Below are 222,912 nucleotides of genomic sequence, written 5' to 3' on the forward strand. Positions count from 1 at the left end.
GGGGGGGGGGGGGGGGGGGGGGGTTGGGGGGGGGGGGGGGGGGGGGGGGGGGGGCGGGCGGGGGGGCCCCCCCCCCCCCCGCGGAGGGAGGGGTGATCTACCAGACGACCCACTTCTGGTCGTTGTAGCCCGTGCATTCGTACTGCATGGCCTGCGCGCCGTTGTAGCGCTGGATGACCAGGCAGAGGTCGCTGTGCTGGTTCCGGAAGCGGACGGTGGTGGCGTCGACGGGCTCCGCCCACCACTGCTGGTCCGCGTAGCCCGAGTTGAAGTACATGAACGCGGGGGAGCCGGGGGTGAAGCCCTGGGCGGTCAGGTACTTGAGGCTGTACTTGTTGATGATGGGGCCGACGGTGCCCGGCTTCGGGTAGTACCACATCTGGTCGTCGAACTGGTTGCAGCCGTAGAGCGTCGGGTGGTCACCGGTGGAGCCGTTGGCGGTGACGGTGATGCACTGGTCGATGCCGTACGCGTAGGCCTTGAGCTGGCCGTAGGCGAGGGTGTCGAGGGTGGAGGAGGGCGCCGCCGAGGCGGGTGTGACGGGGAGCAGGAGGGCAGCGAGGGACGCCGTGGTGGCGAGCGTTCCGAGGAGCTTCTTCTTCACGGCCGCCCCCATCAGCTGAACCAGGCCTGCCGGTAGAAGTCCTGGCAGTAGTCCTGGATGAGGTTTCCGCTGCTGTTGACCGTCAGGCAGAGGTTGCTGTGCTGGTTCCGGAACTGGATGTCCTGGGAGCCCGGCAGGTAGTCCGCCGACCACTGCTGGTCGGGGTAGCCCGAGTTGAAGTACAGGAACGCCGGCGAGGGGTCGTAGCCCTGGGCGGTCATGTACTTGAGGCTGTACTTGTTGATGATCGGCCCGATGGTGCCGGGCTTGGGGTAGTACCAGGTCTGGTCGTCGTAGTTCAGGCAGGTGTAGAACGCCGGGTTGTCCCCGGCTGAGCCGTTGGAGAAGTGCACCAGGCACTGGTTGCCCTGCACCGCGGGGTTCCTGAGGTGGCCGCTGGTCAGGTCGCTGGTGGTCTGCGTGGCGGCCGAGGCCGCCGAGGCGGGGAGCAGGAGGGCGGTGAGGGAGGCGGCGGTGACGAGCGTCCCGAGGAGCTTCTTCTTCACGGTCGCCCCCATCAGCCCAGCCACCAGGCCTGGTTGGAGGCGCTGTTGCAGGTCTGCTGGATGGTGTTCCCGCCGTAGTCGACCGACAGGCACTCCTGGCTGTGGGTGTTGCGGAACTGGACCATGCCCGAGGTCCCGATGTACTCGGCCTTCCACTGCTGGTCCGGGAAGCCGGAGTTGTAGTAGAGGAAGGCGGGCGTGGTGCCCCAGTTCTGGGCAGTCATGTACAGCAGGCTGTACTTGTTGATGATCGGGCCGGTGGTGCCGACCGCGGGGAAGTACCAGACCTGGTCGTCGAAGTCGAGACAGTCGTAGAACGACGGGTTGTTGCCCCGTGAGCCGTTCGACAGGTGCACCATGCACTGGTTGTACGACATGGCCTGGTTCCTGAGGTGGCCGCTCCGGAGGGCGTCGGTGCTCTGGGTGGCCGCCGAGGCGGTGGCGGGGAGCAGCATCCCCGTGGCCGCCACGGCGGCGGCGAACGCTCCAACTGCCGTTTTGCGCATGATGGTTCCCCCTGGATCGTGAGCGATCAGAAGTGATCTGCGCGATGACTATAGAGGCGCGCCACCCGACAAGGGAAGTGCACGAAGCGAAATGGCGTGAAGTCAGGCGGAGCCGAAGAACGCGCCGAGGATGCGCTGCGCCGCCAGCCCGGCGGGCAGCGTCCCGGCCCGCACCTGCGATTCCAACTCGGGCGCCAGCCTCCGTACTTCGGAGTGCTCGTGCAGCCGGGCGAAGAGCTGGTCGTGGACCATCGACCACGTCCACTCCACCTGCTGCTCCCGCCGCTTCGCCGCCAGGGCGCCCGTCGCGTCGAGCACCTTCCGGTGCTGCTGCAGCCGCTCCCACAGGACGTCCAGCCCGGCGCCGTCGAGCCCGCTGCAGGTCAGTACCGGCGGCGTCCAGGCGGCGTCCGGTGTCTGCAACAGCCGCAGCGCGCCCGCGAGTTCGCGTGCCGCCGCGCGGGCGTCGCGCTCGTGCGGGCCGTCCGCCTTGTTGACGGCGATGACGTCGGCGAGCTCCAGGACGCCCTTCTTGATGCCCTGCAGCTGGTCGCCGGTGCGGGCGAGGCTCAGCAGCAGGAAGGTGTCCACCATGCCCGCGACCGTCGTCTCGGACTGTCCGACGCCGACGGTCTCGATCAGCACCACGTCGTACCCGGCGGCCTCCATGACCACCATCGACTCGCGGGTGGCCTTGGCGACGCCGCCGAGCGTGCCCGAGGTCGGCGAGGGCCGGACGAAGGCGGCGGGGTCGACGGCGAGCCTCTCCATCCGGGTCTTGTCGCCGAGGATGGAGCCGCCCGTCCGGGTGGAGGTCGGGTCGACGGCGAGCACGGCGACGCGGTGGCCGAGGCCCGTGAGCATCGTCCCGAAGGAGTCGATGAAGGTCGACTTGCCGACCCCGGGCACGCCGGTGATGCCGACCCGCACCGCGCTGCCCGTGTGCGGCAGCAGGCGCTGCAGCAACTGCTGGGCGAGCACGCGGTGGTCGGGCCGGCTGGACTCGACGAGGGTGACGGCCCGCGCGATCCAGGCGCGCGAGCCGTCGAGGATGCCCGTCACATAGCTGTCGAGGTCGATCGTCCGGGGAGCCATCGGGGATCAGCGGCTCACAGCTCGTGGCCGAGGTCGGCCGCCAGGGAGACCAGCAGGTCGTACGCGGCCTCGGGGATGACGGTGCCGGGCGGGAAGACCGCCGCCGCGCCCGCCTCGTAGAGGGCGTCGAAGTCCTGCGGCGGGATGACGCCGCCGACCACGATGGTGATGTCCTCGCGCCCGGCGGCGGCGAGTTCGGCCCGCAGCGCGGGCACCAGGGTGAGGTGTCCGGCGGCGAGCGAGTTGACGCCGACGATGTGGACGTCCGCCTCGACGGCCTGGCGGGCGACCTCGGCCGGGGTCTGGAACAGCGGGCCGACGTCGACGGTGAAGCCGAGGTCGGCGAAGGCGGTGGCGATCACCTTCTGGCCGCGGTCGTGGCCGTCCTGGCCCATCTTGGCGACCAGGATGCGCGGGCGCCGGCCCTCGGCCCGCTCGAACCGCTCGACCAGGTCGCGGGTGCGCTGGAGGGACGCGGACGGCCCCGCTTCGTCTCGGTACACACCGGAGATGGTACGGATCTGGCCGCTGTGGCGCCCGTACACCGTCTCCAGGGCGTCCGAGATCTCGCCGACGGTGGCCATGGCACGGGCCGCGTTGACGGCCAGGTGCAGCAGGTTGCCGTCCAGGGAGCCGCCGCGCTGCGGTCCGGCCTCGGCGGCGGCCGTCAGCGCGCGCAGCGCGTCCTGGGTCGCCGCCTCGTCGCGCTCCTCGCGCAGCCGGCGCAGCTTCTCGATCTGGCGGGCGCGCACGGAGGAGTTGTCGACCTTGAGGACGTCGATCTGCTCGTCGTTCTCGACCCGGTACTTGTTGACGCCGATGACGGGCTGGCGCCCGGAGTCGATGCGCGCCTGGGTGCGGGCGGCGGCCTCCTCGACGCGCATCTTGGGGATGCCCGCGTCGATGGCCTTGGCCATGCCGCCGGCCGCCTCGACCTCCTGGATGTGCTCCCAGGCGCGGCGGGCGAGGTCGTTGGTGAGCTTCTCGACGTACGCCGAGCCGCCCCACGGGTCGATGACCCGGCAGGTGCCGGACTCCTGCTGGAGCAGCAGCTGGGTGTTGCGGGCGATGCGCGCGGAGAAGTCGGTGGGCAGCGCCAGCGCCTCGTCGAGGGCGTTGGTGTGCAGCGACTGGGTGTGGCCCTGGGTGGCGGCCATCGCCTCCACGCAGGTGCGCGTCACGTTGTTGAACACGTCCTGCGCGGTGAGCGACCAGCCCGAGGTCTGCGAATGGGTGCGCAGGGAGAGGGACTTGGGGTTCTTCGGGTCGAACTGATCGACGAGCTTCGCCCACAGCAGCCGGGCCGCGCGCAGCTTGGCGACCTCCATGAAGAAGTTCATGCCGATCGCCCAGAAGAACGACAGCCGCGGCGCGAAGGCGTCCACGTCCAGGCCCACGTCCAGGCCCGCGCGCAGGTACTCCACCCCGTCGGCCAGGGTGTAGGCCAGCTCCAGGTCGGCCGTGGCCCCGGCCTCCTGGATGTGGTAGCCGGAGATGGAGATCGAGTTGTACCGGGGCATCTTCTGCGAGGTGTACGCGAAGATGTCCGAGATGATCCGCATCGACGGCTGCGGCGGGTAGATGTAGGTGTTGCGGACCATGAACTCCTTGAGGATGTCGTTCTGGATGGTCCCGGCCAGCTTCTCGGGCGGCACGCCCTGCTCCTCGGCCGCGACGATGTACAGCGCGAGCACGGGCAGCACGGCGCCGTTCATGGTCATCGACACGGACATCTTGTCCAGCGGGATGCCGTCGAAGAGCTGGCGCATGTCGTAGATCGAGTCGATGGCCACGCCCGCCATGCCGACGTCGCCGGTGACGCGCGGGTGGTCGCTGTCGTAGCCGCGGTGGGTCGGCAGGTCGAAGGCGACGGACAGGCCCTTCTGGCCGGCCGCGAGGTTGCGGCGGTAGAAGGCGTTGGACTCCTCGGCGGTGGAGAAGCCGGCGTACTGGCGCACCGTCCAGGGCTGGTTGACGTACATGGTCGGGTACGGCCCGCGCAGGTACGGGGCGATGCCGGGGTACGTGTCCAGGAAGTCGAGCCCGGCCAGGTCGGCGGAGGTGTAGAGCGGCTTGACGGCGATGCCCTCGGGGGTGTCCCAGAGCAGCTCGTCGACGTCCTTGCCGGTGGTCTGCCGCCAGGCGGCCTGCCACTGCTCGTCCGAGGCGCTCGGGGGAGCGTCGGAGTCCAGCGGGATGCCGGTGAAGTCGGGGATCATCGCGCCACCTCGTTCTCGTCGGCGCCGCTCGCGCCCGTGATCTGGTCCAGCAGGGAGGTGAGGACGGCGATCGCGTCACCGCCCGCGTGGATGAACCCGTCGACGCCGGACGGGAGTTCGGCGAGCCGCCCGGCGAGCAGCACCCGTTCGGCGCCGGCCTCGCGCAGGGCGAGGGCGACGGCGGGGGCGTGCTCGGCGTACAGGGCGTCGCTGGAGCACAGGCAGGCGACGGTGGCGCCGGAGGCCCGGAAGGCCTCGGCGAAGGCGGCCGGGTCGGCGGACTCCAGGGAGGTGGTCGCCAGGCCGCCCGCCTGGAAGAGGTTGGCGGCGAAGGTGGTCCGCGCGGTGTGCGCGGAGGCCGTGCCGATGGAGGCGAGGAAGAGGCCGGGGCGGGCGCCGGTGGCGGCGAGCACCGCGTCCGAGCGGTCGCGCAGCGCCTCGTACGCCTCGGCGCGGCGCACCCGCGGCAGCCCGCCGGTCGGGCCGGCGGGGGCGGGCTCGCGGACGAGCGGCTGCTCGTCCAGGTGCGGGAACTCGCTGACGCCGGTGACGGGTTCGCGCCGCTTCGCCAGCCGTACGGTGCGCTCGGCCCAGGTGGCCTCGATCCGTTCGGCGACCAACCCGCCCGCGAGTGCGGCCTGTTGGCCGCCGGCACGCTCGATCTCCTGGAACCAGGCCCAGGCGGCCCGGGCCAGCTCCTCGCTCAACTCCTCGACGTACCAGGAGCCTCCGGCCGGGTCGATGACCCTGGCGAGGTGCGACTCCTCCAGCAGGATCGCCTGGGTGTTGCGGGCGATCCGGCGGGCGAAGGCGTCGGGGCGGCCGATCGCGGTGTCGAAGGGCAGCACGGTGACGGCGTCGGCGCCGCCGACCCCGGCGGCGAGGCAGGCGACGGTGGTGCGCAGCATGTTCACCCACGGGTCGCGGGCGGTCATCATCACCCGGGAGGTGACGGCGTGCTGGCGCTGCGCGCCGGCCTCGGTGGAGGCGCCGGAGGCCTCGGCGACGCGGGCCCAGAGGCGGCGCGCGGCACGGAACTTGGCGATGGTGAGGAACTGGTCCGCGTCCGCCGCGTAGCGGAACTCCAGCTGCCCGAGCGCGGCGTCCACCGACAGCCCGGCGGCGGTGAGCGCGCGCAGGTAGGCGACGCCGGTGGCCAGCGAGGAGCCGAGCTCCTGGGCGGGGGAGGCGCCGGCCTCGTGGTAGGGCAGCGCGTCGACGGTCAGCGCGCGCAGGTTCGGGTACGCGCCGGCGCAGCGGGCGGCCAGCGCGGCGGCCTCGCCGAGCAGCGCGTCCGTGCGGGAGGCGTCGCCGGTACGGGCCTGGAGGCCGAGCGGGTCGGCGCCGAGGTTGCCGGCGGCGGCGCCGGGGGAGACCTCGCGCTCCTCGTACAGGGCGAACAACGCCTCGGCGGCGGCGGTGAACCCGGGCCCGGCGTCGAGGGCGACGGCGGCGAGGTCCAGGTACACCCCGGCGAGGGCCGCGGGCAGGTCGGCGACGGGCAGGCCGTCGGAGCCGAGCTCCAGCCAGAGGGAGGAGACGCCGTGCTCGAGGTCCGCGAGGACGGCCTCGTTGACGCGGGCGGGCGCAGGGTCGGCGTGGCGCTGGCGCACGTCCCACCCGGCGACGGCGGAGCCCTGGGGGCGGCTGCCGCGGACGTACGGGGGGAAGCCGGGGAGGCCGGGCTCGGCGGCCGTGTCCTCGGCGGTGTACAGGGGTCGGGCGTTCAGGCCGTCCTGGAGCCGGGTGTCGAGCGCGCGCTCGGCGGCGGCGCCGTCCTCGGGCTGGGCACCGGACTTGCGCAGCACGCCCTGGACGAGCTGCTGCCACTGCTCTCGGTGCGCGGCCGGGAACTCGGCGGCGAGGGGGAGCCCTTCGGGCGGGACCTTCATGTGCGCAGGTTAGCGCCCGTTCGCGTGAGCGCGAGAGTGCCGTTTCGTGTGACGTTAGCCTCGCTTCAGCAGCAGCGACAGCACTCTCGGTGACCGCCGGTGCCATCGGCCGTTCCCAGGGGGATTGCGGAACCATCCCCCTCATCTATTAAGTTACTTCGAAGAAGGCGGGCGGGAACGCGTCCCCCGTGCGGTCCCGCCCGCCCTCTCCGTCCCCGAACGTCCCCGAAGGAGCCCACCGCCATGGGAAAGCGTCGCAAGCCCAGCCCCCCGAGCCGGGCCCGCATGGCGGTCCTGACCACGGCCGTGGCCGGTGGCGCCGTCCTCGCCGCCGGCACCGCGCACGCCGAGCCGGCGCCGAGCCTGGCCTCCGTCAAGGAGCAGGTGGACAAGCTCAACGAGGAGGCCGAGCAGTCCATCGAGCGCTACAACGGCTTCCAGGAGAAGCAGGCGAAGCTGCAGAGCGACGCGAGCCAGATCCAGGAGAAGGTCGCGCGCGGGCAGGAGGCGATGAACGAGCTGCGCTCCCGCCTCGGCGTCGTGGCCGCCGACCAGTACCGCACCGGCGGCGTCGACCCGTCCGTGCAGCTGATGCTCGACTCCGACCCGGCCGGGTACCTGGAGAAGGCCGCGGTGCAGAACCAGGTCTCCGACACCCAGACGGCGATGCTCAAGCAGGCCCAGAACGAGCAGCGCAAGCTCGACCAGGACCGCGCCGAGGCCACCCGCACCCTCGCCGAACTCGACTCCGTCGGCAAGCAGTTGCTGGAGGAGAAGAAGCAGGTCCAGGGGAAGCTCGCGGCGGCCCAGGGGATGCTGAACAAGCTCAGCGCCGAGGACCGCGCCAAGATCAACGCCCAGGAGTCCTCGGCCAAGCAGGCCGCCGCCGCCAAGCAGGCCGCCGAGGCCGACCGCGCCTCGCGCTCCTCCCAGCGCCAGGACCTCGGCGCCCCGGCCGCCCCCGCCAGCGGCCGCGCGGCGCTCATCATCGCCTTCGCCCAGGCCCAGCTCGGCAAGCCGTACGGCTGGTCCAAGACCGGCCCCGACAGCTTCGACTGCTCGGGCTTGACCGGCGCCGCCTACCGCGCCGGGGGCGTCAAGCTCTCCCGGATCTCCCAGGACCAGTGGAACGACGGCCCGCACGTCGACCGCGCCAACCTGCAGCCCGGTGACCTGGTCTTCTTCTACGACGACATCCACCACGTGGGCATCTACATCGGCGACGGCAAGATGATCCACGCCCCGCGCACGGGCAAGAACATCGAGGTCCTGCCGATCAGCGTCATGCCGTACAAGGGCGCCGTCCGCCCCGCGTAGCCGTACGGGGGCACCGTGAGCCCCGCGTAGCCGTCCGAGCGCGTCACGGTCACAGACCGGCGAGCCGCTCCAGCGCCCGCACCGGGTCCGCGAGTCCGCAGGCCCGGCGGGCGGCCTCGTCCTGGGCGGCGGCCAGCGCGTCGAGGCGGGCGAGGCGGGCGCGGCCCTGCCGGGAGAGGTGGGCGGTGATCCGGCGGCGGTCCTGGTCGCCCTGGCGGCGGTAGACGTGGCCGGAGTCGGCGAGGGCGTCGACGAGGCGGCTCAGGCTCGCCTGCGGGATCAGCAGGGCCTGGGAGAGCTCGCCCATCGGGTGGCCCTCGCCGTCCGCGAGGGCCCGCAGGACCCGCCACTGGTCGACGGTGCAGTCCTCTTCGGCCAGGGCGGCGGCCAGGCCGGAGGTCAGCCGCCGGTGGGCGAGGGCGACGAGTTCGACGAGCAGGGGCCCGGTGGCGGTCTCCGCCGAGGCCGGCGTGGTGCTCTGCTCGGTCATCCGATCCTCCCCGTCCGCGGCCCGCCCGGCTTTCCCGGGGCCGCCGTCACGACGATACTCGCACGGGTGACGCTGGACGTGAGGCTGGTCGACCCGCTCGACGCGCTGCACTCCCCGAGGGAGGGCGCCGCGTTCCGGGTCGGCCTCGTCGTGCCCCAGTCCGGCCCGCTCGGCCTCACCGGCCCCTCCGCCCTGGACGGCGCCCTGCTCGCCGCCCACGAGGTCAACGCGAGCGGCGGGGTGCGCGGCCGCCCCCTGGAACTGGTGCTCGTGGACGGCGGGGGCGCGCCCGGGCCCGTCGCCGCCGAACTGCGCCTGCTGCTCTCGGCGGGCGCCCTGGACGCCCTGGCCGGCTGCCACACCAGCGACGTGCACCGCGCGGTGGAGGCCGTGGCCGCGGGCCGCATCGCGTACGTCTTCACCCCGCCGCACGAGGGCGGCTCCCGGCGGCCCGGCGTGCTCTGTATGGGCGTCGATCCGGTGGGCCAAATCGGCCCCGCCCTCATCGAGTTGACGGAGCGTCACCACCTCGGCAACTGGGCGCTGATCGGCAACGACTACATCTGGCCGCGCTCCGTCCACCGCGCCGCGGCGGGCTTGCTGACCGGCGCCGGCGCCCGGGTGGTGCTGGAGCGCCGGGTGCCCTTCGGCGGCGTCGAGCGCCAGGTCGAACCGCTGCTGGACGGGCTGCGCGCGGCCCGGGCGGACGCCGTGCTGCTGAGCCTGATCGGCCGCGACCTGGTGCTGTTCAACCGGGCCCTGCGCCGCAGCGGCCTGGACCGGCGGCTGGTGCGGCTCTCCGGTGCGCTGGAGGAGAACGGCCTGCTGGCCCTCGGCGGCGACGACACCGGGACGCTGTACGCCGCCATGCCCTCCTTCGCGACCCTGGCCGAGGAGCCCCGGCAGAGCCTCGGCGAGCGGCACCAGGCCCTGTGCGGCCCGTGGGCGCCGGTGCTCGACGCGTACGCGGTGGGTCTGTACGAGGGCCTCCACCTGCTCGCCTCCCTGGCCGCCCGGCGCGCCCTGGACCCGTACGGGCTCGCGCGGGCGGCGGGGCCGCTGCGGCAGTCCGTCCACCTGGCGCGGGCCGAGGGCCTGGGGTTCTCCGTCCTGGCCTGACTCCGGGCCGCTCCCGCGTCCCATCCGCTTCCCGCCCGGTGCCCGACTGGCGCCCATCTGGTGGAACGGCGCGAAAAAACCCTTCCATATGGAAATACTTGCCTCTACAGTCTCCCCCACCACCCCGCAGGGTCGTCACGGAGAGAGAGCACCATGGCTGACACACCCGCGCCCCAGAGCATCGAGAGCTACGGCTACCAGCAGGAACTGCGCAGGACCCTGACCTTCACCGACCTGCTCGTCTACGGGCTGGTGTTCATGGTGCCGATCGCCCCCTTCGGCATCTTCGGCAGCGTCTTCCAGGGCTCCGGCGGCATGGTCGCCCTCGCGTACGTCCTCGGCATGGTGGCGATGATGTTCACCGCCCTGTCGTACGCGCAGATGTCGCGGGCCTTCCCGATGGCCGGCTCCGTCTACACCTACGCCGGGCGCGGCATCGGCGCCCCCGTCGGCTTCCTGTCCGGCTGGATGATCCTGCTCGACTACGTCCTCGTGCCAGGGCTGCTCTACCTGATCGCCGGCGTCGCGATGAACTCGCTCGTGCCGTCCGTCCCCGTCTGGGCCTGGCTGATCGGCTTCGTGCTGCTCAACACCGCCGTCAACTACCTCGGCATCGAGACCACCTCCAAGGTCAACAAGGCCATGCTGATCGGCGAACTCGTCGTGCTGGTCCTGTTCGTGGTCGTCGGCGTGATCGCCCTGGCCTCCGGCAAGGGCCGCGGCTTCGACTTCACCCCGATCTACGACTCCCACACCTTCTCCTGGAGCCTCGTCTTCGGCGCCGTCTCCATCGCGGTGCTCAGCTTCCTCGGCTTCGACGGCATCTCCACCCTCTCGGAGGAGAACCGCGACTCCACCAAGGCCATCGGCCGCTCGATGATCGCCGCCCTGCTGCTCGCCGGCACCCTGTTCATCGTCCAGACCTGGATCGCCTCGCTGCTCGTCGCCGACCCGGCCGGGCTCGTCCGCGACGGCGACCCGGACGGCACCGCCTTCTACGACGCCGCCCGCACCGCCGCCGGCGGCTGGCTCGCCACCCTCACCGCCGCCTCCACCGCCGTGGCCTGGGGCTTCGCCAACTCCCTGGTCGCGCAGGCCGCCACCTCCCGGCTGCTGTACGCGATGGCCCGCGACCGCCAGCTGCCCGCCTTCCTCGCCAAGGTCCACCCCACCCGCCGGGTGCCCGTCAACGCGACCCTGCTCGTCGCGGGCGTCTCGCTGGTGCTCGGCCTCTACATGGCCTCCCGCGAGGACGGCATCACCTTCCTGAGTACCCTGGTGAACTTCGGCGCGCTGACCACCTTCCTCGTGCTGCACGTCGCCGTCGTCGTCCACTATCTGATCCGCAACCGCAGCAAGGACTACTGGCGCCACCTGATCGCCCCGGTGCTCGGCTTCGCGATCCTCGCGTACGTCGTCATCAACGCCAACATCGCGGCGCAGCGGCTCGGATTCGTCTGGCTGCTCATCGGCGGCATCGTGCTCGCCGGGCTGATGGCCACCGGGCGCAAGCCCCGGCTGGCCGTCGTCGAGACCCCGGCCGTCGAAACCCCCACCGACGGGGCCCCCGTCGGCGGGACCCCCGTGGAGGAGAAGCAGTGACCACCCTGCCCGAGATCGTCCGGCTCACCCCGAGCGCCGAGGACTACGCGTACACCTTCGGCGGGCGCGCCCCGCTGGTGACCGTCCGGCCCGGCACCGTCGTGGAGCTGACCACCGAGGACTGCTTCGGCGGCAAGGTGCGCGGCACCGGGGACCTGCCCAGCCAGGTCTGCGTCTTCCCCTACCTCAACCCCGTCACCGGCCCCATCGCCGTGGCCGGCGCCGAGCCGGGGGACGTCCTCGCCGTCCACTTCGTGGAGATCGTCCCCGCCCGGGACCACGGCATCTCCAGCACCTTCCCGCACTTCGGCGCCCTCACCGCGACCCACACCACGGCGATGCTGCACGCGCCGCTGGAGGAGCGGGTGTGGATCTACGACCTCGACGTCGCCGCCGGGCTGTGCCGCTTCCAGGCGCGGAACAGCGAGTTCAGCGTCGACCTCCCGCTGGACCCGATGCACGGCACCGTCGGCGTCGCCCCGGCGGCGGGCGAGGTGCTCGCCTCCATCACCCCCGGCGCGCACGGCGGCAACCTCGACACCCCCGAGATGCGGGCCGGCACCACCGCCTACTTCGGCGTCAACGTCGAGGGCGGCCTGCTCGCCATCGGCGACGGCCACGCCCGCCAGGGCGAGGGCGAGGTCTGCGGCACGGCCGTCGAGGCGGCCATGCGGACGACGGTCGTCGTCGACCTGATCAAGGGCGGCGGCCCGGCCTGGCCCCGGCTGGAGAACGACTCGTACCTCATCAGCACGGGCTCGGCGCGGCCCCTGGAGGACGCCTTCCGGATCAGCCAGCACGACCTGGTCGGCTGGACGGGCGAACTGCTGGGCCTCGACCACCTCGACGCGTACCAGCTGGTCAGCCAGGCGGGCCTCGCCCCGGCGGCGAACGTGTGCGATACCAACTACACGATGGTCGCCAAGCTCCCGAAGGCCCTCCTCGGCTCCGCCCAGCCCTACGACGGCCTCCACACCCGCCTTCGCGCGGTGGCCCAGGCCTACCTCCACCACCGCTGACCCGGCCCCCCTGCCGCCTCGCTCGCCGCCCCCCACCGGCGAGCGGGGCACCCCTGCGCCCCCGCGCCTGCGGGGGCGGGGGTTTTTGTGCGCGGGGGGTGGCGGCGCTCAACCTGCGCTCCTGGCAGCGCGGTTGGGCGCGGGGCGGCCGATGATCGAGGCGATCCCCTCCGCCCCTGCGGGCTACGGGTGCGGGGCGCAGACGAGCAGGTAGGGGAGCGCGGGGAGGGCGACCACGCCCAGCCAGGCGGCCAGTCGGCTGCGCCGTCCGCCGCCCGGGCGGGCGAGGCGGCGGATGCGGGTGAGGACCCCGGTGGAGGCGGCGCCCAGGGACTCGCCCGGGGTGGGGTGGGAGCCCGTCGCCAACGTGCAGAGCGCGGAGGCCAGTTCGCCCCGCGAGACCCGCTCCAGCGCCGCGTCGTCCGCCGCCATCTCCAGCAGCAGCGCCACCTCCTCCCGCCCCTGCCGGGCCAGCGGCAGTGGGCCGAGCAGCAGCGCGAAGGTGTCGGCGGGCAGCCGGAACAGGTGGTGCCGCCCTCGGAGGTGGCCGTGCTCGTGGGCGACGGCCGCCGCCAGTTCCCGTTCGTCGAGCAGCCGCAGCGCGCCGCGCGACAGGACGATGCGGGAGCGGCGCCCCGGCAGGCAGTAGACCGTGGGGTGGGCGTGCTCCAGCACCATCGCGCCCCAGCGCCGGTCCCGTACGGCGACCACGTCGAGCAGCGCCCGGTGCCGCCGCCGCAGCCGCCCCGCGCGGGCGCCGACGGCGGCCGTCGCGGCGCCGAGCAGGGCGAAGACGGCCGCCAGTTGCCACCAGTCGTGGGTGTGCGGGAGCAGCGGCCCGGTGGGTTCCAGGTGGGGGAGCAGCCCGGCGAGGCCGGCGGGCTCGTGGGCGAGGGGTTCGAGCGCGTGGTGGACGGCCAGCACCAGGGCGACGGCGAAGGAGCTCATCAGCGCCAGCCACAGCGCGGCGCCGAGCACCGGCCGGGCCTGGAGCCGGGCGGATCCGGCGAGTCGGCGGGGGAGCAGCACACCGGTGACGGTCAGGTGCAGGCCGAGCAGGAGGAGCGTCACCCGCGGCCCCGCGAGACGTCCCGCGATGTCACCTGTTCGAGTGCCGCGCGCAGCGCGCTGGCCTCGTCGCCGCTGATCCGGTCGACGAAGTGGAGCAGCGCCCCGGCCCGGTCGGGTGTGGTCTCCAGCGCCTGGTGCATCAGCTGCGCGGTGTACGCCTCGCGGGTGCAGGTCGGCTCGTACAGCCAGGCTCGCCCGGCCTTGTCGCGCCGCAGCCAGCCCTTGGTGTGCAGGATGTCGGCGACGGTGGTGACGGTGGTGTACGCGACGGGCCGCTGGCGCTGGAGGTCGTCGACGACCTCGCGCACGGTGGCCGGGCGGCCCCACTCCCAGAGCCGGTCCATGATCTCGGCCTCCAGCTCGCCGAACCCGCGCAGTGCCACCCTGTCTCCCTCGCCGTGCGCCGGCGATCCACCCGCCTGCTGAACCCACCGGACCCGCTGATCCGTTGAAGCTGCCCATGGTACGGCGCCGGCCGGGCGCCCGCCCCGGGAACGGGGAGCGGGTGCCCGGCCGAAAGGGGCCGTACGGGGGCGGTCAGGACAGTCGTCGCCCGAGCGCGACGCGGGAGCGGGTGAACAGCGCGGCGAGCAGGCCCGCCACCACCGGCAGGACGAGCACGACCAGCAGCAGCTCCCCCCACGGCGCGGTGATCACGGCGGGCTGCGCACCGAACCCGCCGGCCCGGGACTTGAGCAGCCCCACCGCCGGGATGAACCCGTTGGCGGCGCCCAGCAGCGCCCCGAGCCCGGCGATCAGCGCGCACTGCAGCCCGGCCATGGTGCGCCGGATGCGCGGCGGGGCGCCGACCGCGGCGAGGGTGGCCTGGTCCTGCCGGGAGTCGGCGGCGGCGAGGCCGGTGGCGATGCAGGCCGCGCCGAGCACGACGAGGCCGGCGAAGCCGCTGAGGGCCAGGGTGAGCGCGTCGCCCTTGGGCTGGAAGCCGCGTTCGATGTCCAGCCGTGCGAAGCGGTCGAGCTGGACGGCGGCCGCCTCGGCGCGCTGCTGCGCCTTGAGGTCGGGCGGAGTGGCGGGCTGCCAGACGGCACCGACGGATTGGGTGGCGAGGCCGAGCCTGGGCAGGGCGTCGGGGGCGAGCATCCCCTGGGCGTAGCCGGCGGCGTCCGGGTTCTCGACGACCACCGCGTCGACGGGGATCTCCTGGAGATCCGGCTTGGGGATCTCGCCGGGCTGCAGCGGCGCGCCGCCGCCTCCGCGCATCTGGAGCACGGCCTTGCCGTCCGCGCCGACGAGCCTTCGGTCGAAGACCAGCAACTTGCCGTCCGCCAGGGCCCGTTCGGCCGTCGCGTCGTGCAGGCCGAACTGGTTGCGCAGCACCGTCGCGTCGCCGGAGACGAGGTGCGGCGGGGCGGAGAGGACGTGCAGTCCGGCCGGAGCGGCCTTGAGCTGGACGACGCTGGAGCAGCCCTTGCAGAACTCGTAGACGACCTGCCCGAGGTCCCCGCGCGGCCCGAGCCCGCCGAGCTGCTTCTCCACCTCCGCGCGCACCTGGAGGGCCTGGGGCCCGCTGACGTAGCTGCTGAGCTGGACGGCGCCGTACGGGGCCTGCGGCCGGTAGTCGCGCCGGTTCTCCGCGTCGGTGCTGGTGCTGTAGACGCCGATGGCGACGGCTCCGGCGACGGCGGCCATGACGGCGGCGACGGCGGGCGCGGTGCGCGAGCGGTGCCGGGCGGAGTCGCGCAGGGCGAGCCGGGGGCCGAGCGGCAGGCGCTTGGCGATCCTGCCGAAGAGGGCGACCAGGGCCGGGGTGCAGGCGAGCACGCCGAGTTCGGCGAGGACGGAGCCGCCGAGGACGGTGAGCGTGCGGGCGTCGTAGGTGCTGATCACCGGGCGGTCGTGGGTCAGGGCGCCGGCGCCGTACATCGCGAGGGCGCCGCCGGCGGCGATGAGCAGCACGCCGAGCAGGGTGATCTTCCGGCTGGGGGCGCGGACGGTGTCCCGGTCGGCGAGCCCGGCGGTGACGCTGCGCCGGGCCGCCTGGAGGGCGGGCAGGGCGGCGGCGAGCAGGGCGGTGAGCACGCCGATCCCGGCGATGGCGGCCAACTCCACCGGCGGGACGGCGAAGTGGCCGAAGCGTGCGCCGCCGGCCCGCTCGATCCAGGGCTGCAGGACGGCGACGACGCCGGTGCCGGCGGCCACGCCGATCAGGGCTCCGGTGAGGCCGAGGACGAGTCCTCCGCCGAGGACGACCGCGCCGACGTCCCCGCGTCGTCCGCCGGCCGCGCCGAGCAGCGCGAGCTGGCGGCGGGAGCGGCGGGCGCCGACGGCGAAGGCGGGCCCGGCGAGGAGGGCGACCTCCAGCAGCGCCATGCCGGTGACGGTGGCGACGATGACCCGGGTGCTGTTGCCGATGGCCGGGTCGGAGTAGGTGCGCGAGTCCCGGTAGAAGGGGACGGCCTGCTCGGGCGGCGGGTCGAGCGCGACGGAGCGCGCGGTGAGGGTGTAGCCGTACCTGTTGACCTCCTGGACCTTGGCCCAGTCGATCGCGGCGCCGACCGGGAGCTTGACCAGCCAGGCCCGGTGCCCGCCGCCCGAGCGGTCGGCGGGCCCGGCGGCGGCACCGGAACCGGCCGCGGCCCTGTCGGCGGCCGCGCTCATCGGCTCGATCAACTCGCCCGGCCGAGCGACGAGTTCGGCCCGCCCGAGCTCACCGGGGCGCTCGACGGCGCCGGTGACGGTGAAGGTGGTGCCCTCCAGGCCCTGGACGGTGGTGGTGGCGCCGATCTTGAGGCCGCCGCGCTCCAGGAAGGCCCGGCTGACGGCGACTTCGTGCGCGGCCGAGGGCGCGCGGCCCTCGACGAGGTTCAGCCGTCCGTGCCAGGCGGGGTCGGCGAGGTCGGCCTCGGTGGTGGCGGCGCGCACCAGTCCCTCGGGGGAGGTGGCGCCGGTCTCCGGCCCGGAGCGGGCGGCGATCAGCGTGCTGCCGGGCGGCAGCAGGGAGGTGACCAGCGCGGTCGGGTCGGTGGCGGCCGCTTTGAGCTGCTCGGCGGTGGGCGCGTCCCCGGGCCGGGGCTGGACGACGAAGGAGCCGCCGTCCTCGGCGATGGGCGCCTGCTCGACGGACTGGCCGGGATTGAGCGCGCTGACGTAGGCGTCCGCTCCGCCGACGACGCGCTGGACGCGTTCGCCGGGCGTGAGCTGGCCGCTGCGGTGGACGACGTCGGCGCCGGTGACGCCGAGGACGGGTAGGGCGATCATGGCGACGATCAGGGCGCTGCGGCCCTTGGCGCGCAGCGCGTCGCGGCGGGCGAGGCGCAGGGCGACCCGCCAGGCTCCGAACCTCACCGGTTCACCTCGCCCGTCTCGACGTCGTCGCCGGTCGCGAGGTAGCGCTGGGCGGCGGATTGCCGGGCGAGGCTGCGGTGCCCACGGCTCTCGGTGGCGATCTCGCCGTCGCGCAGGTGCACCACGCGGTCGGCCCAACTGGCGTGCGCGGCCTCGTGGGTGACCATCATGGCGGCGGCCCCGGCGTCGCAGCGGGCGCGCAGCACGGCGAGGACTGACTCGCCGGTGGCGGAGTCGAGCGCGCCGGTGGGCTCGTCGGCGAGGACGAGGCGCCGCTCGCCGATCAGGGCGCGGGCGATGGCCACGCGCTGCTGCTGCCCGCCGGACATGTCCTCCGGGAAGCGGTCGGCGAGCTCGGCGATGCCCAGCTCCTCCAGCGCGGCGACGGCCTCGCGGCGGGCGCGGCGGCCGGGAACCCCGTCGAGTTCGCGCGGCAGGGAGATGTTCTCGGCGGCGGTGAGGGCCGGGATCAGGTTGTAGTCCTGGAAGACGTAGCCGATGGAGCGCCGCCGCAGGTCGGCGAGCCGGCGCCGGCTGAGGCCGCCGAGCGCGACGCCCTCGACGAGCACCTCGCCGTCGCTGGGTGTGTCCAGGCCGCCCGCGAGGGTGAGCAGAGTGGACTTCCCGGAGCCGGACGGGCCCATGACGGCGACGAACTCGCCTGGGTGGACGGACAGTTCGACGCCTCGCAGGGCGTGAACCTCGGCCGCGCCCTTCCCGTGGACCCGGGTGACGGCGGCGAGCCGCAGGACGGGTGCGGTCGGATCGGTGTGGGACATGCCTCCCCCTCGTGAGCTGTTCAGCTGCATATGTCGGTGAACTATATGTCGGTGAACTGTATATGTCGAGGTCGAGCCCATCCAGTCCCGGGATTTGGTCAAGGTTCTACAAAGCTGTCGATGAACGGCCGAAAAGGTGCGCGGGGCCGGTCGCGGCGGGTCTATGCTTTTCGACGTTGAGAAAGGCACCTCGTTCGGTGAGGCGTCTTCACGGACACAGGCCACTGACCCGACGACGTCGAGAGACGCCCAGGTTCAGGACAGATCTTCCCGAGTTAAGGGTTGATCCCAAGTGGCTTCCGGCTCGGACGAGTTGGACACGCCGTGGAGTGCCAAAGCTCTGACGAGTTGGGGTGTACCGGTCCTGCGCGACCGGTGTGCTCCTTGCCGTGTCGTGATGCGGCGCACCGACGGTGCGCCCCCGGCCGGGAGGAGGCGAGAGACATGGACTGCCCTAGTCCGGGCCACAGTTGCCCCTACCCCCGCATGCTCTTGCACACCTCCGGCACGCGGTAACAACCTTCCCTGCGCGTTCAACCGACTGCTCCGCGCTGCGCTCAACCGCGCCCCGAGACAGTCCGTCTGACGATCCGTCATGCCCGTACGGCCGCCGCCGCTCAGCGTCGCCGTGCGGAGCGACGGCGCGCTCGCAGCTCGCAGGGAGGATCGCTGCTGCGTGCCCCCTGCAGCCCCGAACGGGGCAAGGGAGGCCCCGCCATGACCAACGTGATGCTGGACCCGAAGGTCCCCGCCGCGACCGCCACCACCACCGCGACCACCGCACCCGCCGCCACCCCGCGCAGCGCCGTCCTCGACGACGCCCACGTCGGCGACATCAAGGGCGCCCTCGGCACCATCCGCCTCGACGACGACGCGCCCCGCAGCGGCATCTCGGCCCGCTTCAAGACCCTGCTCGCGATCATCGGCCCCGGCCTGATCGTGATGGTCGGCGACAACGACGCCGGCGCCTTCTCCACCTACGGCCAGGCCGGCCAGAACTACGGCACCCAGCTGCTGTGGACCCTGCTCATGCTGGTCCCCGTCCTGTACGTGAACCAGGAGATGGTGCTGCGCCTGGGCGCCGTCACCGGCGTCGGCCACGCGCGCCTGATCCTGGAGCGCTTCGGCAAGTTCTGGGGCGCGTTCAGCGTCATCGACCTGTTCCTCCTCAACGCCCTCACCCTGGTGACGGAGTTCATCGGCGTCACGCTGGCGGCTGGGTACCTGGGCCTGCCCAAGGTCGCCGCCGTGGTCCTGGCGGCGGCGATCATCATCGCCTCGGCCTTCACCGGCTCCTTCCAGCGCTTCGAGCGCGTCGCCGTCGCCCTCTGCGCGGGCTCGCTGCTGCTGGTGCCGATCTACTTCATGGTCCACCCCAAGACCTCGCAGATGGCCCACGACTTCGTGACGCCGCAGATGCCCGGCGGCTCCGGCCAGCTCGCCGCCGTCATGATGGTCATCATCTCGATCGTCGGCACCACCGTCGCCCCGTGGCAGCTGTTCTTCCAGCAGTCGTACGTCATCGACAAGCGGATCACCCCGCGTTTCATGAAGTACGAGAAGATCGACCTGTGGATCGGGATCGTCGTGGTCATCGTCGGCGCCGCCGCGATGATCGGCTTCACCGCTGCGGCCTTCGCCGGGACCGACGGGTTCGGCCAGTTCTCCGACGCGTCCGCGCTGGCCAAGGGCATCGAGGACAAGGCGGGCCGCCTGGCCGGCGTCCTGTTCGCCATCGCCCTGCTGGACGCCTCGATCATCGGCGCCTTCGCCGTCTCGCTCTCCACGGCGTACGCGATCGGCGACGTCTTCGGGATCAAGCACTCGCTGCACCGCGGTGTGAAGGGCGCGAAGGGCTTCTACGCGGTCTACGCCGGCCTGGTGGTCGCGGCCGCCGCCATCACCCTGGTGTCCACCGCGTACACCCAGGGCCTGATGACGCAGTTCGTCCAGGTCCTCGCCGGGGTGCTGCTGCCCTCCGCGACCGTCTTCCTGCTGCTGCTCTGCAACGACAAGGCCGTCCTCGGCCCCTGGGTCAACGGCCCGAAGACCAACGCCTTCACCTCCGCAGTGGTCGGCGTGCTGGTGATGCTCTCGCTGATCCTCACCGCCGCCGTGGTCTGGCCGGACATCTCCTCCGACTCGATCCTGGCGATCATGGCGGGCTGCGGAGTCGCCGGGGTCCTGGTCGCCGGGTACTTCTTCCTCGCGGGCCGCAAGGGCACCAAGGAGGACATCGACCGCACCGGCCGCGAGAACTGGCGGATGCCCCCGCTGGAGACCCTCGGCAGGCCGGTCATGTCCACCGCCCGCAAGGTCGGCATGGGCGCCCTGCGCGCCTACCTGCTCCTCGCGATGGTCATGGTCATCATCAAGGTCGTCCAGACCGCCCTGAACCACTGAGCCGCTCGCACCCCGTACGGACGGGCGGCGAGCAGGGGCTCGCCGCCCGTCCGTCCGTATTCCCCGCGTTCCCTTCCTCTCCGTGAAGGAGGTGCCGTCGTGCACACCCTGACCACCGTCGAGTTCCTGGTCCGTCTGGCCACCGGCGTCGCCTGCGGCGCGCTGATCGGTGTCGAGCGCCAGTGGCGGGCCCGCATGGCCGGCCTGCGCACCAACGCCCTGGTCGCGGCCGGGGCCACCCTGTTCGTCCTGTACAGCGAGGCCGTCGGCGACACCGGCAGCCCCACCCGCGTCGCCTCGTACGTCGTCTCCGGCATCGGCTTCCTCGGCGGTGGCGTCATCCTGCGCGACGGCGCCGGCGTGCGGGGCCTCAACACGGCCGCCACGCTGTGGTGTTCGGCCGCCGTCGGGGTGCTGGCCGCCTCCGGCAAGCTGGAGCTGGCGATCCTGGGCACCCTCGCCGTGCTCGCCGTCCACCTGGTGCTGCGCCCGGCCGGGCGGCTGCTCGACCGGTCCCCGCAGTCCGGCACCGACCCGGACTCCAACTCCCGTGCCATCGTGCACCTGGAGTGCGACCGCAAGTCCGAGACCCACATCCGCGCGCTGCTCCTCCAGGCCCTCGCCGCCTCCGGCCTCGCTCCGACCGGGCTGCGCGCCCGCCGCACCGACGCCGGGGACGCGACCAACCTGCGGGCCACCGTCTCCATCGCCGGGCAGGTCACGCCCGCGCTGGAGCAGGTCGTCACCCGGCTCTCCCTGGAGCCGGGCGTGCGGGACCTCCACTGGCACCTGGAGGGCGAGGAGGACGACTCCGGCAACGAGGCGCTGGCCTGACGAGGCGGGGGAGTAAGGTCGCGAAGCCGGACCACCACCAGGGGAGAGCGATGCTGACACCCGATCCCGACCACGGCCCGCTCGTGCCGATGCTGCTGGTGCTGACCGTCGTCACCGGGGTGGTCGACGCCGTCAGCTACCTCGAACTCGGCCACGTCTTCGTCGCCAACATGACCGGCAACGTGGTGTTCCTCGGCTTCGCCCTGGCCGGCGCGGCGGGCCTGTCCGCCACGGCCTCGCTGGCCGCGCTCGCCGCGTTCCTCCTCGGCGCCCTGGCCGGCGGGCACCTCGCCCGCCGGCTCCCGGACCACCGGGGGCGGCTGCTCACCGTCGCCGTCGCCGCCCAGGCGCTGCTCGTCGCCGCGGCCACCGTCCTGGCGGCGGTGGCCGGCCACGAGGCGGAGGGCGCCCGCTACACGCTGATCGGGCTGCTCGGCTTCGCCATGGGCGGGCAGAACGCGGTGGTCCGCACCCTCAAGGTGCCGGACCTGACCACCACCGTGCTCACCATGACCATCACGGCCCTCGCCGCCGACCGCACCGGCGCGCGCCGACTGGCCTCCACCGTCTGGATGTTCGCGGGCGCGCTGCTCGGCGCCCTGCTGGTCCTGCACACCAACGTGCCGGTCGCCCTCGGCCTGGCGCTCGTCCTGCTGGCGGCCGTCGCCGCCGTGACCCACGTGGCCTCCCGCCCGCACCTGCCCCAGGCCTGGACGGCTCCGCGCTGAGTTCTCAGTCCTCGCTGTGGTGGCTGGCCCGGCCCGACCAGAGGGGTTCGTGCCGCGCCCAACTCGCCGTCCAGGCGCGGTCCGCGCGCCGGGCGAGGGCCTGGAGGCGCAGTCGCAGCGCGAGGGCGATCAGGGCGACGGCGCACAGGAAGGCGCCGGTGCCGATGCAGGCCGCGCCGACGGCGAGGGCGGGCCGGTCGATCGGGGCGGAGGCGGGGTTGCCCGCCCGGTCGACCCAGATCGGCAGCAGCGTGCCGCCCAGCACCTGGCGCGGCGCGTCGACGGTGCCGGTGTGCGGGGTGCCCGCCGGGTACGACCAGCTGGCCGAGACCGGCACCCGGGTGTTGTAGCCGCTGAAGCGGCCGCCGGCCGCGCCGTGGTCGGGGGAGTCGAGCACGAGGGCGTCGACCTGGTGCAGCCCGCCCTGGGTGCGGTCGGCCTGCGCCGCGCTCGTACGGAAGGACAGCAGTGCGCCGCCGGTGGAGAGGGTGACGGCGAGGACGGCGCCGAGGAGGGCGAACAGCCAGGCGCGGGAGCGGGAGCGGTCGAGGGGGCGGACGAGCGGTTCGTGCCGGGCACCGAAGGCCCGCCTCAGCCGTCGGCCGATTCGCCGCGGCGGCGACGCGGGCCTGGCCGGGCGGGGTGTGCTGGACACGTCGAGGGCTCCTCAAGGGTGCGTGGGCGTACGGCTGTTCGTTACGCAATCTCCACCTGATGCTCCCTCGACCGCGCCCCGCGCACAAGAGTGACGGGGGCTCCCGCTGCCGCCCGACGACTTATTCGCTCGGGCTATACACTCGGTATGTACTCCGGGTGTATGGTCCTCTCATGAGTGTTCCTCTGACCCTGTTGGGGCTGCTGGAGCGGGAGCCGAGCCACGGCTACGACCTCAAGCGCGACTACGACGCCTTCTTCGGCCGGGGAAAGCCCCTCCCCTACGGCCAGGTGTACTCGACCCTCGGCCGACTGGCCCGGGACGGCAAGGTGATGGCGGGCGAGGCGGAACCCGGCGACGGCCCGGACCGCAAGCGCTACGTGATCACCGAGACCGGCGCCACCGAGTTCGAGACCTGGCTCACCGAACCCGTCGCCCCCGAACCCACGCTCCAGTCCATCCTGTTCACCAAGGTCGTCCTGGCCCTGATGCTCGGCCGCGACGCCCAGGAGTACCTGGACACCCAGCGCTCCGCCCACCTGCGCCGCATGCGCGAGCTCACCGAACTGCGCCGCACCGGCCCGCTGGTGGACGCCCTGCTCGCCGACCACGGCCTGTTCCACCTGGACGCCGACCTGCGGTGGATCGACCTGACCGCCGCCCGACTCGACGCGCTCGCCACGGAGGTGCGCTCATGACCACGGTGATAGAGGCCCGGGACCTCTCGCTCTCCTTCGGCGAGACGCCCGCACTGCGCGGCGCCAGCCTGTCCGCCGAGGCGGGCGAGGTGCTCGCCATCATGGGGGCCAGCGGCTCCGGCAAGTCCACCCTGTTGCACTGCCTGGCCGGCATCCTGGTGCCCGACGCGGGCGAGGTGCTGTTCAACGGGCAGCGCATCGACACCCTGCCCGAGGCGAAGCGCAGCGCCTTACGCCGTGACAGGTTCGGCTTCGTCTTCCAGTTCGGCCAGCTCGTACCGGAGTTGACGGCCGAGGAGAACGTGGCCCTGCCGCTGCTGCTCAACGGCGTGCGCCGTTCCGCGGCCCTCGCCGAGGCCCGGCCCTGGTTCGCCCGGCTCGGCCTGGACGGCATGGGCGGGCGCCGCTCCGGCGAGCTGTCCGGCGGCCAGGCGCAGCGCGTGGCGCTGGCCCGCGGGCTGGTGGCCCGCCCGCAGGTGCTGTTCGCCGACGAGCCGACCGGCGCGCTGGACTCGCTGACCGGCGAGCACGTGATGGAGCTGATGGTCGGCGCGGCCCGCGAGCAGGGCACCACCGTCGTCCTCGTCACCCACGAGGCCCGGGTCGCCGCCTACGCGGACCGCGAGGCGGTCGTGCGCGACGGCCAGGCCCGTACGCTCTCGGCCGGATCGGTGGCGTCGTGATCCCCTTCGCCCTGCGCCTGGCCGTCAGCGGCGGCCGGGAGGCGCTGGCCCGGCTGGCCACCATCACGGCGGCGGTGGCGATCGGCGTCGGCCTGCTGCTGTCCACCTTCTCCAGCGTCAACGCGATCGACAAGGTCAACGCCCGTCAGGCGTGGATGAACACGGGTGCCCAGGCCGCGACCACGACCGCGAACGACGGCGCGGACAAGCTGTGGTGGGAAGCGCGGATGGACTACTACGACGGGAAGAACCTCTTCCAGGTCGAGGCCGCGCCCACCGGGCCCGCCGCTCCCGTGCCGCCCGGCCTGGCCAAGCTGCCGGCCCCGGGGGAGTACTACGCCTCGCCCGCGCTGCAGAAGCTCATGGGCTCCGTTCCGGCCGCCCAGCTGGCGGAGCGCTTCCCGGGCCACCTGGCGGGCACCATCGGGGACGTGGCGCTGCCCTCCCCGGACAGCCTCTCGATCGTCATCGGCGGCACGGTGGACGAGGTGCGCGCGCTGCCCGAAGCGGTGGCCGTGAGCAGCATCACCACCACGAAGCCGCAGGACTGCGAGCACGCCTGCTTCGGCGCCGGCGTCAACGGCGACGCCATGGTCCTGATCCTCACCGTGGTGGCCGGGGCGCTGTTCTTCCCGGTGCTGATCTTCATCGGCACCGCCACCCGCCTGTCCGCCGCCGCCCGGGAGCAGCGCTTCGCCGCGATGCGGCTGGTCGGGGCGACGCCGGGGCAGATCTCGGTGGTCGCGGCGGTGGAGTCCACGGTCGCGGCGGGGGTCGGGACGGCGGCCGGGTTCCTGCTCTACCTCGCGCTGCGGCCCCTGGTCGCGGACGTGCCGTTCACCGGCCAGCGGTTCTACCTCGACGACCTCGGCGTCGGCGCGCTCCAGGCGGTCGCGGTCGCGCTGGGCGTGCCGCTGGCGGCCGCGCTGTCCGCCCGGCTGGCGCTGCGCCGGGTGGTGATCTCCCCGCTCGGGGTGTCGCGCCGGGTGACGCCCAAGCCGCCGCGCGCCTGGCGGCTGATCCCGCTGGCGGCGGGCCTGGGGGAGCTGGGCTGGCTCGTCGGCCACCACCCGAGCACGACGAACGGCCAGTCGCTGGGCTTCCTGAGCGGGTTCGTGCTGGTGATGCTCGGCCTGGTGATCGCCGGGCCGTGGCTGACGATGGCAACCGCCCGGCTCGTCGCCCGGCGGACGAGCCGCCCGGCCTCGCTGATCGCCATGCGGCGGCTCGCGGACGACCCGAAGGCGGGCTTCCGCTCGGTGGCGGGCCTGGTGCTGGCACTGTTCGTGACCGCGGCGACGGTCGGCATCATCGGCACGATCAACAGCGAGCGGGGCGCGAGCCTGAGCGGCGACCAGATGGTGCGCAAGTCGGTCGTGGACGCCTCGATGACCGGGTGGGGCGACGGCTCCGACAGCGGGAGCAGCGCGGGCACCATCCCCTCGGTCTCCGCCGACGTGGTGGCGAAGGCCCGGGCCGTCCCCGGCTTCCAGGGGCTGGCGCTGGTCCACGAGAACCCGGCGGGCCTGGGCGCGGTGGCGCACGGCGCGCGCAGGCTCGTCCCCGCCCTGGTGAGCTGCTCGGACCTCGCGCAGGTCCCGGTGGTCGGCACGTGCGAGCCCGGAGCCGCCGTCGCGGCCGTCGACCGCTACCAGTTCGTCGACCTGCAGTCCGGCGCGGGGAAGGTGTGGCCGAGCGTGCCGATCTCGGCCGAGGAGGTCGACAGGCTGCCGGTACGGGCGTTGTACGCGACCACGGACGGCTCCACCCCGGCGATGGAGCGGCTGCGGACCCTGTTCTCCCGCACCTACCCCACGCACGAGGCCCGGATGGCCGACGACTGGGCCTCCGCCGGGCAGCAACGGCTGCAGGGCTGGCGCCAGTTGGCGAACGTCGTGCTGCTGACCACCCTGCCCATCGCCGGGTGCAGCCTCGCGGTGAGCGTCGTCGCCGGGCTTTCGGACCGCCGCCGCCCGTTCGCGATGCTGAGACTGACCGGGGCGCCGCTGCAACTGCTGCGCCGGGTCGTCGGACTGGAGAGTGCGGTGCCCCTGCTGGTGGTCTCGGCGATCTCGATCGGGGCGGGCTTCGCCTCGGCGGCGATGTTCCTCAAGTCGCAGATGAAGTACGACCTGGCCTCGCCGGGCGCGGTGTACTACGGGCTGACGGCCTTCGGGATCGTCGCCTCGCTGGGGATCATCGCCTCGACCCTGCCGCTGCTGCGGCGGATCACCGGGCCGGAGGCGGCCCGGAACGGCTGACCCGCCGGCTGTCCCGTCGCCCGCTTCTCAGGGGGCGACGGGATAGCCGTGCGTGTCGGCCCGGAGCGGCGGGCGCAGCTGCGGCAGCCAGCTGCCGAGCACCAGGGCGGACGGGTAGAACATCGGCTGCGGCAGCGCCTCCACCGCGACGCGCTCCCAGCCCGCGCAGGCGTGCGGCTCGGTGACGTACGCCTGCGCCAGGCTCGGCGGGGCGAGCACGGCGGCGGTGAGCCGGGGCCGTCCGAGGTCGTGGTCCAGGTGCACCGCCAGGACCCGCATCCCCTCGGCGGGCAGCACGATGCCCGTCTCCTCGGCGAGTTCGCGCGCCGCCGTCTCCTCGAAGGACTCGCCCGGGTCGACCTTGCCGCCGGGCAGGCTCCAGGTGGGCGGTTCGCCGGGGGTGGTGCGGCGGCCGATCAGCACCCGGCCGTCCCCGGTGGGGACGATGACCCCGGCGCCGAGCATCGGTGCGGTGATCGGTGCCGTCATCGGGGTCGGTGCCGTCATCGGGGCCGGGGTCGGTGTTGGAGCCGGTTCCGGGGTCGGTGCGGTCGTCAACTCGCGTTCTCCTTGCGGGCGGTGGTTACCAGTTGGCGCGCTCGTAGTCCTTGAGGAAGCAGCCGTACAGGTCCTCGCCGGCCTCGCCGCGCACGATCGGGTCGTACACCCGGGCCGCGCCGTCGACCAGGTCGAGCGGGGCGTGGAAGCCCTCGTCGGCCAGGCGCATCTTGTCCGGGTGCGGGCGCTCGTCGGTGATCCAGCCGGTGTCGACGGCGGTCATCAGGATGCCGTCGCTCTGGAACATCTCCACCGCGCTGGTGCGGGTGAGCATGTTGAGCGCTGCCTTGGCCATGTTGGTGTGCGGGTGGCCGGCGCCCTTGTAGCCGCGCGAGAAGACGCCCTCCATCGCGGACACGTTGACCACGTACTTGCGGCGGGACTTCGAGGCGGCCATGGCCGGGCGCAGGCGGCTGATGAGGATGAACGGCGCGGTGGAGTTGCAGAGCTGGACCTCCAGCAGCTCGACCGGGCCGACCTCGTTGACGGTCTGCACCCAGCTGTTGGTGTCCGCGAGGTCGGGCACCAGGCCGCCGGCGTCGATCGCGGTGCCGGCCGCGATCCGGGCCGGGGTCGCGGAGCCGGTGACCAGGGCGAGGGAGGTGACGTCCTCGGCGGCCAGGCGCTGGGCCTCGACGCCCGCCTGGTGGGGGAGCGCGGGCAGGTCGACGCTGCCGCTGCCGAAGCGGCCGATGGTGGTGGACTGCGGCAGCTCGCCGGCCGGCAGCGGGGCGGACTCGGCGTTGACCAGCTCGCGGTAGGACTCCGGCGGGCGGCGCACCGTCTGCGCGGCGTTGTTGATCAGGATGTCCAGCGGGCCGTCCGCGGCGACCTCGTCGGCCAGGGCCAGCACCTGGGCCGGGTCGCGCAGGTCGATGCCGACGATTTTGAGGCGGTGCAGCCACTGCTCGCTGTCCGGCATCGCCTTGAAGCGGCGGATGGCGTCGTTGGGGAACCGGGTGGTGATGGTGGTGTGGGCGCCGTCGCGCAGCAGCATCAGCGCGATGTACATCCCGATCTTCGCCCGGCCGCCGGTGAGCAGCGCGCGCTTGCCCGTGAGGTCCGCGCGGGCGTCGCGGCGGGTGCGGTTCTTGACCGCGCAGTTCTGGCAGAGGTTGTGGTAGAACGCGTCGACCTCGACGTAGCGCTGCTTGCAGGTGTAGCAGGAGCGCGGCCGCTCCAGGATCCCGGCGATCTCGGTGGTGGTGACGGTGGTCAGGCCGAAGGCGCCGGCCGTCTCGTCATCGATCCGGGTCGGGGCGCCGGTGGCCGTGCGGGCGGTGACCTCGCGGTCGTTGGCCGTCTTGCGGGCCCGGGTCTCCTGGCGGCGGCGCTGCTTCAGCGTGCGGAAGACGCCGCCGACGGCCTGGCGCACGGTGATCGCGTCCGGGTGGTCCACGTGCAGCTGGTCCAGCTCCGCGAGCACCTCCAGACAGAGCTTGAGGCGCTCGGGGTCGAGGCCGGGGCCGTAGTCGACCTCCTCGCCCTGCTCGATGCCGTTGTCCTGCCCGCTGTCCTGCTGGATGTCCACGCCGCTGTCCACGCCCGCTGCCGCTTTCCCACTCGCCTCGCCGTTACCGCGTGAATGCTACGGGAGCGGGCCCGGCCGGGGCGAAAGCCAGGGTGTTTGGATGATCATCCAAGTCTACGCGCGGAGCATTGATCACGGTTTGTGGGCAGCGCCAGCAATCGTCCTCGAACTGGCATTTGCCCCGAGCCTCCCGGAGAATCGAACGCTGGGTGCGGGCCGCCCGAGTGCGCCCTGACGGCATCGCCGCAAGACCGCACCCGAGGTGTATCCCCCAAGCCAGAGAGCCCCCTTCATGCGCTTCCTGAACGACCTCAAGCCCTCGTACGACTTGACGTACGACGACGTCTTCATGGTCCCCAGCCGCTCCGCCGTGGGCTCCCGGCAGGGCGTCGACCTGTCCTCCAATGACGGCACCGGCACCACCATCCCCCTGGTCGTCGCCAACATGACCGCCATCGCCGGCCGCCGGATGGCCGAGACCGTCGCCCGCCGCGGCGGCCTGGTCGCCATCCCGCAGGACATCCCCACCGAGGTCATCGCCGAGGTCGTCTCCTGGGTCAAGCGCCGCCACCTCGTGTTCGACACCCCCATCACGCTCGCCCCGGGCGCCACCGTCGCCGAGGCGCTCTCGCTGCTGCCCAAGCGGGCCCACGGCGCGCTCGTGGTCGTCGAGGACGGCAAGCCGGTCGGCGTCGTCACCGACTCCGACTGCCAGGGCGTGGACCGCTTCACCAGCCTGGCCGACATCATGTCCCGCGACCTGCTGCTCCTGGAGGAGGACGTCGAGCCGCGGGTCGCCTTCGACAAGCTCACCGAGGCCCACCGCCGGCTCGCCCCCGTGGTGGACGGCGAGGGCCGCCTCGTCGGCCTGCTCACCCGCAAGGGCGCGCTGCGCGCCACCCTGTACACCCCGGCCGTCGACGCGGCGGGCAAGCTGCGGATCGCCGCCACCGTCGGCATCAACGGCGACGTCGCGGGCAAGGCCAAGGCGCTGGTCGAGGCCGGCGCGGACGTGCTGGTCGTGGACACCGCGCACGGCCACCAGGAGTCGATGATCAACGCGCTGCGCGCCGTGCGCGGCCTGGACCCCCAGGTCCCGATCGTCGCGGGCAACGTCGTCTCCGCCGCCGGCGTGCGCGACCTCGTCGAGGCGGGCGCGGACATCCTCAAGGTCGGCGTCGGCCCCGGCGCCATGTGCACCACCCGCATGATGACCGGCGTCGGCAGGCCCCAGTTCTCCGCCGTCCTGGAGTGCGCCGCCGAGGCCCGCAGCCTCGGCAAGCACGTCTGGGCCGACGGCGGCGTGCGCCACCCGCGCGACGTCGCCATGGCGCTGGCCGCCGGCGCCTCCAACGTGATGGTCGGCTCCTGGTTCGCCGGGACGTACGAGTCCCCGGGCGACCTCCAGACCGCCGCCGACGGCCGCCAGTACAAGGAGAGCTTCGGCATGGCCTCGGCCCGCGCGGTCAGCAACCGCACCGCCCAGGACTCCTCCTACGACCGCGCCCGCAAGGCCCTGTTCGAGGAGGGCATCTCCCACTCCCGGATGTTCCTCGACCCGGCCCGCCCGGGCGTCGAGGACCTGATCGACTCGATCATCGCCGGTGTCCGCAGCTCCTGCACCTACGCGGGCGCCAGCACGCTGGAGGAGTTCCAGGAGAAGGCCATCGTCGGCGTCCAGAGCGCCGCCGGCTACGCCGAGGGCAAGCCGCTCCACTCCAGCTGGGCCTGACCGGCCACCCCGCCGGGAACGGCGGGGGCGACGGCGCCCGACGTCCTGCGTCGGGCGCCGTCGCCGTGCCTGGGCGCCGGATCGCCGGACCCTGGACGGGCGGGCGGGCAGGGCTTCGCCGGCTCCTGGCTGCTGCTCGGACCGCGTAGCCCGCGCCGCGTCTCGCCCGCTCGCTACGTGGCGATGGTGCGCGCAGCCACAGCCACAGCCTCACCGCCCGCAGGCGCGGGCGACGCGCACTGAGCCGTCGGCCCGTGCGGGCCGCGTCGCTCGGTACTGCGATCTGCCCACGCTCCCGCCGTCGTCCGCGCCGCGCCCTGCCTGCGGCCCGCCCGTGCGCGGAGCCGTGCGCAGCGGCGGCCTCGCCGCCTGCTCAGCCCGGCACCTGGCTCGCCACGTCCGCGAGGCGGAGCGCCGGCTCGCCGGCCGTTGGCCCGCTCGGCTGCGGCACCCCCGCCACTCCCACCGCCTCCGCCGCGAGCGGGAGGAGCAGGGCGCGGCCGAGCAGGGCGGCCGTGGTGTCCAGCATCCCGGCGAAGGCGCGGGCCGCTGCGGGCAGGGTGCGCAGGTCCCACAGGGTCCGGGCGGCGGCCCAGGCCGCCTCGCGGGCGGCCTGCACGGACCAGGTGCCGAGCAGGTGGGTGAGCGGTTCGGCGTGGTCCAGCAGGTCCGGGCCGGGGAGCAGTTGCTCCCGGACGGCGGCCTCCGTGTCGGCCAGCAGGTCGTTGATCCGGTGATAGTCCTCCTCCAGGTCGGCCGGGGTGCAGCCCCGGTGGTGGCAGGTGTCGACGACGGCGAGCGGCAGGTCGTGCTGGATGTGGGCGCTCATTCCGGCCAGCCCGAACTGCAGCGGGTGCACCCCCGGGTGGGTGCGCAGGTCGAACAGGGGGCGCCAGCAGGCGGGCGGCTCCTGCCCGGCCGCGTCGGCGGCCACGGCGAGCAGGTACCGCCCGGCGAACACCACGTCCAGCTCGGCGATCGCCGGCGGGTCGGCGAAGTACCCGCCGCCGAGGTGGTCGCGGACGGCCTCCGTCACCGTGAGGTAGAGCCGGTTGAAGACCGCCACGCCGTCCGCCCGCGGCAGGCCCTCTCCGATCCCGCGCAGCCGGTCGACCACCTCCTCGACCGTGCCCGGTCCACCCGCCGCCACCGTCGCTCCGGGCATGCGCCACCCTCCGATGTCGATCGTGCACTGATCGCATCATCGTGACAGCGCCCGCCGGTGCGAGCGGCGCACGGCACCACCGCCGTCGAGGTGATGCCGTCAGCCCAGCTCGTACTCCAGGACGAAGGTGTGGGCACCGGACTCGTCGATGCTCAGGTGGAACTCCCCGGTGATCCCGGCCAGCTCGCCCGCACCCGTGCCCGGGACCACGCGTATCGTCGTGCCGGAGGCGTCCCAGGCCGCGTGCTGGAGCACGAACGAGCCCTTGCGCCCGTCCAGTTCACCCGTCACGTGCTCCACCGCCACGTACGAGGCCGGAGCGCCGTCGGGCCCGCCGACCGACAGCATCCGCACCTCGCTCGTGCCGCTCAGCGCGCCCGTGAACACCTTGGCGATGCTGATCCGGCCGAAGGAGGCGCCCTCGCGCTCCTCCGCCTCCACCTGCTCGAACGTGGTCAGCTCGAACGACCCAGCAGCCTTGAACCCCATGGCACCGTCCCCTCGTCAGCCGTGTACGACCGTTTCTCGATCGTGCTCGGGACGCTAGCAGCCACCACTGACAATCGGCCCCCCGGTCGCGACCACTAGGCTGGGCCGGGAGATGAGACGCAAGAGCCGCCGCCCGGCCTCCCCCCTCCCGCAGCGCAACGGCGTGGACCCGGTGCACCTGAGGCTGCCCCTCGAAGGCCCGTGGCCGACCGTGCGGGCGTACCTCGTCGAGCGGCTCCCGACCGTCGGCGCCGAGCGCGTCGACGCGGCGCTGCGCGAGCGGGAGATCGTCGGCGAGCACGGCCCCGTCGCCCCGGAGGAGCCGTTCCGCCCCGGCGCGCACCTGTGGTTCTACCGCGACCTCCCCGAGGAGGCGCACGTCCCGTTCGAGCTGACCGTGCTCCACCGCGACGACCACCTCGTCGTCGTCGACAAGCCGCACTTCCTCGCCACCACCCCGCGCGGCCGCCACGTCACCGAGACGGCGCTCTCCCGGCTGCGCCACACCCTCGACCTGCCCGCCCTCAGCCCCGCGCACCGCCTGGACCGCCTCACCGCCGGCCTGGCCATGTTCGTGGTGCGCCCCGAGGACCGCGGCGCCTACCAGACCCTGTTCCGCGACCGCCTGGTCCGCAAGGAGTACCGCGCGGTCGCCGCGTACGACCCGGCGGTCGAGCTGCCGCGCACCGTCCGCAGCCACATCGTCAAGGAGCGCGGGGTGATCGCCGCCCGCGAGGTCGACGCGCCGCCGAACAGCGAGAGCCGGATCGACCTGCTGGAGCACCGCGACGGCCTCGGCCGCTACCGCCTGCGCCCCCTCAGCGGCCGCACCCACCAGCTGCGCCTGCACATGTGCGGCCTCGGCCTGCCCATCCTCGGCGATCCGGTGTACCCCGTGGTGCTGCCCGAGCCCGCCCCGGACGACTTCCGCCGCCCGCTGCAACTGCTCGCCTCCTCCCTCGAGTTCACCGACCCGCTGACCGGCCGCGAGCGCCGCTTCGAGACCGCCCGCACCTTGCGGGCCTGGGCGGACCCGGAGGGCTGGGCCGACGGTGGCGGGGCCGGGGCCCCGTCCTAGGCCGTCCCGCCGATCTAGGGCGAACGGACCAAGCGCCCCCGGGCCCGTGGCCGATCCGGGGCCCGCCCGGGCGGGGCGATCGTGGGGGCATGAACCGAGAAGCACTCCACAGCGCCCCCGCCCCCGTCGCCCTGGTCACGGGCGCCTCCCGGGGCCTCGGCCGGGCGCTCGCGCAGACCCTCGCCGAGGACGGCTGGCAGCTGGTGATCACCGCCCGCGGCGAGGCCGAACTCGCTCTCGCGGAGGCCGAACTGGCCGCCGTCACCACCGTCCTCGCCCTGCCCGGCTCGATCGTCGACGACGACCACCGGGCCCGGCTGGCCGAGGCCTCCGAGCGGCTCGGCGGCGCCGCCCTGCTGGTGAACAACGCCGGTACGCTCAACGGCGCCGCCGCGCCCGGCTCCGAACCCCTGCCCCGCCTGGCCGAGTTCCCGCTGCCGGACCTGCTGGAGACCTTCGAGGTCAACGCCCTCGCCCCGATCGCCCTCACACAGCTCCTCCTGCCCCAACTGCGCGCCCACCGGGGCGCCGTGCTCAACATCAGCTCGGACGCGGCCGTGGTGCCGTACCTCGGCTGGGGCGGCTACGGCGCGAGCAAGGCGGCGCTGGACCAGGCGAGCGCCGTACTCGCCCGCGAGGAGGAGGAGTTGCGGGTGTGGGCGGTCGACCCGGGCAGCATGCGCACCCGGATGCTCCAGGAGGCCAGCCCGGGCGAGGACATCTCCGGCGAGCCGCTGCCGGAGCAGGTCGCCCCCGTCCTGCTCGGACTGGTGCACGGGCGCGCCGCCTCCGGCCGCTACCGCGCCGAGGACCTCGCCGCCGTCGCGTCCGGGGGCGGGAGGTGACCACGATCGACGTCGGCCTCGGCCTCGGGCCCGAGTTCACCGTCCCGCCCGAACTCTCCGCCCGCGCACCGGCGGAGGCCCGAGGCGGCTCGCGCGACGGCGTGCGGATGCTGGTCGGCCGCCGGGAACCCGGCCCGGCCGGACGCCGCGTCGAGCACCGCCGCTTCTCCGACCTGCCCGAAGTGCTGCGCCCGGGGGACCTGTTGGTGGTCAACAACTCGGCCACCCTCCCCGCCGCGCTCCCCGGCCGCCTGCCCGACGGCACGCCGGTCGCGCTGCACCTGTCCTCCGCCCAGCCGGACGGACTCGGCACCCACCTGGTCGAGTTGCGCCGCGTGGAGCCCGGCCGGGCCCCCGCCTACTACCCGCCCGAGGCCACCCCGGCCCGCCCCGGACTGCGGATCTCGCTGCCCGCCGGCGGCGCCGCCGTCCTGACCGCCCCCTTCACCGCCCGTCTCTGGCACGCCGAACTCGCCCTGCCCGCACCCCTGTTGCGCTACCTCGCGCAGCACGGCAAGGCGATCCGCTACGGCTACGTGGACCGGGACTGGCCCATCGAGGCGTACCGGACGGCCTTCGCGACCGTCCCCGGCAGCAGCGAAATGCCCAGCGCCGCCCGCCCGTTCACCTCCGAGACGGTGGCCCGCCTGGCCGGCCGGGGCGTGCTCCTCGCCCCCGTCACCCTGCACACCGGCGTGGCCTCGCCCGAGGCGCACGAGGCGCCGTACGCCGAGCGCTTCCACGTCCCGGCCGCCACGGCCCGCCTCCTCGGCCACGTCCGCTCCGGCGGCGGCCGGGTGATCGCGGTGGGCACCACCGTGGTCCGCGCCCTGGAGTCGGCCGCCGCGCCGGACGGGACGGTCCAGGAGGCGGACGGCTGGACGGAGTTGGTGGTCACTCCCGAGCGCGGCGTCCGCGCCGTCGACGGACTGCTCACCGGCTGGCACGAGCCGCGCGCCTCGCACCTGCTGATGCTCGCCGCCGTCGCCGGGCGCCCCCTGCTCGCGGACTGCTACCGCGAGGCCGTCCAACACCGCTACCTGTGGCACGAGTTCGGGGACGTGAACCTGCTGCTGCCGGACTGACGGGCTCAGCCCACGGTGACGTAGGCGGCCAGCTCGCTTCCGTCGCCGCCGGGGCCCGACAGGCCGACGAACTCGTTCAGCAGGACGGGCGCCAGATGCGGGTCCTGGAGGCTCCTGCTCCCGGTGGCGGCGTCGAGGGTGGCGGCGCCGTTGGCCGTCCGCCCGTAGATCCGGCCGTGCCAGACGGCGGTGATGACCGGCATCGGCTCGCGCGGGGCCTTGTCCTGCGAGGTCCACAGCACCTTGCCGGTCACGGGGTCGAGAGCGAACGCCGAGGTGTCACCGGTGGTTTCGGCGCCGGCGCCGCAGACGACGGTCTTCAGCTCGTCGTAGCGGCAGGTGTACGCGGGGCCGCCGGAGAAGTCGTACTCCTGCCAGCCGGTGGCGGCGTTGACGAGCAGGCCGATGTTCCTGCCCGAGCCCGGGGACCGGCTCTGGACGATCATCCGGTCCGGCCCGGCCGGTGTCACCTTGGCATCGGAGAAGTCGCCGGAGCTCCAGAGGAGTTGTCCCCTCTCCAGTCCGAGCGCGGTGAGTGTCCTGCGGCGCGGGCCTCCCGCCGGGTCGTCCGCCGGGTCGTCCGTCGGCTCGAGGACGATGACCTGGCCCCCGCCGGTCGGGCCCCCGACGTACGCCGCCCCGGTGGCGCCGCTGTGGGACCAGAGCGGTACGCGGTTCCAGAGGTTCACGGCGAGGACGACGCTGTGCTCCGCGTCCGAGGCGGTCACCACGGCCGTGTCGTCGTGCACGCCGAGCAGGGTGAACGAGGCGTCGGGGTCGTAGAGTTCGGGCAGGTCAACGGTGAACGACCAGGATGTCCGACCGGTGAGACTGTTCATCGCGGTGAACTCGACCACGCTGTGCGCCCGGGAGCCGTCCTGCCCCGCGGCCCGGGCCAGGCAGGTCTCGAGGACCACGTTGCCGGTGATGAACGTGACGAAGGCCGGGGTGGTGCCGACGGCTCCGGGACGGTCGGCCCCGGCGGTGCCCACCGGGTGTCCGTCGACAAGGCTGACCATGCGCAGGCTGCCCGGGCCCGCGACATAGGCGTACCACCCGTGGAGCAGTGTGGTGCCGGTCCTGGCGTCCGCCGGAAGCCGCACCGGCCGGTCCGTCGCGTGGAAGGCCAGCGGGGGGTCGTGCCGCACCAGGGGGAGGGGCCCCGGAGGCAGGGTGTAGCGCGTGGCGTCGTCCTTCGGTCGGTCTTCGCCCGTGCAGGCCGTGGCGAGCAGCGTCGCGGCGGCGACGGCCGCCACTCGCGCCCACCGTGCGCGCGTCCTCATTCCCGACCCCCCGGTTGCCGAACTCCACACCCCCTGGGGTGGGTTGGAAAGAATAGCGGGGGGAGGCGAACGGCCGGTGTCAGGCGGCGGTCGATCCCGGGGGCAGCTCCAGCTCGAACCAGACGACCTTGCCGTCCCGGGTGCGCCGGCTGCCCCAGCGGTGGGCCAGTTCGTTGACCAGGTGGATGCCGCGCCCGCCCTCGTCCTCGGTGCGGGCGCGCCGCATCCGGGGCACCTCGCTCTCCCGGTCCGCGACCTCGACGGTGAGCGTCCGGTTGCAGAACAGCCGTAGCTGCGTGGGCGATCCGGCGTGCACCAGGGCGTTGGTGATCAGCTCGCTGGTCAGCAGCTCGGCCCAGTCGGCGAGGGCTCCGAGGCCCCAGGACTCCAGCGTCTCGCGGGTGAAGCGGCGCGAGTGGGCGACCATCGCGCGGTCGTCCGTGAGCGGCAGCGAGGCGATCCGGTCGGCGCCCGAGGGGCGGACCTGGGCCATGATGACGGCGATGTCGTCCTCGCTGGTGGGGCCGGTCAGGCGGGTCAGGACGGCGTCGCAGGTCTGCTCCAGGCTGCGGCGGCGGTCGGCCACGGTGCGGCAGAGCAGGCGCAGGCCCTCGTCGATGTCGTGGCCCCGGCGCTCGACCAGGCCGTCCGTGTAGAGCGTGAGGATCGCCTCCTCGGGGAGCGTGAACTCGGCGCTGTCGAACGGGACTCCGCCCACGCCGAGCGGCGCCCCGGGCGGCAGCTCGACCAGCTCCGCGTGGCCCTCGGTGTCGGCGACCACGGGCGGCAGGTGGCCCGCGCAGGCGGCGGTGCAGCTGCGGTCCGCCGGGTCGTACACCACGCAGACGCAGGTGGCGAACTGCCCTTCGCCCAGCGCCGTCGTGGCCTCGTCCAGCCGGTACATCACCCGTGCCGGGTCCAGGTCCAGGGTGATCAAGGTCCGGGCGACGGTGCGCAGTTGGCCCATCGTCGCGGCGGCGCGGATGCCGTGGCCCATCACGTCGCCGACGATCAGCGCGACCCGCCCGGCGGCCAGCGGAACCACGTCGAACCAGTCCCCGCCCACCTCGCTGACCACGCTGCTGGGCAGGTAGCGGTAGGCGATCTCCAGCCCGAGCGTGCGGTGGATCTCCTGCGGCAGCAGGCTGCGTTGGAGGGTCAGCGCGGTGTCGCGCTCGCGGCGGTACAGCCGCGCGTTGTCGATCGCCAGCGCCGTCCGAGCGGCCAACTCCTCGGCCAGCGACCGGTCGTCCTGGCCGAACGGCTCCGGGTTGCGCGTACGGATGAACTCCGCGCCGCCCAGCACGAGTCCGCGCGCGACCAGCGGCACCATCAGGTACGAGTGCACCCCGGCCGCCAGAGCGGGCTGGACGCGGTCGGGGGAGGCGGCGATCCGGCTCATCTCCGCCTCCGTGACCCGGGAGAAGAGGATCGACCGGCCGGTGCGCAGGCTCTGGGCGTACACCTGCGCGGACTGCGAGGCCTCGCCGACCTGGTCGGCGGCCCCGGTCATCACGCCGTCCGTGCCGTCCGTTCCGCCTGTGCCGTCGCCGTCCTCCTCGTCGCCCAACTCGCCCACCGCCACGGCCCGCATCAGCACCGGGCCGTCCGCCGGGACGGGCCCGGGCTCCTCGCCGCCGAGCACCGCGTCGCGCAGGTCCACCGTGACGAAGTCGGCGAAGCGCGGGATCACCACCTGCACCAACTCCCGCGCGGTGCGGTGCAGATCGAGCGTGGTGCCGATCCGGGCGGTCGCCTCGTTCAGCAGCGACAGCCGCTGCTGCGCGGCCCGGGCCTCGTCCAGGGCGCGCTGCCGCGCGTCGGCCGCGTCGCGCTCGCGGGTGAACAGCAGCGCGTTGTCGATGGACACCGCCGCCCGCACCGCCAACTCCCCGGCCAGAGCGAGATCTTCGTCGACGTACGGCCGGTCGAGGACCGTGCGGTAGAAGCCCGCCACACCGATCGGGGTGCCGCGCGCGATCAGCGGGACGACCATGAACGAGCGCACGTTCTGCTCCCGTACGGCGGCCGTGCGCACCGGGTCGTCGGCGAACCAGGCCATCCCCTCCTCGTCCATCCGTGGCACCAGCACCGGCTGCCGGTGCTCCAGGCACCACGCGTAGGGCGAACCGGGCAGGAAGCGGTGCACCCCGCCGAGCCGGGCGATCGGCGACAGGGTCGAGCCGTGTACGGAGTGGAAGGCCATCCGCCGCAGCAGCGCGGAGCCGTCCGTGGGGGCCGCCGTCGTGCGCTCGCCGCGCACCAGCTCCTCCAGGATCTCCACCACCACCGTGTCCGCCAGTCGGGGAGTCGCCACCTCGGCCAACTCCTGGGCGGTGCGGTCGATTTCGAGGGTAGTGCCGATCCGGGTGGAGGCGACGTTGACCAGAGCGAGCCGCTCCTGCGCCGCCTTCGCCTCGCGCAGCGCCTGCTGCCGGGCGAGGACGGTCTGGTGCTGGCGCAGGTACAGCCGGGCGTTGTCGAGGGCGACGGCCGCGCGGGAGGCCAGCTCGTCGCCGAGCGTGATGTCGGCCTCCGCGAAGGACTCCCGCGAGCCGCGCCGTGAGTACACCAGCATGCCGAGGGTGGTGCCGCGCGCGACCAGCGGCGTGATCCGCACCGAGCGCGGCCGGTCGCCCAGGTAGGCGCGCCTGCGGCTCTCGCTGATGCCGTCGCTCAGCATCGGCAGCTCCCAGGACGGCACCACCACCGTCCGCCCGGCGGCCAGCGCCCGGGCGTACGGGGAGTCGGACGGCAGCTCGTAGAGCGCGTCCACCGGCAGCGCCTCCGCCGGGTAGAGGGGGTCGGCGGTGGCCAGCGCGAGGCGGCGCACCAGCAGCGGGGCCTGCGGCCCGGGCGCCTCGACGGTGCGGCCGGCGACCAGCGCCTCCAGGGCGAACACCCCGCTCACGTCCGCGACTTGGGGCACCATGGCGTCGGCCAGCTCGCGGGCGGTCTGGTGCAGGTCCAGGGTGGTGCCGATCGAGGCCGTGGCGTCCACCAGCAGGGACAGGCGCTCCTGCGCCCGGGCGGCGCGGGCGTCCGCGCGGAACCGCTCGGTGATGTCGACGACCGTCGCGCTCACCCCGAGCACCCGGCCGCCCGGGTCCTCCAGCCGGAAGTACGAGGCGGACCAGGCGCGTTCGCGGTGCGGGTCGTTCGGCGTGCGGCCGTGCGCACGGGCGTCCAGCACGGGCACGCCGCTGGCCAGCACCTCCCGCATCACCTGCTCGGCCTCGGCGCCGTTGATCCCCGGCAGCAGCTCGGTCAGCCGGTGGCCCAGATGCCGCTCCACCGGCAGGCCGTTCGCCCGGGCCAGGGCCTCGTTCAGCCGGACGAAGCGCAGCTCGCCGTCGAACACGCCCATGCCGACCGGGGACTGGGTGAAGAACCCGTCCAGCACCGCCAGGTCCGACTGGATGCGGCGCAGCGTCGTCACCTCGGCGGCGACGGCCAGCACCAGCGGCCCGCCGGCCGTCGGCGGGGGGATCGGATGTGTACGGAACTCCAACTGCACGGCGTGGCCGTCCCGGTGGCGCACCGGGAACACTCCCGACCACGGCCGGCCGGCCAGGATCTGCCCGAACAGCCGCAGCACCTCGGGCCGCTGCTCGTCGGAGGCCAGCAGCTGTGCGGCCTTCGCCCCGACGGCCTGCTCCGCACCGTAGCCGAGCAGTGCCTCGGCGTCGTCGCTCCAGTGCAGGATACGTCCGTCGGCGCCCAGCAGGGCCGTGGCGATCGGGACCATCAGCAGGGCGTCCTGCTGCGGTTCGTCCCGGTGCTGCACGTCGTCGTCCACGTCGTCCACCCTGGCCCGAGAACCGTACGGAGATCGTTCCGACCAGCCCTGCCATCTTCGCACGGGCCCGGCGTCAGGGCAGGGGCACGAGCTGCTCCAGGTAGCAGACCTGGTCCTCGGGCGGCTCGCTCCAGAAGGACCGCACCCGGTACCGGCCGGGCGGCAGCTCGACGGTCAGGTACTCGCCGCTCTCGACGATGCGCGGGCCCTCGTACACGGAGTCGGCGAGCAGGTACCGTCCGGCGTCCAGCTCGACCACCGGCCCGTCCTCCCAGCAGCCCTCGCGCAGCGCCTGCTCCACGAGCGGCAGCAGGACCTCGGCGGGCTCCAGCCCGATGTGGATCGGCCGCACGAACACCCGCTCCCGCGCCAGCCAGGTCACGGGCAGTGGTTCCTCCGCCAACGTCAGCGTCTCGCCACCGCCGGGCAAGGGGCACCGCTCCACGGACTCCCCGTCGGTCTCGAACGCCTCCTCACCCGTCCACTCGCCGACCGCCGCCTCCGGGCACAGCACGTACCGCCCCGAATCCGTACAGTCCAACCACTCCACCATGTCGGCATCCTCCCACGTCAGGGGGGTGCACCCGCGCGAGCAGAGAGGGGCGCGCGGGAAGTCGACCAGGTCGACTTCCCGCGTTGGGGCACATCTTGTTCCGGTGCTGATGCGGCGCCGCAGTCAACTCGTGGATTCAAGGGCAAAAGTTGGCCCCCAGAGTGTGGGGAGGCATCAGGGCCGCCTCCCCACCGCGAGATCTCGTAGGCCGCTCGGCGCAGGAGCAGGGCGCGTGACGGAGTGTCGCTAGGGGGCTGCGGCGACCGCGGCGCGGCAGTGGGTGAGGAGGCGGCGCAGGGTGTCACGGTCGGTGGGGGTGAGGGCGTCGTACATGCGCTGCTCGATGGCCCCGGCGGCGGTGTCCGCGAGGTCGGTCACGCGGCGGCCTTCCTCGGAGAGCCGGTTGGGGCGGGTGTTGCGGTTCCAGTCGTCCTGCTCGCGGACGACGAGGCCCTTGGCTTCGAGGGTCTTCAGCGTGGCCGCCGAGGCCTGGGGGGTGACGAGGCAGGCCCGGGCGATGCCCGCGCCGGTGATGCCGGGGTTGTCGCGCAGGGCGAGGAGGGCGGCGTACTGGGCGACGGTGAGGCCCAGGGGTCGCAGGGCCTCGGTTTTCGCGGCCATGAACGCGACCTCGGTGGCCTTGATGTCGTAGCCGAGCCGCTCGTTCGTCGTCAGTGCCATGGCCCGATTCTACGGCCCTTGAATGTCATCAAGCTCTTGATAGTCTTCAAGGTATGAATACTTCGACCGCATTGGTGACAGGCGCCGCCTCCGGACTCGGGCGCGAGATCGCCCTCGACCTGGCCCGGCGCGGCCGGCGCCTGGTGCTGCCCGTTCGTACGGCGTCGCGGGCGGACGAGCTGGTGGCGGCGTCGCGGGCGATGGGTGCGCCCGCGCCGGTGGTGGTGGAGTGCGACCTGTCCGACCGCGAGGCGGTTCGCCGGATGTGCCGGGCGGTCGCGGCGGAGGGTCCGTTGGACCTCGTGGTGAACAACGCGGCGGCCGGCGGCGGGGTCGACCCCACGCGCAGGGAGGCCAACGGCGCGGGCATCGAGCTGCGGATGGCGGTGAACGCGATCACCCCGCACCTGATCGCGAGGGAACTGCGCGGCGCGCTGACGGAGGCGGGGCGGGTGGTCCAGGTGGGGAGCATGGGGCAGGTGCCGCTCGACCTGGACGATCTGAACTACGAGCGGGGCGGCTACGACGGGATCCGGGCGTACTGCCGCAGCAAGGTCGCGCTGGTGATGTCCGCGATCGAGCTGGCGGGGGAGGGCGTGCCGGTGAACGTGGTGCATCCGGCGCGGGAGATGCCGACGCCCATGGTGATCGAGGCGGGATTCCCGATCGCCTCGACGCTGGACGACGGGACGCTGGCGGTCCTGCGGGTGGCCCTGGATTCGGAGCTCGCCGGTGTGCGCGGCGCCTACTTCCACCGCTTCGACCGTACGGACCCCCACGAGCAGGCGCTGGAAGCCGATGCCCGACGTCGCGTGGTGGCCTGGATCGAGAAGCACACGCCCTGAGAGCGGCGAGGCGCAGGAAGTCGGCCGGGCCGACTTCCTGCGCGTCAGCGGGTCGCCGGGGCCTGGACCGGTTCCGGGGCGGGGGTGGGGGCTGGGGCGCGGAGCGTGAGGGCGAGAGTGACGAGGGTGCCGAGGAGGCAGGCGGCCGCCGCGACCAGGACGGCGCGGTCGGCGCCCGCCGCGAGGGTGGCCGGGGCGGTGCCGGGGCGGGTGGCGCCGGCGACGGCGATGGTGAGGGCGACCCCGAGGGCCGAGCCGATGTAGCGGGCGGTGTTGTTGGCGCCCGAGCCCATGGCCGCCCGGTGCGGCGGCACGCTGCTCACCGCGAGCCGGGCGAGGGCCGCGTTGAGGACGCCGCTGCCGACGCCCGCCACCATCAGCCCCGGTGCCAGCCGGAGCCAGGTGGAGTCGGGGTGGAGCCCGTACAGCGCGGCTTCGCCGAGGCCGCAGAGGAGCAGCCCGAGCGCGAGTTGGACGGCGGCCGACAGGCGCCCGGCCAGCCGGCGGGCCTGGAGCGCGGAGACGACGGAGAGCCCCGACCAGAGCGCGAGCACCCCGCCGACCGCCGGGCCGGAGAGCCCGAGGACGCCCTGCAGCAGCGTGGGCAGGTAGCTCATGAAGCCGACCAGTGCGATGCCGTTGAACAGGGCCCCGCCGGTCGCGGCGAGGAAGCCGCGGTCGCGGAAGAGGGCGAGGTCCAGCATCGGCTCGCGCACCTTCGCCTCGACCACCGCGAACGCCGCCAGCAGCAGCACCCCGCCCGCCAGCAGCGCGGCGACCACCGGCCGGGCCCAGCCGTCGCGGCCCTCGGCCAGGCCCGCGATCAGGGCGGAGGTGCCGGCGGCGAGTGTCAGGACGCCGTACGGGTCGAGGGCGCGCGGCCGGTCGGCCCGGGACTCGGTGAGGAGGGCGGTCGCGCAGGCCGTCACGGCGGCGGAGGCCAGCGCGAGGCCGGCGCCGACGGCGCGCCAGCCCGCCCACTGCTGGACGAGCGCGCCGTACACCGGCCCCACCGCGATGCCGAGGCCGATCGCCGCGCCCCACACCCCCAGCGCCCGCACCCGGGCGGGGCCCGGCGGGTGGGCGTGGCTGATCAGGCCGAGCGCGGGGGCGAGGATCGCGGCCGAGGCGGCGCCGAGGAGGACCCGGGAGGCGAGGTAGACGGCGCCGCCGGGGGCGAGCGCGCCGAGGGCCTGGGAGGCGGCGACCAGCAGGGTGCCGAGGGTGAAGACCCGCTTGCGGCCGTGGTCGTCGGCGGCGCTGCCCGCGGTGAGCAGGAGCGCGGAGATGCCGACCAGGGTGCCGGTGAGTATCCAGGTGCGCCCGGTGGCGCCGAGGTGGGCGGCTTCGGCGGTGGCGGCCAGGGCGGCGGTGGGCGCGGTGTAGGCGACGGTGACCAGGGCGGTCGCGGCCGAGGTGACGGCCAGCGTGGCGCCGGGCCGTAAGGGAGAGGTGGCGGGGGGCATGGGTGTTCCCTCCGGACGGCAGACCTGTCGGTCTGGTGAATGAACCTTCTTCTCGGACGGCACGCTACCACCGTCGGTTCGTTCATTGAACCCATCGCGGCGAGTGGACTACCCTGGCCCGCATGGCCCTCGGAATCGACTACGAATCTCAGGACTGCAGCCTGGCCCGCGCCCTGGAGGTGGTCGGCGAGCGCTGGAGCCTGCTGATCGTCCGCGACGCCTTCTACGGCGTGCAGCGCTTCAACGACTTCCTCATCCACCTCGGCATCCCGCGGGCCGTCCTCACCGCGCGCCTCGGCGCCCTCGTCGAGGCCGGGGTGCTGCGCCGGGAGCCGTACCAGCAGGCGCCGCTGCGCCACGGATACCTGCTCACCGAAACGGGGCTCGAACTCTGGAGCCCGCTCTACCAGTTGAGCCGCTGGGGCGCCCGGCACGCGATGGAGGACGGGCCGTACCACCTGTTCGCCCACGCCGCCTGCGGCACCGACCTGGACCAGCTCGGCGTCTGCCCGCGCTGCGGCGGCACGCCGGTGGCGCCCACCGGGATCGACATGCGCCCCAACCCCTCCCGGGCCGCCGGCCGCCGGGACGACCCGGTCTCGCGCGCCATCGCCCGCCCGCACCGGCTGCTGGAACCGGTCGCCTCGGCGGCGGTCTGAGGCCCGGCCAGGGGGGCGGCCCGGGGAACGGCCCGGGGAACGGCCCGGCAAGCGGCCAGGGAAACGGCGGAGCCGCCGACGGGTGCGCACCCGCCGACGGCTCCGGAGCGGCTCAGGAGCGGCTCAGGAGTGGAACCGCACCTCCGGGTCGGCCGCGCTCGGCCCGTCGAGCAGCGGCTGGTCGATGCCCTTCAACTGCTGGTCGAAGAAGGCCACCACGTACTGCCGGGTGAGGTCCACCCCGCGCCGGGCGGTCATGGTGGTGTCCGGGCCCTGCGGGATGCCGAGCTTCTCCATGAAGAGCGGCAGGTCGGTGAAGCTGCCGTGGTTGGCGCCGTCGAAGATCAGCCAGCGCTTCCAGCCGTCGAGCTTCGGCCAGTCCTCCCGCCAACTGTCGTCCTCGCCGCCGCCCTTCTGTCCGTGCGAGATCATCAGGACGGGCTTGCCGCCGATGCCGCTGTCGGGCACCCGGTAGTCGAGGGTGCCGTCCAGGTCCGCCCCGGCCCGGATGCGGTCGTCGGTGAGCAGCGCCGGGACGATGGCCGCGCCGCCCGCCGAGTGGCCGGCCATGCCGATGCGGTCGCGGTCGATGAGGCGGGCGTAGCGCCAGGCGGGGTGGGGGCGGTCGGTGAGTTGGTCGATGACGAAGGAGACGTCCGTCGCCCGGCTGGCGTCCAGCGCCTTCCAGGCCGCCGGGTCCGTGAACGTGTCGCACACCACGCAGGGGAGCGTGCGCCCGTCGGGGAAGGTGGTCCCGGTGTTCTCGTAGGTGTGGTCGACCAGCGCGACGACGTACCCGTGGCTGGTCAACTCCTCGGCCAGGCTGGTGATCTCGGTGCGCGGCGCGGTGAAGCCGGGGGAGAGGACGACCAGCGGGTAGTGCCCGCCGAACGGGCGCGCGCCGGTCTCCGACCACGTCCGGGCACCGGTGACGGCCTCGGTCGGGATGTGGTTGCCGGGCAGCTTGCCGTCCAGGAGGGCGCGGGCGGCGCCGGGGGTCATGTACGGCGCGGGCGTGCCGGTGCCCGCGTGCGCGGGGTAGTACATGGACACCATCAGCTGGCGCGGACCGGAGGACGGGACCCACGGGTCCGTCCGGTCCTGGTCGACGAGGTGCAGGACCTCCTGCCCGACGGCGAACGGCCCGGTCGGGCGCGGGAGTTCGATCCGGTCGGACGGGGCGGGGGCGGAGGCGGCCGTCAGGGTGGCGGCGGGCGCGGCCAGGGCCGGCGAGGCGGCGACCACGGTCAGGGGAAGCGCGAGCAGCAGGGCCGCAGTGGCGGCGGTGGTGCGGATTCGGCTCATGGGACCGACGGTAGGTGGAGGTCACCGGAGTTGACGTCCACTCGGAGACGTACCGGCCCCCTGCGGGGCGCCGCCCGGACGCCCCTAGGGGGCCGGTCGCGCGGCGGTCAGTCGAGCGCCTCCAGGATCGTCGCGTTGGCCAGGCCGCCGGCCTCGCACATGGCCTGCAGCCCGAACCGCCCGCCCCGGCGCCGGAGTTCGTGGACCAGGGTGGTCATCAGCCGGGTGCCGCTGGCGCCCAGCGGGTGGCCCAGGGCGATGGCGCCCCCGTTGACGTTGAGCCGGGCCGGATCGGCGCCCGTCTCCTGGAGCCAGGCGAGCACGACGCTGGCGAAGGCCTCGTTGATCTCGAACAGGTCGATGTCGGCGAGGGAGAGGCCGGAGCGGCGCAGCACCTTCTCCGTGGCGGGCAGCACGCCGGTGAGCATCAGCAGCGGGTCCGAGCCGGTGACCGCGAAGGAGTGCAGCCGTGCCAGCGGGCGCAGACCGAGCTTCGCGGCGGTCTTGCTGCTGGTGATCAGCACGGCGGAGGCGCCGTCGTTGATCGGGCTGCTGTTGCCGGCCGTCACCGACCAGTCGATCTGCGGGAAGCGCTCCGCGAACGCCGGGTCGGCGAAGGACGGGCGCAGGCCCGCGAGCACCTCGGGCGTGGTCGCCGGGCGCACCGACTCGTCCGTGGTGACCAGCCCGCCGGGCGTGGCCACCGGGACCAGTTCCTGCGCGAACCGGCCCTCCGCGTGCGCCCGCGCCGCCTTGAGGTGCGAGCCGGTCGCGAACTCGTCCATCGCCTCCCGGGAGACCGACCACTTGGCGGCGATCAGCTCGGCGCTGACGCCCTGCGGGACGAGCCCGCCCGGGTACCGCGCCGAGACGGACTCGCCGAACGGGTCCGCCCCCGCGGGCACGTTGGACCACATCGGCACCCGGCTCATCGACTCGATCCCGCAGGCCACCACCATGTCGTACGCGCCGGACATGACGCCCTGCGCGGCGAAGTGGACGGCCTGCTGGGACGAGCCGCACTGCCGGTCGACGGTGGTCGCCGGGACGGACTCCGGCAGCCCCGCCGCCAGCCACGCGTAGCGGGCGGTGTTCATCGCCTGCTCGGCGACCTGGTCGACGCAGCCGGCGATCACGTCGTCGACCAGGGCCGGGTCGATGCGGCTGCGGTCGACCAGCGCCCGCAGGGTGCGGCCGAGCAGCTCCACCGGGTGGACGGAGGAGAGCGAGCCTCCCGGCTTGCCCTTGCCGATCGGGGTGCGGACGGCTTCGACGATCACGGCGTCGCGCATGGCGGGCCGCCTTTCCTGTGAGGGTAGGTTGGAAAAGCGGACTCACTATAGGACTAGTGGGTTCGGAAATCCAACCCTCTAGGCGTTGTCGGTGGTTCCGTGCGCCCTCACCTCCTCCAGGAACTCGGCCGCCGCCCGGGCGTTGGGCACGGCGAAGCACAGCGGCAGGCCGGCCGAGCCCGTCCGGATCTCCAACTCGCCGGGGCCCGTGGCGCGGGCCGACCGCACCTCGGCCCACCGGAACGCCTCCGTCACGGCCGGCGGGCGTGAAGGGCGGTGGACCAGGCCGCTCGTCGTCACCGTCAGCCGCCCCCGGGCGAACCGGACGCACCCCTCCTCGCGCAGCGCCCGGTGCAGGCCCGCCCGCAGGGTGGGGGCGAGGCGCTCGTCCACCTCCCGGAGCAGCCCGTCCAGGCCGTGCACCCGCGCGAGGCGGACCGGCTCGTCGACGCCGACGAGCCATATTCGGGCGTGCTCGCTGGCCTCCACGGCGCCCCACGGGAGCGGGCGCTCACGGTTCGCGGGCCCGACCAGGACCAGCCCGCCCTCGTGCAGCCGCACGGCCCGCAGGCCCGGCCCGCGCCGCAGGCGCCCGTACGCCCCTGCCGCCGCGAGGGCCCCGGCGGCGACGACGGGGGCGGGCCACCACTGCCCGGCCGCCAGGCACACCGCGACCGCGACGATCGCCGCACCCGCGCCCGCCCAGGCCGCCAGCCACCGGGGGACCGGCCGGAACCCCCGATACACCCGCACCACCCGCCCGAGCGCCCCCACCACCTCGGGCGACCCCACCGGCCCGACCAGCCGCGGCCACGCACCGCCACTGCGCACCACCGAAGCCGACCACACCACGGCCACGCCGCCCACCTCCTTTCTCACGCATGTTCACAACCGGAGCCCCGATTGCCACGTGCCCAGCATCGACGCTCGGGCGCCCCCGGGAACAGTGCCAATCGACACCCTCTGGCCCGGATCGGGCCGGGATTACCTGCCGATCGGCACATCCGCGTGAGGGGGGGAGAGGTGGGGGCCGCCTCGCGAGAGCGGAGGGGTGCGAAGGCGGAGGGGTGCGAGAACGGAGAGAGCTGCTCAGACGGGCGCTCGGTACAGGTCGGTACAGGGGTGTGTCGAGTAACGACCCGAGCGCGACCGCCACCGCCCCCCGACGGGCTCAGGCCGCCGTCTGCAGCCGCCGCAGCAGCGCCGTGGCCGCCGCGTCCGGCGGGCGGTGGGTGTTGACCAGCGTCACGACGCCGACCGACTTGCCCGGGTCGAAGGCGATGAAGGCGCGGAACCCCGCCGTCCCGCCGTTGTGCCAGATCTGCAGGTGCCCGCCCTGCTGGGTGTGGAGGCGGTGCCCGAGCCAGCCGAGGTGCGTCCAGGCGAACGGGTTGACCCGGTGGCGGGTCTCCCGGGTGAGCGCGATCGCGGCGGACAGCGGCGCCTCCGGGGCGTGCTCGGCGGCGAGTTGGGCCTGGAGCAGCACGGCCAGGTCCGCGGCGGTGGACCGCAGCCCGCCCGCGCCCGGGAGGACGGCGGAGTGCCGCGGCGCCACCGGACGGCCCCGGAACCCGTGCCCGTCGGCGACGGAGCGGCCCGCTCCGACCCGTACTCCGGTGTCCGTGAGCCCGAGCGGCCCGCACACCTCCTGCTCCACCGCCTCCTCGTACCCGGTGCCCGCCCGGCGGGCGAGGGCGAGGCCGAGGAGCCCGGCGCCGAGGCCGGAGTAGCGGAACCCGCGCCCGGGGACGGACCGCAGCCGCGTTCGGCCGAGCCGCTCCAGCGCCGAGGTGGCGGCGCAGCCCCCGCGCCGGGAGCGCCAGCCGGCGGTGCTCTTCGGCAGGCCCGACGAGTGCGTGGCCAACTGCCGCAGCGTGACGGCCTGTCCGCCCCGGCTGGGCACCGCGACGTCCCCGCCGAGCGCGTCGGCCAGGGGCTCGTCCAGGCTCACCGTGCCGTCGAGGGAGAGCCGCGCGAGGAGCAGCGAGGTGAACACCTTGGTGACGGACCCGATCTCGAACACCGTGTGCGGGCCCGGCACTTCACCGCCCCGCCCGGTCCGCCCGGCGCCCCGGATCTCCACCTGCCCGTCCGCGAGTCCGGCGACCACCGCGCCGACGTGCTGCTGGGCGAGCCGGTCGGCGGTCGTCTGCACCAGGTCGGCGAGTTCATCCATGCCGCGAGCCTAGGGCGTGTCTTTCGGATCACGCCAGGCGGGCGCCGCCGGGGCACGCACCTCGCCGGCTTCTCGTCAGTCGCCGATGCTCCGCATGGACTCCCTCCTCGGCGCCGCCGATGCACGCACCCCAACGACGCCCGCTGATCCGACGTGATCCGAAAGACACGCCCTAGACCGAGCCCTCCTCGACCCCGTCGGCCGGTCCACCCCGCAGCAGCGCCGCCCGCAGCCGCGCCGCGACGGCGGCCGCCTGTGCCTCGTCGGGGTAGCGGCTGCGCGGCCAGAAGAACCCGCGCAGCCCGTCCTTGGGATTGCGCGGCACCACGTGCACGTGCAGGTGCGGGACGGACTGGCTGATCCGGTTGTTCGCCGCGACGAAGCTGCCCGCCGCGCCGAGCCCCTCCTCCACGGCCGCCGCCACCCGCTGCACGCACCGGAAGAACGGGCCCACCTCGGCGGCGGGCAGGTCGGCCAGGGTGCGGTGGTGGTCGCGCGGCACGACCAGCACGTGGCCGGGGAACAGCGGCCGGCGGTCCAGGAAGGCGACGGCCGCCTCCGCCTCCAGTACCAGGTGCGCGGGCTCCGTACCGGCCACCACCGCGCAGAACACGCAGTCCATCGGTCCCATCCGACCATTGAAACCACCCGCGCCCGCGCCCGGCATCCCCGCAAACCCCCACCGCCCGGATCTCACCCGGACGGGCCGCGCCCGGGTGCGCCCGCCCCGCCGTCGGGCGCACCGTGGCCCACAGGGGGCCGACGATCCCAGGAGGTGCCGCGATGGCGGGCAAGTTCGAGGTCTACGAGGATTCCGCGGGCAAGTACCGGTACCGGCTCAAGGCGGGCAACGGCGAGATCGTCGCCACCGGCCAGGGCTACTCGAGCAAGGACGCCGCCCACAAGGGCGTCGATGCGGTCAAGCGCGCGGCCGCCGACGCCTCCGTCATCGACCTCCCCAGAGCCGCGTAGCGGACAGGCGCGCTCGCGCAGGCCCCGAGCGCACTCACTCGTACCGGTACAGCAGCGCCTCCCGCTCCGCCTGCTCGATCATCCCGATCGTCAGCGAGTCGTCCCGCAGGTGCGACAGCGTGACCGCCGCCGAGCTGGGCTGGGCGTCCTTCGCGAGCCAGTTCTCCGGCTTCCACGCGGAGCCGCGCAGGAACGCCTTGGGGCAGTGCGCGTACACCTCCTCCACGCCGACCACGATCGCGCTGCGCGGCGGCTTGCCCACCGCGGTGAGCCGCCGCAGCAGCTCGGGGTCGGTGCTGACGCAGGCGCGCCCGTTGACCCGCAGCGTGGTGTCCCGGCCGGGGACGACGAAGAGCAGCCCGACGCGGCCGTTCTCCAGCACGTTGTGCAGGGTGTCCAGCCGCTTGTTGCCGGTGGCGTCGGGGATGGCGAGGGTCCGGTCGTCGAGCACCGAGACCAGCCCGGCGGGGCCGCCGCGCGGGGAGACGTCGCAGCGCCCGGCGGCGTCGGAGCTGGCGACGAACACCATCGAGGCGCAGGCGATCAGCCGCTTGGCCACGTCGTGCAGCCGGTCGACCTCCTTGCGGCGCGCGTGCTCGCCCGGCTGCTCGTACACCTCGCGCAGCTGCTCGGCGCCGGTGAGCGCGCCGGCGGAGAGCGCGGCGAACAGTCCGCCGGGGAGGGCCGGGGCGGAGGTTGACGGAGCGGCAGGTTCCGGTATGAGGGTCATACCGCGAATGTACGCGCGCATGGACGGGAGCCCCCAGGGGGCGGTACCCGCCCACCGGCTCCGAAGCCCTGCGGCCACCCTCCGTGAAATCCCGGCCGAACCCCTCCCCACCAGCGGTTTTACGCTGATAATGGGGGCCAGGGACTCCACGGGAGGTGGTGGTCGTGATCATCAGGATCTGGGCCGGGCAGGTCGTCGTCGGCCGCCTGGAGGAGTTCTGCGCGCACCTGGCCAGCCAGGTGATCCCGCAGCTCGGACGGACGGAGGGCTGCCTCGGCGGCGAGCTGTTGCGCTCGGTCACCGAGGACGGCCACCGGGTGCTCGTGCTCAGCCGCTGGCGGGACGAGGACGCCCTGCGCGGCTACGCCGGGCCGATGTGGCGGATCCGGCCGGTCTGGTCGGAGGGGGAGCTGAGCTACCTCGCGCACCCGCCGGAGGTCACCCACTTCACCCAGGTCGCGACCCCCGCCGCCCCCGCCACGGCCTGAGAGGGGGCGGCGCAGCCCGTCGGAGGGGCGGCGCACCCCGCCGCCCATTCCCGCTCCCCGCGTGAAACAGCCCACACACCGGGGCCCTCCCTGAGCCCTCGCGGCGCGTGGCACAATGACGAGCAACAGCAGTGACGTTCAGCGCACTCCGGGGTCGGTGAAAATCCGAACCGGCGGTTACAGTCCGCGACCCGTCCGCAGCCAGCGGCCGGTTGACCAGGTGAAATTCCTGGACCGACGGTTAAAGTCCGGATGGGAGGCGTGCGCGGGCGGACGAAGAGCAGTATCCGTGGTTTTCCGCTCGGAAATCGGTTGAAAGCGACCGGAATCCATCAGGAAGGCCTTGGAAAGGTGAGCACCGGGAGTCCGACCTCCCGGGCCGGGAGAGCGATCCCCCGGCGGCCCGCGGCACCCCGGAGACGGGTACGGCCGAAGGCCCGCGCACCGGTGCCCGTCCGTGTCATCTCCCTCTGCCGCCCCGGAGTCCGCGCCCCAAGCGCGAGGAGACCCGGGTGTTCACCGGCATCATCGAAGAGCTCGGCGAGGTCGTGTCGATCGAGGAGATCGGCGACTCCTCGCGAATCCGCCTGCGTGGCCCGGTGGTCTGTACGGACGCGCACCACGGCGACTCCATCGCGGTCAACGGCGTCTGCCTGACCGTCGTCGACACCCCCGACGAACTGGCAGCCGCCACCGGCGAGTTCAGCGCCGATGTGATGGCCGAGACGCTCCACCGCTCCAGCCTGGGCGAGTTGAAGCCCGGCTCCGCCGTCAACCTGGAGCGCGCCATGGCGCTCGGCGCCCGGCTCGGCGGCCACCTGGTGCAGGGTCATGTCGACGCCACCGGGCGGCTGTTGAGCCGCGAGCCCGGCGAGCGCGACGCCGAGGGCAACCTGCGCTGGGAGGTGCTGCGCTTCTCGCTGCCGGAGAGCATCTCCCGCTACCTGGTGGAGAAGGGCTCGATCACCGTCGACGGCATCAGCCTCACCGTGGTCGAGGCGGCCCTGGACAGCTTCACCGTCAGCCTCATCCCGGCCACCCTCGCGCTGACCACGCTCGGCGCGAAGACCGTCGGCGAGAGCGTCAACCTGGAGGTGGACGTCCTCGCCAAGTACGTGGAGCGCCTGCTCCAGGCCGGCACCCTGCCCGGAACCCCGGGAACCCCGGGAACCCCGGACCAGTACGGAACGCCCGAAACGGAGCGCACCAAGTGAGCTGGCTCAGCGGCGAGGCGTTCACCGTCCTCGGCGAACACGTGAAGTGGGCCGACATGATCGGCAACCTGCTCGGCTTCGGCGGCCTGGCCCTCGGCTGGCGCCGCTCGGTCTGGAGCTGGCCCGTCCAACTCCTCTCCGGCGCCGTGCTGATCGCCGCCTACCTCGGCGGCCACGTCCCCGGCCTGATCGGCAAGCAGCTGATCGTCATCGCCACCGCCGCCTGGGGCTGGCGCCAGTGGCGGCGCGGCCGCGGCGACTCCGGCACGATCTCCGTCCGCTTCGCCACCTGGCCCGAGCGCGCCGCCCTGGTCGGCGGCACGGCCGTGGCCACCGTCGGCCTGGCGCTGCTGTTCACCTCGTACCCCAGCCTGTCCTGGAGCCCCTGGTCGGACGCCTACATCTTCGTCGGCACCCTGGCCGCGATGGTCGCCCAGGCGCGCGGCTGGCTGGAGTTCTGGTTCGCCTGGATCGCCGTCGACGTGGTCGGCGTCCCCTTCGCCTTCAACAGCGGCTACACCTTCTCCGGCCTCACCTACTCCGTCTACTTCGTCCTGGTGATCCTCGGCCTGCGCTCCTGGTGGATGAGCACCCGCGAGCCGCGCGCCACCACCGCCAACGTCCCGCAGGGAGTCCCGGCATGACCGAGAACCAGTCGCACAGCGAAGAAGAGACCGACCTCGCCCTCGACCCCGTCGAGCGTGCCATCGCGGACATCGCGCTGGGCCGCGCCGTCATCGTCGTCGACGACGAGGACCGCGAGAACGAGGGCGACTTCGTCTTCGCCGCCTCCGCCGCCACCCCCGAGCTGATGGCCTTCACCGTCCGCTACAGCTCCGGCGTGATCTGCGTCCCCATGACCGGCGGCGAGCTGGACCGCCTCAAGCTCCCGCCCATGACGGCCGTCAACGAGGACCGCAAGGGCACCGCCTACACCGTCTCCGTGGACGCCCGCGAGGGCGTGGACACCGGCATCTCCGCCGCCGACCGCGCCCGCACCGTCCGGCTGCTCTCCTCGCCCGGCACCGAGCCCGGCGACCTCACCCGCCCCGGGCACGTCTTCCCGCTGCGCGCCGTCGAGGGCGGCGTGCTGGCCCGCCCCGGCCACACCGAGGCCACCGTGGACCTCGCCCGCCTCGCCGGGCTGGCCCCGGCCGGCGTCTGCGTCGAGGTGGTCAACGACGACGGCACCATGGCCCGCCTGCCCGAGCTGGTCGCCTTCGCCCGCGAGCACGGCCTCGCGATCATCTCCATCGAGGACCTGATCGCCTACCGCCGCCGCACCGAGCTGCACGTCGACCGGGCCGCCGTCACCGCCCTGCCCACCGTGCACGGCGAGTTCACGGCCGTCGGCTACCAGGGCACCATCGACGGCGTCGAGCACCTCGCCCTGGTCGCCGGCGGGCTCGGCCCGGACGGGCGGCTGCCGGACGGCGAGGACGTGCTGGTGCGCGTCCACTCCGAGTGCCTGACCGGCGACGTCTTCGGCTCGCTGCGCTGCGACTGCGGCCCGCAGCTGGAGGCCTCCCTCCAGCGGGTCGCCGAGGCCGGCCGGGGCGTGGTGCTGTACCTGCGCGGCCACGAGGGCCGGGGGATCGGCCTGTCGCACAAGCTGCGGGCGTACGAGCTGCAGGAGCAGGGGCGCGACACCGTCGACGCCAACCTGGACCTCGGCCTGCCCGCCGACGCCCGGGACTACAGCATCGGCGCCCAGATGCTGGTCGACCTCGGGGTCCGCTCGCTGACCCTGCTCACCAACAACCCGGAGAAGCTCACCGCGCTCACCGACCACGGCCTCAAGGTCAAGGGGCGCGAAGCGGTCGAGATCGAGCCGGGCGAGCACAACCTGCGCTACCTGCGCACCAAGCGCGACCGCATGGGCCACGACCTGCCCGGCCTCGGTTCCTGACCCCGCGACCCCACGACCACACGCCCCATCAGAGAGAACGGACTACGGACATGAGCGGCCACGGAGCCCCCGAGCTGACCATCGACGGCGCGCAGGACCTGAAGGTCGCCGTCGTCGCCGCCCAGTGGCACGACCAGGTGATGAACGGCCTGCTGGACGGCGCCCACCGCGCGCTCAAGGAGCTGGGCGTCGCCGAGCCCACCGTCCTGCGCGTGCCCGGCACCTTCGAGCTGCCGGTCGCCGCCAAGCGCCTGGCGGAGCACGGCTACGACGCCGTGGTCGCCCTCGGCGTGGTGATCCGCGGCGGCACCCCGCACTTCGACTACGTCTGCCAGGCGGCCACCGCCGGCCTGACCCAGGTCAGCGTCGACACCGGCGTCCCCGTCGGCTTCGGCGTGCTCACCTGCGACAACGAGGAGCAGGCCCTCGACCGCGCGGGCCTGCCCGGCTCCGCCGAGGACAAGGGCCACGAGGCCGTCACCGCCGCCGTCGCCACCGCCGCCACCCTGCGCGCCCTGGGCTGAGCAGCGGCACGCGCACCCGAGTCCGGGCCGTGGACGTCCACCCGACCGTCCACGGTCCGGAACCGTTTACCGCCGCATCGCCCGCACGCCGTAAGGTGAGTCCCATCATGGCTTCGAAGACATTCGAGGAGCTCTTCTCCGAGCTCCAGCAGAAGGCCGCCACCGGCGACCCCGCGACCTCCCGTACCGCCCAGCTCGTGCAGCAGGGCGTGCATTCGATCGGCAAGAAGGTCGTCGAGGAGGCCGCCGAGGTCTGGATGGCCGCCGAGTTCCAGTCGGACGAGCAGACGGCGGAGGAGATCTCGCAACTCCTCTACCACCTTCAGGTGATGATGATCGCCCGCAAGCTGACGCTCGACGACGTCTACAAGTACCTCTAACCACGCACTCCCAGAAGCACTCCCTCCCCAACAGGTAAGGAAGCAACCTCCCATGCTGCGCATCGCCGTCCCCAACAAGGGTTCTCTCTCGGGTCCCGCGGCGGAGATGCTCCATGAGGCCGGCTACCGCCAGCGCAAGGACCCGAAGGAACTGGTCCTCGTCGACCCGAACAACGAGGTCGAGTTCTTCTTCCTGCGCCCGCGCGACATCGCCGTCTACGTCGGCTCCGGCCGCCTCGACGTCGGCATCACCGGCCGCGACCTGCTGCTGGACTCGCACTCCAACGCGGAGGAGGTCCTCGCCCTCGGCTTCGCCGCGTCGACCTTCCGCTTCGCCCGCCCCGAGGGCGTGCAGGTCGAGGACGTCAAGGGCCTGGAGGGCCTGCGCATCGCGACCTCCTACACCGGCCTGGTCGAGCAGCACCTCGCCGACAACGGCGTGAAGGCGACCGTGACCAAGCTGGACGGCGCGGTCGAGACCGCGGTGCAGCTCGGCGTCGCCGACGTCATCGCCGACGTGGTGGAGACCGGCACCAGCCTGCGCAACGCGGGCCTGGAGGTGTTCGGCGACCCGATCCTGGTCTCCGACGCCGTGGTGATCCGCCCCAAGGGCGCCGGCGAGGACGCGGCCGTGGACCAGTTCCTGCGCCGCCTCCAGGGCGTCCTGGTGGCCCGCCGCTACGTGCTGATGGACTACGACATCCGGGCCGAGAACGTCGGCGCCGCCGTGGCGCTCACCCCCGGCCTGGAGTCGCCGACCGTCTCCCCGCTGCACACCGAGGGCTGGGTGGCCGTCCGCTCGATGGTGCTCCGCAAGGAGGCCCAGCAGATCATGGACGACCTGTGGGGCATCGGCGCCCGGGCGATCCTGGTCACCAACATCCACGCCTGCCGCCTCTGACCGGGCGGACGACCTGCCGCACCGCCGGCAGGTAAAGAACGGTTCAATGGGGCGGGGACGCCGACCGGCGTCCCCGCCCCTGCGCTGCCGCGACCAGGGCAGCCGCCGCCACCCGAACCACCGGAGACCGAACGTGTCCACCCCGCCCGTCCAGTACCCCGTCACCTGGGCTCCCCGCCGCACCCGCGCCGTGCTGTTGCCGGTCTGCGTGCTGCTGGTGGCGCTGTTCGCGGTGCTGGCCGTGCTGCTCCCCGAGAGCTGGCAGCTCAACGACCGGCTGATGATGGTCATGAGCGGCGTCCTGTTCGCCTGCGTCGGCCTGATGCTGGCCCGCCCCCGGGTGAGCGCCGACGCGCAGGGCGTGACGGTGGTCAACTTCGTCCGCACCCGCCGACTGGCCTGGGCCGAGATCGTCCGGGTCAACTTCCGCCAGGGCGACCCGTGGGCCACCCTCGACCTCGCCGACGGCACCTCGCTGGCCGCCGTCGGCATCCAGTCCGGCGTCGGCAAGGACCGGGCGATCGCGGACGCCCGCGCGCTGCGCGACCTGGTCGAGCAGCACACTCGCCACTGACGCCCGCCACCGACGCCCGCCACCGACGTCCGCCCGGCTATCGTTTAGGCTGGTAAAAGCGGGGCAAAATCATGCGTCCTGCCCGCGAACCGACCAGACCCGATCAGACCCGACCAGAGGAGTGACACCCCCCCTCGATGGACGATCCGTCCTGTAGTACCTGCGCCGCCTCACTTCCGACCACCGGAAGGCAGGCGGCACTGTGATCACCGCCTGGCTGCTGTTGCTCGCAGCCGTCCTGCTGATCCTCGCCAACGGCCTCTTCGTCGCCGCCGAGTTCGCCTTCGTGACCGTCGAGCGCGGGGCCGTGGACCGCGCCGCCGCGGCCGGCGACGCCAAGTCCGTCCGCGTCTCCCGGGCGCTGCGGCACCTCTCCTTCGAACTCTCCGGCGCCCAGCTGGGCATCACCGTCACCTCCCTGGTGGTCGGCATGCTCGCCGAGCCGGCCCTGTCCACCCTGCTCCAGCCCGTGATGTCGGGCCTCGGAGTGCCGGACTCGGCCACCCGCGGCGTCGCCGTGGTCGTCGGCATGCTGCTCGCCACCGTCGTCCAGATGGTGATCGGCGAGCTGGTGCCGAAGAACTGGGCGATCTCCCGCCCGCTCCAGGTCGCCCGCGCCGTCGCAGCGCCGCACATGGCGTTCTCCTTCGTCTGCCGCCCGCTGATCAGCCTCCTGAACGGCGTGGCCGACCGGACGGTGCGCGCCTTCGGCATCGAGCCGCAGGAGGAGCTGGACCACGCCCGCACCCCGGACGAACTGGTCGCCCTGGCCCGCCACTCGGCGAAGGCCGGCGCCATAGACGAGGAGTCGGCGACCCTGTTCGTCCGCACCCTGGGCCTGGGCGAGCTCACCGCCGAGTCCGTCATGACCCCGCGCGTCGACGTCTCCGCCCTCCAGCACGACGCCACCGCCTCGGACGTCGTCAACCTCACCCGGGCCACCGGCCTGTCCCGCTTCCCGGTGTACGCCGACAGCCTGGACGAGGTCACCGGCATCGTGACGCTCAAGGACGCGCTCGCCGTCCCGGCCGCCCGCCGCGGCCTGGTGCGGGTCGCCGAACTGTCCGCGCCCCCGCTGCTGGTGCCCGAGACCCTGCCCGCCGAGCGGCTGCTCGACCGGCTGCGCCGCCTCCAGCCGATGGCCATCGTGGTCGACGAGTACGGCGGCACCGCCGGCGTCGTCACCGTCGAGGACATCGTCGAGGAGATCGTCGGCGAGGTGCAGGACGAGCACGACCCGGCCGACCACCCCGACCTCATGGCGCTGCCCGCCGCCGACGGCCTGCCCGTCTGGCAGGCGGACGGCCGCGCCCGGCTCGACCAGCTGGAGACCATCGGCCTGCACGCCCCGGACGGCCCGTACGAGACGCTGGCCGGCCTCGTCGCCGACCTGCTCGGCAAGCTCCCCGAGGTCGGCGAGCGGGCCGAGCTGCCCGGCTGGCGGTTCACCGTCACCGGCGTCGACCGCCACCGCACCAGCGAGGTCCGGGTGGAGCGCACCGCCGCCCCCACCCTGTTCGGCGAGGCCCGGGAGGGTGGCCGATGACCGCCGTCCAGCTCCTGATCGCGCTGCTGCTCCTGTTCGGCAACGCCTTCTTCGTCGGCGCCGAGTTCGCCGTCGTCTCGGTGCGCCGCAGCCAGATCGAGCCGCTCGCCGAGGCCGGCAACAAGCGCGCCCGCACCGTGCTGCACGCGCTGTCCAACGTCTCCGCGATGCTGGCCGCCGCCCAACTGGGCATCACCGTCTGCTCGCTGGGCCTCGGCGCGCTCGCCGAGCCGACGATCGCCTCGCTGCTGGAGGGCCCGTTCCACGCGATCGGCGTCCCCTCCGCGCTGATGCACCCGCTCAGCTACGGCATCTCGCTCGCCGTCGTGGTCTTCCTGCACATGGTGATGGGCGAGATGGTGCCGAAGAACATGGCGATGGCCGGCCCCGAGCGGGCCGCGCTCTGGCTCGGCCCGCCGCTGGACCGGCTGGCCCGCTGGATCGCCCCGGTGATCCGGCTGCTCAACAGCCTCGCCAACGGCGTGCTCAGGCTGTTCCGGGTGGAGGCCAAGGACGAGGTCGAGTCGGTGTTCACCACCGAGCAGCTGATGTACCTGCTGGTCGACTCCCGGGACGCGGGCCTGCTCGACGAGGGCCGCCAGGAGCGCCTGGAGGACGCGCTGGAGATGGGCCACCGGCCCGTCACCGACGTCCTGCTGCGCCCCGAGCAGCTCGTCACCGTGGACACCAAGGTCACGGCCGCCGAGGTCGAGGAGCTCGCCCTGCGCACCGGCTTCTCGCGCTTCCCCGTCACCGACGGGGACCCTGCGGGCCACGGCTACCTGGGCTACCTGCACCTCAAGGACATCCTCGACGTGGAGGACCCGTCGGCGCCCGTCCCGGCCCGCCTCTGGCGCCCGATCACGGTGCTGCGCGGCGGCCTCCCGCTGGACGACGCCCTCGGCGCGATGCGCCGCGCCACCTGCCACCTGGCCGCCGTCCTCGACCAGGACGGCCGGACGCTCGGTGTGGTGATGCTGGAGGACGTCCTGGAGGAACTGGTCGGCGAGATGCACGACCCGGACCACCGCTCCTGAGCCCACGGCGATTCTGCCGACAGCAGTGCGCTCTTCCCATGCCGGCCACCCTCGTCGCAGGGTGGTCGGCATGAGACTTCTGCTGCTGGGCGGGACGAACTTCGTCGGACGGGCCCTCGCCGAGGAGGCGCTGGCCAGGGGCTGGGAGGTGACGGCCCTCAACCGGGGAACCCGCCCCGCCCCCGAGGGCGTACGGGCGCTGACCGGGGACCGCACGGCCGAGGGCGGCCTCGCCGCCCTCGCGGCGGGGGAGTGGGACGCGGTGGTGGACACCTGGTCCTGGGCCCCCGCGGCCGTGCGCGACAGCGCCCGGCTGCTGGAGGGCCGCGTCGGCCACTACGCGTACGTCTCCAGCCGCTCGGTGTACGACCTCCCGCAGCGCGGCGCCGGGGCCGACGAGACGGCGCCCGTGGTCGACTCCTCCCCGGACCTCACCGGCGAGGCGCCCTACGCCGAGGCCAAGCGCGGCGCCGAACTGGCCCTGGAGGAGCGCTTCGGCGGGCGCGCCCTGCTGGTGCGCGCCGGGCTGATCCTGGGCCCGTACGAGGACATCGGCCGGCTGCCCTGGTGGCTCAACCGCATCGCCCGGGGCGGCCCGGTGCTCGCCCCCGGCCCGCGCGAGCAGGCGCTGCAGTACATCGACGTGCGCGACCTCGCCGCGTGGACATTGGACGCCACGGCCGCCCGGCTCGGCGGCGCCTACAACGCCGTCGGCCCGTCCGGGCACACCACCATGGGCGGGCTGCTGGAGGCCTGCGTGCGCGCCACCGGCTCCGGGGCCGAACTGCGCTGGACGGCGCCGGAGCGGATCCTCGCCGCCGGGGTCGAGCCCTGGACGGAGCTGCCGATCTGGCTGGCCCCCGGCGAGCTCTACGACTTCCTGCACACCGGCTCGGTCGCCAAGGCGCAGGCCGCCGGGCTGCGCTGCCGGCCGGTGGCCGAGACCGTCGAGGACACCTGGGCCTGGCTGCGCTCCATCGGCGGCGAGGCGCCGCAGCGCGCCGACCGGCCGGGCGTGGGGCTCGACCCCGAGCGGGAGGCGCGACTGCTGGGCGGGGGCTGACGGCCGACGGGGCTGACAGGGGCCCCAAGGGGGCTGATCAGCCGCGGCCGTCGATCAGCTCCCCGTACGCCTGCACCAGGTCCGGCAGCCGCAGGGTCGCGAGGTCCTCGCGGCCCGGCGGCTCGCGCAGCAGCGAGAGCCTCAAGTCCCGGTAGGCGCAGGACTTCTCGTAGAGGGTGCGGATGAACCGGCCGTTGCCCAGCTCGTCGATCCAGCCCTCGCGGACCACGTGGGTGCAGATGCTGGCCAGCTCCTCCGCCGCGTCCTCGTCCCAGCCGTCGCCGTCCCGGCCCGCCAGCGCCGCGCCGATCGCGGTCAGCTCGCCGGGGCGGTAGCTGGGGAAGTCGACCCGGGTGGTGAAGCGGGAGTTGAGGCCGGGGTTGGTGGCCAGCAGCCGGTTCATCCCCTCCGGGTACCCGGCGAGGATCACCACCAGCCGGTCCCGGTTGTCCTCGGCGCGTTTGAGGAGCACCTGGAGGGCCTCGTCGCCGTACGCGTCGCCCTTGGTGTAGCCGGAGTTGGAGAGGCTGTAGGCCTCGTCGATGAACAGCACGCCGTCCAGCGCCGAGTCGATCAGCTCGTTCGCCTTCACCGCCGTCTGGCCGAGGAACTCGCCCACCAGGTCGGCTCGTTGGGCCTCCACCAGGTGGTCGCCGGAGAGCAGTCCCAGGGCGTGGAACACCCGCCCGAGTATCCGTGCCACGGTGGTCTTGCCGGTGCCGGAGGGCCCGGAGAAGACGAAGTGCCGCTTGGGCGGCTGGACGGGCAGGCCCTGTTCGGCCCGCAGTCGCGACATCCGCAGCTGCGCGGAGAGCGCCCGCACCTGCCGCTTGACCGGCTCCAGGCCCACCATCAGCGAGAGTTCGGCCAGCGCCGCGTCCAACTCTCGCTCGTCACCGGCCTGTTGGAGGGCGGCCGCCACCTCGCCCCGGGGCTGGGCCGCCTCCCGGACGGGCAGCGGCGCGGGGGAGGCGGGCGCCGGCGCCGAGCCGGAGCGCTCTCCGGCGGCCTGCGGGGCGCCCTCGTCGAGCGCGCCATCCGCCCCGGAGGAGGCCCCGAAGGCATCGGAGGCCCCGGAGAACTCGGAGGCCTCGGAGAACTCGGCGGTCTCGGCCGGCTCGGCGGAACCCCCGTGGGGCGCAAGGCCGTTCAGCAGTGCCCCGTCCGTCTCCGGAGCGTCCTCGAAGAGGCCGAGGCCGAGGCCCGGGCCCTCCACGAAGAGCGTCTCGTCCTGGTACCCGACGAGCTCCGCCGCCCCGCCCTCGCCCGGCCGGGCGCCGGTCAGCAGGCCGTCCGCGAGGGCGTCCTCGGCGGCGATCGCGGCCAGCCGGGCCGCCGTGTCCATGAACGCCTGGTCCGCCCGGTGCACCGCCCGGTACAGCGGCAGCGCGGCGGCGCTGCGCCCGGCTCCCTCGTACGCCCGCGCCAGCCAGTAGCGCAGCTCCTTGCGCTGCGGCTGCTCGGAGCGGCAGCGGGCCAGGGAGGAGGCCAGCGGGGCCTGCGCCTGGGCGCACATGTCCAGGCGGACCCGGGCCATCCCGGCGAACAGCCCGGCCTCTATGCCGAGCATCGGATCGTCCAGCAGCCGGTCGGTGTCGCGGATCAGCTGCTCCCAGTCCTTGAGGAGGTAGGAGCGGCAGGCGTACAGGAACTGCGCGGACGGGTCCTCGCCCGGGGCCGGGCACTGCTCCAACGCCCGGTCCAGCTCGGCGAGGTGGCGGCCGTCCAGCCAGTGCGAGGCGTGCGCCAGGGAGAGGTCGCGGGCGTCCTCCAGCACGGGCTGCACCCACCAGCCCAGCCAGTACCAGGAACTGAGCGGGCGTCGGTGCAGGCGGCGCTGCTCGCCGAAGCGGTGCTGGTTGCGGTACATGGCGAGCAGGGCGGCGGAGGTGTCGCTGCGCAGGGCGTGCAGTCCGAGCCAGGCGTCGGCCATGCCGGGGTCGAGCCGGACGGCGGCGCGGAACTCCTCCTCGGCGCGGGCGTAGGCGCCGGCCGTGTAGGCGTCCATGGCGCGCTGCCAGGCGCGGTCGGCGAGCCGGTCCGGGCCGCCCGCCGTGCTGTCGGAACTGTCCACCGTCGTCACTCACGCCCCCCGCCGTGTGGCCCGGGGCGCGGCCCGGCGGATGGTCTGCGGCCGACCGGGCCGGTGGTGGTCGTGCCCCCGGGGCGCATCCGCGCCTGTCAGGAATCGTACCGGCGCGGGGCTGATCCGGAAGGGTGTCGCACGGGGTCAAATGCGATCGTGGGCACGCTCGTTGACCGCCCGTCGGCCTGTTCGAGCCGTGCGGGGGCGGTTTTCGGAAGGGGACGGGGCGGTGCCCCCGGCTCACGGGGGAACAAGCCGGGGGCACCGGGTCCGTCGCGGCCGAAAGCAGGAGTTCCGGCGGCTGGTGAGAACCTAAGCCGTGGAAAGACCGCAGGTCAAGGGCTTGTTGAAGGTTCACCGACCGTGCTCGGTGCGATCCGCCCGGTCACCCCGTCGACGAGCGTCGCGGCGTGCGGCCGGCTCGGGTCGGCGGCGAAATGTGCCGATTCGGCCCGCGCCCAGCCCGCCCAGAAGTCGGCCAGTTCCGGACCGTCCCTCAACTCCCCGCGCAGACGGGCCCGGGCGGCGTCCAGCTCCATCCAGATCACCCGCGCGAGCCACGGCCGCAGCTCCCGCCGCCCCGCGCCGACACCCTCCACGAGCACCACCGGGGCGGGCGGCACCACGGCCGTGCCCGAGAAGCGGCGCAGCGTCCAGTCGTAGACCCCGTGCCGCGCCTCCCGGCCGGCCGCGAGCGGCGCGATCACCTGCTCGTGCAGCCGCCGCGTCCAGCCGAAGAGCTCCTCGTGGGTGGCCAGGTCGTCCAGGTGCACCACCGGGGCGCCGCCGAGCGCGGCCGAGAGTCGGGCGGCGAAGGTCGTCTTGCCGGAGCCCGCGTGCCCGTCCACCGCGACCAGCCGCACCGGCCCGCAGGAGGGTGCCAGCGCGCGCAGCTCCTGCGCGAGTAGAGCGAGTGAGGTGCCTGAAGCGCAGGTCGAGGGGGCGGTGAGGGGTCCGGAAGCAGCCACAAAGGCAACCCTACGGTGCCGTAGCCCACCACTGCGGACAGTTGATCCCTGCGGCTCGTGACGCCGGGCCGCGTTTCGGGCATACTCGCCTTCGCCACGACTGTGAACGGCCGTTCACCGCGACCCGGTGCCCGGTCGGGCCACCGCCACACCCGCGCCGGACCAGCCGCAACCCGGCCCGGTGCCCGATCGAGGAGGCGACCTCCGCCATGACCACCTCCCCTGTGAAAGCCGTGGAGCGCCAGCTGCCCACCGAGGAGGCCCGCGAGCTGCTGAGCCTCACCCGGGAGCTGGTCCAGCGCGAGCTGAAGCCCCGCGCGGCAGAGGACGAGGACGCGGGCCGCTTCCCCCGGGAGGTCTTCCGCACCCTCGGCGAGGCGGGCCTGCTCTCCCTGCCGTACGAGGAGAAGTACGGCGGAGGCGCCCAGCCGTACGAGGTGTACCTCCAGGTGCTGGAGGAGCTGGCCGCCGGCTGGCTCGCCGTCGGCCTCGGCGTCAGCGTCCACACCCTCTCCTGCCACGCGCTGGCCACCTTCGGCAGCGAGGAGCAGCGCGAGAAGTGGCTGCCCGCCATGCTCTCCGGCGAGCAGCTCGGCGCCTACTGCCTCTCCGAGCCGCAGTCCGGCTCCGACGCCGCCGCCCTGCGCACCCGCGCCGACCTCGACGGCGAGACGTACGTGGTGAACGGCACCAAGGCGTGGATCACCCACGGCGGGCAGGCCGACTTCTACAGCGCCCTGGTGCGCACCGGCGCCGAGGGCGCCAAGGGCATCAGCTGCCTGCTGGTGCCCGGTGTGACGGAGGGGCTGTCCGCCGCCCCGCCGGAGCACAAGATGGGCATGCGCTCCTCGCCCACCGCACAGATGCACTTCGACGGCGCCCGGGTCTCCCGCGACCGGCTGGTCGGCGAGGAGGGCCAGGGCTTCCAGATCGCCCTCGCCGCGCTGGACTCCGGCCGCCTCGGCATCGCCGCCTGCGCGATCGGCGTCGCCCAGGCCGCGCTGGACCTCGCCGTGGAGTACGCCCGCACCCGCCGCCAGTTCGGCCGGGCGATCGCGGACTTCCAGGGGCTGTCGTTCATGCTCGCCGACATGGCCACCCAGATCGAGGCCGGCCGCGCGCTCTACCTCTCGGCCGCGCGGCTGCGCGACGCCGGGCTGCCGTTCTCCAAGGAGGCGGCGATGGCCAAGCTGTTCTGCACCGACACGGTGATGCGGGTGACGACCGACGCCGTCCAGGTGCTCGGGGGCTACGGCTACACCCAGGACTTCCCGGCCGAGCGGTTCATGCGCGAGGCCAAGGTCCTGCAGATCGTCGAGGGCACCAACCAGATCCAGCGCCTGGTCATCGGTCGCCACCTCACCAAGGGCTGAGCCCGCTCACGGGTCCGAGGGCCCTCCCGTACGGCCGCCGGCCGTCACTCCAGGGTGCGGAGTGACGGCCGGCGGCTTCATCCCGTCCACGGGGGCGGTGCGTCAGCTCGCCTTCGCCATCGGGCGGCGCTGCTCCGGGATGGAGCGCAGCGGGGCCACGTTCGGGGCCGAGGCGGCCGTCCTGGCCTCCTGGGCGGGGACGGAGCGCACGGGCCGGTGCAGCACGGCGTGCGAGAACGGCTGGGTGCGCCAGTCGAGTTCACCCGGCAGCTTGAACAGCGTCGCGAGACCGGTCGGAGCGGCGTCCTCGGGCGCCTCCACCTCGGCCAGGTCGTCCGTGGGCGTGCCCGAGCCGGGGCAGATCGCCGGGGCGAAGGGGTTCCAGGCGGTCGGCAGCAGCGCGTGCTGCGGAAGCCGCTCCTCGTCCGCCACCAGGGCGATCGGGCGGCGGCACTCGGGGCAGTGCACCCGGAAGATCTCCCAGGTCTCGGCCTCGCCGGGGTCGCAGCCCGGCGCGAAGTCGGCCGCGAGAACCTCGCGACCGGTCCTATCGTCGGTCTCGTCGGCGTCCAGCGCGCGCTGGTCAGTAGCAGGCATGAAGATCCCCCTAGGATCGGGCCCGACGTGGTCGTCCAGGGCCACAACCAGCACTTCCCTCCGGCCTGGACTCATAACCCTGCGGTGCGGCGCACTGTGATGCACCGGGTGTGTCCTTGGCCACACCACCCGCCACGTTCACCCGGCATGTGCCCCGGCGGCACCTGGGAAGGCACCGGGTGTCACCTCGTGCGCCCCCCGTGCTCCCGAGCGGGTAGGTTGACCGCGTGGAGGATCTCGACCAACGCATCGTCCAGCTGCTCCTGGAGGACGGCCGGATGAGCTACACGGACCTGGGCAAGGCCACCGGCCTGTCCACCTCGGCGGTGCACCAGAGGGTGCGGCGCCTGGAGCAGCGGGGGGTGATCCGCGGCTACACCGCGATCATCGACCCGGACGCCGTCGACCTGGCCCTGACCGCGTTCATCTCGGTCAAGCCCTTCGACCCCAGCGCCCCGGACGACACCCCGGAGAGACTGGCCGGGCTGCCCGAGATCGAGGCCTGCCACAGCGTCGCCGGGGACGAGAACTACATCCTCAAGGTCCGCGTCGGCGCTCCCGGCGACCTGGAGGACCTCCTCGCCCGCATCCGCAGCGCCGCCGGCGTCTCCACCCGGACCACCGTCGTCCTGTCCACCCCGTACGAGGCCCGACCCCCGAGGCTCTGACCGGTACCGGGCGGGGTGCAGACTTGTCGCCATGACCGAAAGCACCTCCCGGACCGTCCTGCTGCGCGGCGGCGCCGTCTACAGCCCCGCCGACCCGTTCGCCACCGCGATGCTCGTCGAGGGCGAGCACGTCGCCTGGGTCGGCAGTGACGGCGCCGCCGAGGCGTACGCCGCGAGCGCGGACGAGATCGTCGAGCTGGACGGCGCCCTGGTCACCCCCGCCTTCGTCGACGCCCACGTGCACGCCACCGCCACCGGCCTGGCACTCACCGGCCTCGACCTCACCGGCGCCCCCTCGCTGGCCGCCGCCCTCGCCGCCGTCACCGCCTTCGTCGAGGCCCAGGAGGGCGAGGGCGGGGTGCTGATCGGCCACGGCTGGGACGAGACCGGCTGGCCCGAGGGCCGCCCGCCCACGCTCGCCGAACTCGACGCCGCCGCCCGCGGCGCCGCGCTCTACCTCTCCCGCACCGACGTGCACTCGGCGCTCGCCACCACCGCCCTGCGCGACCTCACCGAGAGCCTCGCCGAGCGCCCCGGGCACGACGCCGAGGGCCCGCTCACCAAGGACGCCCACCACGCCGTCCGCCGGTGCGCCCTCGCCGGCCTCACCCCCGAGCAGCGCCGCCGCGCCCAGGCCGCCACCCTGGCCCGCGCCGCCGAACTCGGCATCGGCGCCCTGCACGAGTGCGCCGGCCCCGAGATCTCCTCCGAGCAGGACCTCACCGCCCTGCTGGCCCTCGCCGCCGAGGGCGAGGGGCCCGAAGTCTTCGGCTACTGGGGCGAGTTGGGCGGCATCGAGACGGCCCGCCGGCTCGGCGCGGTCGGCGCCGGCGGCGACCTCTTCGTGGACGGCGCGCTCGGCTCGCACACCGCCTGCCTGCACACCCCCTACGCCGACGCCGAGCACACCGGCACGGCGTACCTGAGCGCCGAGCAGGTCGCCGACCACGTCGCCGCCTGCACCGAGGCCGGGCTCCAGGCCGGCTTCCACGCCATCGGCGACGCCGCCGTGACCGCCGTCATCGAGGGCGTGCGCGCGGCCGGCGAACGGGTCGGCGCCGCGCGGGTCAAGGCGCTGCGCCACCGCGTCGAGCACGCCGAGGCCCTGGACGACAAGAGCATCGCCGCCTTCGCCGAACTCGGCCTCACCGCCTCCGTCCAGCCCGCCTTCGACGCCGCCTGGGGCGGCCCCGACGGCATGTACGTCCAGCGCCTGGGCGCCGAGCGCGCCGCCGCGCTCAACCCGTACGCCGCCCTGCTGCGCGCCGGAGTCCCGCTGGCCTTCGGCTCGGACGCCCCGGTCACCCCGCTCGACCCCTGGGGGACCGTCCGGGCCGCCGCCTTCCACCGGACCCTGGAGCACCGCATCTCGGTGCGCGCCGCCTTCACCGCCCACACCCGCGGCGGCTGGCGCGCCGTCGGCCGCGACCAGGACGGCGTGCTGGTGCCCGGCGCCGTCGCCAGCTACGCGATCTGGGCCGCCGACGAACTCGTCGTCCAGGCCCCGGACTCCCGCGTCGCCGGCTGGTCCACCGACCCCCGCTCCGGCACCCCCGGCCTGCCCGACCTCACCCCCGGCCACGACCTCCCGGAGTGCCTGCGCACGGTGGTCCGCGGCCGCACGGTGCACCGGCGCTAGGAGTTCCACCCGGAGCTCTCGGGCGAGCAGCACAACACCTCCGAGCCCGCCGCCCGGATGTCCGACGCCGGGCGGCGGCCCCTCGGCGTCTTCCGCCATTCCCCGCGCTGACGGCCCGCCGTCACCCTCACCCCACCTGTCCCGCTCGTTCGGGGTACCTTCTTCCGACAGCGTCCGAACGTGCAAGTCCAGGAAGATGGTGTGCCGGTGGCCATGCCCGTCACGCAGGAGCGGCCAGGAGCCGCCGCCGAGCCGCAGGAACCGGCGCCGCGCCCCGGCCTGGTCGCCCGCGTGCTCGCCAAGGTCCGCGCCGGGCTGGCCCGGACGGGCCTGGCGGCCGTGGCCGGCCTGCTGCTCGCGCTGGCCTTCCCGCCGTACGACCTGTGGCCGCTGTCCCTGCTCGGCGTGGCCGCGCTCTCGCTGCTCACCCGGGGCCGCACCGTCCGCCAGGGCGCCTGGACGGGCTTCGCCTTCGGCCTGCCGTTCTTCCTGATGCTGCTCAGCTGGCTGCGGGTGGTCGGCTGGGACGCCACCGTCGGCCTGTCCGTGGTCGAGGCGCTGTTCCTGGCCGCCATGGGCGGCGCCCTCGCCGGCACCTCCCGGCTGCCCGGCTGGCCCCTGTGGGCGGCCTGCCTCTGGGTCACCCAGGAGTGGGCCCGCGACCGGCTGCCGCTCGGCGGCTTCCCCTGGGGCCGGCTGGCCTTCGCCAACACGGCCACCCCGTACACCCCGCTGGCCGCGCTCGGCGGCGCCCCGCTGGTGACCTTCGCCGTCGCGCTCTCCGGCACGCTGCTGGCCTGGGCCGTGCTGCGCCTGCGCGGCCCGGCCCGCGCTCCGAGGGCCGCCGCCCTGGCCGGGCTCGGCGCGGTGGCCACCCTGGTCGCCGGGTACGCCGTGCCGGTGCCGACGAAGGCGGACGACACCGTCAAGGTCGCCATCGTCCAGGGCAACGTGCCCAACCCGGGCATGGACTTCCTCGGCCGCCCGATGATGGTCCTCAACAACCACGCCGCCGCGACCGAGCGCCTGGCCATGGACGTGAGGGACGGCAAGGTCGCCAAGCCCGACATCGTCATCTGGCCCGAGAACTCCTCCGACCTCGACCCGTTCAGCGACCCGCTGGCCAACGAGCGCATCGACGAGGCGGTCAAGGCCATCGGCGTCCCCACCCTGGTCGGCACCCTGGTGGACGGCCCGGACGCGCAGCACGTCCGCAACGAGGGCATCGTCTGGGACCCGATCACCGGCCCCGGCGCCTCCTACACCAAGCAGCACCCCGTCCCCTTCGGCGAGTACGTGCCCTTCCGCGCCCAGCTGATGAAGGTGGTCACCCGCCTCCAGCGCGTGGCCCGCGACTTCTACCCCGGCGACCACAACGGCGTCATGCAGCTCGGCCCGGCCAGGATCGGCGACGTCATCTGCTTCGAGGTCGCCTACGACGAGATCGTCCGCGACACCGTGGACAGCGGCGCCCGCGTCCTGGTCGTCCAGACCAACAACGCGACGTACGCCAGGACCGGCCAGCCCGAGCAGCAGCTCGCGATGAGCCGCCTGCGCGCCGTCGAGCACGGCCGCGCCGTCCTGATCGCCGCCACCAGCGGCATCAGCGCCGTGATCGCCCCGGACGGCACCGTCGAGCAGCGCACCGAGGAGCTGACCCCGGCCGAGCTGTCCGCCACCGTCCCGCTGCGCGACGGCACCACGGTGGCCGACCGCGTCGGTGCCCTGCCGGAGTGGACGCTGGCCCTCGGAGGCCTGCTGGCCTGCGCCGCGGCCGTCGTGCTCGGCCGCCGACGCCGCCCGACGGGCGGAACACCGGCCGGGCGGGAATCGTTGGACCAGGTGGTGCCGTAGCCGGCCCGGACCTCCCGTGCGGCGCGCAGAGCACCGCCTGGAGTGGATTCGTACCGTGACCCAGCAAGCTACCCCCGCCCGTCCGGCCCCGCGCAGCCGCCTCCGCCGGGTGCTGCCGCTGCTGATCACCGCCTGGCTGGTGCTGGAGATCTGGCTGCTGGTCCAGGTGGGCTCGTGGCTGGGCGGCTTCACCGTCCTGCTGCTGCTCATCGGCGGCGCGCTGCTCGGCGGCTCGCTGATCAAGCGCGCCGGGCTCAAGGCGCTCTCGGCGGCGATCGAGCAGAGCAAGAACCCGCAGTCCCAGCAGCCGCAGACCGGCACCAGCATGACCGTGGGGGCCGGGCTGCTGTTGATCGTGCCCGGCTTCCTGTCCGACCTGATCGCGCTGACCCTGCTCTTCCCGCCGACCCGCGCGCTGTGGCGGGCCGCCGGGCGCAGGGCGGCGGACAAGGCCCTGCGCAGCGTCGGCACGGCCGGGGCCGACCCGTTCGCCGACGCGATGCGGCTGCAGGAGCAGATGCGCATCCACCGCCCGGACGGGAAGGTCATCCAGGGCGAGGTCCTCGACCCCGAGGCGGGCCCGCGCGGCCCGCAGGGCGGCCAGGGGCCCCAGGGCCCCGACACCGGCTACCGCCCGCCGCTCAACGGCTGATCCGGCAGGTACTCCGGCAGGCGGATCCGGCGGGTACGCGAAAGGGACCCTGGTGACCAGGGTCCCTTTTCGTGTGTGCTCCCGCGCGGGGCGGGGGCTCCGTCAGGCGCTCTTGCGGGTGTCGCGCGGGTGCACCGCGAGGTTCATCCCACCGGAGCGGAGCACGGCCAGCCGCTCGGCCAGCACCTCCTCCAACTCCTCACGGGTCCGGCGCTCCATCAGCATGTCCCAATGGGTACGCGTCGGCTTGGTCTTCTTCTCCTCGGGCTCGTCGCCGTCGAGAAGGGCGGCCTCCTGGCCGCAGAATCGGCATTCCCAGGTCGAGGGGATCTCGGCCTCGACCGAGAAGGGAACCTCGAAACGGTGTCCGTTCTGACACGCGTACTCGACGGTCTGGCGGGGCGCCAGGTCAATGCCACGGTCGGTCTCGTAGCTGGTGGCCCCGAGTCGCGTGCCGCGGAGAGCTCGCTCGCTCATGAATCGTGCCTCCCGGGCTTATGGCCCACAGGACTAGTGGTCGCTGTTCTTCGTCGTTCGGTCAACGCTCGGCTTCCGACGAAGATTCCCGTCCCGGGACATGCGTCGTCTGTTGTGCCGCCCCTGTTTGTACCCATCAACGCCCGATTTGTCACATCTGGCCGGGGATATCACCCAAGGTGTCACCTGTTTCACACCTGGTGATCGTGCGGACTTTCCGCGTCGAGCGTACCGGGCGGGGATCCGGCGGCATTCGCCGCCCCCGTCGGGGCCCGAGCGTACGGCTTTCAGGAGATCGGACGGGAGCGGATCATCGGCTCGTCCTTGGCGAGGTCGACCGGGCGGATCTGCTCGGCGCCGGGGACGACCGGCGGGCGCTCGGGGCGGGGCGGCGCGCCGGCGGGGGCCTCGGTGCGGGTGTCGCGGTGCGGCAGCAGGGCGATCACCGCGTCGCGCAGCGAGGCCGGGGCCTCCTCGTCCAGCGGGTCGACGGTGGCCGGCACCTGGAGGCGGACGGGCGCGGCGTTGCCGATCCGGGCGTAGCCGCGGCCGACCGGGGCGTGGGCGGCGGGCACGATGTCCAGGGCCGCGCCCAGGGCGACGTACGCCTCCTCGGGGCCGGTGGGGCCGAGCAGCACCCGGGCCCGGGTGGTGGCGAGGACGGTCGGGGTGAGGCGGTCGTGGGCGGTGACGTCGTCGGCGACCACCACGGTGACGCGGGCGGCCCGGCCGTGACGCAGCGGCAGTTCCAGCAGGTCCTGCGGGTCCGGGCGGCCCTCGGCCCGGGCCAGCTCGCTCAGCTCGGTGGGGTGGTCCAGGAGCAGCCACAGCGGCCGGGTGACGTCCTCCGGCGGGGCGGTGCCGGCGTGCCGGGCGGCGTTGAGGGCGGCGAGGCGGCGGTCCGTCTCCTGGGCGGCCCACTCCAGGGCGGCGAGGGCGCCGTGCAGGCTGGTCTCCACCGTGTGCACGCCGGGGCGGTTCACCAGGCAGGCGTGCTCGCCGGTGCCGGCGCCGTCGATCACCACCAGGTCGGCGTAGGGCAGGGCCTGGAGGGCGACGGAGCGCACCAGGCTGGACGTGCCGTGGCCGGCGGTGCCGAGGGCCAGCAGGTGCGGTTCGGAGGAGCGCGGGCCGGTGCGCCAGACGACCGGGGGCTGCTGGGCGACGGCCCCGCCCCGGTGCACGGGGATCGTCCGGGCGGTGCCGTCCTCGTCCGTGAAGCCGAGCACGATCTCGCCGGGGGCGGCGACGAAGCGCTGGGCGGTGATGTCGGCGGGCAGCGGCGCCAGCGCGGCGATCCGCAGCCGGTTGGACTCCTCGTCCCAGTCGAAGCGGTACTCGCGGGCCCGCCCGGCCTTGCCCTGGACGACCTGCTCGATCCGGGCGCGGGCGGCCGGCTCGGTGTCGGTGAAGTAGGCCGGGTAGCCCAGCTCCAGCCGGGCGAGGCGGCCCTCGCCGTCGAACTCCCAGGAGCCGAAGGCGCTCTTCCAGTCGCCCTCGAAGTGGTACATCGGGTTGGCGTCCTCGGGCCCGCACAGGTACGGGGTGAGCGCCGCGTAGAGCGCGCCCAGCTTGACGTCGGCGACGTCGGGGGCGGCCGGGGCGGGGGCGGCCTTGGGGGCGCGGCCGGCCCAGGCGGCGCTGGCCATCAGGGCGATCAGGGCGAACAGCAGGCCGTGGGGCAGCAGGTAGACGCCGATCAGCATCGCCGCGGTGAGGAACAGCGTCGGGCCGCGCCGCTCCTTCGGGGTGGCCTGCCAGCGGCCCTTGGCCCAGGCGCTGTGGTGGCGCAGGCCCCGGCTGATCACGGTGAGCGGGGCGAACATGTCGGAGGCGTGGTCCCCGGCGGTTCGGGCGATCTCGCGGCCCTTGACGAGATGGCGGTGGAGCGGCATGGCGTGACTCCCCGGGCGGGTGGGACGGGTCGGGTGGGACGGGGTGGTGGGTCGTACGACGGAGCCCGGGGCGGTGGGAATCCGCGCCCGGGCCCGTGCGGGCGGGACGAGCCCTAGAGCTTGAGGCCGCTGAGCAGGCTGGCGAGGCTGGCGCCGCCCGCGGTGATGCTCGGCGCGATCGCGGAGCCGGCGATGTAGAAGCCGAAGAGGGCGCACACGACGGCGTGGGAGACCTTCAGTCCGTCCCTGCGGAAGAACAGAAAGGCGATGGTGCCGAACAGGACGATGCCGGAAATCGAGAGGATCACGTTCTGCTCCTCGGGGAGGGGGACAGGGCAGTGTCACGGAAAGTGCTCTAATCGTGACAAAAAGTAATAGATGATGGAACGGGGCAAATGGGTGGTTCTGCCGCGCAATGCCGCTTCGGATGCCGGACGGAGGTATGCGAACCGGCCGAGGAGGCGGGCCGGGCACCGCCCGGATCCGGTGCGGTGTCGGCCCGGCGAGGCATTCCCGGCGAACGGGCGGGAAGTTTCCCGGGGGGTCGGTAAGTTCGCTCCAATGGCCGCGCAACCGTGCGGCCGTACGCCGTACCGCCGCTTTCGGTACGGCCGTGCTCGCCCCCGACCCACGACGGAAAGGCCGATCCCCATGACCGACGCCCCCGACGCCGATGTGATCGCCCTCGCGGGGAGGCTCTTCGACGCCGCCCGCACCGGTGACACCGCCACCCTGGCCGCCGCGCTGGAGGCCGGCGCCCCCGTCGGCCTCACCAACGACCGCGGCGACGACCTGCTGATGCTCGCCGCCTACCACGGCCACGCCGCCGCCGTCGAAACCCTGCTGCGGCACGGCGCCGACCCGAACCGGGCCAACGACCGGGGCCAGACCCCGCTCGCCGGGGCCGTCTTCAAGGGCGCCGACGACGTCCTGGAGGCCCTGCTGGCCGGCGGCGCCGACCCGGCGGCGGGCGCCCCGAGCGCGCTGGACACCGCCCGGATGTTCGGCAAGGAGCAGCTCGTCGCCCGCTTCGAAGATCGATAGGCGCAGGTCGTAGGCTTTTCACCCATGGACACCACGACCGCCGGCACCGTCGAGTTCCGCGTCACCGGCTACGGCCACCCCGACGCGCAGGCCCTCGCCGAGGAGGTGCAGCAGGAGTACGTCCGCCGCTACGGCGACCCGGACGAGACCGTGATGCACCCCGAGGACTTCGAGGTGCCGGCCGGTCTGTTCATGATCGCCTACCTCGACGGGCGGCCGGTCGCCTGCGGCGGCTGGCGGGCCAAGCGGGCCGGGGCGGACGGCCTGCGCGACGGCGACGCCGAACTCAAGCGGATGTTCGTCGTCCCCGAGGCGCGCGGCCGGGGCCTGGCCCGGGCCGTGCTGCGCCGCCTGGAGGTCACCGCCGCGGAGGCCGGCCGCACCCGGCTCATCCTGGAGACCGGCACCGAGCAGCCCGAGGCCATCGCGCTGTACGGCTCCGAGGGGTACGCCGCGATACGGAAGTTCGGCATCTACAAGGACCACCCGCAGAGCATCTGCCTCGGCAAGGAGCTCGCGGCCGTCTGAGGGCGGTCCGCGCCGGGTAGGTTCCCGTCGTCCCGAGGGGGTGGCGGATGAACGAGCAGGAGCCCGGCGCCGGCCGGCTTCCCGAGCTGGCGGCGCCCGGCGGCGCCCTGGACACGCTGGTGCGCGAGGGGGTGCGCGCCGTCGGGGCCGGCGCCGTCTGGGCGGTCGGCGACGCCCGCGGCCCGCTCGGCGGCGGCGCCCACGGGGTGCTCGGGCAGGGCCCGTACGCGCTTCTGGCTCCGGGGCGGCGGACGCTCTACGACCTCGCCAGCGTCACCAAGGTCCTCGCGCTCTGGCCCTGCGCCGGGGTGCTCTGGCAGGACGGGCTGCTGCCGCTGGACGAGCCGCTCGGCCGCTGGTGGGCACCGGCTGGAGGGCGGCGCGTCGGCGGGGTGGCGATCCGTCAACTCATGGCGCACACCGCTGGGTTGCTCCCGTTCACCCGCTTCGAGAAGCTCTACGGGCCCGACCCGGCCGCGATCCGCGCCGGGGTGCTCGGGGCGCCGCTGCACCGCGAGCCCGGCAGGGCCGTGGAGTACACCGACCGGGCCGCCGTCCTGCTCGCGTACATCGTCGAGGACCTCGGCGGGGCCGGGCTGGACGAGCTGGCGGCGCGCTGGGTCTGGGAGCCGCTGGGGATGACCGACACCCGCTACGGTCCTCTGGCGGAGCGGGAGTTGAGCCGTACGGCGCCCACCGAGCGCGAGGAGCGGGCCGGTGGCTTCCTGCGCGGGGTGGTGCACGACCCCTCGGCCCGGCTGCTCGGCGGCGTCTCCGGCAACGCCGGTGCGTTCTCCACCTCCTGGGACCTCGGCCGGTTCCTCACGGCGGTGCTCGACCCGCCCCGGGGGCTGGGCTGGGGCGGCGACTGGACGGCCGAGTCCCTGCGGGACCAGACCGGCGGGCTGGAGCCCGTACGCGGCCTGTCCTGGATGGTCGCGCCCGGGACGGAGGCGGCCGAGGGGACGTTCGTCCACTACGGGTTCACCGGCACGGGGATCTGGGTCTCGCGCGAACTCGGGCGCTGGGCCGTGCTGTTGACCAACAAGGTGCACTACGACCGGAACACCGGGCCGCTCACCGATCTGCGGAACGCCTACCGGCGAGCGGTCTTCGGGTGAACCCGTTCGGGGATCAGACGTTCGGGGATCAGAGGAGGGTGCTCCAGTAGAACCAGAACCGGTTCAGCACCAGCAGCGCGAGGACCGCCACCCACAGCACCGGCAGCGCCCAGTGGTAGCGCGCCGCCTCCCGGACGACCGCCGCCGCCCTCGGGCCCACCGGGATCACGCCCGAGCGCAGGTTGTGCAGCGTGGTGTACCAGAACAGCAGCACCACCGTCAGCCACACCACCATGCAGTACGGGCACAGCGCGCCGATGTCGTACAGCGCCTGGTCGATCAGCCAGTGCACGGACAGCAGGCCCAGCGTGGTGCCCGCCTGGAGGCCCAGCCAGAACCAGCGCCGGTACGCACCCCCGGCGAGCAGGCCCGCGCCGACGGCCGCCAGCGCTCCGAAGGCGGCGATCCCCAGCAGGGAGTTGGGGAAGCCGAACACCTCCGCCTGGTCGGTGCGCATCACCGAACCGCAGCTGATGATCGGGTTGATGTTGCAGCTCGGGACGTACGACGGGTTCTCGAGGATGCGCAGCTTGTCGAAGGTCAGCACGGCCGAGGCGACCAGGCCGACCAGTCCGCCGAGGAACAGCAGCAGGGCGAAGGCCCGGCTCGCGGCGACGGCGGGGGAGGGGGCGGGAGCGGGACGGGAGGCTGGCACGGTGGCGGCGGCGGTCATGGCTGCTCACTCCGGAAGCTGGGAGGGCCGGCCCGGCCGGAGATCGGCCGGGCCGGTGGTGCGTGCCGTGCGTCGTACTGCGGCTGCCGCCTACTGGAGGCCGGCGGCCTGCTTGACCTGCGCGGTGAACTGCTCCGGGCTCACCACGGCGTTGCCGGCGAACAGGCTGATCGGCTTGCCGTCCACCTTCACGGTCGGGGTGCCCGTCACCCCGCTGTCGTTGAACTTCTCGGCGACCTTGTTCGCCCAGGGCAGGTAGGTGCCGTCCTGGACGGCCTTCACGAAGGCGTCCGTCTTCAGGCCGGGCACCTGGCCGGCGAGGTCGAGGAGGTGGTTGACGTCGCCGAAGCCGTCCTCGCGCTCGTCCGGCTGGTTGGCGTACAGCACGTCGTGGAACGCCTTGAACTTGTCCACGCCCTCGTTGAGCGCGGCGCCGGCGGCGGCCAGCGCGTAGTGCGAGCCCTTGCCGGTCAGGTTCTTGTCCAGGAACGCCGCCAGGTGGTAGTCGACCTTGATCTGGCCGTCCTCGGTGAGCTTGGCCGTGGTCGCACCGTTCGCCGCCTCGAAGTGCTTGCAGACCGGGCAGCGGAAGTCCTCGTAGACCTCCATGGTGTGCGGGGCGTCCGCCTTGCCGAGGGTGATCACGGTGCCGCCGTCGCCGGTGGCGTTCGCCGGTATCACCAGGGCGCTCGCGGCCGTGGGCTTGTCGTCCTTCTTCGCCGAGGTGATGGCGAGGGTCACCCCGCCGATCAGGGCGAGCACGGCGACGGAGGACACCGCCACCACGATCCGCTGACGGCGCTTGGCGGCCGCCTTCTCGACGCGGTGCAGCTCCTGGAGGCGCTCACGGCTGCTGACGCGCTTGTTCTGGTTCTGGGACATGGGGATTCAACTCCTGTACGCGGCTGTGCGCGGCTGTACGCGACGGCCGCCGCGCCCGATGCGGGGGCGGCCGGGGATCACTGCGGAGTCGAGCGCGCTGCCCGGTGACGGTTCTTCGAGGTCAGCAGGCAGGCGCGAAGGCCGGCGGGCCCCGGCGCGGCGCCGGGCTCAGGACCACGGCCTCGCGGCGCGGCCGTGCGCCGTCCGAGACCGGCAGCGGCACCCGCAGCACCGGGCGGGCCGGGGCCGGGATCAGCAGGAGGACGAGCGCGCGCAGCGGGCGCGCCAGCGAGGCGCCGAGCGCGCGCAGCGCCCTGGCCAGGCCGGACAGGGCCGCATCGCCCAGGCGGAGCCAGGCGGCGGCGGCCAGGGCGATCACCAGGTGCACGAACAGGAGCAGGAACTGGGTGGCGGCGGGCGCCAGTTGCCCGGCGTGGCCCAGCGGGCCGCCGAACCAGGAGCCGTCCATCGAACCGCCGCCGCAGACCAGCAGATTCACCCCACGGGAGGGCATCTGCCCGGACAGGACCGGCCCACAGCCGGTCTGGCCCAGGTTGAACGTCGTGTTGAGCAGCAGCTCCACCGGCACCATCACGCCGGAGATGTGCAGCAGCCGCCGCTCCCCGCCGGCCAGTGCGGCGGCGAGGACGAAGACGACGGCGGTCGCGGTGGCCACCAGGGAGAGCGGCAGCGGGCGACCGGTGATGACGACCTGGCCCAGCGCGGACAGCGGCACGGCGAGCGCGGTGAACACCGCTGCCCGCAGGCCCCTGATCACATGGCTGGAGGTCGTCACGTCCCGGAGTATGCCATGGCCCTTACGCCGCGCACGAGGCCGCGTACGGGGTCAGTCCCCCGAGATGCCCACGATTCCCAGGTGGGTCGGCCCGCTGTCGGAGCGGAGGTCGGGGTGGAGGAGGACGTAGCAGCCCGTCCACCGGCCCGGGCACTCGTCGAGGAGGTCGTCGACCCGCTCCTCGAACCCGGCGACCGTCGGGCGCTCCGTACCGAAGTGGTGCAGCAGGCGGTCGGGGGCGAGGGGGCTCAGGCAGGTGTGGTCGACGTCGAGGATGCTGTGGGTGCCCTCCGTGCCCATGAACTCCTCGTCGGCGTGCAGCTCCTCCAGGCTCTCGTACCCGGAGCCGTCGCCGTACTCCTCCTCGAACACCCTGGCGTGCAGTGCGGCCACGGCCGCCTCGAGGTCGCCCCCGTACGCCGTGATGTAGCTCCAACCGCTGGCACCCATCGAACCGCCCCCATCTGTCGGACAACCGAGAACGGCCGAACCGTAGCGGCGAGGTCCGACAGCGCGGGGCTAGCCTGGAAGGCGACCTCTTCGAGGGGGTGTGCGCATGGCCGGGTCAGGGACCACGGTCGGGCAGGTGCTGATGGCCCGCATCGAGGCGCAGGCCGTCGTGCTCGCCGGGCTCGACGACGCCGTACGGGCCGACGAACCCGACGCGGTGCACCGCATGCGGGTGGCCTGCCGCCGGCTGCGCAGCGCCCTGCGGACCTTCCGCCGCTACCTCGCCCCCGGCTCCACGGACGACCTGGTCGCCGACCTGCGCTGGCTCGCCGCCGCCCTCGGCCGCGCCCGCGACGGCGAGGTCCTCACCGCCCGCCTGGCCGCACAGGCCCGCGACCTGCCCGCCGCGTGCGGGCCGGAACGCGTCGCCCGCGAGCTGGAGCGCTGGGGGCGCGCCGAGTACCGCCGGGCCTGGCCCGAGGTGACGGCCGCCCTCGACAGCCCCCGCCGCCGCGCCCTCGGCACCTCCCTCGGCCGCCTCCTCGCCGACCCGCCCCTGCGCCCCCGCGCCCGCCACCCCGCCGGCCCGGCCCTCACCCGCCTCGCCGCCCGCGAACAACGCCGCACGGGCAGGCGCGTCCACGCGGCCCTCGCCGCCCCGCCGGAGACGCGGGACGCGGCGCTGCACGAGGCCCGCAAGGCCGCCAAACGCGCCCGCTACACGGGCGAGACGGCGGGGCCGGGCGCCGCGCGCTACACGGAGCGGATGAAGGCCCTCCAGGAACTCCTCGGCGACCACCAGGACGCCGTCGTGGCCGCCGCCACCCTGACACGCGAAGCCCCGACGAGCCCGGAACCCTTCGCCTACGGCGCCCTGTACGCCCGGCAGTTGGCGGCGGCGGAGGCGGCACGCGAGCGCCTGCCAGGGGTGTGGAAACGCGCCTCGGGCCGCAAGCTGACACGGTTCGGCTAGTCGGCTGTCCGTCCCTGCCGGAAGAGCCACTTCGGGCGCCACTTCTTCGACTCCGGCCGCGGCTGATGCGGCACGATGCGGCCCTGGTGCATGGCTTCGAGTGCGGCCGCGTGGTCGCGGTAGAGATCGAGTGCGATCGACGAGCCGTCGGCGAAGTGCAGGTCCATGCGCAGCGACCTCTCGGTTTGCTTGTTCTCCAGCCGACCGAGCTGTTGGCGGGGCAGTTCGGCCAGCAGTTCCAGGTCCCTGGACACCCTGTCGAGGACGAGGACCCGTCGGTCGGTGTAGGCGAGCAGGGCGTCGTTGTTGTTGTACTCGGTGTCCTTCTCGTGCCCGGAGCGCACCACGATGACGAACTCTCCGGCCCGGCTCTCCCAGCCTCCGGCGAACGGGGCGCCGGCGGGGCCCAGCCGCCGAACGCGTCGGCGGCGGAGCAGTGAATCGATGCCCGTTTCGAGAGCCTCGGAGAGCACCTCGGTCAAGTGGAAGAGCATGAACACGGCGGTGAAGCAGCCGTCGGGCTCCGACCGCCCGGCCTTCGGCCTGCGGTACTTGCGTGGCAGCCGGGGGTCGAGGAGGCGGCTCAGGTCGAACTCCACGATACCGAGCAGCGGCTCCCCGGGGTGGAGTCGGCCCTCGACCAAATCCTGCAAGGGCGTGCCGCCGTAGTAGTGCTCCGGTGCGAACACCAGCGGCCGGGCGGTGGTCATCCGAACGCCTCCTCGATCCGACTCTTGGGCACCCGGTAGGGAGGAGGGTCCTGTGTGACCCCGAGGTCGTGTTTCAGTTCATCGGTGACGGCGTTGACGGAGGGATCCTTGGCGAGGTCGTGCTCGGCCGCTGCCACGGGGGCGCCGTCACCGAGAAGCAAGTGGAGGGGGGCCTTGACAATCTTGTTGGCGGCCTTGGCGGCGATGACGTTGCCGAAGGTCTCCAAGGACGGATTGTGAGCGGCTTCGCGCATGAGCTTGAAGCGGTTCATGAACCCGACGTACTGGCGTAACTCCTTGGCAGCCTCAGTGGCCTTCGAGATAGACCCTCCGCCGCGTTTGAGCGCCTGAACGGCCTTCTTCAGCTTGCTGAGCGTTTCCGCCAGCTCTTCGGACACCTTGCCGACGCGCGCGATGAAGAGTTCGATCTCCGCGTCGACCACCAGCGCGTCGACGATCGTCGCCATGCCCACGGTGATGATGTCGAGGACCACCAGCCCCGCCAGCGTGACGGCCAGCGCCTCGATCGCCTCCCGGATGATCTCGATGACCGTCTCCTCGGCGAGCCTGCACGCCTCGGCGGCCTGGCTGATGAGGTGCGCCGTCCGGTCCATGTCGGTGGCCGTGGCGTCGACGGCCGCGACGGCCTCGCCCATGTGCGTGCCGAAGGCGTCGGCGGCCTGACCCTTCCACTGGACGGCCAACGCGCCTCCGCCTCGGCGGAGTTCGTCGGCGAGGTGGCGCAGGGCCTTGGCCTGGTTCTGCCACTCCTGTGCGGCGGTGGTGAGCGCGGTGAGGTTTCCGGTGACCTTCTCCAGCATGTCCATCAGGCCGGTGGAGTCGAGGGCCATCTTGACCAGGTGGTCCAGGCCCGAGTCGATTCCTTCCTTGACCGGGTTGTGGATGTGGGGAAGCGGGAGCATCGGTTCGTTGATGAAGTCCCGGGTCCACTTGAAGGCGTCGCTGAGCGGCTGGACCGCGTCCCCGGGTGTCGTCATGTCGCGCCGCCGTACACGGTGGTGACGTCCTTCTCGCTGTTCACGTAGGTGTGCGCCGTGTGCCCGAGGCCCGTCACCACGTCGGAGAGGATGTCTGCCAGGTCGCTCAGGTTCTGCTGCTCGGCGGTCGCGTGCAGGTGGTACTCGTCGAACAGGTGCTGTGCGTTCGGCAGATGGCCGAAGTCGCTCGACTTCAGTGTGATCGAGGCGAGCTTCCACCTGATGGTGCTCAGGTGTTCGGACTGCGTCTGTGTGACGTGGCCGTAGGTCGTCAGTGCGGCGGGTTGAACCTTGAACCCCGGATCCGCCATAGCGGCCTCCCCCTTGGTGGTCGCGTTCGGAGTCACAGCCGTTGATACGCGCACCATCAGCCCCTTCTGACGGCGGCTCAACAAACTGCCGGTGTGATGGTACGTCAGGACGGCGATGAATATGGCGCATTGTGACAGGAGGGTCACATGGGGTTCGGGTGGAGGCCTGCGGAGAGGGCTGCTTCGCGGAGGGTGGTGCGGAGCATGGTGGGGGTGAGGCGGCCGGTGTTGGTGTTGCGGGGGCTGACGTGGTAGCAGCCGTGGAGGCGCAGGGGTGGGCCGGGGGTGCGGGAGGGGAGGGTGGCGACGGCGTCGTGGCCGAAGGCGGGGCGGGGGCGGGGGATCTGCCAGCCGGCGGTGGCGAGGGCGGGGAGGACGGCCTGCCAGGCGAAGCCGCCGAGGGCGAGGACGGTGCGGACGGTGGGGCGCAGGAACTGGAGTTCACGGGTGATCCAGGGGCGGCAGGTGTCGCGTTCCGTGGTGGTGGGCTTGTTCTCGGGCGGGGCGCAGCGGACGGGGTCGGTGATGCGGACGCCGTACAGTTCCAGGCCGTCGCCGTGGCGGACCGACTCGGGGCGGTCGGCGAGGCCGAGGTCGTACAGGGCGGCGTAGAGGAGGTCGCCGGAGGGGTCGCCGGTGAAGATGCGGCCGGTGCGGTTGGCGCCGTGGGCGGCGGGGGCGAGGCCGACGAGGAGGAGCGGGGCGTCGGGCGGGCCGAAGCCGGGGATGGGGCGGGCCCAGTAGTCCTGGTCCCGGTAGGCGAGGCGTTTGGTGCGGGCGGTCTCCTCGCGCCACTCGACGAGGCGGGGGCAGGCCCGGCAGTGGGTGACCACGCGGTCGAGGTCGGCGAGTCCGGTGGCGCGGGCGGCGGCCTCGGCGGGGTGCTGGGGGTGGCCGGGTTCGTCGGCCGGGCACAGCGGCATGCTGGTGATCCTAGAGGTCGGGCGTAGCGTGGAACGTGCGCCGGTGTGCGCGTTGGCCTTGAGGAGGCCGTGATGATCGTCGATGCGGTGCTGGGGGCGATCGGGGGGCTGGCGGGGTTGGGGGCGCTGTGGGCGGGGTTGAGCATCCGCGTCGTCCAGCAGTTCCAGAAGGGTGTGGTGTTCCGCTTCGGGCGGGTGCGCGAGGAGGTGCGCGAGCCCGGGCTGGTGGCGCTGATGCCGATCGCCGACCGGCTGCGCAGGGTGAACGTGCAGATCGTGACGATGCCGATCCCGGCGCAGGAGGGCATCACCCGGGACAACGTGACCGTACGGGTGGACGCGGTGGTGTACTTCCGGGTGCTCGATCCGGTGAAGGCCACGGTCAACGTGCAGGACTACCACTTCGCGATGTCCCAGGTCGCGCAGACCTCGCTGCGCTCGATCATCGGCAAGAGCGAGCTGGACGACCTGCTGGCGAACCGCGAACCGATCAACCAGGGGCTGGAGTTGATGATCGACAGTCCGGCGCTGGGCTGGGGCATCCAGATCGACCGGGTGGAGATCAAGGACGTGGCGCTGCCGGAGTCGATGAAGCGCTCGATCGCCCGGCAGGCGGAGGCGGAGCGTGAGCGGCGGGCGAGGATCATCACGGCGGACGGCGAGTTCCAGGCGTCGGAGCGGTTGTCGGAGGCGGCCCGGGTGATGAGCGCGACGCCGTCGGCGCTCCAACTGCGGCTGCTGCAGACGGTGGTGGAGGTGGCGGCGGAGAAGAACTCCACGCTGGTGCTGCCATTCCCGGTGGAGCTGCTGCGGTTCCTGGACAGCGCGACGGAGAACCAGCAGCGGGAGGTGCTGGCGGCGGCCGCGGCGGCTGCGGCGGTGAAGGTGGCGCGGCAGGCCGGGGTGGCGGAGGAGCTGGAGCCCGAGGCGGTCGAGACGGTGGAGGCGCGCGAACTTCCGGCGCTGGACGAGGTGTTGCGGACCTCGCCGCGGAGCGAGGGGGAGGGAGAGGGGCGGAGCGAGGAGCCGGGGCGGGCCGCCTGAGGACGGCTCCCCGGTGGCGCCGGGCACCCCGCCGGACCAGGATGGACGAGGGGGTGGAAGTCAGGTCAGGAGGCGGATCATGACCAGAGCGATCGACATCATGCACCCCGGCGCCGAGTGCGTCCGCGAGGGCCAGACGTTGGCCGAGGCGGCCCGGATCATGCGGGACCGGCACGTCGGCGCGCTGCCCATCTGCGGGGACGACGAGCGGCTGCTGGGCATCGTGACCGACCGCGACATCGTGCTGCGCTGCGTCGCCGAGGGCCGGGACCCGGCGCAGGTGACGGCGGGCGAGCTGGCGCTGGGGCGGCCGATGACGGTGGAGGCGGACGAGGACTGCGAGCAGGTGCTGCGGGTGATGGAGCAGTACCAGGTGCGGCGGCTGCCGGTGATCAACCACCCGGAGCACAAGCTGGTCGGCATCATCAGCGAGGCCGACATCGCCCGGGGGCTGCCGCAGGCGCGGCTGGCCGAGTTCGTGTCGGCGGTCTGTGCGGAGGAGGCCCCGACGGCGGCGGCTTCCTAAGGGCTGCGGAGGCTGTCGAGGTGGCGGCGCAGGACGGCGCGCAGTTCGTCCGGGCCGACGAGGTCGGGGTGCTGGACGGCCTGGAGGGTGAGGCCGTCCAGGAGGGCGGACAGCCGGCGGGTCTCGACGGCGAGGTCGAGGCCGGGGGCGAGCCCGCCCGCGCGGTCGGTCTCGACGAGGACGTGGCGGATCAGTTCGTCCAGTCCGGTCTGCAACTCAGCGGCGCGGGAGCGTAGTTCGGGGCGGAATCGGGCGGCGGTGACGAAGGAGAGCCAGAGGGAGGACTCCTCGCGGCGTCCCTCGTCCAGGGGGAGGACCTCGGCGAGCAGGCGCTCGACCCCGGCGCGTCGGTCGGTGGCGGTGTCGGCGCCGCTGTCGGGGGCCGGGTCGAGCAGTGCGCGGGCGCGGGTGCGGATCCGGGTGTCGATCCGGCGGGCCAGCTCCGCCATCGCGAAGATCATCAGCTCGGAGCCGCCCGCGAAGTAGTGCCGGACGGAGCCGATGGCGAGGCCGGCCTCCTCGGCGACGTTGCGCAGCGAGGCGTGCTCCAGGCCCTCGCGGGCGGCGACGCGCAGGACGGCGTCCGCGACGGCCTGGCGGCGTTCGACGGGGTCGACGATCTTGGGCATGTTGCCGTTATAGCACGGTCGAGCTACATTGCTGACGCCGCTTATTTAGCACGGTCGAGTTATAAAAACTGGGGGAGTGGGGATGGCGCATCTGTGGGTGTACGCGGGGATCGCGGCGGTGGTGGTCGTGGTGGTGGTGCGGCGCCTGCGCGGCGAGCCGCTCAATGCCAGGGACCTCTTCGCGGCGCCGGTGGTGCTCACTGCCCTCGGTCTCTGGTCGCTCGCGCAGCACCACGGGCTGCGCGCGGGGGACTACGTCTGGGTGGGCGCGGGATCGGTGCTCGGCCTCGCGCTCGGCGCGCTGCGCGGGGCCACCGTCGTGCTGTTCGAGCGCGAGGGCGTGCTGTGGCAGCGCTACGCGGGGCGGACGTTCCTGGTGGCGGTGCTCTCGCTGGCGGTGATGGCGGGCTTCTCGCTGCTCGCCGCGCGCTGCGGCCTGGCGGCGGACGCCCGGCCCGTCCAACTCTCCATCGGCGTCGGGTTCCTGGGCGAGGCGCTGGTCGTGGGGTGTCGCGGCCTCGCCTCCGGCACGCCGTTCGCGCCGGAGCGCCGGGAGGCGGGCCCGCTGTCGAGGTTCGATCGGTAACGATGGTTGTCACGGAGCCTTGCGGTAACTATGGTTGTCGGCATGACGACTGTGGAGATCACCTCGGAGGAGAGCGCGGAGCTGGGCCGCGCCCTCGTGGACGCGCTGAACCCGCTCGCCGCCGCCGTACGCGCCCGCGAGACCGGGCTGTCGCAGGAGCGGAGCTGGCACGGGGAGCCGGTCGACACGGCCCTCTCCGTGCTGTCCGCCTGGAAGCTGGTCGACGCCGAGGTCAAGCGGCTCACCGCGCTCGCGGCCGCCACCGCCGGTTCGTACGGCGCCAGTTACGAGCAGCTGGGCGCGGCCTGGGGCATCACCCGGCAGGGCGCGCGGAAGAAGTGGCCGGAGGCCGTGGCCCGGGCGGCGCGTCCTGGCGTGCTCGAACTCTTCGGCGGGGTGGCCGAGTTGGTGGAGTCCGAGGATGGCTGGCACTGGTTCGGGACGGGGGCGGACGGCGTGGCCGGGGAGTCGGCGGCCGGGTACCCGAGCCGGGAGGAGGCCGCGGCGCACGCCGGGGCCTTCCTCGTGGCGGGAGGCGTCGGCGGCGGTTCCTAGGATGTGGGCGAATCGTTGATCGACCAGGGGGAGAGGCGCGGATGGAACGGCACGAGGTGCGGGGCGAGCTGCTCGCGGAGGCGCTGGAGGGGTTCGAGGAGCGGCTCTCCACCGCGATCCGCGCGATGCGCGGGGAGCCGAGCGACGACCGGGACCGGAGGGCCCTCGCGGCGGTGGAGGCCGGGTTGGCCCGGATTCGCATCCGGGGCGGGGGCGGCGGCGAGCATCCGTACGCGCTCGCGCTGGAGGTGCTGCGGGCCGTCCTCGCCGGGGACCGTGAGGCGTACGGGGCCGGGCTGGCCGCCCTGCTGCCCTGGCGGGACGGGCGCGGCGGCGAGCCGGGCCCCGCGAGCCTGCTGCCGCGGCCGCCGCTCGCCCTCGCGGCGATCGCCCACCGGCGCCGGGGCTGGCTGCCCGGCATCGGGACGGACCACCTGCCGCACGCGCTGGTCACCGGGCCCGCGCGGGGCTGAGGTCAGCCCTCCTCGCGCAGCGCCCGGGCGATGAGCTCGGCCAGGTGCAACGCCTGCCTGCCGTCACCGAGTTGGGCGATCTGCGTGCGGCAGCTGAAGCCGTCCGCCAGCACCACCGTGCCCGGTGCGGCGGTGCGGACGGCGGGCAGCAGGACGCGCTCCGCGATCGCCTCGGAGACCTCGAAGTGGCCCCGGGTGAAGCCGAAGTCGCCCGCCAGGCCGCAGCAACCGGCCTCCAGCACGCGGTTGTCGAGGCCGAGGCGGGCCTCGACCCGCCGGTCCGCCGCGCTGCCGAGGACGGCGTGCTGGTGGCAGTGGGTCTGGGTGATCGCGTCCAGCGGGATCTTCGGGAGCGGGGCCTCGGGGGCGTGCTCGTCCAGGAATTCCGCGAAGGTGCGCGTGTGTTCGGCCAAGGGGCGGGCGTCCGGGCCGAGCAGTTTCGGGGCCTCCTCGCGCAGGGCGGCGGTGCAGCTCGGGTCCAGGCCGATCACGGGGGTGTCGGCCGGGAGCCCGGCTGCGCCGACCGCCCGGAGGCTGCGCCGCAACACCCGCCGGGCGGTGTCGAGTTGGCCGGTGGAGTACCAGGTGAGGCCGCAGCAGACCGGGCCGCCCGGCAGGTGGACCTCGAAGCCCAGGTGCTCCAGCACCTCGACGGCCGAGCGCAGCACCCGCGGCTGGAGGTGGTCGGAGAAGGTGTCCGGCCACAGCAGCACCGGCCGCCCGCCCGAGGGCGAGGGACCGCGCCGCCCGTACCAGCGGGTGAAGGTCTCCGGCGGCAGGACGGGCAGGACCCGGCGCCGGTCGATCCCGCCGAGCCGCTTGAGCAGCGCGCCCGCGCGGGAGCGGGCCAGGGTGTTGACGGCGCCGGGGGCGAGCGCCGCCGCCCGCAGCCACAGCGGCAGCCAGCCCATCGAGTAGTGGGCGAGCGGGCGCGGCCGGTGGCGGTGGTGCTGGTGGAGGAACTCGGCCTTGTAGGTGGCCATGTCCACATGGGTGGGGCAGTCGCTCGCGCAGCCCTTGCAGCCGAGGCACAGGTCCAGCGCCTCCCGCACCTCCGAGGAGCGCCAGCCGCCGGTGACCAGCTCGCCGCGCAGCATCTCCGCCAGCAGCCGGGCGCGGCCCCGGGTGGAGTGCCGCTCCTCGCCGGTGGCCAGGTAGCTCGGGCACATCACCCCGCTGCCCGGGGCGACGCACTTGGCCACGCCCACGCAGCGGTGCACGGCCTTGGCGAGGCTGCCCCCGTCCTGCTCGTACGGCAGGGCGAGCGGCAGCGCGCGGCGCGGGGCGGTGACGAAGCGCAGGTCCGCGTCCAGCGGGCGCGGATCGACCAGGGCGCCCGGGTTGAGGAGGTTCTCCGCGTCCCAGATCCGCTTGAACTCGCCGAACAGGGCGATGACGTCGGGCGGGTACATGCGCGGCAGCAGCTCGGCGCGGGCCTGGCCGTCGCCGTGCTCGCCGGAGAGTGAACCACCGTACGAGACCGCCAGATCGGCCGCGTCCTCCAGGAACTCCCGGAAGACCAGCACCCCTTGGGGCTCGCCGAGCGGGAAGTCGATGCGCAGGTGCACGCAGCCGTCGCCGAAGTGCCCGTACGGGACGCCGTGCAGGCTGTGCCGGCGCAGCAGGGCGCGCAGGGCCCGCAGGTAGTCGCCGAGCCGCTCGGGCGGGACGGCGGAGTCCTCCCAGCCGGGCCAGGCCTCGCCGCCCCCGGGCAGGCGGGTGACGATGCCGGCGCCCGCCTCGCGGACGGCCCACAGCTGGCGCTGCTCCGCCGGGTCGGTGACGAGGGAGACGGCGGCCCGGCGCTCGCGGCGCACCGCGTCGGCGAGGGTGCGGGCGGCCTGGTAGGCGGCCAGCGGGGTGTCGCCGCCGACCTCCAGGAACAGCCAGCACTCGCCGGCGGGCAGCCGGTCCAGCGCGGGCGGGCGGGGGCCGGCCGCGAGGAGGGCGGCGATCAGGTCGGCGGCCATGCCCTCGGCGGTGAGCGGCCCGTACGGCAGCAGGGCGGGGATCGCGTCGGCGGCGGCGCCCTCGTCGGGGTAGCCGGCCACCACCAGGGCGCGGGCGGGCGGCTCCTCGACGAGGCGGACGGTGGCGCCCAGCAGCAGGGCGCAGGTGCCCTCGGTGCCGGTGAGCGCCCGGGCGAGGTCGTGGCCGTGCTCGGGCAGCAGCGCGTCCAGCGGGTAGCCGGAGGTGCGGCGGGGCAGGCGGGGCATGCCCTGGCGGATGACGGCCAGGTTGCGGTCGGTGAACTCCTGGAGCTGCGCGTGGAGTTGGCCCGCCCGGCCGGGCAGGCGGCGCAGGGCGGCGCGTTCGGCGGCGGTGAGCGGGCCGCCGACGGTCAGCTCGGTGCCGTCGGAGAGCAGCAGCTCCAGCTCCTGGACGTGGTCGGAGGTGCGGCCCCAGGCGAGGGAGTGGGAGCCGCAGGAGTCGTTGCCGATCATGCCGCCGAGCGTGCAGCGGCTGTGGGTGGACGGGTCCGGCCCGAAGCGCAGCCCGTACGGCCGGGCGGCGCGCTGGAGGTCGTCCAGGACGGTGCCGGGCTGGACGCGGGCGGTGCGGGCCTGCGGGTCGACGGCGAGGACGGCGCCCAGGTGGCGGCGGAAGTCCAGCACCACGGCGCCGGGCCCGATCGCCTGCCCGCCGATGCTCGTCCCGGCGCCGCGCGCCACCACGGGGACGCGGTGGGCGCGGCACAGGGCCAGGGTGGTGCGGACGTCGTCGAGGTCGGCGGGCTTGACCACGCCGAGGGGCGGGTGGCGGTAGTTGGAGGCGTCCTGCCCGTAGACGGCCCGCTCGGCGGTGCCGAAGCGGACCTCGCCGCGCAGCACGGAGGCCAGCTCGCGGGCCAACGCGGCCCCGGGGTCGGCGGACGGACGGCTCATCGGTGACCTCCGGGGCTCGCGGGCTCTCGGCGACCTCCGAGCATGCCAGCCCCGGCCCCGCAGGGGCACCGGGCGCGACGGGGGTACCGCCGACCAGGTGTCCTGAGGCGGTCCCGGCCCGCCGACAGGCTCAGCGCCGGCCCGTCAGCGTCCCCTTGGCGATGTGGGAGAGCTTGGCCACCTCGAAGGCCGGGTAGGCGCCGCCCGCCAGCAGGGCGAACTTGATGCCCTCGCGCCCGCCCGGCTTGCGGTGGCCCGGCGGCAGGAAGCGGCGGTGGTGCTCGGCGGCGCGGTGGAAGAACTGCGGGCGCTCCGCGCGGGGGACGCAGCCGGCGAGGTCGAAGACGAAGAGGTAGTGCCGGACCATCCGCACGAACAGCGCGTCGCGCACCGCGTACAGGTGCGGCTGGTCCTCCAGCAGGGCGAAGCTGCGCTCGTACTGGTCGAAGAGGTCGAAGACGCTGCTGCCCGGGCCGCTGGAGGGGTGGACGGTCTCCCGGCGGCGCAGCTGCACGCACTCGCGGGGCAGCACGGCGGCCGTGCGGGCGCCGAGCATCGCGGCGTGCACGACGGGGACCTCCTCGTACCGGCCGTCGGGGAAGGCGAGGGCGAGCTCCTCCCAGTGGCCGCGGCGGACCAGCCGGTCCCAGATCAGCGGGGGCGCGCCGAGCAGTTCGGGCCGGTCGAAGGGGGCGAAGGGCTCGGGGCCGGCGGCGGCGAGCAGGGCCTCGGCGGCGCCGGGCCAGTCGCGGCCGCCGTGGTGGCGGGAGTGGCCGAACAGCAGGACGTCCACCGGGCCGGTCCCGCGCAGGCGGTCGGCGAGGACGCGCAGGCCGTCGCGGGGGAGGAGGTGGTCGGCGTCGAGGAAGAGCAGGTACTCGCCGCGCGCCCGGGCCGCGCCCGCGTTGCGGCACACGCCGACGCCGACGGCCGCGTTCAGCCGCAGCGCCGAGACGCGGGGGTGGCGGGCCGCGTAGGCCTCGGCGAGGTCGCCGTCGGACTCCGGGGAGCGGTCGGCGACGACGATCACCTCGACGTCGTCGAGGGACTGCGCGAGCACCGAGTCGAGGCACTCGGCGAGCTGTTTGTGCTGGTCATAGGCGGGGACGACGACGCTGATGAGGGGTGAGGGCATGACGCCGGAGCGTAAGAGGGCGCGCGAACGGTGGCAAAGCCCCGCCTCGGCGTGAATCCGGGCAAGGCGGGGCGAAGGGTACGTCCGTGCGCCAGATCTTCACGCCGCCTGCCGGGCGTGTCCACGGCAGGTGGCGACGCGGGACGCGCGAAGGCCGGGGCCGCGAGACGCGGACCCCGGCCTTCGGGTGCTCTTTAGTACCAGTGGTGGTTCTGCCAGAACGACCAGGCGGCGCAGGGGCTGCCGTAGCGGGAGTTCATGTAGTCCAGGCCCCACGCGATCTGGGTCGCCGGGTTGGTGCGCCAGTCGGCGCCGGCGGAGGCCATCTTCGAGCCGGGCAGGGCCTGCACCAGGCCGTACGCGCCGGAGGAGGCGTTGACGGCGAGGGGGTTCCAGCTGCTCTCGTGGAAGACGATGTTGCTGAAGCACTGCAGCTGGCCGGCCGGGACGATCTGGGCGGCGATCTGCTGCGGGGAGCCGGAGAAGCCGGCCGCGAGGTCCTTGCGCTGCTGGGAGCGGGAGGCGGCGTCGGCGTCCGCCTTGGCCTTGGCGTCCGCCTGGGCCTTCGCCTCGGCTTCGGCCTGAGCCTGAGCCTGAGCCTGAGCCTGAGCCTGCGCCTGGGCCTGGGCGGCGGCCTGGGCGTCGGCCTCGGCCTGGGCCTGGGCGGAGGCCGGGGCCTGGTCGGCGACCGGCTGCCCGTCCACCGACACGGCGGCCGCGGGGGCCTCGGCGACGACGGTGGTGGAGCTGCTGACGCCCGGGAGGGCGAGCGCGGCGGTGGCGGCACCGGCCACCACGAGCGTGGTGACGCCGGTGATCAGGGAGTTGCGGCGGGCATGGCTGAGCGGCATGGGGCGGGCGATCCTTCTCCGTCGGGGGCCGTCGGGTCCGCGCCTACGGCGATGGGGCGCGGGGCATCGCACGGGCTCCGGGTGAGCGGGGCCCGCGCGGCCGTATCGGGACGGCCGTGGCGCCCCGGCGGAAGCGGCGGGGCGGGCGGGCTGCGCGGCACGGACGGGCCGACCGCGCTGCCTGGCGACGGGCCATTCTTGGCAGGGCGGCGGACGGGTGGCAAAGGCGCCCGCTACTACGGCGGGTAGTGGCTGCGGGGGTGCTGCACAGGGGATCTTCGGGGACTTTGCTGTGAAATGTCCGAATTGAGAATGTGGGGGTTCAGGCCCGGTACCGCCGAAGGGTGTGGGGGTCGGGACGGGCGGTGGCCTGGCGTGTTCGGGGTGCGACCGGCGGGACGGGCCGGGCGCGCGAGGCCGTCCGGGCGGTGGCGGCGGGCCGGTGCGGGGCGCGACGACTATCGAGGGTCGTGGACGCCGTACGGGCTGTGCGCGGCCTCACACGTGTGCGGGCCGGAGTTCGGCGGAGCGTGACGGCCCGGTTGCGGCCCGGTTGCGGCCCGGGAAGGGGTGGGAACGGCACCGGGCCCGGGAGCCTCCGCAACGGCTCCCGGGCCCGGCGTTCCGAGCGGCGCGGTCGGGTCAGGACTCCGCCGCCACCGCGACCCGTCGCCGGCGGCCCACCACGGCCGAGGCCGCGAGCACGATCGCCGCGGCGACCAGCGACAGGTACATCTGCTTGCGGCCGTCCGCGTCCGTGAACATGTACGCCACCACGAACCCGATCATGCCGATGGCCGTCCAGGTCAGGTACGGGTACAGCCACATCCGTACGGTCAGTCGCTCCGGGGTCTCCCGCTCGATGATCCGGCGCATCCGCAACTGGGAGAAGCAGATCACCAGCCAGACGAAGAGCGCAACAGCGCCCGAGGAGTTGAGGAGGAAGGCGAACACCGTCTCCGGGTAGGTGTAGTTGAAGAAGACGGCGACGAACCCGAACACGACCGAGGCGAGGATCGCCGTCCGGGGGACGCCGCGGCCCGTGACCTTGGCGAACGCCTTCGGGGCGTCGCCGCGCTGCCCGAGGGAGAAGGCCATCCGGGAGGCCGTGTACATCCCGGAGTTGAGGCAGGACAGCACGGCCGTGAGCACGATCACGTTCATCACCTGACCGGCGTGCGGGATGCCCACGTGGTCCAGCACGGCGACGTACGGGCTGGCCTTGACGTCGGAGGAGTCCCAGGGGAGGAGGGTGACGACGAGCAGGATCGAGCCCAGGTAGAAGATCCCGATGCGCCAGATCACGCTGTTGGTGGCCTTGCTCACGGCGCGCTCCGGATCCTCGGACTCGCCGGCGGCGAGGGTGACGATCTCGCTGCCCATGAAGGCGAAGACGACGGTGAGCATGCCGGTGAACACGGCGCCGACGCCGTTCGGCAGGAAGCCGCCGTGGCCGGTGAGGTTCGTCAGGCCGACGGCGTGGGTGTCGGGCAGCAGGCCGAAGGCCGCGAGGGCGCCGATCACCAGGAAGGCGGCGATCGCGACGACCTTGATGCCGGCGAACCAGAACTCGAACTCGCCGTAGGAGGCGACGGAGAACAGGTTGGTGGCGGTCAGCACCGCCATCACGATCAGCGCCCAGCCCCACTGGGGGACGCCGGGGACCCAGCCGTGCAGGATCTTCGCCCCGGCGGTCGCCTCCACGGCGAGGACGACGACCCAGAAGAACCAGTACAGCCAGCCGATGGTGAAGCCCGCCCACCGGCCCAGCGCGCGGTCCGCGTACGCGGAGAACGAGCCGCTCTGGGGGTCGGCGGCGGCCATCTCGCCGAGCATCCGCATCACCAGGACGACCAGGACGCCGGCGAGGGTGTAGGACAGCAGGATGCCGGGGCCGGTGGCGGCGATGCCCGCGCCGGAGCCGACGAACAGGCCGGCGCCGATCACGCCGCCGATGGCGATCATCGACAGGTGGCGGTTCTTGAGCCCGGCCTTGAGGTGGCCGTCGCCGTGTGGGCCGGGGGTGGTGATCGGCGGGTTGGTGGTGTCCGCACTCATCGTTGGGGTTGCCCTGTGCCTTCCCGCGCGGCCTGACCCTCGGCTCGACACGCCGGAGGGTGGGGGGACGAACCGCGCATTGCGGTGCAACCTAACTTCTTCGCCCGGGTATCGGAACAGGGGCTGGGCATCTGTTCGCTGAGCGGACGGAAAGTCGCAGGTCAGGGCGGGTGCGGGGTGGTGGCGGAAAGCTCAGATCTGACGCAGGGTCAGCAGGGGGAGGGCTCTGCGGGGAGGCGGCGGGTCAGGAGGTGCGGCCGAGGAGGGCGGTGGTGAGGGTGGTGAGGGTGTGGCGGGCGGGGAGGGGCGGGAGGGGGGTGAGGGCGGCGTGGGCGCGGTGGATGTGGGTGGCGAGGACGGCGCGGGTCCGGTCGAGGGCGGGGGAGGTGCGCAGGAGGGCGAGGGCGCGGGTGCGGGCCGGTTCCTCGGAGAGGTCGGCGTGCTCCAGGAGGTCACGCAGTTCCGCGCCGCCCGGGTCGGTGTCGGTGAGGGCGAGGATGACGGGGAGGGTGGGGACGCCCATCGCGAGGTCGGTGCCCGGCTGCTTGCCGGACTCGGTGCGCTCGGAGGTGATGTCCAGCAGGTCGTCGGATATCTGGAACGCCGAGCCCAGGTGCTCGCCGAACACGCCGAGGGCCTGTTCGACCTCCGTCGGCGCGCCCGCCTGGAGGGCGCCGAGGCGGACCGAGGCGGAGATCAGCGAGCCGGACTTGTCGGCGATCACCGAGAAGTGGTGCTCGGGCTGCCCCTCGGGGCCGGGCGGGCTGGAGAGTTCGCGCAGCTGGCCGCGTACGAGCCGTCCGGCGGTGTCCGCGTAGAGCTGGACGGCGCCCTGCCCGAGCCCGGCGGCGAGCTTGGCGATCCGGGCGAGCAGGAGGTCCCCGGTGAGGACGGCCATGGTGTTGCCCCAGCGGGCGTTGACGCTGGGGACGCCGTGCCGGGTGGGGGCGGAGTCCATGACGTCGTCGTGGTGCAGCGAGGCGACGTGGACCAGCTCGGTGATGACGGCGGCGTCGACCACGCCGCCGGCCTCCGGATCGCCGAACTCCGCGCCCAGCAGCGCGAGGAGGGGCCGCAGCCGCTTGCCGCCGGCGCCGATGAGGTGGCTGGTGGCGGTGGCTGCCGGCCCGGTGCTGTCGCCCCGGGTGCACTCCAGCAGGCGCTCCTCGACCAGGGCGAGGCGCCGTTGCAGCCGTGCGGCGAGCTCGGGGTCGGTGCCGGGCAGCGAGTCCAGCAGGCGGTTGGGCGCCTGCGCCGGCCGGAGGTCGTGCGTGGTGAGGCTGTTCATCGGGCCCTCCCCGTAGGTCCGTGGTGCATGTGCCGCGTGGTGCGTGTGCGTTCCCCCGGGGCCGACCCTACGGAAGCCGCGCGGCCCGCACGGGCAAGACTGTTCGATTGGCAGCAAAGTGCCGACATGCAGATACCGGTGGCAGTTTCCTGCCGTCCGGAAGGCCGTCGGTCCGTCGGACCATAGGTTCGTCATAGACGCAGCCCCCACGCTGGTGCCGTCCGAGAAGACGGACCGGCGGAAGGGGAGCGGAGATGGACGCCCGGATCAGGAGCGTGGTGGTGCTGGGGGGCGGCCCGGCCGGCTGGATGAGTGCCGCGTACCTGCGCAAGGCCTTGCAGGGGACGGTCGAGGTGACGGTCCTGGAGGAGCCCGAGACCGCCGCGGACGCCGGGATCGAGGCCGCGCTGCCGACCCTCCAGCGCTCCTTCTTCGCCGTCCTCGGCATCGCCGAGGACGACTGGATGCGCGAGTCCGGCGCGACCTTCGGCTCGGCCCTGCGCTTCGTCAACTGGCGTACGGGCGGCGCCGGCGAGGCCGTGGCCCGCGAGCTTCCGCAGGGCGGCGCCGACGCGTTCTACCACGCGTACGGCCTGCTCCCCGAGCACGACCAGGTCCCGCTGTCGCACTACTGGCACAACCGCCGCCACCACGGCGGCACGGTCGAGCCCTTCGACTACGCCTGCTTCCGCGAGCCCCCGCTGCTGGACGCCCGCCGCTCCCCGCGCTGGATGGACGGCCGCCCGGCGACCCGCTACGGCTGGCACCTGGACCGGGCCCGCTTCACCGACTTCCTGCGCCGCCACGCCACGGGCAGCCTGGGCGTACGCAGGGTCCCCGGCGCCCTGGCGCGGGTGGAGACGGACGTCAACGGGTACCTGGAGGCGCTGCACACCACCGCCGGCGAGGTGCTCGACGGGGACCTCTTCGTCGACTGCTCCGGCCCCCGCGCCCGCCTGCTGCGCCAGGCGATGGCCGAGCCGTACCTGGACCTCGGCGACCAGCTGCTCTGCGACCGCGCGGTGACGGTGCGCCTGCCGCACGACGACTACGCGCACGGCCTGGAGCCGTACCGCACCGTCCTCGCGATGCCCTCCGGCTGGGCGGGGAAGACGCCGGTGCTCGGCCAGTTCGAGTCGAACTACGTCTACGCGAGCGCCTTCGCCGACGCGGGCACGGCCACCGAGGACCTGTGCCGCCTCTGGGGCCTGGACCCGGGGCGCGCCGAGACGGCCGAGACGGCCTTCCGGGCCGGCCGCGCCCGCCGCGCCTGGGTGCGCAACTGCGTGGGCATCGGCGAGAGCGCGGGCCTGCTGGAGCCGCTGGAGCCCACCGCGCTGCACTTCGTCTCCAGCGCGCTCCAGCAACTGGCCCGCCACTTCCCGGCGGACTGCTTCGCCCCGGCCCTGCTGGACGGCTTCAACCGCGAGGTCGCCACCGAGTTCGACGAGTCCCGGGACTTCGTCCAGGCCCACTTCGCCTGCGCCCGGCGCACCGACACGCCGTTCTGGCGGGCCGCCCACGAGGTCGCGCTGCCGGACAGCCTGCGCGCCAAGACCGTCGCCTACCGGGCGGGGCTGCCGCTGGGGTTCCCGGCCGTGGACGAGCGGGTCTACTACGGCGGCGGCACGCCGGAGCCGGGCCGGCTCTGGACGAACGCCAGCTACTACGCCGTCCTCGCCGGGCTCGGCACGGAGCCGGACGCCCCGCTGCCGGCCCTCGCCCACCGGCCGGAGTCGGTGCGCGGCGCCGAGCCGCTGTTCGAGCGGATCAAGCGCCAGCAGCAGAACCTGGTGGACACCCTCCCCGACGCCCACGACTACCTGCGCCACCTGCACGGCTGGTCGGTCGCGGGCCGGCCCGTCTCCTGAGGCTCACTCCTCGCGCGTCTCCGGCTCCTCGCGCGTCTCCGGCTCCTCGCGCGTCTCCGGCTCCTCGCGCATGTCCGGCTCCTCGTGCGTGTCCAGCACGGTGATCAGCCCCGCGTCGCCCGGCCGCCCGGTCAGCCGGGCGGCCAGCAGCCGCGGCACGTCCGACTCGCGGGCGTACCCGGGCAGCAGCGAGACCCGGGCCCGGCGCGGCCCGGCCTCGCCGCGTACGGCGTACGTCACCAGGTAGACGGCGTCCCCGGGGCTCCGGACGCTCATGCGCATCGACCTCCCGGGGCCAGTCTCCGCCGGTGTGGCCGGACGCGCCGGATCGGGGCACAGTGGGAGGTCTCGGGGCGTTGTCGGTGTCATCGTCCTCGTCGCCGTCCCAGGAGCGACCCCATGCAGACCACCTGGAAGGGGACGATCAGCTTCGGGCTGGTCAGCATCCCCGTCCACCTGTACTCCGCGACCCAGGAGCACGACGTCCCGCTGCACCAGGTGCACGCCAAGGACGGCGGCCGGGTGCGGATGAAGCGATACTGCGAGCGGGAGGAGAAGGAGGTCCCGTACGCGGAGATCGCCAAGGGCTACGAGTCTCCGGACGGCCGGACCGTCACGCTCACCGACGAGGACCTCGCGGACCTGCCGCTGCCCAGCAAGAAGATCATCGACGTGCTGGCCTTCGTCGACGCGGGCGAGATCGACCCGCTGATGTTCTCCAAGGCCTACTACGTGGGCGTCGCCGACCAGTCCGCCGCCAAGCCGTACGCCCTGCTGCGCGACGCCCTGCTGGACGCCGGGCAGATCGCCGTCACCAAGATCGCGCTGCGCACCCGGGAATCGCCCGCGGTGCTGCGGGTGCACGAGGGCACCCTGGTGCTCCAGACCTGCATCTGGCCGGACGAGGTGCGCCCGGCGGCGGGCATCGCCCCCGAGGGCGAGGTCACCGTGCGGCCGCAGGAACTGAAGATGGCGCGCTCGCTGATGGACACCCTCTCCGAGGACTTCGACCTCTCCCAACTGCACGACGACTACCAGCAGGCGCTCCAGCAGGTGATCACCGCGAGGCTGGAGGGCGTCGAGCTGCCGCACGAGGAGGCGGCGGGCGAGGCGCCGGACAACGTGATCGACCTGATGGAGGCGCTGCGCAGCAGCCTGCGCCAGGCGCAGAGCGAGCACGGGCGGGCGGCCGAACCGGAGGAGCCTTCGGAGGAGAAGCCGGCACCACGCAAGCGTGCCCCGGCCAAGAAGGCCGCGGCGCCCGCGAAAGCCGCCAAGAAGACCACCACCCGGAAGTCCACGGCCCCGCGCAAGGCCTCCTGACCACGGCGGACCAGGCCGTTCCCTCCACCCCCACCCCCCGGAGGCGATCCCGATATGGACCTGCTGACCTACAAGGAACTGGACACCGGCCCCGAGGCCGTGGCGAACCGTGGCTTCGGCCACCGCGCCTGGCACTGGCTGCTCAGCCTCAGCCCCACCGTGGTGACCTTCATGGTCGCCCTCTCCGTCGGCCTGGGCATGGTCGCGACCCAGGTGAGCCTGACCCCGATGCTCGTGCTGATGGCGATCTTCTGGGGCCTGACGGTGGTCGCCCTGGGCGGCGTGGTCGCCCGCTGGATGACCCCCGGCCGGGGCAGGCACCGCGTGGCGTCCTGACCCGGCGCGCGCGAACGGCGGGGTGCTCAGCCGATCCACACCGTGGTGACGTTGCAGAACTCCTTGATGCCGTGCCCGGACAGCTCCCGCCCGAACCCGGAGCGCTTGACGCCGCCGAACGGCAGCGCCGGGTGGGAGGCCGTCATCCCGTTGAAGAACACCCCGCCGGCCTGGACGTCGCGCACGAAGCGCTCCTGCTCGCCCTCGTCCCGGGTCCAGACGTTGGAGCTCAGCCCGAACGGCGTGTCGTCGGCGAGCGCCACCGCCTCGTCCAGGTCGGCGATCCGGTAGACGGTCGCGACGGGGCCGAAGGTTTCCTCCCGGTGGATGCGCATGGCCGGGGTGACGCCGGTGAGCACCGTCGGCTCGAAGAACCAGCCGGTGTCCCAGCCCATCGGCCGCCCGCCGCCGCACTCGATCCGGGCGCCGCGCACCCGGGCGTCCTCGACCAGCTCCTCCAGGTCGTCGCGCCCCTGGCGGCTGGCCAGCGGGCCCACGTCCGTGGCCTCGTCCATCGGGTCGCCGACCCTCAACGCCCGCATCCCCTCCGTGAAGCCGGCCAGGAAGCGGTCGTACACGTCGGTGTGGACGATGAACCGCTTGGCCGCGATGCAGGACTGGCCGTTGTTCTGCACCCGGGCCCGGACGGCGGTGCGCACCGCCGCGTCCAGGTCGGCGCTCGGCAGGACGACGAACGGGTCGCTGCCGCCCAGCTCCAGCACGGACTTCTTCACCTCGTCCGCCGCCGCGGCCGCGACGGCCCGACCGGCCGGCTCGCTGCCGGTGAGGGTGACGGCGGCGACCCGGGCGTCACGGACCACGCCCTCGACGGCGCCCGAGCCGATCAGCAGGGTCTGGAAGCAGCCCTCGGGGAAGCCCGCCCGGCGGAACAGGTCCTCGATGGCCAGCGCGGTGCGCGGCACGTTGGAGGCGTGCTTGAGCAGGCCGGTGTTGCCCGCCATCAGCGCGGGCGCGGCGAAGCGGATCACCTGCCAGAAGGGGAAGTTCCACGGCATCACGGCCAGGACGGGCCCGAGCGGCCGGTAGCGGACGTACGCGCGCGAGGCCCCGGCGTCGGCCACGTCGGCCGGGGCGGGGTGCTCGTCGGCGAGCAGGGACTCCGCGTGGTCGGCGTACCAGCGCATCGCCTTGGCGCACTTGGCCGCCTCGGCGCGGGCCTGGACGAGCGGCTTGCCCATCTCCTCGGTCATGGTGCGGGCGACGGCCTCCTGGTCGCGCTCCAGCAGGTCGGCGGCGCGGTGCATCAGGCCGGCGCGGGCGGCGAAGGGGGTGGAGCGCCAGCCGTGGAAGGCGGCCTCGGCGCGGGCCAGGCGCTGGTCGACGCCGGAGGGGTCGAGGGCGTCGAAGGTCCGGAGGGTCTCGCCGGTCGCGGGGTTGACGCTGGCGATGGGCATGCGGGGCTCCCGGGTGCTGGGGTGCGAGCTGCTGGGGGTGAGGGCTGCACTCACCCTCCCCGACGCCCGGCCCCGGGCACGCGCACGCGGCCCGGCGTGTCACGGCGGGCCGCGCTGCGGCCTGGGTCACTCCGGCAGCGACTCGGCGCGCGCCGCCGCCTCCCGGGCCCTGGCCCCGGCCCTGGTGCGCCCGGCGGTCACCAGGCGGCCGGGGAAGCGGTGGAGGTACTCGGCCTCCAGCTGGCCCATGCGCAGCGTGTGCCGCTTGAGCGCGTCCTCGGAGCCGTACAGGAAGGTCTCGTGACGGGTGCGGTGCAGCTGCTCCAGCTCGTGCAGCAGGGTGTCGTTGCCCAGCGCGTGCGGGGAGACGCCCTCGGGCCGGATGTGCGGGTCGTCGACGTGCCGCATGTCTCGGTACCTCCTCGGTGAAGGCCCCTCCTCCAGGGTGCGCCCGAGGGCCCGGAGGGGCGATCCGCACTCCACAAGGAGTCTTGTAAAAGAGATGTCGTACAAGAGTTCTTGTGGATATCCTCCCGGGCATGGACGACTCCACGCATCCGCCCCGGGGCAGCCGGTCGATCGACGACTCCCGGGTCCTCGCCGCCCTCACCCACCCGCTGCGCCGCCGCCTGATCGACCTGCTCAAGGTGGACGGCCCGGCCACCGTCGGGCAGCTCGCCGGGCGCACCGGCCAGGCGGTGGGCAACGTCAGCCACCACCTCAAGGTGCTCGCCGAGAGCACGCTGATCGAGGAGGCCCCCGAGCTCGCCCGCGACCGCCGCGAGCGCTGGTGGCGCCTGGCCGACCGCGAACTCGCCTGGGCCCGCGCCGACTTCGACGGGGACCCGGTCTCCGAGGCCGTCGCCGACGCGGCCGGGTCGATCCTGCTGGAACGCCAGGTCGAGCTGGTCCGCGCATGGGCGCTGCGGCGCAGCGGCTACCCGGCCGCGTGGCAGGACGGCTGCGCGATCTCCACCCAGAGCTGGCTGCGGCTCACCCCCGAGGAGGCCAGGGAACTGGCCGCCGACCTGCACGCGGTGATCCAGAAGTGGGCCGACCGGCCCGTGCCCGAGGACGGCCGCGCGCGCGAGACCGTCCTCGCCTTCTCCCACGCCGTCCCGGCGCAGCCGTGAGCGCGACCCTCGAAGCAGCCCGAGTCCCCTCCCGCTGGGGCCTGTTCGCCGACCGGGACTTCCGGCTGCTGTGGGCGGGCCAGACCGTCAGCAAGCTCGGCAGCAGCGTCACCTCCATCGCCCTGCCGCTGGTCGCCGTGCTCACCCTGGACGCGGGGCCGTTCGCCGTCGGCCTGCTGACCGGCCTGGTCTGGCTGCCCTGGCTGTTCTTCGGCCTGCCCGCCGGGGTGTGGGTCGGCCGGGCGCCCCGGCGGGCGGTGATGATCGGCTGCAACCTCGGCTCGGCGGCGCTGTTCGCGAGCGTCCCGCTGGCCGCCGCGCTGGGCGTGCTCACCCTGGCCCAACTGCTGGCCGTCGCCTTCCTCACGGGCACGGCGGCGGTGTTCTTCGACGCGGCCTTCCACGTCTTCGTACCCGAACTCGTCCCGGCCGAGGGCCTGATCGAGGCCAACGCCACACTGGGCGGCAGCGCCTCGGCGGCCGAGGTCGCCGGGCGCGGACTGGCCGGCCTCACCGTCCAACTGCTCGGCGCGGCGGCCGGGTTGCTCCTCGACGCGGTCAGCTTCCTGATCGCCGCCGGCACCCTGCTCAAGGTCCGGGCCCGGCCCGCCGCCGCACCCCCGGGCCAGGGCGGAAGGGACCTGCCGCGCGAGGTCCGCGAGGGCCTCGCCTTCCTCTGGCGGGACCCGTACCTGCGCTCCTTCACCCTGTACGGCGCCGCCGCGAACTTCGCCCTCACCGGCTACCAGTCGATCGTGGTCCTCTTCCTGGTCCGCGACGCGGGCATCGCCCCCGGCTGGGTCGGCGCCCTCGCCTCGGCCGGGGCCGTCGGCGGCGTCGCCGGGGCGCTGGCGGCCCGGCCGCTGTGCCGGCGCCTGGGCAGCGCGCGCGGGCTGCGGATCGTGCTGCTCGTCGTGCTGCCGACCGGCCTGCTGATGCCGCTGACGGGCCCGGGCCTGGGCGCGCTGTTCTACGTGGCCGGGCTGTTCGGGGTGATCGCGGCCGTCACGGTGGCCAACGTCGTGCTCGGCAGCTTCCGGCAGTCCTACACCCCGCCCGCCCTGCTCAGCCGGGTCACGGCCAGCGCGATGGTCGCCGCGTACACCACCATCCCGCTCGGCGCCCTGACCGGCGGGGCGCTGGGCGACGCGATCGGGCCGCGCGGCACCATGTGGACCATGACCGGTCTGCTGGCCCTGAGCGCGCTGCTGCCGCTGGCCTCCCCGCTGCGGAGCGTACGTGACCTGCCAGCCGGGCCGGAGCTCCTAGGATGAATCCACCTGAAACCGAAGATTCCGCCCCCTACAGCTCGGACAGATCGCCCATGCCGCTTCCCAAGGCCGAACTCCACCTGCACATCGAAGGCACGCTGGAGCCCGAACTCGCCTTCGCCCTCGCCGACCGCAACGGCGTCGAGCTGCCCTACGCCGACACCGAGGCGCTGCGCGAGGCGTACTCCTTCAGCGACCTGCAGTCCTTCCTGGACCTGTACTACGCGCTGATGGCCGTGCTGCGCACCGAGGAGGACTTCGCCGACCTCGCCGACGCCTACCTCGCCCGCGCCGCCGGGCAGGGCGTGCGGCACGCGGAGATCTTCTTCGACCCGCAGGCCCACACCGCCCGCGGCGTGCCGCTGGCCACCGTGGTGAACGGTCTGACCGCCGCGCTGGAGCGCAGCGAGGAGCGGTACGGCATCAGCACCCGGCTGATCATGTGCTTCCTGCGCGACGAGTCCGCCGAGTCGGCGCTGGAGACCTTCGAGGCCGCCCGCCCGTACTTCGGCCGGATCGCCGGCATCGGCCTGGACTCCGCCGAGGTCGGTCACCCGCCGGTCAAGTTCCGCGAGGTCTACCGCCGGGCCGCCGAGGCCGGGCTGCACCGCGTCGCCCACGCGGGCGAGGAGGGCCCCGCCTCGTACATCACCGAGGCGCTGGACGTCCTCGGCGTGGAGCGGATCGACCACGGCCTGCGCTGCCTGGAGGACGGCGAACTCGTCGCCCGCCTGGTCCGCGAGCAGGTCCCGCTGACGCTGTGCCCGCTCTCCAACGTGCGCCTGCGCTGCATCGACACCCTCGCGGACCACCCGCTGCGCGAGATGCTGGACGCCGGGCTGCTGGTGACCGTCAACTCCGACGACCCGGCCTACTTCGGCGGCTACGTCGAGGACAACTTCCGCGCCGTGCGCGAGGCCCTCGCCCTGGAGCAGGAGACGCTGCGCCGCCTGGCCGCGAACTCCTTCCGCGCCTCGTTCCTGGACGAGGCGCGGCGCGCCGAACTCCTGGCCGAGGTCGAGGCGTTCGTCTTCGAGCCCTCGGAGCTCTGAGGGTTTCGGACCCTGATGATCCGGGCCGTCACCGCTCCCCGAGCGGTGACGGCCCGGTGCGCGCGTAGTGCAGCAGTGTCACGCCGTTGGTGAAGCGGTGGGTGTCGAGCAGGGTGAGCGGGACGGGCTCCGGGGTGGGGCGGAAGAGCAGGGTGCCGCGGCCGAGGACCACCGGGTGCACGTAGACCCGGAACTCGTCGACCAGGTTCTGCGCGAGGAAGGCCTCGGCCAGTTCGCCGCCGCTGAGGGCGAGGTCTGCGCCCTCGCCCCGGGTGAGGGCGCCGACCGTCTCCGGGGTGACCTCCCGGACGACCGTGGTGTTCCAGTCGGCGTGCTCGAGGGTGCGGGAGAAGGCGACCTTCGGCATGTCGCGCCAGATGCCCGCGAACTCCGCCATCCAGCCGGGCGCGTCCGGGTCCCGGTCGGCCGTGGGCCAGGTCGCGGCCATCAGCTCGTGGGTCCGCCGGCCGGAGACGAAACCACCCATGCGGGCGAGTACCCGGTTGAAGTGGCGGTGCAGTTCCTCGTCGACCCGGGACCAGCCGAGGTCGTGGTCCGGGCCCTCGAAGTAGCCGTCCAGGGAGACGTTCACGAACAGGACGATTCCGCGCCGCATCGGCCACCTCGCCGGGAAGGGGCCCGCCGCCCGCGCCACGGCGGGCGGGGGCGGCGGACGGGGTCAGAGCAGGGTGCTCCAGTAGTACCAGAACCGGTTCAGGACCAGCAGCGCCACGACGGCGTACCAGAGCGCGGGAACCGTCCAGTGGTAGCGCGCCAGTTCCCGCACCACCGGCCGCAGGCGGCGGCCGACGGGGATGACGCCGCTGCGCAGGTTGTGCAGGGTGGTGTACCAGAACAGCGGGATCATCGCCGTCCACACCACCATGCAGTAGGGGCACAGCGCGTTGATCCGGTAGAGCGCCTGGTACATCAGCCAGGTCACGAAGCCGATCCCGAAGACCGTCCCCGCCTGGAGGCCCAGCCAGAACCAGCGCCGGTACGTCGCCCCGGACAGCAGTCCGGCGCCGATCGCGATCACGACGGCGAAACCGACCAGGCCCAGCAGCGAGTTGGGGAAGCCGAAGGCCTCGGCCTGCGCGCTGCGCATGATCGAGCCGCAGCTGATGATCGGGTTGATGTTGCAACTGGGGACGTAGGACGGGTCCTTGAGCAGCCGCAGCTTGTCCAGGGTGAGGACGGCCGAGGCGAACAGGCCGACCGCGCCGCCGATCAGCAGCAGCCAGGCGTACGGGCGGCTCGCGCCGTACGTCCGGGCGGTCGGTGCGGCGGGGGCGGTCATCCGGCGACCTGCTGCTTCACCATCGCGGTGAACTGCTCGGGGGAGACGGCGTTCCCGCCGGTCAGGACGTCCAGCTTCTTGCCGTCCAGCTTGACGGTCGGGGTGCCGGTGACGTCGCTCTTGTTGAACTCCTCGTTCACCTTGGCCGCCCACGGCACGTAGGTGCCCTCCTGGACGGCCTTCACGAAGGAGTCCGTCTTGAGGCCCGGCACCTGACCGGCGAGGTCGAGGACGTGGTTGACGTCGCCGAAGGCGTCGCTGCTCTCCTGCGGCTGGTTGGCGTACAGCACGTCGTGGAAGGCCTTGAACTTGTCCACGCCCTCGTTCAGCGCGGCCCCGGCCGCCGCCAGCGCGGTGCGCGAGCCCTGGCCGCCGAGGTTGTTGTCCAGGAACGTCGCCAGGTGGTACTCGATCTTGTACGTGCCGTCGTCGGCGCCCTGCTGGATCGCCTTGCCGGTGCCGGTCTCGAGCTTCTCGCAGAACGGGCAGCGGAAGTCCTCGTACACGGACAGGGTGTGCGGGGCGTCGGCCTTGCCGTACGTGATCACCGTGCCGCCGGGGCCGGTGGCGTTGGCCGGGACGACCAGCGGGCCCTTGACGGCGGCGCTCGAACCGGAGCCGGAGGAGCCGCCGACGGCGAAGGCCACGCCGGCCGCGAGGGCCAGCACGGCGACGGAGGAGACGCCGACGACCACGCGGCGGCGGATGCGCTCGGAGCGCTCGGCCTGCTCGCGGGCGACGCGCATGCGCTCGGTGGCGGAGGTCTTCTTGGCGGTCTTGCGGGAGTTGCTCATGGGGTGTCGTCCTGTGCTCTCGGGCGTGCGGGGATGCGAGAGGGCCGACCGCCGGGGAACGGAGGTCTCAGGCGGCCGGGACGAACACCGGGGGACCGCGCCGCACGGCCGGGCGCACGCAGGCGCCCTCCGCGGGGACGGCGGGGCGGCTGGCCTCGGGCAGCGGCACCCGCACCACCGGACGGGCCGGGACGGGCGCGGCGAGCAGCCGCAGCAGCCGGGCGAGGGCCGGCAGGTGCCGGTGGGCGAACTCGCCGACCATGTGGAGCGTGCGGGCCAGGCAGGTCATCGCGGCGTCCGCCCGGCGCAGCCCGTACGCGCCGATCAGCGCGATCGCCGTGTGCAGCAGCAGGAGCAGCAGCACGCCGGTCTGCTGGGAGGCGCCGTGGCCGAGCAGGAACCCGCCCAGCGAGCCGCCGCCGCACAGCAGCGGCTGGAAGCCGTGCGCGGCCTGGGGCGGCAGGGAGGGGCAGCTGGACTGGGCGAGGCCGAAGAGCGCTCCGGCGCCCAGCTCCAGGGGGAGGAACACGGCGGCGACGGCCGCGTAGCCGCGCTCGCGGCCGGCCAGGGCGAAGGCCGCCGCGAAGACGGCGAGCCCGGCCAGGCCCATCGTGGCGAGCGGCAGCGCCCGGCCGGTGACCAGCACCTGGCCGAGACCGGCGAGCAGCACGACGAGCGCGGCGAAGACCGCCGCGCGCAGCGTCCTGGTGACCGGGCCGATGTCCATGGCATCCGAGTCTGCCACAGGTTGAAACCGGAACGGTCGGCGCGCGGGCCCGCTGTGAAGAGCCTCACCACCCGCGCTGAGCTGGGCTTATCCCCTCCTTACGGAGTGCGGCCCGCGCCCGGTGGGGGCAGACTGGGCCCATGCCGGAGCTGCCCGAGGTCGAGGCGCTGAGCGCCTTCCTGTCCGAACGGTTGACCGGGCGGGTGGTCGCGGCGGCCTGGCCGGTGGCGATCAGCGCGCTCAAGACGTACGACCCGCCGGTGACGGCCCTGGCGGGGCGCACCGTCACGGGGGTCTCCCGGCGGGGCAAGTTCCTGGACCTCGCGTTCCTGGGGCCCGGGGCCGACGGCCTGCACCTGGTCGTGCACCTGGCCCGGGCCGGCTGGCTGCGCTGGAAGGACGCCCTGCCCGCCGAGCCGCCGCGCCCGAGCCCGCGCAACCCGCTGGCGCTTCGGCTGCGCCTGGAGGACGGGGCGGGCTTCGACCTCACCGAGGCGGGGACGAAGAAGGGCCTCGCCGTGTACGTGGTCGCCGACCCGGCCGAGGTGCCCGGCGTCGCCCGGCTCGGGCCGGACCCGCTGGAGGTCACCGGGGAGGATTTCGCCGCCCTGCTGCACGGGGAGCGGCGGCGGATCAAGGGCGTGCTGCGTGACCAGGGCGTGCTGGCGGGGGTGGGCAACGCCTACTCGGACGAGGTGCTGCACGCGGCGCGGATGTCCCCGTACAAGATCGCGGCCGATCTGAGCGGCGAGGAGACGGACCGGCTGTACGAGGCGCTCGGCAGCACGCTGCGCGAGGCGGTGGAGCGCTCGCGGGGGCTGGCGGCGGGGGAGCTGAAGGCGGAGAAGAAGGTCGGGATGCGGGTCCACGGCCGCACCGGGCTGCCCTGCCCGGTCTGCGGGGACACCGTGCGCGAGGTGTCCTTCGCGGACTCCTCGCTCCAGTACTGCCCGACCTGCCAGACCGGCGGCAAGCCGCTGGCGGATCGCAGGCTCTCCCGCCTGCTGAAGTAGCGCGGCCGCAGCACCGCGCTACTTCTTCGTTCTTCTTCGGAGGGTCTCAGCGCTTGATCGCGACGCCGCCCCAGTAGTACGCGGCCTTCGGGTCCGCCGGCGGCTCGCCGTCCGGGCGCCAGGCGAGGACGGGGGCCAGGCCCGGCTCGACGAGGTCCCAGCCGTCGAAGAAGCGCAGCACGTCGTCGTGGGAGCGCGGCACCAGGGTCATCCCGCCGGCGCGGGCGGCCTCGGCGACCTTGCCGACCGCGACCGGGTCGAAGTCCTGGGTCGGCGTGGTCAGCGCCAGACAGCTGCCGGAGGGCAGGGCGTCGCGCAGGGCGGCGACGCGGCCCCACGGGTCGTCCTCGTCGGCGATCAGCATCAGCACGGCGATCATCAGCAGGCCGACCGGCTGGGTGAGGTCGAGCGTCGAGGTGAGCGCCGGGTCGGCGAACAGCTCCTCGGGCTTGCGCAGGTCGGCGTGGATGTAGGTGGTGCGGCTGGCCGGGCTGGAGACCATCAGGGCGCGGGCGTGGGCGAGCACGATCGGGTCGTTGTCGACGTAGACCACGCGGGTGCCGGGGCTGACGGACTCGGCGATCTCGTGGGTGTTGGGCGAGGTGGGGATGCCCGTGCCGAGGTCGAGGAACTGGCGGATGCCGTGCTCCTGGGCGAGGTGGCGTACGGCGCGGCCCTGGAAGGCGCGGTTGGCCTTGGCCATCTGCTTGACGCTGGGGACGGCCTCCTCGATGGCCTGACCCATGGCGCGGTCCGGCGGGAAGTTGGTCTTTCCGCCCAGCCAGTAGTCGTAGACGCGGGCCGAGTGGGGGGCGGTGGTGTCGACGCCGAAGCGTTCCCACTCGCTGAGCTCGACCCGGTCCGCGTCCACCTGCTGCTCGCCCGGCTGGGGGGAGTCCTGACTTGTCGTCATGGCCACGTCCTCTGATGGCAGATCATCACACTGGGAGGGCACAGCGTAGCGGCCCTCACGGGGAACCCGGGCGTCCGGTCGTCGAAGTGCGGGGGAAGTTCCGGAGAGTCGGTGTGCGGACGGTGCCCCTTTGGGCCGTCGGAGTGGTGATCGGGCCCGTCGGGGTCACCGTGGGTCAGCGGCTGTGGGCGGCGGGGCACACATCCAGAATGCTGTCTGATCGTCAGATTACTTCGCGAAGATTGCTGCTGGTCGCGGCCGGCATGTCCCTGCTCGGAGCCGCCGCCGGCTGCCGCAGCCCGTTCGCCGGCGAGCCCTCCGCCGCCGGCCCGCCCAGCCCGGAGGCCGCCGAGGCGGGGGCGATCGGGGCGGCTCCGACCGGCTCGCCCTCCCAGTGGGCGGCCTCCCCGACCCCGACCCTGACCTCGGCCACCTCCTCCCCGACGCCCTCCCCCGCGCCGCCCGCCTCGGCCGCCGCCCCCGCCGGCGCCACCGGGGAGCCCGTCCACCGGGTGCTCACCGAGCGCGAGAGCAAGCCGGTGTACGAGCTGGACGCGGCCCAGCGGGTGGTCGCCCTCACCATCGACGACGGCCCCGACCCCCGCTACACGCCGACGGTGCTGGCGCTGCTCCAGCAGTACGGCATCCGGGCCACCTTCTTCCTGATCGGCGAGAACGCCGTCGAGCACCCGGAGCTGGTGCGGGAGATCGCCGACCGGGGCCACCACATCGCCAACCACACCTGGACCCACCCGGACCTGCGGCACATGTCGGAGGGCAAGGTGCGCGACGAGCTGGAGCGCACCTCGGACCTGCTGCACCGCACCACCGGGCGGCTGCCCACCTGGTTCCGGGCGCCCGGGGGCGACTGGTCCCCGGTCTCTCTCAAGGTGGCCGCCGACCTAGGGATGCGGAACATGGGCTGGTCGGTGGACCCGCGCGACTGGGCCCGGCCCGGCACCTCGGCGATCACCGAGCGCATCCTGCGCGACGTCCGGCCGGGGGCGATCGTGCTCAACCACGACGGCGGCGGGGACCGCTCGCAGACGGTGGCGGCGTTGAAGACGTACCTGCCGACGCTGATCGACTCCGGGTACTTCTTCACGGCCCCGCCGAACTGAGGGCCCCGATTCCGCCGGTACCCGGGGTGACCGGGTACCGGCTTTGATGTCTAAACCACCCGAACGAGTGGATTGGGAGAACCGTTTCTGCGGATTTTGGGCCTCTAGGGTGATTTTGCACCAAGTCCCCCGGTACCTGCGCGTACCACCTGAAAGGCCCTCACACATGCGTCTCCGCAACGCCGCGCTCGCCGTCGCCAGCGCCGCCGCCCTCGTCCTCTCCGCCCCGCTGTCGGCCAGTGCGGCCACGGGCGAGTTCCTCTACAAGGTCGGCCCCGGCGTCCCCGCCGGGCTCGCCGACCCCGAGAGCGGCACGTGCATCAACCTCTTCGGCGCCACCGAACAGGACCCGGCCTTCGCGCCGGAGAACTTCACCAGCTCCACCGCGACGGTCTTCCTGGACTTCGACTGCAGCGGCGACACGTTCTACGTGATGAACCCCGGCAAGCGGCTCGGCGACCGGCTCAAGCTGCGCTCCGTGGTCTTCTCCTGACCGGGTGGCCCGGGCCGGGCGGTCGGCGTACGTTCGAACTGTCCGGCCCGGTCGCCGGAGCCCCCCGCTGCCCGTGATCGGGACGCGACGGGCCTCGGGCCCCGGCGTCGCCCCGCAGACGCGAGTGTGAAGACGGGCCCGAGCAGCGCCGAAGGAGGCCCGGGATGACCGGCAAGGGCTACGCACACCCGGAGTCGCTGGTGAGCACCGAGCGGCTCGCCCACCACCTGGACGACGGGACGGTCCGGATCGTCGAGGTGGACGAGGACACCGACGCCTACGACCGGGCCCACATCCCCGGCGCGGTGGGCTGGAACTGGACGACCGACCTGCGCAGCGGCGTCGGCCGCGACTATCTGGACCGCCAGGGCGTCGAGCACCTGCTGCGGGCGGCCGGCGTCGAGGAGGACACCGTCGTCGTCCTCTACGGCGGCAACAGCAACTGGTTCGCCGCGTACGCCTTCTGGCTGCTGCGGCTGCGCGGCTTCGGCCCGGTGCGGCTGCTGGACGGCGGGCGCAAGAAGTGGGAGCTGGAGGGCCGCGAACTCACCGCCGAGGTCATGGACTACCAGCACACGTCCTACCGGCTGACCGGCCCCGAGCGCCCGCAGCTGCGGGCGCTGCGCGACGAGGTGCTGGCCAGGGCCGAGGTCTTCGCCAAGCCCGGCGCCGACTCCGTCCTCGTCGACGTCCGCTCGCCCGCCGAGTTCCGGGGCGAGCTGATCGCCCCGGCGCACCTGCCGCAGGAGCAGGCCCAGGTGCCCGGGCACATCCCCGGCGCGGTGAACGTGCCCTGGTCCCAGGCTGCCCGGGAGGACGGCTCCTTCCGTCCGGCCGAGGAACTGCGGGCGCTGTACGGCGGCCGGGGCGTGGAACCCGAGCGCGAGGTGATCGCCTACTGCCGGATCGGGGAGCGCTCGGCGCACACCTGGTTCGCGCTGACGGAGCTGCTGGGCTACCCGCACGTCAAGAACTACGACGGCTCGTGGACGGAGTACGGCTCGCTGGTGCGGGCGCCCGTCGCACTGGGGGCCTGAGCGGCCCGCAGCGGGGGCGGGGGTGACGGCTGGGGCGTGAGGGGCTGGTGGCGGTGCTGCGGCGCCGCCATTTCGGCCTGTTTCTTATCATGAACATCTCATCATGGGGGAGTGGTTCGGGCTCCACCGGGACATGGATCGATCCACCGTCGTTCCCGTTCGACGTTTCCGACGTTCCGGTGATCCTGGAGGACCACGTTGCGCAAGAGGCTGATCGTCTCCGCCGCCGCCAGTGCCCTGAGCCTGCTGCTCGTCGTCCCGGCCTCGGCCGCGGACTTCCAACCCGGCGCCCCCGGGGTGGGCGACCCCTACTACCCGACCTACGGCAACGGCGGCTACCGCGTCTCGCACTACGACATCCGGCTGAAGTACCAGCCCGTCACCGACGAGCTGGAGGGCACCACCACCATCCTGGCCACGGCCACCCAGGACCTCTCGCGCTTCAACCTCGACTTCGCCCTCAACGTCTCCGAGGTCCGCGTCAACGGCCGGGCCGCCACCTTCGCCACCAGCGGCGAGCAGGAGCTGGAGATCACCCCCGCCCGTCCGCTGGCCAAGGGCAGCCAGGCCACCGTGGTCGTGCGCTACAAGGGCGTGCCCTCCACCGTGAAGAAGTACGGATTCACCGGCTGGCTGCGCACCCCCGACGGCGGGATCGCGGCCAACGAGCCCGAGGCCGCCTGGTGGTGGTTCCCGAGCAACGACCACCCCAGCAACAAGGCCACCTACGACGTCTCGGTGCTCGTCCCGGACGGCAACCAGGTGATCAGCAACGGCGTGCTGACCGGCACCAGTTCGCAGGCCGGCTGGACGCGCTACAGCTGGCGCGAGAACAAGCCGCAGGCCACGTACCTGGCCACCCTCGCGGTCGGCAAGTTCGACATCACCCAGGACACCACGGCGAGCGGGCTGCCCGTCTACAACGCCTACAGCAAGGACCTCGGCGAGAACGCCGACGCCGCCCGCGCCAGCGTGGAGCGCACCGGCGAGCTGGTGGACTTCCTCAGCGGCTACTTCGGCGACTACCCGTTCAGCTCCATCGGCGGGTACGTGCCCAACGTGCCCACCCGGTACGCGCTGGAGACCCAGACCCGGGTCTTCTACAGCCCCCGGCAGTTCGCCAAGGGCGCCAACACCTCGGTGGTCGTGCACGAGCTGGCGCACCAGTGGTACGGGGACAGCGTCTCGGTGGCGCGCTGGAGCGACATCTGGCTCAACGAGGGCTTCGCCAGCTACGCGCAGTACCTCTGGTCCGAGCACGAGAACGAGGGCACCGCGCAGCAGTTGGCGGACTTCGTCTACGCCTCGCACCCGGCCGAGGACCCGTTCTGGACGGTCAAGCCGGGCGACCCGGGCGCGCAGAACCAGTTCTCCAGCGCCGTCTACGACCGGGGCGCCGTCGCGATCCAGGCGCTGCGCGTCAAGGTCGGCGACGAGAAGTTCTTCCAGATCCTCAAGGGCTGGCCGACGGAGCACCGCTACGGCAACGCCACCGTCCAGGACTTCCAGGCGTACGCGGAGAAGGTGTCCGGTCAGCAGCTCGGGGACTTCTTCACCACCTGGCTGTTCACCCCGGCCAAGCCGGCCGTCGGGCCGGGCGGGGCGAAGCCGGCCTCGTTGAACGCGCAGGCGAAGGACGCGGTGCCGGTGGAGCCGAAGTCCTGGAAGAAGATCCAGGAGGCCAACGCGGGCCACGGCGAGGGGCGTTGACCTCGACGCTGTGAGGGGCGGGGCGGCCCGGGTCCTCGCCGGGCCGCCCCGCCCGTGTGAGCGGGGTCAGGCGGGGGAGGTCGCGGTGGCGGCGGCCAGTGCTCGGGCCTCGGCGAGGACGGTCTCCTCGATCCCGTACAGGAAGCGCTCCATCTCCGCCCGGGGCAGCACGGCCGGGTCGGCCGTCATGGCCAGGCTCACCGCGTCGCCCGACTGCGCCGCGTCCAGCGCGTACGTCAGCCCGGGGCGCGGCTCGAACTCCACCGGCCAGGTGAGGGTGGTCGCGCCCGGCTCGCCGGGGGCGTCGGCGCCCGGGGGGACGACCTCGCGGATGTCGTTGAAGACGCAGGAGCGGTCGGCGAGCGGCACTCCCTCGGCGGCCAGCTCCGCGACCTGGGCGTCCAGGGCCGTCTTGTCGTAGTAGGCGTTCAGGTAGCCGCCGAGCGCGGCGGCGTGGGTGCGGCGCACCAGGGCGCCGAACTCCCCGTCCGCCTCCGGGAGGTGGATCAGCACCTCGCCCGCGACGGCGGCCACCGCGTTGGCCAGCTCGGGCAGGAAGCGGTTGCTGACCACGACGTCGAGCAGCGCCTCCGTCGAGCCGGACAGCCGGGCCGTCATGGCGGCGGTGGCGGCCAGCAGGACGGAGGAGGTGCTCGCCCGGTGGCCGGCGGCGACCTGCTCGACGGCGCGGGCCAGGGCGGGGGAGCGCAGCACCGCGTTGGGGAACAGGGCCGTGGGGTCGGGGGCCGCCTCGGGTTCCGGGAACTGGCGGGCCGGGCCGCCGCGCAGCTTGCGCAGGAAGTCGCGGCGGGCGTTGCCGTCCCGTCGCGCCCCCCGGGGCGAGCGCTGGAACTCGGCCTCCTCCAGCGGCTGGCGGGCGGGGACGCGCAGCCCGTCCAGCTCGGCGGGGGAGCTGCCGAGGCAGAGGGCGGCGAGGTCGGCGATCAGGCGGCTCATGCCCGCGCCGTCGACGGCCGTGTGGGGGAGCACCACGCTGGCGTAGCGGACGAGGCCGTCCCGCTCGATCACCGCGACGTGCAGCGGCCATTCGGCGGCGGTGTCGAAGGTGCGGGCCGAGAGCTCCCCGTGCAGCCGGGCGCCGGCCTCGGGCAGGTCCTCCGCGTCCGAACAGGAGTGCACCTCCAGGGTCAACGTGCCGTCGGAGTCTAGGACTTGGAGAAGCTGCCCGTCCTCGTCGGGGAGCAGCCGGGTGCGCAGGGACTCGTGCAGGTGGAGCAGCTTCCCCAGGGCGTCGATCAGGACGGGCAGGGGGAGGCCGGGGTCGATCGGGGCGCCGCCGGCGACGTTGTAGCGCGGGGCGTCGGCGGGGGCGAGGGCGCGGATGGTGTCCCAGTAGGCGCGCTGGCCCCAGGTCGCCGGTCCGGAGCCGGAACGGCCGGACGTGAAGGGGATCTCCAGGAGTTGACGGTTGGTCACCGGTCCTGCTCTCCAATGGGGTCGCGGTGGTGGGGGAGGTGCCGGTGCGTGGGGAGCGCGGGTGCTGCTGGGGAGCAGTCTGGCGCACGGTGCCCGGGGCGTCGAGGGGCCGGCCGGGGGCGGTGGGGCGGTCGGGGAGGGTGGTCCGGCCTGCGAAAATAGGGGTTTCGCAATCTCTTGGCATCAAGTATCTTGACGTCGAGATTAAATCCGGAGGCACCAGGGGGAGCCGACATGCGGGACAACGGACTGATCGCCCAGCTGCGGCGGCCACCGGGCGGGCGGGACGCGCGCATCATGCTGCTGGCACAGGGCATCGACCGCACCGGCACCGGCGTGTGGGCGGCGGCCTCGGTGCTCTACTTCACCTTCGTCTGCGGCCTCGACGAGCGGCAGCTGGGCCTGATGCTCGGAGTCGCCGCCGTCGCCGGGATCGCCGGATCGCCCCTGGCCGGGCGGGCCGCCGAACGGTTCCCCGTCCGCGGCCTGCTGATCACCAGCCACCTGCTGCGGCTGGGGACGATGGGCCTGATGCTCGTCGTCCACGACTTCCTCGCCCTGCTGCTGGTCGTCGCCGTGACCTGCCTGGCCGAGCGCTCCGCCAAGACGCTGGAGATGCTGTTCGCCAGCCGGGTCGCGGGGGAGCAGCGCGGCACCTTCCAGGCGCTGTTCCGCAGCATCGCCAACGCCGGGTACGCCGTCGGCGCGGGGATCGCGGCCGTCGGCCTCGCCTTCGGCACCACCACCGCGTACCAGCTGCTGATCCTCGGCAACGCGCTCTCGTACGTCCTCGCCGCCGAACTCGTGCGCCGCACCCGGGAACCGGCCGGGCGGGGGCTGCTCACCGCCCCGGACCCCGTGGCCGTGGAGCAGGAGGGCGCCGCTCCGCGCGGGCCGTGGCGGGACCGGGGCTACCTGCTGTTCGTGCTGATGGACATGCCGCTCAGCCTGGACGACTCGATCCTCAACGTCGGCCTGCCGGTCTGGCTCGTCCACCACACCTCGGCCCCGCACGCGGTCGTGCCGGTCTTCCTGGTGCTCAACACCGTCCTCGTCGTCGCGCTCCAACTGCGCGTCTCCGCCTGGGCCGCCGACGCCCGCGGCGCCACCCGGGCGGTGCGCTGGTACGGCGTCACCCTGCTCGCCAGCTGCCTGCTCATCGCGGTATCCGCCGGGGCCGGGGCGTGGACGGCCTCGCTGGCGCTGCTGGCCGCCGCCATGCTGATCACCTTCGCGGAGCTGCTGCGCTCGGTCACCTCCTGGGAGCTCGCCGTCAGCCTCGCCCCGGCCGGGGCGGGCGCCTCGTACCTGGGGGTCGCCGGGATGTCCCAGTCGGTGCAGCGGGCGGCCGGGCCGCTGCTGCTGACGGGCGCGGTGATGGCCGCGGGCCCGCTCGGCTGGATCACCCTCGGCGCGGCGGCGACGGGCCTGGGCGCCCTCCAGCGCCGGGCGAGCCTGCGGCGGCTGGACGCGCTGGCGGCCGCCCGGCCGGTGGCGGTGGCGTGCTGATGCGCTCCCCCGCCGGGATGCGCTCCTAGCCGACCCGCCAGAGGCGGACGAGGCCCGCGCGGCAGGCGGCGGCGACCACGGCGCCGTCCGGGCTGACGGCGAGGTCGCGGACGAGGGGCTGGGGGTTCTCCACGTTGAGGTACTTCAGCAGGCGGGCCGCGCGCGTCTCGGCCTCGGGGACGTGGAGGGTCGCGATCGGGCGGCCGGAGGGGACGTCCCAGACGTGGATCTCCTCGCCGCCCCCGTAGGCGGCGCCCGTGCGGCCGTCGGCGCTCAGGGCCAGCGTCGGCGCGGCCGGGACGACGGCCGTGTCCACGGCGGCGGTCGCCAGGTTCGTCCCGGTGTCGAACAGGACGACGGCGCCCGAGCGCGCCCGCTTGTTCGGGGCGCCGCCGACGGCCAGCATCCGGCCGTCCGGCCCGAAGGCCAGGGAGTGGGCCGCCGCCATCGCGTTGGTGTGCAGGACGCTGAGCAGGGCACGGCTGTCGGCGTCGAGGAGCGTGACGGCGGCGCCGCCGCCGGTGCGCGGGCCCGGGGCGCCGCCGACCGCCAGCATCCGGCCGTCCGGGCTGAACGCCGCGCAGTGGCCCCGGAGTTGGACGGTGCGGATGGCGCGGCCGGTCGCGAACTCCCAGAAGGTCAGGTCCCGGTAGCGGCTGATGGTCGCCAGCACCGCGCCGTCCGGGCTGTGGGCGAGGCCGCCGGTGACGATGTCGCTGCGGTACCGGTGGGAGGCGGTCACGGTGCCGGTGGCGGTGTCCCAACGGACGGCGTCGACGGACAGCGGCACGTAGTTCGTCACCGGCACGCCCTCGACCAGCGTCAGCGCCCGGCCGTCGGGGCTGTAGGAGAGGTGGCCGATGGTGGTGCGGGTGCCCGACTCGGGCTCCCCCCACTGCGCGAGCTGCCCGCCGGAGGCGAGGTCCCACAGGCGGACGGCCGGGCGGCGCGCGCCGCCGGCGGTGGCGAGGGTGCGTCCGTCCGGGCCGAACGCGAGGGCGGAGACGCGCTCGTGGGCCAGCACGGCCATGCCGCTGCGCAGCCAGCGGGTGGCGGTGGGCGGCCGGTCGAGCACCGTGGGCTCCCGGCGGGGTTCGGCGGGCTGCGGCCTAAGCGGTTCAGGGGCCGGTTCGCGCGTCGGGGCCGGTGCGCGCGTCGGGGCCGGTTCAGGTGTCGGGGCCGGCGCCGGCCGGGCGTCCCCCAGCATCGCCAGCGCCTGCGCCACCGTCGGCCGGGCCGCCGGGTCCTTCTCCGTGAGCGCCGCGATCAGCGGGGCCAGCCGCCCCGCGCGCGTCATCGGCGGCAGCGGATCGACGGCGACGGCCATGACCGTCCCCGTCCAGGTGGGGCGGGTGAACGGCGAGTGGCCCTCCACCGCCTCGAACAGGGCCACGCCCAGGCTGAACAGGTCCCCGGCCGGCACGTCCATCCCGTCCCGGCGTTCCGGCGCCAGGTAGGAGGCCGATCCGATGACCACACCGGTCTCGGTGAGGCCCGTCTCGCCGATGCCCTTGGCGATGCCGAAGTCGGTGAGCAGACAGCGGCCGTCGGCGTCGTTGAGCATGATGTTCAGCGGCTTGACGTCCCGGTGGACGATCCCGGCCTCGTGCGCGAACCCGAGCGCCGACAGCATCTGCGCCGCCAGCAGCGCCGCGTCCTCCACCGCCATCGGCCCGGCCCGCAGCGCCTCGGCCAGGGTGCGGCCCCGCACGTACTGCATCACCGTCCAGGGCGCCCCGCTCTCCAGGACCACATCGTGCACGGTGACGATGTTCGGGTGGTCCGCCAGCGCGGCGGCCCGGCGGCCCTCGCCGGCGGCCCGGCTCAGGAACTCGGCCTGGTGGACGGGCGCGATCGCGTCGAGGGAGACCTCCTTGATCGCCACCGCCCGGTCGAGCAGCGTGTCCCGCGCCTCCCAGATCCTGCCCATCCCGCCCTTGGCGATCTCGCGCTCCAGGACGTACCGCCCGCCGCCGATGTGCTGCACGAAGACCCCACCCCTGGAAGAGCTTTGACGTGTGACGGCAGCAGCCTACTGACCGTACGTGACGTGGTCGTCCTCCTCCGGTGCCCACCAGCCGATCGGGTACGGTCGTGGGCCGGTGGGGAGGGTGGGGAGGGTGGGCATGGGGCTTCGGCGGCTTTCCGTCCGGATGCGGGCGGCGATCGCCTCGGCGGTGGCCTCGGTGCTGGCGTTCGGGCTGGCGACGGTCTGGGTCGGCGACGCGGTGCGGCAGCAGTGGGTGCCCGCCGCCGAGGCGCGGGCGGCGGGGGACGCGGCGCTGCTGGAGCAGGCGGTGGCGACCAGCATCCACGGGTGGCTGGGGGCGCCGCCGATCGAGGGGTACCAGGACTCCCCGTACGTGATCCTCTACCAGGACGGCACCTGGGCGAAGTCCGACCGGATGACCCCCGGCGAGTTCCAGGGCCTCGCCCCGCTGCCCTCCCGCGCGCCCGAACTCTCCAGCCAGCGCGTCACCCTGCCGGTGGTGCAGGGCGCCTCCGCCAGACCGTCGGACGGGGCCTCGCCGGGGGCGCTGCCGGGGGCGGGCTCCGGCGGGCCGGGCCACAGCGCCACCTTCATCCGGCGGACCACCGGCACCGTCCAGGGCGACCGCCTCGTCCGGCTGATGGGTCCGCCGCAGCGCAACGCCCAGCAACTCACCATCTACGTCATGGTCGACGACACCATGGCCAACCGCGCCTCGGCCCTGGTGAACCGCATCCTCGGCTGGTACCTCGTGCCCGGCGCCTCGCTGTTCGTCGCCCTCGTCGCCTGGTGGGTGACGGGGCTCGCGCTGCGCCCGGTGGAGGCGATCCGCCGGAGGATGGAGCGGATCGGCGGCGGGGCGTTCCACGAGCGCGTGCCGGTGCCGCCGGGCAGGGACGGCATCGCGCGGCTCGCCGAGACCACCAACACCACGCTGGGGCGGCTGGAGCACGCCGTCACCGAGCAGCGCCGCCTCGTCGCGGACGCCTCGCACGAGCTGCGCACACCCGTCGCCGTGCTGCGCCACTCGCTGGAGGTGGCGCTCGCGCACCCGGAGCAGGCCCGCTGGCCGGAGGTGGTGGCGGAGGCGCTCGCCGACACCGAGCGGCTCCAACTCCTGGCCGACGACCTGCTGTTGCTCGCCCGCACCGAGGAGCGGCGGACGGTCGAGGAGGAGGTGGACCTGCACGACCTGGTCGCCGAACAGGTCGCCGAACGCGGGTGCCTGCCCGGCGGGCCGAGGGTGTGCGCCCCGCGGCTGGACGAGGCGAGCGTCCGGGGCACGGAGGTGCTGCTCGGCCGGGTGCTGCGCAACCTGCTGGACAACGCGGTGCGGCACGCGGCCGGGGAGGTGCTGGTCTCGCTGCAGGTCGCCGACGGGCGGGCCGTGCTGACCGTCGCCGACGACGGCCCCGGCATCCCCGCCGCCGACCGGGAGCGGGTCTTCGAGCGGTTCGTCCGACTCGACGACGCCCGGGGCAGGGTGGACGGCGGCGCGGGCCTCGGGCTGGCCCTCGTCCGGGGCATCGCGGGCTCGCTGGGCGGGACGGTCCGGGCGGTCGAGCCGGGCTCCGGGCGGGGCGCGGAGCTGGTCGTCGAGCTGCCGGTGTCGGTTTCAGGCGCGGATCGTCAGCCTGCGGGCCCGGTCCAGCGGTAGACGGTGACTCCGCCGCCGGAGGCCGTCACTCCGTACCCCGTCGGTGGCATCGGCACCCCGTCGGAGCGTCGGCCGGGGGAGGCGGGCGTCCGCTGCTCGTCCCGGTCCAGCAGCGCGAGCCACTCCGCCACCGGCCGGTCCCAGGGCCCCTCGGTGCCCGGGGGCGTCAGGAAGGGGTAGAGGGAGACGGTGCAGCGGGCCGTCAGCTGCGGGGCCAGCGCGTTCGCGGCCGCGACCCGGGCGCCGTCCGGGATCACCGCCAGCGCCCGTCGCGCCTCGGCGATCCGCAGCCCGGGCGGGCCGGGCGCGGGCCGGGGCAGGGCGACGGCCGCCACCAGCAGCGCGATCAGCGGGATCGTCCGCCGGAACCGGCCCGCCCGCCGCAGGCCGTCCGCGCCCGCCACGAACAGCACCGGCATCAGGACGGCGCTGTAGTGGTAGTCGGTGCCCCAGTAGTTCGGGCTGTCGGCCCAGAACCGGGCGGCCAGCGGCGCCGCCGCGAGCAGCACCAGCGGCGAGCGCAGCGCCAGGAAGGCCGTCGGCACCAGCAGGGCGAGCACCGTCCAGCCCTTGACCCCGGGCAGCAGCAGGCGCGAGAACGGATCGCCGCCCTCCCAGGCGCCCTTGCCCGCGTACGCGTAGTGCCCGTCCGGGTTGACGGCGGGGATCACCACCAGCACCGCCACCGCCGTCACCACCACGGCGGCCGCCACCACCGCCACGCCCAGCCGGCGGTGCCGCCGGGCCGCCAGGTACGCGCCGATCCCGGCCACCAGCAGCCCCTGGTCCTCCTTCACCAGCAGCAGCGGCAGGGCCCAGCAGGCCGCCGCCACCGCCCGGTCGCGGGCGAGCGCCTCCAGGGCGAAGGCGGCGAGCGGGACGGCGAAGGCCACCTCGTGGAAGTCGAACTCCAGTGCCGCCCAGAGCCCCCAGGACAGCCCGTACGCCGTGCCGAGCAGCGCTCCGCCGAGCCGGCCGGACACCTCGACCGCCAGCCGCGTCACCGGCACCGCCGAGACGGCGATCAGCACGGCCTGCGCCACCAGCAGCGTCACCGGGCCGGGGAACACCCGGTACACCGGCGCGAGCAGCGCGAGGACGGGGCTGAAGTGGTCCCCGAGCAGGTTGAACCCGGTGCCCTTCAGGGCGGAGACCGGCGGGCCCAGGCCGGCGTAGCCGCGCACCCCCTGCTCGAAGATCCCGAGGTCGAACCCGGTGGTCTCGAAACGGAGTTGGCGCGGCACCGAGACCGCGCAGTAGAGCGCGCACAGGACCACGGCGAGGAGGTGGGGAATCGATCGTCTGGACACGGCCGAGACCGTAGGGAAGCCCCGCTGAAGGGCTTCTGAACCAACCTGAAGATCCTTTCAGACTCCCGCCACCGCCCCCGGGGCCGGTTTAAGCTCGCCCGGTGAGACTCCTGTTGGTCGAGGACGAGGAACGGCTGGCGCGCTCGCTCAGCCGGGGGCTGCGGGCCGAGGGCTACGCCGTCGACGTGGCGCACGACGGCCCGGACGGCCTGGCGCGGGCCGCGTCGGGTGGGTACGCGGCGGTGGTGCTGGACCTGATGCTGCCCGGGATGAGCGGCTTCAAGGTCTGCGAGGAACTGCGCCGCGCCGGGAACCCCGTACCGGTGCTGGTGCTGACGGCGAAGAACGGCGAGTACGACGAGGCCGACGCGCTGGACTGCGGCGCGGACGACTTCCTCAGCAAGCCCTTCTCCCACGTCGTCCTCGCCGCCCGGCTGCGCGCCCTCCTGCGCCGCGGCGGCGCAGGGCGCCCCGCCGCCCTGGAGGTCGGCGACCTCACCGTCGACCCCGCCGCCCGCCGCTGCACCGTCGCCGGGGAGCAACTGCGCCTCACCGCCAAGGAGTTCGGCGTCCTGGAATGCCTGGCCCGCCGCCCGGACCAGGCGATCCCCAAACCCGAGATCCTCGACGCCGTCTGGGACAACGCCTTCAGCGGCGACCTCAACATCGTCGAGGTCTACATCTCCGCCCTCCGCCGCAAACTCGCCCGCGCCCGCGCCCGCTGCGAGATCCAGACGGTCCGCGGCCTCGGCTACCGCCTCACCCCCCTCCGTCCGGCGCCCGGCGCCCGGTGAACACGCCGGGCGCCGGGCCTGCGCCGCCCCGCGGGTCAGCGGGTGGCGGTGAGGAGGTGGTAGTCGAGGAGGCCGTCGCGCCAGGCGGGGAGGAAGTTGCGGGTCCAGTGGCCGGCGGGGACGGTGTCGGCGAGGTAGCGGTCGAGGCCTGGCCAGACGTCGGGGCCGATGGGTTCGACGGACACCGAGGTGAAGCCGGCGGCGGCGAGGTCGGTGGTGAAGTCGCCGAGGGTGTGGGGGATGTCGAGGCCGTCGGCGAAGCTGGCGAGGAGGATCTTGAGGCGCTCGGCGATGTCCGCGCCGGGGGCGGCGAAGAACGTGGTGACCACCAGGCGCCCGCCGGAGCGCAGGACGCGGGCGCTCTCCCGGGCGAAGCTCGTCAGTTCGCGGAAGTGCTGGGCGGCCTCGACGGAGAACACGCCGTCCAACGAGGCGTCGGGGAAGGGCAGTTCGTCGGCGGAGCCCAGGGTGTAGGCGAGCCGGTCCGGATAGGTGGCCAGGGCGAGGGCGTTGACGGCGCGGGCGCGCTCGATCTGGTCGGGGTGGATGTCCACGCCCGTCACCGAGGCGAACCGGAACTCCCGTAGCGCCAGCGCCGCCCCGAGCCCCCGCCCGCAGCCGACCTCCGCCAGCCGCGTCCGCTCCCGGGGCTCCTCGAAGACGCGCAGCGCCCGGCGGTAGAGCTGCTCCTGACTGCGCACCCGGTCCTCGGGTGTCGGTGCGGCGAGGTCGATCCCCTGCCAGTCGCCGAAGTTGATGAATCCCCCGGCGAAGGACGGCGCGGTCGACAGGTCGTCCGTGCCGTAGGTGCGCCGTACCGTCGGCGGGATGTGGTTGTGGTCCATGGCCGCCAGGCCTCCGTGCTCGCGTCGCACCCGACCGTCGGGCGCGCCGGGGTACGTACCCAAACCGGCACCGGATAGAACACGGAAAGTGACGAAGGGTCGTCACCCCGTGAGGGGCGACGACCCGAGTCCGTCGTGCCGGACCTACTGGAGGGCGCGGGCCCGGTTCTCCCAGGCCTCGATCTCGGTGAGGACCGTGACGAAGGCGCGCACGGCCGCGGAGACCTCGCGGGCGGGGGTGCGCAGGACGCGGGAGTAGCCGGAGACCTGACGCATGATCGCCCCGAGGGCGACGACGTCGGTCGCGCTGTGTCGCACCTGCTCACCGGTCTCGATCAGCCCGGTGAGCATGGCGGACCTTTCGGGGCCGCGTTCCTCCTCGGGCTGCTGCTCGAGGATGTCGAGCGTCGCGTGGATTCCGGCGTTGATGTCGGCCATCCGCCGGCCGAACGCCTCGGCGCTGGACCGCAGGGCGGCGGACGGAGCGGCGATGGCGTCGGAGAACCGCTTGACGACCACCAGCGCGGCACTGGGTGACCGGTTCGGTTCGGAGGTCAACTCCTCGGCGGCGACGGCGAAGTGCATGGCCGCCTCCTCCATGTCCGCGAGGTCCGCCATGGAGGCCTCCATCTGCAGCTCGGCCTGGGCGATCCGTTCGAAGAGTCCGGGGGCGCTGTCCTCGGGCTCCTCGGGTTCCCCGGTCCCCGCGACCGCGGGGACGAGCGTTGCGCGTGCCGGGTCGGCCGGGGCGAAGGCGTTGAACCCCTTGCCGAGCCCCTCCGCGAGGAACCGGTGGAGCTGTTCACGCGCCTGGACCAGGCCGCTGCGGTCGCGCCGGAAGCGGATGGTGCGCTTGCGGGCGATGTCGAAGGGCAGGAGCCCCGTCTCGCCGATCAGGATCGTCGGCTTTCCGGCGCGGTCGCGGTAGCCGAGCTCGTACATGACGTTCGGGTTCCCGCCGCTGACGTCGGCGATGACGAGGTCGTCCCCGTTGAGGTGGGCGAGGATCTGATCGGTGATCTCTCCGGCGTCGGCGATCGCGTCGGCGCGCAGCGGGTCGATGCCGTGCGGGCGGCAGGCGGCGCGGACGACTTCGTCGTAGACGAGCAGGGCCCGCTCGAAGACGCGCCGCTCCGCGCTGTCGAGTTCCGCGTGCTCGTCCCCGATGGGGCCGATGACGAAGCAGCTGGGCGCGGCCGGGGGGTCGTCCGGCTCGGGCGCGGTGATCGGCATGACGGTCATCGCGTGTCCTCCGTGCCGGTGCTCGGGCCGTCGAGGCGGGTGGCGTAGTCGGCGCCCGCCGCCAAGTCGTTGGCGTGGACAGGCAGTTCCTCGATGTCCAGGGCGCGCAGGAGGGAGGTGGTGGGGACGCGGTACTGGTGCCCGACCCGGAGGACGAGGCAGGGGAACCAGCCGAGGTGGACAAGCCGGTAGGCGGTGGCCAGGCACACGCCGAAGGCCCTCGCGGCGGTGCTGAGGTCCACGCACAGCGGCAGGTCGAACGCCTCGGCGAACGAGAGTGCGCGTTCGGGGGAGTAGCTCATCGGGGGCTCCCGGCAGGTCGGAGGGACAGGGTTCCGATGCGCCGGCCGGCCCTCGGCCGGCGGGCCCGGTGAACGATCTCGTGCAGCCCGATCCCGGCCGCCATCGCGCCGAGGCGTTCGCCGGTGAGGCGCTCGCGGGACACGGTGAAGTGCAGCGGCGCGGCGAGGCCGTCCGGGCGGTCGGGCGGGGCGATCTGGAGTTCCCAGGAGGCCGGGTCGGCCGACGGGGGCTGCCAGAGGCCACCGCGCTTGTCCGTCAGCGCGGTGAAGTGACGGACGGTCCGCTCGCGGCACCCCTGCTTGGCGACACGCCAGGCGTTCCCGGTGGCCGCGCGCATCAGGCGCTCACCGGCGAGCCCGTCGCCGGTGTCCTCGAAGCGCAGGGAGCCCTCGATCATCGCCTCGACGGCCGCGGCCTCCAGGTCGTTGCGGTCGGTGCGGAGCCGGCGGTGGATGTGGTGAACGGCGGGCCGCAGCCGGGGGAGGGCGAGCCAGACCGGCAGGACGTCCCAGAGGGGCTGCGGTGCCGGGGGCCGGGCGGTCTGGACGGCGAAGCGCCACACCGCCCGGGCGAGGGGGCCCGCGCGGTCCGGGCCGTGCACGAGTCGGCGGGCCTCGGCCGGGGTGAGGTCGAAGCGGCCGTCCGTGGTGGTGACGCGGAAGGCGTGCGGGAGGCCGGTGTCGGGCCGTGCGACGCGGGACTCGACCAGGTCGAAGAGTCGGGTGGGAGGGAGTGGAGCCACGGTTTCTCCTGATCGGAGGGAACGGTCGGCGGAGGTCAGGGGCTCGGCTCGAGGTTCGCGGGTCGAGCGGCGATCTGCCGGAGGGCGGACGCGGCACGTCGTACGGACGCGGCCAGGCCGGCGAGCGCGGAGGTGAGGGTGAGCATGTGCGCCGTCAGGTCGGGCGGCAGGAGGTGCGGCCGTTCTTCGGCGGGGGGCCGCTGCCGACGCGCGTGGTCGGGCGAGGGCCCGTAGTGGTTGGTGATGTAGATCGCCTTCACCTGGGCGCCGTTGAGGTTGGCGCCGTTCTCGACGTACTGGTGGTGGGGCGGGCCCCCGGGCGACGACGGCTCGCCGCCCGGGAACCCGCGGTCGGCGGGGGCCGTGGTCACCTGGTCCCCGCGGACTCGGAGCCGGTCGTCACGTGGTTCTCGACGCTGTGGACGATCGAGTCCATGGCGTTGACGCCGTTCTGGAGCCGCTGGACGCGGACCGACCGGGTGGGAGGGGCAGGGCGGGCCCGGCCGGCGCCGCCCGCGTCGGGGTTCGGGACGGGGCCCGAGGGCACGGGCGCGTCCGGCGCCGGGCCGGACTCGGGCGGGAGCAGGTCGCCGGACGGCGTGGGCACGTACATCCAGGCGCGCTGGGCGAAGTCCTTGCCGTCGACCTCGGCGTGGACCTCGGTGAAGCGTTCGCGGGGCAAGCCGCAGTAGCCCCCCACGACCACCTCCTGGTAGAGCGGGTCGGAGACGATCGCCACCAGCGGGGTGGCGTTCGGGCTGCCGAGGTCGAGGTAGCGGCGCGCGGGCCGGGAGTCGAGCAGCCTGTGGAGTTCGCTGCGGGGCGTGGCGTTTCCGTCGCCGGGCCGGCCGCCGGTCAGCGGCACGGAACCGGCGTGCAGGCTCAGTCGGAGCCGCACGTTCAGGCCGACTCCGCGGGCGTTGTAGGCGAGGAGGACCTCGTTGAACCGGTCGATGAACGGGTGGACGACGAAGGGGAGGAACTCCGGGGGGAAGCCGAAGGACAGCCCGTCGCCGGTGTTGGTGGTGAACGGCCGGGGCATGGAGCCGAGCCCGGCGAGGTCGAGGGCCCGGTCGAGGGTCTCGGTGATGGCCCGGCTCAGGGCCGCCTGCTTCGCGGCCGGCAGCTTCATGGAGTCCTTGGCGTCCACCGCGAGCAGGCCCTGGCGGGGCGGGAGGGGGAGGCTGACGAATGTGGCGTGGTCGTACGGCTCGGACACGGCACTCCTCGATGGAATGGGATTTCCGGACCGCGGGGGCGGTCGCATTTCGAGGATGTGCGGCCGGCGGAGGCCGGGAGGGAAAGAATTTTCCCTCCTGATCGAAGTGTGACGTGGATCACTTCGGATTCTCGCCGGGAGGGTGCGTTCCGAATGCGCCGTTTCCGTGAATCAGTCGTCCAGGCGGGCGGTTTCGCGCAGGACTCCCTGGTCCCGGATCTCGACGTCGGGCCATTCCGCGCGCACGGCGCCGGACGTGGAGAGGTCGGCGATGGCTTTCCGGAGAGTCGGGAGGGTGATGCCGAGCATTCCAGCCATGGCCTTCTGGGTGATCCCGCGCAGGGTCGGCGACCCGCAGCGTCGGGACAGGTCGAGCAGGAGTCGGCTGGTCACGGCGGCCGAGCCGAAGCGGCGTGCCCCCGTGAGCCGGTTTGCGGCGAGGTGCTGCTCGTGGGCGCTGAGCAGGAGCTGCTTGAGCAGGTCGTGCTGCTTGATGAAGGCCAGGAACTGGGTGCCGCCCACGGCGAGGGTGACGGTGCGCCGGACGGCGTGGACGTTCGCGTTGCGCGGCCGGCCGCCGAGCACGCCGGTGTCGCCGAGGAGCTCGCCGCGGCAGCGCAGGTCGAGGAAGGTCTCGCTGCCGTCGGCGTGCGGGTCCGTCACCTGGGCCCAGCCGTTGACGATCAGCAGCACGTCGTCCACGGCCGTCCCCTTGATCAGGATGGGTTCACCGGGGCGGTATTCCTTCCTCCGCCCCTTCCTGAACAGTTCTGCCAACTTCTGGCTGCAATCCATGGCACTCCTTCCGGATTCCCCATCATTTCGTTCCGGTGACCGCAGGTCTGATCCGCGACGTCCGGTTCGTCGTCCTGGAAGAAATGATGAGGAATCCGAGGGGCGTGAAACAGGGTGTGAAACGCCGAATGGTGCGACGGAAATGCGTGCGCATCGAATCGGGTCCGGAGCAGGCCGCGACATGCGCACTTGCGTGCGCCCCGTCCGCGATTCCTAACCTCCCGGGCATGGCGCCAACCACCGAAGACGTCCTCGAACGACTCCGTCGCCCCCTGCCCGTGCGGGTCGTCACCGGGCCGACGCTCGTGGCGAACGCTGCGAAGGCCGCCACGGCGATGGATCGCAGGCGGAAGAAGGGCAAGGGAGGGACGACGCGGGACGACGTCGAGCAGGGCCGGCGCAAGCCTGGGCTCGCGCCGCTGGCGAGCGCAGACCGAGGTGAACTCGTGCTGACCCCCTGGGCGTTGCTCGGCGCCCTGGCCAGGGCCACGACGCTCGCCCGGCAGGCGCGAGGCCGAGGGCTCGCCGAGCAGTGGCAGGTCCTCAAGTACTGCCGGGCTCTGGACGCCGACGGCAGGGGGAGGCTGGCACTGACGACCAGCGGGCGCATCCCCGAGTTGTGGTACCGGCACATGCAGGCCCGGGAGTTGGGCCGGGCCTTCGGGCTCGCGGTGGCGGAGCGCGCCGTGCGGAACGCCTTCCCCGACCGTCTCGTGTCCGTCGTGGAGGCCGACGCGGTGCTGCTGGCCGGCTTCGCGCGCTCCGGCAAGCAGTCCGGCAACCGGCCGACCCTGGGCAAGCGGCCCAGACCGGACCACTTCATCGAGGCCTGGCGGCCGGGCGAACCCTCCGTGCTGTTCGCCGTGACGGTCAACGGCAGTCACCAGATAGCCACTTCGCGCACCAGCGCGGCCGACCGTACGGCCTTCGGCCAACTGGCCCGGGGCGCCGAGCGGGCCGAACACTTCCAGCTCGGCCGGTGGAACAACACGCCGTGCCTCCTGATGTCGACCGAGCTGCTCGCGACCGGCGGCATCACGGTCAACGCCCTGAGGGCGTCGGGGGCGGGGCTCCTGCCGGTGAGGCCGGACGCCGGACCGGGGAGCGCCGACGGCGAGGTGCGCCGGAGGAACCCTCCGTACAGCGGTTCGGTGCGGGTGCCGGCCTCAGGGGACCGGTCGGCGCGCGTCCAGGACGGCTTCTTCATCCCCCGGGCAGATGCCGCCTGGTTCGGGCGGGTCGTCGCCAGGACGGCGGCCGCGGGTCAGCTCGCGTTCGCGGGCGCGGGTAAGGAGATCGCACCGTACCTGACGGACGACCAGGGCAGGAGGCTCTACGAGGACGAGCCCTTTGCCGGTTCGGCCAGCGTCCGGGACGCCCGGCACACCTTCGGGCCCGCGGGGTTCGTGGGGACGGACCAGGTCTTCCGGCTCCTGGGGAACCGGGTCGAGGCGTTCTCCGGCGTGGCCGAGGACCTCTTCGACCTGCTGAAGGTCGGTGAGCTGGAGAAGTACCGCCGACAGGCCTACGCGCGGCGGTCCGATTGGCCGACCGGCACGACGGCCGACCGCTGGGACGTGGTGTCGTTCGCGGACGACGGCACGGTCCTCGCCCTCCGGGAGGTGGCGAAGGACGAGGAGTAGGCGCTACCAGCCGAGGAGGTGGGTGCGGTGGGGGAGGGAGGTGAGGATGGCGTCGGCGGTGGCTTCGGGGGTGTCCGGGGGGTCGGTGGGGAGGGTGATGTAGTGGAGGGCGGCGCCGGTGGTGCGGCTCTCGCGGCGGAAGGTGTCGAGGGTGGGCGGGGTGGCCGGGGACTCGACGACGACCTGGTAGCCGCCGGTGGCGTAGGCGAAGGCGGCCTGGGCGGTGGCGGCGAGGGCGGTGGTGTTCTGGCGGTCGGCCTCGGGCTGCTCCGGGGGGAGGTTGCCGTTGCGGATCGCGCGCAGGAAGTCGTCCGTCCGCAGGTGGACGCTCGGGTGCAGCCGGGCCGCGAGGAGTGCGGCGACCTGGCCGGCACCGGCGCCGGAGGGGTCGACGAGGACGAGGACGCCCCCCGCGCCCCGACCGCCCCCGAGATCCGGCCCACCTACGGTCGTACGGTTCACAGCTGCTGATCCCTTCGAGGGCCGGGGGCAGGGGGCGGGGAGGCGGGCCGGCGGCCGGGCCGTCCGGATACGGACAGCCGACCGCCTCGTCCCTACGACTGATGCGTTCGGGGATCAACCTAGTCCACTCGGGTGGCCGGAGTCCTCCCCTCCCCATCGGTGCGGAGCACGATCGGGTTGGTGAGCGCGGCCATCGGTCCCCAGGGGAGGTCGGGCCCCATCGAGTTGCCCTTGCCCGGCGTGCCGTCCGCCCGGGGGTGGCGCACCTCGGCGCGGACGTACGCGGCGAGGGAGGCGGTGGTGCGCCACACGACGGTGCCGGAGCCGTCCGCGCCCAGGGGCTCCTGGTGCATCTGGCCCTCGTCGGTGATCAGCCGCACGGTGCCGCCGGGCACCCCGGAGACGACGAGGCGCACGTCCACCGGCGCGTCGGCCGGGACGGCCAGCTCCTCGCCGATGCCCGCGCTGCGACCGTGCCCGGCGGCGGTGAGCTCCAGGCGGACGGCGGCGGACTCGGCGAGCCAGCTGCGCCCGGCGCGCAGCCCGTCGAGGACCGCGTCCCGGGTGAGGTCCTCGGCGAGGACGACGTTGTGCGGCGAGCCGATGACCTGCGGGGCGCTGTGGGCGTCGCTGTTGCCCATGGCGGGCGTCCAGGAGCGGCCGTGGCGCAGGGCGACGGCGAGCTGGGAGTCCCAGGTGTCGACGGCGGACTCGTCGTCGTACGTCCAGGGGCCGTTCCAGACCTCGACGGCGTCGGCCTGCTCGTAGCCGAACTTCCACTGGCAGGCGACGTACGGGCAGTACGGGTGCGCGGGCACCACCAGGCCGCCGGAGCGGTGGACCTGGCGGACGAAGCGCGGGTACTCCTCGTCGCGCGAGCGGTAGCGCCAGTCGACGAACTCGCCGGGCTCCAGGCCGAGGGCGAGCCAGTGGCCGTTGCGGGTGGTGATCTCCTCGCCGGGGACGATCAGCAGGTCGGGGCCGGCCAGCGGGCCCCAGGCGGCGTGGGAGGAGCTGGTGTTGTGGTCGGTGGAGACGATGAAGTCCAGCCCGGCCGCGCGGGCGCCGGCCGCGACCTCCTCGGGGAGGCGCCGCCCGTCGGAGTGCACGGTGTGCAGGTGGCAGTCCCCCCGGTACCAGGCACGGCCTCGGCCGCGGGCGCGCTCCGGCGGGTAGTGCGGGGCGAACTCGGGCCCGGGCTCGCCGAAGCGGAGGGTGACCTCGACGTGGTAGTCCAGGCCCTGCGGGGCGACCTGGTACGGGCCGAGGACGATGTGCCAGGTGCCGGGGTTGATCGGGCCCGGGAGGTAGCCGGGGGTGGCGGCGCCCCGGGAGAGGCTGAACTCCGTGCGGAAGCCGCCGGACCAGCCGCGGAAGCCGTCGCCGCCCAGGTCGGTGCCGCGCTCGTCGAAGATGCCGATGTCGCAGGAGTTGCCGGGTGTGCCGGACGGGACGGGGGGCTTGTCGTAGCCGTAGGTGACGGCGATCTCCCGTACGCCCTCGGGGACTTCGACGGGGAGGTGGACGAAGTCGGGGCAGCCGGTGGGGAGATGGCCGGTGAGGGGGAGGGTGACGGTGGAGCCGGCGGGGTGGGGGGAGGCGGCGGCGGCCGGGGTGGCGGTGGCGGCGGTCGCCAGGGACAGGGCGGTGGCGGCTCCGGTGGCGAGGGTGCTGCGGAGGAGCGTACGGCGGGTGGGGTCCGTGGGAACCGTGGGATCAGTGGGGTCGGGCATCGGGGTCTCCGGTCGGCCGGGGGCGGGCGGGTCGTCCGTGCGCCTACCCCGGCGGGTGAACCTGCGGTGAGGCCGGGGTCACCGGGGTGGGGCGGGGCCGTGAAGGGGGCGGGGAGGGGCGGGAAGGGGCCGGTGGAGTTGCGGGGCGTGACGGATCATCGGTTCATAGGGGAGGGGAACGGGTGAGCGACCGAGAGGTGGAGACGTGGAGGCGGGTGTGGCGCTGAGTCGGCGGGTGCTGCTGGCGGCGATGGCCGGGGGTGCGCTGGCGGGGTGCCAGGGGGCGGCGAAGCCGGCGGCGCCGGTGGCGGTCCCGTCGGCCACGCCTACGCCGACCCCCGCCGTGACTCCCACGCCGACGGAGACGCCCACCGCGACCCCCACTCCCGGTCAGCCCCCGCACCGCGAGCCCACCCGCGCCGAGGTGGTGCAGCGCTACGCCGCCACCGCCCCCACCGAGTGGGGCCTGGAGGTCACCGGGGTGCTCACCGAGCTACCCGAGGGCGAACGGGCGACGGCCCTCACCTTCGACGCCTGCGGAGGCTCCGGCGGCAACGGCTACGACGCCGACCTGATCGACTTCCTGCGCGCCCACGCCGTCCCCGCCACGCTCTTCCTCAACGCCCGGTGGATCGACGCCAACCCCGACACCTTCGAACAGCTCGCCGCCGACCCGCTGTTCGAGATCGGCAACCACGGCACCGTCCACCGCCCCCTGTCCGTGACCGGCCGCTCCGCGTACGGCATCGCGGGCACGGACGACGTGGGCGAGGTGTACGACGAGGTCGCGGGCAACGCGCAGAAGCTCGCCGGGCTGCTCGGCCGCCCGCCCCGGTTCTTCCGCTCCGGCACCGCGCACTACGACGACGTGGCCGCCCGGATCGTCGCCGACCTGGGCGAACGCGTCGCCGGCTTCACCGTGAACGGGGACGGCGGCGCGACGCTGAGCGCCGCCGAGGTGCGGCGGGAGGTGGCGGGGGCCGGGCCGGGCGCGATCGTCATCGGCCACATGAACCACCCGGGCGGCGGCACCGCCCCCGGGGTGGCGGCGGCGGTGCCGGGGATGCTGGCGGCGGGGCGGCGGTTCGTCAGGTTGTCGGACGTTCTGTAGGCGGGGTTCAGGCGGGGTTCAGGCGAGCCGCAGGCCGCCCGGGTGCTCGTCCTCGATGATCCGCACCAGCCAGTCGAAGACCGTCGGCCCCTTGCCCGCCCGGGCGTCCGCCAGCTCGGCGGCGATGCGCGGGCGGTTGGTCGGGTGGGCGTGGGCGAGGCGCTGCTCCAGACGGCGCACCGTCTCGGGGTAGCCGAGCTTGCGGCGCGACACCTCGTGGTCGCGCCACTCGATGAGGTAGTCGCCGTCCTCGGGGGTGCCGTAGCCGCCGCGCAGGCAGTCGGCGAAGGCGTCGAGGTTGCGGCCGAAGTAGCCGTCCTCGCCGATCTCCCTGCCCACCGCGTCCCAGAAGTCGTCGAGCGAGGCGATCCGATTGCCGTCGATCACATAAGTCACCGTCACGGGTTCGAGGATATGCCGGGGGCACCCTCCGAGGGCACGGGCAGGACGGCGATCGCGGTGGCGAGCAGCCCGCCCCGGACGGTCCAGCGGCCGTCGAAGCGTGACAGCGGGCGGCCGTCGACCGTCGGGGCGGGGACGAGCACCCGCGCGGTGAAGGTGCCGTCGGCGGAGACGGTCAGCTCGGCCTCCGTGAACTCCAGGAAGCGCAGGGCCAGCGGGAACCACGCCTTGTAGACGGACTCCTTGGCGCTGAACAGCACCCGGTCCCAGGGCACCTGCGGGTGCGCGGCCCGCAGCGCGGCGATCCGCCGCTGCTCGGAGGGCAGGGCGACGACCTCCAGCACCCCCTCCGGCAGCGGCAGCGCGGGCTCGGCGTCGATCCCGATCGAGGTCAGCACCCCGGCCCGGGCCACGGCGGCGGCACGGAAGCCCTCGCAGTGGGTGAGGCTGCCGACGACGCCCGCCGGCCAGCTCGGCGTGCCGCGCAGACCGGGCACGAGCGGACGGTACGGGACGCCGAGACGGCCGAGTGCCAGCCGGGCGCAGTGGCGGACGCTGGTGAACTCCAGTTGGCGCTTCTCCACCGCCCGGGCGACCACGGCCGCCTCCTCGGGCTCCAGCCGCCCCTCCGGCGGATCGCCGTACGCGACCTCCGTGATGACGGCCTCCGGCAACAGCTCCCCGATCACGCGTCCCCCTCGCACCGGCCCCACGCGGCTCAGTGGTGTCGCCGCGACGTAGCCGACCCTACTGCGACGGGGCGAGCCGGGCGAAGCCGATTGGAGCGGCGGCGGGCGTTACGGCGGGAGCGGCGCTGGGCGGTTGGCGCGGCGGGGGGCGGCGTGGGGCGGGGCGGGGCGGGGCCCGCCAGGCTTCTGCCCGGGCAGGGCGCAGCCGTACATCCGGCCCGCAGTCCGGGCGCCGCCTCCCCGCTACTGCCCCAGCAGGCGGGCGAAGTCCAGCCCGAGGCCGCCCAGGACCGGCAGTGCGCCGAGGTCCGTGACGGCGCCGACCGGGATGCTGTAGCCCTGGTTGACCTCGCGGGGCGCGGCGGCGGCCGGGGCGGCGGTGGCGGCTGCGGCGGGGAGCAGGACGGCGCCGAGGAGCAGGGTGGCGAGGGCGGTGCGCATGGGGCGGGGCCTCCGGGGGCGAGAGGGGTGACGGCCTGTGAACCGCCCCGGGCGCGGAGGGGTCACGCGGGTTCGGCCGTACGGGGGTGTCGAAGTCGCCGCCGGAGGGCCCCAGTTCGCCCCCGGGGGACGCAAAGAACGGCCGTCGGCGGCTGGGAGGCGGCGGCTCGGGCCGTACCGGGTGGTGGGGCCACGGAGCCCGCCCGTACCCGGCGGGCACAACCGTTGTCCGCCCCCTCCGCTACCGTTCCTCCGTCAACGATCTTCAGGGAGGACGGCGCAATGGGTGCCAGCAGCTGGGACTACCTCGTCGAGTGCGACGGCGACGTCGGCGAGGCCGTTGAGGCCCTGCAGACGAGGCTGTTCCAGGAGGAGTTCGGCGACGGCTCCCGTTACGCGAGCCTGGAGGAGCTGCACGAGGACGAGGAGTTCCTGGGCGAGGAGGGCACCCACTCGATCCTCGACATCGTCACCGTCCTCGACCGGGACTTCCCGCCCAAGGCGTCCAACCCGGCCGACCACCTCACCCTGCGTCCCCTGGCCCGGGACCGGGCGGCGCACCACTTCGGCAGTGGCCGCCCCACCGTCGAGCAGTACGAGCGCCTCGCCGCCGCCTCCCGGGCGGCCCGGAGCGACGAGGAGCGCGAGCAGTGCCTCTTCGCCGAGTGCCGGGTGCGGTGGACGGGCCTGTACGTGCTCCTCCACACCGGCGTCTTCCCGACGCACCTGGGCATCTTCGGCGTCACCGGGGACTGAGGGGCGGCCTCACCACACCAGCGTCATCCCGTCGCCCCCGTCCCCCAGTGCCGGCGGCAGCGCCTGCTCCGCCGTGAAGTGCAGCCGCCCCGACATCCGCAGGGCCACCGCGTCCCCCAGTACCAGCCGGTCGTCCACGCCGAAGGCGACGCGCTCGCCGGGCTCGACCCGCCGGGCGACGCCCGAGTCGCGGACGACGACCGTCCCGTTGCCCGAGCCGAGGTCCACCGCGTAGGCCTGCGGGGTGCCGCCCGCCGTCTGCTCCAGCGAGAGCAGCAGGTGCGCCCGGCTCACCCGCTTGACCGCGAGCGGCGCCGCCAGCTCCTCCGCCGCCAGGTTGAACCCGTGCCGCAGCGCGCCGCGCCCCAGCTGTACGGCGTCGCCGAGACTGACGGGGAAGCGCAGGAACTCGCCCGCCGACAGGCCGCCGGGCAGGTCGGGGGCGGTGGCGTCGGAGAGGACGAAGCTGCGGGTGACGCCGCGCGGGCCGAGCGCCTCCAGCAGGGAGCCGCAGGTGCACACGGCGCGGCCCCCGGAGCTGACGGTGGGCCAGCCCAGCATGCCGTCGGGCCAGCGCAGCGCGGTCTCGCAGCCGAGCGCCGTGCAGCGCCAGTGGCGGCGCAGGATGTGCCGGTGGTCGCGGCTCTCCGGGTCGAGCAGGCGCAGGTACTTGAGGTCCTTGATCTGGATGGCCTTGGAGACGCGGTGCGCGGGCAGCGGCACGATGGCGCTGGGGCGCAGCCGTACCCGGTCGTCGGGGCCGGTGGTCCAGGCGAGCATCCGCTCGGGCTGCTGCTCGATCCAGGGTTCGGCGCGGCGCAGGTCGGTGAAGAGGTCGGAGCTGATGACGTGCCGGTCGCGCTCCCGGGCCAGGCGCAGGAACACCGGGTCGGCGTAGGGCACGAACCGGACTTCGGCGAAGCCCTCCGCCTCCGGGTCCTGGCGCAGCTGTTGCAGCCGGGCGCGGTCCTGCGGGAGGAGGCTGCGCAGCAGGGAGTTGTCCCCGACGAGCTCCACCGGGGCGCCGGAGCCGTACTGCTCGCGCCAGGCGTCGCGGACGGGGAACAGCCGGTCGAGCAGCGGGAACTTGCGTCCGACGGGCGGCAGTTCCTTGGACCAGCAGACGTTGGAGACGTCGACGACCACTCCCGGGCCCTTGCGCGGCACGCTCTTCCCCCTCGACGGCTTCTCCTCTGGCGGGATGCTAACCGGCTGACAGGGTGGCTGGGGCCGGTCCCGGATCCTGCCACTGTGACGGTGGTCGGGCCCGTGCGGGCGCGGGTAGCGTCCGGGCAGGTCAGCGAGGGTGCGGGAGGTTCGCGGTGGCGGTCAACGCGGTCGATGCGGTCAACGGCGAGGTGTCGTTCTGGTACGCGGCGGGCGGGGTGCCCGAGCCCGGCCCCGCGCTGCCGGGGGACGCCGACGTGGACGTCTGCATCGTCGGCGGCGGGTACACCGGGCTCTGGACGGCCTACTACCTCAAGCGCGCCGACCCCTCCCTGCGGATCGCCCTGCTGGAGCAGCGGTTCTGCGGCTACGGTGCCTCGGGACGCAACGGCGGCTGGCTGTACAACGGCTTCGCCGGGCGCTCCGCCTTCGCGAAGCGGTACGGCCGGGACGGTGCCGTGGCGATGCAGCGGGCGATGGACGCGGCGGTGGACGAGGTGATCTGCATCGCGGAGGCGGAGCGGATCGAGGCGGACATCGTACGCGGCGGGGTGCTCGAAGTCGCCCGCAACCGGCCGCAGTTGGAGCGGCTGCGCGCGTACGCGGAGGCCGAGCGGGAGTACGGCGAGGGGCGGGTGCACCTGCTGGGCGAGCGCGAGGCGCGGGAGCGGATCGACGTGGCCGGGGCGCTCGGCGGCACGTGGTCCCCGCACGGCGCGCGCGTCCAACCGGCCGAGCTGGTACGGGGTCTGGCGCGGGTGGTGCGCCAACTCGGAGTCGCCGTGCACGAGTCGACGCCCGTCACCGCGATCCTGCCCGGGAGCGGGCACACCGGGCCGCGCGCCGTCACCCCGTACGGGACGGTCACCGCCGACCACGTGCTCCGCGCCACCGAGGGGTTCACCGCCGGGCTGCGCGGCGAGAAGCGGACGTGGCTGCCGATGAACTCCGCGATGATCGCCACCGAGCCGCTGCCCGCCGCCTTCTGGGAGGCCGCCGGCTGGCGGGGCCGCGAGGTGCTCGGGGACTTCGCCCACGCCTACATGTACGCCCAGCGGACGGCGGACGACCGGATCGCCCTCGGGGGCCGGGGCGTGCCGTACCGCTTCGGCTCGCGCACGGACGCCGACGGCGGGACCCAGGCGGAGACCGTCCGGCAGCTGCGGGCGATCCTCGACCGGTTCTTCCCCGCCGCCGCCTCCGCCCGGATCGACCACGCCTGGGCGGGCGTGCTCGGCGTGCCCCGGGACTGGTGCTCCACCGTGGAGCTGGACCGGCGCAGCGGGCTCGGCTGGGCGGGAGGCTACGTCGGCAGCGGGGTGACGACCGCCAACCTGGCCGGGCGCACCCTCACCGACCTCGTCCTCGGCCGCGAGACCCGGCTGACGGCGCTGCCCTGGGTCGGCCACACCGTGCGCCGCTGGGAGCCGGAGCCGCTGCGCTGGCTCGGGGTGCACGCGATGTACGCCGCGTACCACGCCGCCGACCGTCAGGAGGCGTCCGGTCGGGCGACGACCTCGCCGATCGCCCGGGTGGCGGACGTGGTGTCAGGGCGGTAGGGCGAGGACGGCCCCGGGGCGGCACGGTAGGGGTGTGCCCCGACTCCGCCGCCTCCCGGCCGCCCTGCTCCTCCTCTGCCTGGGCGTCCCCGCCGCCCCTGTCGTCCCTGTCGTCCCTGCCACCCCTGCCGCCGCGAAGTCGCCCGGCTGGCAGGTGGTGGTGGTCGACCAGGGCTCGCGCAGCGCCCAGGTGCTCCAGAGCGCCGAGGAGCTGATGGCCTACCAGGGCCCCGACCGCCTGCCCGTGGTGTGGAGCTGGAGCGCCGACCGGGCGCCCGAGCTGGCCGACCTGCACCCCGAGCGCAGCTGGACCAACCCGTCCGAGGCGAAGAGCCGTGTCCGGGGAGGCCGCCGGTACCTGGTGACCACCGCCTCCGGCGGGCTGGCCGCCGTCGTCGACACCCTCACCGGCCGCGCCCGCTGGGCGGCCGACCTCGGCGGCGCCGCCAACCCGCACAGCATCGAGCTGCTCCCGGACGGGAACGCCGCCGTCGCGGCGAGCACCGGCGGCTGGGTCCGGGTGTACGCCGCCTCGCAGGGCCCGCGCGCCGCCGCGTACGCCGAGTACCGGCTGCCGGGCGCGCACGGGGTGCTCCGGGACGGCCGGACGGGCCTGCTCTGGGCGGTCGGCGACGGGGCCCTGACGGCGCTGCGCGTCGGCGGCACCCCGGCGGCGCCCGTGCTCACCGCCGTCCGCAGCACGCCCCTGCCCGACGGCGGCGGGCACGACCTGGCACCCGTCCTCGGCGCCCCCGGACTGTTCTGGGTCGTCACGCTGCGGCACCTCTACCGGTACGACCCGGGCGACGACCGCTTCACGCCCGTGCGGCCGGCCGGGCCCGGCTCGGACCGGGACCTCAAGAGCGTCGGCGACGAGCCCTTCACCGGCCGGCTGCTCACCGTCGCCCCCGAGCACACCGGCCCCTGCGACTGGTGCACCTCGGTGATCACCCTTCACCGGCCCGAGGGCACCCGGGTGCTGCGGGGCACGCACCTGTACAAGGCCCGGTGGTGGAGCCTCCGATAGCAGATCGGTGACGCTCGGTAGTCGGTTTTCGCCTCCGAGTCGGCCGTACCACTCGGATCGCCGAAGGCATTCGGCTGATGGGGCATATTGTGTACCCCGGCAAACTACTCCAATGGAAGTCAGTTTCCGGTTGACCTCCGGAAACCATCTGCCGACTCGCGCCGACTGGGATAGCGTCGAAGCCGTCGGGGGGCCGACATCGATCCGGTGCTGATCCGGTGCTGATCCGATGCACGAGAACACCAGTCGCTGGCCGTGAAAGGCCGGAATACGCCATGGAGAAAAACATGACGACGATGCGGAATCCGCAGAACGCGTCCGGCGCGCCGCAGCCCGGGAATTCGGAAGGCCATTCCGAGGCCGTTTCCGGGGTCGTTTCCGGGGCTGTTTCCGGGATCGCCCCCACGCCGGAATGCGCGCCGGAGAAGAAGTCCGAGAAGGTCGACGACCTCCAGCTCGCCGTCGACTCCCTCGCCGCGTTCCCCGCCCGCGGGGCGGACGGCGGCGCCGACGTCAACGAGCGGCTCGCGGCCGTCGCCGAGCTGTGCCGCTCGGTGGACGCCGTCCTCGACAGCCTGGTCGTCCAGGCCGCCGCCGAGGCCGCCGAGGAAGGCTGGACGGCGGCCCGTATGGCAGCCGAACACTCCGGCTACTACGCCCGGTTGCAGCGCGCGCTGCTCCCCGCGGGCGGCGGCACCGGCGCCGGGCTGACGGAGCAGTGAGCGCGGCGAGCCCGGTCGGGCACGTGCTGTCCTGCCCCACCCGGTGGAGCGACGTCGACGAGAACGGGCACATCAACAACGCCCGGCTGGTCGGCTACATCCAGGAGGGGATTTACGACCTGTTCTGCCACCACGCGACCGCCGTCCGGGAATCCCTGTTCCCGTCCGGATTCATCATCGCGCGGCACGAGATCGATTATCTGGAGCAGTTGCACCACCGGCCCGAGCCGCTCTCCGTGTGGTTGACCGTCGAACGTCTCGGGCGGAGTTCCGCGCACGTCGAGGTGAATGTCTGCCGGGCGCGCCTCACATTCATGAGGGCGCGGACGGTCGTGGTCGCACGGGACCGGGAATCCGGGCGCTCGCGCAATCTCAGCCAGAACGAGCGGCTTTTCCTGGGCGGGTTTATGTCCGAGGCGGCGCGGACGGCGTCGCTCGCCTCCCTCACGACCCCGGCGCCGCGGCAGCCCGTGGACGGTGGCAGAGCGTCATCGCCGGCCGGTCCGCGCCGACTCTGCCGCACCACGGCCGGCTGAACCCCCGGCCTCCCGTGCCCCGCACCGGCGGCGCGATCGACAACGGCGTCGATCCGCCCGCCCGGTCCAGCGCCCCGCCGGCCCACCCGGGCGGCGGTACGCGGCGGTAGGCTGAGCAGGTCGGGCGCCGGAACGTCCCGTCGGTACGTCCCACCGGTCGCCCGCGCCGACCGGAAGGAGGACGTGATGACCATCTCCCGGGAGGACTTCCTCGCCCGCGTCGTCGAACGCGGGGAGTACCGGGGCCAGGCCGAGGCCGACCACGCCGCCCGCGTCGTGCTCGCACTCCTCGGCGAACACCTCGTCGGCGCCGAGCGCACCGAACTCGCGGCCGCCCTCCCCGAGACCTACGCGAGCCTCCTGCGCGACGCCCACCCCGCCGCCGAACCCCTCACCGCCGCCCGCTTCGTCGAGGCCGTCGTCGGCTGGATCGACGGCGCGACGACGGCCACGGCCCAGTGGGACATCGGCGCCGTGCTCAGCACTGTCGGGGACCTCGCCCCGGCGGAGCTGCTGGACAGAGTGGTCGAGCAACTCCCGGACGGCTACGACCTGTTGTTCGGCCACCCGCTCCCGGCGTGAGGGGTAGGTCGGGTCCGGGCCTGTCGGAGGTCGGGACTAGCGTTCGTCCGTGTGAACACCATTGATCCTGACTCCTGGGCCTGGTCCGACCGAATCTCGCGCGAACTGGCTTCGCGGTTCCTCGACGCCGGTCGCCGGGAGGAGCTGAAGTCCTGGGCCGAGTGCGGCGAGTGGTTCTGTGCACAGGAGTGCGCGCGGCTGCTCGTGGCCGAGGAACGGGTACCGGAGGCACTGGAGGTCCTCGCCCCGTACCTGGCGAGAGGCAACCAGTCGGCTGTCGAGGCCGTGGCGGAGGTGCTGGAGGCCGGCGGCCGGGCCGAGGAGGCGATCGCGCTGGTACGGCGGCACGCGAAGAGTGGGGACCGGCTGACGCTGGCGCCCCTCGCGCGCCTGCTCGCCCGGCACGGGCGGGGCGACGAGGCGTTGGCACTGCTGCGCCCGCGCATCACGGACTACGTCCTCGCCGAACCCTTCGTCGACATCGCCTGGACCACGGGCCGCGAGGAGGAAGCGGTCGAGCTGCTGGTGCGTCAGATCGAGATCGCCCCGCGGACGGGCTGCTGTGGTCTGTCCTGCGAGCACCACAGCCCCGAGCCGTTCAATGCCATCAGCCTGCTCGCGACGATCCGCGAGCGGCAGGGGCGAGTCGAGGAGGCGATTGCTCTGTTGCACACCCGGGACTGCGCTTCCGTCAACGGCCGTGACCAGTTGGCCGACCTGCTGGCCCGGCTCGGCCGGATCGAGGAACTGCGTGACTACGCGGTCTCCGGCTACCGCGAGGAGGCCGTGCAGTGCCTGGTGGAGTTGCTGGAGGAGCGCGGTGACGTCGAGGGGCTGGTGGCCTTCTCCCGGGGGACCGAGGAAGGGTCCTACGCCCGTGACCTGGCGGCGGCCCACCTTGCCGCGCTGCTCGCGCGGCAGGGGCGGCACGGCGAGGCGATCGAGATCCTGCGCGCGGCGGCCGATGCCCCGGACGGCGCGGCGAAGTGGATCGTCGCCCAGCTGTGCCGCCTGTACGGCCATCAGGGGCGCCTGGAGGAGGGGTTGGTTCTACTCGACACCGTCAGGTCGAGCTGGGAGGACGCGGAGGAAGAGATCTTCTGGTACCGGCTCGAATTGCTGGCCGCCTGCGGCCGGATCGATGACGCCGTCGAGGAGGTCCGGCGCCACCCTGAGGCCGACCGCCGCTACGCGGTCACGAGGCTCGCCCTGCTGCTGGCAGAGGCGGGACGGACGGAGCAGGCCGTTGCCGTGCTCGAACAGGGCGCTCCCGACCTGCTCGGCTGGCGGGCCGGTTACCTCCTCGACCTCGGCCGGATCGAGGAGGCCGTGGCCGTTTTCGGGTAGACCTCTTTCTGTCCTGGCTCAGGCGAGCGAGAACAGGGCCACGTACTCGGCGAAGGGCGGGATGCCGACCTCGGCGCGGCGCTCGTCCATCCGTTCGGGCTCCTTGCAGGGCCAGGGGACGGGCGAGCCGTCGTTCACGCCGGCGATCTGGGTGCCGTAGATCTGCTTCCGGCCCTCGTTCACCAGGGTGCGGTCGGGGGCCGCCTCCCCAGCGCGGGGGAGGGCGATGCGCCGTGCGGCCGATGTGAACTGCCGGAAGACCGAGGGATCTTGGAGACCGAAAGTAGTTTCGGCGCGGAGGTCACGGTGGCGGTAGCGGTGGATTCGACGGTGAGTGGTGGGCCCGTCCCGGCCCCCTGGCGGCGGAGGTGGCCCGCCTGGGCGCCCCGGGCCGCCGCGCTCTGGGCCGGGGTGTACGCGGCCGTCCAGCTCGGGTGGGCGGTGACCGGCACCACCGTGCCGCTGACGGGGCACAGCGTGTACCCGCCGGCGCTCCTGGCGGTGCTGGCGGCCCTGGCGCTGGCGGGCGGCGGTGCGTGCCTGGCCACGACGCGACCCCTGGGCGAGTGGGCCCGCAGGGTGGTGGGGGTGGTGCTGGTCGTCGTGATCGCGATGCTCGTCTGGGGAACGACCGGCCTGCCGGTCTACTTCGTGACGGTGACCACGGGCGGGGGCATCGAGAGCGCCACCGGGCTGGCCCAGGTGCTGCTCGACACGGCCGGGGCCGCGCTGCTCGTCATGGCGCGGATGGCCCACCGTCGCCGACTGCGCGGCGTCTGCACGCGCTGCGGGCAGGCGCACGGCGGCCGCGAGGACGGGCCGCTCGCGCACCCGGCTCCGGCTCGCGCCCCGAGGAGGGTGCGGTGGACGGCGTGCCTGTTCATGGGCGGGCTGCTGCCGTGGGCGGGGTGCAAGACGATCTGGACGCTCAGCGGCAACGCGATCGGCGTCGCGGGCAGGGACTGGCAGGCCGTGGTGGAGAGCCGTGCGTCGGGCCCGGCGAAGGCGTTGGCCGAGGTGGGGGTCGACGTGACGGTGTTCGCGGCGGGGTTCGGGATCTTCCTGCTGCTGGGGCTGCTGTACGTGTGGGGGCAGGTGTTCCCGCGCTGGACGCTGTTCCTGGCGGGGCGCCGGGTGCCGAGGCTGCTGCCGCTGGTGCCGGCGTGGCTGACGGGCGTTCCGCTGATGATGTACGGGTACGCGCTGATCGTGCTGGCGCCGCTCGTGGGGCTCGGGAGGTTCGGCGGGTTCAAGCCCTCGCCGCCGTTCACGACGGCTTCGGGGCTCGGGTGGATGGCGGAGTTCGGCGGCCTGGCGTTCGCGGGGCTGGGGACCGGGCTGGTGGTGGCGGCGCGGTCCTACGCGGCGCGGACGAAGCCGGTGTGTGCGGTGGTGGCGGCGTAGGCCCGGTCGTGTGCAGTCGGCACTGCCGGGGGCCGCTGGGGAACAGGAGTGGCCGTGGCGCCCTCTCGGTGCGATCGTGTGGCGGCTCCGATCACCCACGCGTGATGGGCCCGAGGTACGTCCCGCCCGACACGTCGATCGTCTGCCCGGTCACCCACCGCCCCTGCGGCCCCACCAGGAACCCCACCACATCCGCCACGTCCTCCGGCGTGCCGATCCGGCCGAGCGCGGTGATCGACTCCAGCCCCGCCGCGGCCCCGGGGAGGCCGGTCCACTTGGCCGTCATATCGGTCGCCACCACCCCGGGCTCCACCGTGTTCACGGTGACTCCCCGCTGCCCCAACTCGTTGGCGAGCGAAGGCGCCAGCGCCCTCAGTGCGGCCTTGCTCGCGACGTACGCGATGTGGAGGTGGTTCGCCACCCGGGCCGCCGCCGAGCCGACGTTCACGATCCGCCCGCCGTCCCTCAGCAACGGCAGAGCTCGCTGGATCACGAACATCGGCGTGCTCAGATTGATCGTCAGCACCCGGTACAGCTCTTCCTCGCTGAGCTGCCCGATCGAGCTCTCCGAGTGCACACCGGCGTTGTTGACCACCACGTCCAGACCGTCCGAGCCGTGCGCCGCCAGCCCGGCGACGACCCCCTCGAACAGGGCCTCCACCGCGCCGCTCGCACCGAACGCGGCCCGCACGGCGAAGGCCCGTCCGCCCGCCTCGTCGATCAGCGCCACCGTCTCCTCGGCGGCCTTCGCGTTCCCCCCGAAGTGCACCGCCACCAGCGCCCCGTCGCGGGCCAGCCTGAGCGCGATCGCCCGGCCGATCCCACGCGAACCACCCGTCACCAGAGCCGACTTGCCGTCCAGTTCCCCCTTTGTCATGTCCCTCAGCCTAGGCCCTCGGGCCCCTCAGCGGACGACATCGAACACGTTCTTCTGGATGCCGTTCCCGTACACCTCGCTCTCCACGAGCCGGAGCTTCTGCGCGTCCTTGTCCGTGCTGCTGAACAGCCGCTCGCCGGCGCCGAGGAGCAGCGGGAAGACCAGCAGGTGGTACCGGTCGATCAGCCCGGCGTCCGACAGCGCGTGGTTGAGCGCCACGCTGCCGTGGACGATGATCGGGCCGCCCTCCGTCTCCTTCAGCGCCGCGACCTCGTCGAGCGAGCGCAGGATCGTGGTCGGCCCCCAGTCGTCGACGAGCGCGCCCTCGCCCAGCGTCGTGGAGACGACGTACTTCGGCAGCTCCTTGTAGTGCCCGAACTCGGCCATGCCGGGCCAGATCGGGCTGAACAGCTCGTAGCTTCGGCGGCCCATCAGCACGGCCGTCGACTCCTCCTGCTCGCTGCCCTTGAGCGCGTACGCCTCGGGGAGGAACTCGACGTCCTTGAACGTCCAACCGCCGTTGCGGTAGGCCGTCTGACCGCCCGGGTCCTCGACGACGCCGTCGAGGGAGATGAAGGCGGTGCTGATGAGGGTGCGCATGGTCGTTCCTCGGTGCTCGTGGGGCGTGGTGGTGACAGGCTGCCACGAGGGTCCGACAATCGCCGCCGGGGCGCGCGGTGCGTCAGCGGCAGAGGGCGGCGGCGCCGATCAGGCCCGCGTCGGTGCCCAGCTCGGCGCGGCGCAGCTGCAGACCGTCCAGGTAGGGGAGGACGGCGTAGGCGCGCAGGTGGCGGGAGAGCGGCTCGAACAGCACGTCCCCGGCGGTGGCGACCCCTCCGCCGACCACCACCCGGTCCAGGTCCACCAGGGCCGCCGTCGCGGCGATCCCGGCGGCCAGGGCCCGGGCGGCCCGGTCGTACGCGGCCAGCGCGATCCCGTCCCCCGCCTCGGCCGCCGCGGCGACGGCCCGGGCCGTGCGGTCCTCGCCGGGCGGGTGCCAGCCGGCGGCCAGGGCGCGGCGGGCGATGGCCGTACCGCTGGCGATGCCCTCCAGGCAGCCGCGGGAGCCGCAGGGGCAGGGCTCGCCGTCCAACTCGACGGTGATGTGGCCGAGATGGCCCGCGTTGCCGCTCGGGCCGGGGCGCACGGCGCCGTCCAGGACCAGGCCCGCGCCGACGCCCGTCGACACCACCAGGCACAGCGCGTTCGCGGCGCCCCGGGCCGCGCCCTGCCAGTGCTCGGCGGCGGCCATCGCGACACCGTCGCCGGCGAGGCGTACGGGCAGGGCGCGGGCGGCGACGGCCGGGTGGGCGGCGGCCCGGGCGACCAGGGGGAAGCGGCGCCAGCCGGGGATGTTGACCGGGCTGACGGTGCCCCCGGCGAGGTCCACCGGGCCGGCGCTGCCGATGCCGAGGGCCGTCACGGCGGGCCAGTCGGGGGTGGCGGCGAGGCGGTCCAGCACGCGGTGGACGACGGCGAGGACCTCGGGGGCGGGCGCCTGGGCGGGGGTGGGGAGTTGGAGGCGGTGGCGCAGGCGGCCGTCCGGGTCGACCAGCGCCCCGGCGATCTTGGTGCCGCCGATGTCGACGGCGGCGTAGAGGGGGGCGGGGGTGGTCATGGCGCCCAGCGTAGATCACGGGCGGGGGCGGCGGGGGAGGGGTGGATCGACCTCGCCGAGTCGGAGGAGCGGCTGGAGCCTGTGCACGCGGCGCGGGCGTTGGTCAGATCGGCATGGCGCCCGGCGGGACGCCGTACTCCACGCCGTACGGGGTCAGGGCGAGCACGCCCCGGCCCCGGACGCGGGTCGCGGGGCCGACGCCGTAGGGGTCGATGCTCAGGGCGGCGGCGAGCTTGCGGGCCATGTCGAGCTGGGCGAAGCCCCACTCGAACTCCAGGTCCTCGCCGTCGAACTCGGCGGCGAGGCGGGCGAGTTCCAGCCGCTCGGCGGGGAGGGGATCGCCGATCTCCTCCGCTTCCTCTTCGCCCTCCTCGTAGTACTCCTCGGAGGCGGCGCGGCGCAGGATCACCCCGTCCTCGGCGACGAGCCAGGCGGAGCCGTCGTTCTGGGCGCCGTGGAAGTAGGCCTGCGCGGAGCCGTAACGGGCGCTCAGCTCGCGGCAGATGCGGGCGACCTCCTCGGTGCGCTCCGCGTCGATCGGGCTGCACCAGCGGCCGAGGAGGAGCGTCCAGCCGTCCAGTTCGGGGGTGACGTAGACGCGGGCGTACTGGGGGAACGGCGGGCCGTCCGCGCCGTCGTGGCCGTCGGCGTCGGCGACGGAGGAGCCGAGGGTGAAGGTGACCGGCTCGGGGTCGGTGAGGCCGAGGAGGTCCAGCAGGGCGTCCTGGTCGCCGGTGCGGACGGCGATCCAGGAGAGGAAGCAGGCCGTGAGGGGGTGCGGGGTCTCGTCCAGCCGCTTGATGCGGATCAGGCGGCGGACGGCGGCCCGGTCGGCCGGGTCGAGGTCGCGGGGGTCCACCAGCTCGGCCAGGACGGCCAGCGCGCCGCGCCGCTGGGCGCCGGGGCCGTGGCGGCGGACGTGACGGAGGAGGGGGACGGCGTCCTCGCCGAGCGCCGTCAGGGCGGCTCTCGCACTGCGGCGCACCTCCGGCGCCGGGTCCGCGAGGAGCGGGAGCAGCCTGTCGGCGTGCGGGAGGGCGGCCGGTGTGCCGAGGGCGCCGGCGGCTGCGGCGCAGATGGCGGGCTGCACGTGGTCGAGGACACCGAGGTACTCGTCCAGGCAGGCGGGCCCGAGACCGCGCAGGACCCGGGCCAACTCCCCGGCCACCTCGGGCTCGTCGGCCAGTGCCTTCACGACGGGGGCGAAGGCGAAGCGCCCGAGCCGCTGGAGTGTGACGACGTACATCGACCCGGCCCGGTCGCTCGGGGGTTGGCGCAGCCGGTCGAGGAGCGGGGCGACGGCGGGCGGGCCGAGCGTCGCCAGGGTGTCCCGGGCGGTGACCCGGGCCGCCGTGTCGTCACTGTCCAGCTCCGATATCAGCCGCTCGATCATCCCCTGTGCCACCCGGGCATTCTCCACCCTGCGGCGGGAACGATGTCGAGACGGCGTCGCTCGCGGTTCCTGTCTCCAACCGCTGGGCCCTCGACCACCTCCTCGCGGGCACCCCGCTGGAGGCCCTCCTCACCGACCCGCCGGGTAGACCGGCGCTGTCGGGAACGCGGCCACCAGGCGCTGTGCCTCCGCGAGCGTCAGGGCCTGCGTCTCCACGTTGACGTGAAAGTTGTCCAGGGGGAGGGCAAGGCCCAACAACCGCTGGACCGCCTCGTAGGCCTCCCGCAGATCAGGGGTTCGCATGACCGGCAACGCTCTCGACGTACTCATGCCGCCCCACTCTCCCAGACCCACCTCCACCCCCTCACCCGAGTTTCCGCAGCTCACGGCCCCACGCAAGAGGGTGCGCAGGAAGTCGGCCACGTCGACTTCCTGCGCTCTGCAGTTGGTTCGACCTGTCTCACCGAAGCTCGACCGCTCGGAATCCGTCTCCCCCAGGTGCTTGAATCCATGGCATGACGGACTGGTCCCAGCTCAGCCACGCGTACGGCAGCGCCCAGGACATCCCCGGCCTCCTCGACGCCATGAGCCCGGACCCGCACGACGACTGCTGGAACGAGCTGTGGTCGGCCCTGTGCCACCAGGGCGCGGTCTTCTCGGCCAGCTACGCGGCACTCCCGGCCCTGGCCGACGCGGCCCGACGCTGGTCGCCGTCGGAGCGGCGGCAACCGCTCTACCTGGCCGGCGCCATCGTCGCCGGCATCGACCGGCCCGACAACGGGGAAGACCCCTACGTGTCCCGCGCCACGGAGATCGCCGAGATGCGGAGGCTCACCGAGGAGGCCCTGCGGGATCCCGGGCTGACCCAGGACCCCCTCAACTACGTCCAGCTCCTGGGAACGCTGCTCAACTTCGAGGGGGTCGAGGTCTGGGGCGAGCAGATCGACGGCCTCAACGTCGAGGAGTACGAACTGCCCTGCCCCGCGTGCGAAGCCGAGAACTCGATCGTCTTCGGCGAACACGGATACTTCTCGACCACCGACCACCTGTACATGCTCCAGGCCCCCGCCAAGCGGTTCCCCCTCCAGCCACGGGACCCTGCTGCGCTGCAGGGCCTGGCCCGCCGACTGCACGGACGTATCCACGCCGACGGCCACCCCTACCTCGCGCACAAGCTGACCTACGTCTTCGGCACGGCCCGGTGCGCGGAATGCGAGGCGCCCTTCGACATCGCGGAAGCCGTCGTCGCGCGCTGGGGCGCCTGACCGACCGGACGACGACAACCCCGCCCGGAGAGCACCGTGGCAGGGGCACGGTCACACTTCGGTGAGCTGGAGTTCTCCCGTACGGAGTTGTGAGCCCTTGGCCGTCCCTCAGCTCTCCGGCCGCTGGGCCCAGAACAGGACGTGGCCGGTGTCGCCCTCGGGGACGAGCTCCTCGTGGGATACCTCCAAGCCGGCGCGCACGAGCCAGGAGCGGGTGGTGTCCGCGTCCGCGTGGCTCCACCACATCGGGGCGCCGCCTCCGAGCCAGTTCTCGTCGGTTCCGGTCCAGGCCCGGTGGCCGGTGGTGGCCAGGAGCCAGCCTCCTGGCCGAAGCCAGGAGGCGATCCGGCTCAGCAGGGGCGGCTGCTCCTCGACGGGGATGTGGATCAGGGAGTACAGGCAGACCACGGCGTCGAAGGCCCCGGGCGGGAACGTCAGGGCTGTGGCGTCCGCGCGAAGGAACTCGGCGGCCGGTACCAGTTCCCGGGCCCGCCGGACCTGGACGTCGCTGATGTCGACGCCCGTGACGCGGTGCCCCGCCGCCGCGAGCGACCGGGCGACGGGGACTCCGGTTCCGCAGCCCACGTCCAGCACGGTGCCGGTCTCCGGGAGGCGCCCGAGCAGTTCCTCGATCCACGACCCGTACTTCGTCTCGCTGCCGAACGCCCGCTCGTAGTGCGCGGACAGCCGGTCGTATCCGCGCCGGACCAGGTCCTTCGGATCGTCACCATTCACAACGGCGCACCGTAGCGGTCACCGGAGGGTGGAGCTACGCCTTTTCCCGAACGTGCTGGGTGAGGAAGAGGGCCGCGCGGTCCAGGGCCTCGTCCGCCTCGTCCAGGAGGCCGGCGAAGGCCTGGAACACGTGCGGCACATCGGCGGTGACGTCCAGGATGACGTCCACCCCGGCCGATCGGGCGCGCGCGGCGAGGCGGGTGGAGTCGTCCAGGAGGATCTCGTTGGTGCCGACCTGGATCAGCACGGGGGGAAATCCGGTCAGGTCGGCGAGGACGGCCGGGCTGAGCAGGGGCTGGTACGGGTCGGCGCCGGCGAGGTACATGGCCCCGGTGCGTTCGACGGCCCGGCGGGTGAAGATCGGGTCGGCGGCCTCCCTGGTGTCCATGCTCCCGCCCGTGCGGGTCGCGTCGAGGCCCGGCGAGAACGCCACGACGGCGGCGGGGAGCGGCAGGCCCGCGTCACGGGCGGCCAGACAGGTGGTGACGGCGAGGCCGCCGCCCGCGGAGTCGCCGGCGAACGCGATGGTGGAGGGGGCGTGCCCGCCGTCGAGGAGGGCGCGGTAGGCGCTCAGGGTGTCGTCGATCGCGGCCGGGAACGGGTGCTCGGGGGCGAGCCGGTAGTCCACCGAGTGGGCTTCGAAGCCGGTCCTGGCGACCAGATTGCCGGTCAGCGACAGGGCGGTCTCGGGGGAGCCGAACACGAAGCCGCCGCCGTGGAAGTACAGGATCGTCCCGGCGCGGCGCCCGCCCGTCGGCTCGACCCGCAGGGCGGGGCGGTCGCCGAGGGTCGTCGGTGTGGTGCGCACGGTGTCGGGCACGATCATCCGGGCCATCAGCGCCCTGAAGCCGGCGCGTATCTCCTCGACCGACCGTGGCCCTTCGGGCTGCGGCCGGCGCAGCATCGCGTCGATCTCGGCGCGCTGTGACTTGCTCATGGCTGTCCCTCCGGCAATGTGCATTCCCGTACAGTAGATGCCATGGAATGTACATCACTCGATGGCGACGCGGTCGACCTGCCGGCCTTCTTCGCCGACCTCGTACGGTGCGAGACGCGTCTCTACAACGCGCTGAACGACCGCCTCCGCACGGCGCACGGGATCGTCACCTCGCAGTTCGAGTTCCTGCGCCACCTGCGCGACCACCCCGGAGCGCGCGTGGCCGACCTCGCGGCCGAGTTCGCCATCGGCATCGGGGCGACCAGCAAGGGCGTCGACCGGCTGGAGAAGCAGGGATGGGCCGTCCGGCGGCCGAACCCGGCCGACCGCCGGTCCTCGCTCCTGGCCCTGACCGACGACGGCACACGGCTCGTCGACGCCGCGGAGGAGACGTTCGCGGCAGGGCTCGCCGAGCTGATCGGCGGCGCGTCCGTGTCGGCCGCCGGCCGGGCCCTCGCCGAGCTGCGCGCGGCCCTGGAGCGCGACCGGATCGGCACGCCCACGGGGTGAGGGGCGCCGCCTCTGGGTCAATGTGACTCGTTCCCACCACGCGGAAGACTGTGCGCGTGACCCGTCCCGCTGCGCTTGCCGCCGCTGAAGAGATCCACGATCGTTCGCCGTAGTAGCCGGCCCGAAGTCCTGGACCTGCGGCGCAGTGGGATGATCCTGCCGACGGTTCAGGACGAGGAGGAACGGTGGACGACCACTCGAAGCATGACCACTCCGGCTGGGAGGAGGTCGTGCGCGCGGCTCGGGAGCGTGCCCGCTCGCGGCAGGCCCTCATGGTCGAGCGCTTCGGGCTGTCGGGTGACGTGCAGTACCACTGGTCCATGGACGACGCGCAGATGACGTGGTCGCGCGACGGGAAGGTGTTCCTCGTCGGCCGACTCACGATGATCGGCAGCGTCAGCCTGGCCCAGCAGTCTTGGCTGTGGTCCTGGGCGAACGAGTCACTGCCACGGACGGTCCTGGGAGACATCGAACGGGTCCGGCAGTTCGGCGAGGCGAACAACTACCCCGTCCTGCCGTGGCCGGGTTTCAACCACCACCCGGAACTCGTCGCCGAGGCGCGGCTGGTGGCCGCTTCGGTGCTCGATGCGGAGGGGCTGTGGGCCGACTCGACGGACGAGATGCAACTCCACTTCCTGGTCCACGACTTGGAGCTGGTCACCGAACACCGGTGACGCTCGCCTTGATGGCCTGGTTGTGGGGCGTGTGTGGGGTCGCGAGCCTCGAGGGAGTGCCGGCTGGAGTGGTTGCGCGGGAAGTCGGCCCGGCCGACTTCCCGCGCACTGGAGTGGGCGTTCGCGGACGACGCGCGGGTGAGGGTGCTCACCGGGGACTGGCGGCTGCTTGAGCAGCACGCGCCATTCGGCGTCTTCTTCTCCGGCCGCGGTGGCAAGCGTGACGACCCTCAGCGGGTTGTTGAGCTGCTCGCCTCCGGTGGCATTCTCATCCTGGACGACTTCACACCCGGCCGCCTCGCTTCGGCGGTGGGGTGGATGAGCTGCGGCTCTTCCACCCCACGCATTCGGCCCTTCGCTCCACCGAGGTACTCACAACGCCTTCCAACTGGGCGGTCATCACAACTCGACGCCCCTAGCCGAGGGCCAGTTGCGGGTAGCCGATCTCGGCGAGGTCCTCCGCCAGGTCCGCGGGAGTGGCCACCGGGTTCACGGTCCTGGCGGGGCCGTTTGCTCGGGCAGGTTAGGCTTGCCTAAGTTTTGCTGCTCCGGTTCACTTGAGGGCAACCAGGGAGGACGGGATGGACGAGCGGCTGTACTCGATCAGCGAGGTGGCGGGCGCCTTCGGGCTGTCGGTGCCGGCGCTGCGCTACTACGAGGAGTGCGGGTTGCTGGCCGCCACCGCGCGGCGTGGGCGGGTGCGGCAGTACGACCGGGCGGCGCTGGAGCGGTTGGCGCTCGTCCAGTTGTGGCACGTGGACGGGATGATCCCGATCGCGGGTACGGCGGCCGTCGTGGCGAGCGAGGCGGCGGGGGAGCGCAAGGCGCTGCTCGCGGTGCAGCGGGACGAGATGCTCGCCCGGGCGCGTCGGCTGGAGCGCGCCGCCGCCGTGCTGACGCACATGCTCGGCTGCCACCGGGACCTCCCGCTGACGTGCCCGACCACCCGTGAGCACATCGGTGCGCGGGTGGACGCGGCGCTGGCGGGGGAGGTGTTGGAGGACGGGTTCCTCCCACGGGAGCCCGGCGCCGTCAGCGGAAGCGGGCGAGCGTCGGCCCGTCCGGCCGTACGGTGATGCTGTAGCTGGAGCCCCGGGGCGGGTCGAGGAGCGTCAACGGGCCCAACGGTAGGAGCAGTTCGAGCAGCGCCGCCGTCTCCCGCAGGGCGAACTGCGTGCCCAGGCAGGCGCGGGCGCCGAGGCCGAAGGGGATGTACGCGCCGACGGGCAGCCGCCCGGAGGAGAAGCGGGCGGGGTCGAAGCGTTCCGGGTCGGGCCACAGGGCCGGGTCGCGGTGGGTGAGGAACGGGCAGACGAGGACGTCCGTGCCCGCCGCGATGTGGTGGCCCTCGACGACGTCGTCCCGTACGGCGTGCCGGGGGAGCAGCCAGGCGGGCGGGTAGAGTCGCAGTGTCTCGCTGACCAGCGCGGCCGGGTCGGCGCCGTGCGTCTCCGGGAAGCGGTCGAGCAGCAGGTACAGCCAGGTGAGCGTGGTGGCCGTGGTCTCGTGCCCGGCGACGAGCAGGGTGACCAGCTCGTCGCGGATCAACTCGTCGGTGTACTCGGGGTATTGGTCGGAGGCATCCACCAGCACCCGCAGCAGGCCCGGGTCCTGGGACGCGGAGGATGCCCTCGCCGCCGCGATCGCGGCGTGTGCGACGGTGTCGATCCGCGCGAGGTCCGCCTCCACCAGCCGCCGCGCCTCGTCCACCGACCCCGGCAGGGTCGGCATCTCGGCCACCACCCGCTCCACGGACCGCAGTTCGGTGTCCGTACGGTCGTCCAGCGGCAGCCCGGTCAGCGCCCGCCAGACGGTGTCCAGCGCGAAGCGGCGCATCTCCTCGCCGAGGTCGAAGGTCTCCCCGCTGCGCCGGTACCCCTCCCACCGGTCGGCGGCCTGCCGGGCGGCGGCAGCGATGCGCTGCTCGTACCGGCGCATCCCGGGGCCGGTGAACTGGGACTGCAGCAGCCGCCGTTGGCGCTTCCAGGCGTCGCCGGTGGCGGAGAGCACGCCGTTGCCGACGAGCATCCGCGCCCGGTGCGAGCGCTTGACGTACGTGTCGGGGTGGCGGGCCAGGACGTGCTGCACGGCGGCCGGGTCGGTCACCAGGACGGTGGGTGTCGGCCCGAGCCTGAACGCGGCGAGCCCGCCGACGCCGTGCCGGGCCCGGGTGAGCAGGTCGACCAGTTCGGCCTCCTCGGTGCGCCACTGCTCGACGGCCTCGGCGGCCAACTCCGGTACGGGCAGGGGGTGCGAAGTCACCTGAGGGCTCCTGAGTTCGGTCGTGCTGCCGATCCGACACGATACCGAGCGAACAGACGGCTGCGCCGCGATCCGTCCCCTCAGGCGGATCGCGGCGCAGCGGCTTTCAGGTGGTGCGGTCAGGCCTCAGGGAGGCGTCAGATCGCCTGCCACAGGGCGGGGACGATCGGCGGCTCCCAGCCGACCTGCGCGGTGTGACCCTGGATGCAGCGGTAGCTGACCCCGTTGTAGGTCACGACGTCCCCGGCGTTGTACGTGGTGCCGGGCGTCCAGGTCCCTCCGGGGTTGCCCGGGCCGCTGACGACCAGCGTGAAGCTGGTGGTGTGGCTGGCCGAACCCGCCCCGGTGACGGTGATGTTGTAGGTGCCCGCGGTGGTGGAGGAGGCGGTGCTGATGTTCAGCGTGGACGAGCCGCCGGACTGCACGGAGGACGGGCTGAGCGAGACCGTCACACCCGCGGGGGCGCCGGAGGCCGTCAGGTTGACGGTCTGGGCGGAGCCGGAGGTGGTGGCGGTGGAGACCGTCGCGCTGGTGGAGTCACCGGGCTTGACGGTGGCGGTGGTCGGGTTCACCGAGAGGGAGAAGTCGTTGGCGGGCGTGGTGCCGCCGACCGAGGTCTTCCAGATGGTGTAGGCCACGCCGTTGGCGCTGCGGCCGAGCGGCGTCGCGTCGACGTTGCTCGTGGTGTCGCAGGACTGGTGGTAGCAGGAGTCGTAGGACTGGCCGCCCTGGCCGCCCCACTTCGCCGCCTGGGCCGAGGTCTTGACGGCGTCGGCACCGGCCGCGTAGCCCGAGGTCGGGATGCCGGCCTGCTGGAAGGAGTAGTCGTCCGAGCGGCCGACGCCCTCGACGTTCTCCTCCGGCTGGAGGTTCAGCGAGTCCCAGTACGCCTTCATCGGCGCGGCGGCGCTGGAGGTGATGTTGTTGATGAAGTAGCCGGCGTTGGGCGAGCCGACCATGTCGAAGTTGTAGTAGCCCTTGATCGCCGAGCGCTGGGCGGAGCTCAGCTGGCCGACGTAGTAGTTGGAGCCCTGGAGGCCCTGCTCCTCGCCGGTCCACCAGGCGAAGCGGACGTGGCGGCTGAGCGACGGGTTCTGCTGGGCGAGCGCGAGGGCGTTCTCCAGCAGGACGGCGGAGCCGGAGCCGTTGTCGTTGATGCCGGGGCCGGCCGAGACGCTGTCCAGGTGGGCGCCGAACATGGTGACCTGGTCGGACGGGCCGCCGGGCCAGTCGGCGATCAGGTTGTTGGACTGGTAGCTGCAGGAGGTGCAGGTCTGCTCGGCGACGGTGTAGCCGGCCGCCTGGAGCTTGGCCTTGATGAACGCCACCGACTGGCTGTGCCCGGCGCTACCGGCCCGGCGGTTGCCGCCGTTCTGGTTGGCGATGGTGTTCAGCTGGGTCAGGTCGGCCTGGATCTTGGTGACGTCGATGGTGGGCGGGGTGCCCGGGTTGGGGCCGCCGCCGCCGACCGTCAGGGTGTACTGGGCGGTGTGGGTGGCCGCACCCTCGGTGCCGGTCACGGTGATGGTGTAGGTGCCCGCGGCGGCCGAGTTGGAGGCCGCCAGGGTCAGCGTGGCGGAGCCGCCGGCCTGCACCGAGGAGGGCGAGACGGTCGCGGTCACGCCGGTCGGGGCGCCGGTGGCCTTGAGGTTGACGGTCTGCGCGGTGCCCGAGGTCACCGAGGTGCCGATCGTCGCGGTGGTCGAGGCGCCGGGCTGGACGGTGCCGGAGGCCGGGCCGAGGTTGAGCGAGAAGTCGTTGTTGCCGCCGGAGGGCGTGCAGCTCGGGTCACCGCTCTGCGCCGGCACGCTGACCGCGTCCCAGGCCGCCTTGGTGGCGTTGTAGTAGCCGCAGGTCGGGTCGAGGTTCTTGGCGGCCGTCAGGGTGGTGGTGCGGTAGCGCTTGTACGTCATGCCGCTGGTCTTGAGCAGCATGCCGCCGTACCAGACCTGGCCGGCCTGCTTCATGCCGATGCCGGTGACGGAGGAGTTGTTGCAGGTCGGGCTGCTGGGCGAGCCGTTGGTGCCGCTGGAGCCCTTGGACAGCAGGTAGAACCAGTGGTTCAGCGGGCCGGCGGCCGCGTGGACCTCGGTGCTGGGGATGGAGGAGGAGTAGCAGTTCGGGTCGCCGTTGACCAGGGAGGGGTTGTACAGGTTGCGGATCGGGCCCTGGCCGACCAGGTTGATCACGCGGCCGACCTGGTAGTCCGGGTAGTCGTAGGAGGAGGGCTCGTTGTTGTACTCCTTGGTGAGCGCGCCGAAGATGTCACCGGTGCCCTCGCCGAGGCCGTTCTCGTTGTTGGCGCCGCCGGGGGTGAACTGGTCGATGCCGTGGCCGAATTCGTGGCCGACGACGTCCTGGGCGGCGATCCACTCGCCGGCCTGGCTGTGGCCGATGGAGACGGAGCTGCCGTCCCAGTAGGCGTTGACGTCGCTCAGGCCGACCTTGACCGGCCAGCTGCCGCCGTTGCCGTCGTGGCCGTTGCGGCCGAGCCAGTCGCGGAGCATGTCCCATTCCTTCTGGGCCGCCCACATGGCGTCGCCGCAACCGGTCTCCTTGCTGGAGGGGTTGCCGTTGCCCCAGGAGTCCGAGGACTTCCGGAAGACCTGGCCGGTGCTGTAGTCGGAACAGCTCAGGCCGGGCCGGCTCGGGTCGGTCAGCGAGTACGAGCCGCCGGAGCCGGAGGTGCTGATGGTCAGCGGGCCGGGGCCGTTCCACTTGCTGTTGACGGTGCCGGCCTCGACGTCGTCGTAGGTGTCGACGACCTCGCCGGTGACCGCGTCCACGAAGACGTGCAGGCTGCTCGGCGCGCTCTCGGTACGACCCTTGAGCACCGTCTCCCAGGCGAGCGTGCTCGTGCCGTCCTTGACCTTGACGACGAGGCGGCGCTGGGCCACCGAGTCGACGGTGGCCAGCTTGGTGCGCGCGGTCCTCTCCGCGGCGGCGGCGCTGATCTTCGGGGTGGTCGACCCGCCGACCGGGCCGGAGGCGGCGGACTGCGAGCCGCGCACCTTGCCCTGGCTGTCGGCGAGCACGACCGCGTCGCCGCCGACGACCGGAAGGCCGTGGTAGGTGCGGTCGTACGAGACGGAGTACAGGCCGCCGAGCCAGGGGGTGACGGCGCGGCGCTCGTACGACTCGCCCGGGCCCTTGGCCAGCGAGTCGGCCCCGGCCGCGGCGGCCGCGTCGGCGGCGTTCACGGCGAGGGCGAGCGCGCTCGGTTGGGGCGCGGGCGTGGGGGCGGGCGCGGCGGTGGCCGGCCCTGTGGTGCCGGCTATCGCGCCGACCAGGAGAGTCAAGGTGGTGGCTGTGGTGAGCAACCGCCCTGTGGAAACTCTGCGTTGCATCGAGGCTCCTCGAACGTGGGGGTCCTCGACCGCGGACGGCATGGCTGGGGGCTCGCCGCAGGGCCGCGTCTGGGGGAACGGCCGTGCGGGCTGTCCGCGCTCGGGTGCCCGAACCCTCACATGGCGTCATGCTCTGGTCAATGGCTGGTGCGCGTGGTGCATAGGGTTGGCAAATTCCGTCAAGCTGGGCTTTTGGCCCAGTGGTTGAGACCACCTGGGGCAACTGGTCGAGACCACCTGATGTACGGATCGATCGCCATCCAGTACCGTCCTGCTCGTGGAACCGGGGGGAACGACGCGACCGGGGAGGCAGCGTGCACCGCAACCTGGTGGGCTCCGACGCGGGGGCGCACCGCCCCGGCGGCCAGGAGGTGGGCGCCTGGCGGGAGTTCGGCGCCCTGCTGCGGCACTGGCGGCGCCGGGCCGGGCTGACCCAGGCGCAACTCGGCGCGGGGGTCGGTTACGACCACACCGCCGTCAGCAAGATCGAGCACGGTGCCCGCCGGGTCACCCCCAGGATCGCCGAGAGGATCGACGAACTGCTCGGCGCGGCCGGGGAGTTGCGCGAGGCCTGCCTGCGGGCCGAGACCGCCGCCCTCCCGGCCATCGACCCCTTCCCTCCGGGGCTGCTGCGCCCGCCGCTGCCCTCGCACCTCCCCTCCCTCTCCCTACGCGCGCCGATCGCCGCACCGCAGCCGCCCCGGCGGCTGCCGGACTACGGACTGCTCTGCCCCCTGCACGACGCCCAGGGCTGCGACGTCCCCGAGGAGCGGGAACTGGCCCTGCTGCACGCCGAGTTCTGCGCCGCCGACCCGGCCGTCGCCCCGCCGCTGGACGCCCCCACCGCGCACGCCCTGGCCGGGCGGCTCGCCGCCCACCTGCGCGCCGGGGAGTCCGGCGACCGCCTGGCGCTGGCCCTCGACATCGAGCGCGCCCTGCGGGCCGTGCTCGCCCGGCTCGCCGTCGCCCCCGCCTCGCAGCGCCGCCCCCTGGCCCGGCTGGCGGCCGAACACGCGCACGCGGCCGGGGCGCTGCGGATGCAGGACGGCCGCGGCGCCACCGCGATGGCCTGCTTCGACCGGGCGCTCACCTGGGCGCGGCTGGCCCAGGACGAGGCGACGCAGGTCGGCACCCTCAGCGACCTGAGCACCCTGGTGCGGCTGGACGGGGACCCGGGCGCGGCGCTCGGCTACGCCAGCGAGATCGAGCGGGCCGCCCCCGGCCGGCACTGGGCGGGCGCCATGGGCGGGATCGGCCGCGCCAGGGCGCTGGCCCTGAGCGGGGACGTGGGCGGCACCGTCCGCGAGATCGACCGGGCGCGGGCGCACGTGGAGCACATCGGTGCCCGGGACGAGGTGGACGCGCCCTGGCTCACCATCGCCTCCATGCGGGTGCGGGTCGAGGCCGCCGCCGCGGCGGCCCTGCGCGACCTCGCGGCGGCGGTGGACGACCCCCGGCTGGCCCGGCGCGCACTGGAAGCCGCCGAGACGGCCCTCGACCTGCTGGGCCCGGCGCAACTCCCGGCCAGCCGTCTGCTGTTCAACGTCCGCATGGCCGACTGCCACGCCTGCGCCCACGACCCGCAGGCGGCCGTGGAGCTGCTCGGCCCGACCCTGGAGGCCGGACCGGAGGGCGCGCTGCCCGCGCTGGTCGGGTACGAGCTGCGCGGGCTGCGCTCCCGGCTGGCCGCGCACCGTCCGCAGGTGGCGCGGCGCTTGGGGGAGCTCGCGGGGTTGTGAGGCCCCCGCGGGCCGCGTACGCGAGCGCCGAATGTGTTGAAGGAACGGCTGAATGCGCCGGTTTCACTCCGGGCTTTCGTCAACTTCGTGTGCATACCTTGCGTCGATCGGGTCAATCGTGGCGTTAACACGTCGAATGACTGACCAGGAGTCAACATCCGGCTAGAGTCACTGATCGTTTCCTGTCGTAACCGGTCATCAGCCTGCGAAGAACGATGGATTGTGTGCTGATCTTCAATTCAGTGTTCGTGGTCGGAATATTCATTCTTGTGCCTGGGTAACCCCCCTCGCACCACCGACGACCCCGCACCGAAGCCGGCCCCGTCACGCCACCAGCCCCGGAAGGGACCATGACCAATTCGCCCTTCGCCGTGCCCTTCGAACGGATCGCGATCACCGGAATCGGCTGCCGCCTGCCGGGACACGCCAACGACCACCGGACCTACTGGCGCAACCTGATCGAGGGCCGTGACTGCCTCACCGACACCCCCGCCGACCGGTACGACACGGCGACCCTGGGCAGCCGGGACCGCGCCAAGCCCGGCCGGCTGACCGGCGGCCGCGGCGGCTACATCGACGGCTTCGACACCTTCGACCCGGAGTTCTTCGGCATCAGCCCCCGCGAAGCCGCCCACATGGACCCGCAGCAGCGCAAGCTCCTGGAGGTCGTCTGGGAGGCCCTGGAGGACGGCGGACAGCGCCCCGGGGACCTCGCCGGTCGCGAAGTCGGCGTCTACATGGGCGCGTTCACCCTCGACTGGAAGATCCTCCAGTTCGCCGACCTCGACTTCTCCACCATCGCCTCGCACACCGCCACCGGCACCATGATGACGATGGTCTCCAACCGGATCTCGCACAGCTTCGACTTCCGCGGCCCGAGCCTGTCCATCGACACCGCCTGCAGCTCCTCCCTCGTCGCCGTCCACCTCGCCTGCCAGAGCCTGCTGCGCGGCGAGACCGAACTCGCCCTCGCGGGCGGCGCGTTGCTGCACATGACCCCGCAGTACACGATCGCCGAGACCAAGGGCGGGTTCCTCTCCGCGGACGGCCGCTCCCGCGCCTTCGACGCCTCCGCCAACGGCTACGTCCGCGCCGAGGGCGTCGGAGTGGTCGTCCTCAAGCGGCTCCGTGACGCCCTGCGCGACGGGGACCAGGTGCACGCCGTCATCCTCGGCACCGGCGTCAACCAGGACGGCCGCACCAACGGCATCACCGTCCCCAGCGCCGACGCCCAGGTCACCCTGATCGAGCGGGTCTGCGCCGAGGCCGGGATCGAGCCCGGCAGCCTCCAGTACGTCGAGGCGCACGGCACCTCCACCCCGGTCGGGGACCCGATCGAGGCCGCCGCGCTCGGCCGCGTCCTCGGCCGGGGCCGGCGCGCGGGGGAGCGCTGCTACGTCGGCTCCGTCAAGACCAACATCGGGCACACCGAGGCCGCCGCCGGGGTCGCCGGGCTGATCAAGACCGCGCTCGCCCTCAAGCACCGCCGCATCCCGCCGCACATCAACCTGGAGCGGCCCAACCCCGCCATCGACCTCGCCGCCCTCCCCTTCGAGATCCCCGCCGCCGCGCTGGAGTGGCCCGTGCACGAGGGCCCCGCCCGCGCGGGCGTCAACTCCTTCGGCTTCGGCGGCACCAACGCCCACGTCCTGCTGGAGGAGGCGCCCGAGGCCCGGCCCGTCGCCCCCGTGCGGGGCCCGGCGTGCACGGTGCTGCCGCTGAGCACCCGCGACGCCGCCGGCCTGCCCGAACTCGCGGGCGCCGTACGGCGGGAGCTCGCCGAGGGCGCGCCGCTCGCCGACCTCGGCCACACCCTCGCCCACCGGCGCCAGCACCTGCCCGAGCGGCTCGCCGTCGCCTACTCCTCGCGGCCCGAGCTGGAGGAGGCCCTCGCCGCCTGCGAACGCGGCGAGGACCACCCCGCCCTCGCCCGGGGCCGCGCCCGCGAGCGCGGGCAGCGGCGCCTCGCCTGGATCTTCACCGGCATGGGCCCCCAGTGGTGGGGCATGGGCCGGGGCCTGTACGAGACCGAGCCGGTGTACCGTGCCGCCGTCCAGGAGGTCGACCGGGAGGTCCGCGACCAGGCCGGCTGGAGCCTGCTGGAGGAGATGCTGCGCGACGAGGCCGACTCGCGGATGGCGCACACCTGGCTCGCCCAGCCCGCCAACTTCGCGCTGCAGGTCGGCCTTTCGGCCCTGTGGCGCAGTCGAGGGGTCCGCCCCGACGTCGTCGCCGGGCACAGCACCGGCGAGGCGGCCGCCTTCTACGAGGCCGGGGTGTACGACCTGCCGGACGCCGTCCGGGTGATCCTCACCCGCAGCCGCCTCCAGCAGCGGCTGGCCGGCACCGGCGCCATGATCGCGGCCGGACTCTCCGAGGCCGAGGCCGAGCGGCGGCTGCGCCCGTACCGGGAGCTGGCCTCGCTGGCCGCCGTCAACAGCCCCTCCTCCGTCACCCTGGCCGGGGACACCGGGGCGATCGGCGAGCTCGCCGGGCAACTGGCTGCCGAGGGCGTGTTCGTGCGCGCCCTGGAGGTCGAAGTCCCGTACCACAGCCTGCTGATGGACCCGATCCGGGACGAGCTGCTCGACGGCCTCGCCGGGATCAAGCCGCAGCGCGCCACGCTGCCGCTGCACCTCACCGGCCGCGAGGGCGTCGCCGTCGGGCCGGAGCTCGACGCGGCGTACTGGTGGGACAACGTCCGCGACACCGTCCGCTTCCGGGCCGTCGTCGAGCGCATGGCCGCCGAGGGCGTCGGCGTCTTCCTGGAGGTCGGCCCGCACCCCGTCCTCGGCCACGCCATCCGCGAGACCGCCGAGGGGGCCGTCGGCCTGCCCTCCCTGCGGCGCCAGGAGGACGAGCCCGCCCGCTTCACCCGTAGCCTCGCCGAACTGCACACCGTCGGCGTCGAGTTGGACTGGACGGTGCTGCACCCGGCCGGCCGCCCGGTGCCGCTGCCCGCCTACCCCTGGCGGCGCGAGCGCTACTGGACGGAGCCGCAGGCCGTCCGCCAGGTCCGCCTCGGCGAACTGGACCACCCGCTGCTGGGCCGGCGCACCGCCAACGCCCAGCCCACCTGGAGCAGCGCCCTCGACCCGGAGCGGCTGCCCTACCTCGCGGACCACCGCATCGAGGGCCAGGTCGTCTTCCCCGCCGCCGGATACCTGGAGATGGCCGCCCAGGCCGTCCGCGCCCTCACCGGCGGTACCGAGGTCGCCCTCGCCGACATCGAACTCCAGCGCGCGCTGGTCCTCTCCGAGGCCGAGCCCGTCACCGTCCAACTCGGCTACGCCCCCGAGGAGGCCCGCTTCACCGTCGCCTCCACCCCCGGCGGCGAGAGCGTCGTCCACGCCACCGGACGGGTGCGCACCGGCCAGCCCCGCGCCCACGGGCCCGCCCTGGACGCGCAGGCCGTTCGCGGCGCCCGGGCCCGCCTCGATGGGCCCGACTGCTACCGGCGCTTCGCCGACCTCGGCTACCACTACGGGTCCGCCTTCCAGGCGATCACCGAGGTCTGGGCCGGGCCCGGCGAGGCCCTCGCCCGCATCGAGCCCACCGCCGCGCTCGGCCCGCGGGCCGACGGCCACCACCTGCACCCCGCCCTGCTCGACGCCTGCTTCCAGACCCTCCTCACCACCCGGCTGCACGCCCCCGAGGGCGGCGGCGTGCGGCTGCCCGTCGCCATCGAGGAGCTGCGGCTCGACGCGATCGGCGCCCGCCCGCTCTGGGCCCACGCCACCGTCACCCGCGACGGCGGCGGGGACCTGGTCGGCGACATCGCCCTGTACGACGCCGAGGACGGCGCCCCGCTCGGCCGGATCACCGGCTTCCGCGCCGCCGACGTCACCACGGCCGCCGCCTCCGTCGGCCTGGCCACCATCGACGGGTGGCTCACCGAACTCGCCTGGACGGAGGCGGCGCAGGCCCCCGCCGAGGAGGAGCCCGGCGACCTGCTGGTCTTCGCCGACGAGGGCGGCGTCGCCGAGCGACTGGCCGAACTGACCCGCCGCGCCCACCTCGTGCGCCCCGGTACGGCCTACTCCTTCGGCGAGGGCGCCTCGACCGTCCGGCCCGACTCCGTCGAGGACCACGCCCGGCTCCTCGCCGACCTCGGCCCCGCCCACCGCACCGCCGTCCACCTCTGGAACCTCGACCAGCCCGCCCTGGACGCCACCACGCCCGGGCAGCTGGCCGGGCTCGCCACCCGGGGCGCCTACGCCCTGATCGCCCTCGCCCGGGCGCTGCCCGCCCGCCCCGACCTGCGGCTGCACATCGTCACCCGGGGCACCCAGGCCGCCGCCGAGGGCGACCGCGTCGAGCCGCTCGGCGCCCCCGCCTGGGGCGTCGGCCGGGTCCTCTGGCAGCAGGAACTCGTCGCCCAGCGCGGCACGTTGATCGACCTGGACCCCGCGCGGCCCGCCGCCGACCAGGCCGAGGCCCTGCTCGCCGAACTCGCCGCCCGCGACGAGCAGGAGATCGCCCTGCGCGCGGGCCGCCGCCTCACCGCCCGCCTGCGCCCCGCCGAAGGGCTCACCCGCCCGCTGCCGCCCGTCCTGCGGGCCGACGGCAGCTACCTCGTCACCGGCGCCTTCGGCGCGCTCGGCCGGCTGCTCTGCCGCACCCTGGTGCGGCGCGGCGCCCGACGGCTGATCCTCGTCGGCCGCACCGCCCTGCCCGAGCGCGACCAGTGGGCCGCCGCCGACCCGGCCACCCCCGCCGGGGAGCGGATCGCCTTCCTGCGCGAACTCCAGGCCCTCGGCGCCTCCCCGCTCATCGCCCCCGTCGACGTCACCGACGAACACGCCCTCGCCGCCTGGCTCGACGACTACCGCACCCGCCAACTCCCGCCCGTCCGGGGCGTGTTCCACCTCGCCGGACAGGTCCGCGACACCCTGCTCGCCCAGATGGACCGCCCCACCTTCGACGCCGGCTACGCCCCCAAGGTCGTCGGCGCCCACCTGCTGCACCGGCTGCTGCGCGAGGAACCGCTCGACCACTTCGTGCTGTTCGCCTCCGTTGCCTCCCTGCTCACCACCGCCGGGCAGACCAACTACGCGGCGGGCAACGCCTTCCTGGACGCCCTCGCCCACCACCGCCGCGCCGCCGGCCTGCCCGGGCTCAGCCTCGACTGGGGGCCCTGGGCCACCGGCATGATCGAGGAACTCGGCCTCGTCGCCCACTACCGCGACGCCCGCGGCATGAACTCCCTGCCGCCCGAGGCCGGAACCGCCGTCCTGGAGCGCGTCCTCGGCCAGGACCGCGCCCAGCTGCTCGTCGCCCCCGTCGTCGACTGGCCGACCTTCCTCGCCTGGTACCCGGCGCCGCCGCCGCTGGTCGCCGAACTCGCCGCCGCGGCCGCCGACCAGGCCCCCGCCGAGTCCGGAGGCTTCCTCGAGGCCTACCGCCCCGCCGGGCCCGCCGGGCGCCGCGCCCTCGTCCTCGACCGGCTCACCGCCGCCGCGGCCGCCGTCCTGCGCACCGGCGCCGACCGCATCGACGAGACCACCAGGCTCGGCGCCCACGGCCTGGACTCGCTGCTCGCCATGGAGCTCCGCGCCCGCGTCCACGCCGAACTCGGCGTCGCCCTCCCGGTGGTGGCGCTGCTCGGCAACGGCACCGTCGGCGACCTCGCCGAGCTGCTCACCGAGGGCCTCGCCGCCCTGCTCGCCGCCGAGGGCGGCCCCGCCCGCGCCGAGGTCGAACTCCACACCGACGAGACCCGCTTCCCGCTCACCCACAACCAGCAGGCGCTCTGGTTCCTGCGCCAGCTGCACCCGGACGGCTTCGCGTACAACATCGGCGGCGCCGTCGAGGTCCGCGCCGCGCTCGACCCCGAGCTGCTGTTCGCGGCCTTCCGCCACCTCGTCGAGCGGCACCCGCTGCTGCGCGCCGCCTTCACCACCGAGCAGGGCCGGCCCGTCCAGCACGTGCGCGCCGAACCCGCCGCCGACACCGGGCTGTTCGACGTCGAGGGCCGCCCCTGGGAGGAGATCCACGAGCTGCTCGTCCGCGAGTACCGCCGGCCGTACGACCTGGAGCACGACCCGCTGGTGCGGCTGCGGCTCTTCCGGCGCGGGCCCGACCGGTGGGTGCTGATGAAGGCCGTCCACCACATCGTCTCGGACGCGATCTCCACCTTCACCTTCATCGAGGAGCTGTTCGAGGTCTACGCGGCGCTGCGCGAGGGCCGCGCCCCGCAACTGCCGCCGGTGGCCGCCCGCTACCTGGACTTCCTCAACCACCAGAACCGCTTCCTCGCCGGGCCCGAGGCCGACCGGATGCTCGACTACTGGCGCGGCCACCTGCCCGTCGAGATGCCCGTGCTGGCGCTGCCCACCGACAAGCCCCGCCCGGCCGTGCAGACCCACAACGGCGCGTCCGAGTTCTTCCGGTTGGACGCCGAACTCACCGCCCGCGTCCACGCGTTGGCCCGCGATCACGGCGCGACCCCGTTCATGGTGCTGCTCAGCGCCTACTACCTGCTGCTGCACCGCTGGTCCGGGCAGGACGGCGTGGTCGTCGGCAGCCCCGTCACCGGGCGCACCCAGGAGGAGTTCGGCTCCGTCTACGGGTACTTCGTCAACCCGCTGCCGCTGCACGTCAGCCTCGCGGGGGAGCCGACCGTCGCCGACCTGCTGGCCCGGGTGCGCGAGAGCGTCCTCGGCGGGCTCGACCACCAGGAGTACCCGTTCCCGCTGCTGGTCGAGCAGCTGGGCCTCCAGCACGACCCGAGCCGCTCCGCCGTCTTCCAGGCGATGTTCATCCTGCTCACCCACAAGGTCGCCGTGGAGCGCTTCGGCTACCGCCTGGAGTACATCGAACTGCCCGAGGAGGAAGGCCAGTTCGACCTGACGCTCTCGGCCTACGAGGACCGCTCCGACGGCAGCTTCCACTGCGTGCTCAAGTACAACTCCGACCTCTTCGAGCCCGCCACCGTCCATCGCCTCGCCGCCCACTACCGCACCCTGCTCGACGCCATGACCCGCGCCGGGGCCCAGGAGCCGGTCGGACGGCTGCGGATGCTCGGCGACGACGAACGCCGCACCCTGCTGCGCGAGTTCAGCGGGTCCGGGCGCCGGATCGACCACGAGGCGCCGCTGCCCGAGCTGTTCGCCAAGGCCGCCGCCGAGCACCCCGAGGCGATCGCCGTCGTCGCCCCCGGCCGGGAGGGCACCGAGCGCCTCGACTACGGCGAGCTCGACGCCCGCTCCCACCGCCGGGCGCTGCGGCTGCGCGAACTCGGCGTCGGAGAGGGTGCGGTGGTCGCCGTCCACCTCGACAAGACCCCCGAGCTGATCACCACCCTGCTCGCCATCTGGCGCGCCGGGGCGGCCTACCTGCCGCTGGACCCGAACCACCCCGCCGACCGGATCGCCCACCAGATCGCCGACGCCCGGGCCGCCCTCGTCGTCGTCGACCAGCGCCGCCCCGTACCGGAGGGCCTGCCGGCCGAACCCGTCACCCTGGAGGAGCTGGACCGGCCCTCCGCCGACCAGGGCCCGCTGCCCTGCGCCGACCCGGACCGGACGGCGTACGTCATCCACACCTCCGGATCCACCGGCCGCCCCAAGGGCGTGCAGGTCACCCACCGCAACCTGGCCGCCGTCACGGCCGGCTGGCGCGCCGAGTACGGGCTGGACACCGAGGCCCGTACGCACCTCCAGATGGCCGGGACGGCCTTCGACGTCTTCACCGGCGACCTCGCCCGGGCCCTCGGCACCGGCGGCACGCTGGTCCTGGTGGACCGGGACCTGCTCTTCGACACGGCCCGGCTCCACCGGGTCATGCGCGAAGAGGCCGTGGACTGCGGCGAGTTCGTCCCCGCCGTGGCCCGCGCCCTGATCGCCCACTGCGAACGCGAGGGCCTGCGGCTGGACTTCGTCAAGCTGCTCATCGTCGGCTCCGACTCCTGGAAGGCCGCCGAGCACCGCCGCCTGCGCGCCCTGTGCGGCCCGGGGACGCGGCTGGTCAACTCCTACGGCCTCACCGAGGCCACCGTGGACAGCAGCTACTACGAGGGCGACGCCGGGGAGTTGGAGCCCGGCCGGATGGTCCCCATCGGGAGACCCTTCCCCAACAGCGAGCTGTACATCCTCGACCCCTACGACGAGCCCGTCCCCGTCGGCGTGCCCGGCGAACTGTGGATCGGCGGTGCGGGCGTGGCCGCCGGGTACCTCGGCGACCCCGAGCAGACGGCGCGCCGCTTCACCGCCCTCGACCTCGACGGCACGCCGAGGCGCCTCTACCGCACCGGCGACCTCGGCCACTGGAGCGCCGACGGCACGGCCCACCTGCTCGGCCGGATCGACAACCAGGTCAAGGTGCGCGGCCACCGCATCGAACTCGGCGAGATCGAGGCCCACCTGACCGCCCGCCCCGAACTCGCCCACGCCTGCGTGACGGTGCGCAAGGACGCCTCCGGCGAGGCCGTCCTGGCCGCCTATCTGGTGCCCGCCGAGGGCGCGGCCCTCGACCGGCGCGAACTGCGCCGCCACCTCGCCGAGAACCTGCCCACCGTGATGATCCCCTCCTACCTCACCGAACTGCCCGCCCTGCCGCTCACCCCCAACGGCAAGGTCGACCTCGCCGCCCTGCCCGAGCCCAAGGCCGACACCGGCGGCGAGGGCCACGAACCGCCCGTCACCCTGTACGAGCAGCGCGTCGCCGACCACTGGCAGCGGTTGCTCGGCCTCGACCGGGTCGGACTCCAGCACGACTTCTTCGAACTCGGCGGCAGCTCCATCCGGTTGATCGAGCTGATCCACCACCTCCAGGCCGAGTTCACCATCGAGATCCCCGTCGGCCAGCTGTTCAAGGTCACCACCCTGCACGGCATGGCCCGCACGATCGAGCAGATCATCACCGGCGAACTCGCCGGCGGGCAGCCGTACCTGTGGTTCAACGCCCAGGCGCCCGAGGCCCGTACGGTCTTCTGCTTCCCGCCCGCCGGAGGCCACGGGCTGGTCTACCGCCAACTCGCCGCCCACCTGCCCGAACACCGCGTCGCCGCCTTCAACTACCTGACCGGAGACGACAAGATCCGGCGGTACGCCGACCTCGTCGAGGAACTCCACCCCGGCGGGCCGTACACCCTGCTCGGCTACTCCCTCGGTGGCAACCTCGCCTTCGAGGTCGCCGAGGAACTGGAGGCGCGCGGTCGCGCCGTCGCCTCCGTGCTGCTCGTGGACGCCTACCGGATCAACGGCGCCTTCGACCTCGGCGAGGAGCACCTCGCCGTCTTCGAGGCCGAACTCCGCGAGCACCTGCACCGCCACACCGGCTCCCGGATCGTCGCCGACGAGACCCTCCGACAGGCCCGGGACTACCTGGAGTTCTGCAGCCGCACGCCCAACCTGGGCACGGTCGCGGCCCGGCTGGACGTGATCTGCGAACCCGACAGGCTCGCCGTGCACACCGGCGGCGAGGACGGCTCCTGGCAGGGCGCCTCCACCGGCGGCACCACCGTTCACCCCGGCCACGGCAGCCACGCCGAGATGCTCGACGGCGAAACCGCCGCCCGCAACGCCGAGTTGGCCGCCCGACTGCTCGCCGAAGGGGGCTCCGATGGCCGGGGCTGAGCGCGGACCGGACTGGTCCGCCCGCGAGCGGCCCGACGGCGGCCCGCCCCGGGTCATCGTGATCGGCGCGGGCCTCGCGGGCCTGGCCACCGGCTGCTACGCGCAGATGAGCGGCCTGGAGACCAGGATCTTCGAGAAGCACGTCCTGCCCGGCGGCTGCTGCACCGCCTGGTCCCGCGACGGCTACCTCTTCGACTACTGCGTCGACTGGCTCATCGGCACCGCCGAGGGCACCGGCGCCCACCGGATCTGGAGCGAACTCGGCGCCCTGGACGGCAAGTCCGTCACCCACTTCGACGTGTTCAACCGCGTCGTGGACGAGCACGGGCGCGCCGTCACCTTCCACTGCGACCCCGACCGCCTCGAAGCCCACCTGCTCGACCTCGCCCCCGGCGACGCCGACCCGATCCGCTCCTTCTGCCGGGACCTGCGCCGCTTCGTCGCCCACGAGGCCCCCTGGGAGCCCACCGCGCCGGGCCTGCGCACCGCCGCCGAGCGGCTGCGCACCCTGCGCGCCGTCCTGCCCGCCTTCCGGCTGTACTGGCGCACCGCGACCACCCCCATGAGCGGCTTCGCCGAGCGCTTCCAGGACCCGCTGCTGCGGCGGGCGTTCCCGACCATGTTCCTCCAGGAGCCGGCCGGGTTCCCGCTGCTGCCCTACCTCTACACCCTCGCCGCCGCCCACAACGGCAACGCGGGCTTCCCCCAAGGGGGTTCGCTCGGCCTGGCCCGCTCCGTCGAGGAGCGCTACACCTCCCTGGGCGGGACGATCGGCTACCGCTGCCGCGTCGAGGAGGTCCTGATCGAGGGTGGGCGCGCCGTCGGTGTGCGGCTCAAGGACGGCTCGCAGCACTTCGCCGACCACGTGGTCGCCGCCTGCGACGGCCCGACCGTCCTCGGCAAGCTGCTCGGCGGCCGGTGGACCAGCCCCACCCTGGACCGGCTCTACGGCGAACTCCTCGACAAGCCCGGCAACCTGTACCCGGCCGTGGTCTCCGCATTCGTCGGCCTCGACGGCCCCCTCCCGCCCGGCGAGCCGCACAGCACCACCTACCTGCTGCCCCCCGAGGCCGCCCGCCGGCTGCCCGGCACCCTGCAGAACAGCCTGGTGGTGCAGATGCGTTCGGCCTACGCGGAGGGCTTCGCCCCTCCCGGCAAGTCCGTCCTGCACTGCACCTACTTCAGCGACTACCGCTCCTGGAAGGACCTCAAGGTGCGCGACCGCCGTGCCTACCGCGCCCGCAAGCAGGAGGTCGCCGCGTTCGTCCGGGAGTTCCTGGAGCGGACGTACCCGGGGATCGGCCGCCGCGTCGAACTCGTCGACGTGGCCTCGCCGGTGACCACCGAGCGCTTCACCGGCAACACCTACGGCAGCATCCTCGCCTGGCAGGCCTTCTCCGAGGCCGAGGACGCCGCCAACCGGCTCGTCAACCGCGACCGGATGCGCGTGCCGGGCCTCGCCGGGTTCTCCATGGCCGGGCAGTGGACGGCGCTGGGCGGCCTCATCAGGGCCGCCACCAGCGGGCGTTACGCCGCCCAGTACCTCTGCCGGGAGCTCGGCCTGCCCTTCCGCGCCTGGCCCAGCGAGAGCGCCGAACCCTGGCACCCCGGCAAGTGGGGGAAGCTGCCCCGCCTGGACCGCGCGACCGTGGGGGCGGCCGAATGAGCCGGGCCTCGACCGACCGGCAGAGCACCGATCGGCAGAGCACCGACCGGCAGAGCATGGTCATCATCGGCGGCGGCCTCGGCGGGCTCTCCACCGGCTGCTACGCCCGGATGAACGGCTACCGCACCCACATCGTGGAGATGCACGAGATCCCCGGAGGCTGCTGCACCGGCTGGGAGCGCGGCGAGTTCACCTTCGACTGCTGCGTCAGCTGGCTGCTCGGCAGCGGCCCCGGCAACGAGATGCACCAGATCTGGCTGGAGCTGGGAGCCCTCCAGGGCAAGCGGATGCGCAACTTCGACGTGTTCAACGTGGTGCGCACCCGGGAGGGCGGCGCCGTCTACTTCTACTCCGACCCGGACCGCCTCGAGGCCCACCTGCTCGGCCTCGCCCCCGAGGACGCCCGGCAGATCCGCAGGTTCTGCGAAGGGCTGCGCAAGTTCCGCCTGGCGCTGGCCCGTTACCCCTTCCTCACCCCGGTCGGCCTGATGAGCCGCGGCGAACGTCTGCGGATGCTGGCCGGGTTCCTGCCGTACTTCAACGTCATCCGCACGTCCATCTCCGTGCTGATGAGCGACTACGCGCGGAAGTTCCGCAGCCCGCTGCTGCGCGAGGCCTTCAACTTCGTCCTGTACGAGAAGCACCCCAACTTCCCCGTGCTGCCGACCTACTTCCAACTCGCCTCGCACGCCGGGCAGTCGGCCGGCGTGCCCGAGGGCGGCTCGCTGGGCCTGGCCCGCTCCGTCGAGGAGCGCTACCGGCGCCTCGGCGGGGAGATCACCTACAACGCCAAGGTGAGCGAGATCCTCGTCGAGCGGGACACCGCCGTGGGCGTGCGGCTCACCGACGGGCGGGAGATCCGGGCGGACATCGTGGTCGCCGCCTGCGACGGCCGCACCACCGTGATGGACTTGCTCAAGGGCCGCTACCTCAACGACACCTACCGCCGGCTGTACACCAGGACCATCACCGAGCCGGGCATGGTCTTCCCCGGCTACCTCACCGTCTTCCTCGGCCTGCGCCGCCCCTTCCCGGCGGGCGACCCGTGCAGCACCTACCTGCTGGAGGAGGAGGTCGCGGCGAAGCTCACCGGTATCCGGCACCCGAGCATCAACGTCCAGTTCCGCAGCCGCCACTACCCCGAGCTCTCGCCCGAGGCCACCACGATCGTCTACGCCAGCTACTTCTGCGACATCGCCCCCTGGCGCGAGTTGAGCACCGGCCCCGAGCAGCAGCCCCGGCTGCGGCGCGGGGAGGAACTGCACACCCTGCCCGTCGGCCGGGGCCGGGACTACCAGCGGGAGAAGCGCCGGGTGCGGGACGCGATCGTCGACTTCCTGGACGGCCACCACCCGGGGCTGCGCGAGGCGGTGGCCGTCAAGGACGTCTCCACCCCGCTCACCCAGGTCCGCTACACCGGCAACTACGACGGCACGGTGCTGGGCTGGCAGCCGTTCGTGGAGAGCGGCGAGACGCTGGAGGAGGAGATCAAGCGCAACGGCCCGGGGCTGCCGGGCCTCGCGAACTGCTACCTCTCCGGCGTCTGGGCCACCACCGGCGGCCTGATCAGGGCCGCCGCCGCCGGTCGCCACGTCGTCCAGTTCATCTGCCGCGACGACCGCAGGCCCTTCACCGCCTCGGTCGACGACACCGCGCCGCCGCCCGTCCTGATCGTCGAACCGGTCGGCCCCGACCGGCAGTTTGGAGTCACCTCGTGAGGATCGAGAAGTGGGTCGTCCGCGAGCACGTCGAGGGCGTGCCCGACGTCGAACGGATGTACCGCAAGGTCGTCGAGGAGGTGGACGTGCGCCTCGCGCCCGAGGAGATGCTGCTGCGCACGCTCCACGTCTCCGTCGACCCGTACCTCCAGGGCATCGCGCTGGACACCCCGATCGGCGACCACATGGGCGCCGACTCGGTCATGGAGGTGCTCGCGGCCGGGCCCGCCGCGCGGTTCGCCGTCGGCGAGCTGGTCCAGGGTTTCGGCGGCTGGCGCAGCCATGTGATCAGCGACGGCTCCCCGAAGCTGTGGCAGACCGGCACCTTCCCGATGGTCTTCCCCGCCTACCGGCGCCTGGACCGCGCGCACTACGACGAGCACCTCCCGCTGACCACCGCGCTCGGCATCCTCGGCGGGCCCGGGATGACGGCCTGGGGCGCGGTGGAGAAGTTCCTCGACGTGCGCCCGGGCGCGACGGTGGTCGTCAGCGGCGCCTCCGGGGCCGTCGGCTCGCTCGTCGGGCAGCTGGCCAAGCGGCGCGGCGCCCGGGTGATCGGGACCACCGCGACGCCGGAGAAGGCGGGCTGGCTCTGGGAGCTGGGCTTCGACGGGGTGCTGCTCTACCGCGACGGGGACGCGCAGGACCGGCTGGAGAAGGAGCTCGCCGAACTCGCCCCGGAGGGCGTGGACCGCTACTTCGACAGCCTCGGCGGCGCGCTCACGGACGCCGTCTTCGGCCGGCTCGCCGTCGGCAGCAGGGTCGCGGTGTGCTGGCAGTGGGGCAGCCAGGTCGGCGACTCCTGGGCCGGGCCCAGGCTGCTGCCGATGATCATGTTCCCGCGCACCACGATCCGGGGGATCTTCTCGCTGGAGTGGTTCACCGAGGAGAACTGGGCGGCCCTGCGGCGCGACCTCGGGCCGCTGGTGCGCTCCGGCGAACTGGCCTACCGGCAGACCGTCCACCACGGCTTCGACGCGATCCCGGCCGCCTACCGCAGCCTCTTCCACGACCGCTCGGCCAGCCGGGGGAAGGTCGTCGTCTCCCTGTGAGCACCCGTACGGCGGGGCCCCTGTTCCGGTGTTCCGGGGCCCCGCCGTACGTGCGCGTCAGCTCAGGGTGAACCAGACGCTGCGGGACTTCTTCCACTCCGGGTGGGTGAGGTCCTTGGCCTCCGTCGCGTCGTCGTACAGGTCCGCCGAGCCGTTGTCGGTGATCAGCTGCGCCCGGGCGCCGGGCACGTCCAGGTTCGGCACGTTCGGGACGGCCTCCCAGGCGCCCGCGTCGCCGGTCGGCAGGTCGAGCAGCTTGACGGGCGCGGAGCCCGGCTGCCCGTTCCAGCGGTAGAGCGCGTACGGGGCGGAGTTGTCCTCGGCGGCCCAGGAGCCGGCGACGATCAGGTACTGGCCCTGGTCGTTGCGGCGCAGGTCGCGGATGGACAGGCCGCCGAGGTTCAGCTCGATCGGCTCGCCGATGACGGCCTGCGAGGCCGAACCGTTCAGCAGGGACGAGAAGTTGGTGACCGGCACCAGCAGCGCGCGGCCGCCGGTGACGGCCGGGGTGAGCGGGGCGCGGAAGCCGATGTAGGCGGTGGTGGAGCTGCCGGGGGCGAACTCCAGGCCCTCCACGTTGAAGCCGTCGACCTGCTTGGGCGCCTGGCCCTCGGCGGCGCCGGCCGCGAAGCCGTAGCGGTCGCCGTGCGCGGAGTCCCAGGCGATCAGGTCGTCGCGCAGGTCGTGGTACTGGCCGACCAGGGTCAGCTGGGTGTCGGCGCCCGAGCCGGTGACCTTGGTGGCGAAGACGGTCTGACGGTCGGGGCGGACCTTGCCGTCCTTGTTGTTGCCCAGCGAGCCCGTCCAGTAGATCGTGTCACCGACCCGGGCGGCGGCCTCGATGTCGATCTCCTTGGTGACGCCCAGCGCCGTGCTGAAGTCCCAGGTGCGCACCGGGGCACCGGAGTTGTTGCGGTCGTACAGGCGCAGGGTGTTGGACTCGTCGTCGCCGACCACGATGTAGCCGCCGCCCGCGTCCACCGCCGCCGAGGCGTCGCTGGAGCCCGTCAGGTAGCGGGTGGCGGAGGAGTTCTGGACGGCGGCGGAGGCCGCGTAGTGCAGCGTGCGGGTCGCCGTCTTGCCGCCCAGGCCCGTCACCTTGACCGTCAGGTCGGTGTACCCGACGCCCTGCGCGGCCACCGCCAGGGTGCGGCTCGCGCCGGTGCCGCTGACGCTCACGTCCCCCGTACGGGCCACCGAGGCGCGGGTGGTCGAGGAGGCCGCGACCGTCAACGAGGAGGCGTTGGCGCCGCTCTGGGCCACCGTGACGGTGACGGTCGGGTCGCCGGCCGCCCCCACCGCGCCGGACAGGTACCCGGCCGAGAGGGTGATCGTCGGGGTGCCGTAGGTGACGGCCCCGGCGGGGACGGCGGGCAGTGCGACCACGGGCAGGGCGGCGACGGCGAGCGCGAGCAGCGGCAGCCGGCGGCGGTGGGTACGGAGCACGGTGACAACCCTTCGACGTGTGGGCGAACGAACGGGTACGGAGCGGCCAGACTGGCGGCGCCGGGCGAACGCCGCCCCTACGCGGACGGACCGACGGGAGAACTGTGCTTTGCGGGCAGGTCTCAGAGCTCGAACCCGGCCTCCAGCAACCGGCGTTCGACCCCGGCCCACTCGGGGGCGACCGGTGCCGTGCTGTGGCTGCCGGTCGCGCGGTCCTTGAAGCCGCTGGAGGTCGAGACGCAGACCAGCGGGCCGTCGTCCGGGAGTTCGTGCGCGGGGAGGCTGCGCAGCCCGGCCAGGCCGGCCGCCGCCGAGAGCTCCGCCCACAGGCCGTTGCCCGCCAACTCCTGGCGGGCCGCCTCCAGTTGGGTGTCGTCGAGGGTCAGTGGGCGTCCGCCGCTGCCGCGCACCGCCAGCACGCCCCGGTAGCCGCTCACCGGGGAGGCGATCGAGTACGCCCGCGTCGGACCGACCTCCACCCGCGCGGCCGGCAGACCCCGGGCGACGGCGGTGGCCAGCGGGGCGCCGGCCGCCGACTCGCAGGAGTAGATCCTCGGCACCCGGTCCGTCAGGCCCAGGCGGCGCAGCTCGTCGAAGCCCTTGCGGACGCCGAACAGCAGCTCGCCGTACCCCGTCGGCACGAACACCGCCGCCGGGACGCCCACGTCCTGGAAGACCTCGTAGGCGATGGTCTTGTAGCCCTCGGGCCCGTACGGGTGGCCGGTGTGGGTGCCGGTCAGGTTGCTGACCGGGTGCAGGCCGAAGCGCTCCACCGCCTGCCGCAGCAGCGGCCAGCGGGCCTCCCAGGGCACCGGGAGGACCACGGCGCCGTACGCGTTGAGGAAGGAGTCGAGGGCGGGCGTCAGGTCGGGCCCGGTGAACACCACGCAGCGCAGGCCGGCGCGGGCGGCGTAGGCGGCGGCGGAGGCGCCGTGGTTGCCGGAGGAGGCGACGGCGATGCCGTGGGCGCCCACCGCCACGGCGGCGCTGACGGTGCAGCGGTTGAGCCGGTCCTTGTGGCTCCAGGTGGGGTTGCGGGACTCGTCCTTGACGAAGACGTTCGGAGCGATCTCGACCAGCGGGGTGCCGCCCTCGCCCAGGCCCGGCGCGTGCAGCGGGGGCAGCAGCGGGGCCCAGCGCTCCAGGCCGGTGCGCGCGGCGGGGGCGAAGAGGGCGGCGGCGTCGAGGCGGGCGTAGGCGTAGTCGAGTTCGAGGGGGTAGGAGACCTCCTCGGTTCCGGTGCGCGGGCAGCCGGAGGTCAGCGGGGGCAGCAGCGGGTAGCCGAGGGAAGGATCGCCCAGGGAGCGCTGCCCGGTCGCGAGGGAGGCCGGGAGGACTGCGGATTCGGTCGCCATGGTTCGGAGCCTAACCGGGGGCGCGCCGTCCGGTCAGGCCCTTTCGCGACCGCGTGCGCTCTACTGGCGGACGGCCGAGATGTCGAACTCCAGGACCACTTTGTCGCCGACCAGCACACCGCCGCCCTCCAGCGCGGCGTTCCACGTCACGCCGTACTCCTTGCGGCTGATCGTCACCGAACCCTCCAGGCCCACGCGGAGGTTGCCGTACGGGTCGACGGCGTTGCCGGTGTACTCGAAGTCGATGGTGACCGGGCGGGTGGTGTCCTTGATGGTCAGGTCACCGGTGACGCGGTACTCGGTGGCGCTCTTCGGCTCGACGGAGGAGGAGACGAAGGTGATGTCCGGGTAGGTGGGGGCGTCGAGGAAGTCGTTGGTGCGCAGGTGCCCGTCGCGCTGCTCCACGCCGGTGTCGATGCTCTCCGCCTTGATCGTCACCCGGCCGGAGGACCGGCCCGGGGCCTCGCCGTCCAGGTGCGCGGTGCCCTCGAACTGGTGGAACGCCCCGCGGACCTTCGTCACCATCGCGTGGCGGGCGACGAACCCGATCCGGGTGTGGGTGGGGTCGAGGACGTAGTCCCCGGTCAGCTTGGAGAGGTCTTCGGTCATGATCGGCATGCCTCCTGGTGCGGATGTGCGGATGCTCAACGGCGGCCCCCGGGCCACGCTAGGCGAGGTGCCCGGCCGCCGCCGCTCTGGATGCGGCTGACCGGGGTAGGACGGACCGGGGGGACAGGTGAGAGGAGCGGGACGGGATGGACAGCGGCATACGGGCGATGGCGGAGGCCGTCGGCGAGGCACGGCGGCAGCTGCGGGAGAACGCCCTTCCCAAGGCGCGGGACACCGCGCGGGAGAAGGTCCCCGAGACGGAGGAGGCGCTTCTGCTGGGCGCCCTCGCCGAACTGCTGGAGGCGACGGCGGACCTGGCCGCCGCCGTCTGCGAGCGGACGAGCACGACGGACAGCGCCACCGTGTACGTCAAGGCCGGGCGCCGCCTGCGCGAGCAGGCAGGGCACCTGCGCGAGGATGAGCGGTCGGTGGCCCGGCGGACGGGCTGAGCCGGGGGACGGGCTGAGCCGGCGGCCGGGCTGAGCCGGGGCGTACATCCCCGGGACTACGGCCGGGGGCGAGTGCATCCCGTGGGCTGATGATGCGAGGGGCGGTGCGTGGGAGCGTCGTTCCGGCCGGGACGACCGTCCCGCACAGACCCGGGGGAGACACCGTGATCACCACCGAACGCCATGTCCTGACCCGCCGTCGGATGCTGGGGGCCGCGCTCGCGGCCGGCGCCGCGGGGGCGGCGCTGCCGCTGGGGCTCGCCGGGAGCGCCCGGGCCGCCGCGGGTTCCTCGGCGGGTTCCTCCGCGGGGACCGGCGCGCCCGTGCGGCTCACGCTGCCCGCGCCGACCGGGCGCCACCAGGTCGGCATCGTGACCCTGCGGCTGGAGGACACCAGCCGGCCCGACCCGGCCGGTGGGCCGGGGAGCCACCGCTCGCTGATGGCCTCCGTCTGGTACCCGGCGCGGGACACCGGGGCGTACCCGGCGGCGCCCTGGATGAGCGCGGGCGCGCTGGCCAAGCTGCTCGACGCCGTCGGCGTCCCGGCCGGGGTCGCGCTGGTGCCGCTCACCGCCGGGCACGAGGGGGCGCCCGCGCAGCGGGGCGGGCGGCGGCCCGTGGTGCTGTACTGCCACGGCGCGCACAGCCACCGGGCCGACCACACCGTGATCGTGCAGCAACTCGCCAGCCACGGCTACGTGGTGGTGACCGTCGACCACACCGGCGACGCCCTCACCGAGTTCCCCGACGGCACCGTCCTCACGCCCAATCGGGGGATGAGCCCCGCCGACTTCGCGTACGACATGGGCTTCGTCCTCGACCGGATCGAGGACCTCGCCGCCGGGCGCAACCCCGACGCGGACGGCAAGCCGCTGCCGGAGGGTCTCGGCGCGATCGTCGACCCGTGTCGGGTGGGCGCGTTCGGCTGGTCCAAGGGCGGCTCGGCGACCGCGCTGCTCACGGGGAACGACGCGCGGGTGCGCGCCGGGCTGAGTATCGACGGCCCGATGATCTTCCAGACCACCCCGGACGTCGACCGCCCGTTCCTGATGCTGACCGCCGTCTACACCCCCGCCGCCCCGGAGGTCGCCGCCTTCTGGCCGCATCTGCACGGCTGGCGGCGCGACCTGCACACGGCGGGCGCCGTCCACACCTCGTACAGCGACTCGCAGTGCCTGCTGCCGCAGGTCGCCCCGCTCGCCGGCTGGAGCGAGGCCGAGCTGCGCGGGCGCATCGGCACCCTCGACCCGGCCCGCGCCGTGGCGATCCAGCAGGCGTACCCGCTGGCCTTCTTCGACCGGCACCTGCGCCACCGGGGCGGGCACCTGCTGGACGCGCCCTCGCGGGAGTTCCCCGAGGTGACGTTCGAGGGCTGAGCGCCCGTGCGCAGGCCCTAGCATGGCGGACCATGAACGAACGGGGCGGGGAGGACGACGGGCGGATCACCGCCCGGGAGTTGGTGCGGGTCCTGCGGGCGCGGAAGCGGCTGCTGGTCGTGCCCGCCGTCGGCGGGGTGGTGCTGACCGGGGCGGCGGGTGCGCTGCTCGCGCTGGAGGTGCGGACGGGCTTCGGCACCGTCACCACCCTGCTCGGGGTCGCGGTGCTGGTGCTGATCAGCACCCTCGCCAACGCCGTCCTGACCCTCGCCGCCGAGGACGCGCTGCGCGGGCGCCCCGTCCGCCTGCGGCGGGCCGTCGGGCGGGCGGCGCGCAGGCTGCCGGGGCTGGCGGCCTGGTCGGTGACCTCGACGGCGATGGTGCTGGTCAGCGCGGTGCTGCTGTTCGCGCTCTCCTGGGGCACCTCCGGGTACCTGACGGTGCCCGCGATGGTGGTCGACGGCCTGGGCCTGCGCGAGGCCGTGCGCACCTCCAAGGCGCTGCACCGCCAGGACCGTTGGGCGAGCGCCCGGGGTGCGACCTGGATCGCTGTGCCGCTGGCGGTGACCATGGTGCCCGCCGTGATCGTCTTCCTGCTCGGCCTGACCGCGCACGACCGGACGACGGCCCTGTCGGAGATGATCGCCGCCGGGCTCTGCCTGGCCCTGGCCGTCACGGCGACCGTCGCCCTCTCCGGCCTGCTGCGCACCCGGCTCTACCTGCACCTGACGCGGCCGGGGGCGGCCGTCCAGGTGTCGGTGGTGGGCCCGGCGCTCACGGTGTCGGCGGTGGAGGAGGGGTAGGAGGGCGGGGTGCCGGAATCCGGTTGACGGGAGGGCGTCCTGTCGCGGACCCGGATCGCCGAGGAGGTGGTCGACCTGCTGCGCGGAACCCCCGACGGGCCGGCCGGGGAGCCGGCCCGTCGGGAGCGCTACCGCCACGTGCACGTCGTCATGACGCGGGTCGACTTCTTCGGCCGGCCGCGGACCTCGGCCGCCGGGGTCTTCCTCACCGAGGCCGATGCCGAGGACGCGCGCGCCGCGATCGCCGCGGTGGCCGAGGAGTGCTGGATCGAGGTCGTCCCGATCGCGGTGTGACCCGGCCCGGCCGGTCAGGGAGTGAGCACCAGCCGGATCGGGTTGCCCTCCTTGCGCTCCAGCGCCTCGACGGCCCGGGCGGCCTCGGCGAGGGGGAAGGTGCCGCTGACCGAGCGGGAGAAGTCGAGGCGCCCGCCGCGCACCAGGCCGACGAGGTCGACGACGTCCTTGCCCTCGGAGCCGTAGTGGCCCCGGATCTGCTGGCGCAGGTAGCTGACCAGGGTGCCGTTGGTGACGGTCAGCGGCTTGTCGGTGAGGCCGACGAGCACCAGGCGGCCCTGCTCGCCGAGGGAGGCCATGGCCTGCTCGCGTACGGGGGCCACGCCCGCGAAGTCGAAGGCGACGTCGAGGGCCCGGCCGCCGGTGGCGGCGCGCAGGCGGGCGGCGAACTCGGGGTCGGCCGGGTCGAGGGCGGCGTCCGCGCCGAAGGCCAGGGCGCGCTCGCGGGCGGCCGGGAGCGGGTCGACGGCGACGATCGGGAAGGCGCCGACGGCCCGCAGGACCTGGACGCCGTGCGCGCCGAGGCCGCCGACGCCCCAGACGCCGACGGCCTCGGCGGGGCGCACGGCGCCGGTGGCGGTGATGGCGGCCCAGGGGGTGGAGACGGCGTCGGGGATGAAGCAGGCCTGCTCGAAGGGGAGTTCGTCGGGGATGGGCACCAGGGTGGTGGCGGTGGCGAGGGCGTACTCGGCCCAGCCGCCGTCGTAGTCCACGCCGCGGGTGTACGTGACGCCGTCGCGGCTCTCGCCGGCCTGGAGGAGGACGCGGTCGCCGACGGCGGCGGTGGCGACGCCCTCGCCGAGGGTGTGGACGGTGCCCGCGACCTCGTGGCCGAGGGTGACCTTGTCGCCCTTGAGGTACATCGGCTTGAGCATGCCCTCGATCAGGTGGACGTCGGAGAGGCAGACGCCGGCGGCCTCGACCTTGATCAGCACCTCGCCGGGGCCGGGTACGGGGACGGGCACCTCCTCGACGGCGAAGCTGCGGTTCGCGACGTCGAGCCGGCCGGCGAGCATCGTGGCGGTCATGGGGGAGTCCCTTCTGCCGGGGTGGAGGCGGCGGGCCGGGGGGTACCCGCCGCCGCCTCCCACTTACTTGTTATCCAACAAGCAAGTTCCACACTAGCATGGTGCTATGCCCACGCACGATGAGCCCGCCGACCCCCGGTCCTCGGACGCCCAGCCCCGCCGCACCCAGGCCGAACGGCGCACCCAGGCCGAACGGCGCGCCAGTGCGGAGTCCGCGCTGATCGCCGCCGCCGCCCGGCTGGTCGCCGAGCACGGCAGCACCGGGGTCACGCTCGCCCGGGTGGGCGAGGAGGCCGGGTTCAGCCGGGGCCTGGCCAGCCACTACTTCGGCTCCAAGGCGGCGCTGCTCGCCCGCCTCCAGGAGGAGGCCCTCGCCGAGGCCCGTACGGCGGCGGCGCCCGCGCGCACCGGCGCCGGGGCGGTGGAGGAGCTGTGCGGCTTCGCCCGGGGCGTGCTGGAGGGCGTGCGCCGACCGACCGATTTCGGCCGGGCCTTCGTCGTGCTCGGCGCCGAGGCGCTGGCCGGCGCCTCCGAGCTGACCGCCGCCGTCGCCGACCTGGACGCCCGGACCAGGGCCTGGGCGGCCGAGGTCGTCCGCCAGGGCGCGGCGGACGGCGAGCTGCGCCCCGGCCCGGAGCCGGCGGCCTTCGCGCTCGCCTTCGTCGGCCTGCTCAAGGGGCTGGTGGTGCAGGCCGCGGCCGCCCCGGAGAGGTTCGACGTGACGGTGGCGGCGCGCGAGGCCGAGCGCTGGATCAGGTTGGCGCTCACCGCCGCCTGAGCCGCCCCGGAGGCTTTCGTTCCGTACCCCTGCGCCAGAACGTCTGACGATTCGTCAAAGTTCCCCGTTCCGCTCACACATCGTACGCGGTCCCTTTAAGCTGCCGTTAATCAACGGCGGCTTTCCGCCACTTGAGGCACGTACCCGTACGTACTCAGGGAACTCCCTTGCGAGCTCCGGGCGGTGGGCCCACCTCGACGATGAGAGCAGGGATGACGACGACGAGTGAACAGACGAGCGGCGCCGCACGCGGCCCGGGTCGGCGCACGCCGGCCTCCGGGCGCGGACGCCGTGCGGTGGGGCGGATCACGGCCGTGGCGGTCGGGATCGGCGCCTGCTCGCTGGCCGCGGCCCCGGCGGCCCATCCGCAGCCGGCCGCAGACGGATCGGTGACGGTCCACGTGGTGCGGGCCGTGGACGCGAGCGGGGTGTGGACCCCCGCGCTGGAACCGGGCATCGGGGGCGTGAAGGTCACGCTCACCGACGACTCCGGCAACGGGATCGACGGCACGACCGCCGCCGACGGCACGGTCACGCTGTCCCCGGCCGGCACCAAGGCCACGGGCGGCAAGTACCGCGTCCAGGTGGTGAATCCGAAGCCGGGCGTGCTCTTCCCGGCCTTCGCCTCGAAGCAGGGGCTGGACGGCGCGCCCTACCAGCTGTCCAGCAACGAGGAGTTCGTCGACCTCTCCGGGGGCAAGACGGTCTCCTACACCACCGGCCTGTGGAACCCCGGGGACTACTGCCAGAAGAACGCCACCCTGGTGACGACCTGTCAACCGGCGGGCAGGGAAGCGGGATCGGCGCGCACGCTGGTCTCCTTCCCGTACGACGCCCGGGGCGTGGACGGCACCGACGTCCACGTCACCAACATCTCCACCAAGGCCGACACGGGCAACATCTACGGCATCGCGTGGAACAAGGCCGACAAGCGGGTCTTCTCCACCGCGCAGGCCAAGCGCACCGCCGACTACGGCCCCGGCGGCCCCGGCGGGATCTACGTGACCGACCTGGCGCAGAAGAGGACCACGCTCTGGGGCACCGTCCCGAACGCGGGCTCGACGGCGCACGGCACGGGCACGGACGACGCCTTCCTCGACGTCGCCGGGCGCGAGAGCCTCGGCGGCATCAAGATCACGGACGACGGCAAGGACCTCTTCGTCGTCAACCTCAACGACCGCAAGCTGTACCGCTACGACGCGAGCGCGGCGACTGCGGCCGCACCCAAGGCCTCGTACCCGATCCCCGACCCGGGCTGCCCGGCGGAGGGGGACTGGCGCCCCTTCGGCCTCGGGCTCCAGGACGGCCTCGGGTACCTGGGCGGCGTCTGCTCGGGCGAGTCGACGGGCAAGGCCTCCGACCTGCGCGCGGTCGTGCTGCCCTTCGACCTCGCCACCGGCGCGTTCCAGAAGCCGGTGCTGGACCAGAAGTTGGACTACCCCCGTGAGTCCACCGTCGGGTCCGGCCCCTGCGACGGCGCCGGCTGGTTCCCGTGGACGAAGACCATCCCGACCAGCCAGAACGGCCAGGCCTGCCGCACCTCGCTGGCCCAGCCCGAGCCGGAGATCGGCGAGGTGGGCTTCGAGACGGACGGATCGATGCTGATCGCCTTCCGCGACCGCTTCGCCGACCGTGGCCCGGCCGGCCCGACGCCGGGGACGGCCGGGCAGATCCTGTCCGGCGGCGACCTCGACAAGGCCTGCCTGTCCGGCGGTACGTACGTGCTGGACACCAACCTCGGCTGCGGGATCACCACCCGGGGCAAGCGGTTCTTCGACACCAGCCGGATGACGTTCCACCACAACGCCGCGTTCGCCGGGATGGCGCTCTCGAAGGTGGAGAGCACCATCGCGACCTCCGGCTTCGACCCGGACAACCGCTACGCCGTCGGGTACGGCACCGCCTGGGTCCAGCGCCTCGACGGCAAGCCCGACCCGAAGTCCGGCCTGCGCCTCAACCCCGTGACGGACACCGCTCCGTTCGGCAAGGGCGCGTCCATGGGCGACCTCGAAGTGCTGTGCGACCGGGCACCGTTGCAGATCGGCAACCGGGTCTGGTACGACCCCGAGCGCAAGGGGGTCCAGAGCCCGGGGCAGAAGCCGGTGGAGGGCGCGACCGTCCACCTGTACGACGAGTCGGGGAAGCTCGTCGGCACGACGAAGACCACCAAGCGCGGCGAGTACTACTTCGACGACTCGAACGTCGAGGGCGGGCTCAAGCCCCGCGCCAAGTACACCGTCAAGCTGGACGAACCCGCCGACTACGCCAAGGGCGGGCCCCTCTACGAGTGGGTCCCGACCGACGCGGACGTGGGCGACAACCACTTCGTCGACTCCAAGGGCGTCGTCCCCGCCGGGGGCAGGTACCCCGAGAAGGCGCTGACCACCGGCGGGCCCGGGGAGAACAACCACACGTACGACTTCGGGTTCCGCCAGCAGGAGGGCGCGCTGAAGCTGGTCAAGCACGACCAGGACGGCAAACCCCTGGCGGGCGCGAAGTTCCAGCTGTGGAAGGAGACCAACGGCACGGACGGCCTCCAGCCCACCGGCGACAAGCCCGACACCAAGGTGGGCGACCCCTGCACCACCGGGGCCGACGGCCTCTGCCAGGGCAGCGGGGTCGTGGGCACGTACTACTGGCAGGAGCTGAGCCCGCCGGACGGCTACGCGGCGCCGGACACCACGGTCTTCGGGCCGCTGGTGCTGACGCCGGACAACCTCACGGACGGGGTCTCGGTGACGGCCGTCAACAAGCTCATCCCGACGCCCACGCCCACCCCGACGCCGACCCCGGCACCGACCACGCCTCCGGCGCCCGCGCCGAGCGGGAACCTGCCGAACACGGGTGCGGGGCAGCAGGTGCCGTACGCGCTGGGCGGCGCGGTGCTGTTCCTCGCGGTCGGCACCGGGCTGGTCCTGCTGGTCCGACGCCGTCGGACCGGGCAGCAGTAGTCCTGACGGGTCCTCGTGCGGGTGTGATCGCGGCTGATTCGCAGCTGATTGCAGCTGATTGAGGCTGATCGCACCTGATCGAGGAGGTGTCCGAGCTTGGGCGGGTTCGCGGACCAGTGGTCCGGGGGCCCGCCCAAGTGGCGTTCCTCCTGCCAGACTTGCCCGCAGTACGCGGAACCCCGAAAGGTGCACACCTCATGCCCACCAAGGCCCGGCCGAAGAAGTCCGCCCAGCCCGGGCCGTCCGCGGTCAAGGGCCGGAGCCGATTGCTGGGCGCGCTGATCGCCGCCGCCGTCTGCGCCGCCACGGCCGGCGGCTACGCCGTCTACCGGACGGTCTCCGGCGAGGACGCCCCCGCCGAACGGCCCGTCACCGTCGACGAGGCGTCCCGCCTCGCCCTCTCCCGCCTGACGCTCTACCAGGCCAGCCCCGCCGCCGTCACCCTCACCGCCGACGAGGGCAGCGGCGTGCGGATCGAGGTCACCGGCATCGTCGACTACCGCGCCCACCGGGGCGTCGGCGGCTACCGCACCCTCGGCGCCGCCGCCCCCGCCCCCACCGCCGGGCCCCGCACCGACCAGGGCCTCGTCGTCTGGGACACCGGCGGCCTCGGCCTCGCCCCCGCCCCCCAGGGCGAGAACGGCCCGCCCTGGCAGCAGGCCGAACACGTCGCCCGGTCCGGCTGGTCCCCCCGCGCCTACACCACCGACCCCCTCGACGCCGGGCTCCAACTCCTCGTCCAACTCGGCGCCGACCGCCCCGACAACCCCCTGCTGCTCGCCCAGTCCGGCGCCCGCTGGCTCGGCCGCGACCGCATCGACGGCCGCGACTACGACCGCTTCTCCGGCCCCCGCGCCCGGGGCGCCGCCCCCGACGGCGGGCGCTCACCCCTCACGTACTGGCTGGACGGGGACGGCGGGCTGCGCCGCGTCACCATGCGGATGCCGGGGCTGGGGACGCCGACCACCCTGGAGTTCACCGGCCGCGACGCCGCGGCGAAGCTGCCCGACGCGCCCTGGATCGCCGGTTGACCGCCCTCCCCGTGATCAACCCCCGCCGGGTCTGCGAGAATCGGCGCATGGCTGAGCACGAGGGCGACGAGGGCGGGCAGGGCTACCTGCTGGACAACCGGCAGTCGGAGGCGGGCACCCGCTTCGAGGCGCTCGCCGAACTCTTCGACCCGGTCACCTTCCGGCACGTCGACCGGATCGGCCTGCGCGAGGGCATGCGGTGCTGGGAGGTCGGCGCCGGCGGCGCGTCCGTCCCCCTCGGCCTCGCCGAACGCGTCGGCCCCACCGGCAGCGTCGTCGCCACCGACCTGGACGTCTCCTGGACCGCCGGCGCCGCGGGCGGGCGCATCGAGGTCCTCGCCCACGACGTCGCCGCCGACCCCGCGCCGCCCGGCGGGTTCGACCTGGTGCACGCCCGGCTCGTCCTCGTCCACGTCGCCGACCGCGCCGAGGCGCTGCGCCGCATGGTCGGCGCGCTGCGCCCCGGCGGCTGGCTGCTGCTGGAGGACGCCGACCCCGCCCTCCAACCCCTGCTCTGCCCCGACGAGTTCGGCTCCGAGCAGGCCCTCGCCAACCGGCTGCGCGCCGACTTCCGCACCCTGATGGCCGGTCGCGGCGCCGACCTCGCGTACGGGCGCACCCTGCCCCGGGTGCTGCGCGAGGCCGGGCTCGCGGACGTCCAGGCCGACGCCTACTTCCCGATCACCTCGCCCGCCTGCACCGTGCTGGAGGACGCCACCGTCCGCCAGATCCGCCACCACCTGGTGGAGCAGGGCCTGGCCACCGACGAGGAGATCGACCGGCACCTGGCCAACGTCGCCACCGGCCGCCTCGACCTCGCCACGGCGCCGCTGATCTCCGCCTGGGGGCGGAAGGTCTGACGCCGCCACCCTTCACGGGAGGAGCACCATGGCCGACATGGAGTCGTTCCGCGCGGCCGTCACCGCCTGGACCTTCGGCGGCGGCCCCGCCGAGCCCGCCCGGCGGCTGGCCGACGACCTGGGCGTGCGCACCGCCGTCCTGCTGGAGGGCCTCAGCGACTCCGCCGCCCTGGACACCCTCGCCGCAGCCCACGGCCGCGACCTCGCCGCCGAGGGCGTCTGCGTGCTGCCGATGGGCGGGGCGATGAACGTCGGCCGGTACGCCGCCAACCTGGGACGGGACGGGCTGGGCCTGCGGCTGACCGGGCTCTGCGACGAGGGCGAGCGGGGCTACTACGAGCGAGGGTGGCAGCTGGCGGGGGCGGCCGCCCCGGACATCCACGTCTGCGTGGCCGATCTGGAGGACGAACTGATCCGCACCCTCGGGGTCGGGGTCGTGCGCGAGCTGGTCGAGGACCAGGGGGACGGGCGGGCCCTGGAGGTCTTCCTGCGCCAGCCCGCCCAGCGGGTCCGGACGGCGCACCAGCAGCTGCACCGGTTCCTGAGCACCAAGTCGGGGCGCAAGATCCACTACGGCCACGTCCTGGCCGCCGCCCTCACCCCGGGCCATCCGGCGACGCCGCTGACGGCGCTGCTGGCGGGGCTGCTGGCCGGGCTGTAGAGGTCAGGGCGCCTGGGCGGCGGCGGCCTCCTCCGTCCAGACGCCCCGCGGGTGGTCGGCGACGGGGAGGTGCAGGCGCGGTTGGGCGCGGCAGCCGGGGCTGGCGGCAGGGTCCTCGGGCCAGCGGTGCTCGCGGTCGGGCCAGACCAGCTGGACGAAGGGGACGGGCTCGCGCCGGTAGAAGCCGGCGGCGGTGCCGAACAACGGGAGGTACCAACTGTCGTCCACAGGCTGACACGTGACCTCGTAGTCGTCGATGACGCCTTCGAGGAGCGTGCCGGGCGCGCTCGGGGCGCCGTCGCGCAGGAGGGCGGCGGCCGTGTTGATCCAGCGCATCGTGTCTTCCGTCTCCAGGCCGACCATCGCGATCTCCGGCAGCCGGTAGGAGTGCCAGAGCCCGACGCTGAACGCCCAGTCCGGCACCTCCCCGCCGCCGCCCACGCCCACCACGTGCCAGCCGTACTCGCGCACGTGCGCCGTCTCCTTGCCCCAGGCGCGGCGCAGCGCCCACCGGGCGCGCAGGGTGGCGGAGGCGGCGGGGTCGCAGATCACGCAGGGGCAGGGGGCGGGGGAGCTCTGGTTCACCGGGGTATCCAAGCAGATCGCGGGCATACGACCGAAAACGCGTTGCGCGTGCGAACGGCGGCGGTCATCCTCCGGTCATGGACCTCCCACCGAACGTGATCGAACTCGACGGCGGCCTCGCCCTGCGCCGCATCGGCCCCGCGACGGACGCGGCCGCGTTCCACCGGCTCGTCGACGAGTCGCTCGAGCACCTGCGCCCCTGGACGTACTGGGTGCCCGACCACCCGGCCGTCACGGACGAGTTCCTGGCCACCCGCGACCACCGCTGGGAGATCGGGCAGAACTTCTCCTACGCGATCGAGGAGGACGGCGCGCCGGTCGGCGCCTGCAGCCTCTTCCACCGCGAGGAGGGCCCGCAGGACGTCCGCGAGATCGGCTACTGGCTGCACCCCGCCGCGACCGGCCGGGGCCTGGCGACCCGGGCCGCCCGCGCGCTCGTCGAGGAGGCGTTCCGGCTGCCGGGGGTCGCGCATGTGGAGATCAGCCACGACCCCGCGAACCGCCCGAGCGGCGCCGTCCCGGCCCGCCTCGGCTTCGCCGAGCACGACCGCCGCCCCGCCGAGCGGCTCGCCCCCGGGGAGACCGGCGAGGACCTGGTCTGGCGGCTGAGCCGAAACTGACGGCCCGTCAGAACTCGTCCTCCAGGAGGGGGATGCACGGCGAGAGCAGCGCCTCCCGGTGCTCGCTCACCCGCCCGCGCACCATGCGCAGCACCCGCGCCTCGTTGAGGTGTGCGTCGTCCCGTACGTGCAGCAGCCCGTACGAGCCGGGTGCGCGCTCGCCGACCTCCCGGAAGAGTCCGAGGACGTCCGGGTCGGGGTGGTTGCGCAGGCCGCCCAGGTGGAGGAACAGCGCGCCGTTCGACCAGCGGAGGTCGAGGAGGTGGCGACCGCCCGTGGCGGCGATCCGCTGCCGGAGGCCGTCGGCGATGGCGTGCAGGACGGCAGGGTCCTGCTCCTCGGCCGTGGCGGTCTCGATGACGTTGACCCAGCCGTGGTACTCGAACACGCTCTACTCCAGGCCCAGTTCGTCCAGCAGGCGGTGCAGCCGCTCCGTCGGGAGCCCGGGGTTCGCGGCGACACCGCGCAGCAGGGCCCCGGCGAGGTCGGTGGAGATCATCCGTCCAGTCTGCCAGCCGCCCTCGGCACACTGCTGCGCATCCGGCGCGCCCGGCCGGAAAGCGTGCTTGGAGAGGTGCGCGGTGGGGGAGGGGTTGGTCGGACGTGTACCTGTCGAACTCGGCGAGGAGAGGTTTTCATGGGGCAGACGGAGAAGGACGAGGAGTTGCGCGGATCCTCCGCGTTCCTGATCGACGAGGCGCTGGGGTTCCTGTTCCCGGCCGCGCTGCGGGCGGCCGCGGACGTGGGGGTGGCGGACCACCTGGGGGAGGAGGCGCGGACGGTGGGCGAGTTGGCCGAGGCGACCGGGACGGACGCGCGGAACCTGCACCGGGTGCTGCGGCTGCTCGCCACGCGGGGGGTGGTGACGGAGCAGGAGGACGGGCGGTTCGCGCTGACCTCCGCCGGGCAGGCGCTGCGCAGCGACGTGCCGTACTCGGCGCGGACGGCCGTGCAGATGCTCACCGACCGGACGATGTGGCGCCCGGCCGGCGAGCTGTCCCGCTGCCTGACCGACGGGACGACGGCGTTCGAGGCGATCTTCGGGATGCCGTTCTTCGACCACTTCGCCAAGGACGAGCGCACCGCCGCCGTGTTCCACGTCGGGATGGCGGCCATGTCCGACCCGGAGAACGGCCCCATCGCCGCCGCCTGCGACCTGCCCGAGACCGGGACGGTCGTGGACATCGGCGGCGGCCACGGCGGCCTCCTCGTCGAGGTGCTGCGCCGTCACCCCCGGCTGCAGGGCGTGCTGTACGACCGGCCGCACGTGCTCGGCGGTCACCGGCTCGCGGCCGCCGAGGGCATCGCCGGACGCTGGACGCTCGCGGAGGGCGACTTCTTCGACGCCGTCCCGGCCGGGGACGTCCACCTGCTCAAGCGGATCACCCACGACTGGGACGACGACCGGTGCGTCACCCTCCTCAGCGGCTGTCGGCGGGCCCTGCACCCCGGCGGGCGGGTGCTGATCCTCGACGCCGTCGTGCCCGAGGGCAACGTGCCGCACCAGTCGAAGGCGCTGGACCTGATGATGATGGGCTCCCTCACCGGCCGGGAGCGCACCGCCGCCGACTTCGCCGAACTGCTGGAGGGCGCCGGGCTGCGGCTCGCGCGGATCCTGCCGACGTCGACGGTGCTGTCGGTGGTGGAGGCCGTCGCCGCGTGAGGTGAAGGGTCACAGGTGGTGGCACGCCGTCCGCCAGGCGTCGGTGACGGCCTGACGGGCGGCGGCCGTGGCCTCGGCGACGTCGGCGGGCAGGCGGACCGGGGCGGCGAGGTGGACGTGGAGGGCCGGGCGGCGCAGCGGGGCCGTGGCGAAGCCCGCCGCCTGCTTGGCCGCGCCGCCCGAGCTGAGGCGGCGGGCGCCGCACTGGCCCAGCGGCACCACCGGGGCGTCGGCGGCGATGGCGAGCCGGGCCAGGCCCGTACGGAAGGCGCGGGGCGCCGCGTCGCCGGAGTCGCGGTGCGCGGGCAGGCCCCCCTCGCCGTAGATCAGCACGACCCGGCCCGCCGCGAGGGCGGCCGCCGCGCCGTCGAGGGCCTCGGCGGCGCGGGCCGTGCCCCGGTGGACGGGGATGTGCCCGCCGGCGCGCAGGGCCCGGCCGAGGACGGGGACGCGCCACAGACCGGCGGTGGCCAGGACCACCGGGTCGGTGCCCAGGCGGCGCAGGGCGGCGAGGACGACGCCGGGGTCGGCGAGGGAGCTGTGGTTGGCGGCGACGATGCTGCCCGGGGCGACCGGGCCCGGGGTGTCGGAGGTGACGGTCAGGCGGCCGAGGACGGGGACGAGGGTGGCGGCGATCCGGCTGATCATGGGCGGCACTTCCGTTCAGGGCCTGCGGTGGGCTGCCACCATCGTGGGGGCGGGGCGGCCGGGGGCGCCTGAGTAGCGGTACTCAGAAGTGCACGGTCAGGGGGATCAGCGGGAGGGGACGAGGGGGGCGGAGCCGTCGTCGGGGTCCTCGTCGTCGGGGTCGAAGGGGTCGAGGGCGGGGGAGGAGCGGAGGGTGGGGCGGGGGGCGGCGGGTTGGGCCGGCTCGGGGCGGGTGAGGCCCTCGAAGGCGTACTTGGCCGACATGGCGGCGCGGGGGAGGGCGTCCTCGAAGTCCTCCAGGGTGCCGAGGGCGGCCGGACGCTCGACCGGGCGGAGGAAGGTCGGGCGGGTGACGCGGCGTGTGATGCGGAGGGTCTGGTCGCTCAACTCCGCGAGGTCGCGGCCCCGTTCGGAGAGGTCGGGGTCGTCGGCGTTCCACGGTTCGAGGACGCTGATCCAGGTCGCGTCGGAGCGGTCGAAGCGGCGGAGCAGCTCGCGGCGGCCCGGGTCCCGCAGCGCCCAGCGGTCGAGGAGGAGGAGGCCGGGGGCCTCGGCGTTGCCCTCGATGATGGCCTCCGCCTCGTCCTCGAACTCGGAGACGGTGGTCTGGAAGCCCAACTGCCGTGCCAGGCGCACCGCGTGCTGCGCGATCGGCGTGCTGCCCGGGCCGTACGGCCGCCAGTCGGTGCGCCTGGCGCCGTAGAAGGAGGGGTTGCGGCCGGGCGGCAACTCGTCCTGGCGGTAGGAGAGTACGCAGATCCGGAGCTGCTTGGCGTTGGCGGTGACGTTGAACGCGCTGGGCAGGGAGGTGAATTCCAGCTGCCGGCCGACCGGGATCACCGTCTCCTCGGCCACCTGCACGATCCTCATCGCCAGGCGGTGGACCGCGAGTTCGTACGCCGAGCGGAAGTAGGCGAGCTTCATCAGCGGGAAGAGGCCCTCGGTGGCGTACTCGGGCCCGAAGCTGGCGTGGTTGAACTGGAGCTCGCCGGCGACGGTCGGCAGACGGTAGCGGGACATCGGGGCCCAGAGCACCGGCACGATGCCGCTGGTGCGCTCGGAGTCCAGGTTCGCCGGATAGACCGGGCGGCGGGTGAAGGCGTGCCACTCCTGGCCGCAGGCCAGGCTGTTGAAGTAGCGCGGCGAGTAGAGCGGGACGAACACCCGGCAGGTCGCCAGCTCGGTCGACAGGCGTGACGCCCAGGACTCGCCCTGGTGCATGGACTGGTCCATGAACCCCACCCGTACGCCGTCCGGCACGGTGGTGAGTTGCAGGACCGCCTCGGAGAGGTCCTGGTACAGCTGGCGCACCCAGCGGTTGGGATCGCCGGCGCCCCGCGCACCGGCGGCGGGGGTGTGGGCGTAGGAGAGGAAGAAGTAGGGACGGGCGTCGTCGCCGTCGTCCCAGCCGTGGCCGCTCCCGGCGGACACGAGCACCGGGGTGCGGGTCCGTTCCGGTGGGGGCATCAGCGGCTTGCACCACTCCTCCACCAGGGGGTGCACCGAATACGTGACCTCCTCGCCCCGATCCGTCCAGGTTTGGAGGAGGGCCGTCGAGCCGCTGTCGGTCGCGGTGGCGTACGACAGCGCGTCCATGAACTGGCTTCTGAGCAGGCTCCCCGTTGCCTCGATCAGCTCGCGGACCGAGACCCGCTCCCGGTATTCGTTCCGCTTCGCGCCCAGTGCCGCGCGGAGCATCGTTCGTACGGTGGGTGGTGCTCCCTCCAGCTGATCGCGCAACCACGGTGCTGCGGCGAGGAGTTGGATGACGCGTCCGTCCTCGGCGATGCGCAGGGCCTCCGCGAGGCGTGGATCTGTGATGCCGGTTCCTGCGAGGGCTTCGACCTCGTTCTCGGAGAACTGGTTCGGGAACACCACGCTGTGGGCGTGTTCCAGCAGGGGGCGGATCGGAGCGCGTCCAGGGCCGTCCCTGAGGTCCTCGACGGAAGTGGCGTCGACGGTGCCCAGCAGGAGGACGGACCCGTGACCGTGACGCTCCCCGCGCACGAGCGCCACCAGTTCCGTCACCACCGCCTCGGTCGCGCCGGAGGCATCGAGGAGGCGGACGACGTCGCCGAGCCAGACCACGGTGCGGGGGGTGACGGTGTCCATTCCCCTCCGGAGCTCCCCCGCATCGTCCGCCCGCCAGATCTGCCAGTCGGAGGGAAGCCGGCGCAGTGCCTCCAGACAAGCGCGGGTCTTGCCGGTGCGCGGGCTGCCGACGACCAGGACCGCTGTGTTGAGGCTCGTGGTCTCGCGGCGCATGGACCGTTCCAGAGGGGTGTCCGCCCGGCGCCGCAGGTACGGCGTCAGGAGCGGCAGGTCCTCGGAGCCCGGGCGGCGTTCGGAGGGCTCGATGCCGAGCAGGGTCGGATCGGCGAGCACGGCGGAGACCGGGAACACCGTCGGCCGTTCGCCGCCCGTCGTCCGCTCCGCGAACGGCGGCGCGTCCCGTGCCACCGTCTCCTGGCCGCCCGCCGTCTCGCCGCCCGTGTGGGTCCCCCGGAAGTCCGCCGGTGACGGGTGGGAGCGCAGCCACGCCCCGACCTCCCGCCGCACCGTGCCGCGGATGCGGACGACGTCCTCCCGCCGCTGCGCCCCGAGGAGGGCGTCGCGGACGCCGGGGAGGAACTCCAGGCGCAGCCCCTCCGGGTCCGCGCCCGGGGGTGGGGCCTCCCAGGGGGCGAGGAGGCCGCTGAGGAGGACTTCCGCGAGGTGGCCGTGGTCGGACCGGGGCAGCATCACCCGGCGGACGAGGGTCATGACGGGCAGGACCAGCGGGACGGCGGACAGGTAACCGGCGAGGTCGCGGGCTGTCGGGGAGGCGCTCTCCCGGAAGCGTTTCAGCGCGAGTTGGGCGTCTTGGGCGTCTTGGGCGTCGTCCGTCTCGGGTGGGGCGGACAGGGGGGTCTGCGCCCCGAGGAGGAGGCAACCGAGCCGTACGCTCCTCCCGCTGCCGGAGGCCAGCGCCGCCAGGTTCCCGAGGGAGTCGGCCGTCGGCTCGACCACGGGGACGGGCAGTCCCGCCCGCCCTCGCCGTCTGCGGCCGGTGGCGGTGGCCGCCCAGCGGGCGTTGGGTGCGGCGGGGTCGTCGGCGCGCAGGAGGAGGGGCACGGGGCGGACGGCGCCGCGTGACCAGAGGCGTTCGGGGAGGAGGTTGAGGACGGCGACGGGCCCGTGCCGCCCCCAGCCGCGCAGGACGGCGTCCATGGCGGGGCCGCCCCAGCCGCCGCCGATGGTGTCGGTGACGGCCAGGACGAGGCGGCGCCCGGACGGGTCGGCGATCTCCTGCGGGCGTCTCGGGGCGCCGCCGGGGCGGGCGGCGACGACGGGGTGGCCGTCCGCTTCGGTGCCGCCGAGGTACCAGGTGCGGACGTCGCGGAAGACGCCGGTCTGGCCGATGACGCGGCGCAGGTCGGTGACGAGGTCGTGCCAGAGCACCATCGAGCGGTGGGTGTCGACGACGAGCGCGAGGTCCAGCCACCGCCCCGGGCCGGGGCGCAGTACGGGGATGAGGAGGCGCTGGTCGACGCCCGCGCTGACGGTGGCCTCCTCGTCGAGTTCGAGTTCGGCCGCGCCCCGGGTGCCGGTGAGGGTGCGGCGTCCGAGCGGGCGCAGGGCGCGCATGACGGCCAGCGGGTCGGCCAGCGCGCTCGCGCGGGGGACGCGGGCGGGGGCGGCGGCCGACCCGTCGGTGGTCGTGGGGCCGGGCGGGGCCACGTCGGCGCGGGCGTAGTGCCGTTCGGCGTGTTCGTCGGTGGGCGCGGGCTCCGGAGGCTCCGCCGGAGGGGTGTCCTCGGGCGGAGGAGTCGCGGCCTCCGGGGCCGTCTGCGGGCGCGCTCCGTCGGCCGGGTGGCCGCCTTCGAGGCAGCCGGCCAGCCACAGGATGTCGGCCAGCTCCTCGGGCGCCAGTCCGGCCGCCGTGGCCGTGTCGGCCTCGGCGAGCGCGCGCAGCAGACGGTCGATCACGGCGCGGCCGGTCCCGAGAGCCGCTGGAGGACGGTGTCCAGGAAGGCCTCGCGCTCCCGGTCGTCCGACCAGGCGCCGCTGAGCCTGAGCTGGACGGCGTTGAGCAGCTGGTCGGTGGCCAGGTCGCCGTCGATGCGGCGCTGGTCGAAGGTGCGGATCAGGTCGTGCATCAACTCCTCGCTCCCGGCGTCGAGTTGGTCGGGCAGTCGGAGGCGTCGGCGGACGATGCTCTCCAGCCGTTCGACGGTGGGCGGCTGGACGTGCAGGCGGATGCAGCGGCGCAGGAAGGGCGGCGGGAAGTCGCGCTCGTTGTTGCTGGTCAGGATGACGATGGGGAAGGCGCGGCACTGGACGCGTCCGCCACCGACGACGACGCCCGCCCCGGCCCCGTCGTCCGCTGAGGCCTCGTCGTCGTCCGTGCCGATGCGCAGGCGCGGTTCCCGGGCGGCGATCCGGGCGAGTTCGGGGATCTCGAAGCCGCCGTCCTCGAAGACGGTGAGGAGGTCCCCGGGGAGGTCGATGTCGCTCTTGTCGATCTCGTCGATCAGCAGCACCCGGGGGCGCTCCTGCGGCAGCAGGGCGGTGCCGAGCGGGCCGAGGCGCAGGTAGGGGGCGATGGAGTGGTCGGGGGCGGAGGCGTCCCCGGTGGCGGCTGGGAGCGACTCGAAGGCGCTTCGACGACCGTGCAGCTGGCGGAGGTTGGCGTCGTGCAGCCTGCTGATCGCGTCGTAGCGGTACAGCCCGTCGCGCAGGGTGCTGCGGCTGGTGATCGGCCAGTGCAGGACGGGGCCGAGGCCGAGGTCGACGGCGATGTCGTACGCGAGGGTGGACTTGCCGACGCCGGGCTTGCCGGTGACGAGCAGCGGCCTGCGCAGGTAGAGCGCGGTGTTGACGGCGTCGATCTCGTCCTCGTCCGCGACGTAGCCCGCGCCGCGTCGCTCGGTGCGCTCCCAGGCCCGGCCGACGGTGCCCGGCGGACGGTACTGCGGGTCGGCCTCGCCGTCGAACTCCCGCCAGGGCGGCTGCTTCCCGGCCAGCCGGTCGAGGCGTGGCCCGGGTGAGCCCTCGCCCCGGTAGATCCACCAGTCCTTCATGTGCGCGAACTCCTCATCCCGGTCGGTGGTCACGACAGCGCCCCCGGCTGCGGCCGGTGTTCGGGGTCGTCCCAGAGCAGGCCCAGGCGCAGGCACCCGGCGCAGCCGTACGCCCCGCCGCCGATCCGCAGCCGCTTCACCATGGCGGGCAGCCGGTCGAGGTCGAACTCCTCGGCCTCGGCGAGGACGGCGCGCAGGTCGTTCCCGCCCCCGCCCCCGCAGTCGGGGCGGCAGCCGTCGTCCTGTACGCCCCGGGGCCACAGGGCGATGGGCAGGCCGGCGTCCAGCATCATCTCCAGCCGGTCCCGCAGCGAGGCGGGGTGGCGGCCGAGCAGCGCGCAGACGGGGTGGCCGTCGGCGCCGAGGCGGTCGACGAGGCCGTGGTCAAGCGGGGTGCCCTCGGCGAGCGCGAGGACGGCGTCGGGGTGGCGGCCGCCGTGCTTGCGGTACCAGGCCCACTTGCGGACCCAGCGGTGGCCGGACTGGTGGGTGCGCTCGTCGGGGCAGCGGACGACGACCTCGTACGCGCGCCCGAGTTCGCCCTGGCGGTGGCCCCGGGTGGGGACGGGCCAGCGCTCGAACTCCTCGTCGAGCAGCGGCTCGGGGACGTGGAACTCGATCCGGCCGACCTGGGGGCCCACCGCCGTGTCGAACAGCAGCCTGACCAGCTGCTCCTGGACGGCGGCCAGGGTGACGGGACCGGCGGACTCCCAGAGCGTCTCGAAGCCGCCCCGGTAGAGCCACGTCCGGCTCAGGAAGGCGTCCTGCGCGCTGGACTCGGCGAGCTGGACGTGCAGTTCGGCCCGGCCGTCGCGCTCGGGCGCGGGCGGCGCGGGGACGGCGTCCGCGCCCAGGCGGGCGCCGGTGCGCCGGACCCAGTCGGCGAGGCCGTCGGCCGTCGCCCCGTCGCTCTCGCGCGCCGCGAGGTAGGCGACGAAGGCGAGCGGGAGCGGGAGGCGGCGGGCGCCGCCGCCGACCCGCTGGTCGAGGTCGCGCACCACCGCCATCGGCTCGGCGGCGGGCAGCACCGGGCCGGGGGGCGCGCAGCCTGCGGCCTCGAAGGCCCAGCGGTAGGCGTGGTACGCCTCGGGCGGCAGCTCGGGGCCGGGCAGCAGGGCGCGCAACTCCGTCCAGGCCTGCTCGTCGAGGCGGGGTGCGCAGGCCGGCTCGTCCCACCAGGCCTCGTCGACGACCGGGGTGCCGTCCCAGCCGGTGATGCGCCACTCGATCTCCTGGACGGGCGCCGAGCCCTGCTCGACCGGGCCGGTGAGGTCGGTGTGCACCTGCCGTGCGATGTCCGGGAGTTGGCGGATGCCGGCGTCCAGCGTACGGCCGGCGAGGCGCTTGAGGAGGCTGTCGGTGAGCCGGCCGGCCCCGGCGAGGTTCTGCGCGGGCAGGCCGGGGCGGGAGGCGTAGAGGAGGAAGGTGCGCCGGTTGTTCACCCGCTTGCCCGGACGGTAGTCGGTGCGGCCGAAGGAGGCGCGGGCCCCGGAGCGCGGGTCGAGGCGGCAGGCGTCGCCTATCGAGACGATCCGCCGGAAGGAGCGGTGGACCTTGTTCGAGTTCCAGAACAGGAGGGCGGAGTCGAGGTCGAGGTGGCGGAACTGGCCGGTGGAGGTGTCGGCGAAGGGCAGGATCAACTGGTCGTAGTCACCCGCGAATCCGTGCCCGGCCCAGTAGATGAGGAGCAACTCGCCGTCACAGAGCGGGAGTTCCTCCATCAGCTCGTTCTCGATCGCGCTGCCGGTGGCGGGGCGGTGCGCGACCCCGGCGGAGGGTGCGGCGGTCGTGGGTGCGGTCGTCGGCAGCGGGGAGAGGAAGAGCCGCACGTTCTCCGCCGGCACCTCGCCCGGGCCGGTCAGCCAGTCGGTGAAGCGGACGGCGTCCCGGGCGGGGCCGCGCAGGTTCCAGTCGGCACCGAGCTGGTAGGACTCGATGCCCACGACGAGGGCGAAGACCCGCTCGGGGGAGAGCGGCGGGCCGCCCTGGTCGGACAGGTGGATCACCCGGCGGCCCCCAGGGCCGGACCGGCCAGGGCGGCGGCGATCCGGTCGTAGAGGGCGGGCAGTTTGAAGTACGCGCTGTGGCAGTACGGGAACGGCTGGCGGCTCGTCACCTCATGGTCGGTGACCCGGGCGTCGCCGGGGAACACCGGGGCCGCGCAGTAGCCGAGCAGGTCGCCCGGGTCGTAGACGTTCAGCCAGTCGGGGAACCCGGGCGGCAGGGCGGCGCCGGGCTCCAGGCCGTTGAGCGCGCCGAGTTCGTGCAGGTACGGGGCCTGGGAGCCGACCGTCACCAGCAGCCGCAGCCCCTCGGGCGCCTCGCCGCGCGCGGCGGCCAGGGCCAGGTGGTCGACCAGCGCGATGCCGCCGAGGCTGTGGCCGATGACCACCGTCGGGCCGGGCGCGGCGCCGATCCGCTCGCCGAGGAAGGCGCGCAGCGGCCCGCCGCGCGCCTGGTAGCGCAGGATGTCGCCCACGGCGGGGGAGGCGCCCGTCGTCAACGCGCCGCGCCTGCGCTCCAGTTGGGGCTGGACGAGCAGCCGCAGGCCGAGCCGCCCGAGCACGCCGGCCGCCCGTCCGAGGGCGCCTCGGGCGGTGCCCCCGAGCTGGTCGGCGACGAGCTCGACCAGGCGGTCGCGCTCGTCGGCGGTGCACAGCGCGCAGGGCCCGGCGGCGGTGACGGCCCCGGCGACGACGGCGCGGGCGGTGGCGGTGGTCAGCTCCGCGGCGGCGGCCTCGTCGCGGGCGCGCTCGCAGGCCTCGGCGAACTCGGGCGAGTCGGCGATCTCCCGTACGGCGGGGGCCAGTCGGCCCTCCAGGCCGGTGGCGGCGAGGAGGTCGGCCAGATCGGCCAGGCCGGCCAGGCCGGCCAGGTCGCCCCGAGTGTCGGAGCCGTCGACCAGGAGGGCCAGCCGGTCGGCGACGGCCTCCCCCGGGGAGCGGAAGCCCGGCGGGTCGAACCCGCCGTCCTCGACGGGCAGTTCGGCCAGCACCCGCAGCTCGCACAGCGGGTCCACGTACAGCAGGCTCCACCCGCCGTCGTCCGGCGCGGCGGCCGTCGGCGTGAATCCGGGGATCGAGGCGCCGCCCGCGCCGAGGGTCGCGCCGTACTCGTCCCCCCAGTAGCAGGGCACCGTCTCGGCGCCCGGGAACCGGGCCAGCAGCTCGCGCGAGACCAGCTCGAACAGCGGATCGTAGCCGTCCCGCCGCACGCCGGTGCCGTGTACGAAAAGGAACCGCACCCCGCCCCCCGTCCCTTACGTGTGCCTGCCCCGGTCAGCAGCGTAGCGCCGCCGGGGGCGCGGGACGGGCGCTCCCGGGAAATCGCCACTCAGCCGTGGGTCACCCGTACGTCACCAGGACGGTCGTGCCCTTGGGGGAGGTGGTGCCGGGCGGCGGAAGCTGTTTGACGACGGTTCGGGGAACCGGGGGCGGAGGCGCCACGGGGGAGGCCGGGTCGGTGACCAGCTTCAGGGTGGTGGTGCTCAGGACGCGCATCGCGTCGTCGGCGGTGCGGCCGAGGAGGTCGGGCACGGTCTCCGTGCCCATGGAGGTGTTCAGGAGGCTCTGGGCCTGGTCGGTGGACCGGGAGGAGAAGAAGAACGCCGTCGCCGCGCCCACCGCCGCTCCGAGGGCGCCGATGAGGCCGCTGCGGATGGTGGAGTCGTCGACGGCGAAGGCGAGGACGGCGCAGAACAGCAGGCCGGCGATCAGGGAGAGCGCGATCCAGCTGCGCGCCACGCCGCCGCCCGCCGGGGCCGGGCCGCCGGGGTGTGGGGGCGCGCCGGAGGCGGAGGCCGCCCAGAGGACCAGGCCGATCAGCAGGACGACCCCGGCGATGACCAGCAGGGCGGTGAGGGTCTGCCCCCAGGTGAGCACGGTGTGCCCGCTCGGCACGGGGCCGGGCGAGGGCGTGGGGGTGGGCTCGGGAGTGGCCAGGAGCACGGCGGCCTCCAGCTTCTGCCTAGGGGGTGGCGGTGACGAAGGGCACCTGGAGGGCGTCCCAACTCGACTGGCCCGGACGGCCGTCGGCGTCGGTGCCCGAGAAGCCGAGGTGGACCTGCCAGGCCTGGTAGGAGGCCGTGTCCCCGTCGCCCCACACGTCCTGGCCCGTCGTGGTGGTGTACCGGCCGCAGCCGACGGCGACGAGCCGGGCGTGCATCGCCGCGACGACCGGGCTCCGGCGCCCGGCCGTGAAGAAGTCGGCGCCGGGGAAGGGCTGGAACGCGGGCGGGGTGGCGGCCGTCAGGGCCGGGTCGCCGGCGGGCGGCAGCGAGGGCAGGGCGTTGGCGACCAGGCCCACGGCCTGCATGCCGCTGCGCCCGAGCGGGGGTGCGGCGCCGGCGGGTGTCGGTGTCGGTGTCGGTGTCGTGCCGGCGTCGGGGGAGACGAGGACGGGGCCCAGCGTCTCCGTGTCCGACGGCGGTTGGCCCGGGCTGTTGACGACCACGTCGCGCACGACCAGCAGCGCGTACGGAAGCGCGTTGACCGCTCCTCCGCCCGGCGCCGGCAGCAGTGTGCCGGCGGCGCGCCCCGGCACGTACCAGTCCGGGTCCGTCAGCAGGATGTCGTCCCACCAGGGCGTTCCGGACGCCAGCCGGGTGAGCGAGACCAGGGTGTACTGGTACGCGACGACGGCCTGGGGCGGGGGCTGCCCCGGGCCGATGACGCCGAGGGTGTCGCCCGGTCTGACGGTGGCGCCCTCCGGCACGGCGATCCGGAGCAGGGTGCCGGTGGCGGGGGAGGGGACTTCGGTGTCGGCCTTGCCCGTCTCCGCCTCGAACAGCGGGTCGCCCGCCCGGACGGAGTCGCCCACCGCCTTCAGCCAGGCGGTGAGGGTGAACTCCTGCGGGGCGGAGGGGTCGTCGCTGCCGAGGTTCGGCAGGGTGACGGTCGTGTTCGCCGGGTCGCTCAGGTCGGGCGCGGCCTGGGTGTGGGCCGTGCTGGCCGTCTGCCAGGACGCGTTGCCCGGCAGCGGCCAGTCCGTCGGATCGCTGCCGAGCGGCGCGGCCGGCGAGACCTGGTCGACCAGGGTGAGGTCGGCCGCGAGGCGTTGCACGACCTGCCTGCCGGCCTGGCTCGTCGGATCGAGGGGCGCGGCGCTGTGGATGATCGTGGAGTAGAGGGCGGTGGCGCTCTGGCCGCCCGGGGGCGCCGTGTTCTGCGCCTGGCCGGGGACCAGGACCATCGGGGTGTCGAAGGTCGTGAGCCACTGGGCCAGGCGCAGCGTGTTCACCACGCCCTTCTGGACGATCTGGTCGTCCACCGGCAGGCCGGGGAAGAACGCGACGGCCTTGCCGGCGGTGAGGGTGCCGAAGATCGCCGTGAGGTCGGCGATGAGCGCCTGTTCGGCGGCGGCCAGGTCGGGGGTGGTCATGACGTGGGGGACGGGGGAGTGACGTGCAGGGCCCAGCCGAGGACCTGCGTGCCGTGGATGCTCAGTGTTCCTCCGCTGTCGGTGGTCTGGTAGCTCCAGCTGGAGCTGCCGTCGTCCTGGCCGAACTGGCTGCCGTCGGTGCTGGCGTCCTGGTGGTTGTACGTGACGCCGAGCCCGAACGCGCCGACCGAGCCGCCGTAGGTCGTCCCGGAGGAGCTCTGCTGGCTGGCGGCGCTCTGGGCGAAGGAGGTGGCGAAGGTCTGGAAGTCGCCCCAGTCGTCGCAACTGATGGCGACGTTGCGGGCGACCAGGATCTGCACGGGCACGGCGGGGAAGAAGTTGGCGTTGTTGGCGGCGGTGTTGGTGCCGTCGCTGAGGTAGTTCGCGCCCTTGTCGGTGATGTGCCAGCCGCTCCCGACGCGGAAGATCTCGTCGAAGAGCCACGGCCGGTCGATCGTCGCGAGGAAGAACTCGCCGCTGATGCTCGCGCTGCTGGACTTGTCCCAGCCGACGGCCCCGGCCGAGGAGCCGCTGGCGAACCCGCCGGCCGCCTTGGCCGAGGAGAAGCCCACGTCCGCGGTGGCGCTGAACGGCCCGTACACGATGCCGACGCCTCCGGTGTCGGACTGGCTGGAGGCGTTGTAGTAGCTGCTGGAGAAGGCGTTGAAGGTGTTGGCGGAGGCCGAGTCGTAGGTCGAGTCGGACACGTCGATCTGCATGGGGCCGAAGCTGTCGTCCGTCGACTGGCACCAGGAGGGCGGATCGATGGTGGTGTAGGCGAACTGGCCGACGGCGGCCGAGGTCTGACCGAAGAGCAGCCAGCGCTGCTTGACGGCGTCCACCGCGCCGACGACGATGTCGACGCCCTGCGCGTTGATGAACGCCTCCGCCTGGGAGTACGACATCGGGCCCGCTGCCAGGTCGGCGGCGTTGAGGTCGGTCTCGGCGTCCTGGATCTGCTGGTCGAAGACCTTGCCGTCGCCGAGCGGGAACGCGGCGGCCTTCGCCGGGTCGCCCATCGCGGCCACGAACGCGGCCGCCTTCTTGCCGATCAGGCCGGTGACAGTGGTGCGGTCCTTCCGGAAGGTCTGGTAGCCGGGCGTCGGCGCCCCGGGGCGGACGTAGAGGACGGCCAGCGCCTGCTTGATCGCGTCCTCCTGGGCCTGGGGTTTGTCCGGCGGTTTGTCGGCGAAGACGGCGCCCGCGACCAGCCCCCACGCGTCGGAGACCGTGCCCGGTCCGTAGACCGCGATCGACGTGCCGAGTTGCAGGTTCAGGTTGGCGAAGTGGGAGGTCGCCACCGCCGAGTTGATCCCGACCTCCGCGTTCGGATCCGGCGGGGGAGGCGGCGGCGGCTTCTTCGTGGTGGTCGTGGTCCCGCTCGCCGGGGTCGCCGGGGCCGGCGGCTGTTGGACCTGGGGGATCTTGACGTCGCCCCCGGAGGCCAGCAGGGCGTACACGTCGCCGCCCTCGACCGTCCAGGGGTTCTCGTATTCCTTCGGATCGATGGGGATGCCGGGGGACTGGTGCACGAACACCATGTCCTTGTCGGCCTGAAGGACGGCGCTGATCGCGGCGCCCATCTGATCCAGTGCTGAGAGGAGGGCCTTTTGCAGCGCTCCCAGACCGTCGATGGTACCCATCTGACGTCCCGATCTGAGTGAGTTCCCGATCCGGGTCGGGCGAGGGCGCGGCTCACCGTGCACGTCTCGCGTTGCGCGACCTCGCGTGCGGACATGTGCGGGTGACAGGGGGCCATGGCGCTGCTGTCTTTACTCCATTCGAGCACAGCTGCCGGGCGTCGACCACCGGGGCCCGGCATTCCCGGCGGCCCCGCCCGACACGCGGGCAGGAACGTGCCTGCGCGCCGCCGGCCGCCCGCCCCGCTGCAATGGCACGCGACCGTGCCGCACACCTACGGGAGGCCACTGATGGAACCGGAATCCACGATCACCGACACCGAGGCGGTCCGCGTGCTCGACGTCTCCGGCCCGCAGTACCGCCGCTCCTTCGAGCTGTTCCTCGCCGGTACGGACGAGAAGCCGCTCACCCACGCCCGGCTCGGCGAGGTCGTCGCCGCGCTGCCGCACCGCCGGGTGCTGCTGGACGTCGGCGCCGGGGAGGGCCGCACCACCGCGTACCTCGGGCGCTCCTTCGAGCGCGTCGTCGCCGTCGAGCCCAGCGCGGCCATGCGCGAGAAGCTGCGCGCCGTCTGCCCGGAGGCCCTCGTCCTCCCGGAGCCGATCGACCGGGCCGAGCCGCCGGAGCCCGCCGACCTCGTCCACCTCTCCCACGTGCTCTACTACGTCCCCGAGGAGCGCTGGCTGCCCACCGTCGACCGCCTCCGCTCCTGGACGGCGCCCGGCGGCACCCTGCTGGTCGTCCTGCAGAACCCGGACAGCCCCTGCATGCGGATGGCCGCCCACTTCACCGGCGTCCGCTACGACCTGCGCCCGCTCGCCGCCGCCCTGCGCGAGCTGCACCCGGCGGACGGCCTCGCCCTGGAGACCCTCGGCCTGCGCTACCGCACCGAGCACCTGGAGGAGGCGGTGGACGTCGCCGAGTTCATGGTCAACGTCGCCGAGCTCGCCACCCTGAGCGCCCGCCCCACCCGGGCCGAGCTGACCTCCTACGTTCAGCTGAACTTCACCAGGCCGGACGGGAGTTACACCATCGGCCACACCCAGGACATGCTCACCCTGCGCCGCTCCCCGACCGACTGACCCCCGGCCCCCGCCCCTGCTAGGCTGCCGCGTCAGCCGTCGACCGGGGGAGAGGCCGTGGAGCAGAAGCACTCCGAGCGCTGGTACGCGACCGCACTGCGCGTCGGGCTCGAACTCGTCGCCTGGATCTGCCTGCCCATCGCCCTCTGGCACCACTCGATCCCGCTCGCCATCGGCGTCGACGTCCTCCTGATCGGCGCCCCGGCTCTCTTCCAGACCCCCGGGGACAAGCCCGGCACCGTCATCCCCGTCCCCGGCTGGGTGACCATCCTCATGGTCCTCGTCGAACTCGCGGCCGCCGACATCGCCGCCCAACTCCTCTTCCCCACCTGGGCGGCCACCGTCGTCACCCTCCTCGTGATCGCCTGCTGCACCACCGAACTCCCCCGCTGGAACCGCCTCCTGGGCCGCTGACGGCCCTGCGGCAGGGGAGGACGGACGCGCCGGAGCCCGGTCGCGACCGTGGTGCTGGTCGGCGACCGGGCTCACCGGGTGGAACGGCTCAGTTGGCGGAGACGGCGCCGCCGGGGACCTCGTTCCAGCCGTCGCTCCACTTGCCGGCGGTGTAGTCGGCGCCCTTGTTGAAGGCGTGGCTGTTGGCGGCGGTGACGTAGATCTGCATGGTGTTGTTGGTCATGGTGCTGGTGAGGGACTTGAGGCCGCTGCCGCCCATGGGGGTCCAGTTGGTGCTCCAGGTGCCGGCGGTGTAGTCGGCGTCGGTGACCCAGAGTTGGCCGGCGGTGTCGAGGATGTTGAGGTGGACCTTGTTGCCGGTGGCGGAGGCGGTGATGGCGGTGGCTCCGGCTGCTCCGCCGGGGACCTCGACCCAGTCGCCGGACCACTTGCCGGCGGTGTAGTCGGCGGCCTTGGTGTAGATGTGGCCGGTGGAGCCGACGGCGTAGAGCTGCATGGTGTTGCCGGTCATGACGCTGGTGAGGGCCTTGAGGCCGCTTCCGCCCATGGGGGTCCAGTTGGTGCTCCAGGTGCCGGCGGTGTAGTCGGCGTCGGTGACCCAGAGTTGGCCGGCGGTGTCGAGGATGTTGAGGTGGACCTTGTTGCCGGTGGCGGAGGCGGTGATGGCGGTGGCTCCGGCTGCGCCGCCGGGGACCTCGACCCAGTCGCCGGACCACTTGCCGGCGGTGTAGTCGGCGCCCTTGGTGTAGATGTGGCCGGTGGAGCCGATGGCGAAGAGCTGTTCGGTGTTGCCGGTCATGGTGCTGGTGAGGGCCTTGAGGCCGCTTCCGCCCATGGGGGTCCAGTTGGTGCTCCAGGTGCCGGCGCTGTAGTCGCCCTCGGTGACCCAGAGTTGGCCGTCGGAGCCGATCATGCTCAGGTGGACCTGGTTCCCGCTCGCCGACGCACTCAACGTGTTCCCCGCTGCCGAGGACGAGGTGGAGGCGAGCGCGTCGACGATGCGCTGGGCGTCGGCGGCCTGCGGCTCGTAGCGGGCGGGGAAGGCGGAGACCTGGACCTTCTGGCAGACGACGCCGATGGGCGTGTTCTGCCAGGAGCCGTTGGGGTAGTTGCTGATCATCGCGTCGAGGAACTTGTTGGTGGCGTAGGCCGGGTCGAGCCGCTGCTCGTACGAGCCCCACCAGGTCTGCTGCTGGAACAGGCCGACGCTGGTCGCGTCGATCACGTTCGGATTGTTCCGTATGTTCGACTCGACGATGGTGGTCGTGATCGCGATCACCGCGGCCCGGTCGGAGAGCCCGCGGGCGTGGACGGTGTCGATCACCGCCCGTGCGCAGGAGACCTGGTAGGCGGTCATGGTGTTGGCCAGGGTGCCGGTCAGCACCTTGTTGAGGTTGGCCGCCGTGGTGGAGTCCGCGGCGGTGACGGTCCCGCAGGAGCGGTCCCCGCTCGCGGCCCGGGCGGGGGAGGCGGTCACCACTGCGGGGACGATCAGCGCGGCCGCGGTGGTGAGGGCGGGGAGGAACGTGCGGAGACGGGTCTTCATCGGGGCGACTGCCTTTCAAGGAGGAGGGTGGAGGGATCGGCGGGTCGGGTCCTGCGCGCGGGGCGGCGTCCGCGCCTGGCCGGGAGCCGGGGCACGTCCGGGCGGTATGGGCCGAACGTGCCCCGGTCGCTGGTCAGTTGGCGGAGACGGCGCCGCCGGGGACCTCGTTCCAGCCGTCGCTCCACTTGCCGGCGGTGTAGTCGGCGCCCTTGTTGAAGGCGTGGCTGTTGGCGGCGGTGACGTAGATCTGCATGGTGTTGTTGGTCATGGTGCTGGTGAGGGACTTGAGGCCGCTGCCGCCCATGGGGGTCCAGTTGGTGCTCCAGGTGCCGGCGGTGTAGTCGGCGTCGGTGACCCAGAGTTGGCCGGCGGTGTCGAGGATGTTGAGGTGGACCTTGTTGCCGGTGGCGCTGGCGGTGATGGCGGTGGCTCCGGCTGCTCCGCCGGGGACCTCGACCCAGTCGCCGGACCACTTGCCGGCGGTGTAGTCGGCGGCCTTGGTGTAGATGTGGCCGGTGGAGCCGACGGCGTAGAGCTGCATGGTGTTGCCGGTCATGACGCTGGTGAGGGCTTTGAGGCCGCTTCCGCCCATGGGGGTCCAGTTGGTGCTCCAGGTGCCGGCGGTGTAGTCGGCGTCGGTGACCCAGAGTTGGCCGGCGGTGTCGAGGATGTTGAGGTGGACCTTGTTGCCGGTGGCGCTGGCGGTGATGGCGGTGGCTCCGGCTGCGCCGCCGGGGACCTCGACCCAGTCGCCGGACCACTTGCCGGCGGTGTAGTCGGCGCCCTTGGTGTAGATGTGGCCGGTGGAGCCGATGGCGAAGAGCTGTTCGGTGTTGCCGGTCATGGTGCTGGTGAGGGCCTTGAGGCCGCTTCCGCCCATCGGGGTCCAGTTGGTGCTCCACGTCCCGGCGCTGTAGTCGCCCTCGGTGACCCAGAGTTGGCCGTCGGAGCCGATCATGCTCAGGTGGACCTGGTTCCCGCTCGCCGACGCACTCAACGTGTTCCCCGGGCCCTGACCCGGCACGGAGGGGCCGTCGTCGACGATGTTCTTGTAGCGGTAGGCCGTGTAGCTGCTGGTGGGGTGGCCCGCGAGGGAGGAGGCGTTGAGGTTGCCGTCGCTGTTGTAGTTCGTCGGGCGCGAACGGCTGCTCTCCTGGTAGTAGTTGAAGGTCCCCGCGGCCTTGTCGCGCCAGCTCTCGAAGATGATCACGTGCTGGTCGCTGTCGAGGATGTCACCGGGCTGGAGGTCCGGGGCGGAGATCTTGTTCGAGTAGGCGGGAAGGTCCAGGGTGGTCGGGCTGGAGGTCAGCTCCCAGGCCATGGAGACGAATCCGGAACAGTCCTGGCGATAACGGCCGCCGGTCTGGCTGTCGGACCACCAGCTGTACGGCGAGTTGAGTCCGTTCGTGCTGTACGGAACGCTCTGGTTCACCCAGGCCTGGGCACGGGCGAGGACCTGGCTGCGGGTCACCGTGCCTCCCGGGGCGGCGTTGTTCCCCAACGAACCGGTCGAGGAGGACGACAGCGAGCCGCCGGCCTGGATGGAGTCGGCGTGGGCCGGGGCGGCGGCGAGCACCGTGGTGGCGGCGACGCAGGCGGCGACCAGGACACCGGACAGGCGGGAGGAGGACTTCTTGAGAGACATGGTGATGCGTTCCTTTGCTCGTTGATTCGCGGTCTGTACGGGTGAGTTGCTTCAGTGCTGGGCGGATCCGAGCGCGGCGAGGGCGGCCAGGACGGACGGGTCGGTGCCGTTGTCGTGGGCCGCCGGACCCGGGCGGTCGTCGAGTTCGTCGAACTGGAAGAGCGTGAGGACGGCGCCCTGCTGGAGCGCGTAGACGTGGTTGGTCTGGTGGTCCGGCGCGGACAGTCCGCCGATTCCCGTCCACGTCCTGGACCATGACGTTCCGTCAGACGTGGAGGCGGTGCGGGTCACGGTCGCGTCCTGGGGCTTGCCCTGCTCGCCCTGGAGCCGGAGGCTGGCGCCCTGGCAGGCGTCCATGTCGGCGAGGAGCTTCCGGTACGCGGCGTTCGCGGCCTCGGGCCCGGAGAAGGAGAACAACTGCTGGCTCGCGGGGTTGCGGGCCTGGCTGAGGTAGGCCTGCTGCTGCCAGGTGGTGGCGCCGGTGACGCCCGCGCACTCGTTGAGGGTGATCGTGCGGCCCTTCACGTTCTGGCTGCTCAGTGGGCCGTCGGGCTTCCAGGCGAGCGCCGGGGCCATGGGCAGCCGCGCCAGGCCGGCAGGCTGGACGGCGGGGGTGAGGGCGGTGCCGGGCGCCGCGTTCGCGTTGGCGGGTGCGGGGACGGGCGCGCCGGTCGGGGCAGTGGTCGGGGCAGTGGTCGGGGCGGCGTTCCCGGCGGCGGGCGCGGGGTCACCGGTGGGGGCCGAAGGGGCGGGGACGGCGCTGGTGGGCGGGCTGCCCGGAGTGGCAACGGCGCTGCTGGCAACGGGAGTCGGGGCGGCCGCGGGCGAACCGGTGTCGGCCGCGCCGCAGCCGGTCACCACGGCGGCGGTGCAGAGGGCCAGGACCGTCGAGGCGGCGGTCAGGGTCAGTCGTCGAGTGCGTCCGGGCATGACGGCTCCCAGGGAATGAGAAGGGCAGGAAGGAAGGAGGGGGCGCCGGCGGAGGAGGGAGCCTGGCGTCCGGGTGCGCGGGGTCAGCCGCGGAGCGGCGCGTAGCCGTGTTCGGCGAGGGGGCCGCCCGGGCCGCCGACCCGGTCGAGCAGTGCCTGGACCTGGGCGAAGGAGGCGGCCTCGGAGGCGGACCGGACGAAGAAGTAGAGGTCCAGCCCCGAGCCCTCGGGCCTGACGGTGAGGTGTTCGAGTCCGTCGGAGGGTTCGGCGTGCGTCCGGATCAGGTTCTTGACCAGCGGGCCGGCCGCGCTGGTGAGGGGGGTGTCGTGCGTCGGTACCACACGGGCCAGGACGACCCGGATCGTGCTCAGTTCCATCCGGCCACCCGCGGCGGGGAGTTGGAGGAGGCGTCGGTGGTGGTGGCAGCGGTCGGCGCGATGGTGCGAGGCATGGCTGTCCCCCGTGGAGAAGTCGTTGGTGGTGCGGGCCTCTCGGGCCCTCGAAGGCTTCCGGTCGGGGAGTCGTTCCTCCGCTGTCCCGGTGACCACCATCCTGCTCGGCGGACCCGGCCGTGGGAACGGTTCCGGGCTGTCACCAATGGGACCGGCCGCATGGTGACAGTCAGTCGGCGCACATAGGATCGGTGATCAGCAAGGGGGACAGCACAAGCTGATGGGAACTGGGGGGACACACAGTGCTGGAAGCGTTCGGGCTGGACGCCCGTACGGAGGCCGTCTACCGCGAGATGCTGGACAGGACGGCCGGAAGCGTCGCCGAACTCGCCGTCCGGGCGGGGACGACCGAGCCCGATGTGCGCGACGCGTTCGACCACCTGGTCGAGCTCGGGCTGCTGACGCCGTCCCGGGAGGCCGTCCACGGCCTTCGCGCCGTCGGCCTCGAGGCGGGACTGGAACACCTTCTGCGGCGGCAGGAGGAGGAACTGGCGCGACGCCACCACGACTTGGCGGTCGGCAAGGCCGCGGCGGCCCGCGCGATCGCCGCGTACTCGACCCAGCAGCCCGACGTGGACCAGGACGGCAGCGAGCGCCTCGTGGGCCTCGACGCGATCCAGGGCCGGCTGGAGCTCCTCACCGGGAGGCTCCGGGAGGAGTGCCTGTCGATCATCCCGGGCGGCGCCCAGTCGGAGGCGAGCCTGCGGGCGTCGCGGCCGCTGGACGAGCAGGCCCTCGGCCGGCAGGTGCGGATGCGCGTGATCTACCAGGACAGCGTCCGCAACGACCCGGCGACGTACGCGTACGCGCAGTGGACCACCGACCGCGGGGGAGAGATCCGCAGCAGCCCCGTGCTGCCCGGGCGGCTGCTGATCTTCGACCGTACGGTGGCGCTCGTCCCGATCGACCCGGACAACTCGAGGCTGGGCGCGCTCTGCACCTCCTCGCCGGGCATGGTGGCCACGCTGGTCGCGCTCTTCGAGCAGACCTGGGAGGTGGCCGTCCCGCTCGGCGCGACGCGGGGGCAGGCGCCGGAGGACGGGCTCACCCCCGGGGAGCGGGAGTTGCTGAGGCTGCTGTCGTCGGGGATGACGGACGAGGCGGCGGGCAAGCGGCTCGGCGTCTCCATGCGGACGGTGCGGCGGCAGATGGCGACGCTGATGGAGCGGCTGGAGGCGACGAGCAGGTTCGAGGCGGGCCTGAAGGCGGCCCGGCGCGGCTGGTTGTGAGCCGACGGACGCGACCCGCTCCGCCCACCGGGGCGGGTCGCGTCCGTCGGTGAGCCCGGCGCGGCTGCCTAGACTGGGCGGTTGTGCGGTTGTCGGTGCGGGCGGGAGGGGCAGTGGTGGAGGGGCTCGACGGGCGGGTGGTCGATGCGGTGGAGCGGCTCGGGGATGCCGGGCGGGCGATGCTGCGGGAGGCGGCGAAGGGGGAGGGGCTGTCGGTCACGCAGGCGCAGCTGCTGTTGCGGGTGACGACGGCGGGCGCGGGGCCGCAGAGCACGGGGAGCTTCGCGCGGTGGCTGGAGGTGTCCGCGCCGACGGTGAGTGACGCCGCGGCCGCGCTGGTGCGCAAGGGGCTGCTGGAGTCCGTGCCGGACGTGACGGACACCCGGCGGTCGGCGTGGGTGCCGACGGGGGCCGGGCGGGAGGTGGCGGGGCGGCTGCACGGGTGGCGGGATCCGCTGGTGGCCGGGCTGGCCGCGTGTTCGCCGGAGGACCGGGCGACGGCGTTGCGGGTGCTGCTGGAGGCGGTGGCCTCGCTGAACCGGACGGGGCGGATCACGGTCGCCCGGACGTGCCTGACCTGCCGGTTCCTGCGGGAGGAGGCCCCGGACGGCCGGGCGGGCGACTGGTGCGGGCTGCTGGGGGCCCCGCTCGCAGCGGCGGACCTGAGGGTGGACTGCCCGGAGCACCTGCCCGCGGGGAACTGATTCCTCGTCAATCCGGGCCTTGCGCAGGGGCGTGGGGGATCGGTAGCGTCGAGGTAGTTAGGACTCCTAATTCGGTTCAAGGAATTCGAGGACGGACATGACGTACGCACCCATTCCCGGCTACCGCTACGACGACCCCGAGCAGGCCCCCTCCCCGGTCACCGCGGGCGACCTGGACGGGCTCGCCGCGGCGACCCTGTTCACCGAGGCGGACGTCGCGGCGCTCAAGCTCGCCGGCGAGGTCCTGGCGGACCAGACCGAGCAGATCCTCGACGTCTGGTACGGGTTCGTCGGCTCCCACCCGCACCTGCTCGCCTACTTCTCCACCCCCGAGGGCGCCCCCATCGGCGACTACCTGGCCGCCGTGCGCCGCCGGTTCGGGCAGTGGATCACCGACACCTGCACCCGCCCGTACGACGCCCGCTGGCTCGCCCAGCAGGAGGAGATCGCGCTGCGGCACACGGTGGCGAAGAAGAACGTCACGGACGGCGCGCCGTCCGTCCCGTCCGTGCCGCTGCGGTACCTGATCGCGTTCGTCGTGCCGATCACGGCGACGATGCGGCCGTTCCTGGCGGCCAAGGGGCACGCCCAGGAGCAGGTCGAGGCGATGCACCAGGCGTGGTTCAAGGTCGTGACGCTGCAGGTCTCGCTCTGGGCCCGCCCGTACGCCGGGGCGGCCTGGTAGGCCGACGGCCGGGCGAGCCGAGGGCGGGTCGGCGGTCAGCGCGCCGCGTGGGCGGCCTCGAGCCAGTTGAGGAACTCGCAGGCGAAGTGCCACTGGTGGCCGGTGAAGACGTGCTCGGGGGCGGCGGCGGGGAACCGGATGGTCAGGCGGATGCGCAGGCCGTCCGGCCCGTCGCCGAACTCGTGCAGGACGCGGGCGACCTCGGTGCCGTCGGCGAGCCGGCCGGTGCCGCCGATCCGGACGGGGTACGCGGAGTCGGGGGTGTCGTCGGGCGCGGTGTCGCCGTCGTGGAAGGTGAGGAAGAAGCGCAGTGGGCCGGAGCCGATGGTCTCGATGATCTCGACCACGCCGTCGGCGGAGTCGGCGAGGTAGTGCTCCGGGTTGGCCGCGAGCAGGGCGGTGCGGTCGCCGCCCGCGAGGCGGCCCTGCCACCAGGCGAGGAACTCCCCGGCGGTGATCCCGGTGGCCGTCATCTCGGTGACGGCGGAGCGCCAGGCGCCGCCCGAGGCCTGCGGCAGCGGGGCCATCGCGCGGTCGGCGGCCGCCACGTCCTCGGCGAGCAGGGCGCGCATGGCGTCGTCGCCGATCCGGTCCTTGAGGAGGGCGAGGGCGGTGCGGGCGCGGTGCAGCTCCCACCGGCGGATGTCGTCCCGGGGGTGCTCGGTGCCGTCGATGACGGTCCGGACGGTCAGCGCGCTGCTGGTCATGGCGTGCCTTCTGAGGTTAAGCGGAGAGAAGTTCTCCGTCTTGCTGTGGACGCTACCATAGCGGAGAGAAGTTCTCCGTTTCGGAGATGAAGAGCGGAAGGCGGTGCACCGTGCGGGCGGATGCGGCACGCAGCAGACGGCGGATCCTCGACGCGGCGCGCGAGGTGTTCCTCAGGCACGGCCTCGACGCGCCCCTGGACCTGATCGTGCGCCAGGCCGGGATCGGGCCCGGCACGCTCTACCGGCGCTACCCCGACCGGGAGGCGCTCGTCCGGGACCTCACCGGAGACCTGCTCGCGCAGCTGGAGGAGGCGGCCGAAGCGGCCGCGGCGGCGGACGGCGACGCCTTCGCCGCCGTGCGCCGCTTCGTCCACGCGGCGGCGGACCTGCGGATGGGCGCACTCATCCTCGTCCTGCTCGACGGGCTGGTGGTCGACGAGGAACTCGTCCGCATCCGCACCGGCACCGCGAGCACCGTCGGGGCGCTGATCGAGGCCGCGCACCGCTGCGGCCGGCTGCGCCCCGACGTGGGCATGGGCGACCTCGTCCTGCTGTCGATCCGCCTCTCCCGCCCGCTCCCCGGCGGCCTGGACCGCCTGGACGCGGACGGGGCGCTCCTGCACCGCCACCTCGACCTGGCCCTGGACGGCCTGGACCTGGAGGCGGAGAAGCGGGGGAAGGGCAGCCCGCTGGGCTTCGAGGACCTCGTCGCGGCCGCCGACCGGCCGTCCGTCGGCGACCGCCCTTCCGTCACCGGCCCCGTGTCCGTCACCGGCCGGGCGTCCGTCACCGGCCCCGTGTCCGTCACCGGCCGGGCGTCCGTCACCGGCCGGGCGACGGAAGGGGGTTGAGCGCCGCCGTCAGCAGGCGGTGGCCGAGCGCGGTGCAGCTGTGCCGCACCGAGCGGCCGGTGCGGACGGTGGTGACGAGGCCCGCGTGGCGCAGGGCGCGGGTGTGCTCGGAGACGGTGGCGGCCGAGAGGCCGAGGTCCCGGGCGAGCTGGCCGGTGGTGGGCTCGTGCAGGGTCAGGCGCAGGACGGCCGCGCGGGTGCGGCCGAGGAGGGTGGCCACGGGTTCGTCGGCGGGCGTGTCCTCGGGCAGGTAGGGGAGCGGGGTGACGGCCGGGTAGAGGAGCAGCAGCGACCCGTCCGGGAGCGGGCCGCACAGCGGCTCGCCCGTCCACTGCGCCGAGGGCAGCAGGAGGACGCCCCCGCCCTCCAGCCGGTACTCCGCACGCCGGGCGACCGGGATCTCCAGCGTGCTGCCGCGCCAGCGGCTGCCCGGGTGGAGGCCGGCCAGCATCCCGCGCAGACCCTGCTCGCGCTGCACCCGCCCGCGCCAGGCGAGGTCGGTGTCGAAGCCGGTGCGCAGCCGGGGCCAGGCCTCGTCGATCAGCGCCGCGTGGCAGGCGCGCAGGCTGCGCTCCAGGTGCTGCCAGGCCTGCCGGTCCTGCTCCGCCAGGGCGAGCATCAGCGGGGTGACGGGCAGGCCGTTGCCGTGGACGCGGGCGAGTTCGCTGCGGACGAGGGAGTTGGGGGAGGAGCGTACGGCCTCCAGGCCCTCCTCCAGGTCGACGGTGAGCGGGTCGAGGAAGAAGGGGCCCGCGCCGGTGGGCGGGACGAGTTGGGCGAGAGGGGCGGCCAACCGTGTGGCCCTGGCGCCGAGTTGGCGGTGGTGGCGGGCGAACGCCCGGTCCACGTCGGGGCGTTGGAGCATGGCAACGGCCATTTCGAGCTCCATCAGGGGCGCCGGGCCGTCCGCGAACCGGGTGCCGAGCAGGTCCTCGGCCGTGAAGTGGATGCGGATCGCCATGCCCCAACCCTCCCTGCGCGCGGGTTTTCGGCCCTGGCCGAAAGGGTCGCACCCGTGCGGCCCCGGCCAGACGATACCCAGTGCGCGGCCGCGCGGGCAGGGGCTCTGCCGGGCGGGGCCGCACGAATCCGACGCGATCCGGCCCGGCCCGATCTGACCCGGCCCGATCTGACCCGACCGACCCGATCCGACCCGACACTCCAGGAGGCCCCCATGCGCATGCCGTCGCACCTCGCCCGGCCGTCCGCCCTCGTCGTCGCCGTGGCGACGGCCGTCCTGCTGCTGGCCGCCCCGGCCGCGCAGGCCGACGACGACGGCTGGCAGCCGTACCACGGGCAGGACTACGACGCGCCCGCCGGGACGCTCTGCCCGTTCCACCTGTACATCACCGACGTGCTCGACCAGGAGGAGACCAGGACCGTCGCCCGCTACCCCGACGGCTCGCCGGCCCAGGTGCTCTGGCGCGGGCCGCTGATCCTGCGCTACACCAACCTCGACACGGGCGCCCAGGCCACCCGCGACCAGAGCGGCGACGCCACCGAGTACCGCCTGCCGGACGGCAGCACGGTCTGGGACGTCCCGAAGGACTCGCACATCTCGGCCAAGATCCACCCCGGCAACCCCTACCACGCCGCCGGGGACTACGTGTTCAGCGGCGGCGCGGTGCTGCTGGTGCACCCGGGCGGGCAGGTCCAGGTGCTGGCCCAGAACCGGGTGGAGAACCTCTGCGAGACCCTCGCCTGAGCGACCGTCGCGGGCCCGCCCGCGACGGGGGTGCGGGCGGGCCCGGATGCGCGGGTCGGCCCGGGCGGCGATGCTGGAGCTGTTCGACATCCGCGAGGAGGACGACCATGTCCATGTTCGACAAGCTCAAGGACCTCCTGAAGGGCCACGAGGACCAGGCCAAGCAGGGGGTCGACAAGGCGGGCGACGCCTTCAACGAGCGCACCGGCAGCAAGTACGAGAGCCAGGTCGACACGGCCAAGCAGAAGATCGACGAGCAGCTCGGCAACCAGCAGCAGCCCCCGACCGATCAGCCCTGAGGCCGCGCGACGGTGACGTAGGCGACGAGGCGGGCCGTCCCGTCCGGCCCCCGGGCCGCGACGGCGGCGGCCGCCCGTACGTCCGGTGAGGCGGACAGTGCCGACTCGACCTCGTCCAGCTCGGTCCGCACGCCCGACACCTTGACCTGCCGGTCGGACCGGCCGGCGAACTCGAGCGCGCCGTCCGGCCGGGCCCGCACCCGGTCGCCGGTGCGGTACCGGCGTTGCGGCCCGGAAGCGTCGACGAAGCGCTCGGCCGTCCGGTCCGGCAGGCGGAAGTACCCGGCGGCGACGCACGGCCCGCTGCTGCGCCGCCTGCCGCCTGCCGCCTGCCGGCCGCCCGGACGGGGCGGGGCGGGGCGGCCGGCCTGACCACCGTGCTCGCCGGGCTGCTCGCCTCCGGGGCGCTGGCGGAGTGGATGGGCCTGCACTTCGTCTTCGGCGCCTTCACCGTCGGCCTGGTCGTGCCGCGCGACGGAACCGGGCCGCTGCGCGAGGAGATCGAGGGCGGCCTCGGGCGCGTCTCCCACCTGCTGCTGATGCCGGTGTTCTTCCTCGCCGCGGGCCTGAAGGTCGACCTCTCCTCGGTCGACCCGTCCACGCTCCGGGAGTTCGCGCTGATCCTGCTCGTCGCCGTCGGCGGAAGGTTCGGCGGCGCCTACCTGTCGGCCCGCGCCTGCCGGATCGCGCCCCGGGAGTCGGCGGCCCTCGCGGCGCTGATGAACACCAGGGGGCTGACGGAGCTGGTGATCCTCAGCGTCGGACTCCAACTCGGCTTGCCGGACACCGCATTGTGCTCGCTGATGGTGCTGACGGCCCTGGTCGCCACGGCCATGACCAGCCCGCTGGTGGTCGCCGTCCACGGCCCGGGGCCCCGGGGCGGGCCGAGGTCCGAGGAGCGGGGGCGGGCCGTCAGTCGGCCGTGAACTCCCTCTGGTGGCGCAGTACTTCGGCGACGTAGGCCTCGGTGCCCGCCGGGGGCCCGCCGGCCTGGGTGACGGCCTTGTCGCTGGTGCGGTAGGCGGCGGCGATCAGGCCGGGCAGGTTGCTGTGCAGGCCGCTGAGCTTGATGCGCTGGTCGAGCCAGCAGGTGTACAGGCCCATGGTGGCGATCGCGTCCGCCGGGTCCATGTAGTCCTTGAACCCGTCGCCGTCCCCGTCCACCGCCCAGGCGTTGAACACGGACGGGGTCCAGCGGGCGATCCCGTACTCGTCGGCCTTCGGGTCGCGCAGGTCCGGGTCGAAGTTGCTCTCCGCCTTCAGCATCGCGGCGAGGAGGGAGGGGGTGATCTCGGGCTCCGTGCACCGGCGGGCGGCGAGCTCGATGACGGTGCGGTAGCGGTCCGGCACGGCGGCGTCGGCCCGCAGCGCGCCCGGTACGGCGGAGGGTGAGCCGGGTGCGACGACGGGCGGCCTGCCCGCCGCTGCCGTACCCGCCGGGGGCGAGGACCGCTCAGCTGCCCGCCCGCCGCCTCCGTCGACGGCCGCCGTGATCCACGCGGCCACTCCCGCCAGGGCGCCGATCGCGGCCAGGACCAGGGCCAGTCGGGGCCGCCGGCGCTTCCGGGGCGGGGCCGGGGCCACCTGTTCCTGCTCGACCTCCTCCCCGATCTCCTCCCCGATCTCCTCTCCGGCCTCCTCCTCCGCCGCCGGGGCCACGGGGGCGGACCGGTCGCGCACCGCCTCCCACAGCGGCCGCAACTCGCCCGGGTCCCGCCCCACTTCACGACAGAGCGCCTCCACCGCCGCCCAGGGCGGCAGCCCCCTGCCCGCGAGGTAGCGCGACCAGGAGGAGTCGCTCACCAGCGTGATCCGCTCCAGCTCCTTGAGGCTCTTGCGCGTCTGCGCCCGCAACTCCCGCAGCCGCTCGGCCAGTTCCTCCCCGCCGCCGTCCTCCTGAGGTTCCGTCGCTCCAGTCATCCCCGACCTCCCCGACATGGTCACGTCACGCTCGTTCTCATGCTGACACATCCCGCCGCCGTCCCGCGAGGCCACGTCCCAGCAGGTCACCGCCGGGCCCGTCCCCGGGACGTCCCGTCCTGCCCGGCGCCGCTTGTCCCCTCCCCGGCACCGCTGTTCAGCTTGATCCGACCCAGCCCCTCACCTGAGGACGTGCACCGTGAACACCACCGCAGTCAGGACGCGCCGAGCCGTCGCCGCCCTCGCCCTGTCCCTCTCGATACCCCTCGCCCTCCCGGGGGCGGCGCACGCCGCGCCCCCGTCCGTCCAGGCCGCCTGCGACGTCCTCGCCCCGGGCGCCTCGGCCGTCGGCCAGGCGGCCGTCCGGGCCGCGTGCGGCCAGATCGGCGTCTGGTACAGCTGGGGCGGCGGCCACGGCGCCACCCCCGGCGCGACCTACGGCTACTACGACGGCTCCGACCCCGCCAGCCTCCACGACGACGAGCGCCTGGGCTTCGACTGCTCCGGCCTGGCCCGCTACGCGTACGCCCAGGCGACCGGCCGCGACCTGCTCAACGGCACGGCCGACGACCAGTTCCACACCTCCCACGCGGCGGCCCGGTTCACCGCCGCCCAGGGCTCGGCGCCCCTGCTCCCCGGCGACCTGATGTTCTGGGGCAGCGGCTACGTCCACCACGTCGCCGTCTACATCGGCGCCGGCCAGATGGTGGAGGCCTACCAGTCGGGCACCCGCATCCGCGTCACCCCGGTGCGCACCGGCGGCGACTACGCGGGCGCCGTCCGCATCGACGGCTCCGGCACCGTCCCGCCCCCGCCCGCCAACGGCGGCACCACCTTCGCGACCTGGGGCACCGACGTGCACACCCACACCTCGCCCAGCGTGAGCGCCTCCGTCGTGGACACCTTCCCCGGCCCCACCCAGGTGTCGGTGATGTGCCAGCAGCACGCCGAGACGGTCACCGCCGAGGGCTACACCAACGACATCTGGGCCCGGCTCTCCAACGGCTCCTGGATGACCAACATCTACATCAAGGGCCCCGCCTCCCTCCCCGGCGTCCCCGACTGCGGCGGCACCCCCACCCCGCCCCCGACCGGCACCAGCACCCCCGTCCAGACCTGGGGCACCGGCGTCCGCACCCACACCGAGCCCAACGTCGACGCCCCCGTCGTCGACTACTTCCCGCAGCCCACGACCGTCAACATCCTCTGCCAGTCCCACGCCCAGTCCGTCACCGCCGAGGGCTACACCAACGACGCCTGGTCCCGCCTCACCGACGGCTCCTGGATCACCAACATCTACCTCCAGGGCCCCGCCTGGCTCCCGGGCGTCCCCACCTGCTGAGCCGCCCTCAGGGGCCTGAGTCGCCGCCAAGTCCTCCGGCCCGGGCCCCGTTCCAGGCTCCGATCCAGCGCTCCCACCTGCGAATTCGACGGGAGTGTGACGTGAACACCTCCGTGTGCTGCGGGGGTGTTTCGTGTTCGTGGCCAAGTGCCCCGGGCCCTGGTGTACGTGTCAACTCGCACACAGACTGGCCACTGCGCAGTCGCGCGAACACCCCTGGACCGAGGAACCTTCACCAGCATGCCCAGCTTCTCCAGACCCGGCGCTCCCCAGCCGCACCCGGCGCAGACGGTGGGGAGGTGGCGGCCGTGCTCCGGTACGTGACGCGCAGGGCGTCGGGGTGGGTGCTGGTGATCGGTGTGGCCACCAATGCCACGTACTTCCTGGCCAGTTGGTTCCTCGACCCGCGCTCGAACTACAAGGAGCTGCGCCCCGTCCGTACGGAGGAGCAGATCTCGCGGGCGCTGGCCCCGTACAACCTCGACCCGCACGAGCCGCTGCTGCACCGGTGGTGGGAGTGGCTGAGCGGGGTGGTGCTGCGCTTCGACTGGGGGCGCTCCCCGGTCGGGGTGGGGGTGAACGGGGAGATCGGCTACCGCTCCCTGGTGAGCGCCGAGTTGGTGATCGGCGCGACGGTCCTGTCCGTCGTGCTCGGGGTCGCGCTCGCCGTGCACACCGCCTCCCGGCAGTACGGCTGGCGGGACAGGGCGGCCCAGGCCGTGTCCATGGCGCTGTTCAACGTCCCGGTGTCCGTCGCCGCGCTCGCCGTGGTGCTGCTGGCCATCCGGCTCAACGACCACGCGGGCTGGCGGTTCCTGTACGTGGCGGGGGAGAACTCGCCCGGCGTGGAGGGGTTCTGGCCGACGCTCGGTGACCGGCTGCTGCACCTGATCCTGCCGACGCTCACCCTCACCCTCACCGGGTACGTGGGCTACCACCTCACCCAGCGCTCCCTGCTGCTGGACGTCATCGGCTCCGACTTCGTGCGCACCGCCCGGGCCACCGGGCTCACCCGCGCCCAGGCGATCCGCCGCCACGCGCTGCGCACCGCGCTGATCCCCACCGCCCAGTCCGTGGCGTTCAGCATCCCGGCCGTCTTCACCGGCGCCGTCCTCACGGAGACGATCTTCGGCTGGAACGGCATGGGCCAGTACTTCATCCAGACCATCAGCAAGAACGACGTGCACGGCACGGTGGCCACCGCCGCCTTCGCCGCCGCCCTGACGGCGATCGGCGCGATCCTCGCCGACATCGCCACCGTTCTGCTCGACCCGAGAGTGCGGGTGAGCTGAGATGACCACCCTCCTGAACGCCGAGGCGGCCCCGCGCTACCTGGGCCGGCGCCGCCTCTACCTGCGCCGCTTCCTGCGCAACCGGATCGCCGTCGCCGGCGTGGTGATCTTCCTGCTCCTCGTCCTGTACGCGGTCTTCGGCGCCCTGTTCACCCCGTACGGCCACGCCGACGCCGACTTCGCGGCCCTGACCCAACCCCCCAGCGCCGAGCACTGGTTCGGTACCAACCAGGGCGGCAACGACATCTACGCCGCCGCCGTGCACGGCCTCCAGCGCTCGCTGGTGATCGCCGTGAGCGTCTCCGTCCTGACCGTCGCCGTCGCCGCCGTCGTCGGCGCGGGCGCCGCGTACCTCGGGGGCCGGGTGGAGAAGGCGACCCTCGCCCTCATCCACTTCCTCCTGATCGTGCCCTCCTTCCTCATCCTCGCCCTGGTCTCGCACCGGCTGGCGGGCGACTGGAGGGTCCTGATCCTCGTCCTGACGGTCTTCGGCTGGATGTCCACCGCGCGCGTGGTCTGGTCGGTCTCGACCTCCCTGCGCGAGCGCGACTACGTGCGCGCCGCCGAGTTCATGGGCGTGCGCCCGCTGCGCATCGTGCTGCGGCACATCATCCCCAACCTGGGCTCCCTGCTCGTCGTCAACCTCACCCTGGGCGTGGTCTCCACCGTGCTCAGCGAGACCGCCCTGTCCTTCCTCGGCTTCGGCGTCCAGACCCCGGACGTGTCCCTGGGCACGATGCTCGCCGACGGCGCGGGCACCATCACCAGTGCCCCCTGGCTCTTCGCCTTCCCCGCCGGGCTGACGGTGCTGCTCACCGTCTCGATGACCTTCGTCGGCGACGGCCTGCGCGACGCCCTCGACCCCACGTCCACCGCCGGGGCGTCCCCGACCCGTGCCGCAGGAGGCCGACGATGACCTTCGCACCCGCCCGCCGCACCGAGCCCCGGACGGAGACCAGCGGCCCCGCCCCCGTCCTCTCCGTGCGCGACCTGCGCGTCACCTTCCCCTCCGAGGCCGGCCCGGTCGAGGCCGTGCGCGGCGTCGACTTCGACCTCCTGCCCGGCCGCACCCTCGGCATCGTCGGCGAGTCCGGCTCCGGCAAGTCCGCCACCGCCCTCGCCGTCCTGGGCCTGCTGCCGCCCACCGCCCGCCTCGGCGGCCAGGTCCTGCTGGGCGGCCGCGACCTGGTGGCGATGGACGACCGGCAGCTCTCCCAGGTCCGCGGCAAGGACATCGGCATGGTCTTCCAGGACCCGATGTCCGCGCTCACCCCCATCTTCAGCGTCGGCCGCCAGCTCTCCGAGGCCCTGCGCGTGCACCGGGAGCTGTCGAAGAAGGACGCCTGGGAGCAGGCCGTGGAGCTGCTCGACCTCGTCGGCATCCCCGACCCGCGCGAGCGCGCCAAGGCCTTCCCGCACGAGTTCTCCGGCGGCATGCGCCAACGCGTCGTCATCGCCCTGGCCGTCGCCAACCGGCCCTCGGTGCTCGTCGCCGACGAGCCGACCACGGCGCTCGACGTCACCGTCCAGGCCCAGATCCTCGACGTGCTGCGCCTGGCGCAGCACGAGACCGGTGCCGGGCTCGTCCTGATCACCCACGACCTGGGCGTGGTGGCCGGGCACGCCGACGAGGTCGCCGTCATGTACGCCGGGCGGATCGTCGAGCACGCCGGAGTGGACGAGCTGTTCCGCCGCCCCACGATGCCGTACACCGTCCGCCTGCTGGCCAGCGTCCCGACGGTGGACAGCGTCGACGACCGGCCCCTCGTCCCCGTCGGCGGCGAGCCGCCCTCCCTGGCGGCCCTGCCCGGCGGCTGCCCGTTCGCGCCCCGCTGCGCGCTGGCCCTGGACGTGTGCCGCACCACCGAGCCGGCCCTGGCGGGCGGCGTCGCCTGCCACCGCGCGTCCGAGATCGCGGACGGGAGCCTCGACCCCGCGGGGGAGGCCGCCGCCGTGCCACCGGCCGTCCGCTCCGGGGAACGGGGCAGCGGCGAAGTCGTGCTGCGCGTCGAGGACCTGGTCAAGACCTTCCCCGTCACCAAGGGCGCCCTCCTCAAGCGCCGCGTCGGCACCCTGCACGCCGTCAACCGCGTCGGCTTCGAGCTGCGCGCCGGCGAGACCCTCGCCCTGGTGGGGGAGTCCGGCAGCGGCAAGACCACCACCCTGCGCGAGGTGCTGCGGCTGCGCGCCCCCGAGGGCGGCCGCATCGAGGTGGCCGGAACGGACGTCGCGACCCTGCGGACGGCCGCCGAGGTGCGCGCGCTGCGGCGCGAGGTCCAGATCGTGCTCCAGGACCCGACGGACGCCCTGGACCCGCGCCTGACGGTCTTCGACCTGCTCGCCGAGCCCCTCCAGGCCGCCGGCGCCGACCGGACGGCGATCCGCGACCGGGTCACCCGGCTGCTGGACCTCGTCGGACTGGACCGCGCCATGGGCGACCGCTTCCCCGCCGCCCTCTCCGGCGGCCAGCGCCAGCGCGTCGGCATCGCCCGCGCCCTGGCCCGCGAGCCGAGGCTGCTGGCCCTGGACGAGCCGCTCTCCGCCCTGGACGTCTCCGTGCAGGCCGAGATCATCAACCTGCTCGCCCGGCTCAAGCGCGAACTGGGCCTGGCCTACCTGGTGGTGGCCCACGACCTCGCCGTGGTGCGGCACTTCTCCGACCGCATCGCCGTGATGTACCTCGGGCACATCGTCGAGTCCGGCGCCACCGAGGAGATCTTCGCCCGCCCCCGGCACCCGTACACCCGCGCCCTGCTCTCGGCGATCCCCGTCCCCGACCCGGAGCGCGAGCGCCGCCGCGAGCGCATCGTCCTCGCCGGGGAGCAGCCCAGCGCCGCCCGGCTGCCCGAGGGCTGCGTCTTCGTCGACCGCTGTCCGCTGTACCGGGAGGCCGAGGAGGCCGTGCGGGCGCGCTGCCGCACCGAACGGCCGGCCACGGCGAGCGCCCCGGACGGTTCCGACCACCAGTACGCCTGCCACGCGGTCTGACGCGCACCCCTTCCCTTCTCCACCCCCGTCGTCACCAAGGACACCCCATGCCACGGAAGTTCGCCCTGCCCCTCGCCCTCCTCGCGGCCGTCTCCGTCGCCGCCACGGCCTGCTCCTCCTCGTCCCCCTCCTCCGGCTCCGCCGGGCAGGACGCCAAGAACGCCGCCAAGGTCGCGTCCTCCGTCACCGACTACAACCCGCAGCCGTACGAGAACCTCAAGGACGGCGGGACGTACACGACGTCGGGGACCTTCGAGGAGCAGGGCAACCCGTTCAACGTCAACGGCAACCTCTACACCCTGCGGATCTGGTCCTGGTACAACGCCGACGCGATCACCTACTCGCCCACCGGCGAGGTCCAGTACAACCCGGACTACTACAGCGACGTGAAGGTGTCGGTCGAGGGCGGAGACCAGAAGGTCGTCCTCACCCTCAACCCCAAGGCCGTGTTCAACGACGGCACCCCGATCGACTACCGGGCCATCGAGGCGACCTGGAAGGCCAACAACGGCTCGAACAAGGACTACGCGGCCAGCTCCACCGACGGCTACGACCACATCACCTCCGTCACCCGGGGCGCGGACGACAAGCAGGCCGTCATCACCTTCAAGGGCGTCAACGCCGCCTGGTCCGCGCTGTTCACCACCTTCCTGCACCCCCAGGCCGCCACCGTCGAGAACTTCAACAAGGCGTACGTCAAGACCGCCCACCCCGAGTGGGGCACCGGCCCGTACACCGTCGGCTCCTGGGACGAGCACTCCGGCAACATCACCTTCGTGCGCAACCCCGCCTGGTGGGGCAGGAAGGGCAAGCTGGACAAGCGCGTCTACGTCAACCTGGAGAGCGCCGCCTCCATCAACGCCTTCAAGAACGGCGAGATCGACTACGCCCCCGTCGGGAGCGCGGAGAACCTCAAGCAGGTGAAGACCGTCAAGGACACCGAGATCCGACGCGGCGGCAGCCCGTTCGAGTACGCGCTGTACCTCAACACCAAGTCCCCGTTCCTCGGAGACGCCCAGGTCCGCAAGGCGGTGCAGGAGAGCATCGACCGCCCCCAGATCGCCAAGATCCGCTTCCAGGGCCTCGACTACACCGAGCCCCTGCCCGGCTCGGCGGTGCTCTACAGCTTCCAGAAGGGCTACCAGGACAACGTCGCCGCCGTGCTCAAGTACGACCCGGAGGACGCCCGCAAGATCCTGGACACGGCCGGCTGGAAGCCCGGCGCCGACGGCATCCGCAGCAAGGACGGCAAGGAGCTCTCCCTCGGCTACACCCTCCTCGGCGACGACCCCGTCGAGAAGGCCACCGCGAGCGCGCTCACCGCGATGCTCAAGTCCGTCGGGGTGAAGGTGGAGGTCAACAAGGTCTCCGAGAGCGACTTCTCCAAGGTCATCAACGACCGCCGCTTCGACCTCTTCATCTCCGGCAACCGCTCCACCGACCCCTTCGGCGCCCGCTACCTGTGCGACTTCTACTGCTCGGACCGCGACTCCAACATCACCGGCTCCGGCACCTCCGACCTGGACAAGGAGATCCGCGCCACCGGCGACATCGCCGACCTCGCCCAGCAGGTCGAGGCCGTCAACAAGGTGGAGCAGAAGGCCCTCCAGCAGTACGCCTTCCTGCCCCTCTACAGCGGCCCCTCCACCTACGGCATCCGCAAGGGCCTCGCCAACGTGGGCGCCACCATCTTCTACAGCCCGCTGCCGGAGACGATCGGCTGGCAGAAGTAGCCCCACCGGGGCCCGGCCCCGGGGCTACCGGGTGAGGCCCTCCTCCAGGGTGTAGGTGATGCCGAGGGGCCCGCTGAGGCACCTGCCGCTCCCGGGGTCGAGGAGGGCCGCACGGCGGTGGCGCAGGCCCGGGCGGTCGAGGGCCGGCCAGGTGCCCGGGCGCGGGACGCCGCCGCGCCCCGAGGTCCAGGTCACCGGCATGGACAGGGTGTTGAGGAGGAAGTCCTTCTGCTGCCCCCGCCGGGCCTCGCCGTCCGCCGGGTGGTAGCGGGTGTCGGCGGGCAGCCGGCCGTCCCTGTCGTAGGTGAGCGCGCCGCCGGGCCACCGGTAGAGGGCGAGGAACTCGATCGAGGGCGTGCCGAGGCGGGTGAGGGCCGCGATCCCGGGGGCGCCGAAGCTCCGGCCCCCGCCGTGGGCCTTCCCGGAGGTGAGGTCGTGCGCGACGGCAGGGGTCCGTCCCTGCCGACCGTACGGGAGGAGGGGGCGGGCGTAGGACTCGCCGTGCTCGTCGGCGAGTGAGGCCCGCCAGTCCGCGCCGGTCCGGGCGAGGAGCCGCCCCAGGGCGCCGGGCTGCGCGCCGACGGGGCCGTAGACCTCCTCGACGAGGGCGCGGTGCTCGTCGGCGGTCAGGGCGAACCGGCCGGCCCCGTCCGTCCGGCGGTCGAGCGCGTGCCAGGTGGCGGCCAGGATGTACGGCGCGTAGACGAGGCCGTCCAGGTTCCCGACCGCCGTGCCCGCGCCCCGGCCGTCCGGGGGCTCGACGAGGGGCAGCCCGGTGTCGTCGGGCTGCCACAGGACGGTGAGGGCGGACTCGCGGAACCACGGCGGGCGGGCGTTGGCGGGGAGCCGGTGGAGGCGCCCGTAGCGCTGGATGAGCAGGTCGATCGGGGCGAGGTCGGTGTAGAGCCGGTCGAAGTCGATGTCGAGGGACTGCTCGACGACCTGGGTGGCGATGACGAGGAGTCGGCGGGGGCGGCCGGAGTTGGGCCCGCCGGTGTCCGGGTCGGGGCCGAGGGCGGCGAGCAGTCGCGTCTCGATCGGGAGGCGGTCACGGCCCATGAGCCGACCGTGCAGCAGCACGATCTCGTCCTCCCGCCACCCGTTGCGCAGCCCCAGACGGCGTGCGGTGGCGTGCAGTTCGACCGCCGAGGCGACCCGGTTGCGGACCACGCCGGTGACGCCTCCTCCCTCCGCCTCGCGCAGCAGCAGGCCGGCCAGGCCGTTGGGCCCCGGCAGCGGCTGGAGGCGCACCTGCGTGCCGACGCGGTGGGGCCGGGCGGCTCCCGTACGGTCGGCCCCGGTCCGGCGTACGGCGCCGCTGCGGTCGACGACGGTGACGGGACCGGTGCCTCCGTCGTCCCGGGTGACGACCCGGTGCCCCGTGCACCAGGCCCGGACCAGCGCCTCCCGTACCGGTGCGGGGAGCGTCGCGGAGAGGACGACCACGGACGCCCCGGCGTCCGCGAGCCACTGGACCGCCGCGCCGAGCATCTCCTGCTGGAAGAGCTGGTACGCGTGCGCCTCGTCGATGACGACGGTCTTCCCCGCGAGTCCGAACAGGCGCAGCATCCAGTGGCGGTTGCGCTGCGGCACCAGGACGAGCTGGTCCACGGTGCCGATCCCGAAGGTCGAGACGAGCCCGAGGCAGCTCCGCAGGTACCAGGGGTTCAGGACGACGTTGTCGGGCTCCCCGCTGTCCTGCGAGGCCTCGGCGACGGAGTCGGGGAGGGAGCCCAGGGCGTTCTGCTGCCGGGTGGCGGAGGCGTCGATCAGCCGGTGGACCAGCTCGGTGGCCTCGGCGGCGGCGTGGACGACGGCCAGGTTGGTGGTCGTGGCGCCGTCGGTCGAGTTCCTGAGGAACCTCTCCAGCTCGCCCGCCACCTGGTTGGTGGTGGCCCGGGTCGGCATGGCCATGAACAGGCCCTGGTGGCCGCAGGTCCTGGCGAGGTGGTGGGCGACGGCGAAGGCCAGCCGGGTCTTGCCGGAGGCGGTGTCGGACTCGACGAGGACGAGTGCCGGCCCGTCGGCCGGGAGGGCGGCGAGTGTCGCGCTCTGGAACGGACGGGGCGCGGTGCCGGGGAACAGCTCGGGCCAGCTGCGGGGTTCCGGGCGCCACCGGTCGAGCGCGAGAGCCGAGACCGCCTGCCGGGCCTGGCGGCGGGACGCGGCCCACCAGTCGGTCGTCGGGGTTCCGAGCCGCCGGTAGGTGACGTGGTCGTCGCTGGAGGCGATCCAGTCGCTCAGGATGACGAGTCCGGTGAACATCGGCAGGACGGACGGCCGTTCCGGCTTGACGAGGGCCGGCAGCGCGGCGAGGTCGACGCCGATGAGCTCGGCCGCCTCCGCGACGAGGCCCCGGTGGACGGGCTCCCACAGCTCCATCGGGGCGGCGCCGGCGGCCCGTTGGACGACGTCCATCCCGGGGATGTCGCCGTGGTGGCCGCCGAGCAGCAGGGCGACGGTGTGCAGGCCGGGGAGCTTGTCCCCGTCCCCTCCGCAGTCCTCGCAGGGGCAGCCGAGGAGGCGGGG

At 73.8% G+C, this 222,912-nt stretch carries 203 protein-coding genes, 1 pseudogene and 2 riboswitches (1 of these 206 only partly in view); of the genes and pseudogenes, 100 read left to right on the forward strand and 104 right to left on the reverse strand.

The window, feature by feature from the left end; genetic code table 11:
• Positions 1-97: 97 nt before the first annotated feature.
• The 6 genes from ACIRRS_RS07550 to ACIRRS_RS07575 form a co-directional block, all read right to left on the reverse strand.
• A complete protein-coding gene (locus ACIRRS_RS07550; RefSeq protein ID WP_402966402.1) occupies positions 98-604 on the reverse strand; it encodes an RICIN domain-containing protein in 507 nt (168 codons plus the stop codon).
• Between the two features lie 11 nt (positions 605-615).
• Complete coding sequence (locus ACIRRS_RS07555; protein WP_402966404.1) at positions 616-1,110, reverse strand: RICIN domain-containing protein; 495 nt, start codon at positions 1,108-1,110, stop codon at positions 616-618.
• Between the two features lie 11 nt (positions 1,111-1,121).
• Positions 1,122-1,616: an RICIN domain-containing protein gene (locus ACIRRS_RS07560; protein ID WP_402966406.1), complete on the reverse strand. Its 495-nt coding sequence runs from the start codon at positions 1,614-1,616 to the stop codon at positions 1,122-1,124.
• 102 nt (positions 1,617-1,718) lie between these two features.
• Positions 1,719-2,711 (reverse strand): methylmalonyl Co-A mutase-associated GTPase MeaB, encoded by a 993-nt coding sequence (gene meaB, locus ACIRRS_RS07565; protein ID WP_402966408.1) that lies wholly within the window; start codon positions 2,709-2,711, stop codon positions 1,719-1,721.
• A 14-nt stretch (positions 2,712-2,725) separates the two neighbouring features.
• Positions 2,726-4,930 (reverse strand): methylmalonyl-CoA mutase, encoded by a 2,205-nt coding sequence (scpA, locus tag ACIRRS_RS07570; RefSeq protein WP_402966410.1) that lies wholly within the window; start codon positions 4,928-4,930, stop codon positions 2,726-2,728.
• Positions 4,927-6,822, reverse strand: a complete 1,896-nt coding sequence (locus tag ACIRRS_RS07575) for a methylmalonyl-CoA mutase family protein (protein ID WP_402966412.1) — start codon at positions 6,820-6,822, stop codon at positions 4,927-4,929. Before ACIRRS_RS07575 ends, scpA begins: the two co-directional genes overlap by 4 nt.
• A 243-nt stretch (positions 6,823-7,065) precedes the next feature.
• Here ACIRRS_RS07575 and ACIRRS_RS07580 point away from each other — a divergent pair, with 243 nt between their 5' ends.
• Positions 7,066-8,139: an NlpC/P60 family protein gene (locus ACIRRS_RS07580; protein ID WP_402966414.1), complete on the forward strand. Its 1,074-nt coding sequence runs from the start codon at positions 7,066-7,068 to the stop codon at positions 8,137-8,139.
• A gap of 49 nt (positions 8,140-8,188) precedes the next feature.
• On the opposite strand, the gene ACIRRS_RS07585 is transcribed toward ACIRRS_RS07580, so the two are convergent.
• Positions 8,189-8,629 carry a MarR family winged helix-turn-helix transcriptional regulator gene (locus tag ACIRRS_RS07585; protein WP_402966416.1) on the reverse strand — a complete coding sequence of 147 codons (441 nt, stop codon included), beginning with the start codon at positions 8,627-8,629 and terminating at the stop codon, positions 8,189-8,191.
• 66 nt (positions 8,630-8,695) lie between these two features.
• Between ACIRRS_RS07585 and ACIRRS_RS07590 the strand changes: the two genes are divergently transcribed.
• The 3 genes from ACIRRS_RS07590 (at position 8,696) to ACIRRS_RS07600 (ending at position 12,369) form a co-directional block, all read left to right on the forward strand.
• On the forward strand, positions 8,696-9,748 hold the full coding sequence (locus ACIRRS_RS07590; RefSeq protein WP_402966418.1) for a substrate-binding domain-containing protein: 1,053 nt from the start codon (positions 8,696-8,698) through the stop codon (positions 9,746-9,748).
• A 153-nt stretch (positions 9,749-9,901) separates the two neighbouring features.
• Positions 9,902-11,350: an APC family permease gene (locus ACIRRS_RS07595; RefSeq protein ID WP_402966420.1), complete on the forward strand. Its 1,449-nt coding sequence runs from the start codon at positions 9,902-9,904 to the stop codon at positions 11,348-11,350.
• Positions 11,347-12,369, forward strand: a complete 1,023-nt coding sequence (locus ACIRRS_RS07600) for an acetamidase/formamidase family protein (protein ID WP_402966422.1) — start codon at positions 11,347-11,349, stop codon at positions 12,367-12,369. The genes ACIRRS_RS07595 and ACIRRS_RS07600 overlap by 4 nt, the downstream gene beginning before the upstream one ends.
• 183 nt (positions 12,370-12,552) lie before the next feature.
• Here the strand turns inward: ACIRRS_RS07600 and ACIRRS_RS07605 are convergent, their stop codons facing one another.
• The 4 genes from ACIRRS_RS07605 to ACIRRS_RS07620 all read right to left on the reverse strand — a co-directional run bounded on the left by ACIRRS_RS07605 (position 12,553) and on the right by ACIRRS_RS07620 (position 17,525).
• Positions 12,553-13,440, reverse strand: a complete 888-nt coding sequence (locus ACIRRS_RS07605; protein ID WP_402966424.1) for a M56 family metallopeptidase — start codon at positions 13,438-13,440, stop codon at positions 12,553-12,555.
• The gene (locus ACIRRS_RS07610; protein WP_402967045.1) at positions 13,437-13,817 is read right to left on the reverse strand and encodes a BlaI/MecI/CopY family transcriptional regulator; all 381 of its coding nucleotides are present in this window, start codon (positions 13,815-13,817) and stop codon (positions 13,437-13,439) included. The genes ACIRRS_RS07605 and ACIRRS_RS07610 overlap by 4 nt, the downstream gene beginning before the upstream one ends.
• A gap of 160 nt (positions 13,818-13,977) precedes the next feature.
• A complete protein-coding gene (locus ACIRRS_RS07615) occupies positions 13,978-16,746 on the reverse strand; it encodes an FtsX-like permease family protein (RefSeq protein WP_402966426.1) in 2,769 nt (922 codons plus the stop codon).
• Positions 16,743-17,525 carry an ABC transporter ATP-binding protein gene (locus tag ACIRRS_RS07620; protein ID WP_402966428.1) on the reverse strand — a complete coding sequence of 261 codons (783 nt, stop codon included), beginning with the start codon at positions 17,523-17,525 and terminating at the stop codon, positions 16,743-16,745. Before ACIRRS_RS07620 ends, ACIRRS_RS07615 begins: the two co-directional genes overlap by 4 nt.
• Positions 17,526-17,707: 182 nt before the next feature.
• A riboswitch (M-box (ykoK) riboswitch) is annotated at positions 17,708-17,885 on the forward strand.
• A 357-nt stretch (positions 17,886-18,242) separates the two neighbouring features.
• Between ACIRRS_RS07620 and ACIRRS_RS07625 the strand changes: the two genes are divergently transcribed.
• The 3 genes from ACIRRS_RS07625 (at position 18,243) to ACIRRS_RS07635 (ending at position 21,490) form a co-directional block, all read left to right on the forward strand.
• Positions 18,243-19,928, forward strand: coding sequence for an NRAMP family divalent metal transporter (locus ACIRRS_RS07625; RefSeq protein ID WP_402966430.1), 1,686 nt, complete (start codon positions 18,243-18,245; stop codon positions 19,926-19,928).
• Between the two features lie 99 nt (positions 19,929-20,027).
• A complete protein-coding gene (locus tag ACIRRS_RS07630; RefSeq protein WP_402966432.1) occupies positions 20,028-20,762 on the forward strand; it encodes an MgtC/SapB family protein in 735 nt (244 codons plus the stop codon).
• A gap of 50 nt (positions 20,763-20,812) precedes the next feature.
• The gene (locus ACIRRS_RS07635) at positions 20,813-21,490 is read left to right on the forward strand and encodes a DUF1275 family protein (protein ID WP_402966434.1); all 678 of its coding nucleotides are present in this window, start codon (positions 20,813-20,815) and stop codon (positions 21,488-21,490) included.
• Between the two features lie 4 nt (positions 21,491-21,494).
• Here the strand turns inward: ACIRRS_RS07635 and ACIRRS_RS07640 are convergent, their stop codons facing one another.
• A complete protein-coding gene (locus ACIRRS_RS07640; protein ID WP_402966436.1) occupies positions 21,495-22,145 on the reverse strand; it encodes a hypothetical protein in 651 nt (216 codons plus the stop codon).
• Between the two features lie 173 nt (positions 22,146-22,318).
• On the opposite strand from ACIRRS_RS07640, the gene ACIRRS_RS07645 reads away from it, so the two are divergent.
• The 3 genes from ACIRRS_RS07645 to ACIRRS_RS07655 are packed head-to-tail and all read left to right on the forward strand — an operon-like array spanning position 22,319 to position 25,787.
• The gene (locus ACIRRS_RS07645) at positions 22,319-22,843 is read left to right on the forward strand and encodes a PadR family transcriptional regulator (protein WP_402966438.1); all 525 of its coding nucleotides are present in this window, start codon (positions 22,319-22,321) and stop codon (positions 22,841-22,843) included.
• Positions 22,840-23,526, forward strand: a complete 687-nt coding sequence (locus tag ACIRRS_RS07650; protein ID WP_402966440.1) for an ABC transporter ATP-binding protein — start codon at positions 22,840-22,842, stop codon at positions 23,524-23,526. Before ACIRRS_RS07645 ends, ACIRRS_RS07650 begins: the two co-directional genes overlap by 4 nt.
• Positions 23,523-25,787: an FtsX-like permease family protein gene (locus ACIRRS_RS07655; protein WP_402966442.1), complete on the forward strand. Its 2,265-nt coding sequence runs from the start codon at positions 23,523-23,525 to the stop codon at positions 25,785-25,787. Before ACIRRS_RS07650 ends, ACIRRS_RS07655 begins: the two co-directional genes overlap by 4 nt.
• A gap of 27 nt (positions 25,788-25,814) precedes the next feature.
• On the opposite strand, the gene ACIRRS_RS07660 is transcribed toward ACIRRS_RS07655, so the two are convergent.
• Both ACIRRS_RS07660 and ACIRRS_RS07665 read right to left on the reverse strand, forming a co-directional pair.
• Complete coding sequence (locus ACIRRS_RS07660) at positions 25,815-26,294, reverse strand: NUDIX hydrolase (RefSeq protein ID WP_402966444.1); 480 nt, start codon at positions 26,292-26,294, stop codon at positions 25,815-25,817.
• Positions 26,295-26,370: 76 nt separating this feature from the next.
• Positions 26,371-27,876: an SDR family NAD(P)-dependent oxidoreductase gene (locus ACIRRS_RS07665; RefSeq protein WP_402966445.1), complete on the reverse strand. Its 1,506-nt coding sequence runs from the start codon at positions 27,874-27,876 to the stop codon at positions 26,371-26,373.
• Between the two features lie 292 nt (positions 27,877-28,168).
• On the opposite strand from ACIRRS_RS07665, the gene ACIRRS_RS07670 reads away from it, so the two are divergent.
• On the forward strand, positions 28,169-29,608 hold the full coding sequence (locus tag ACIRRS_RS07670; protein ID WP_402966447.1) for a GuaB1 family IMP dehydrogenase-related protein: 1,440 nt from the start codon (positions 28,169-28,171) through the stop codon (positions 29,606-29,608).
• Positions 29,609-29,981: 373 nt separating this feature from the next.
• Here the strand turns inward: ACIRRS_RS07670 and ACIRRS_RS07675 are convergent, their stop codons facing one another.
• Both ACIRRS_RS07675 and ACIRRS_RS07680 read right to left on the reverse strand, forming a co-directional pair.
• Positions 29,982-30,773, reverse strand: a complete 792-nt coding sequence (locus ACIRRS_RS07675; protein ID WP_402966449.1) for a DUF5995 family protein — start codon at positions 30,771-30,773, stop codon at positions 29,982-29,984.
• Between the two features lie 99 nt (positions 30,774-30,872).
• Positions 30,873-31,262: a DUF3224 domain-containing protein gene (locus tag ACIRRS_RS07680; protein ID WP_402966451.1), complete on the reverse strand. Its 390-nt coding sequence runs from the start codon at positions 31,260-31,262 to the stop codon at positions 30,873-30,875.
• A gap of 112 nt (positions 31,263-31,374) precedes the next feature.
• Between ACIRRS_RS07680 and ACIRRS_RS07685 the strand changes: the two genes are divergently transcribed.
• The 3 genes from ACIRRS_RS07685 (at position 31,375) to ACIRRS_RS07695 (ending at position 34,270) form a co-directional block, all read left to right on the forward strand.
• Complete coding sequence (locus tag ACIRRS_RS07685; RefSeq protein WP_402966453.1) at positions 31,375-32,340, forward strand: pseudouridine synthase; 966 nt, start codon at positions 31,375-31,377, stop codon at positions 32,338-32,340.
• A gap of 89 nt (positions 32,341-32,429) precedes the next feature.
• Complete coding sequence (locus ACIRRS_RS07690) at positions 32,430-33,185, forward strand: SDR family NAD(P)-dependent oxidoreductase (RefSeq protein ID WP_402966455.1); 756 nt, start codon at positions 32,430-32,432, stop codon at positions 33,183-33,185.
• Positions 33,182-34,270, forward strand: coding sequence for an S-adenosylmethionine:tRNA ribosyltransferase-isomerase (locus tag ACIRRS_RS07695; protein WP_402966457.1), 1,089 nt, complete (start codon positions 33,182-33,184; stop codon positions 34,268-34,270). Before ACIRRS_RS07690 ends, ACIRRS_RS07695 begins: the two co-directional genes overlap by 4 nt.
• A gap of 5 nt (positions 34,271-34,275) precedes the next feature.
• Here ACIRRS_RS07695 and ACIRRS_RS07700 read toward each other — a convergent pair whose 3' ends face one another.
• From ACIRRS_RS07700 to ACIRRS_RS07715, 4 genes are all read right to left on the reverse strand, one after another.
• Entirely contained in the window at positions 34,276-35,526 is a 1,251-nt protein-coding gene (locus ACIRRS_RS07700; protein ID WP_402966459.1) for a hypothetical protein, read from the reverse strand.
• Positions 35,527-35,632: 106 nt separating this feature from the next.
• Complete coding sequence (locus ACIRRS_RS07705) at positions 35,633-39,352, reverse strand: SpoIIE family protein phosphatase (protein WP_402966461.1); 3,720 nt, start codon at positions 39,350-39,352, stop codon at positions 35,633-35,635.
• A gap of 73 nt (positions 39,353-39,425) precedes the next feature.
• A complete protein-coding gene (locus ACIRRS_RS07710; RefSeq protein WP_402966463.1) occupies positions 39,426-39,905 on the reverse strand; it encodes an Imm21 family immunity protein in 480 nt (159 codons plus the stop codon).
• A gap of 246 nt (positions 39,906-40,151) precedes the next feature.
• The gene (locus ACIRRS_RS07715) at positions 40,152-40,586 is read right to left on the reverse strand and encodes a MarR family winged helix-turn-helix transcriptional regulator (RefSeq protein WP_402966465.1); all 435 of its coding nucleotides are present in this window, start codon (positions 40,584-40,586) and stop codon (positions 40,152-40,154) included.
• A 53-nt stretch (positions 40,587-40,639) separates the two neighbouring features.
• On the opposite strand from ACIRRS_RS07715, the gene ACIRRS_RS07720 reads away from it, so the two are divergent.
• A complete protein-coding gene (locus ACIRRS_RS07720; RefSeq protein WP_402966467.1) occupies positions 40,640-41,431 on the forward strand; it encodes an SDR family NAD(P)-dependent oxidoreductase in 792 nt (263 codons plus the stop codon).
• Between the two features lie 44 nt (positions 41,432-41,475).
• Here ACIRRS_RS07720 and ACIRRS_RS07725 read toward each other — a convergent pair whose 3' ends face one another.
• Entirely contained in the window at positions 41,476-42,897 is a 1,422-nt protein-coding gene (locus ACIRRS_RS07725) for an MFS transporter (RefSeq protein WP_402966469.1), read from the reverse strand.
• A 122-nt stretch (positions 42,898-43,019) separates the two neighbouring features.
• On the opposite strand from ACIRRS_RS07725, the gene ACIRRS_RS07730 reads away from it, so the two are divergent.
• Complete coding sequence (locus ACIRRS_RS07730; protein WP_402966471.1) at positions 43,020-43,556, forward strand: winged helix-turn-helix transcriptional regulator; 537 nt, start codon at positions 43,020-43,022, stop codon at positions 43,554-43,556.
• Between the two features lie 123 nt (positions 43,557-43,679).
• Here ACIRRS_RS07730 and ACIRRS_RS07735 read toward each other — a convergent pair whose 3' ends face one another.
• The 5 genes from ACIRRS_RS07735 to ACIRRS_RS07755 all read right to left on the reverse strand — a co-directional run bounded on the left by ACIRRS_RS07735 (position 43,680) and on the right by ACIRRS_RS07755 (position 48,951).
• Positions 43,680-44,861, reverse strand: a complete 1,182-nt coding sequence (locus tag ACIRRS_RS07735) for an alpha/beta hydrolase family protein (protein WP_402966473.1) — start codon at positions 44,859-44,861, stop codon at positions 43,680-43,682.
• Positions 44,862-44,968: 107 nt separating this feature from the next.
• On the reverse strand, positions 44,969-46,153 hold the full coding sequence (locus tag ACIRRS_RS07740; protein ID WP_402966475.1) for a thiolase family protein: 1,185 nt from the start codon (positions 46,151-46,153) through the stop codon (positions 44,969-44,971).
• A gap of 78 nt (positions 46,154-46,231) precedes the next feature.
• The gene (locus ACIRRS_RS07745; RefSeq protein WP_402966479.1) at positions 46,232-47,011 is read right to left on the reverse strand and encodes a hypothetical protein; all 780 of its coding nucleotides are present in this window, start codon (positions 47,009-47,011) and stop codon (positions 46,232-46,234) included.
• 313 nt (positions 47,012-47,324) lie between these two features.
• On the reverse strand, positions 47,325-48,329 hold the full coding sequence (locus ACIRRS_RS07750; protein WP_402966481.1) for a serine hydrolase domain-containing protein: 1,005 nt from the start codon (positions 48,327-48,329) through the stop codon (positions 47,325-47,327).
• Positions 48,330-48,501: 172 nt separating this feature from the next.
• On the reverse strand, positions 48,502-48,951 hold the full coding sequence (locus ACIRRS_RS07755; protein WP_402967047.1) for an HIT family protein: 450 nt from the start codon (positions 48,949-48,951) through the stop codon (positions 48,502-48,504).
• A gap of 161 nt (positions 48,952-49,112) precedes the next feature.
• Between ACIRRS_RS07755 and ACIRRS_RS07760 the strand changes: the two genes are divergently transcribed.
• Positions 49,113-49,301, forward strand: a complete 189-nt coding sequence (locus tag ACIRRS_RS07760; protein WP_402966483.1) for a YegP family protein — start codon at positions 49,113-49,115, stop codon at positions 49,299-49,301.
• A 34-nt stretch (positions 49,302-49,335) separates the two neighbouring features.
• On the opposite strand, the gene ACIRRS_RS07765 is transcribed toward ACIRRS_RS07760, so the two are convergent.
• Positions 49,336-50,031, reverse strand: a complete 696-nt coding sequence (locus ACIRRS_RS07765; protein ID WP_402966485.1) for an MSMEG_1061 family FMN-dependent PPOX-type flavoprotein — start codon at positions 50,029-50,031, stop codon at positions 49,336-49,338.
• 164 nt (positions 50,032-50,195) lie between these two features.
• Between ACIRRS_RS07765 and ACIRRS_RS07770 the strand changes: the two genes are divergently transcribed.
• The 11 genes from ACIRRS_RS07770 (at position 50,196) to ACIRRS_RS07820 (ending at position 59,667) form a co-directional block, all read left to right on the forward strand.
• Positions 50,196-50,519, forward strand: a complete 324-nt coding sequence (locus ACIRRS_RS07770) for an antibiotic biosynthesis monooxygenase family protein (RefSeq protein WP_402966487.1) — start codon at positions 50,196-50,198, stop codon at positions 50,517-50,519.
• 140 nt (positions 50,520-50,659) lie between these two features.
• Positions 50,660-50,787: riboswitch (FMN riboswitch) on the forward strand.
• Between the two features lie 244 nt (positions 50,788-51,031).
• Positions 51,032-51,733, forward strand: coding sequence for a riboflavin synthase (locus ACIRRS_RS07775; protein ID WP_402966489.1), 702 nt, complete (start codon positions 51,032-51,034; stop codon positions 51,731-51,733).
• Positions 51,730-52,377, forward strand: coding sequence for a nicotinamide riboside transporter PnuC (locus ACIRRS_RS07780; RefSeq protein WP_402966491.1), 648 nt, complete (start codon positions 51,730-51,732; stop codon positions 52,375-52,377). The genes ACIRRS_RS07775 and ACIRRS_RS07780 overlap by 4 nt, the downstream gene beginning before the upstream one ends.
• On the forward strand, positions 52,374-53,642 hold the full coding sequence (locus ACIRRS_RS07785; protein WP_402966493.1) for a bifunctional 3,4-dihydroxy-2-butanone-4-phosphate synthase/GTP cyclohydrolase II: 1,269 nt from the start codon (positions 52,374-52,376) through the stop codon (positions 53,640-53,642). The genes ACIRRS_RS07780 and ACIRRS_RS07785 overlap by 4 nt, the downstream gene beginning before the upstream one ends.
• A gap of 50 nt (positions 53,643-53,692) precedes the next feature.
• Entirely contained in the window at positions 53,693-54,166 is a 474-nt protein-coding gene (ribH, locus tag ACIRRS_RS07790; RefSeq protein ID WP_402966495.1) for a 6,7-dimethyl-8-ribityllumazine synthase, read from the forward strand.
• Between the two features lie 107 nt (positions 54,167-54,273).
• Positions 54,274-54,546, forward strand: a complete 273-nt coding sequence (locus tag ACIRRS_RS07795) for a phosphoribosyl-ATP diphosphatase (RefSeq protein ID WP_402966497.1) — start codon at positions 54,274-54,276, stop codon at positions 54,544-54,546.
• Between the two features lie 52 nt (positions 54,547-54,598).
• The gene (gene hisG, locus ACIRRS_RS07800) at positions 54,599-55,447 is read left to right on the forward strand and encodes an ATP phosphoribosyltransferase (protein ID WP_402966499.1); all 849 of its coding nucleotides are present in this window, start codon (positions 54,599-54,601) and stop codon (positions 55,445-55,447) included.
• 133 nt (positions 55,448-55,580) lie between these two features.
• Positions 55,581-56,021, forward strand: coding sequence for a PH domain-containing protein (locus ACIRRS_RS07805; RefSeq protein ID WP_402966501.1), 441 nt, complete (start codon positions 55,581-55,583; stop codon positions 56,019-56,021).
• A gap of 202 nt (positions 56,022-56,223) precedes the next feature.
• A complete protein-coding gene (locus tag ACIRRS_RS07810; protein WP_402966503.1) occupies positions 56,224-57,567 on the forward strand; it encodes a hemolysin family protein in 1,344 nt (447 codons plus the stop codon).
• The gene (locus ACIRRS_RS07815) at positions 57,564-58,604 is read left to right on the forward strand and encodes a hemolysin family protein (RefSeq protein WP_402966505.1); all 1,041 of its coding nucleotides are present in this window, start codon (positions 57,564-57,566) and stop codon (positions 58,602-58,604) included. The genes ACIRRS_RS07810 and ACIRRS_RS07815 overlap by 4 nt, the downstream gene beginning before the upstream one ends.
• Positions 58,605-58,674: 70 nt before the next feature.
• Complete coding sequence (locus ACIRRS_RS07820) at positions 58,675-59,667, forward strand: NAD-dependent epimerase/dehydratase family protein (protein WP_402966507.1); 993 nt, start codon at positions 58,675-58,677, stop codon at positions 59,665-59,667.
• A 37-nt stretch (positions 59,668-59,704) separates the two neighbouring features.
• Here the strand turns inward: ACIRRS_RS07820 and ACIRRS_RS07825 are convergent, their stop codons facing one another.
• Complete coding sequence (locus tag ACIRRS_RS07825) at positions 59,705-61,675, reverse strand: AAA family ATPase (protein ID WP_402967049.1); 1,971 nt, start codon at positions 61,673-61,675, stop codon at positions 59,705-59,707.
• A 413-nt stretch (positions 61,676-62,088) separates the two neighbouring features.
• Positions 62,089-62,721, reverse strand: a complete 633-nt coding sequence (locus tag ACIRRS_RS07830) for a uridine kinase (RefSeq protein WP_402966509.1) — start codon at positions 62,719-62,721, stop codon at positions 62,089-62,091.
• 209 nt (positions 62,722-62,930) lie between these two features.
• Here ACIRRS_RS07830 and ACIRRS_RS07835 point away from each other — a divergent pair, with 209 nt between their 5' ends.
• The gene (locus ACIRRS_RS07835) at positions 62,931-64,094 is read left to right on the forward strand and encodes an acyl-CoA dehydrogenase family protein (RefSeq protein WP_402966511.1); all 1,164 of its coding nucleotides are present in this window, start codon (positions 62,931-62,933) and stop codon (positions 64,092-64,094) included.
• Positions 64,095-64,196: 102 nt separating this feature from the next.
• Here the strand turns inward: ACIRRS_RS07835 and ACIRRS_RS07840 are convergent, their stop codons facing one another.
• Positions 64,197-64,691 (reverse strand): hypothetical protein, encoded by a 495-nt coding sequence (locus ACIRRS_RS07840; RefSeq protein ID WP_402966513.1) that lies wholly within the window; start codon positions 64,689-64,691, stop codon positions 64,197-64,199.
• 227 nt (positions 64,692-64,918) lie between these two features.
• Between ACIRRS_RS07840 and ACIRRS_RS07845 the strand changes: the two genes are divergently transcribed.
• The 4 genes from ACIRRS_RS07845 to fxsA all read left to right on the forward strand — a co-directional run bounded on the left by ACIRRS_RS07845 (position 64,919) and on the right by fxsA (position 69,504).
• The gene (locus ACIRRS_RS07845) at positions 64,919-65,359 is read left to right on the forward strand and encodes an Lrp/AsnC family transcriptional regulator (RefSeq protein WP_350883567.1); all 441 of its coding nucleotides are present in this window, start codon (positions 64,919-64,921) and stop codon (positions 65,357-65,359) included.
• 31 nt (positions 65,360-65,390) lie between these two features.
• Complete coding sequence (locus tag ACIRRS_RS07850; protein ID WP_402966515.1) at positions 65,391-66,998, forward strand: amidohydrolase; 1,608 nt, start codon at positions 65,391-65,393, stop codon at positions 66,996-66,998.
• A gap of 213 nt (positions 66,999-67,211) precedes the next feature.
• Entirely contained in the window at positions 67,212-68,852 is a 1,641-nt protein-coding gene (gene lnt / locus ACIRRS_RS07855; protein WP_402966517.1) for an apolipoprotein N-acyltransferase, read from the forward strand.
• A 55-nt stretch (positions 68,853-68,907) separates the two neighbouring features.
• A complete protein-coding gene (fxsA, locus tag ACIRRS_RS07860; RefSeq protein ID WP_402966519.1) occupies positions 68,908-69,504 on the forward strand; it encodes an FxsA family membrane protein in 597 nt (198 codons plus the stop codon).
• Positions 69,505-69,606: 102 nt separating this feature from the next.
• Here fxsA and ACIRRS_RS07865 read toward each other — a convergent pair whose 3' ends face one another.
• The 3 genes from ACIRRS_RS07865 to ACIRRS_RS07875 all read right to left on the reverse strand — a co-directional run bounded on the left by ACIRRS_RS07865 (position 69,607) and on the right by ACIRRS_RS07875 (position 72,184).
• Positions 69,607-69,981 (reverse strand): RNA polymerase-binding protein RbpA, encoded by a 375-nt coding sequence (locus ACIRRS_RS07865; RefSeq protein ID WP_188300504.1) that lies wholly within the window; start codon positions 69,979-69,981, stop codon positions 69,607-69,609.
• Between the two features lie 287 nt (positions 69,982-70,268).
• Entirely contained in the window at positions 70,269-71,876 is a 1,608-nt protein-coding gene (locus ACIRRS_RS07870; protein ID WP_402966521.1) for a hypothetical protein, read from the reverse strand.
• Positions 71,877-71,989: 113 nt separating this feature from the next.
• Positions 71,990-72,184: a hypothetical protein gene (locus tag ACIRRS_RS07875; protein WP_402966523.1), complete on the reverse strand. Its 195-nt coding sequence runs from the start codon at positions 72,182-72,184 to the stop codon at positions 71,990-71,992.
• Positions 72,185-72,527: 343 nt separating this feature from the next.
• On the opposite strand from ACIRRS_RS07875, the gene ACIRRS_RS07880 reads away from it, so the two are divergent.
• Genes ACIRRS_RS07880 through ACIRRS_RS07890 form a run of 3 tightly spaced genes read left to right on the forward strand, consistent with a single transcriptional unit; the run spans position 72,528 to position 74,569 of the window.
• A complete protein-coding gene (locus ACIRRS_RS07880; protein ID WP_402966525.1) occupies positions 72,528-72,920 on the forward strand; it encodes an ankyrin repeat domain-containing protein in 393 nt (130 codons plus the stop codon).
• A 24-nt stretch (positions 72,921-72,944) separates the two neighbouring features.
• On the forward strand, positions 72,945-73,448 hold the full coding sequence (locus ACIRRS_RS07885) for a GNAT family N-acetyltransferase (protein ID WP_402966527.1): 504 nt from the start codon (positions 72,945-72,947) through the stop codon (positions 73,446-73,448).
• Positions 73,449-73,495: 47 nt separating this feature from the next.
• Positions 73,496-74,569: a serine hydrolase domain-containing protein gene (locus ACIRRS_RS07890; protein WP_402966529.1), complete on the forward strand. Its 1,074-nt coding sequence runs from the start codon at positions 73,496-73,498 to the stop codon at positions 74,567-74,569.
• Positions 74,570-74,597: 28 nt separating this feature from the next.
• Here ACIRRS_RS07890 and ACIRRS_RS07895 read toward each other — a convergent pair whose 3' ends face one another.
• The 4 genes from ACIRRS_RS07895 to ACIRRS_RS07910 form a co-directional block, all read right to left on the reverse strand.
• A complete protein-coding gene (locus ACIRRS_RS07895; RefSeq protein WP_402966531.1) occupies positions 74,598-75,242 on the reverse strand; it encodes a vitamin K epoxide reductase family protein in 645 nt (214 codons plus the stop codon).
• Positions 75,243-75,332: 90 nt separating this feature from the next.
• Positions 75,333-76,124, reverse strand: a complete 792-nt coding sequence (locus tag ACIRRS_RS07900) for a thioredoxin domain-containing protein (RefSeq protein WP_402966533.1) — start codon at positions 76,122-76,124, stop codon at positions 75,333-75,335.
• 121 nt (positions 76,125-76,245) lie between these two features.
• Positions 76,246-76,920: a hypothetical protein gene (locus tag ACIRRS_RS07905; protein ID WP_402966535.1), complete on the reverse strand. Its 675-nt coding sequence runs from the start codon at positions 76,918-76,920 to the stop codon at positions 76,246-76,248.
• A gap of 51 nt (positions 76,921-76,971) precedes the next feature.
• Positions 76,972-77,370, reverse strand: a complete 399-nt coding sequence (locus ACIRRS_RS07910) for a hypothetical protein (protein WP_402966537.1) — start codon at positions 77,368-77,370, stop codon at positions 76,972-76,974.
• Between the two features lie 106 nt (positions 77,371-77,476).
• Between ACIRRS_RS07910 and ACIRRS_RS07915 the strand changes: the two genes are divergently transcribed.
• Positions 77,477-78,343, forward strand: a complete 867-nt coding sequence (locus tag ACIRRS_RS07915; protein WP_402966539.1) for a CHAD domain-containing protein — start codon at positions 77,477-77,479, stop codon at positions 78,341-78,343.
• On the opposite strand, the gene ACIRRS_RS07920 is transcribed toward ACIRRS_RS07915, so the two are convergent.
• From ACIRRS_RS07920 to ACIRRS_RS07935, 4 genes are read right to left on the reverse strand one after another with little or no spacing between them, the layout of a single operon-like run.
• Positions 78,340-79,053: a hypothetical protein gene (locus ACIRRS_RS07920; RefSeq protein ID WP_402966541.1), complete on the reverse strand. Its 714-nt coding sequence runs from the start codon at positions 79,051-79,053 to the stop codon at positions 78,340-78,342. The genes ACIRRS_RS07915 and ACIRRS_RS07920 overlap by 4 nt on opposite strands.
• Positions 79,050-80,051 carry a hypothetical protein gene (locus tag ACIRRS_RS07925; RefSeq protein WP_402966543.1) on the reverse strand — a complete coding sequence of 334 codons (1,002 nt, stop codon included), beginning with the start codon at positions 80,049-80,051 and terminating at the stop codon, positions 79,050-79,052. Before ACIRRS_RS07925 ends, ACIRRS_RS07920 begins: the two co-directional genes overlap by 4 nt.
• Positions 80,048-80,509 carry a hypothetical protein gene (locus ACIRRS_RS07930; RefSeq protein ID WP_402966545.1) on the reverse strand — a complete coding sequence of 154 codons (462 nt, stop codon included), beginning with the start codon at positions 80,507-80,509 and terminating at the stop codon, positions 80,048-80,050. Before ACIRRS_RS07930 ends, ACIRRS_RS07925 begins: the two co-directional genes overlap by 4 nt.
• Positions 80,506-81,285, reverse strand: coding sequence for a uracil-DNA glycosylase (locus ACIRRS_RS07935; RefSeq protein ID WP_402966547.1), 780 nt, complete (start codon positions 81,283-81,285; stop codon positions 80,506-80,508). The genes ACIRRS_RS07930 and ACIRRS_RS07935 overlap by 4 nt, the downstream gene beginning before the upstream one ends.
• A gap of 72 nt (positions 81,286-81,357) precedes the next feature.
• Between ACIRRS_RS07935 and ACIRRS_RS07940 the strand changes: the two genes are divergently transcribed.
• Positions 81,358-82,329, forward strand: coding sequence for an SPFH domain-containing protein (locus ACIRRS_RS07940; protein ID WP_402966549.1), 972 nt, complete (start codon positions 81,358-81,360; stop codon positions 82,327-82,329).
• 79 nt (positions 82,330-82,408) lie between these two features.
• On the forward strand, positions 82,409-82,855 hold the full coding sequence (locus tag ACIRRS_RS07945; protein WP_402966551.1) for a CBS domain-containing protein: 447 nt from the start codon (positions 82,409-82,411) through the stop codon (positions 82,853-82,855).
• On the opposite strand, the gene ACIRRS_RS07950 is transcribed toward ACIRRS_RS07945, so the two are convergent.
• The gene (locus ACIRRS_RS07950; protein WP_402966553.1) at positions 82,852-83,484 is read right to left on the reverse strand and encodes a TetR/AcrR family transcriptional regulator; all 633 of its coding nucleotides are present in this window, start codon (positions 83,482-83,484) and stop codon (positions 82,852-82,854) included. The genes ACIRRS_RS07945 and ACIRRS_RS07950 overlap by 4 nt on opposite strands.
• A gap of 82 nt (positions 83,485-83,566) precedes the next feature.
• Between ACIRRS_RS07950 and ACIRRS_RS07955 the strand changes: the two genes are divergently transcribed.
• Genes ACIRRS_RS07955 through ACIRRS_RS07965 form a run of 3 tightly spaced genes read left to right on the forward strand, consistent with a single transcriptional unit; the run spans position 83,567 to position 85,098 of the window.
• The gene (locus tag ACIRRS_RS07955; RefSeq protein ID WP_402966555.1) at positions 83,567-84,070 is read left to right on the forward strand and encodes a DUF1453 domain-containing protein; all 504 of its coding nucleotides are present in this window, start codon (positions 83,567-83,569) and stop codon (positions 84,068-84,070) included.
• Positions 84,071-84,112: 42 nt separating this feature from the next.
• A complete protein-coding gene (locus ACIRRS_RS07960) occupies positions 84,113-84,625 on the forward strand; it encodes a hypothetical protein (RefSeq protein WP_402966557.1) in 513 nt (170 codons plus the stop codon).
• Between the two features lie 41 nt (positions 84,626-84,666).
• On the forward strand, positions 84,667-85,098 hold the full coding sequence (locus ACIRRS_RS07965; protein WP_402966559.1) for an Imm49 family immunity protein: 432 nt from the start codon (positions 84,667-84,669) through the stop codon (positions 85,096-85,098).
• Between the two features lie 2 nt (positions 85,099-85,100).
• Here ACIRRS_RS07965 and ACIRRS_RS07970 read toward each other — a convergent pair whose 3' ends face one another.
• From ACIRRS_RS07970 to ACIRRS_RS07990, 5 genes are all read right to left on the reverse strand, one after another.
• The gene (locus tag ACIRRS_RS07970) at positions 85,101-87,983 is read right to left on the reverse strand and encodes an FAD-binding and (Fe-S)-binding domain-containing protein (RefSeq protein ID WP_402966561.1); all 2,883 of its coding nucleotides are present in this window, start codon (positions 87,981-87,983) and stop codon (positions 85,101-85,103) included.
• A gap of 130 nt (positions 87,984-88,113) precedes the next feature.
• Complete coding sequence (locus ACIRRS_RS07975) at positions 88,114-89,118, reverse strand: glycosyltransferase family 2 protein (RefSeq protein ID WP_402966563.1); 1,005 nt, start codon at positions 89,116-89,118, stop codon at positions 88,114-88,116.
• 194 nt (positions 89,119-89,312) lie between these two features.
• The gene (locus ACIRRS_RS07980; RefSeq protein WP_402966565.1) at positions 89,313-89,969 is read right to left on the reverse strand and encodes a transglycosylase SLT domain-containing protein; all 657 of its coding nucleotides are present in this window, start codon (positions 89,967-89,969) and stop codon (positions 89,313-89,315) included.
• Between the two features lie 642 nt (positions 89,970-90,611).
• Complete coding sequence (locus tag ACIRRS_RS07985) at positions 90,612-92,027, reverse strand: amino acid permease (protein ID WP_402966567.1); 1,416 nt, start codon at positions 92,025-92,027, stop codon at positions 90,612-90,614.
• Positions 92,028-92,271: 244 nt separating this feature from the next.
• Positions 92,272-93,315, reverse strand: a complete 1,044-nt coding sequence (locus ACIRRS_RS07990; protein ID WP_402966569.1) for a polyprenyl synthetase family protein — start codon at positions 93,313-93,315, stop codon at positions 92,272-92,274.
• A gap of 254 nt (positions 93,316-93,569) precedes the next feature.
• On the opposite strand from ACIRRS_RS07990, the gene ACIRRS_RS07995 reads away from it, so the two are divergent.
• On the forward strand, positions 93,570-95,186 hold the full coding sequence (locus ACIRRS_RS07995) for a tryptophan halogenase family protein (RefSeq protein ID WP_402966571.1): 1,617 nt from the start codon (positions 93,570-93,572) through the stop codon (positions 95,184-95,186).
• A 3-nt stretch (positions 95,187-95,189) separates the two neighbouring features.
• Here the strand turns inward: ACIRRS_RS07995 and ACIRRS_RS08000 are convergent, their stop codons facing one another.
• Positions 95,190-95,462 carry a hypothetical protein gene (locus tag ACIRRS_RS08000; RefSeq protein ID WP_402966573.1) on the reverse strand — a complete coding sequence of 91 codons (273 nt, stop codon included), beginning with the start codon at positions 95,460-95,462 and terminating at the stop codon, positions 95,190-95,192.
• Positions 95,463-95,585: 123 nt separating this feature from the next.
• On the opposite strand from ACIRRS_RS08000, the gene ACIRRS_RS08005 reads away from it, so the two are divergent.
• Positions 95,586-96,509, forward strand: a complete 924-nt coding sequence (locus ACIRRS_RS08005) for a Ku protein (protein WP_402966575.1) — start codon at positions 95,586-95,588, stop codon at positions 96,507-96,509.
• 54 nt (positions 96,510-96,563) lie between these two features.
• Positions 96,564-96,845: a hypothetical protein gene (locus ACIRRS_RS08010; protein WP_402966577.1), complete on the forward strand. Its 282-nt coding sequence runs from the start codon at positions 96,564-96,566 to the stop codon at positions 96,843-96,845.
• A gap of 26 nt (positions 96,846-96,871) precedes the next feature.
• Here ACIRRS_RS08010 and ACIRRS_RS08015 read toward each other — a convergent pair whose 3' ends face one another.
• The gene (locus ACIRRS_RS08015; protein ID WP_402966579.1) at positions 96,872-98,260 is read right to left on the reverse strand and encodes an NADP-dependent succinic semialdehyde dehydrogenase; all 1,389 of its coding nucleotides are present in this window, start codon (positions 98,258-98,260) and stop codon (positions 96,872-96,874) included.
• A 126-nt stretch (positions 98,261-98,386) separates the two neighbouring features.
• Positions 98,387-98,668: a DUF6158 family protein gene (locus ACIRRS_RS08020; RefSeq protein ID WP_402966581.1), complete on the reverse strand. Its 282-nt coding sequence runs from the start codon at positions 98,666-98,668 to the stop codon at positions 98,387-98,389.
• Positions 98,669-98,799: 131 nt separating this feature from the next.
• Here ACIRRS_RS08020 and ACIRRS_RS08025 point away from each other — a divergent pair, with 131 nt between their 5' ends.
• From ACIRRS_RS08025 to ACIRRS_RS08035, 3 genes are read left to right on the forward strand one after another with little or no spacing between them, the layout of a single operon-like run.
• Positions 98,800-99,393: an ArsR/SmtB family transcription factor gene (locus tag ACIRRS_RS08025; RefSeq protein ID WP_402966583.1), complete on the forward strand. Its 594-nt coding sequence runs from the start codon at positions 98,800-98,802 to the stop codon at positions 99,391-99,393.
• Positions 99,390-100,667, forward strand: coding sequence for an MFS transporter (locus ACIRRS_RS08030; RefSeq protein ID WP_402966585.1), 1,278 nt, complete (start codon positions 99,390-99,392; stop codon positions 100,665-100,667). The genes ACIRRS_RS08025 and ACIRRS_RS08030 overlap by 4 nt, the downstream gene beginning before the upstream one ends.
• Positions 100,668-100,717: 50 nt before the next feature.
• On the forward strand, positions 100,718-101,716 hold the full coding sequence (locus ACIRRS_RS08035) for an adenosine deaminase (protein WP_402966587.1): 999 nt from the start codon (positions 100,718-100,720) through the stop codon (positions 101,714-101,716).
• Positions 101,717-101,744: 28 nt separating this feature from the next.
• Here ACIRRS_RS08035 and ACIRRS_RS08040 read toward each other — a convergent pair whose 3' ends face one another.
• The 4 genes from ACIRRS_RS08040 to ACIRRS_RS08055 form a co-directional block, all read right to left on the reverse strand.
• Entirely contained in the window at positions 101,745-102,332 is a 588-nt protein-coding gene (locus ACIRRS_RS08040) for a dihydrofolate reductase family protein (protein ID WP_402966589.1), read from the reverse strand.
• Between the two features lie 63 nt (positions 102,333-102,395).
• Positions 102,396-103,016, reverse strand: coding sequence for a vitamin K epoxide reductase family protein (locus ACIRRS_RS08045; protein WP_402966591.1), 621 nt, complete (start codon positions 103,014-103,016; stop codon positions 102,396-102,398).
• On the reverse strand, positions 103,013-103,810 hold the full coding sequence (locus ACIRRS_RS08050) for a DsbA family protein (RefSeq protein WP_402966593.1): 798 nt from the start codon (positions 103,808-103,810) through the stop codon (positions 103,013-103,015). Before ACIRRS_RS08050 ends, ACIRRS_RS08045 begins: the two co-directional genes overlap by 4 nt.
• Before the next feature lie 67 nt (positions 103,811-103,877).
• Positions 103,878-104,537, reverse strand: a complete 660-nt coding sequence (locus ACIRRS_RS08055) for a hypothetical protein (RefSeq protein ID WP_402966595.1) — start codon at positions 104,535-104,537, stop codon at positions 103,878-103,880.
• A gap of 140 nt (positions 104,538-104,677) precedes the next feature.
• Here ACIRRS_RS08055 and ACIRRS_RS08060 point away from each other — a divergent pair, with 140 nt between their 5' ends.
• The gene (locus tag ACIRRS_RS08060) at positions 104,678-105,550 is read left to right on the forward strand and encodes an Fpg/Nei family DNA glycosylase (RefSeq protein ID WP_402966597.1); all 873 of its coding nucleotides are present in this window, start codon (positions 104,678-104,680) and stop codon (positions 105,548-105,550) included.
• A 46-nt stretch (positions 105,551-105,596) separates the two neighbouring features.
• Here the strand turns inward: ACIRRS_RS08060 and ACIRRS_RS08065 are convergent, their stop codons facing one another.
• Positions 105,597-106,463, reverse strand: coding sequence for an SAM-dependent methyltransferase (locus tag ACIRRS_RS08065; protein WP_402966599.1), 867 nt, complete (start codon positions 106,461-106,463; stop codon positions 105,597-105,599).
• A 263-nt stretch (positions 106,464-106,726) separates the two neighbouring features.
• Between ACIRRS_RS08065 and ACIRRS_RS08070 the strand changes: the two genes are divergently transcribed.
• From ACIRRS_RS08070 to ACIRRS_RS08085, 4 genes are all read left to right on the forward strand, one after another.
• The gene (locus ACIRRS_RS08070) at positions 106,727-107,584 is read left to right on the forward strand and encodes a polysaccharide deacetylase family protein (protein ID WP_402966601.1); all 858 of its coding nucleotides are present in this window, start codon (positions 106,727-106,729) and stop codon (positions 107,582-107,584) included.
• Between the two features lie 166 nt (positions 107,585-107,750).
• Positions 107,751-108,077 carry a hypothetical protein gene (locus ACIRRS_RS08075; RefSeq protein WP_402966603.1) on the forward strand — a complete coding sequence of 109 codons (327 nt, stop codon included), beginning with the start codon at positions 107,751-107,753 and terminating at the stop codon, positions 108,075-108,077.
• A gap of 164 nt (positions 108,078-108,241) precedes the next feature.
• Positions 108,242-109,114 (forward strand): sulfurtransferase, encoded by an 873-nt coding sequence (locus tag ACIRRS_RS08080; RefSeq protein ID WP_402966605.1) that lies wholly within the window; start codon positions 108,242-108,244, stop codon positions 109,112-109,114.
• A 198-nt stretch (positions 109,115-109,312) separates the two neighbouring features.
• Positions 109,313-110,824, forward strand: coding sequence for a M1 family metallopeptidase (locus ACIRRS_RS08085; RefSeq protein ID WP_402966607.1), 1,512 nt, complete (start codon positions 109,313-109,315; stop codon positions 110,822-110,824).
• Between the two features lie 66 nt (positions 110,825-110,890).
• On the opposite strand, the gene ACIRRS_RS08090 is transcribed toward ACIRRS_RS08085, so the two are convergent.
• Positions 110,891-112,261: a condensation domain-containing protein gene (locus tag ACIRRS_RS08090; protein ID WP_402966609.1), complete on the reverse strand. Its 1,371-nt coding sequence runs from the start codon at positions 112,259-112,261 to the stop codon at positions 110,891-110,893.
• Positions 112,262-112,495: 234 nt separating this feature from the next.
• Here ACIRRS_RS08090 and ACIRRS_RS08095 point away from each other — a divergent pair, with 234 nt between their 5' ends.
• The gene (locus ACIRRS_RS08095; protein WP_402966611.1) at positions 112,496-113,770 is read left to right on the forward strand and encodes an MFS transporter; all 1,275 of its coding nucleotides are present in this window, start codon (positions 112,496-112,498) and stop codon (positions 113,768-113,770) included.
• Between the two features lie 25 nt (positions 113,771-113,795).
• Here the strand turns inward: ACIRRS_RS08095 and ACIRRS_RS08100 are convergent, their stop codons facing one another.
• On the reverse strand, positions 113,796-115,757 hold the full coding sequence (locus tag ACIRRS_RS08100; RefSeq protein ID WP_402966613.1) for a WD40 repeat domain-containing serine/threonine protein kinase: 1,962 nt from the start codon (positions 115,755-115,757) through the stop codon (positions 113,796-113,798).
• Positions 115,758-115,896: 139 nt separating this feature from the next.
• Between ACIRRS_RS08100 and ACIRRS_RS08105 the strand changes: the two genes are divergently transcribed.
• A complete protein-coding gene (locus tag ACIRRS_RS08105) occupies positions 115,897-117,417 on the forward strand; it encodes a sensor histidine kinase (protein WP_402966615.1) in 1,521 nt (506 codons plus the stop codon).
• On the opposite strand, the gene ACIRRS_RS08110 is transcribed toward ACIRRS_RS08105, so the two are convergent.
• Complete coding sequence (locus ACIRRS_RS08110; protein ID WP_402966617.1) at positions 117,390-118,727, reverse strand: DUF2079 domain-containing protein; 1,338 nt, start codon at positions 118,725-118,727, stop codon at positions 117,390-117,392. The two genes, ACIRRS_RS08105 and ACIRRS_RS08110, sit on opposite strands and share 28 nt — an antisense overlap.
• 101 nt (positions 118,728-118,828) lie before the next feature.
• Between ACIRRS_RS08110 and ACIRRS_RS08115 the strand changes: the two genes are divergently transcribed.
• Entirely contained in the window at positions 118,829-119,521 is a 693-nt protein-coding gene (locus ACIRRS_RS08115) for a response regulator transcription factor (protein WP_402966619.1), read from the forward strand.
• A gap of 35 nt (positions 119,522-119,556) precedes the next feature.
• On the opposite strand, the gene ACIRRS_RS08120 is transcribed toward ACIRRS_RS08115, so the two are convergent.
• The 7 genes from ACIRRS_RS08120 to ACIRRS_RS08150 all read right to left on the reverse strand — a co-directional run bounded on the left by ACIRRS_RS08120 (position 119,557) and on the right by ACIRRS_RS08150 (position 124,850).
• The gene (locus tag ACIRRS_RS08120) at positions 119,557-120,366 is read right to left on the reverse strand and encodes a class I SAM-dependent methyltransferase (protein ID WP_402966620.1); all 810 of its coding nucleotides are present in this window, start codon (positions 120,364-120,366) and stop codon (positions 119,557-119,559) included.
• A gap of 144 nt (positions 120,367-120,510) precedes the next feature.
• Complete coding sequence (locus tag ACIRRS_RS08125; RefSeq protein WP_402966621.1) at positions 120,511-121,608, reverse strand: hypothetical protein; 1,098 nt, start codon at positions 121,606-121,608, stop codon at positions 120,511-120,513.
• Positions 121,605-121,910, reverse strand: a complete 306-nt coding sequence (locus ACIRRS_RS08130; RefSeq protein ID WP_402966623.1) for a DNA-binding protein — start codon at positions 121,908-121,910, stop codon at positions 121,605-121,607. Before ACIRRS_RS08130 ends, ACIRRS_RS08125 begins: the two co-directional genes overlap by 4 nt.
• Positions 121,907-122,653 (reverse strand): hypothetical protein, encoded by a 747-nt coding sequence (locus tag ACIRRS_RS08135; RefSeq protein ID WP_402966625.1) that lies wholly within the window; start codon positions 122,651-122,653, stop codon positions 121,907-121,909. The genes ACIRRS_RS08130 and ACIRRS_RS08135 overlap by 4 nt, the downstream gene beginning before the upstream one ends.
• Before the next feature lie 35 nt (positions 122,654-122,688).
• Positions 122,689-123,024, reverse strand: a complete 336-nt coding sequence (locus ACIRRS_RS08140) for a hypothetical protein (RefSeq protein WP_402966627.1) — start codon at positions 123,022-123,024, stop codon at positions 122,689-122,691.
• Positions 123,021-123,872, reverse strand: coding sequence for a hypothetical protein (locus ACIRRS_RS08145; RefSeq protein ID WP_402966629.1), 852 nt, complete (start codon positions 123,870-123,872; stop codon positions 123,021-123,023). The genes ACIRRS_RS08140 and ACIRRS_RS08145 overlap by 4 nt, the downstream gene beginning before the upstream one ends.
• A 171-nt stretch (positions 123,873-124,043) precedes the next feature.
• A complete protein-coding gene (locus tag ACIRRS_RS08150; protein WP_402966631.1) occupies positions 124,044-124,850 on the reverse strand; it encodes a Crp/Fnr family transcriptional regulator in 807 nt (268 codons plus the stop codon).
• A gap of 44 nt (positions 124,851-124,894) precedes the next feature.
• Between ACIRRS_RS08150 and ACIRRS_RS08155 the strand changes: the two genes are divergently transcribed.
• Positions 124,895-126,310 carry a hypothetical protein gene (locus ACIRRS_RS08155; protein WP_402966633.1) on the forward strand — a complete coding sequence of 472 codons (1,416 nt, stop codon included), beginning with the start codon at positions 124,895-124,897 and terminating at the stop codon, positions 126,308-126,310.
• A 3-nt stretch (positions 126,311-126,313) separates the two neighbouring features.
• On the opposite strand, the gene ACIRRS_RS08160 is transcribed toward ACIRRS_RS08155, so the two are convergent.
• Both ACIRRS_RS08160 and ACIRRS_RS08165 read right to left on the reverse strand, forming a co-directional pair.
• Positions 126,314-126,772 carry a hypothetical protein gene (locus tag ACIRRS_RS08160; protein ID WP_402966635.1) on the reverse strand — a complete coding sequence of 153 codons (459 nt, stop codon included), beginning with the start codon at positions 126,770-126,772 and terminating at the stop codon, positions 126,314-126,316.
• 119 nt (positions 126,773-126,891) lie between these two features.
• On the reverse strand, positions 126,892-128,505 hold the full coding sequence (locus ACIRRS_RS08165; protein ID WP_402966637.1) for a CehA/McbA family metallohydrolase: 1,614 nt from the start codon (positions 128,503-128,505) through the stop codon (positions 126,892-126,894).
• A 217-nt stretch (positions 128,506-128,722) separates the two neighbouring features.
• Between ACIRRS_RS08165 and ACIRRS_RS08170 the strand changes: the two genes are divergently transcribed.
• Positions 128,723-129,616, forward strand: a complete 894-nt coding sequence (locus ACIRRS_RS08170) for a polysaccharide deacetylase family protein (RefSeq protein ID WP_402966639.1) — start codon at positions 128,723-128,725, stop codon at positions 129,614-129,616.
• Positions 129,617-129,634: 18 nt separating this feature from the next.
• On the opposite strand, the gene ACIRRS_RS08175 is transcribed toward ACIRRS_RS08170, so the two are convergent.
• From ACIRRS_RS08175 to ACIRRS_RS08185, 3 genes are all read right to left on the reverse strand, one after another.
• Positions 129,635-130,018 carry a barstar family protein gene (locus ACIRRS_RS08175; RefSeq protein ID WP_402966641.1) on the reverse strand — a complete coding sequence of 128 codons (384 nt, stop codon included), beginning with the start codon at positions 130,016-130,018 and terminating at the stop codon, positions 129,635-129,637.
• A complete protein-coding gene (locus ACIRRS_RS08180) occupies positions 130,015-130,707 on the reverse strand; it encodes a 4'-phosphopantetheinyl transferase (protein ID WP_402966643.1) in 693 nt (230 codons plus the stop codon). Before ACIRRS_RS08180 ends, ACIRRS_RS08175 begins: the two co-directional genes overlap by 4 nt.
• Positions 130,708-130,950: 243 nt before the next feature.
• Positions 130,951-131,148 carry a hypothetical protein gene (locus tag ACIRRS_RS08185; RefSeq protein ID WP_402966645.1) on the reverse strand — a complete coding sequence of 66 codons (198 nt, stop codon included), beginning with the start codon at positions 131,146-131,148 and terminating at the stop codon, positions 130,951-130,953.
• A 282-nt stretch (positions 131,149-131,430) separates the two neighbouring features.
• Between ACIRRS_RS08185 and ACIRRS_RS08190 the strand changes: the two genes are divergently transcribed.
• Positions 131,431-131,904: a hypothetical protein gene (locus tag ACIRRS_RS08190; protein WP_402966647.1), complete on the forward strand. Its 474-nt coding sequence runs from the start codon at positions 131,431-131,433 to the stop codon at positions 131,902-131,904.
• Between the two features lie 9 nt (positions 131,905-131,913).
• Here the strand turns inward: ACIRRS_RS08190 and ACIRRS_RS08195 are convergent, their stop codons facing one another.
• Positions 131,914-133,071 (reverse strand): FHA domain-containing protein, encoded by a 1,158-nt coding sequence (locus ACIRRS_RS08195; protein ID WP_402966649.1) that lies wholly within the window; start codon positions 133,069-133,071, stop codon positions 131,914-131,916.
• A gap of 155 nt (positions 133,072-133,226) precedes the next feature.
• Between ACIRRS_RS08195 and ACIRRS_RS08200 the strand changes: the two genes are divergently transcribed.
• The 6 genes from ACIRRS_RS08200 to ACIRRS_RS08225 all read left to right on the forward strand — a co-directional run bounded on the left by ACIRRS_RS08200 (position 133,227) and on the right by ACIRRS_RS08225 (position 138,844).
• On the forward strand, positions 133,227-134,630 hold the full coding sequence (locus ACIRRS_RS08200; protein ID WP_402966651.1) for an NAD(P)/FAD-dependent oxidoreductase: 1,404 nt from the start codon (positions 133,227-133,229) through the stop codon (positions 134,628-134,630).
• 34 nt (positions 134,631-134,664) lie between these two features.
• On the forward strand, positions 134,665-135,657 hold the full coding sequence (locus ACIRRS_RS08205) for a DUF6528 family protein (protein WP_402966653.1): 993 nt from the start codon (positions 134,665-134,667) through the stop codon (positions 135,655-135,657).
• A 287-nt stretch (positions 135,658-135,944) separates the two neighbouring features.
• Positions 135,945-136,379, forward strand: coding sequence for a hypothetical protein (locus tag ACIRRS_RS08210; protein ID WP_402966655.1), 435 nt, complete (start codon positions 135,945-135,947; stop codon positions 136,377-136,379).
• Positions 136,376-136,915, forward strand: a complete 540-nt coding sequence (locus ACIRRS_RS08215) for an acyl-CoA thioesterase (RefSeq protein ID WP_402966657.1) — start codon at positions 136,376-136,378, stop codon at positions 136,913-136,915. The genes ACIRRS_RS08210 and ACIRRS_RS08215 overlap by 4 nt, the downstream gene beginning before the upstream one ends.
• 186 nt (positions 136,916-137,101) lie before the next feature.
• Entirely contained in the window at positions 137,102-137,497 is a 396-nt protein-coding gene (locus ACIRRS_RS08220) for a DUF2267 domain-containing protein (protein WP_402966659.1), read from the forward strand.
• Positions 137,498-137,548: 51 nt separating this feature from the next.
• On the forward strand, positions 137,549-138,844 hold the full coding sequence (locus tag ACIRRS_RS08225; RefSeq protein WP_402966661.1) for a tetratricopeptide repeat protein: 1,296 nt from the start codon (positions 137,549-137,551) through the stop codon (positions 138,842-138,844).
• Positions 138,845-138,862: 18 nt separating this feature from the next.
• Here the strand turns inward: ACIRRS_RS08225 and ACIRRS_RS08230 are convergent.
• Positions 138,863-139,072: pseudogene (locus ACIRRS_RS08230) on the reverse strand (DUF6624 domain-containing protein); the annotation flags it as partial.
• A 102-nt stretch (positions 139,073-139,174) separates the two neighbouring features.
• Here ACIRRS_RS08230 and ACIRRS_RS08235 point away from each other — a divergent pair.
• On the forward strand, positions 139,175-140,248 hold the full coding sequence (locus tag ACIRRS_RS08235) for a hypothetical protein (protein ID WP_402966663.1): 1,074 nt from the start codon (positions 139,175-139,177) through the stop codon (positions 140,246-140,248).
• 91 nt (positions 140,249-140,339) lie between these two features.
• Here ACIRRS_RS08235 and ACIRRS_RS08240 read toward each other — a convergent pair whose 3' ends face one another.
• The 5 genes from ACIRRS_RS08240 to ACIRRS_RS08260 all read right to left on the reverse strand — a co-directional run bounded on the left by ACIRRS_RS08240 (position 140,340) and on the right by ACIRRS_RS08260 (position 144,559).
• A complete protein-coding gene (locus tag ACIRRS_RS08240) occupies positions 140,340-141,125 on the reverse strand; it encodes an SDR family oxidoreductase (RefSeq protein WP_402966665.1) in 786 nt (261 codons plus the stop codon).
• A 27-nt stretch (positions 141,126-141,152) separates the two neighbouring features.
• The gene (locus ACIRRS_RS08245; protein WP_402966667.1) at positions 141,153-141,725 is read right to left on the reverse strand and encodes a dihydrofolate reductase family protein; all 573 of its coding nucleotides are present in this window, start codon (positions 141,723-141,725) and stop codon (positions 141,153-141,155) included.
• A gap of 82 nt (positions 141,726-141,807) precedes the next feature.
• Positions 141,808-142,743: an ROK family protein gene (locus ACIRRS_RS08250; RefSeq protein WP_402966668.1), complete on the reverse strand. Its 936-nt coding sequence runs from the start codon at positions 142,741-142,743 to the stop codon at positions 141,808-141,810.
• A gap of 103 nt (positions 142,744-142,846) precedes the next feature.
• On the reverse strand, positions 142,847-144,148 hold the full coding sequence (locus ACIRRS_RS08255) for a hypothetical protein (protein WP_402966669.1): 1,302 nt from the start codon (positions 144,146-144,148) through the stop codon (positions 142,847-142,849).
• A gap of 117 nt (positions 144,149-144,265) precedes the next feature.
• Positions 144,266-144,559 (reverse strand): hypothetical protein, encoded by a 294-nt coding sequence (locus ACIRRS_RS08260; protein WP_402966670.1) that lies wholly within the window; start codon positions 144,557-144,559, stop codon positions 144,266-144,268.
• A gap of 92 nt (positions 144,560-144,651) precedes the next feature.
• Between ACIRRS_RS08260 and ACIRRS_RS08265 the strand changes: the two genes are divergently transcribed.
• Positions 144,652-145,401 carry a hypothetical protein gene (locus ACIRRS_RS08265; protein WP_402966671.1) on the forward strand — a complete coding sequence of 250 codons (750 nt, stop codon included), beginning with the start codon at positions 144,652-144,654 and terminating at the stop codon, positions 145,399-145,401.
• Positions 145,402-145,509: 108 nt separating this feature from the next.
• Here the strand turns inward: ACIRRS_RS08265 and ACIRRS_RS08270 are convergent, their stop codons facing one another.
• Together ACIRRS_RS08270 and ACIRRS_RS08275 are read right to left on the reverse strand one after the other, a co-directional pair.
• The gene (locus ACIRRS_RS08270; RefSeq protein ID WP_402966673.1) at positions 145,510-146,136 is read right to left on the reverse strand and encodes a class I SAM-dependent methyltransferase; all 627 of its coding nucleotides are present in this window, start codon (positions 146,134-146,136) and stop codon (positions 145,510-145,512) included.
• 34 nt (positions 146,137-146,170) lie between these two features.
• Entirely contained in the window at positions 146,171-147,073 is a 903-nt protein-coding gene (locus ACIRRS_RS08275; protein ID WP_402966675.1) for an alpha/beta hydrolase, read from the reverse strand.
• A gap of 42 nt (positions 147,074-147,115) precedes the next feature.
• Between ACIRRS_RS08275 and ACIRRS_RS08280 the strand changes: the two genes are divergently transcribed.
• The 3 genes from ACIRRS_RS08280 (at position 147,116) to ACIRRS_RS08290 (ending at position 149,333) form a co-directional block, all read left to right on the forward strand.
• The gene (locus tag ACIRRS_RS08280; RefSeq protein ID WP_402966677.1) at positions 147,116-147,583 is read left to right on the forward strand and encodes a MarR family winged helix-turn-helix transcriptional regulator; all 468 of its coding nucleotides are present in this window, start codon (positions 147,116-147,118) and stop codon (positions 147,581-147,583) included.
• Between the two features lie 185 nt (positions 147,584-147,768).
• Positions 147,769-148,257: a DUF6882 domain-containing protein gene (locus ACIRRS_RS08285; RefSeq protein ID WP_402966679.1), complete on the forward strand. Its 489-nt coding sequence runs from the start codon at positions 147,769-147,771 to the stop codon at positions 148,255-148,257.
• 581 nt (positions 148,258-148,838) lie between these two features.
• A complete protein-coding gene (locus ACIRRS_RS08290; protein ID WP_402966681.1) occupies positions 148,839-149,333 on the forward strand; it encodes a MerR family transcriptional regulator in 495 nt (164 codons plus the stop codon).
• On the opposite strand, the gene ACIRRS_RS08295 is transcribed toward ACIRRS_RS08290, so the two are convergent.
• Together ACIRRS_RS08295 and ACIRRS_RS08300 are read right to left on the reverse strand one after the other, a co-directional pair.
• Positions 149,290-150,519, reverse strand: coding sequence for a cytochrome P450 (locus ACIRRS_RS08295; RefSeq protein ID WP_402966683.1), 1,230 nt, complete (start codon positions 150,517-150,519; stop codon positions 149,290-149,292). The two genes, ACIRRS_RS08290 and ACIRRS_RS08295, sit on opposite strands and share 44 nt — an antisense overlap.
• Before the next feature lie 137 nt (positions 150,520-150,656).
• Positions 150,657-153,866 (reverse strand): M28 family peptidase, encoded by a 3,210-nt coding sequence (locus tag ACIRRS_RS08300; RefSeq protein WP_402966685.1) that lies wholly within the window; start codon positions 153,864-153,866, stop codon positions 150,657-150,659.
• 314 nt (positions 153,867-154,180) lie between these two features.
• Here ACIRRS_RS08300 and ACIRRS_RS08305 point away from each other — a divergent pair, with 314 nt between their 5' ends.
• The 5 genes from ACIRRS_RS08305 (at position 154,181) to ACIRRS_RS08325 (ending at position 169,619) form a co-directional block, all read left to right on the forward strand.
• On the forward strand, positions 154,181-155,605 hold the full coding sequence (locus ACIRRS_RS08305; RefSeq protein ID WP_402966687.1) for a helix-turn-helix domain-containing protein: 1,425 nt from the start codon (positions 154,181-154,183) through the stop codon (positions 155,603-155,605).
• 350 nt (positions 155,606-155,955) lie between these two features.
• On the forward strand, positions 155,956-165,183 hold the full coding sequence (locus ACIRRS_RS08310) for an amino acid adenylation domain-containing protein (RefSeq protein WP_402966689.1): 9,228 nt from the start codon (positions 155,956-155,958) through the stop codon (positions 165,181-165,183).
• A complete protein-coding gene (locus ACIRRS_RS08315; RefSeq protein WP_402966691.1) occupies positions 165,170-166,849 on the forward strand; it encodes a phytoene desaturase family protein in 1,680 nt (559 codons plus the stop codon). The genes ACIRRS_RS08310 and ACIRRS_RS08315 overlap by 14 nt, the downstream gene beginning before the upstream one ends.
• A 56-nt stretch (positions 166,850-166,905) precedes the next feature.
• Positions 166,906-168,567, forward strand: coding sequence for a phytoene desaturase family protein (locus ACIRRS_RS08320; protein WP_402967051.1), 1,662 nt, complete (start codon positions 166,906-166,908; stop codon positions 168,565-168,567).
• Positions 168,564-169,619, forward strand: a complete 1,056-nt coding sequence (locus tag ACIRRS_RS08325) for a zinc-binding dehydrogenase (RefSeq protein WP_402966693.1) — start codon at positions 168,564-168,566, stop codon at positions 169,617-169,619. Before ACIRRS_RS08320 ends, ACIRRS_RS08325 begins: the two co-directional genes overlap by 4 nt.
• 57 nt (positions 169,620-169,676) lie before the next feature.
• On the opposite strand, the gene ACIRRS_RS08330 is transcribed toward ACIRRS_RS08325, so the two are convergent.
• The 3 genes from ACIRRS_RS08330 to ACIRRS_RS08340 all read right to left on the reverse strand — a co-directional run bounded on the left by ACIRRS_RS08330 (position 169,677) and on the right by ACIRRS_RS08340 (position 173,029).
• Positions 169,677-171,065, reverse strand: coding sequence for a DUF3616 domain-containing protein (locus ACIRRS_RS08330; RefSeq protein WP_402966694.1), 1,389 nt, complete (start codon positions 171,063-171,065; stop codon positions 169,677-169,679).
• A gap of 122 nt (positions 171,066-171,187) precedes the next feature.
• Positions 171,188-172,420 carry a pyridoxal-phosphate dependent enzyme gene (locus ACIRRS_RS08335; RefSeq protein ID WP_402966696.1) on the reverse strand — a complete coding sequence of 411 codons (1,233 nt, stop codon included), beginning with the start codon at positions 172,418-172,420 and terminating at the stop codon, positions 171,188-171,190.
• 60 nt (positions 172,421-172,480) lie between these two features.
• Positions 172,481-173,029 (reverse strand): YceI family protein, encoded by a 549-nt coding sequence (locus ACIRRS_RS08340; protein ID WP_402966697.1) that lies wholly within the window; start codon positions 173,027-173,029, stop codon positions 172,481-172,483.
• Positions 173,030-173,175: 146 nt separating this feature from the next.
• Here ACIRRS_RS08340 and ACIRRS_RS08345 point away from each other — a divergent pair, with 146 nt between their 5' ends.
• From ACIRRS_RS08345 to ACIRRS_RS08360, 4 genes are all read left to right on the forward strand, one after another.
• Positions 173,176-173,478 (forward strand): hypothetical protein, encoded by a 303-nt coding sequence (locus tag ACIRRS_RS08345; protein WP_402966698.1) that lies wholly within the window; start codon positions 173,176-173,178, stop codon positions 173,476-173,478.
• Between the two features lie 164 nt (positions 173,479-173,642).
• Positions 173,643-174,854, forward strand: a complete 1,212-nt coding sequence (locus ACIRRS_RS08350) for an alpha/beta hydrolase family protein (protein ID WP_402966700.1) — start codon at positions 173,643-173,645, stop codon at positions 174,852-174,854.
• Between the two features lie 32 nt (positions 174,855-174,886).
• Entirely contained in the window at positions 174,887-175,657 is a 771-nt protein-coding gene (locus ACIRRS_RS08355) for a hypothetical protein (protein WP_402966702.1), read from the forward strand.
• 66 nt (positions 175,658-175,723) lie between these two features.
• Entirely contained in the window at positions 175,724-175,951 is a 228-nt protein-coding gene (locus ACIRRS_RS08360; protein ID WP_402966704.1) for a hypothetical protein, read from the forward strand.
• A 14-nt stretch (positions 175,952-175,965) separates the two neighbouring features.
• Here the strand turns inward: ACIRRS_RS08360 and ACIRRS_RS08365 are convergent, their stop codons facing one another.
• On the reverse strand, positions 175,966-176,979 hold the full coding sequence (locus ACIRRS_RS08365) for a zinc-binding dehydrogenase (RefSeq protein ID WP_402966706.1): 1,014 nt from the start codon (positions 176,977-176,979) through the stop codon (positions 175,966-175,968).
• Positions 176,980-177,085: 106 nt separating this feature from the next.
• On the opposite strand from ACIRRS_RS08365, the gene ACIRRS_RS08370 reads away from it, so the two are divergent.
• The 5 genes from ACIRRS_RS08370 to ACIRRS_RS08390 all read left to right on the forward strand — a co-directional run bounded on the left by ACIRRS_RS08370 (position 177,086) and on the right by ACIRRS_RS08390 (position 183,260).
• Positions 177,086-177,757 (forward strand): TetR/AcrR family transcriptional regulator, encoded by a 672-nt coding sequence (locus tag ACIRRS_RS08370; RefSeq protein WP_402966708.1) that lies wholly within the window; start codon positions 177,086-177,088, stop codon positions 177,755-177,757.
• Between the two features lie 314 nt (positions 177,758-178,071).
• Positions 178,072-180,708 carry an SdrD B-like domain-containing protein gene (locus ACIRRS_RS08375; protein ID WP_402966710.1) on the forward strand — a complete coding sequence of 879 codons (2,637 nt, stop codon included), beginning with the start codon at positions 178,072-178,074 and terminating at the stop codon, positions 180,706-180,708.
• 197 nt (positions 180,709-180,905) lie between these two features.
• Complete coding sequence (locus tag ACIRRS_RS08380; RefSeq protein WP_402966712.1) at positions 180,906-181,739, forward strand: hypothetical protein; 834 nt, start codon at positions 180,906-180,908, stop codon at positions 181,737-181,739.
• A gap of 47 nt (positions 181,740-181,786) precedes the next feature.
• A complete protein-coding gene (locus tag ACIRRS_RS08385; RefSeq protein ID WP_402966714.1) occupies positions 181,787-182,599 on the forward strand; it encodes a methyltransferase domain-containing protein in 813 nt (270 codons plus the stop codon).
• A 28-nt stretch (positions 182,600-182,627) separates the two neighbouring features.
• A complete protein-coding gene (locus ACIRRS_RS08390; protein WP_402966716.1) occupies positions 182,628-183,260 on the forward strand; it encodes a TOPRIM nucleotidyl transferase/hydrolase domain-containing protein in 633 nt (210 codons plus the stop codon).
• 3 nt (positions 183,261-183,263) lie between these two features.
• Here ACIRRS_RS08390 and ACIRRS_RS08395 read toward each other — a convergent pair whose 3' ends face one another.
• Positions 183,264-183,845, reverse strand: a complete 582-nt coding sequence (locus ACIRRS_RS08395; RefSeq protein WP_402966718.1) for a DUF4262 domain-containing protein — start codon at positions 183,843-183,845, stop codon at positions 183,264-183,266.
• 77 nt (positions 183,846-183,922) lie between these two features.
• Between ACIRRS_RS08395 and ACIRRS_RS08400 the strand changes: the two genes are divergently transcribed.
• A complete protein-coding gene (locus ACIRRS_RS08400; RefSeq protein ID WP_402966720.1) occupies positions 183,923-184,465 on the forward strand; it encodes a GNAT family N-acetyltransferase in 543 nt (180 codons plus the stop codon).
• Positions 184,466-184,472: 7 nt separating this feature from the next.
• On the opposite strand, the gene ACIRRS_RS08405 is transcribed toward ACIRRS_RS08400, so the two are convergent.
• On the reverse strand, positions 184,473-184,853 hold the full coding sequence (locus ACIRRS_RS08405; RefSeq protein ID WP_402966722.1) for an Imm7 family immunity protein: 381 nt from the start codon (positions 184,851-184,853) through the stop codon (positions 184,473-184,475).
• Between the two features lie 249 nt (positions 184,854-185,102).
• On the opposite strand from ACIRRS_RS08405, the gene ACIRRS_RS08410 reads away from it, so the two are divergent.
• Positions 185,103-186,128, forward strand: coding sequence for a methyltransferase (locus ACIRRS_RS08410; RefSeq protein WP_402966724.1), 1,026 nt, complete (start codon positions 185,103-185,105; stop codon positions 186,126-186,128).
• 9 nt (positions 186,129-186,137) lie between these two features.
• Here ACIRRS_RS08410 and ACIRRS_RS08415 read toward each other — a convergent pair whose 3' ends face one another.
• The 8 genes from ACIRRS_RS08415 to ACIRRS_RS08450 all read right to left on the reverse strand — a co-directional run bounded on the left by ACIRRS_RS08415 (position 186,138) and on the right by ACIRRS_RS08450 (position 198,861).
• Positions 186,138-186,776, reverse strand: coding sequence for a lysophospholipid acyltransferase family protein (locus ACIRRS_RS08415; protein WP_402966726.1), 639 nt, complete (start codon positions 186,774-186,776; stop codon positions 186,138-186,140).
• A gap of 105 nt (positions 186,777-186,881) precedes the next feature.
• Positions 186,882-190,745 (reverse strand): TIR-like protein FxsC, encoded by a 3,864-nt coding sequence (locus tag ACIRRS_RS08420; protein WP_402966728.1) that lies wholly within the window; start codon positions 190,743-190,745, stop codon positions 186,882-186,884.
• On the reverse strand, positions 190,742-191,839 hold the full coding sequence (locus tag ACIRRS_RS08425; protein ID WP_402967053.1) for an AAA family ATPase: 1,098 nt from the start codon (positions 191,837-191,839) through the stop codon (positions 190,742-190,744). Before ACIRRS_RS08425 ends, ACIRRS_RS08420 begins: the two co-directional genes overlap by 4 nt.
• A 29-nt stretch (positions 191,840-191,868) precedes the next feature.
• A complete protein-coding gene (locus tag ACIRRS_RS08430) occupies positions 191,869-193,845 on the reverse strand; it encodes a hypothetical protein (RefSeq protein ID WP_402966730.1) in 1,977 nt (658 codons plus the stop codon).
• Complete coding sequence (locus ACIRRS_RS08435) at positions 193,842-195,083, reverse strand: hypothetical protein (protein ID WP_402966732.1); 1,242 nt, start codon at positions 195,081-195,083, stop codon at positions 193,842-193,844. The genes ACIRRS_RS08430 and ACIRRS_RS08435 overlap by 4 nt, the downstream gene beginning before the upstream one ends.
• A gap of 100 nt (positions 195,084-195,183) precedes the next feature.
• On the reverse strand, positions 195,184-195,786 hold the full coding sequence (locus tag ACIRRS_RS08440; RefSeq protein ID WP_402966734.1) for a PASTA domain-containing protein: 603 nt from the start codon (positions 195,784-195,786) through the stop codon (positions 195,184-195,186).
• A 19-nt stretch (positions 195,787-195,805) separates the two neighbouring features.
• Positions 195,806-197,218 (reverse strand): peptidoglycan-binding protein, encoded by a 1,413-nt coding sequence (locus ACIRRS_RS08445; protein WP_402966736.1) that lies wholly within the window; start codon positions 197,216-197,218, stop codon positions 195,806-195,808.
• Positions 197,215-198,861: a hypothetical protein gene (locus ACIRRS_RS08450; protein ID WP_402966738.1), complete on the reverse strand. Its 1,647-nt coding sequence runs from the start codon at positions 198,859-198,861 to the stop codon at positions 197,215-197,217. The genes ACIRRS_RS08445 and ACIRRS_RS08450 overlap by 4 nt, the downstream gene beginning before the upstream one ends.
• 288 nt (positions 198,862-199,149) lie before the next feature.
• On the opposite strand from ACIRRS_RS08450, the gene ACIRRS_RS08455 reads away from it, so the two are divergent.
• Both ACIRRS_RS08455 and ACIRRS_RS08460 read left to right on the forward strand, forming a co-directional pair.
• The gene (locus tag ACIRRS_RS08455; protein WP_402966740.1) at positions 199,150-199,941 is read left to right on the forward strand and encodes a class I SAM-dependent methyltransferase; all 792 of its coding nucleotides are present in this window, start codon (positions 199,150-199,152) and stop codon (positions 199,939-199,941) included.
• A gap of 57 nt (positions 199,942-199,998) precedes the next feature.
• Entirely contained in the window at positions 199,999-200,355 is a 357-nt protein-coding gene (locus tag ACIRRS_RS08460; protein WP_402966742.1) for a hypothetical protein, read from the forward strand.
• A gap of 88 nt (positions 200,356-200,443) precedes the next feature.
• Here ACIRRS_RS08460 and ACIRRS_RS08465 read toward each other — a convergent pair whose 3' ends face one another.
• The 4 genes from ACIRRS_RS08465 to ACIRRS_RS08480 all read right to left on the reverse strand — a co-directional run bounded on the left by ACIRRS_RS08465 (position 200,444) and on the right by ACIRRS_RS08480 (position 204,853).
• Positions 200,444-201,901: a hypothetical protein gene (locus ACIRRS_RS08465; RefSeq protein WP_402966744.1), complete on the reverse strand. Its 1,458-nt coding sequence runs from the start codon at positions 201,899-201,901 to the stop codon at positions 200,444-200,446.
• Between the two features lie 133 nt (positions 201,902-202,034).
• Positions 202,035-203,546, reverse strand: coding sequence for a hypothetical protein (locus ACIRRS_RS08470; protein WP_402966746.1), 1,512 nt, complete (start codon positions 203,544-203,546; stop codon positions 202,035-202,037).
• A 51-nt stretch (positions 203,547-203,597) separates the two neighbouring features.
• Entirely contained in the window at positions 203,598-204,476 is an 879-nt protein-coding gene (locus ACIRRS_RS08475) for a hypothetical protein (protein WP_402966748.1), read from the reverse strand.
• Positions 204,477-204,559: 83 nt separating this feature from the next.
• Positions 204,560-204,853 carry a hypothetical protein gene (locus ACIRRS_RS08480; protein WP_402966750.1) on the reverse strand — a complete coding sequence of 98 codons (294 nt, stop codon included), beginning with the start codon at positions 204,851-204,853 and terminating at the stop codon, positions 204,560-204,562.
• Between the two features lie 317 nt (positions 204,854-205,170).
• Between ACIRRS_RS08480 and ACIRRS_RS08485 the strand changes: the two genes are divergently transcribed.
• The 3 genes from ACIRRS_RS08485 to ACIRRS_RS08495 all read left to right on the forward strand — a co-directional run bounded on the left by ACIRRS_RS08485 (position 205,171) and on the right by ACIRRS_RS08495 (position 207,546).
• Entirely contained in the window at positions 205,171-206,157 is a 987-nt protein-coding gene (locus ACIRRS_RS08485; protein WP_402966752.1) for a LuxR C-terminal-related transcriptional regulator, read from the forward strand.
• 116 nt (positions 206,158-206,273) lie between these two features.
• Positions 206,274-206,861: a MarR family winged helix-turn-helix transcriptional regulator gene (locus tag ACIRRS_RS08490; protein ID WP_402966754.1), complete on the forward strand. Its 588-nt coding sequence runs from the start codon at positions 206,274-206,276 to the stop codon at positions 206,859-206,861.
• Positions 206,862-206,958: 97 nt separating this feature from the next.
• Positions 206,959-207,546, forward strand: a complete 588-nt coding sequence (locus tag ACIRRS_RS08495; protein ID WP_402966756.1) for a protoglobin domain-containing protein — start codon at positions 206,959-206,961, stop codon at positions 207,544-207,546.
• A 35-nt stretch (positions 207,547-207,581) separates the two neighbouring features.
• Here the strand turns inward: ACIRRS_RS08495 and ACIRRS_RS08500 are convergent, their stop codons facing one another.
• On the reverse strand, positions 207,582-208,253 hold the full coding sequence (locus ACIRRS_RS08500; protein WP_402966758.1) for a hypothetical protein: 672 nt from the start codon (positions 208,251-208,253) through the stop codon (positions 207,582-207,584).
• 86 nt (positions 208,254-208,339) lie between these two features.
• On the opposite strand from ACIRRS_RS08500, the gene ACIRRS_RS08505 reads away from it, so the two are divergent.
• Complete coding sequence (locus tag ACIRRS_RS08505) at positions 208,340-209,104, forward strand: helix-turn-helix domain-containing protein (protein WP_402966760.1); 765 nt, start codon at positions 208,340-208,342, stop codon at positions 209,102-209,104.
• Here the strand turns inward: ACIRRS_RS08505 and ACIRRS_RS08510 are convergent.
• Positions 209,076-210,065 carry an ArsR/SmtB family transcription factor gene (locus ACIRRS_RS08510; RefSeq protein ID WP_402966762.1) on the reverse strand — a complete coding sequence of 330 codons (990 nt, stop codon included), beginning with the start codon at positions 210,063-210,065 and terminating at the stop codon, positions 209,076-209,078. The two genes, ACIRRS_RS08505 and ACIRRS_RS08510, sit on opposite strands and share 29 nt — an antisense overlap.
• A gap of 213 nt (positions 210,066-210,278) precedes the next feature.
• Between ACIRRS_RS08510 and ACIRRS_RS08515 the strand changes: the two genes are divergently transcribed.
• Both ACIRRS_RS08515 and ACIRRS_RS08520 read left to right on the forward strand, forming a co-directional pair.
• Positions 210,279-210,809 (forward strand): hypothetical protein, encoded by a 531-nt coding sequence (locus ACIRRS_RS08515; RefSeq protein WP_402966764.1) that lies wholly within the window; start codon positions 210,279-210,281, stop codon positions 210,807-210,809.
• A 107-nt stretch (positions 210,810-210,916) separates the two neighbouring features.
• Positions 210,917-211,108: an antitoxin gene (locus ACIRRS_RS08520; protein WP_402966766.1), complete on the forward strand. Its 192-nt coding sequence runs from the start codon at positions 210,917-210,919 to the stop codon at positions 211,106-211,108.
• On the opposite strand, the gene ACIRRS_RS08525 is transcribed toward ACIRRS_RS08520, so the two are convergent.
• Positions 211,099-211,239, reverse strand: coding sequence for a hypothetical protein (locus ACIRRS_RS08525; protein WP_402966768.1), 141 nt, complete (start codon positions 211,237-211,239; stop codon positions 211,099-211,101). The genes ACIRRS_RS08520 and ACIRRS_RS08525 overlap by 10 nt on opposite strands.
• A gap of 93 nt (positions 211,240-211,332) precedes the next feature.
• Between ACIRRS_RS08525 and ACIRRS_RS08530 the strand changes: the two genes are divergently transcribed.
• The gene (locus ACIRRS_RS08530; RefSeq protein ID WP_402966770.1) at positions 211,333-212,034 is read left to right on the forward strand and encodes a cation:proton antiporter; all 702 of its coding nucleotides are present in this window, start codon (positions 211,333-211,335) and stop codon (positions 212,032-212,034) included.
• On the opposite strand, the gene ACIRRS_RS08535 is transcribed toward ACIRRS_RS08530, so the two are convergent.
• Positions 212,021-213,028 (reverse strand): helix-turn-helix domain-containing protein, encoded by a 1,008-nt coding sequence (locus ACIRRS_RS08535; RefSeq protein ID WP_402966772.1) that lies wholly within the window; start codon positions 213,026-213,028, stop codon positions 212,021-212,023. The genes ACIRRS_RS08530 and ACIRRS_RS08535 overlap by 14 nt on opposite strands.
• Positions 213,029-213,227: 199 nt before the next feature.
• On the opposite strand from ACIRRS_RS08535, the gene ACIRRS_RS08540 reads away from it, so the two are divergent.
• The 5 genes from ACIRRS_RS08540 (at position 213,228) to ACIRRS_RS08560 (ending at position 220,383) form a co-directional block, all read left to right on the forward strand.
• Positions 213,228-214,370, forward strand: coding sequence for an NlpC/P60 family protein (locus ACIRRS_RS08540; RefSeq protein ID WP_402966774.1), 1,143 nt, complete (start codon positions 213,228-213,230; stop codon positions 214,368-214,370).
• 308 nt (positions 214,371-214,678) lie between these two features.
• Positions 214,679-215,662 carry an ABC transporter permease gene (locus tag ACIRRS_RS08545; RefSeq protein WP_402967055.1) on the forward strand — a complete coding sequence of 328 codons (984 nt, stop codon included), beginning with the start codon at positions 214,679-214,681 and terminating at the stop codon, positions 215,660-215,662.
• A gap of 1 nt (position 215,663) precedes the next feature.
• The gene (locus tag ACIRRS_RS08550; protein ID WP_402966776.1) at positions 215,664-216,578 is read left to right on the forward strand and encodes an ABC transporter permease; all 915 of its coding nucleotides are present in this window, start codon (positions 215,664-215,666) and stop codon (positions 216,576-216,578) included.
• Positions 216,575-218,650: a dipeptide ABC transporter ATP-binding protein gene (locus ACIRRS_RS08555; RefSeq protein WP_402966778.1), complete on the forward strand. Its 2,076-nt coding sequence runs from the start codon at positions 216,575-216,577 to the stop codon at positions 218,648-218,650. Before ACIRRS_RS08550 ends, ACIRRS_RS08555 begins: the two co-directional genes overlap by 4 nt.
• Before the next feature lie 47 nt (positions 218,651-218,697).
• Complete coding sequence (locus ACIRRS_RS08560) at positions 218,698-220,383, forward strand: ABC transporter family substrate-binding protein (protein WP_402966780.1); 1,686 nt, start codon at positions 218,698-218,700, stop codon at positions 220,381-220,383.
• Positions 220,384-220,407: 24 nt separating this feature from the next.
• On the opposite strand, the gene cas3 is transcribed toward ACIRRS_RS08560, so the two are convergent.
• Positions 220,408-222,912, reverse strand: the 3' portion of a protein-coding gene (gene cas3 / locus ACIRRS_RS08565; RefSeq protein ID WP_402966782.1) for a CRISPR-associated helicase Cas3'. The gene runs 540 nt beyond the window's last position; 2,505 of the gene's 3,045 nt are visible here — the last part of the coding sequence; its start codon lies beyond the right edge, outside the window — the gene reads right to left on this strand; its stop codon occupies positions 220,408-220,410.

This window comes from Kitasatospora sp. NPDC101183 (assembly GCF_044767945.1).
Taxonomy (GTDB): Bacteria; Actinomycetota; Actinomycetes; order Streptomycetales; family Streptomycetaceae; genus Kitasatospora.

What these genes read in the sequence shown, in the direction of transcription:
- ACIRRS_RS07560 (WP_402966406.1), bottom strand. Translation starts at nt 1,616, where the DNA reads ATGCGCAAAACGGCAGTTGGAGCGTTCGCCGCCGCCGTGGCGGCCACG.
- meaB (WP_402966408.1), bottom strand. Translation starts at nt 2,711, where the DNA reads ATGGCTCCCCGGACGATCGACCTCGACAGCTATGTGACGGGCATCCTC.
- scpA (WP_402966410.1), bottom strand. Translation starts at nt 4,930, where the DNA reads ATGATCCCCGACTTCACCGGCATCCCGCTGGACTCCGACGCTCCCCCG.
- ACIRRS_RS07575 (WP_402966412.1), bottom strand. Translation starts at nt 6,822, where the DNA reads ATGAAGGTCCCGCCCGAAGGGCTCCCCCTCGCCGCCGAGTTCCCGGCC.
- ACIRRS_RS07580 (WP_402966414.1), top strand. Translation starts at nt 7,066, where the DNA reads ATGGGAAAGCGTCGCAAGCCCAGCCCCCCGAGCCGGGCCCGCATGGCG.
- ACIRRS_RS07585 (WP_402966416.1), bottom strand. Translation starts at nt 8,629, where the DNA reads ATGACCGAGCAGAGCACCACGCCGGCCTCGGCGGAGACCGCCACCGGG.
- ACIRRS_RS07595 (WP_402966420.1), top strand. Translation starts at nt 9,902, where the DNA reads ATGGCTGACACACCCGCGCCCCAGAGCATCGAGAGCTACGGCTACCAG.
- ACIRRS_RS07620 (WP_402966428.1), bottom strand. Translation starts at nt 17,525, where the DNA reads ATGTCCCACACCGATCCGACCGCACCCGTCCTGCGGCTCGCCGCCGTC.
- ACIRRS_RS07625 (WP_402966430.1), top strand. Translation starts at nt 18,243, where the DNA reads ATGACCAACGTGATGCTGGACCCGAAGGTCCCCGCCGCGACCGCCACC.
- ACIRRS_RS07635 (WP_402966434.1), top strand. Translation starts at nt 20,813, where the DNA reads ATGCTGACACCCGATCCCGACCACGGCCCGCTCGTGCCGATGCTGCTG.
- ACIRRS_RS07645 (WP_402966438.1), top strand. Translation starts at nt 22,319, where the DNA reads ATGAGTGTTCCTCTGACCCTGTTGGGGCTGCTGGAGCGGGAGCCGAGC.
- ACIRRS_RS07650 (WP_402966440.1), top strand. Translation starts at nt 22,840, where the DNA reads ATGACCACGGTGATAGAGGCCCGGGACCTCTCGCTCTCCTTCGGCGAG.
- ACIRRS_RS07660 (WP_402966444.1), bottom strand. Translation starts at nt 26,294, where the DNA reads ATGACGGCACCGACCCCGATGACGGCACCGATCACCGCACCGATGCTC.
- ACIRRS_RS07670 (WP_402966447.1), top strand. Translation starts at nt 28,169, where the DNA reads ATGCGCTTCCTGAACGACCTCAAGCCCTCGTACGACTTGACGTACGAC.
- ACIRRS_RS07675 (WP_402966449.1), bottom strand. Translation starts at nt 30,773, where the DNA reads ATGCCCGGAGCGACGGTGGCGGCGGGTGGACCGGGCACGGTCGAGGAG.
- ACIRRS_RS07680 (WP_402966451.1), bottom strand. Translation starts at nt 31,262, where the DNA reads ATGGGGTTCAAGGCTGCTGGGTCGTTCGAGCTGACCACGTTCGAGCAG.
- ACIRRS_RS07685 (WP_402966453.1), top strand. Translation starts at nt 31,375, where the DNA reads ATGAGACGCAAGAGCCGCCGCCCGGCCTCCCCCCTCCCGCAGCGCAAC.
- ACIRRS_RS07690 (WP_402966455.1), top strand. Translation starts at nt 32,430, where the DNA reads ATGAACCGAGAAGCACTCCACAGCGCCCCCGCCCCCGTCGCCCTGGTC.
- ACIRRS_RS07710 (WP_402966463.1), bottom strand. Translation starts at nt 39,905, where the DNA reads ATGGTGGAGTGGTTGGACTGTACGGATTCGGGGCGGTACGTGCTGTGC.
- ACIRRS_RS07715 (WP_402966465.1), bottom strand. Translation starts at nt 40,586, where the DNA reads ATGGCACTGACGACGAACGAGCGGCTCGGCTACGACATCAAGGCCACC.
- ACIRRS_RS07720 (WP_402966467.1), top strand. Translation starts at nt 40,640, where the DNA reads ATGAATACTTCGACCGCATTGGTGACAGGCGCCGCCTCCGGACTCGGG.
- ACIRRS_RS07725 (WP_402966469.1), bottom strand. Translation starts at nt 42,897, where the DNA reads ATGCCCCCCGCCACCTCTCCCTTACGGCCCGGCGCCACGCTGGCCGTC.
- ACIRRS_RS07730 (WP_402966471.1), top strand. Translation starts at nt 43,020, where the DNA reads ATGGCCCTCGGAATCGACTACGAATCTCAGGACTGCAGCCTGGCCCGC.
- ACIRRS_RS07735 (WP_402966473.1), bottom strand. Translation starts at nt 44,861, where the DNA reads ATGAGCCGAATCCGCACCACCGCCGCCACTGCGGCCCTGCTGCTCGCG.
- ACIRRS_RS07740 (WP_402966475.1), bottom strand. Translation starts at nt 46,153, where the DNA reads ATGCGCGACGCCGTGATCGTCGAAGCCGTCCGCACCCCGATCGGCAAG.
- ACIRRS_RS07750 (WP_402966481.1), bottom strand. Translation starts at nt 48,329, where the DNA reads ATGGATGAACTCGCCGACCTGGTGCAGACGACCGCCGACCGGCTCGCC.
- ACIRRS_RS07755 (WP_402967047.1), bottom strand. Translation starts at nt 48,951, where the DNA reads ATGGACTGCGTGTTCTGCGCGGTGGTGGCCGGTACGGAGCCCGCGCAC.
- ACIRRS_RS07760 (WP_402966483.1), top strand. Translation starts at nt 49,113, where the DNA reads ATGGCGGGCAAGTTCGAGGTCTACGAGGATTCCGCGGGCAAGTACCGG.
- ACIRRS_RS07765 (WP_402966485.1), bottom strand. Translation starts at nt 50,031, where the DNA reads ATGACCCTCATACCGGAACCTGCCGCTCCGTCAACCTCCGCCCCGGCC.
- ACIRRS_RS07785 (WP_402966493.1), top strand. Translation starts at nt 52,374, where the DNA reads ATGACCGAGAACCAGTCGCACAGCGAAGAAGAGACCGACCTCGCCCTC.
- ribH (WP_402966495.1), top strand. Translation starts at nt 53,693, where the DNA reads ATGAGCGGCCACGGAGCCCCCGAGCTGACCATCGACGGCGCGCAGGAC.
- ACIRRS_RS07795 (WP_402966497.1), top strand. Translation starts at nt 54,274, where the DNA reads ATGGCTTCGAAGACATTCGAGGAGCTCTTCTCCGAGCTCCAGCAGAAG.
- hisG (WP_402966499.1), top strand. Translation starts at nt 54,599, where the DNA reads ATGCTGCGCATCGCCGTCCCCAACAAGGGTTCTCTCTCGGGTCCCGCG.
- ACIRRS_RS07815 (WP_402966505.1), top strand. Translation starts at nt 57,564, where the DNA reads ATGACCGCCGTCCAGCTCCTGATCGCGCTGCTGCTCCTGTTCGGCAAC.
- ACIRRS_RS07820 (WP_402966507.1), top strand. Translation starts at nt 58,675, where the DNA reads ATGAGACTTCTGCTGCTGGGCGGGACGAACTTCGTCGGACGGGCCCTC.
- ACIRRS_RS07825 (WP_402967049.1), bottom strand. Translation starts at nt 61,675, where the DNA reads ATGGACGCCTACACGGCCGGCGCCTACGCCCGCGCCGAGGAGGAGTTC.
- ACIRRS_RS07835 (WP_402966511.1), top strand. Translation starts at nt 62,931, where the DNA reads ATGACCACCTCCCCTGTGAAAGCCGTGGAGCGCCAGCTGCCCACCGAG.
- ACIRRS_RS07840 (WP_402966513.1), bottom strand. Translation starts at nt 64,691, where the DNA reads ATGCCTGCTACTGACCAGCGCGCGCTGGACGCCGACGAGACCGACGAT.
- ACIRRS_RS07850 (WP_402966515.1), top strand. Translation starts at nt 65,391, where the DNA reads ATGACCGAAAGCACCTCCCGGACCGTCCTGCTGCGCGGCGGCGCCGTC.
- lnt (WP_402966517.1), top strand. Translation starts at nt 67,212, where the DNA reads ATGCCCGTCACGCAGGAGCGGCCAGGAGCCGCCGCCGAGCCGCAGGAA.
- ACIRRS_RS07865 (WP_188300504.1), bottom strand. Translation starts at nt 69,981, where the DNA reads ATGAGCGAGCGAGCTCTCCGCGGCACGCGACTCGGGGCCACCAGCTAC.
- ACIRRS_RS07870 (WP_402966521.1), bottom strand. Translation starts at nt 71,876, where the DNA reads ATGCCGCTCCACCGCCATCTCGTCAAGGGCCGCGAGATCGCCCGAACC.
- ACIRRS_RS07880 (WP_402966525.1), top strand. Translation starts at nt 72,528, where the DNA reads ATGACCGACGCCCCCGACGCCGATGTGATCGCCCTCGCGGGGAGGCTC.
- ACIRRS_RS07885 (WP_402966527.1), top strand. Translation starts at nt 72,945, where the DNA reads ATGGACACCACGACCGCCGGCACCGTCGAGTTCCGCGTCACCGGCTAC.
- ACIRRS_RS07890 (WP_402966529.1), top strand. Translation starts at nt 73,496, where the DNA reads ATGAACGAGCAGGAGCCCGGCGCCGGCCGGCTTCCCGAGCTGGCGGCG.
- ACIRRS_RS07895 (WP_402966531.1), bottom strand. Translation starts at nt 75,242, where the DNA reads ATGACCGCCGCCGCCACCGTGCCAGCCTCCCGTCCCGCTCCCGCCCCC.
- ACIRRS_RS07900 (WP_402966533.1), bottom strand. Translation starts at nt 76,124, where the DNA reads ATGTCCCAGAACCAGAACAAGCGCGTCAGCAGCCGTGAGCGCCTCCAG.
- ACIRRS_RS07910 (WP_402966537.1), bottom strand. Translation starts at nt 77,370, where the DNA reads ATGGGTGCCAGCGGTTGGAGCTACATCACGGCGTACGGGGGCGACCTC.
- ACIRRS_RS07915 (WP_402966539.1), top strand. Translation starts at nt 77,477, where the DNA reads ATGGCCGGGTCAGGGACCACGGTCGGGCAGGTGCTGATGGCCCGCATC.
- ACIRRS_RS07920 (WP_402966541.1), bottom strand. Translation starts at nt 79,053, where the DNA reads ATGACCACCGCCCGGCCGCTGGTGTTCGCACCGGAGCACTACTACGGC.
- ACIRRS_RS07925 (WP_402966543.1), bottom strand. Translation starts at nt 80,051, where the DNA reads ATGACGACACCCGGGGACGCGGTCCAGCCGCTCAGCGACGCCTTCAAG.
- ACIRRS_RS07935 (WP_402966547.1), bottom strand. Translation starts at nt 81,285, where the DNA reads ATGCCGCTGTGCCCGGCCGACGAACCCGGCCACCCCCAGCACCCCGCC.
- ACIRRS_RS07940 (WP_402966549.1), top strand. Translation starts at nt 81,358, where the DNA reads ATGATCGTCGATGCGGTGCTGGGGGCGATCGGGGGGCTGGCGGGGTTG.
- ACIRRS_RS07945 (WP_402966551.1), top strand. Translation starts at nt 82,409, where the DNA reads ATGACCAGAGCGATCGACATCATGCACCCCGGCGCCGAGTGCGTCCGC.
- ACIRRS_RS07950 (WP_402966553.1), bottom strand. Translation starts at nt 83,484, where the DNA reads ATGCCCAAGATCGTCGACCCCGTCGAACGCCGCCAGGCCGTCGCGGAC.
- ACIRRS_RS07955 (WP_402966555.1), top strand. Translation starts at nt 83,567, where the DNA reads ATGGCGCATCTGTGGGTGTACGCGGGGATCGCGGCGGTGGTGGTCGTG.
- ACIRRS_RS07960 (WP_402966557.1), top strand. Translation starts at nt 84,113, where the DNA reads ATGACGACTGTGGAGATCACCTCGGAGGAGAGCGCGGAGCTGGGCCGC.
- ACIRRS_RS07965 (WP_402966559.1), top strand. Translation starts at nt 84,667, where the DNA reads ATGGAACGGCACGAGGTGCGGGGCGAGCTGCTCGCGGAGGCGCTGGAG.
- ACIRRS_RS07970 (WP_402966561.1), bottom strand. Translation starts at nt 87,983, where the DNA reads ATGAGCCGTCCGTCCGCCGACCCCGGGGCCGCGTTGGCCCGCGAGCTG.
- ACIRRS_RS07975 (WP_402966563.1), bottom strand. Translation starts at nt 89,118, where the DNA reads ATGCCCTCACCCCTCATCAGCGTCGTCGTCCCCGCCTATGACCAGCAC.
- ACIRRS_RS07980 (WP_402966565.1), bottom strand. Translation starts at nt 89,969, where the DNA reads ATGCCGCTCAGCCATGCCCGCCGCAACTCCCTGATCACCGGCGTCACC.
- ACIRRS_RS07985 (WP_402966567.1), bottom strand. Translation starts at nt 92,027, where the DNA reads ATGAGTGCGGACACCACCAACCCGCCGATCACCACCCCCGGCCCACAC.
- ACIRRS_RS07990 (WP_402966569.1), bottom strand. Translation starts at nt 93,315, where the DNA reads ATGAACAGCCTCACCACGCACGACCTCCGGCCGGCGCAGGCGCCCAAC.
- ACIRRS_RS07995 (WP_402966571.1), top strand. Translation starts at nt 93,570, where the DNA reads ATGGACGCCCGGATCAGGAGCGTGGTGGTGCTGGGGGGCGGCCCGGCC.
- ACIRRS_RS08000 (WP_402966573.1), bottom strand. Translation starts at nt 95,462, where the DNA reads ATGAGCGTCCGGAGCCCCGGGGACGCCGTCTACCTGGTGACGTACGCC.
- ACIRRS_RS08005 (WP_402966575.1), top strand. Translation starts at nt 95,586, where the DNA reads ATGCAGACCACCTGGAAGGGGACGATCAGCTTCGGGCTGGTCAGCATC.
- ACIRRS_RS08010 (WP_402966577.1), top strand. Translation starts at nt 96,564, where the DNA reads ATGGACCTGCTGACCTACAAGGAACTGGACACCGGCCCCGAGGCCGTG.
- ACIRRS_RS08015 (WP_402966579.1), bottom strand. Translation starts at nt 98,260, where the DNA reads ATGCCCATCGCCAGCGTCAACCCCGCGACCGGCGAGACCCTCCGGACC.
- ACIRRS_RS08020 (WP_402966581.1), bottom strand. Translation starts at nt 98,668, where the DNA reads ATGCGGCACGTCGACGACCCGCACATCCGGCCCGAGGGCGTCTCCCCG.
- ACIRRS_RS08025 (WP_402966583.1), top strand. Translation starts at nt 98,800, where the DNA reads ATGGACGACTCCACGCATCCGCCCCGGGGCAGCCGGTCGATCGACGAC.
- ACIRRS_RS08035 (WP_402966587.1), top strand. Translation starts at nt 100,718, where the DNA reads ATGCCGCTTCCCAAGGCCGAACTCCACCTGCACATCGAAGGCACGCTG.
- ACIRRS_RS08040 (WP_402966589.1), bottom strand. Translation starts at nt 102,332, where the DNA reads ATGCGGCGCGGAATCGTCCTGTTCGTGAACGTCTCCCTGGACGGCTAC.
- ACIRRS_RS08045 (WP_402966591.1), bottom strand. Translation starts at nt 103,016, where the DNA reads ATGACCGCCCCCGCCGCACCGACCGCCCGGACGTACGGCGCGAGCCGC.
- ACIRRS_RS08050 (WP_402966593.1), bottom strand. Translation starts at nt 103,810, where the DNA reads ATGAGCAACTCCCGCAAGACCGCCAAGAAGACCTCCGCCACCGAGCGC.
- ACIRRS_RS08055 (WP_402966595.1), bottom strand. Translation starts at nt 104,537, where the DNA reads ATGGACATCGGCCCGGTCACCAGGACGCTGCGCGCGGCGGTCTTCGCC.
- ACIRRS_RS08060 (WP_402966597.1), top strand. Translation starts at nt 104,678, where the DNA reads ATGCCGGAGCTGCCCGAGGTCGAGGCGCTGAGCGCCTTCCTGTCCGAA.
- ACIRRS_RS08065 (WP_402966599.1), bottom strand. Translation starts at nt 106,463, where the DNA reads ATGACGACAAGTCAGGACTCCCCCCAGCCGGGCGAGCAGCAGGTGGAC.
- ACIRRS_RS08070 (WP_402966601.1), top strand. Translation starts at nt 106,727, where the DNA reads ATGTCCCTGCTCGGAGCCGCCGCCGGCTGCCGCAGCCCGTTCGCCGGC.
- ACIRRS_RS08075 (WP_402966603.1), top strand. Translation starts at nt 107,751, where the DNA reads ATGCGTCTCCGCAACGCCGCGCTCGCCGTCGCCAGCGCCGCCGCCCTC.
- ACIRRS_RS08080 (WP_402966605.1), top strand. Translation starts at nt 108,242, where the DNA reads ATGACCGGCAAGGGCTACGCACACCCGGAGTCGCTGGTGAGCACCGAG.
- ACIRRS_RS08095 (WP_402966611.1), top strand. Translation starts at nt 112,496, where the DNA reads ATGCGGGACAACGGACTGATCGCCCAGCTGCGGCGGCCACCGGGCGGG.
- ACIRRS_RS08105 (WP_402966615.1), top strand. Translation starts at nt 115,897, where the DNA reads ATGGGGCTTCGGCGGCTTTCCGTCCGGATGCGGGCGGCGATCGCCTCG.
- ACIRRS_RS08120 (WP_402966620.1), bottom strand. Translation starts at nt 120,366, where the DNA reads ATGGACCACAACCACATCCCGCCGACGGTACGGCGCACCTACGGCACG.
- ACIRRS_RS08125 (WP_402966621.1), bottom strand. Translation starts at nt 121,608, where the DNA reads ATGACCGTCATGCCGATCACCGCGCCCGAGCCGGACGACCCCCCGGCC.
- ACIRRS_RS08130 (WP_402966623.1), bottom strand. Translation starts at nt 121,910, where the DNA reads ATGAGCTACTCCCCCGAACGCGCACTCTCGTTCGCCGAGGCGTTCGAC.
- ACIRRS_RS08150 (WP_402966631.1), bottom strand. Translation starts at nt 124,850, where the DNA reads ATGTCGCGGCCTGCTCCGGACCCGATTCGATGCGCACGCATTTCCGTC.
- ACIRRS_RS08155 (WP_402966633.1), top strand. Translation starts at nt 124,895, where the DNA reads ATGGCGCCAACCACCGAAGACGTCCTCGAACGACTCCGTCGCCCCCTG.
- ACIRRS_RS08165 (WP_402966637.1), bottom strand. Translation starts at nt 128,505, where the DNA reads ATGCCCGACCCCACTGATCCCACGGTTCCCACGGACCCCACCCGCCGT.
- ACIRRS_RS08185 (WP_402966645.1), bottom strand. Translation starts at nt 131,148, where the DNA reads ATGCGCACCGCCCTCGCCACCCTGCTCCTCGGCGCCGTCCTGCTCCCC.
- ACIRRS_RS08190 (WP_402966647.1), top strand. Translation starts at nt 131,431, where the DNA reads ATGGGTGCCAGCAGCTGGGACTACCTCGTCGAGTGCGACGGCGACGTC.
- ACIRRS_RS08210 (WP_402966655.1), top strand. Translation starts at nt 135,945, where the DNA reads ATGACGACGATGCGGAATCCGCAGAACGCGTCCGGCGCGCCGCAGCCC.
- ACIRRS_RS08220 (WP_402966659.1), top strand. Translation starts at nt 137,102, where the DNA reads ATGACCATCTCCCGGGAGGACTTCCTCGCCCGCGTCGTCGAACGCGGG.
- ACIRRS_RS08240 (WP_402966665.1), bottom strand. Translation starts at nt 141,125, where the DNA reads ATGACAAAGGGGGAACTGGACGGCAAGTCGGCTCTGGTGACGGGTGGT.
- ACIRRS_RS08245 (WP_402966667.1), bottom strand. Translation starts at nt 141,725, where the DNA reads ATGCGCACCCTCATCAGCACCGCCTTCATCTCCCTCGACGGCGTCGTC.
- ACIRRS_RS08250 (WP_402966668.1), bottom strand. Translation starts at nt 142,743, where the DNA reads ATGACCACCCCCGCCCCCCTCTACGCCGCCGTCGACATCGGCGGCACC.
- ACIRRS_RS08265 (WP_402966671.1), top strand. Translation starts at nt 144,652, where the DNA reads ATGACGGACTGGTCCCAGCTCAGCCACGCGTACGGCAGCGCCCAGGAC.
- ACIRRS_RS08275 (WP_402966675.1), bottom strand. Translation starts at nt 147,073, where the DNA reads ATGAGCAAGTCACAGCGCGCCGAGATCGACGCGATGCTGCGCCGGCCG.
- ACIRRS_RS08280 (WP_402966677.1), top strand. Translation starts at nt 147,116, where the DNA reads ATGGAATGTACATCACTCGATGGCGACGCGGTCGACCTGCCGGCCTTC.
- ACIRRS_RS08290 (WP_402966681.1), top strand. Translation starts at nt 148,839, where the DNA reads ATGGACGAGCGGCTGTACTCGATCAGCGAGGTGGCGGGCGCCTTCGGG.
- ACIRRS_RS08300 (WP_402966685.1), bottom strand. Translation starts at nt 153,866, where the DNA reads ATGCAACGCAGAGTTTCCACAGGGCGGTTGCTCACCACAGCCACCACC.
- ACIRRS_RS08310 (WP_402966689.1), top strand. Translation starts at nt 155,956, where the DNA reads ATGACCAATTCGCCCTTCGCCGTGCCCTTCGAACGGATCGCGATCACC.
- ACIRRS_RS08315 (WP_402966691.1), top strand. Translation starts at nt 165,170, where the DNA reads ATGGCCGGGGCTGAGCGCGGACCGGACTGGTCCGCCCGCGAGCGGCCC.
- ACIRRS_RS08320 (WP_402967051.1), top strand. Translation starts at nt 166,906, where the DNA reads ATGGTCATCATCGGCGGCGGCCTCGGCGGGCTCTCCACCGGCTGCTAC.
- ACIRRS_RS08335 (WP_402966696.1), bottom strand. Translation starts at nt 172,420, where the DNA reads ATGGCGACCGAATCCGCAGTCCTCCCGGCCTCCCTCGCGACCGGGCAG.
- ACIRRS_RS08340 (WP_402966697.1), bottom strand. Translation starts at nt 173,029, where the DNA reads ATGACCGAAGACCTCTCCAAGCTGACCGGGGACTACGTCCTCGACCCC.
- ACIRRS_RS08345 (WP_402966698.1), top strand. Translation starts at nt 173,176, where the DNA reads ATGGACAGCGGCATACGGGCGATGGCGGAGGCCGTCGGCGAGGCACGG.
- ACIRRS_RS08355 (WP_402966702.1), top strand. Translation starts at nt 174,887, where the DNA reads ATGAACGAACGGGGCGGGGAGGACGACGGGCGGATCACCGCCCGGGAG.
- ACIRRS_RS08365 (WP_402966706.1), bottom strand. Translation starts at nt 176,979, where the DNA reads ATGACCGCCACGATGCTCGCCGGCCGGCTCGACGTCGCGAACCGCAGC.
- ACIRRS_RS08370 (WP_402966708.1), top strand. Translation starts at nt 177,086, where the DNA reads ATGCCCACGCACGATGAGCCCGCCGACCCCCGGTCCTCGGACGCCCAG.
- ACIRRS_RS08380 (WP_402966712.1), top strand. Translation starts at nt 180,906, where the DNA reads ATGCCCACCAAGGCCCGGCCGAAGAAGTCCGCCCAGCCCGGGCCGTCC.
- ACIRRS_RS08385 (WP_402966714.1), top strand. Translation starts at nt 181,787, where the DNA reads ATGGCTGAGCACGAGGGCGACGAGGGCGGGCAGGGCTACCTGCTGGAC.
- ACIRRS_RS08390 (WP_402966716.1), top strand. Translation starts at nt 182,628, where the DNA reads ATGGCCGACATGGAGTCGTTCCGCGCGGCCGTCACCGCCTGGACCTTC.
- ACIRRS_RS08400 (WP_402966720.1), top strand. Translation starts at nt 183,923, where the DNA reads ATGGACCTCCCACCGAACGTGATCGAACTCGACGGCGGCCTCGCCCTG.
- ACIRRS_RS08410 (WP_402966724.1), top strand. Translation starts at nt 185,103, where the DNA reads ATGGGGCAGACGGAGAAGGACGAGGAGTTGCGCGGATCCTCCGCGTTC.
- ACIRRS_RS08415 (WP_402966726.1), bottom strand. Translation starts at nt 186,776, where the DNA reads ATGATCAGCCGGATCGCCGCCACCCTCGTCCCCGTCCTCGGCCGCCTG.
- ACIRRS_RS08425 (WP_402967053.1), bottom strand. Translation starts at nt 191,839, where the DNA reads ATGAAGGACTGGTGGATCTACCGGGGCGAGGGCTCACCCGGGCCACGC.
- ACIRRS_RS08445 (WP_402966736.1), bottom strand. Translation starts at nt 197,218, where the DNA reads ATGACCACCCCCGACCTGGCCGCCGCCGAACAGGCGCTCATCGCCGAC.
- ACIRRS_RS08450 (WP_402966738.1), bottom strand. Translation starts at nt 198,861, where the DNA reads ATGGGTACCATCGACGGTCTGGGAGCGCTGCAAAAGGCCCTCCTCTCA.
- ACIRRS_RS08455 (WP_402966740.1), top strand. Translation starts at nt 199,150, where the DNA reads ATGGAACCGGAATCCACGATCACCGACACCGAGGCGGTCCGCGTGCTC.
- ACIRRS_RS08465 (WP_402966744.1), bottom strand. Translation starts at nt 201,901, where the DNA reads ATGAAGACCCGTCTCCGCACGTTCCTCCCCGCCCTCACCACCGCGGCC.
- ACIRRS_RS08470 (WP_402966746.1), bottom strand. Translation starts at nt 203,546, where the DNA reads ATGTCTCTCAAGAAGTCCTCCTCCCGCCTGTCCGGTGTCCTGGTCGCC.
- ACIRRS_RS08475 (WP_402966748.1), bottom strand. Translation starts at nt 204,476, where the DNA reads ATGCCCGGACGCACTCGACGACTGACCCTGACCGCCGCCTCGACGGTC.
- ACIRRS_RS08480 (WP_402966750.1), bottom strand. Translation starts at nt 204,853, where the DNA reads ATGGAACTGAGCACGATCCGGGTCGTCCTGGCCCGTGTGGTACCGACG.
- ACIRRS_RS08495 (WP_402966756.1), top strand. Translation starts at nt 206,959, where the DNA reads ATGACGTACGCACCCATTCCCGGCTACCGCTACGACGACCCCGAGCAG.
- ACIRRS_RS08500 (WP_402966758.1), bottom strand. Translation starts at nt 208,253, where the DNA reads ATGACCAGCAGCGCGCTGACCGTCCGGACCGTCATCGACGGCACCGAG.
- ACIRRS_RS08505 (WP_402966760.1), top strand. Translation starts at nt 208,340, where the DNA reads ATGAAGAGCGGAAGGCGGTGCACCGTGCGGGCGGATGCGGCACGCAGC.
- ACIRRS_RS08510 (WP_402966762.1), bottom strand. Translation starts at nt 210,065, where the DNA reads ATGGCGATCCGCATCCACTTCACGGCCGAGGACCTGCTCGGCACCCGG.
- ACIRRS_RS08515 (WP_402966764.1), top strand. Translation starts at nt 210,279, where the DNA reads ATGCGCATGCCGTCGCACCTCGCCCGGCCGTCCGCCCTCGTCGTCGCC.
- ACIRRS_RS08520 (WP_402966766.1), top strand. Translation starts at nt 210,917, where the DNA reads ATGTCCATGTTCGACAAGCTCAAGGACCTCCTGAAGGGCCACGAGGAC.
- ACIRRS_RS08535 (WP_402966772.1), bottom strand. Translation starts at nt 213,028, where the DNA reads ATGACTGGAGCGACGGAACCTCAGGAGGACGGCGGCGGGGAGGAACTG.
- ACIRRS_RS08550 (WP_402966776.1), top strand. Translation starts at nt 215,664, where the DNA reads ATGACCACCCTCCTGAACGCCGAGGCGGCCCCGCGCTACCTGGGCCGG.
- ACIRRS_RS08555 (WP_402966778.1), top strand. Translation starts at nt 216,575, where the DNA reads ATGACCTTCGCACCCGCCCGCCGCACCGAGCCCCGGACGGAGACCAGC.
- ACIRRS_RS08560 (WP_402966780.1), top strand. Translation starts at nt 218,698, where the DNA reads ATGCCACGGAAGTTCGCCCTGCCCCTCGCCCTCCTCGCGGCCGTCTCC.